The organism is Streptomyces sp. NPDC017448 (genome assembly GCF_044330565.1).
Lineage (GTDB): Bacteria > Actinomycetota > Actinomycetes > Streptomycetales > Streptomycetaceae > Streptomyces.
On the sequence record NZ_JBIRLM010000003.1, the window covers coordinates 170,011 to 393,412 of the forward strand.

Below are 223,402 nucleotides of genomic sequence, written 5' to 3' on the forward strand. Positions count from 1 at the left end.
GTACTGGGAGGCGGGCCCGGCGTACGGGCCCTGGGCCGGCGGCTACTTCGGCGGCGGCCTGCTCCCCGGCCTCCTGGTCGGCACCATGCTCGGCTCGATGCTCGCCACCCCGGCGTACGCCTCCGAGTACGGCGGCGGCGACTTCGGAGGAGGCGCGGGCGGCGACTGGAGCGGCGGCGACTTCTCCGGCTCCGACTTCGACTCCTCCGGCTTCGGCGGGGGCGGCTTCGGGGACGGCGGAGGGTTCGGGGGCGGCGGAGGCTTCGACGGCGGGGGATTCTGACCACTCCGCCGCCCCGTTCCTCTCCCAGCGCCCCGGGTTCCGGTGGACCCCCTCAGCCGGGGCCCGGGGCTCGGCGCAGGGGCCCGGAGCCCGACGCGGGGCGGCCGGGGCTCGACGCAGGCGGCCGGGGGCGGACCGGGAGTCCGCCCCCGGCCCGCGCCCCCGGTGCGCGGCCCGCGCTCAGCCGGTGGTGACCCGCAGCGTGCCCGACGCCGTGGCGTCCGCGCCCGAGCCGTCCGCCGGTGCGGCGGTCAGCCGCCAGGTGTACCCGCCCGCCGGGGCCGGGTCGCCCGAAGCGGTCGTGCCGTCCCACGCGACCCGGACCGTGCCGCGCGTCTCCTCGCCCGTCCAGGTGCGGACGGCCTCCCCGGTCGAGCGGCGCACCAGCGTCACCTTCCAGGAGGCGGCCGGCTTGGACAGCCACCAGGCGGCCTTCCACGCGCCCGTCGAGGTGGCGGGGGCGGCGGAGTGGGCGACGGCCAGCGGGGAGACGGCCTGCTGCGGGGCGGTGACGTGGACCGCGTCGTCGGCTCCGACCCAGGCGAGCTTGCCCGCGCCCGCGTCCAGGGTCCAGGTGGTGCCGCGCCCGTCGCCCTGAGCAGGCGTCTTCAGACCCGTCACGGCGCCCAGCTCCTCTGTGGAGCCGTCGGGCCGGAGCGCGGTCAGGCGCAGATCGCCGGACGCCTCGCGCGCGGCGAGGAACCGGTCGCCCAGCAGGACCCCGGTGGCCGGGGCGGGGTAGTCGCGGTGGGTCGCCGTGTCGTACACGCCCGCCGCGTCCACGGCGGGGCAGCTCCAGTACAACAGGGTTCCGCTCCGCTGGAGTTCACGGGGAACGCAGTCGGTGCCGATGTCGTGGGACCCGGTCACCGTGCCGGTGCGCGGGTCCACCACGTTGACGACTCCTGGCTTGCTCGGGGCCGACTTGACCAGCCGGTCCCCGTCCAGCACCGAGCCCTGCGCCGGCTGGTCGCGGACGACGGCGTCGCGGGCGGTGTCCACGACGTACTGCCGGCCGCCCGCCTCGTACAGCACGAACTCCGGTGACGCGTCCAGGATGCGGCCGCCCGTGCCCGGCAGGACCAGGGCCTCGGACGGCCGGTCCGGGTCGTCGCCGGTGACCAGGGCGTCCTTGCCGGTGGCGGGGTCGGTGACCAGCCGGGCCAGCCCCTCGTCCGTACCGTCGGCGAACCGGCCCGCCGCGAGACCGGGGAAGTCGGCGAGCCGCGGGCCCTCCGCCGGGTCGAGGCCGGTCCCGACGCCCGTCCCGTGCAACGTGTCCTTCCCGACCAGGGAGTTGACGTACCGCAGCCGCCCCCGGTCCAGGGTCAGCGCACCGATCTCGCCGTCCGCCGTCTTGACCTTCGGGACCTCGCGCATCACCAGGTCGAAGACGGTCCCGCTGCCGTCCTGGTGGAACGAGCGGATGGCCCGCCTGCCGTCGGCGTCCTTGCCCAGCGCCAGGACGCCTCCGTAACCCTCGGCCCGGAGCTGGGCGAACTCCACCGTGGGCAGGAGCGTGCGCTCGGTGTCCGCACCGGTGACGGGCGTCAGGCGCAGCGGGCCGCCGAGCCCCTCGTGCCAGACGATGTTGTCCTCCACCACGAACGCGGTGACCTCGCTCTCCGGGGACTGCGTGGCGAGCGGAACGATCTGGGGCGTGCCCGTGCCGCTGCGCGGCAGGATCCGGACCCCCTGGCCGCCGCTGCCGTCGCGCGAGAACCAGCTGACGGTCATCTGGGTGATGCGGAAGCTGCTCGCGTCGCCGGTCACGGGCAGCGGCTTCACCCGGCCGTCGTACGCGGTCAGGATGCCGTAGCCCGGCGAGCCGTCCGCGAGGCGGTAGCCGATCAGGACCTCGCTGCCCTGGGCGCCGAGCACCACGGGCCGGGCGTCGGTGGTGGCCCCGGCGGGCAGCCGCACGAGGGGGTCCGCCGCCGGGTCGCCTCCGCGCGGCACCCGCATCTCGTACGTCCCGTCGCCCTTGTCGACGGTGGCGATCGTCCAGCCGCCCGCGAAGCGGAGGTTGAGGTACCGGGCGGGCACCGTGGAGGTGCTGGTGAAGGCCGGGTCCTCGATGCCGATCCGGACGATGTCCGTCCCGCCGTCCGCCCGCGGCCGGGTGTAGATCGCCCGGTTGTGCTCGTCGTGGCCCCCCACCAGCTGCTCCTCGGGCACGCCCGCCAGCTCGGGGACCACCTTGGTGCGGCTGTTGTACGAGTTGGTCCAGAGGTAGTCGCCGCCGCCCTCGCGGTGCAGCGCCCCGTACCTGCCGGTGGCCAGGATCTTCTCCGGCCCCTCGCCGAAGGCGTCCGGCGCGGGTATCAGCACCTCCGCCGCCTGCGCCTTCCCCTCGGCGTGCGCGGTGGCCGGCAGCGCCGTGGCGAGCCCCGCCGCCAGCGCCACCGCGACCGCCGCCGCTCCCGCGGCCCGGCCGGCACTCCGGCTGCGGGCGCTGCTGTTCACGTACAGGTGTCGGGACACCTGACCCCCCTTGTCAGTTGACCGATGTCGCACATCTGCGATGCGAGCGTGATCAACCTTATTCGTATGTGGGGGAGTTGTGGTCGGAAAATGCGCAAGCGGTGAGGCGGTGCGGGGCCGTTACCGCCAGGTGGCCCACCAGGCGGCCACTCCGCCGAGGACGATCAGCACGCACATCACCGCGTTGCTGCGCCGGTGGTCCACGAGGACGGCGGTGAACTCGCGGAGCGTGGCGTTGGGCCAGAAGTACGCGGCCGTGGGCGAGCCCACCACCTGCCCCCGGATGCGGACCCGCCGTGCGGTGAGCGCGGCGCGGAAGGCGTGGTAGTTGTTCGTGACGACGACGCACCGGTAGTCGGGCTTGGCCTCCTCCATGATCGCCTTGCTGAACCGCAGGTTCTCCTCGGTGTTCCTCGACCGGTCCTCCCGCTCGACGAGGTGGGCCGGAAAGCCCTGCGCGATCAGGTGGTCGGCCATGGCGTGGGACTCCGGCAGATCCTCGTCGGGCCCCTGCCCGCCCGAGGTGAGGAGCACGGGGCTTCCACCGCGCCGGGAGAGCCGCGCGTGGACCTCGCGCGCCCGCTCCAGCCGGCTCGCCAGCAGCGGCGGCACGGTGGAGCCGTTGATCAGCCCGGAGCCCAGCACCACCACGAAGTCGGCCTTGCGGCGCACCCGCAGCCGCCCGTACAGGAACGCGTAGCAGACGAAGCACAGGAACAGGAACGAGAAGTACAGCGCCAGCCCGCCCGCCGCCGTCGCCGCACCGATCAGGAGCGGCGTCCGCACGGTGGCGGCGGTGGCCAGCAGCGCGATGACGGCGAGGATCGCCAGGGCCGCCAGCAGGGAAAGCAGGTTGGACGGGCTCCTGCCCTCCTTGCGCACCATGCGTACGCCGTTGAGGAAGAGGAAGCACGTCAGCACGAGCACGGCCACCGCCCCCAGGCCGAGCAGCGACCAGAGCACGAGGGGCGTAGAGGCGGAGCCGGAGGCGACCAGGCGGTACAGCAGACCGGCCGCCGCGCAGAGCACGGCCAGCCCGAGGACGACGGCATTGCTGAACTTACGGCGCTCGCGCAGCACGCTCACGCAGAAGACGAGGAAGAGGAGCGCCGCCGGGACGTAGACCACCATGGGCCCAGACTAAGCAGCGCGCTGTACCGCCCCGACGCCGCCTCCCCCCACGGTGACCTGCGACGGAGCCCCGCGACGGCGTCCCGCGACGCGGCTGCGCGACGGCGGTGCGCGGACAGAGCGTGCCCTTTGCGGGGTCCGGGCCGTTGAACCCGGCATGAAGAAGCGAAGCGTACTCGCCGCCGTCACCCTCGCCACCGGAGCGGTCATCGCCGCCATCGCCCCGCACCCGGGCGGCGGCGACGCCGCCCACGCCGCCGAACCGGCCGTCTCCCTGGGGGCGCTGGACGACGTCGGCGACCTCGGCAAGCTGGTCGAGGGGGCGGCGGGGGCCACCACCTCCACTGCCGGGACGGTCACCAGCACCGTGGAAGGCGCCAAGCTCAGCTGAACCGGCTGGGAAGCGACGGGGGCGGCCGAAAGGCCGCCCCCGTCCGCGTTCCCGGGGCCGGTCGAGCGCATTGGGTTCCGTACGCTCCGATGCGGTGCTCAGGCCGTTCTGCCGTCCCCGCGTTGTTCCGGCCGATCCGGGGGTAGCGTCCTCGGCATGGACTCCCGTACCGCAGTCGAGCGCGCTCAGCGCCTCCGGAAACTGCACGCCGACCACAAGCCGCTCGTACTTCCGACCGTCTGGGACGCCTGGTCCGCGCGGACGGCGGCCGCCGCCGGGTTCCCCGCCCTGACGATCGGCAGCCACCCCCTCGCGACCTCCCGGGGGGCCCAGGACCAGGAGGGCCAGACCTTCGAGGAGGTGCTGGCCGCCGTCCGGCCGATCACCGCCGCCGTCGACATCCCCGTCTCCGTGGACCTGGAGGCGGGGTACGGACAGAAGCCCGCCGACCTGATCGCCGGTCTCGTCGAGGCCGGCGGTGTCGGCCTCAACGTCGAGGACACCGTTCACTCCGAGGGTGGACGCGTACGCACCACGCAGGAGCACGCCGCCTACATCGCGGGCCTGCGCGCGGCGGCCGACGACGCGGGCGTCCCGGTCTGGATCAACGGGCGCACCGACCTCTTCGCCCACGCGCAGGACCCCGCCGCCGTCCTCGACGAGGCGATCGAACGCCTGCTGGCCCTGGAGCAGGCCGGGGCGGACAGCGTCTACCCGGTGAAGATCCAGGACAACGACGAGCTGCTCACGGCGGTGACGGCCGCCGTCTCCGTTCCCGTCAACTCCACGGCCCACCCGGTCCACCACGACCTGGAGCGGTTCCGCCGCCTCGGCGTCGGCCGGATCACCTACGGCCCGTTGCTCCAGATGGCGCTGACCGACGCGATGAAGGACATGATCGGCCCCTGGGCCCCGTAAGCGGGTCCGCGTCTCCGCGCGCCGCGTCCCCGACCGTTCCGGGCCCGGAACGGTCGGGTCCGGCACCCTGGTCCCTTCCTACGGTGAACGGGCAAGGGAAGGGACCAGGAGTTGCTGGAACGGCTGAACGACGCGATGGACCACATCGAGGCCCACCTCGGTGAGCGCATCGACGCGGCGGACCTCGCCCGCATCGCGATGACCTCGGAGCACCACTTCCGCCGGATGTTCTCCGCGCTGGCGGGGCTCCCGCTGGCGGAGTACGTCCGTCGCCGCCGCATGACGGTCGCGGGAGCCGAGGTCCTCGCCGCCCCCGACCGGACGCTGCTGGACGTGGCGGTGCGGTACGGGTACGACAGCGGGGAGGGCTTCGCCCGCGCCTTCCGGGCCGTGCACGGCATCGGCCCCGGCGAGGCGCGGCGCACGGGCGCGGTCCTGCGGTCCCAGCAGCGGCTGACCTTCCGACTCGTCGTCGAAGGGAGTACGGCCATGCGGTACAAGCTGGTGGAGAAGGACGATTTCCGGGTGGTGGGGAAGAAGGCCCGCGTCCCGCTCGTCCACGAGGGGCCGAATCCGGCCATCGCGGAGTTCATCCGGGGGATCGGGCGGGAGGAGCTGGACCGCATCGCGGCCCTCTCCGACCAGGAGCCGGCGGGCCTCCTCGGGGTGAGCGACCAGCTCGACCGGAGCCGCGCGGAGGGCACCGAACTCGACTACTACCACGGCGTGGTGAGCGGCGCGGAGCCTCCGGAGGACCTGGACGTCCTCTCCGTACCGGCGGGGACGTGGGCGGTCTTCCAGAGCGAAGGGGAGTTCCCGCAGGCGCTCCAGTACCTCTGGCGGGACGTGTTCACCCAGTGGTTCCCGTCGAACCCGTACGCCTCCCGGCCCGGCCCCGAGATCCTGCAGGTACGGCTGATGGAGGAGGGGAAGCGGGCGGAGGCGGAGCTGTGGATTCCGGTGGAGCGGTCGCTGGAGAGCTGACCGCGCGGAGTCGGCAGGTCCGGCCCGGCGGAATACGCGGCACGGCAGAGGTTTACGGCCAAGGGGCATATGCGACGCCTCAGTGGTCCAGACCTATTGTGCGGGCGTGCTCCGCTCGCTAGCTTTCTCCTGGCGGCGCGCGCTGTTCGGTTCGGCTCTGCACATTCACTGACGCACAGTCATGTGTGTTGACTGAAAAGGGAGTTACCGACATGCACAGACGTATCGCCGCGCTCGCGGTGACGGTGGCGACGGCCGGCGCGATGCTGCTCGGCACCGCTTCGACCGCCTCCGCCACGGGCCCCGGCTTCTACCTCCGCAGCCACCACGCCAGCCTGGCGGAGTGCCAGGCGGTCGGGAACGCCGGCGCCGACAACGCTCTCTGGAGCCGCGTCTTCATCTGCAACCCGTTCGCGGGCAAGCCGGGCGTGTACGAGCTGTGGGTGCGCTACTGATCCGGCCGCCGCAGACGTGAACCGCCCCGCTTCCGGCCGCGTTGGCGGTCCCGGACGCGGGGCGGTGTCACCAGGCTCAGAGGGCGGCGCTGCTGCCCTCGACGAAGGCGCTCCAGGCGGCGGGCGCGACGGTGAGGACGGGGCCCTCGGTCACCTTGGAGTCGCGGACGTGGACGGCGGCGGGGTGCGCGGCAACCTCGACGCAGTCGCCGCCGTTGCCGTTGCTGTAGCTGGACTTGCGCCACTGGTAGGCGACTTCGATGCAGTTTCCGCCTTGATCGCTGCTGTAGCTCGACTTGAACCAGTGGAGGGCGGCGGGACGGGAGACGGGGAGGGCAGCGCGGTTCATGTCTCTCCAAGCAGGGCTGCGAGCAGTGCGTCCAGAAGCCGGGCGCTTTCCTCGGCGGTCAGCGCCTGCGTCCGCAGCATCCCATATTTCTGCATGAGAGCGCTGACGTCGGCCGGATCGTCATACAGCTCGGCTCGCAGATGCATCTCGACGTACGCGAGCTGATCGTGATCGGGGGTCTCCAGAAGGACCAGCGGTCCCGCAAGCCCTGCGTGCTGCGGTGTCTTCCGCGGCATGATCTGGATGCTGACGAAGGGTAGGTCCATGCAGCGTCGCAGATGGAGGAGCTGCTCGCGCCTGACTTCAGGATCGCCCAACTCCGCCTGCAAGATGCTCTCCTCCAGGATGAAGTGGAGGATAGGGCGAGGCTTGCGCTCCAGGATCTTCTGTCGATCGAGTCGGGTCGTCACCCGCTTCTCGATCTCCTCCTCTTCCAGCGGCGGGTAGTGGCTGGAGAACGCCAGCCGCGCGTAGGTATCGGTCTGTAGCAGCCCCGGGATGAGCTGGGATTCATACGAGAGCAGGCTCACCGAGCCCTGCTCGTACTGCACGAAGTCCTTGACCAGTGCCTGATACCGCTCCTTCTTCGGCACCCGCTCCACGGCGACCTTGAGCGCCCCTTTGGTCTCCAGTAGTTCATCGAGTTGAAGGGCCAAGTCCAATTGGAGTGCCCGCCGTCCCTGCTCGATCGAGGCGATCGTGTCCTCGCCAACCCCTAGTTGTGCGGCGAGGGCGGCCTGTGTCAGCCCGGCGAGCTTGCGGAAGTGGCGCAGCTGCGCGCCGATCAACTGCCACGAAGTAACTCGCCTGATGCTGTGCGTTCCCGGTTGCATGACCTGGCTATCCCCCAATTGGCCCGTCTGTCCACCCGTCAGAACCCGTACAAAAGCTTTTGTACGCCCCGACGCTCTGCTGAAGGGTAGTTACACCGTGTGAGCGTGGGGACATGAACGAGACAACCCAACTCTCCTACTTCCGCGCCGCCTTCTACTGCCGTGAGCGCAGGTCGATCCCCGTCGTACGCAGGTTCGCGCGCAAGGCGCTGGTCGAGTGGGAGTGCGAGCAGCGGGCCGACGACGTGCTGCTCTGCGTGACCGAGCTGGCGACCAACGCGCTCCGGTACGGGGTGCCGCCGGGGCGCGGCTTCAAGGTCCACATCCACCTGGAGCGGGTGGAGGGCACCATCCGCCTCGAACTGCACGACAGCGGAGACGGAGAGGTGCGTCCGGCGCAGGACCCGCCGGGGCCGGACGACGAGGGCGGGCGCGGGCTGCTGCTGGTCGCGGCGCTGGCGGACACGTGGGGGGTCGAGGAGCGGAACCCCGGCAAGACCGTGTGGTGCGAGTTCAGCATCGTATGACTTGCTGTTTCCGCAAGGATGTTTGTCGTTTCGGCCTCATGGGCGCACTCTCGTCATCGAACGGAGGCGGCGGAGACGTTCCGCAGCCCGGTGACGGAGGAGGAGCGACATGAAGCAGCAGCGGTACGACGTGGTGATCGTGGGCGGCGGCGCGGCCGGCCTGAGCGGAGCGCTCGCCCTGGCGCGGGCCCGGCGCTCCGTCCTGGTGATCGACGCGGGCGAGCCCCGGAACGCCCCCGCCTCCCACGTGCACAACTACCTGGGCCGCGAGTCCACCCCGCCCGGCGAGCTGCTGGCGATCGGCCGGAGCGAGGCCGCCGGGTACGGGGCGGAGATCGTCGAGGGCCGGGTGGCCTCGGCCGAGCGGCTGCCCGACGCGGGGGCGCAGGGCTTCCGGGTGGTGACGGAGGACGGCCGGAGCGTCGAGGCGCGGCGGCTGCTGGTGACGACGGGGCTCGTGGACGAGCTGCCGCCCGTGCCGGGGCTGGCGGAGCGGTGGGGGCGCGAGGTGCTGCACTGCCCCTACTGCCACGGCCACGAGGTGGCGGACCGTCCGATCGGTGTGCTCGCCACCGGCCCGCTCGCCGTGCACCAGGCGCTGATGTGGCGGCAGTGGAGCGACGACGTGACGCTCTTCCTCCACACCGGCCCCGAGCCCTCGGAGGAGGAGTACGAGGAGCTGGCGGCCCGGGGCGTGGCGGTCGTGGACGGCGAGGTGGCGGGGCTGGAGATCGCGGACGACCGGTTCACCGGCGTACGGCTGGCGTCCGGGCGGGTGGTCCCGCGCGAGGCGGTGGTGGTGCAGGCCCGGTTCACGGCCCGGTCGGCGGTGCTGGAGTCGCTGGGGGTCGAGCCGGTGGCGCAGGAGATGGCCGGGACGGTGATCGGTACGTACGTCCCGACCGACCCGACCGGCGCGACGGAGGCCCCCGGCGTCTGGGCGGCCGGAAACGTCACCCGCCTCACCGAACAGGTGATCGGCGCGGCGGCGGCCGGACTCATGGCGGCGGCCGCGGTCAACGGCGACCTGATCACGGAGGACACCCGATTGGCGGTGGCGGCCCGGCGGGCGTGAAACCCGCTCGGCCGGGGGCCGTACGGCTCGGTCGCCGGGTGGCGCGGCGCGGTCGCCGAGGGCCTGTACGGCGTAACGCGGACCGGCGAAGGGGAAGCCGCAGGGTGAAGGCGGAGTCCGACGGATGTGTGAGTTCCGGTTAAGGGGATACGCGAAAGATCCCGGCACCACGAGGGTGCCGGGCGTCGGAGAAGCAAAGGGAGATTTTCGTGGGCATCATCGCCTGGATCCTCATCGGCCTGTTCGCGGGGCTCATCGCCAAGGCGCTGATGCCCGGCAAGGACCCCGGGGGCTGCATCATCACGATCATCATCGGCATCGTGGGCGGTCTGCTGGGCGGCTGGCTCGGCAAGGTGATCTTCGGCGTGGACTCGATCGACGGCTTCTTCAGCCTGTCGACGTGGATCGCCGCCATCGTGGGCTCGGTGATCGTCCTGCTCATCTACCGGATGATCGCGGGTCGACGCACCCACTGACCCGGCCCCTCTTCCGGGCCCCCGGGTCTCCGGGTCTCCTGGGCCCCGGGTCTCCTGGGCTCCTGATCTTCCGGGCCCCGGCCTTCAGGGCCCCGAGGCGGCGCGGTCGCTGTCCCGACGGGTCGATCCATCCGGGTCTGCCTACCTTGGCGGAGGGCCGGCAGGGCAGTCGCAGGGGGAGCCCCCGACACATCGGGGGAAGACGAACCAGAGGAAACGACGACATGACCGACACCTCGCGCAAGCCGACCACCGCCGACTCCGGCGCCCCGGTGGAGAGCGACGAGCATTCGCTCACCGTCGGCCCGGGCGGGCCGATCCTGCTCCAGGACTCGTACCTCATCGAGCAGATGGCCCAGTTCAACCGCGAACGCATCCCCGAACGCCAGCCGCACGCCAAGGGAAGCGGCGCGTTCGGGAAGTTCGAGGTGACCGCGGACGTGTCCCGGTACACGAAGGCGGCGCTCTTCCAGCCCGGCGCCACGACCGACCTGGTCGTCCGGTTCTCCACCGTGGCGGGGGAGCGGGGCAGCCCGGACACCTGGCGCGACCCGCGCGGCTTCGCGGTGAAGTTCTACACCAGCGAAGGCAACTACGACATGGTGGGCAACAACACCCCCGTGTTCTTCGTGAAGGACCCGATGAAGTTCCAGCACTTCATCCGGTCCCAGAAGCGCCGCGCGGACAACAACCTCCGCGACCACGACATGCAGTGGGACTTCTGGACCCTGTCGCCGGAGTCGGCCCACCAGGTCACCTGGCTGATGGGCGACCGGGGCATCCCGCGCACCTGGCGCCACATGAACGGCTACACCTCGCACACGTACATGTGGATCAACGCCGAGGGCGAGAAGTTCTGGGTCAAGTACCACTTCAAGACCGACCAGGGCATCGAGACGTTCACGCAGCACGAGGCCGACCAGATGGCCGCCGCGGACACGGACTACCACACGCGTGACCTGTTCGAGCACATTCGGGACGGCGACTTCCCGAGCTGGACGCTGAAGGTCCAGATCATGCCGTACGAGGACGCCAAGGACTACCGGTTCAACCCGTTCGACCTGACCAAGGTGTGGCCGCACGGCGACTACCCGCTGATCGAGGTCGGCCGGATGACGCTGGACCGCAACCCCACCGACAACCACGCCGAGATCGAGCAGGCGGCGTTCCAGCCGAACAACCTGGTCCCCGGCATCGGCCCGAGCCCGGACCGGATGCTGCTGGCGCGGCTGTTCAGCTACGCGGACTCGCACCGCTACCGCATCGGCGGCAACTACCAGCAGCTGCCCGTCAACGCCCCCGTCGTCCCGGTGCACACGTACTCCAAGGACGGGGCGATGGCGTACCGGAAGACCACCGACCCGGTCTACGCCCCGAACTCCAAGGGCGGCCCGGCGGCGGACACGGAGCGCTACGGCACCCCGCCGAGCTGGTACGCGGACGGCGACATCACCCGGGCGGCCTACGTGGACCACGCGGAGGACGACGACTGGGGCCAGGCGGGCACCCTGGTCCGCGAGGTCATGGACGACGCGGCGCGCGACCGGCTGGTGGACAACGTGGTCGGCCACCTCCTCAACGGAGTGACCGAGCCGGTCCTCCAGCGGGCGTTCCAGTACTGGACGAACATCGACGCCACGGTCGGCAAGCGCATCGAGCAGGGCGTCCGCGCCAAGGCCGGCGAGAAGGACCCCAAGGCCGCCGAACAGGCCAACCCGGCGCGCAGCTCCATGCAGCGCAAGGCGTAGCAGCCCTCGGGGCGTACGAGACAGGCCCGTTCCTCCGCGGTCGGCGGAGGAACGGGCCTGTCGAGTGCCGAGGGCGTGGTCAGCCGTGTGCGGCGCTGTCCGGGCGGTCCGGGCGGTCCGGGCGGTCCGGTGGCAGGCGTATCAGGACGACGCCTCCGGTCAGGTCTATCGGGCCCTTCCCGGGGTCGGTATCGCCGATGTCTTCGACGGTCAGTTCCTGGCGACGGCGTTCCTCCTCGGCATGACGCCGGCCCGGCGCGAAGAACTGGTCGAAGGTGCCGAACATACCGACTTCTCTCTGTCTGCCGCAGCGGCTCGATGCCCAACGGAATGCCGATAGGTGACAACAGCCTCTGGAAGACCGTCGACGGGACGGTCTCCCGAGGCTGTGGCACCGCATCTGGTGAGGACGCCCTCAACACCGTATCCCGGCCTGCCGTGTTATCGCCGTGGGGCCGGGGAGAGCGGCCGTTGGAGTCCCGAGGAATGCCGGAGCGATGGTCTCGGACGCTTCGGGGCAGGGCGGCCGGACCGAGACCCCGCTCACTCGGGTATCGCCCCGGACCGAAGGGTCAGGGCGCGTCCCGGTCACAGCGAACCCCGCCTCTTCAACGAAGGCCGAGATGAGCTGAAGAGAGGCGATCTCATGTCGCTCCGGCGTTATCAGAGATGTTCAGAACGGTGGCGGCTCATACGGAAGTTCCGCAGGAACGGGTCCGGCCTCCGTCGAGATCCCAAGGCCGAACCGAGAGGCGTACCGCGTAATGAGTGAATCGGACGGAGCCGCAAAGGTCAGCCTCCGCAGCTGTTCGCCGGGGCGGCATATCCCGCCGGCGGCGGTGCCATGGCGAGGTCGACGGCCCAGAAGCAGCCGTTCTGGTTTTCGGCCCAGAATTCGAGCATGCCGCAGGAGTCCGGTGCGAGGCCCTGAGGCGTAACGGGCCGGTCCTGAAACGTCACAGGACCGCCGACGAGAGCTGCTGCCGTATGCCACTCCACCAGTTCGGCAGGCGCAGAGGGGATGGCTTCGAGGTGCACATCGCTCACGCTCCGTGCGGTGCCGTACCACCGCTGGAGGAAGCGTCCGACGCTATCCGAATCGATGGAGAGAAGTTCATTCACGATGCCGAAGTGTACGTCAGAGGAATTTGCCAGCCTGACTGTGTGCCCTCCATGCGCGCATCTCTGGTCCGCACATCCTCACTGGGTTGAACCGGAGCGCTTCCAGGACGCATACAAGCCGATCCGCTGCAGAATTTACAGATACCTTCGGGATGGTTTATGCAAGGATCTCCCCCCGGGGGGGCAGCGAAAAAAATGCATCCCTGGAGTGCCCGCGCCTGCTGATGTTGTCGTCAACTACGGCCGTCAAACGACCCGAGGGCCCCCTCCACGCAGAAGCGTGGAGAGGGCCCTCCCATGTGCAGGGATGCCGGATTCACGATGCGGGAATGATGAGGCGGAGCCCCATCGATAAGCGCAGACTGCATACCGGCGGGCGGATCTTAAACGTCCAACCCAATCAAATCCGGCCGCTTCCCAGGAGAGCCCCAGTCCACAATCTCGCGAAGTTTCCGAGAGAAGTTTTCCGCATCGACCTGCGCTTCGTTGAGGTTCACTTCAACGGTCGTCGAGATCTCAAGAATCTCTGCGTCCTCAGCGGTGAATTCCAGAGTGAGAACCATATGGGAGAATCGCACGCTTCGAAGGCACCCGTATACGGTGAAGCCTCGCTCAGTGGAGACGTTGTAGGAATCCATTCCAGACTGGATTTCCTGCTCATCTGGTTCGTACGTGGATCGCTGAATCGAGAACGATCTCGGGACGCCGGACTCATCCATCCCGGAAACGCCCACCTCAAGGGTCTCTTCGTCCTCATAGTCCTCGAAGAACCCAACCTCTGTGGCGGTCAATCTCATGTCAGCGCCTCCTTCTTCCAGCTGTCCATGACCCAGTCCCCTTGATGCCGGACCATCCATACGTGACCGACACTCCCAGCTCCCTGACCATGCGATTCATCGCGCCCTTGCATCGCGAGCAAGGGGGGAGCTGGCCTTGCATCCTAACCGCATCACCGGAACTCAAAGGGAACTTGCCGGCGAATGGGTCGTTCGGGAGTGAAACCTTCGGCCCTGTGGAAGCACCGGCCATGCGTGAGAATCGATGCTCCGTGTGCGTGAAAGCCGTGTTGTTGGGATACCCGAGCGAAGCCTCTTCAGGCGTCATATCGCCGCTCTCGAGCGAGATATTTTTCTTTTTTCCATCCGGCGATGTCACAGAGATATCGCACATGTGCCCGTTGCCACCAGTGTTATGCACCAGGACCGGAGTGACCCCTGCCAGCACATAGTACGTGTGGGTGTCGGTGACGGTGAGGTTGTAGACCGTCGTGCGCTCGGTCCAACGTCGGACGGAATTGATCTGCGCCCACGTCTTCGACCGGGTCTGCAGCCAGGTGCCGGACTTGAGATCGGCCGCGGGCAGCCAGGCTTTCACGGAAGGCACCCAGAACGGGTGCCCGTCCGTGGCCGTGAGGCCGGTGGACGCATTGGCCCGCCCGTGTTCGGCCAGGCCGACCTTCACCAGTTTCTTGTCGCCCTCGCCGATGATGGTGGCCGCGACGGCCTGGGCCGTTGTCCGGCCGGTCTTCGGGTCGGTGGCGATCACCTTTTCGCCGGTTTTCACCTTGCTGATCGGCTTCTTCGAGCCGTCGGCCATCACCACCAGGGTGGTGGCGGTGAAGCTGTTGTTCTCACACCGGTTGGTCTGCCGCGTCGGCCCCTTCGACTGGGACGGCTTCTTCGCCTGGGACGGCTTCGGCCTGGGCCGGGGCTGACTCCTGGGCCGCGGACGCGGCTTGGGACGTGCTGCCGCCTTGCGTGCCGTCGCCCGCTTCGCAGCCTCACGCTTCGCTGCGGCGCGCTGCGACCTGATCTTCGCCTGGGCTGCCGCCCGGCGCTGCGAAGCCCGCTTGGCGGCTGCCCGCTTCTGAGCCGCCCTCTTGGCCGCAGCGCGTTGGGCTGCGATGACCCTCCTGGCGGCCTCACGCGCCGCCTTCGCCCTGGCGCGCTTCTTCGCTTCCTCCTGGGCCCTCTTCTTCGCCGCTGCCTTCTTCCGCGCCTGCTCCCTCAGCTTCCGCTGGAGCGCCTCGCGGGCCAGCCGTCGCTGGGCGGCCTTGCGCGCGGCGATCTGGCCCGCGCGGAGTCCGATGACGATCACGATGGGCCAGAACAGCCCGCTCGGGTCCGAGAAGGTGGCGGGGGCGTTGTTGCTGTACGCGTAGGGGTTGATGGTGGCGGGCTCGCCGTAGTCGACCATCGGGTCCACGGAGAGGAACCGCCCGGTGGCGGGGTCGTAGTCGCGGGCGCCGAGCCGGGTGAGCCCCGTGTCCGCGTCAACGGTGCCGCCCACGAAACCGAGCGCTCCCGGCCAGGTGGAAGGCTGCAGCCCGCGCTGTTCCCCGAACGGCATCAGCTTGCGTCGGGTGACGCCCATGCCGGCGGCGACCAGGTCGACCGTGGTGGTCGACGAACCGTGGTGATCCGACAGAACGAGCTGTCGGCCGCCGCCGGTGGCCCGGACCGTCATCGCGCCGTCGGGGTGGGCGTAGAAGCGCTCGGCGGTCTTGGACGTGCCGTCGGGGCTGACGGTCAGTTCCGCTTCCCCGAGGTACAGCGTCTTGCTGCCGTCGGCCGCCGCCCGGATCAGACGGCTGCCGTCCGCCCCGTAGAGGTACGACGTCTTCTTGACGCCGCCGCCCTCCACGGGCTGGGAGACCGAGGCGAGTTCGCCCTCGACGTTCCATTCCAGCGTCTGGGTGGCCCCGTTGTGCTGTCGGGTCGTCGTGTTCCCCGCATTGTCGTAGCCGAAGGTGTTGAGCCGTTCGCCGCCGGGTCCTGCCGACTTGATCTCGGCGAGCGCGTTGGGGCCTCCGACGCCGGCCTTGCCGTAGGTGTACGTCCGGGTGACGTCCTTGGCGGTGTCACCGGCGGGGTCCTTCTCGACGAGTTGCTTGCGGTTGCCCGCCTCGTCGAAGGCGTACGTCTGCCAGTAGGGGTCCGGCCCGCCGACGGTGTCCTTGGACGCGGGAGCCTGGCACTCGTCCTTCGCCGTCCAGGCCGAGGTCATCTGCCGGAGCTGGTTGTAGACGAAGCACTGGGTGTCCGTCTTGCCGTTGTCCGGTGCGGCCGCGCCCGGGGTGTCCTTGATCCGGGTGACGTTTCCGGCATCGTCGTACGTGTACCGGGTGGTGCCGATGTGGCCCGGGCTGACGGAGCGGTCGAAGCCGGCATCGGTGAGGCGGCGGGTGAACTCGTCGTACAGGTAGGTGCCGTGGACCTTCCGGCCCGCGACCCCCGCGTCCGTGCGCAGGACCTCGCCGAATGCCGAGTACTTGACGTCGTTGAGGTACGACGCCGTGCCGCCGATCGAGATGGGGAGCCCGTCCGAGTTGTACCGGAAGACGATGGTCTCGCTGACGAGGCCGCCCACGCCCGGCGGTTGGACGAAGGCCAGGTTGCCGGTGGGGGTGTAGCCGTACTTGTACTCGTAGGCGCCGCCCAGACCGGTCTCTTCCGCGGGAATGACGGTCCTGGTCGCCTTGACGCGGTACGCGCTGTCGTAGGCCGTGACCTCCTCGCGGTACTCGCGGCCGTTCTCATAGCGGATCGCCGCGGACGGAAGGCCCTTGAGGAGCGTGTCGTAGCTCCACTCGATCCGCTTCGGGCCCTGGTCGCTGCCTTCCCTCAGGGAGGTCGGCCGTCCGCCCTCATCGAGGGTCGTCACCAACGTGTTGCCACGGGGGTCGGTGGTCGAGGTGACGTTGTCCGAATCGTCGTAGGTGAGCCGGGTCGTACCGCCGTCGGGATCGGTCAGAGAGACCTGCCGTCCCCGTCCGTCGTATTCGAAGCGGGTCGCCGCACCGCCGGGAGCGGTGATCTTCACGATGTTGTCGAAGTCGTCGTACTCGTAGACGGTGTCGCGCCACGTGGTGCGGGCGGTGTCGGTGTACTCCCTGATCCGCTCGGTGCGGCCCTCCGCGTCGGTGAAGGTCGCGGTGACGGTGTCGCCCTCGGGCGGAATCGCGGTGGAGACGTCGCCGTCGCGTTCGGTGCTGGTCCGGAACTTCTCGTTGCCGCGGTGGTAGGAGACCTCCGCGACGGGGTCGCCCATGCCGTCGAACGTGGTGCGGTTCTGCGAAGGGACCTCGTTGTCCCCTACCTCCAGCAGCGTCGGTTCCGGCTCGGCGGAGTGGAAGTAGCCGTCGTTGGACTTCCACTCGCGGCCGACCGAGTCGTAGAACGTGTCGTTGACGATGCGGCCCGGTCCGTCGACCGCCTCGTCCTGGGTCTGCCGCTCACGCAGGAGGCCGTCCATGATCTCGTAGGAGACGGCGTACTCGCCGTTGTCCTTGAGCGTCCGGTTGGTGACGACCGTGGGGCCGTCGCGTCGGACGGTGTAGTCGTAGGTGGCCGACGGTGTCTTGGTGGCCGGATCCCGGTCGATCTCCCAGACCTTCAGCAGCCGTCCCAACGGGTCGTACTGCATGGTCGCCGACCTGTTGTTGGCGTCCGTCTCCTTGAGCGGCAGGCCGCGGACGGGGTCGAACTCCGTGGTCTCCGTGTGGCCGAGCGGGTCGGTCGTGACGGTCTTGACGGGGCGGGCGTGGGTGAGCGGCGTGTGGACGACCGAGGTCCTGCGGTTCTCCGCGTCCCAGGTCTCCGTCTCACGGCCGTGGATGTCGTACGCGGTCCGGTCGACGGTTATGTAGCCGTCGCCCTTCGCGTTCAGCTCCTGCACCTCGGTGGGAAGCCCCTTGACCGGGGCCCCGCCGAAGGGGAGGTTGTCGTAGAGCGTCCGGGAGTCCTCGACGACCTTGCCGCCGGTCGTGCCGCAGGCGCCCAGGGTGGTCAGCTCGCGGGACTCGGGCTCCAGCAGGTGCAGCCCGGTGTTGCGGGCGTAGGAGGTGACCGTGCACCTGCGCTTGCCGCCGGGCGTGGTCTCGTCCACCTCGGTCGGCAGCCCGTAGGCGTCGTACTCGGTGGTCTCGGTGGAGGTGCGCCAGGTCTCGCCCTTGACCCGCTCACGGGTCGAGACGGTCCGGGGGCGCGCCATCCAGGCTTCCAGCGCGGTGGTGCCCGGCCTGGCCCGACTGGCCGTCCGGACGGCCCAGGCGGTGGTCAGGACCGACGAGTCGACGGGCCCGCCGTCGGACGCGTACTCGATGTGCTCACGCGGCTGGCCCTGGAGGTGCCCCAGGTCGGGGGCGCTGCCGCCGCGGGAGTCCTCGACCGCCGCGGTGCGGGTGCCGGTCGGCAGCTTGTCACCGTGCATGCCGCGGAAGTAGCGGTCCTCGGTGAGCTGCTTGACGTCCGTGCCGGACCCGAGGCGGGTGCGCACCCGCTCGTAGCCGCGGTACTGCGACCACGTGCGCTGCTTGTTCTCGGTGAACTCCCCGTCGTCGTAGGCCCAGGCAGGAGAGCCGAGGTACTCGTACGAGGTGACCTTGTCGGGTGCGTCGGTGACCAGGTCGTCCTCGCGGACCTCGGTGACGACGTACTTGTGGAACCAGTCCTCCACCGGTTTCAGGGCGCCCTTGGGCATCCAGTACTGCGGGTAGCAGCGCAGCGTGTTGGTCTCGGGGGAGGCGGGCATCTTCCGCGGTTCCAGCGCCTTGCACTCGCGGGGCGAGTAGGTGACGCCGATGCGCCCGCCGGTCTCGGTGTCGATGGCGTGGATCCGCAGCCGGGAATAGGGCGGCAGCCCCTCGATCCCGTCGACGCGGTTGTCCATCTGGGTTCCGGCGAACGTCACCTTCGGCATGGCGGCACTGGAGCCGGCGCCGTGGCCGGTACGGGTGATGGACTCCAGCCACAGGGCCGGGGACGAACCGTCGCCGGTGGGCGGGAACTTCTGTTCCAGCTCCCAGGAGTCGACGTCGGTGAGGGCCGAGCCGGACAGCACCTTCGTGCTGATCCTGACGAGGCGCTTGGTCGACCAGAACGTCGGCGAGTACTTGTCCGTGCACTTCGCCCCGGAGGCGCACTCCTGGTCGAGAGGGGTGTCGGGCCAGTACGCGGCGTTGGCGGCCGTCCGCTTGCTCACCGCGCAGTCGAAGCCCGAGGAGGGTATGCAGCGTTCCGCCGTGGTGAAGTCGACCTGCCCGGCCGGGAGCCGGCCGAACAGGTCGCTCGCGCGCTGCCCGTAGTCGATCCGGGACAGATGGGCGGCGCGGGTGTAGGAGATCTGCTGGTCGGCCTTCATGTGCTGGCCGTAGTGGTTCTCCTCCTTGTTCCACCACAGGGTCATGGCGTCACCCAGCGGGTCGGTGACGTAGTCCAGGTTCCAGCGGTACGCCTGCGCGCAGTCGGAGGCCGCGAAGGTGGAGGCGTGGCAGGGCTCACCGGGGTGGTTGCCGAACACCGGCACGGTCAGCGCGGAGTTGGTGCGCTGGGTGGTCGCACCGGGCAGCTTGTTCAGGCCGAAGTGGTACCGCACCCCGTCGGTGCCGGTGAGAATCCAGTACTCACCGTCCTTGGCCCCGTTGTCCGCACCGGTCCTGCGCTCCAGCCTGCTGCCGTCGTCGTCGGCCGGACGCCACTCCTCCTTGCCGTTCTCCGCGGCGTCGTTCTTGACCAGTTCGGTGGAGGAGCCGCCGAGCGACATCACGACATGGTCGGAACCCCAGCACAGGTCCGCGGTCTCGCCGCTGTTGTTCGGGACCTTGTCGTCGACCTTGCCCTTGTCGTCGGCACAGGACCTGAAGCGCCGCTCGATGAAACCGGGCTCGTAGTCCCAGCCCTCGGCGATCCAGGAGGACTGGCTGTTGGTGGAGGCCGTACGGCCGTCGACGCTCTGCGAGGAGTACGACAGCTCGACCTCGGGCTGTGGACCGCCCGGGACTTCCGGGGCCTCCACCGGGTAGGACCAGGCGAAACCGCCGGAGGAGCTGCCCGCCATCCAGGAACCGGTCGGAGACAGCGACGTGGCCTCATGGCTGCCACCGGGGCCCGAGGCGGCGGCGGAGGCCGCCAGCACCATGGGCGCCGCGGTGCGAGCGGTCTTCACCTGCGGGAGGTCGACCGTGGCGCTGACGGTCCGCTCGGCGGCGTCGTTGGAGCCGCCCAGCTCGGTCCGGGTGCGGCACTCGGCCTTCTCCGGCGTGGTCAGCGCACAGGCGGGAAGCCGTACGAGCCGGAGGCGTGAGCCCCAGTCGCCGCCGTACGCATCCTTGATCGCCGTGTAATCCAGTTCGACCTCGACCGATCCCGACGCCGCAGGGGCCGTCGCGGTCTTCACCGGGGCGGTGGTGAACAGGAGCCCCTCGACGCCCGCCTTGCGGGCGGTGGCACGGTCCTTGATCTCGATCTCGGCGGCCATGCCCACCGACGCCGGCGCTTCCGTCACAGCGGCGGTGGTCCGGGAGTCGACCGCTTGCTTCGTGGAGACCTGTCGAAGCTTCACGGGCAGCTCGTCGAGGGGGCGGGAGCCCGATCCGAGAGAGCCGCCGGGCGCGGCGCGAAGCGAGCTGCGAGCGGCGGGGGAGTCGGCCGCACCGTTCCGGGGCGTCACCTGGACGGTGAAGTCGCCCACGGGCAGCTTGTCGGCGGAGGGTATCCAGTCCTTGGCGGCGTCGTTCTCGACGGGCGTCCGCTCAGCGGTGAAATCACGGCCCGGAACGGAGCGTTCCCGCTCCAGATCGGCCAGCCGGGCTTTACCCGTGCCCGCCGCGGCGGGGTCGTTGGGGACGAACGTGACCAGCATCACCAGAGCGGTCACCAGAGACACGGATCTGTGCCAGTGCCCCAAGTAGCGCAAATGTTGCAGTAGTTCCTGCACCGATCTTCCTTACCTTGCGTCACAGTTCACACGAACGGGGTGACATTAGGTGGATGGCCAAGTTGACGGCAAGTCAAGAGACAACCATGGGCAGGGTTGTCGCTGGTCAACGTTGCGCAAAGCTTGAGCGGCCCCGACGTGTACTGTTCGCCCGACATCGCAGTTGATCAGGGAGTCCTGGGGGGCTTTACTCATGCCACATATATCCACGGTGAGAAAGAGACCGGCGCGCCGTGCCGCCCGAATGGTGCTTGCGACGGTGGTCGCCGGAAGCGCGCTGGGACTAACACCGATGGGTCTCCATGCCGCATTCGCGACGGAGGAGATCGGGACGGGGGCGGCCGCCTCGCCCCGGACCGCCGAGGAAAACGCCTTCGCGAAAGCGAAAATGACCGGAGAACCGGTCGAGTTGACGGCCGAGCGTTCCAGCACGAGTGAGACGCACGCTCTGCCCAACGGGAATATGCGCCGCACCCAGCACACCGTTCCGGTCCGGGTCAAGCGCGAGGGCGTCTGGACGCCGATCGACACCACGCTCGCCCGGGCCGCCGGGCGTATCGCACCGAAAGCCGCCGCCGGGAGGGTGACGTTCTCCCCGGGCGGTAGCGCACCTCTGGTCACGCTGACCGACCAGGGGCGCGAACTCTCCCTGACCTGGCCGAAGCCGCTGCCGGCCCCCGTGCTCGACGGGTCCACCGCGACCTACCCGGAGGTCCTGCCGGGCGTCGACCTCGCCGTCGCCGCGAGCGTCGACGGCTTCAGCCAGGCCCTCATCGTCAAGACCGCCGAGGCCGCGGACAACCCGGAGCTGGCCCAGCTCGATTTCGGGCTGAAGGCGGACGGTCTCACCGTGAAGCAGGATGCCGAGGCGGGCTCCCTCACCGCGGTGAATCCGGCCGGCCAGCCGGTGTTCGCCACCTCCACCGCCCGGATGTGGGACTCCTCGGGAGCGCAGGCCGCGACCGCTCCCAGGACGGCGGCCAGGAGCACGGCGAACTCCACCGCTCAGCCCGAGGTGCCGACCGACCTGACACCCGGCACCAACAGCAGCACCGTGGACGTGGAGGTCTCCCCCGACCGGTTGACCCTGAAGCCCGACCAGGCCCTGCTCGCCTCGCCGGACACCACGTTCCCCGTCTACATCGACCCACGCGTCACCGGCACACGCCAGGCATGGACCATCGCCTACAAGCCGCACCCCGACGACAGCTACTGGAACGGCACCGGCTGGAGCGGCGGAACCACCGGCGAGGCGCGAGTCGGTTACGAATCCTCGACCAAGGGCACGGCCCGCTCGTACTTCCGTGTCGATTCCAAGTTCCTGGCCGGGGTGAAGGTCGTCGACGCGCAGTTCCAGATCACCCAGTCCCACTCCTGGTCCTGCACCCCCAAGCCGGTCGAGCTGTACCTGACCGGCACCATCAGCTCCGCCACGACCTGGAACAAGCAGCCGGCCCAGTCCACCCGCCAGGACCGGCGTGACTACGCCCACGGCAACGAAAGCGTCGGGTGCGCCGACAAGGCCGTGGACTTCACGGCCAAGGACGCGGCGGTCAAGGCCGCCGCGGGCAAGTGGACGAACATCACCTTCGGGCTGCGCGCGCCCCAGAGCGCGGAGGACGCCAAGGACCCGTACAGCTGGAAGAAGTTCAAGCCGGACGCCAAGCTGATCGTCGAGTTCAACCGTCCGCCCAAGGCGGCCTGGGCGCTCGACACCTCGCCCAGCACCAAGGTCGGTGCGAACGAATGCGGCAACGGCAGCACGTTCGTGACCCTGGGCAACACCGACGTCACCCTGACCGCGCAGGTCTGGGATCCGGACGGCGGGGACGTCAACGTGCAGTTCCATCTGTGGGCCACCGGTAAGCACGACGTGGCTCCCGGGATCATCTTCGACAAGAAGGTCCGCAAGACGGTTCTGGCGCAGGACCCCAAGGGCGTTCAGGCCAGGATCACCGTCCCCAAGACCCTGCTGGACCAGCACAAGGGCGCGAGCAACGGCCAGTTCTCCTGGAAGGCCCAGGTGGAGGACGTCGCCGACGCCGGTTTCGCCTCCGACTGGACGCCGACCCAGGGGGCCAGCGGCTGCCGCTTCGGGTTCGACCCCACCGCCCCTTCCGCGATGCCGACCGTGACCTCCGTCGGCGGACTGTTCCCGGAGGACGCCGAGGGCGCCCTCGCCCGTACCGAGGGCGAGTTCCTTCTCGGAGCGGGCGGGGAGAAGGACATCGTGGAGTACCGGTGGGCCTTGGACCGCACGCCCCCGAACAACTCCGTGAAGCCCGCGACCGCCGGTGGAAGCGTGTCGGTCAAGGTGACTCCGCCGACCCCCGGCCCGCACACGCTGTACGTCCAGGCGTTCGACGCGGGCAAGAACGCCGGCCCGGTCCTTCCCTACAAGTTCTATGCGAAGAGCCCGGGAATCGTGGACAAGCCCGGCGACGTGAACGGCGACGCCCTGCCCGACCTGTTCGCCGTCGACGGCGGGGGCAAGCTGAGGCTGTACTCCGGCACCGGCAACGGACAGATCGCGCCCATGGTGGCGCAGAACACCGCGGCCGACTGGAGCGCCGCGCTGCTCACCCACCGGGGGGACTGGACCGAGGACTACTACGAGGACCTGGTCACCCGGCTGCCCGACGGCAAGCTCTGGCTCTACCCCAATGACGGACTGGGCGAGTTCACCGACGACACCCGGCAGGAGGTCTACTTCTTCGCGGACCCGGAGACCGACGTGTCCCTCGACCCCCGCTCCATCAAGCAGATCGTGTCGATCGGGGACGTGTCGGCCGGCGAGGAGTCGTCGAACCCCGACTTCGTCGCGGTCATCGGCGACCAGCTCTGGTTCCTGCCGGGCTACACCGGGGGCACGATGCAGCCCGGCTACCCGATCGGGGCCGCGGGCTGGAGCACCAGGCAACTGGCCTCTCCCGGCGATGTCGACGGCGACGGCTTCGTCGACCTGGTCGTCCGTGACACCGCCAACGGCGCGGTGTGGCTGTACCACGGGCGGAGCAACGGCGACGCCGACGGCGACGGCGTCCCGGACGGCGGCACCGACCCGGCCTCGCTGGCCTCCGACGCCGGCCGCACCGCGTATGCCACCGGCTGGACCACGGCGGCCAGACCGCTGGTGACGGCTTCCGGCGACTCCGACGGCGACGGCGTGCCCGACCTGTGGACCACCACCGCCGACACCACGGCGGGGCTGGAGTTCATTCCGGGCCGCAGGAACGGCCTCGTCGGTGCGCCGACCGTTGCCGGTACCGGCGGCTGGCAGCCCATGAAGGCCCTCTCGTAGGACGCGTTCACCGGGGCGTCGTTCCTCGGGAGGCCCGGTCCGCCGCCCACGCCGGGGGGCGGGCCGGGCCTCGCGCGCTGCCGGGCGCTGAGGCGGCGACCCGACCGGTACGGAAGCCGTGCGGGCGGCGGGGGCGGGCGGGGGAGGCGCCTGGTGGCCGACCGCGCCGGGATCAGTGCTGGACCAGCCCTCCGACCGGCACCGGGCCCACGTGGCCCGAGGCCGGGAGGGTGTCCGCCAGGGCGAGGCCCACATCCACCAGCGAGGACCGGCGCAGGCGGGCGACCTCGGGCAGCGGGGTCCACACCGAGGCGGCGGTGTCACCGTTCGGCTCGGGGCGGAGCGTGCCGCCGGTGACGCGTACGCGGTAGAAGACGCCGACGTTCTGGAGCTCGGGCGCACCGGGCCGGCGGCGCTCGGCCGCCGGGACCACTCGCGAGTCCACCCCGAGCAGGCGCTCCACCTCGGCCTCCAGACCGGTCTCCTCGGCGACCTCGCGGACCACCGCGTCGTACGGGTCCTCCGCGTGCTCGACACCGCCGCCCGGGAGCGTCCAGACGCGGTCGCCGTCCGGCCCCACGGCCAGCGCGAGCAGCACGCGCCCGTCCTCGATGCAGACCGCGTACGCGGCGAGTCGTCGGTCCATGCGGGGAGGCTACCGGGCGGACGGGCGGACGGGCGGACGGGCGGACGGGCGGACGGGCGGACGGGCGGACGGGCGGACGGTCGGACGGGCGGACGGGCGGACGGGCGGACGGCCGGCGGGGCCGCTGGGCGGACCAGCCGCGTCGCGCCCGGGGGCCCCTGATCACCCAAGATCATCGCCGTGCAGAATGACCCGTATGTCGACAACGAACACTCCGCGGACGGCCACGCTCGACGACGCCCCGGAGATCAGCCGCACCCTGGCCCGCGCCTTCGCCGACGACCCGATGATGGACTGGTTCTTCCCCGGCGGAGCCTCGCGCGAGCCCGATCTGATCCGCTACTTCACCACGATCTTCACCCGGCAGTACGGCCGCCACGGTAGGTGCGAGCGCACCGCGTCGGCGGCCGCGTTCTGGGTGACGCCGGAGGGGCAGGAGAAGGCGGTCCCGGACGCGGAGACGATCGCGGAGCTGGAGGAGATCCTGGGCGACCGGGCGCCCCTGTTCCGGGAGGCCGTCCAGGCCGCCGCCGAGCACGGGCCGAAGGAGCCGCACTGGTACCTGGCGGTCGTCGGCGCGGACCCGGCCGCCCGGGGCCAGGGGCACGGAGCGGCCCTGCTGCGCTCCGGGCTGGCCCAGGCCGACGCGGCGGGGCTGCCGGTCTACCTGGAGTCCTCCAAGCCGGACAACCTCCCCTTCTACGAGCACTTCGGCTTCACGGTGCTGGGCGAGGCGGCCCTCCCGGGCGGCGGCCCGGTGCTGTGGGTCATGCGGCGCGAACCGGTGCCCGCCGGGCGGTAGCGGGACGGCGGCGTGAGGGGCGCCGGGTTCACGTGCGCGCCCCGGGGCCCCTCCCGCGTCAACACCCGTACCCCGGTGCCCGCTTCTGCCCGCGCATCCGTCCGCGCCCGGTGCGGACGTGCCGCTCGACCATGCGAAAACCTTCAGGGTGGCGGCCAGGGGCCGGGCTGATGATGCCGCCGACCCGTGGATCGAGCGGGGTTCGCGCAACGGGGTGACCAGGACCGGAGACGGAGGCGTGAAGGGCCTCGGGACCGAGGCGCGGGGTCCTGCCGCTCCGTAGGGTTCCGGGACGAGCGGCCCCCGACCGAGAACCGGGGCCGCGCTCACCAGGAGGTCCCCGATGCCGGCAGACGCCTGGGCCCATGTCCGTATCGCCCGCCCGTCCCGCGACCTTCGAGCGGCCGAACGCTTCTGGGTCGCCGGGCTCGGCCTCGCCGTCCAGTACCGCCACGAGGCGGACGGCACCCCCGGCCGCCACTCGCTGCTCGTGGTGGGCTGGCCCGATGCCGCCTGGCACCTGGAGTTCGTCCACGACCCGGCGGCCCCCGTCGAACCGCGCCCGACACCCGAGGACCTGCTCGTGGTCTACCTCGGCGAAGAAGTGCCGGACGTCCTGGTGCGGCGGCTCGAAGAGCACGGCGGCACACGGGTGCCCGCGCACAACCCGTACTGGGACACCTGGGGCGTCACCGTTCAGGACCCGGACGGCTACCTGCTGGTGCTCTCCACCCGGACGTGGTCGTCGGCTGCCGACTGAGGGGTGCGGCGTTCCGCGATGGAACACAGCTCTTCAGCCGGACCGGAGCCGGTAGGTCCACCGACTGCCACTGAGGCTCCCATCCTCAGGAGTTCGGCGCCGTGCCCGAACCGAGGTCTCACCGCATACCGGAGCGACGGAGGCGTGTCCGGCGCACGTTTACTTTCCGTAATTCGGCTCGGTGGACACTGGAAGGGCCATGCGAGACCACGTCGGTGTCGACGCACCAACCGGGCCTGCTGCCGAACGAGTTCGAACGGCACCAAGCTCAGCTTCCTGGCCGCCGACCACCACGGCACGAGCAGCATCGCCACCGATGCCACTACGCAGGCCGTCACCAAGCGCTACAGCACACCGTTCGGCGCTCGACGCGGGACCAAGCCGACTTCCTGGCCGGACGACAAGACGTTCTTGGGCAAGCCGGCGGACTCCACAACAGGGCTGACCCACATCGGTGCCCGTGAGTACGACCCGGGGACCGGCCAGTTCATCAGCGTCGGCCCGCTGCTCGAAATCGACAAGCACCAGACGCTCAACGGCTACAGCTACGCCGGCCAGTCCCCAGCTACGAACTCCGACCCGACCGGCACCTGCCTGGACCCGGGGAACGGCAGATGCCAGCCGGGGGACAACAGCGGCAAGCCGGACCCTTCGTTCCCGATCAACAGCAGCTCACCGCCCGGCGGCGGCGGGCCGGGTTACAACGGCACGGCGCCTACCGGTGGCTCCGGGGGGACCGGTGGTGGCGGTGGTGGCACTGCATTTGTTGTGGGGCCCAACGGGATGGTTTGCAGTGAGCTCTTTCCAACCTCAGGCTGACGCGTGGTGGTGAAGGACGAGGACGGCCTTCACCACGTCGGTTATGCGGTTGGTGCTGCAGCGGAGTTTCCGCAGGAGCCGCCAGCTCTTGAGGGTGGCCATGGCCTGCTCGCCGAGGCAGCGGATCTTGGCGTGGGTGGTGTTGTGACGGCGCTTCCATCGCTTGAGACGGCGGCCCCGAAACGGGACTCGGACGGTTCCGCCGGCACCTTGATACGCCTTGTCAGCCCAGCATTTGAGTCCGGCTTCAGCGAGGGCTTCGATAATCCCGTGCTGTCGCGCGGCGGTGAGGTCGTGAGCGGAGCCGGGCAGCGCGGGCGAGGCGTCCGAACGGGTCGGTGAGGACCTGGACGTTCACGCCGTGGCGCTTGTGTTTCCCGGAGTAGTACGGGGTGTCGGCGGCGATCCGGTCGATCGGCGACAGGGTGCCGTCGAGGATGACGAACGCCTTCGCCCGGATTGCCTTCATCGCCTCGGCCAGGGACGGGGCGAGGATGGCCAGGATGTCGACGGCCTCGCGTATGTAGCGGAAGGCGGTCGCGATCCCGATGCCGAAACCGGCCGCGAGCTGTGCGTAGGTGTCACCGCACCGCAGGTGGGCCAGGGCCAGCAGAGCCTGTCGCGCTGCGGGAAGCCGCCGCCACCGCGTGCCGATCTCCCTCCGTCTGGCTGTCAGTTGCCCGGTCAGGAACCGCAGGGTGCGGGTGGACAGATCGATCGACGACGGATAGACAAGCACACGAAGCTCCTGGCGGACACGGGTGATCTTGGTCGTGAACCCGTCTACCAGGAGCTTCCTTCATGCCCACCGCTGGGCTGCCGACCCAGCCTCCCGGCAGGTTGGACGAGGTGCACGGAATCGATGGCGCTCAACGCTGACCACCCACGGCCTGGCCACTCAGCTACCAGCGGGGCCAGATGAGCTGCCGAGCTGCCAGTGAGGAATGGAGGCGCCAAACGGAACGATCAGTCATATCCGTCATTCGCAGATCATGTCCACCCGCTATCACGCACCAACTCGTTGGTGCGATCATCACCACATGAAGATCGATTTGCGTCGCATCAGTGCGGTGGTTGTTCTGCTCGTCGGCATGTCCCTGGCCGTGTGGGCCATCATCGGACCGCCCCAGGACTGGACGGGCAGCATGTGGTGGGCTCGTGCGGGACTGTGTGCGGGAGGTCTTGGACTGGTACTCCTCAGCGCGCAGCTGATGTTCCCGATCAACCGCAAGAAGGACAGGGACGCCGACCGGGACCCAACGTCCGCATGGGGATCCCTGGCCGGGCCGCTGGACGACCTCTTCTGAAGGGCCAGGGCGAGAACGGGCGACGTGCGAGCCTTCACGCGTACCGCATACGGCCCTGAACCCGGTAAACGCGAAGGAAAAGGATGCTGGCCAGAGCCCGTGGTTGGCGGCGTGGGAAACCCAGACTGACCGTAGCGCGGGTTCACGGCACTCCCGCTGCTCTCGCCGCAGACGACATCAAGTGCTGGGCCGACAAGGCATATCAGGGCGCGGGTCCTGCTGTCCGCGTCCCGATCCGGGGCAAGAACCTGCGCGGCTGGCGTCGTCGTCACAACCGCGATCACGCCAAGATCCGCAGCCTCAGAGAACGCGCCATGGCAACCTTCAAGTCCTGGCGGCTCCTGCGGAAGCTCCGCTGCAGCACCATGCGGATCACCGCCGTCGTCCGGGCCGCGGTCGCCCTCGAACTCACCACCTGATCAAGATGGAAAAGGCTCACCATACAGTGATTGGATTAATTGGAAGAGATGGGACTCCCCGGAGTGAGTAATGTCTGATATAAGTGTTCAATATCCGGAGATGAGGGGGCTGATAATTGAGCATCTCGCGAGGTTGGCCGACCCTGATTGGCGTGCATCGAATCTGCAAAAGGGGAGTTCGGTGGAACTCGATTTCGATGGCCTCGTGAATTTCCTCTACGACACGAGTGGTCTACTGCATGATCCTCGTGGGGCGCTTGGACTTACTTTGGGCGGCTTCGAAGAGGTGGAGGCTATTCAGCGCCTGAGGGATACTTTCGAGGCAGCCATTGAGGAAGGAGGGCTTACCGGTGAGAACCCGGGAACTGATCCCCTATGGGATGTGATCGGAGATGAATCTGCAACTGTCGTAGACGTGCTGCCCGCACGTGGATGCGGGAGCGGTAAACCCGGTCCCGGATGAAGGCGCCAGTCTTTCGTAAATCGAGAGAGAGGTGCGCTCAGCTCGCCGCCCACGTCTCCGGCGCCCACACCCCCGACCGCTTCAGCGACGCCGGGCAGTGGCGGAAGACCTCGTCGATCTCCACGACCAGGGCCAGCGACGGGCGTCGGCCCTGCACCGCCATCGCGTCGAAGAACGGACCGTCCGTGACGATGCGGGCGCGGCCGTTGACGCGCAGGACGTCCATCGCGCCCGGTATCAGGTAGAGCAGGCCCACCCGGGGGTTGGCCAGGATGTTGTGGAAGCTGTCGGCGCGGCGGTTTCCCGGCCGGTCGGGCAGCGCGATCGTGGACCGGTCCAGGACGTGGGTGAAGCCGGGGGTCCCGCCGCGCGGGGTGGCGTCGCAGTCGCCGTTCGCGTCGGAGGTGGCCATCGTGCAGAACGGGGAGCGGGCCAGCAGCTCCAGGTCGTCGTCGGTGAGCCGGTCGTGGACCTTGTCGATGACGATCGGGTGCGGGGTTCCCAGGAGTTCGCGCAGTTCTTCCGCCGAGCCGAGGGGCACGGTCCCTGCCAGCGGATCGGCCGCGGCGGGGGCGGGGGCGGTGGAGTCGGCGGCGTACGGCAAGGGAGTGCTCCGGAGCTGGTGGGGTGTGGCAGCGCGCGGTCGGACAGGCGCTGTTAGGGTGACCTTACTTTGGGTCTCCTGGCGGCCCCCGCCCCGGGGTGGCGCCGGTCGCACTCACCGTCCGGGGCGCCCCGGCCCGGCCATGCGCTCCCTCCGGGGCGGACCGGTCGGCGACGACAGCGCCTCCCGTGCCCGAGGGTCCCGGCGTGACGAACCAGCGTGAGGAACGAACAGTGCACCACCGCATGGCGCCTGCCCCGGCGGCCGGGTCGTGAGCGGCTCGGCCCTCCTGGCGAAGGGGAAACCGTCGGACGGCGGCACCCCGCCCCGGCGCAAGCGCAGCAGGCCCGTCCTCGCCCTCGGGCTGCTCGCCGCCCTCGCCGTACTCCTCCTCACCGTCGCCGCCAGCCTCGCCGTCGGCTCCGGCGACGTGCCCTTCCGGGACGTCGTCGACGGGGTGCTCGACCCGGACACGGCCGTCAAGGGGCAGCTCATCGTCCAGGAGGTCCGCATCCCGCGCACCGTCGCCGGGCTGCTGGCCGGCGCGGCGCTCGGTCTCGCGGGCACGGTGATGCAGGGCGTCGCCCGCAACCCCCTGGCCGACCCTCAGCTCCTCGGCGTCAACGCCGGCGCGTCCGTCGCCGTCGTCTGCTCGATCACCCTGCTCGGGTTCACGGCCGCCACCCAGTTCATCTGGTTCGGCTTCCTCGGCGCGCTGCTCGCCGCCCTCCTCGTGTACGGGGTCGGCTCGCTCGGGCGGGAGGGTGCGACTCCGGTCAAGCTGGCCCTCGCCGGGGCCGCGACCGCCGCCGTCCTCACCTCGGTCACCAGCGCCATCCTCCTCCAGGACCGGGGCAGCTACGACCAGTTCCGGTTCTGGCAGCTCGGGGCGCTGACCGCCCGCGGCCCCGAAGTGCTCTGGCAGGCATCGCCGTTCATCCTGGTCGGCACCATGCTGGCGCTGGCCCTCGGACCGCAGCTCAACGCCCTCTCGCTCGGCGACGACCTCGCCCGGGGGCTGGGTCAGCGCGTCGGGGCCATCCGCGTGGTCGCCGCCCTCGCCGTGGTGATCCTCTGCGGCGCGGCCACCGTCGTCGCCGGGCCCATCGGCTTCGTCGGGCTCGCCGTACCGCACGCCGCCCGCCTCGTCACCGGCCCCGACTACCGCTGGGTGCTCCCGTACAGCATGGTGCTCGCCCCGATCATGCTGCTCCTCGCGGACATCGTCGGCCGGGTCGTCGCCCGCCCCGGCGAGGTGCAGGTCGGCGTGGTCACGGCCGCCCTCGGCTGCATCCCCTTCATCTGGCTCGTCCGGCGCAGGAAGCTGGTGGAACTGTGAGCCGGGCACCCGTCGTCGCCGAGAACGCCACGCACGCGGACGAGGAGCGCCTCGCCGACGCCGTACGACGGATCTCCGCCGTACGCTCCCGGGGGCTGCGGCGCTCCCTCCTCGTCGGAGCCGGACTGCTGGCCGCCGTGGTCGTCGTGTTCGGCGTCTCGCTCAGCGTCGGCGACATGGTCATGCCGATCGGGAAGGTCGTGGAGACCCTGTTCGGAGGCGGCGACGGCGGATCGCGGTTCGTCGTCCTGGAACTGCGGCTGCCCCGCGCCCTCCTGGCCGTCCTCGTCGGTACCGCCTTCGGGCTCTCCGGAGCCGTCTTCCAGGCCGTGCTGCGCAACCCTCTCGCCAGCCCCGACCTCATCGGCATCAGCGCCGGAGCCAGTGCGGTCGCCGTCACCGCCGCCCTGCTCTTCCAGGTCAGCGGCCTCGCTCTCTCCGCGAGCGCCCTCACCGGCTCCCTGGCCGCCGGGGCGGCCATCTACCTGCTCGCCTGGCGGCAGGGCGTAGCCGGACAGCGCCTGGTCCTCGTCGGGATCGGCGTCGGCATGGGACTGTCCAGCATCGTCTGGTACGTGATGGCGCGCTCCGACGTCACCGACGCGCAGGAGGCGTTCCGCTGGCTCGCGGGCAGCCTCAACGGCCGCTCCTGGGGCCAGGTGTGGCCGCTCCTCATCGCCCTCGGCCTCCTCGTCCCGCTGACCGTCCTCGCCGCCCACGTGCTGCGCCCCCTCCAACTCGGGGACGACGCCGCCGCCGGGCTCGGCGCGAAGGTCGAGCGCGGTCGGCTCGCCCTGCTGGCCTGCGCGACCGCGCTCGCCGGGGTCGCGACCGCCGCCGCCGGACCCGTCGGGTTCGTGGCGTTCGTCGCCGCCCCGATCGCCCGGCGGCTGGTCCCGGGCCGGGGTGCGGCCCTGCCGCAGGCGGCCCTGACCGGGGCGCTCCTGGTCCTGGTCGCGGACTTCGCGGCGCAGCACGCCCTGCCCTCGGTCCAACTGCCGGTGGGCGTGGCCACCAGCATCCTCGGCGCCCCGTACCTGCTCCTGCTCCTGGCCCGCGCCAACCGCGTGGGCAGCGGGGGCTGAGGCGACGATGTATCGACAAGTCGATGACAACGAAAGGCATGGCCCTGGCGTGGCCGAACACACTCTGGAAGCCCGTGACGTCCGGCTCGGCTACGGCGAACGCGAGATCGTCCCCGGTCTGAGCGTGGCCGTGCCGCCCGGGAAGATCACCGTCATCGTGGGGCCCAACGCCTGCGGGAAGTCGACGCTGCTGCGCGCCATGGCCCGGCTGCTCGCCCCCACCGGCGGAGCGGTGCTGCTGGACGGCCGGTCCATCCAGGAGATGCCGACCAAGGAGGTCGCCTCCGTGCTCGGCATCCTGCCGCAGAGCCCCACCGCCCCGGAGGGGATCACCGTCTCCGACCTGGTCGGACGCGGCCGCTATCCGCACCAGGGCTGGTTCCGCCGCTGGAGCGCCGAGGACGACGAGGCAGTGGCGCGGGCGCTGCTGTCGACCGACGTCCTCGAACTGGCCGACCGGTCGGTGGACGAGCTGTCGGGCGGCCAGCGCCAGCGGGTGTGGATCGCGATGGCGCTGGCCCAGCGCACGGACATCCTGCTGCTCGACGAGCCGACGACCTTCCTGGACGCCAGCCACCAGCTCGACGTCCTGGACCTGCTCACCGACCTCAACCACGAGCGGGGCGTCACCATGGTCGCCGTGCTCCACGACCTCAACCTCGCCTGCCGGTACGCGGACCACATGATCGCGATGCGGGAGGGGCGGATCGTCGCGGAGGGCCGTCCGGTCGACATCGTGACGGAGGAGCTGGTCGGCGAGGTCTTCGGGATGCGCTGCTCGGTGATCGAGGACCCGGCGTCGGCCACCCCGATGGTGGTGCCGCTGGGCCGCCACCACGTGAAGGGGCCGGGTGGCTGAGCCGCGTACGGGGGAGGGGCCGGTGGCCTGAGTCGCGTAGGCGGGAGGGGCGGCGGCCTGAGTCGCGTACGTACGGGGGAGCCCTTCAGGTCAACCCGCCGGCACCGTTGCTATTAGGTGAGGCTAACCTAAGAGGCATGAACGCTTCCGCTTCCCGTACCCGGCGGCCCCGCCGCACCCCCGTCCTCGCGGCCGGCGCCGTGGCCGCCCTTCTCCTCGGCCTCTCGGCCTGCGGCTCGTCGGACGACTCCGACAGCCCCGCGTCCGCCGCCTCGGGCGGGGCCTCGGCGGGCGCCTTCCCCGCCAAGGTCGGGACGAAGTTCGGCGAGGTCACCGTCGACAAGCAGCCGAAGCGCATCGTCGCGCTCGGCTGGGGCGACGCCGAGACCGTCCTCGCGCTCGGCGGCCAGCCGGTCGGGGCCAGTGACTGGCTGCCGTTCGGCGGCGAGGGCGTCGGCCCCTGGGCCAAGGGCATGTACGACAAGAAGCCGGAGCTGATCGGCACGATGGAACCGGAGTTCGAGAAGATCGCCGCCCTCCAGCCCGACCTGATCCTGGACACCAAGTCCAGCGGCGACCGGACGCGTTACGACACCCTGAAGAAGATCGCCCCGACCGTGGGCGTGCCGAAGGGCGGCGACCAGTACAAGATCTCGTGGGAGCAGCAGACCACGATGATCGCCGCCGCCATGGGCGTGCCGGAGAAGGGCAAGGAGCTGATCGCGGAGACGGAGAAGAAGTTCGAGGCCGCGGCGAAGGCCCACCCCGAGTTCAAGGACAAGACCATCACCGTCGGCTCGCGTACCTCCGAGGGCTTCGGCGTCTACGTCGGCGGTACGGGGCGCATCGACTTCGTCGAGCGGCTCGGCTTCAGGAACAACCCGAAGGCCGAGGCCCGGGCCGGCGAGGGCTTCTCCGTCTCCGTCTCCAAGGAGAACCTGGACCTGCTCGACGCCGACCTGACCGTGATGACCCCGATCGGCATCCCGGCCGCGGACATCAGCGGCGACCCGCTGTACAAGGCCGTCCCGTCGGTGAAGGCGGGCAACGCCCTCGTCTTCGACGACAAGGGCATCTCGCAGGCGTTCGCGACGGACTCGGTCCTGTCCGTCTCGTACGCGCTGGAGAAGGTCGTCCCGCTCTTCGCGGAGAAGGTCGCGAAGTAGCGGCGCCCGTAGGCACGCGGCGACCGTCGCACGCACGCGCGCAGCGCCCCGTCCCCGGGGAACCGGGTGCGGGGCGCTGAGTGCGTCGGTACGCGGGGGCGTGGGGGGTCAGGCCTGCGGGGCGGCCGCCTTGATCGCGGAGATGTCGAAGGTCAGCTTCACCTTGTCGCTGACCATCACGCCGCCGGTCTCCAGCGCCGCGTTCCAGGTCAGGCCCCAGTCGGAGCGCAGGATCTCGGCGCTGCCCTCGAAGCCCACGCGCTCGTTGCCGTAGACGTCGGTGGCGGAGCCGTTGAACTCCAGGTCGATGGAGAGCGGGCGGGTGACGTCCTTGATGGTCAGGTCGCCGGTGATCCGGTACGCCTCGCCGCCCAGCTGCTCGGCCCGCGTCGAGCGGAACGTCATGAGGGGGAACTTCTCCGCGTCGAAGAAGTCGCCGCTGACCAGGTGGCCGTCGCGGTCGGCGATGCCGGTGTCGACGCTGGCGATCTTCACGTCGATGGAGGCGGAGGAGTTGGCGGGGTCCGTGCCGTCCAGCACCAGGGTGCCCTCGTGCTCGCCGAAGGAGCCGCGCACGTTGGTGACCATCGCGTGGCGCACGGTGAAGCCGATGCTGCTGTGCGCCGGGTCCACGGTGTACGTACCGGTCAGGGCGGCGAGCGCGGGGTCCACGGCGGGGGTCTCGGTGGCGGTGGTGGTGGCGGTCGGCTTGCGGTTGAACAGAGCCATGGCTCCTCCTCGGGGATGCGCTGCGGGGACGGGGGTCAGCTGTGCCGAAGGCCGCTTTCGTTCAACCTTCAACGAGATTGACTGTAGCGCGATCTAGTTCAATGTTCAACATCTTGCGTGCGGGCGTCTTGTCCCGCGTTCGGGAGCCTCGCCCGTCGTTCAGACCCTTTCGCCCGGGCCCTTTCGCCCAGGCTCCTTCGGTCGGGCCCTTTCGCCCGGGCCCTTTCGCCCGGGCCCCTTCGGCCGGGCCTCGCGCGACGCGGCCGCCGAACCGGCGCGGGGCGCGCGCCCCCGGGTGCCCCCGCCCTCTGGCGGACGCGCGTAGAACTCGGGCACTATCTCCCTGCCCGGCGTACGGGGCCCGTGCCCGCCCGTGCCCCCCCTGGATTGTCATGAGCAGGAGGAATCACCCCATGGTGACCCGTCCACGACTCCGCTCCGCCCTCACCGCCCTCGCCCTCGTCCTCGGCGCGCTCTTCGCGCCCGGCGTCGGCCTCCTCGGCGGCGGCGCCACCGAGGCGCACGCCGTGACCAAGCTGACCCACGCCCAGGCGACCTCCCGCTTCAGCTCGTCCGGGATCACCTGGTCGTCCTCCGGCGGCTGCTCCGACCGGGCCAACCCCACCTGCACCTCGTTCGACCAGCTCAACCTGGCGAGCGCCCAGGGTGCGCAGACCCTCAAGAGCGCCACCGGCTGTGCGCTCAGGATCACCGGCGGCACGGAGACCGGGCACGCGGGCGGCACGTACTCCCACTGGAACGGCTACAAGCTCGACTTCGCCAAGAGCACCTGCCTGAACAACTACGTCACCGGCGCCTTCACCTACATCGGCACCCGAGGCGACGGCGCGCGCCAGTACCGGTCCGGCTCCGGCAACATCTACGCGGACGAGGGCAACCACTGGGACGTGACGTACTACAACTGCGGCGGCTGCTGACCACCGCCGTGACCCGGGGGTCGTCCGCCGCACCGCATGCCGCGACGGCCCCCGGGTCCACGGCCCGCGCCTACGGGATCGGGTCCGCGTCCGGCCCCTCCTGCTCCAGCAGCTCCTGGGCGAACTCCTCCCACTGCGCGTACCGGTCCGGGTGCGCCGACCGCTGAACCGCCTGGCAGGCCCTGCCCGGCTCCATCGACTCCCAGCCGTCGATCTGGAGCAACCCGGGGTTGGCGCTGGGCGAGGGCAGCCCGTAGAAGGACTTGGACGCGGTCGGCACATGGGTGATCTGGGCCGCCGTACCCCAGCCCATGCTCGGACGCTGCTGGAAGACGCCGAGCGAGTCGTGGTCGACCGGAGACGTGTAGTTGACGAACTTCGACTCCTGCATGGCCGTCATCAGGGCGATGACCTGCGCCTCATCGGAGAGCTCCGCCCCCTTGCCGACGCCGATGACCGTACGGGCGTGGGCCAGCTGCTCGGGGCCGAGGTCGGTCGGTGCGGCGAAGAAGGCGCGCAGCTCACTGTCCGGGGCCGTCTTCAGCAGATGCGCCGTGGCGAGGTCCACGCGGCCGGTCGGGGGCAGCCCATAGCTCTGCTGGAAGGCGCGCAGCCCGTGCGCGCCGGGGGAGTGCGGGGAGCCGGGGGGCTGCGGGGAGGGGGAGCCCGGCGGGGCGGGGGCCGCGTGGGCCGGAGCCGCCGCTGTCAGCAGGAGCCCGGCGGCGAGCGCCGTGAGCAGCCTGCGGGTGAGTCGGTTCATTCGCATACGGCACCGTCCCGGGGCCGGGGGACGAAGTCAAGAACGCCACACAAGGTGACAATTGATGAGGTATCGGATGCCGGAACGCCCCGGTGGCACCCGGACGCACGGGCTCCGCCGGATGCACGGGCCCTACCCGTCGCCCGTGCACCCCGCCGCCGGGTGCCCGTGCACCCTGCCGCCGGACGCCCGTGCGCCCCCGCCGACGGGGCACACGGGCATCCGGCCCGGCTGCCGGCCGGGTGTCAGGACCCCACGCTCACCGTGAAGCGGCGCGGGTTCCCGTCGTGCGCCGCCCCCGAGACGTCCGGCTCGCCGTCCGGGCGGACGTCGTCGTACGGGAACGCGTAGCCGATCGGGCTGTTCGCGTGGACCAGCCGGGACCAGTGGTTGGTCACCGCCGTCCGGTAGTAGTCCGCCGAGGTCGTGCCGTTCGGCTGGCTCGGGCGGCTCAGCATGATCGAGCGGTTGAAGCCCGCCGCGAGCCGGGCCAGGATCGCCTTCTTGTCGTCGCTGTCGCCGGGGTTGTTGGTGAACGGGCCGTGGTTGCAGGTGAAGACGTCCTTCGTCTCCGGCTTGGTGAAGGTGTGGCCGCCCTCGAAGGTCAGCGTGTCCCCGCTGACCCGGCCCGCCCGGGTGCCCCGGCCGCCCTGGAGGTCGATGCGCAGCTCCTCGGAGCGGTACTTCTCCCAGACCTCGTCGATCTGCGCGGTGAACAGGTCCCGGAACGGCATCTCGGCGGGGCGGTCGAAGTACGGGGCCATGATGTTCTGCGGCGAGACGACCCGCAGGACGCCGCCGTCCCCGCCCCGGGTGATCAGCCTGTCCCACGGCTGCCCGTCGGCGGCCGCCTGAGCGGCCAGGCCGTCCGCGATCCGCTGCACCGCGCCGTCCGGGAGCGGGGCCACCGTGTGCGTCGCGTCGCCCTCCAGCGTGATGCCGATGGGGAGGGCGGTGACCAGGTCCACGTAGCTGATGTTGGAGTACAGCTGCTCCGTGTTGAAGGTGAACTCGCAGAACGACCACGTGCGGGCGTAGTTCGGGTCGGTGGGCGTCGCGAACGCCGGCTCCACCAGCGCGGGGCCCGGATTGAGGTAGAAGTCCAGCTTGTCGTCGCGGACGAAGTAGACCCGCGCCCCGTACATCTGCGGCAGGGTCAGCACGACCGGGCCCGCGCCCGCGCCCCTGAGCGGGATGGCGCAGTCGACGGGCAGCGGGGTCTGCGGGGCGCCGGGGGAGTCGGGGCGGTAGACGCCGCCGTCCGGCTTGAGCAGCACCCAGCGGCCGGTGCCCGGCTCGTGGCCGGTCACATACGCGTGCACCGTGCCCGGCAGCGACCTGTTCTCCAGGGCCAGTTCGCAGGTGGCGGGGGCCGCCGAGGCGCGCGGACTCAGGGCGGAGCCCCAGGCGGGGTACGTGAGCGCCGCAGCCGATGCGGCGGCGCCGGTCAGGAACGTTCGGCGTGAAATCACGAAGGAACTCCCGAGGTGGTGGTGGGGGGGGCCGCAGGCGGGCGGTGGGGGGTGCGCGGAGAGGCGCGGGGCCGTGGGGGTGCCTGCGGTGCGCACCACTCTCGCCAGCCCCGACGAGAGCGTCAAGAGGTGTGACCGAGAGCGCTCTCATTCTCTCCGGGTCTTCACAACTCGACGCCTCGAAGCGGTACTTGCCGGATGCGAGTGGGTGCGAACCGCGGCCGTCCCGGCACCGCCCCCGCCAAGAGGTGAACGCGCCGTCGCGGCGGCCCGCCCCACCGCCCCCACCGCCCCGACTTGGACTAACGCACCGGGGTTGTTGGACGGAGTCGGCCCCCGGAGGCGATGTCCGTTGACGGTGTCCGGACGCGGCGACTACTCAAGGGGCCATGTCGTCAAGATTCCCTCGCCCCGGCCTGGTCGCCGCGGCCTCCGCAGCCGTTCTGGCGCTCGTGGGGGCCGCCCTCCCCGCCGCGGCCGCCGATCCGTCCCCCTCACCGGCCGGGGCGGCCCGGGCCGCCGGGTCCGCCGTCATCGGCTCCGACCGGCTCGCCGTCGCCGTCGCCGACGACTTCCCGCGCGTCCTGTCGTACACCGACCGGGCGAGCGGCGCACAGCTGCTCGGCAGCGTCCGGCCGGTCACCGCGGTCACCCTCAACGGGACCGCCCACCCGGTGAAGCTCAAGGGCAAGCCGGAGTTCAGCCGGTCCGCCGCCCGCTACACCCTGGTCTTCGACTCGCTGCCGGGCGTCGAGATCGACGCCTCGCTCACCGTCTCCGGGCGGGCCACCACGTTCAAGGTGACCGCCGTCCGCGACACCGCCGCGTTCCGGGTCGGCACCATCGACATCCCCGGCCACGACCTGATCTCCGTCGGGTCCGCCGAGCCGGGGGCCGCCACCGCGTTCACCAGGCTCGACCCGGACTCCACCCGCACCGCCGACGTCTTCGCCGAGGTCACCGGCGGGACCAAGCCCGACTCCGCGCCCGTCGGGGCCAGTTACGCGATCCTCAACACCGGCTCGCTGGCCGCCGCGATCGAATCCAACTCCTCGTACGACAAGCCCTCCGGGGCCGCCGGCGGCGACGACGCCCGCTTCTGGCACCAGGCGCGCACCGAGGGCGACGGCGGTGTCCGGGTCGGCGTCTGGTCCGGCCAGTGGACCTACCGGGGCGAGGGCGCGCCGAAGCCCGAGAGCGGCGAGAACCTGCCGTGGGCCAAGGTCGTCGTCACCCCCGACGCCAATGGGGACAAAGCCGTCGACTGGCAGGACGGGGCCGTCGCCTTCCGCTCGATCGGCGTCACCGCCCCCGGCAGCGAGGCCACCCCCGACCGGGTCGTCACCCACATCCCGTTCAACTTCGCCAGCCAGGCCACCCACCCCTTCCTGCGCACCCTGGACGACGTCAAGCGCGTCTCGAAGGCCACCGACGGCCTCGGCCAGCTCGCCGTCCTCAAGGGGTACGGCTCCGAGGGCCACGACTCCGCCCACCCCGACTACGGCGGCAACTACAACAAGCGGGCCGGCGGGCTGAAGGACCTCAACACCCTGCTCGAACAGGGCGAGAAGTGGGGCGCCGACTTCGGCGTCCACGTCAACGCCACCGAGTCCTACCCGGAGGCCAACGCCTTCTCCGAGCAGCTGGTGGACAAGACCAAGCCCGGCTGGAACTGGCTCAACCAGAGCTACTACATCGACCAGCGCCGCGACATCAACAGCGGCGACCTGGCCACCCGCTTCCAGCAGCTGCGCGACGAGACCCACGAGAACCTCGACTTCCTCTACATCGACGTCTACTACACCCACGGCTGGATCGCCGACAAGACGATCCAGGCGGTGCAGAAGCAGGGCTGGACCGTCGGCACCGAGTGGGCCGACAAGTTCGAACGCGCCTCCCTCTGGTCGCACTGGGCCAACGACCTCAACTACGGCGGGGCCACCAACAAGGGCCTGAACTCGCAGATCATCCGGTTCATCCGCAACGGCGAGAAGGACGTCTGGAACAACCACCCGGTCCTCGGCCAGACCGCCCTGGAGGACTTCGAGGGCTGGACCGGCGAGACCGACTGGAACGCCTTCACCGCCAACATCTGGCAGAAGAACCTCCCCGCCAAGTACCTCCAGCAGCAGGAGATCACCCGCTGGGACGGCAACGACATCACCTTCACCGGCGGGGTGCGCGGCACGGTCGAGAACGGTGAGCGGACCTTCTACGACCAGGGCCGCAAGGTGCTCAGCGGCACCGACTACCTGTTGCCCTGGGACGGCGGGAAGAAGTTCTACCACTACAGCGGGTCCGGCGGGACCAGCAGCTGGGAGGTGCCCGGCAAGGGCCCGTACACCCTCTACAAGCTGAGCGACGACGGACGCGAGAAGGTCGCCACCGTCCGCCCCGCCAACGGGAGGATCACGCTCACCGCCGACGCCGGGCAGGCGTACGTCCTCTACCCGGACCGCGCGCCGAAGGAGGCCCGGGCCGACTGGGGCCACGGCACCGGCGTCGAGGACCCCGGCTTCAACGACCGCGGCCTGAAGGGCTGGACGAAGACCGGGGCGGTCGTCCGCCACACCGACGACCAGGGCCGCAACAGCGCCGAACTCTCCGGTACGGGCACGGCGGCCCTCGCCCAGAAGGTCACCGGTCTCCGGCCCGGCAAGCGGTACACCGCCTCCGCCCTGATCGAGGTCGAGCCCGGCGCGACCCGGCGCACCACGCTCAGCGCCGGAGGCGGGTCGGTCGCCGTCGAACGCTCCACGGCGAAGGACTACGTCGCCGCGTCCGACTGGCACGGCACCCACTTCCAGCGCGCCAAGGTGAACTTCACCGCCCCCGCCAACGGCCGCACCACCCTGCGGATCGAGGCGGCGGCCGGCTCCGCGGCGAAGGTCCGCGCCGATGACGTACGGATCGTCGAGAACGCCCCCGCCACCCGCGCCGGCGCCCTGGCGTACGAGGACTTCGAGGCCGTCGACCAGGGCTGGGGCCCCTTCCTCAAGGGCGACGCGGGCGGCTCCACCGACCCCCGCACCAGCATCTCCCAGCTCCACGCCCCGTACACCCAGTCCGGCTGGAACGGGAAGCTGGTCGACGACGTGCTCGGCGGCAAGGAGTCCCTCAAGTCCCACGAGGAGAACACCGGCCTCGTCTACCGCACCGCGCCCTGGACCGTCCCGATGAAGGACGGCCACCGCTACCGGGTCGAGTTCGACTACCAGTCCAGCCACGCGGGCGCGTACAGCTGGGTGGAGGGCTACGACCGGGTCGCCGGCGGCAAGGCCGTCTCCACCGAGACCCGGGCCACCCCCATCGGGCAGCAGCGCACCACCGGGCAGTTCAGCCGGACGCTGACCGCGGGCTGCGGCGACACCTGGACCGGGCTGCGGAAGCTGCCCGGCGCACCCGGGGGCGCGGACTTCGTGCTCGACGGCTTCACCGTCACCGACCTCGGCCCCGCCCCCGCCGGAGAAGAGGCCGTCTGCGGCACGCTCGGCCTGACCGCCGGGGCCGAGGCCCTGGAGCCGGGCGCCCCGAACACCGTGAAGGCGACCTTCGGCAACGACGAGGCGACCCCCGCCACCGGTGTGAAGCTCGCGCTGACCGTGCCCGAGGGATGGCGGGCCGAGCCGGCGGGCCCGGTCGCGTTCGACGCGGTCGCCCCGGGCGCGAAGGTCACCGGAAGCTGGCGCGTCACCCCGCCGGTGGACGCCCCCTACGACACGTACACGCTGGAGGCGAAGGCCGCGTACGCCGTCGAGGGAGCCGGCCGCACGCTCGGCGCGACGGCCTCGGTCCGCACCCTCCCGCCGCCGCCTGCCCGGGACAGCTGGGTCAGCGACCTGGACTGGACGTCCTCGCAGAACGGTTGGGGGCCGGTCGAGCGCGACCGGTCCAACGGGGAGGCCGGGCCCGGCGACGGCGGCCCGCTGAAGATCGGCGGCGTCGCCTACGACAAGGGGCTGGGCACGCACGCCCCGGCGAAGATCCGCTACTACCTGGGCGGGAAGTGCACTTCCCTCACCGCCGAGGTGGGGGTGGACGACGTCCAGACGAGCCGCGGCAGCGTCCGCTTCTCGGTCACCGCGGACGGTGCGGAGAAGGTGTCGTCGCCCGTGCTGGGCGCGGCCGACGCCGCCTGGAAGCTCACCGCCGACGTCAGCGGCGCGAAGTATGTCGAGCTGATCGTCCAGGACGGTGGCGACGGCAACGGCAACGACCACGCGGACTGGGGCAACGCCCGCTTCCACTGCGGAAGTTGATGACGGCCGTCGATACGGCCGCCACCCCGGCCCGGTAGCGCGGCAGGGGCGGCCCCGACCACGGGACCGCCCCTGCCGCACGCCGTCCCCGCGGCGCGGGAGGTTGCGGGGAGGATGGTCGGCCCCCTCCGCGCGCTGTGGCCCACCGCACAGATCGCTTTGTGGGATTCCCATAACGCGGGGCGGCGTTTCGCTGGTGGATCGCCTGCACGGCGACATGGTTCTGTTCACTCCCACCACGAAACCGGGCAGGAGACTGTACGGAACCGACGGCGCGGATTCTTGGCCGGGTTCGTAGGGTCGATGCATGACCGTTGTGGACGAGACCCAGGGTGAGTCGAGCGACGCCCGAGGCCGGGTGGCCGAACTGCTGGCCCTGCGCGAGCGGGCGCGGCGCGGACCGAGCGAGCGGGCGACCGAGGCGCAGCACGCCAAGGGCAAGCTGACCGCGCGGGAGCGGATCGAGCTGCTGCTGGACCCGGGTTCGTTCAAGGAGGTCGAGCAGCTGCGCCGGCACCGGGCGACCGGCTTCGGCCTGGAGGCGAAGAAGCCCTACACCGACGGCGTCATCACCGGCTGGGGCACGGTCGAGGGCCGCACGGTCTTCGTCTACGCGCACGACTTCCGGATCTTCGGCGGGGCGCTGGGCGAGGCCCACGCCACGAAGATCCACAAGATCATGGACATGGCCATCTCGGCCGGAGCGCCGCTGGTCTCGCTGAACGACGGCGCCGGCGCCCGTATCCAGGAGGGCGTCTCCGCGCTCGCCGGCTACGGCGGCATCTTCCAGCGCAACACCCGGGCCTCCGGCGTCATCCCGCAGATCAGCGTGATGCTCGGCCCCTGCGCGGGCGGCGCGGCCTACAGCCCCGCCCTCACCGACTTCGTGTTCATGGTCCGCGAGACCTCGCAGATGTTCATCACCGGACCCGACGTCGTCAAGGCGGTCACCGGCGAGGAGATCACCCAGAACGGCCTCGGCGGCGCGGACGTCCACGCCGAGACCTCCGGCGTCGCGCACTTCGCGTACGACGACGAGGAGACCTGCATCGCGGAGGTCCGCTACCTCATCGGGATGCTGCCGTCCAACAACCGCGAGAACCCGCCGACGGTCGAGAGCGACGACCCCGCCGACCGGCGCGGCGACGTCCTGCTGGACCTGGTCCCGGCCGACGGCAACCGCCCGTACGACATGCACAAGGTGATCGAGGAGCTCGTCGACGACGGCGACTACCTGGAGATCCACGAGCGCTGGGCCCGCAACATCATCTGCGCCCTGGCCCGCCTCGACGGCCAGGTCGTCGGCATCGTCGCCAACCAGCCGCAGGCGCTGGCGGGCGTGCTGGACATCGAGGCGTCCGAGAAGGCCGCTCGCTTCGTCCAGATGTGCGACGCGTTCAACATCCCGATCATCACCCTTCTGGACGTCCCCGGCTTCCTCCCGGGCGTCGACCAGGAGCACGGTGGGATCATCCGCCACGGCGCCAAGCTCCTGTACGCCTACTGCAACGCCACCGTGCCGCGGATCTCGCTGATCCTGCGGAAGGCCTACGGAGGCGCGTACATCGTCATGGACAGCCAGTCCATCGGGGCCGACCTGACCTACGCCTGGCCCACCAACGAGATCGCCGTGATGGGCGCCGAGGGCGCGGCCAACGTCATCTTCCGCCGCCAGATCGCCGAGGCCGAGGACCCCGAGGCCATGCGCACCCGCATGGTCAAGGAGTACAAGGCCGAGCTGATGCACCCCTACTACGCGGCCGAGCGCGGCCTCGTCGACGACGTCATCGACCCCGCCGAGACCCGCGAGGTGCTCATCGCCTCGCTCGCCATGCTCCGCAACAAGCACGCCGACCTGCCGTCCCGCAAGCACGGCAACCCCCCGCAGTAGTCGCCCGCCGCGGCGCGACCCGCCGCACGGTCCACGACACCCTGCCGAGAAGACGGAGACACCCCGCCATGAGCCTGACGTCCGCCGAGTCCGTCCTGCGCGTCGAGAAGGGTCACGCCGACCCCGAGGAGCTGGCGGCCATCACCGCCGTCCTGATGGCCCGCGCCGCCGCCCGGCCCGCCGCCCCCGCCCACCGCGGCCGGGACACCGCCGGCTGGCGCCGCCTGGAGCGCACGCCGGGCTTCCGCGCCCCGCACAGCTGGCAGGGCTGACCCCCTCGCACCCCGTACGCGGAAGGGCCCCGCACTCCGAGGAGTGCGGGGCCCTTCCGCGTACGGCACCGGGACGTCTAGCGCAGGCGCGCCATCAGGGCGTGCTCGACCAGCGTGATGAGCGCGCTCTTGGCGTCCGCGCGGTGGCGGGCGTCCGTCGTCAGGATCGGGGTGTCCGGCCCGATCTGGAGCGCTTCGCGGACCTCGTCGGGGGTGTAGGGCTGGTGTCCGTCGAAGCCGTTGAGGGCGATGACGAAGGGGAGTCCGCTGTTCTCGAAGTAGTCGACGGCGGGGAAGCAGTCGGCGAGGCGGCGGGTGTCGACGAGGACGACGGCGCCGATGGCGCCGCGGACCAGGTCGTCCCACATGAACCAGAAGCGGTCCTGGCCGGGTGTACCGAAGAGGTACAGGATCAGGTCCTGGTCGAGCGTGATGCGGCCGAAGTCCATGGCCACCGTGGTGGTGGTCTTGTCCCCGGTGTGGGTCAGGTCGTCGATGCCCGCCGAGGCGGAGGTCATCACGGCTTCGGTGCGCAGCGGGTTGATCTCCGACACGGCACCGACAAACGTGGTCTTACCCACGCCGAAGCCCCCTGCCACCACGATCTTCGCCGAGGTAGTGGAGCGGGCCGCTCCGCCGCTAGAGCTTGCGAAGTCCACTGAGCACCCTTTCGAGCAGTGTCACATCTGGCTGGCCGCCGGCGGCCTCGTCGCCGCCGGGCTGATGGATGGCGACGAGTCCGGCCTCGGCCAGGTCGGCGACGAGGATCCGGGCAACGCCGAGGGGGATCGAGAGAAGGGCCGAGATCTCGGCGACCGACTTGATCTCGATGCAGAGCCGGCAGATCCGCTGGTGCTCGGGCAACTGCCCCTGCAGCCGGGACGGATCGGCCGTGGTGCTGACCAGCGCCTCGATGGCGAGCTGGTACCGCGGCCGGGTCCGGCCGCCGGTCATGGCGTACGGACGGACCAGCGGGTTGTGCGCGGCGGGCTTGGCGGGCTCGGGAGCCTGCCGCTGCTGCACCGGCTGAATGTGCGGCTGCCGGGGCGCGTCGTACCGCTGTTGCTGCGGCCACCCCGCCCCCGGCTGCTGCGGAGGCCACTCGGACCCCGGGGCCCCGTGACCGCCCTGGGCCTGCTGCGGCTGCTGATATGGCTGGTACTGCCCGGAGCCCTGGCCATCGGGTACGGCAGGGAAGCCGAAACGGTTGTCGCCGTGCTCACCCGGAACGCTCTGGTCACCGTTGTAGGGGTGCCCGCCTGTGGGTGCTGCCACGTTTCCTCCTCCGACTGCCGGTCGCCGATCCCAGTGGGGCCGCGCCACCGCACTGTATGGCGCGGTGGCGAGAAACGCACTGTCTGTCTACTAGTTAAGAAGACTTCCCTGGAGTTCGGCGCGGAGGTCCGGAGTCAGGACGCTGCCCGCGCGGTCCACCAGAAGGGCCATCTCGTACCCGACCAGACCGATGTCGGCGTCCGGGTGGGCCAGAACGGCGAGCGAGGACCCGTCGGAGATGGACATGATGAAGAGGAATCCACGCTCCATCTCCACAACGGTCTGGTTCACGGCGCCGCCCTCGAAGATCCGCGAGGCGCCCGCGGTCAGCGACGTCAGACCGGAGGCGACAGCCGCCAACTGGTCGGCGCGGTCGCGCGGGAATCCCTCGGACATCGCCAGCAGGAGTCCGTCGGCGGAGACCACCACCGTGTGCGACACCCCGGGGGTGTTGTCCACGAAGTTGGTGATCAACCAGTTGAGATTCTGCGCCGCCTGGCTCATCGGGCTCACACTAACGCTCCTGGTTGTAGGTGGTACTGCTGTCCGACCCCGCGCTGCGTCCCCGCTGGATCCCCCGCCGCAGATTGCTCAACCTGCCGCGGACGTCCTCGGGGGCGCGGGAGACCTGTGGGCCGCCCTGCTGGGTCTGCTCCGCCGTGCCCTCGATCAGGTTGGCCTTGGGCACGCGCCGGGGGAGGCCGGAGGGGGTGATTCCGCCCGCCTTCGGCTCGCGGAGCTTCTCGGCCCGCTCCCAGCGCTCGTCGTTGGTCGAGCGCCAGTCGCCGGAGCCGTCCCCGTCGGTCTGCGGTTCCTGCCGCGGTTCCTGCTCCGGGCCGGTCGCCGGAGCCGGAGCGGGCCGGTCGTCCCCCCGGCCGCCGGGCTGCCAGTGCTGCTGACCGCCGCGGCGGGGCAGACCGGCTTCGGTCAACTCGTGGCCGACGTCCGGGGCGGTCCCCGGACGGTCGAAGCCTACGCGCTCCGAAGGCTCCGCGGGCGTGCTCGCGACAGATTCCGGTTCGGCGGGGGCGATCGGCTCATAAGTGTTCTGGAAACCACTCTGAACTGGCCAGTCGTCCTGGTGGGACGGGTCCGCGGAGGTCGCGTACGGGTCGGCGTACCGGCCCTGCCCGCCGTCCGGAGCGGCATATGCCGCTTCCGCGTAACCCTCCGCCCCGTGCTGGGACTCCGGGTGCCGGTGGGCGCCCGGCTGCTGCGCGTAGCCGTCCTCGGCCCCGTACTGCTGCTGCTCGTACGGCCCCTGGTACGGCTGTGCCTGCTGCTGCCCGAACCGGTCCTGGCCGTACTGTTCGTCGCCGTAGCCCGGCTGCGGCTGCTGCTGACCGGTGTACGGATCGCCCGCGTACGGCTCCGGTGCGTAACCCGGCCGCTCCCGGGCGTCGCCGTCGAACGGGCCGCCCGCGCCCGTCTGGGCCTCCAGGGCCGCCCGGCGCTCCTCGCGCATCAGGGAGCGTCCGACCGGGTCCAGCCGGGCCGGGTCCGCCGGCGCCTCGTAGCGCGAGTCGTCGAAGCCCAGCTCCGCCGCCGTGCGCATCGCGGCCGGCTGCGGGGCCTCCTCGAAGGCCTGCTGCTGCTCGGGGATGATCGAGGAGACGGTGAAGTCGTCCTGCCCGCCGGACTGTTCGCCGCCGCCACCGTGGGTGATGGCCTCGGGGAGCATGACCAGCGAAGTGGTGCCGGCCTGCTCGCCCGAGGGGCGCAGCTGGACCCGGATGCCGTGCCGGTCGGCCAGCCGGCCGACCACGAAGAGGCCCATGCGCTGCGACACCGCGGCGTCCACGGTCGGCGGGTTGGCCAGCTTGTGGTTGATGTCGGCGAAGTCCTCGGCGGTGAGGCCGATGCCCTTGTCGTGGATCTCGATCATCACACGGCCGTCGGGCAGCCGGGTCGCGGTGACCCTGACCTTGGTCTGCGGCGAGGAGAACGTGGTGGCGTTCTCCAGCAGCTCGGCCAGCAGGTGCACGAGGTCGGTCACGGACCGGCCGTGGATCTCGGCCTCGGGGACGCCGGACAGCTCGACGCGCTCGTACGACTCCACCTCGGAGGAGGCGGCGCGCAGGACGTCCACCAGGGGGACCGGCTGGTCCCAGCGGCGGCCGGGCTCCTCGCCGGCGAGGATGAGGAGGTTCTCACCGTTGCGGCGCATGCGGGTCGCCAGGTGGTCCAGCTTGAAGAGGCTCTCCAGCTGGTCCGGGTCGGCCTCGTTGTTCTCCAGGCCGGTGATGAGGGTCAGCTGGCCCTCGATGAGCGACTGGTTGCGGCGCGAGAGGTTGGTGAAGATCGCGTTGACGTTGCCCCGCAGCATGGCCTGCTCGGCGGCGAGCCGGACGGCCTCGCGGTGCACCTGGTCGAAGGCGCGGGCGACCTCGCCGATCTCGTCCCGGGTGGTGATCGGGATCGGCTGCACCCGGGTGTCGACCCGGCCCGGGTCGGTCCGCGAGAGCTGGTCGACGAGGGTGGGCAGCCGCTGCTCGGCGATGGAGAAGGCGGCGGTCCGCAGCCGGCGCATCGAGCGGCTCATCTGGCGGGCCATGAGCCCGGCCAGGACGAACGCGGCGAGCAGCGCGATGACGACGATGAGGCCGTTGACGACGGCGTCGTTCCTGGCGTCGGCGGAGATGCTCGCGGCCTCGTCCACCGCCTTGGTCACCAGCTCGTCCTCGACGGTGGAGTACCCCTCGAACTTCGCGGTCGCCGCGGCCATCCAGGTCTCGGGCGTGATGCCCTTCTTCGCCAGCTCCTCCGGGTCCTGCCCCTTGCCGATCTCCCGCGCCATGCCGTCGAAGACCGAGCCGTCGATGCTGGGCGGGGCGACGAAGGGCTCGCCGGCGGCCTCGGCCCGCGCCTTGGCGGCCTTGAGCTGCTTGGCGCCCTCGGCGGCCTTGCCGGCCATGACCTGCTTGAGCCGGTCGACGTCGGCCTGGGTGCCACCGGAGTTGAACTCCCCGAGGGCGATCTGCTCCAGGTAGTTGTACGAGCCGAACGCCTTGACCTGGTCGTCGTAGGTGCCCGGCTTCTTGCTCGGGCGGACCAGGAGGTGCATGCCGATTGAGCGCTGAAGCGATTCTGCGGCCTTGGACAGCTCCAGCGCGTAGACGGTGCGGCCGTAGCTGGTGATGTTGCCGGTGCCGAGACCCAGCTCGTTGGAGAACTCCATCAGCGAGTGCTGGATCTGGACGTAGCCCTCTTCGGTCTTCACCGGGTCCAGAGCCTGCGCATAGGCGACCTTGCGCAGCTCGGGGAGCTTGGGCTCCTCGCCCCGGAACAACTTCAGCCGCCGCTCCAGGCCCGGCTTGGAGGGCAGGTCCTTCACCGCGGCGTCGAACTTCCGCGCCGCCTCGTCCGTGGTGGTGCGGGCCTCCTCGACCACGTCGGCGTCACGGTCGCCCGAGAGCAGGGGCTGGGCGGTGAGGTCCCGCTCGTTCAGCAGCGCCTGGCCGTAGTGGGAGGCGGCGCGCACGACGACCGCGATCTTCTCGGCCTCCTGGGCCTCGCCCCAGGTGTCGATGGACCCCTTCACCTGGAAACCGCCCATGATGAGGCCGACCAGTACGGGGATGAGGAGGATCGCGTTCAGCCGGGTGGCCACGCGCCAGTTGCGCGGGGACAGCCGGTGGGAGCCGCCGCCATCGGCGGACGCCGTGCCGGGCGCCTGCGCGCGGGGCGTCTCGGCGCGCGACGGCGGGGTGAAGTTGCCCCGCTCGGGCTGCGCCGCGGAGCCCTCGTTGCTTCGCCTCACTCGACCAACAACCTCTCGGCGTCGGCACCTACGCTGTGCCGGTTCATTCGTTCAGGGCCGTACTACTGGGGAGTTCGTCGCATTGCAGCACGGGGACCGGCCCCGTTCCAAACACTCGGAATCTCACATTCCGAGTGGCCCAGACCTCAGATAAAACGGGCATAAAGAACGAGCCCCGCCAAAAGGCGGGGCTCATGTGAGCGCAGTGGCATCGAATGGATGCGTCGGGTGGCGGAGTGCGGTCAATTCTCTGTCGAAACGTTATGAACACGGGGGCGGATCGTGTCAAACGACACAGGCCGCCCCCGTGTGACTACGGCAACTTCCGTACACCGCTATCGACTTGTGCCTGGTAGGAGAACTACTTCAGGCGTGCCATCAGAGCGTGCTCGACCAGAGTGATCAGGCCGCTCTTGGCGTCCGCGCGGTGGCGGGCGTCGGTGGTGATGATGGGAGCGTCCGGCCCGATCTGGAGCGCTTCGCGGACCTCGTCGGGGGTGTAGGGCTGGTGTCCGTCGAAGCCGTTGAGGGCGATGACGAAGGGGAGTCCGCTGTTCTCGAAGTAGTCGACGGCGGGGAAGCAGTCGGCGAGGCGGCGGGTGTCGACGAGGACGACGGCGCCGATGGCGCCGCGGACCAGGTCGTCCCACATGAACCAGAAGCGGTCCTGGCCGGGTGTACCGAAGAGGTACAGGATCAGGTCCTGGTCCAGGGTGATGCGGCCGAAGTCCATGGCCACCGTGGTGGTGGTCTTGTCCCCGGTGTGGGTCAGGTCGTCGATGCCCGCCGAGGCGGAGGTCATCACGGCTTCGGTGCGCAGCGGGTTGATCTCCGACACGGCTCCGACGAACGTGGTCTTGCCCACGCCGAAGCCGCCCGCCACCACGATCTTCGCCGAGGTGGTGGCGCGGTTCGAACCGCCGTTAGAGCTTGCGAAGTCCACTGAGCACCCTTTCGAGCAGTGTCACATCCGGCGCGCCGCCGGCCTCTCCGTTGCCCGGCTGGTGGATGGCCACCATGCCGGCTTCCGCCAGGTCCGCCACCAGGATCCGGGCGACGCCGAGCGGCATCGACAGCAGCGCTGAAACCTCCGCCACCGACTTGACCTCACGGCAGAGGTGGCAGATCCGCTGGTGCTCGGGGAGCAGGGTTCCCAGGTGAGCGGGGTCTGCCGTGGTGCTGACCAGTGCCTCTATCGCGAGCTGGTAGCGCGGCCGGGTCCGGCCGCCGGTCATGGCGTAGGGGCGTACCAGCGGCTGGTCGCCTTCACCGTCGTACGACGCGTGGTGCAGAGCGCCGTACGGATCGGGTGAGGCGGGTGGCGGGGTCATGAATCCTCCGGGCGTGACGGCAGGTTCTCGGCTTGCCGTCTGCAAGGGGCCGGTGAGGGGCTGAAGCGGCCTGTCGGGTGAGGGTTGTGGGCATTACCTGGGGGGATCGTGTCGTGAATCCGCTGCAAGGCCGCCTAGTGGAGCAGACTGCCTTGGAGCTCGGCGCGGAGGTCGGGCGTGAGGACGGTGCCCGCACGGTCGACCAGGAGGGCCATCTCGTACCCGACCAGACCGATGTCGGCGTCCGGGTGGGCGAGGACGGCCAGCGACGAACCGTCGGAGATGGACATGAGGAAGAGGAATCCCCGCTCCATCTCCACAACCGTCTGGCTGACGGCGCCGCCCTCGAAGATCCGGGACGCGCCCGCGGTCAGCGAGGTGAGGCCCGACGCCACGGCGGCGAGCTGGTCGGCGCGGTCGCGCGGGAATCCTTCGGACATCGCCAGCAGCAAGCCGTCCGCGGAGACCACCACCGTGTGGGACACCCCTGGGGTGTTGTCCACGAAGTTGGTGATCAGCCAGTTCAGATTCTGCGCGGCCTGACTCATGGGGCTCAACTAACGCTCCTGCTGGTGAGTGGGGCCGAGTTGGAAACTGCCGGTCTGCGAGCCGTTGTTGGCCTGCCGACCCTGCTGGATGCCCCGGCGGAGATTGGTCAGACGACCGCGTACGTCATCGGGCGCACGCGATACCTGAGGTCCGGACTGGTGATTCTGCTGCTGAGCCGTCCCCGGAACCAAATTGGCGCGGGGAACGCGGCGGGGCAGCCCGGAAGTGGTGACCCCGCCGGCGGCCGGCTTCTTGACCCGTTCGGCCTGGCGTACGAGTTCGTCGTTGGGCGAGGCCCGCCACGAACTGGTGGCCGAGGAATCGTTCGCACCGCGCTGCGGCAGGGACGGAACCGGCGTACCGGGCGCCTCCGGAGCGGTCGGCGCCTGCGGTTCGGCGGGCTGCTGGCCGCCCTGGCCCGGACCGTGGAACCAGTTGGTCTCCAGGGTGTCGTACAGCGGCGTACGGCCGTCCCCGGGCCCGGCCGGAGGCAGGGCCTCCGGCTGCTGCGGCAGCGCGGGCCGGTACGGAGCCTCGCCTGCCGGGGAGGCGGACGGACGCGGCGCACCGAAGTCGTTGCCGCCCTCCGGACCGCGCGGACGCGGCGCGGGCAGCTGCTGGCCCCGGTCGTACGAGCCCTGGCCCTGCTGGTCGTGGTCGGGCCGGTTCTGGTTCGGCTGCTGCGGGGCGCCGAAGTCCGGCAGGGCGAACTGCGCGGTGCTCGCCGGGTCCTGGCCCTGGCCCTGGCCGGGGCCCTGCTGGTAGGACCGGTCCTGCGACGCCTGCGGGGCCGAGAAGTCGGGCCGGGCGAACTCGGAGGTGGCTCCCGGACCCTGCTGGTCGCCGATCGGCCAGTCGTCGACCGGCCGCTGGTTCCGCGGGGCGTCGAACGGGTCCTGGCCGGGGCCCGACGGGCGGGAGAACTGCCCGGTCGCGTCGTGCTCCTCGTGACCGCGCGGTGTGTCGGCGCCCCAGCTCGGGGCCGCGGGCCGCTGCGGCTGCGGGTTGCCGCCGGGCAGCTCGGCGCGCGGACCGCCGGTCGGCGGCAGCTGACGGCCGGGGCCGCCGGACTGCGGGAAACCGCCCTGCTCCGGCCGGCCCTGGGGCTGCTGCGCTCCGGGGGACTGCTGGGCCGAGGGGTTCTGCTGGTTCTGCTGGTTCGCCTGGTTCTGCCAGCCGGACGGGCCCTGCTGGTTCTGCGGCGCGAACGGGCCGGTACGGCCGTTCTGCCCGGGGGCGGGCGGCGCGCCGTGGCCGAACAGGTTGGGCTGCGCGGCCCCGTCGTTCTGACCGCGCGCGCCGGCCCGGGCGCCGTTGCCGAAGGCGCCGGCGAGGCCGCCGCCCTGGCGCTGGGGAGCCGGGCCCTGGGCCGGGAAGTCCTGGGCCGGGCCGCCGGTGTTCGGCCGGCCGCCCTGCGGCTGTCCCGGTCCGCCGTCCCGGGACGGCAGCGCCGCCCGGGGGCCGGAACCGGCGCCGACCTGGCCGCGCTGGGCGCCGCCGCCGAGGCCCTTGGCGCCCGGACCGCCGCCGAGGCCGGTGCGCTGGCCGCTGCCCGCGCCGTTCCCGTTGCCGGCGAGGAGGCCGCCCGGAGCGCCGGGCTGCTGCCCGGGGCCCTGCTTGGACGGGGGCTGCTTGCCACCGTGCGCGACGTCGACGGGCAGCATGACCAGCGCGGTCGTACCGCCGGAGTCGGAGGGGCGCAGCTGGATGCGGATGCCGTGGCGCAGCGAGAGCCGGCCGACCACGAAGAGGCCCATGCGGCGGGAGACGGAGACGTCCACCGTCGGCGGCTGCGCGAGCCGCTCGTTGATCGCGGCGAGGTCCTCGGGGGAGAGGCCGATGCCGGTGTCGTGGATCTCGACGAGGACGCGGCCGTCGGGCAGCGCGTGACCGGTGACCTTGACCTTCGTCTGCGGCGAGGAGAACGACGTGGCGTTCTCCAGCAGCTCGGCGAGCAGGTGCACGAGGTCGTTGACGACCCGGCCGGCGACCTCGGTGGCGGGCACCGCGGACAGCTCGATGCGCTCGTACTGCTCCACCTCGGAGGCGGCGGCGCGGAGCACGTCGACCAGCGGGACGGGCCGGGTCCACCGGCGTCCCGGCTCCTCGCCCGCGAGGACGAGGAGGTTCTCGCCGTTCCGGCGCATACGGGTCGCGAGGTGGTCGAGCTTGAAGAGCGAGGACAGCTGGTCCGGGTCGGCCTCGCGGGACTCCAGCTCGGAGATGAGCGAGAGCTGGCGCTGGATGAGGCCCTGGGAACGCCGCGAGAGGTTGGTGAACATCGCGTTGACGTTGCCCCGGAGGAGGGCCTGCTCGGCGGCGAGGCGGACGGCCTCGCGGTGCACGTCGTCGAAGGCCGCGGCCACCTGGCCGATCTCGTCCCGGGAGTGCACGCCGACGGACTCGACGGAGGTGTCCACGTCCTGCGGGTCGGTCTCGGAGAGCTGCTTGACGAGCTCGGGCAGCCGGTCCTGGGCGACGCGGGTGGCGGTGTCCTGGAGGCGGCGCAGCGAGCGGATCATGGAGCGGGCCACCACGAAGGCGCCGACGAGCGAGACGCCGAGCACGATGAGGATGACCGCACCGTTGATGATCGCCTCGCGCTGGGACGCCTGGCGCAGCTCGCGGGCCTTGGCCTCCATGTCGCTGAGGAGGGTGGCCTCGATCGTCTCCATGGCCTTGATCTTGATGGTGCTCTGGTCGTACCAGTCCAGGTACGACCGGACCTGCTTGCCCTCGATCCCGTTCGTGGTGCTCAGGATGCGCTTGGCGTACATGTTCCCGGCGTTGATCTCCGGGTTGCCGTTGTCCAGGGGCGCCAGGAGCTCCTCGGCGCTCTCCCCGGTCGAGGCGTAGATCTGCTTGAACGACAGGAGGGCGCGGGACTCCTTCTCCAGCGCGTTGTGGCCGAACTGCCGGTCGTTCGGGTTGAGGTGCGGCTCCTTGACCGAACCGCCGGGCAGCGCCGCGGCGATGATCGCGCGCTGGACCGAGGCGTACTCCTTGGCGGAGGAGAACGCCGCCAGGGCCCGGGTCCGCTTGATCATGTCCGGGTTGCTGGTCGCCTGCGCCATGTCCTGCGAGAGGCTCAGCAGCGAGGTGATCAGCTGGTTGTACTGGTCGACCGTGTTGAGACTCGGAGAGCCCTCTTCGTACGCCGTCTTGCGGATCGTCCGGATGTTGCCGAGCTGGGAGGCGATCGACGAGACGCTCGCGTGGATGCTCTCCAGCGACTCGTCGCCGTCGGGGTCGCCGATGCTGTCGGTGTCGCTGAGGAAGGCGTCCTTGGCGCGGTCGGTCTTGTCGCGGGGCCCGGTGACCTTGTAGTCGGTGGGCTTGGACTTGTTCGACAGCGGTCCGGCCGACTGGTCGCGCTCCGCCTGGAGCGCCTGGGCGAGCGCGGTCGCCTGCGTGGTCATCCTCGTCAGCAGCTGCATGTGCTCCAGCTGCTGCATGTCGGTCATGGACTCGTTGATCCGCAGCCCGCCCAGGCTGGTCGCGGCGACCACCGGGAGGGCGAGGAGCGAGACCAGGCGCGTGCTGATGCGCCAGTTGCGGAGCGCTATGCGCGAGCCCGTGTCGACCGGGCCGCGGGCCGGTGCCGGAGTGCCGGACTCCGCTCCTTCGGCCGTCGTGGAGCCCGGGCGCTGCGCACGGTCGCCGTTGTCGCCGACAGCGGCCGACCCGGGGTTCTGGGCGTGCTGGGGCGAGGAACCGCGGTCGGTCCCGCCGTGCGGCTCCTGTTCCGCCGGAGCGCTGCCATCCCTCTTGAAACGTCCCTGCACTAGCGTCGCAACCTCTGGACCAGGCGTTCCGCCCGCGTGTGCGGACGAGAACGGTGTCGGCGTAGTGGGGCGCTGGGCGCGCCCCATAGGTGGTCGTGTGAGTGACCGGCGTACTTCCCCTCCCGCCGCCACTCGGCGCTGCATCGCGCCCTGCGCGCCGGCCTTGAAACCGCGGCGGTGCGTGGAATTCCAGCACAGTGAAGGATCTCCAACAAGGGCCGCGTATCGGGCCGTGATCTCCATGACCCGTTGTGATGAACAGGTGACAAGTAGTACAACGCGATCATGGGCAAAGTGGACCATTACGGAGGATTTACCTGGGGGTCAGGGGTGTCCCAGTCGCGATGATCGGGAGCGGAATAGTGGATTCAGTGGTGCAATGTCCGTTTTCTGGATCAAGGTCGGCTGTCCGGTATGGGGCGATTGTCGAATAGTTCGTGAGCAAACTCACATGAAGATCGTCGGCTCTTCCCCTCTTCGGCGGGGAATCGGATGTTTAGCCTGACGCTTTACAGGGATGGCGTATCCGACAAGCCGGCGCCGCGACGAGCGGCGCCCTCACCGACAGGGTCCTGACCGCATATGAAGACGACGACCATGTTCCGCACCACTGCCAACCCCCGGCGCACCACGCTGGCGCACCTCCAGGACGCCGCGGAGCTGCAGACGCCGCCCCGGCCGGAGCACGCCGCCGAACTGCCGAACGTCACGGCCAACCCGCGCCGCACCATCCTCATGGAAGCCCCGGTCGCGCCCGCCCGCTAGCCCCCTCCGGTGCGCGGTGGGCCCCTTGCCGGCACCGACGCCCCGCCCGACCCGGTTTGCCCCGGAAGGGGCGCCGGGCGAGGCGATAGCCTGGAGCGTCAGTCTTCAGCCAGCAAGCAAGTGAGGGGCGACAGCATCCCGTGCGCATCGCCAGGTTCTCCATCGACGGCAATGTCGCCTTCGGCGCCGTCGAGGGACAGGGCACCGTGGAATCCGGTGACCTCGTCCTCGACATCATCAAGGGCATCCCGTACGCCGACTTCGAGCTCTCGGGCACCAAGGTCCCCCTGAACAAGGTCCGGCTGCTGCCCCCCGTCCTCCCCAACAAGGTCGTGGCCGTCGGCCGCAACTACGCGGAGCACGCCGCCGAACTCGGCCACGAGGTCCCCGAAGCGCCGATCACCTTCTTCAAGCCCACCACCTCGGTGATCGGCTCCGGCGACGCGATCGAGTACCCCTCCTTCTCCGACGAGCTGCACCACGAGGCCGAGCTGGCCGTGGTCATCGGCCGCATGTGCCGTGAGGTCCCCCGCGAGCGCGTCAAGGACGTCGTCCTCGGCTACACCTGCGCCAACGACGTCACCGCCCGCGACGTGCAGCGGCGCGAGAAGCAGTGGGCCCGCGCCAAGGGCTTCGACACCGCCTGCCCGCTGGGCCCCTGGGTGGAGACCGACGTGGACCCCCACGACCTCACCGTCCAGGCGACGGTCAACGGCGAACAGCGCCAGCTCGGCCGCACGAGCGACATGATCCGCTCCGTCGAGGAGCTGGTCGTCCACATCTCGGAGGCCATGACGCTGCTCCCGGGCGACGTCATCCTCACCGGCACCCCCGCGGGGGTCGGCCCCCTGCACGTCGGCGACGAGGTCGCCGTCACCATCGAAGGCATCGGCACTCTCACCAACAAGGTGATCAAGCGTGGCTAACGCACCTGTACGCGTCCGTTTCTGTCCCTCCCCGACCGGCAACCCCCATGTGGGCCTGGTCCGGACGGCGCTGTTCAACTGGGCCTTCGCCCGGCACCACCAGGGCACCCTGGTCTTCCGGATCGAGGACACCGACGCGGCGCGCGACTCGGAGGAGTCCTACCAGCAGCTGCTCGACTCGATGCGCTGGCTGGGCCTGGACTGGGACGAGGGCCCCGAGACCGGCGGCCCGCACGCCCCCTACCGCCAGTCGCAGCGGATGGACCTGTACAAGGACGTCGCCGAGAAGCTGCTCGCCGCCGGCTACGCCTACCCCTGCTACTGCACCACCGAGGAGCTGGACACCCGCCGCGACGCCGCCCGCGCCGCCGGGAAGCCCTCCGGTTACGACGGCCACTGCCGCGACCTCACCGCCGAGCGGAAGGCCGCGTACGAGGCCGAGGGCCGCGCCTCGATCGTCCGCTTCCGGATGCCCGACGAGGCCATCACCTTCACCGACCTGGTCCGCGGCGAGATCACCGTCCAGCCGGAGAACGTCCCGGACTACGGCATCGTCCGCGCCAACGGGGCCCCGCTCTACACGCTGGTCAACCCGGTCGACGACGCCCTGATGGAGATCACCCACGTCCTGCGCGGCGAGGACCTGCTCTCCTCCACCCCGCGCCAGATCGCCCTGTACCGGGCGCTCATCGAGCTGGGCGTCGCCAAGGACATCCCCGCCTTCGGCCACCTGCCGTACGTCATGGGAGAGGGCAACAAGAAGCTCTCCAAGCGCGACCCGCAGGCCTCCCTCAACCTCTACCGGGAGCGCGGCTTCCTCCCCGAGGGCCTGCTGAACTACCTCTCGCTGCTCGGCTGGTCGATCGCGGAGGACCGCGACATCTTCTCGATGGACGAGCTGGTCGCCGCGTTCGACATCGGTGACGTCAACGCCAACCCGGCCCGCTTCGACCTCAAGAAGTGCGAGCACATCAACGCCGAGCACATCCGCATGCTCGACGTGAAGACCTTCACCGAGGCGTGCGGCCCCTGGCTGAAGGCGCCCTTCGCCCCCTGGGCCCCCGAGGCGTTCGACGCGGAGAAGTGGACCCGGATCGCCCCGTACGCCCAGACCCGGGTCACGGTCCTCTCCGACATCACCGACAACGTCGACTTCCTCTTCCTCGACGAGCCGGTGGAGGACGAGGCGTCCTGGGCCAAGGCGATGAAGGGCGACCCGGTGGCCCTGCTCACCACGGCCCGCGCCCACCTGGAGGCGGCCGACTGGAGCGACCCGGAGTCGCTGAAGAACGCCGTCCTCACCGCCGGCGAGGCCCACGGCCTCAAGCTCGGCAAGGCCCAGGCCCCGGTGCGCGTCGCCGTCACCGGCCGCACCGTCGGCCTGCCGCTCTTCGAGTCCCTGGAGATCCTGGGCCGCGAGAAGAGCCTGGCCCGCGTGGACGCGGCGCTGGCGAAGCTGACCGCGTAAGCGCGCAGGACACCCCGGGAAGGGCCGCAGCCGACCGGCTGCGGCCCTTCCCGCCGTTCGCCCTCCTCGTACCCGGCCGGACGGCTAGCGTGAGATCCATGCCGATCCGTGCCGTGCTCTGGGACATCGACGACACCCTCTTCGACCACACGGGCGCCGACCGCACCGGTATGCGGCAGCACCTGGAGCGCGAGGGGCTGCCTGCGGCGTACGCCTCGGTGGACGTGGCCCTCGACGCCTGGCGGGCGCTGAGCGACCGGCACTGGGCGCGGGCGATCGCCGGCGAGACGGACTTCCCCGGCCAGCGGCGGGACCGGGTGCGGGAATTCCTCTCGCGGGAGCTGGAGGACGCCGAGGCGGAGGCGTGGTTCGGACGCCACGCCGCCCACTACGAGGAGGCGTGGGCGCTCTTCCCGGACGTCCTGCCCGTCCTCGACCTGCTGGCCGGCGGCTACCGCCACGGACTGCTGTCCAACGCCGCCACCCGTCACCAGCACCACAAGCTGACCACGCTCGGCGTCCGCGACCGGTTCGAGACGCTGGTCTGCGCCGTGGAGCTCGGGATCTCCAAACCGCAGGCCGGCGCCTTCCACGCGGCCTGCGAGGCGCTCGCGCTGGAGCCGCACGAGGTGGCGTACGTGGGCGACGAGCCGGACATCGACGCGAGCGGGGCCGTCGCCGCCGGGCTCACCGGGATCTGGCTCGACCGGCGGGGCAGGGGCGGCAGGCCCGATCTCGTGACGATCACCGGGCTCGACCAGCTCCCCGGCCTACTGGCGGGCGATACCCGTTTTGGAGCGCCGGACACCTTCGGGTAATGTTCTTTCTGCGCCGCCCGAGCGGGCCGAAAGGTCCGGCCGGGAAGCGCAGACAGAAGTGAAACCCCTCAGGGGGTTGCATTTCGGTGGGCTATGGTGTAATTGGCAACACTACGGTTTCTGGTACCGTCATTCTAGGTTCGAGTCCTGGTAGCCCAGCGCAGTACGAGCAAGACCAGCAGGACAAGCCCCCGTTGTGTAGCGGCCTAGCACGCTGCCCTCTCACGGCAGTAGCGCCGGTTCGAATCCGGTCGGGGGTACAGATCCTTCCCGCGAGAACATCTGGGTCGCACCCACGTTCTTGATGCAGGATCGCTAGGGCCCCCGTTGTGTAGCGGCCTAGCACGCTGCCCTCTCACGGCAGTAGCGCCGGTTCGAATCCGGTCGGGGGTACTTGTCACACCATGGGCTATGGTGTAATTGGCAACACTACGGTTTCTGGTACCGTCATTCTAGGTTCGAGTCCTGGTAGCCCAGCGCAGTCAGAAGTAACCACGCCCCCGTTGTGTAGCGGCCTAGCACGCTGCCCTCTCACGGCAGTAGCGCCGGTTCGAATCCGGTCGGGGGTACAACGCGGTAGCAAGGCAAGGCCCTCCACCTCGGTGGAGGGCCTTCCTGTTGTTCCGGCAGCCCCCTCACAGGCCGTACCGGCGGGCCGACTCCTCGCTCTGCGCGAGTCGCCGCAGCGACATCAGCAGCGGCTCGTACAGCACCGCCGACGCGACGGCCTTCTCGACCTGCTCGGCCTCCGACTCGTACGCCTCCATCTCGTCCAGGTCATGCATCGCGGCCTGCTCCATGACCCGGGCCTGGCGGCTCAAGTAGCCGATGTCGCACGGGTATCCGAGCCGGACCAGGGTGGCCACCGACGCGACCAGCGAGCGGTGGGCAGGGGAGAGCTCGCCCAACTCCAGTGCGGTCGACCACTCCAACTCCGTGAGCAGTTCTGTCACATGGGCGCGGGCGACGGCGGTCTCCGGGGCGTCCTCGTCGGGCGACGGGCCGTGCGGCAGGGCCCACAGGGCCGCCCCCAGCCGGATCGTGCGGCCCAGCGACTCGTCGTCCACGTGGGCGAGTACCTCGCGGGCCGTTGCCACCGGGAGCCGCCCCACCTGGATCAGCGCCCGGACCAGCCGCAGCCGCCGCAGATGGCTCTCGTCGTACTCCGCTTGCGTCGCGCTCACGCGCAGGCCGGCCGGCAGCAGCCCCTCACGCAGGTAGTACTTGATCGTCGCCGTCGAGACGCCGCTCTGCTTGCTGAGTTCCGAGAGCCGCATGCACTGTGCCTTCCCTTGCGTCGCGTCTTGGACAGTGCCACTATCCCACCCTCGGATAGCGTCACTCTCCAACGAATCGGGGTACGAATGTCCGCGAAACCGATACCGGGCCGCACGACGGCGGGGGCCGAGGGGGACGTCGTGGTCCTGCTCATCGGGATGCGCATCAACCACTTCCGGGGCGTGCACCACTGGCTGCCGGCTCTCGGCGCGATGCTGCGCATGCTACGGGAGCTGGGCAGCAACAAGGAGCGGGGGCTGCTCGGCCACACGCTGCTCACCGGCTCGCCCCGGACGTACTGCGTCGTCCAGTACTGGGAGTCGAAGGAGAAGCTGTACGCCTACGCGGCCGCTCCCGACATGTTCCACCGCAAGGTATGGGCCATCGTCAACCGAAAGGAGAAGGAGTCCCGGCAGCACGTGGGGCTGTGGCACGAGACCTACGTCGTGCCCGAAGGCGGTTACGAGTCCATCTACGCCGACATGCCGGCCCACGGCCTCGCCGCGGCCACGGGCGTGCTGCCGCTCACTGCGCGGGGGCGCCGAGGTGCGGACCGGCTCGCCCACCGATCGTCAGGGCGGAAGCCGGGGCCGGAGCCCGAGCTGGGGGCCGGACAGGGGGAAAGGGCCGCCACGACGTTGGGGCGGCCCGCCGGAAAGGGCGAGGGGGAGGGGGAGTAGCAGGGAGCGCGGCCGCGTATGCGGGCGGCGAGCGGGCCGTCCGCCCGTGCGGGGGCGGTGCTTCCGCGCCGTACGGCGGGGGAGGTCAGCCGCTGCGGCGCAGCGCCTCGCTCAGCCGGGCCGCCGAGTCGATGACCGCCTGGGCGTGCATCCGGCCCGGGTGGCGCGTCAGCCGCTCGATCGGTCCGGAGACCGAGACCGCCGCGACCACCCGGTTGGAGGGGCCGCGCACCGGGGCGGAGACCGAGGCGACGCCCGGCTCGCGCTCACCGATCGACTGGGCCCAGCCCCGCCGCCGTACGCCGGAGAGGGCCGTGGCCGTGAACCGGGCGCCCTGGAGGCCCCGGTGCAGCCGCTCCGGCTCCTCCCAGGCCATCAGGATCTGCGCGGAGGAGCCCGCCTTCATCGTGAGCGTGGAGCCGACCGGCACCGTGTCCCGGAGTCCGGACAGCCGTTCCGCCGCCGCCACGCAGATGCGCATGTCGCCCTGACGGCGGTAGAGCTGGGCGCTCTCGCCGGTGATGTCGCGCAGGTGGGTGAGCACCGGTCCGGCCGTGGCCAGCAGGCGGTCCTCGCCCGCGGCGGCCGCCAGTTCCGACAGCCGCGGGCCGAGGATGAACCGGCCCTGCATGTCCCTCGCCACCATCCGGTGGTGTTCCAGTGCCACGGCCAGTCGATGGGCCGTGGGCCGTGCGAGCCCGGTCGCCGCGACCAGCCCGGCGAGGGTGGCCGGACCGGACTCCAGGGCGCTCAATACCAGAGCCGCCTTGTCGAGAACGCCGACGCCGCTAGAGTTGTCCATACGACGATACTCCCGTCTCACTCTGTGAAACGCAAGTTCAATTTTCCGAGGAAGTTGCGAACCTGTACCGGCGGCCGCACAACGGCTCGCGGCCACCGCCCCGCACGGGGGTCCGGACGGAGGCGCACCGAATCTCTAGTTGGGCCGGCGACGACGCCGGCCGGAGGGAAAGCGATGGGTAGGACACTCGCGGAGAAGGTCTGGGACGACCATGTCGTCCGGCGCGCGGAGGGCGAGCCCGACCTTCTCTTCATCGATCTGCACCTGCTGCACGAGGTGACCAGCCCGCAGGCCTTCGACGGGCTGCGCCAGGCCGGGCGCCGGGTGCGCCGCCTCGACCTCACCATCGCCACCGAGGACCACAACACCCCGACCCTCGACATCGACAAGCCGATCGCCGACCCGGTCTCGCGCGCCCAGCTGGAGACCCTGCGCAAGAACTGCGCGGACTTCGGTGTCCGGCTGCACCCCCTCGGCGACGTCGAGCAGGGCGTCGTGCACGTGGTCGGCCCGCAGCTGGGCCTGACCCAGCCCGGCACCACCGTGGTCTGCGGCGACTCCCACACCTCCACCCACGGCGCGTTCGGCGCACTGGCGTTCGGCATCGGCACCAGCCAGGTGGAGCACGTCCTGGCCACCCAGACGCTGCCGCTGGCCCGCCCGAAGACCATGGCCATCACCGTCGAGGGCGAACTGCCCGACGAGGTCACCGCCAAGGACCTGATCCTGGCGATCATCGCCCGGATCGGCACCGGCGGCGGCCAGGGCTACATCCTGGAGTACCGTGGCTCCGCCATCGAGAAGCTCTCGATGGAGGCCCGGATGACCATCTGCAACATGTCGATCGAGGCCGGCGCCCGCGCGGGCATGATCGCCCCCGACGCCACCACCTTCGACTACCTCAAGGGGCGCGACCACGCCCCCGAGGGCGAGGACTGGGACGCCGCCGTCGCGTACTGGAAGACCTTGCGCTCCGACGACGACGCCGTGTTCGACGCCGAGGTCGTCATCGACGCCGCCGAACTCGCCCCGTTCGTCACCTGGGGCACCAACCCCGGCCAGGGCGCGCCCCTGTCGGCCAGCGTCCCCGACCCGGCCTCGTACGAGGACGCCTCGGAGCGCCACGCCGCCGAAAGGGCCCTGGAGTACATGGGGTTGACCGCCGGACAGCCGCTGCGCGAGATCAGCGTCGACACCGTCTTCGTGGGTTCGTGCACCAACGGCCGCATCGAGGACCTGCGCAACGCGGCCTCGGTCCTGGACGGCCGCAAGGTGGCCGACGGGGTGCGGATGCTGGTCGTCCCCGGCTCCGTCCGGGTCGCCCTCCAGGCCGTCTCCGAGGGGCTGGACAAGGTCTTCACCGAGGCCGGCGCCGAATGGCGGCACGCCGGGTGCTCGATGTGCCTCGGCATGAACCCCGACCAACTGGCCCCCGGCGAGCGCTCCGCCTCGACCTCGAACCGCAACTTCGAGGGGCGGCAGGGCAAGGGCGGCCGCACCCACCTGGTCTCCCCCCAGGTCGCCGCCGCCACCGCCGTACTGGGCCATCTGGCCTCGCCCGCCGACCTGTCCGACGCCCGTACCCCCGCCGGAGTCCGATAGCCATGGAAGCATTCACCAGCCACACCGGCCGGGTCGTCCCGCTGCGCCGCAGCAACGTCGACACCGACCAGATCATCCCCGCCCACTGGCTGAAGAAGGTCACCCGCGACGGGTTCGAGGACGGCCTCTTCGAAGCCTGGCGCAAGGACGAGGACTTCGTCCTCAACCGCCCCGAGCGCCAGGGCGCCTCGGTCCTGGTCGCGGGCCCCGACTTCGGTACGGGCTCCTCCCGCGAACACGCGGTCTGGGCCCTGCAGAACTTCGGCTTCAAGGCCGTCGTCTCCTCCCGCTTCGCCGACATCTTCCGCGGCAACTCGCTGAAGAACGGCCTGCTCACCGTGGTGCTGGAGCAGCCGGTCGTCGACGCCCTCTGGGAGCTGACGGAGGCCGACCCGACCGCTGAGGTGACCGTCGACCTCTCGGCGCGCCAGGTCCGCGCCGAGGGCATCACCGCCGACTTCGAACTGGACGAGAACGCCCGCTGGCGCCTGCTCAACGGGCTCGACGACATCAGCCTCACCCTTCAGAACGAAGCGGACATCGCCGCGTACGAGGCGGCCCGGCCCGCCCACAAGCCGCGTACCATTGCCGCCTGAGCAGCGCTTTTCCAGGACTGCGCCCCCTGCCTCCCGGCAGGGGGCGCAGTCGCTTGTTGAGACCCCGTCGGGCGACAACTCGCCCCAGATGGCACAATCGGTGCATGGAACGCGACAGCCAACTCAAGCTCTATGGCCACGTCGCCGACCAACTGAAGGAAGCGCACGCGAAGGTGCGTGCACTGCAAGTCCCGGAGAGCGTACGGATGGCGCTGACCCGGAAGCTGCTGGTCGTCACGGCTGCGGCGAAGCACGATCTCCCGGACGCGGCAAAGCGTCTGGACCGGTTGATGAAGGACCTCGATGAGGGCCGATTCCCCGAAGGTGACTGACACGTGGAACTGCGCATCGGTCGACTTCGTTGCGGCACTAGGGTGATTAGCCCGTTTCGTGTTTGATTTGCGGTATATATCTGCCTAACGTGCGAAAAAGCTTGAACACTTTCGTTCTGGCAATGTCTCCGAAGGGGAAGACGTGAACAAGGCGCAGCTCGTAGAAGCGATTGCCGACAAGGTCGGCGGCCGTCAGCAGGCCGCGGACGCCGTCGACGCGGTACTGGACGCGATCGTGCGTGCCGTGGTCGCCGGAGACCGTGTCTCGGTCACCGGCTTCGGCTCGTTCGAGAAGGTCGACCGTCCCGCCCGGTACGCCCGCAACCCGCAGACGGGTGAGCGCGTCCGGGTCAAGAAGACCTCGGTGCCCCGCTTCCGCGCGGGTCAGGGCTTCAAGGACCTGGTGAGCGGCTCGAAGAAGCTCCCCAAGAACGACGTGGCCGTCAAGAAGGCCCCCAAGGGCAGCCTCTCGGGCGGATCTTCCGCCGCCCGTACGACGGTGAAGGCCGCCGCCGCCAAGAAGTCGGCCGCCAAGAAGGCCACCGCGAAGAAGGCCACCGCCAAGAAGACGGCCCCGGCGAAGACCGCCACCGCCAAGAAGGCCACCGCCAAGAAGACGACCGCGACGGCGAAGAAGACGTCCCCGGCCGCGAAGAAGGCGACCCCGGCCAAGAAGACCGCGACGAAGACCGTCGCCAGCAAGACCGCGCCCGCCAAGAAGGCCACGGCGAAGAAGGCGCCCGCGAAGAAGACCACCGCGCGCAAGACCACGGCCAAGAAGGCCACCGCACGCAAGAAGTGAGACCCGGGCGGCTGAACGCCCCTCACGACGCGCCGGGCCGGGCTCCCCTCCCAGGGAGCCCGGCCCGCGGGCTGTCCGGGCCCGTTCGGCCCAGCGGCCCCGGCCGGACGGCCGGGGACCGGATCAGAACGTCTGCAGCGTCACCAGCGAGATCCGCAGGGCCGCGCCCGCGCCCTCCCCCTCGACCCGCACCCGCTGCCCCGGACGCAGCAGCAGCAGGCCGCCCGCGTCGAAGGCGGCGGCGTCGAACTCCACCGGGGTGCCGTCGTCCAGCAGCACGCTGCCGCACCGGGTCTGGGGGTCGTACGTGTACGAGGTCGCCTGCATGGGCGGCAGCCTATCGGTCGCCCGCCGGGGCGGCGGCCGCCGCGATCCGCGCCGTGTGCGGCCCCACCCCCAGCGCCAGGGCGACCCGCAGATCCTCACCCGTGTCCACGTCCCGGCGCACCGAGTCGACGCCGGACAGCGCTATTTCGACCGCCCCCGCCGCCCGGTGCCGCGCCCCGGACGGACCGCCGAAAGCCGGACGGAATTCCGCGCCGCCCGCGGCGGACAGAAATGTCGTGCCGATTCCCTCCGCGTCCCGGAGAAAAGCGCTGGGAAAAGCGGAGGCAAAATCGAGCACCCGCGCCAATTCGCCGCTGCGCAACGCGGGCAGATCCGCGTTGAGGGCGGCCACCGCCGCCGCGGGCCGCAGGGCCCGCGCGCAGCGCGCCCCGTGCGCCAGCGCCGCGTTGAGCCCGGCCCGGGGAGCGTCCGGCACGACCCGCGCCCCGAGCGCCGAGAGAGCCGCGGCGGCCACCGCGTCGTCCGTGACGACCACCACATCCCGCACCCGGGGGCAGTCCAGCGCCGCGGCCACCGTGTCCTGGGCGAACGCCAGCGCCAGCCGGGGCCGCGCCTCCTCGCCCATCGTCCGCCCCAGGCGGCTCTTGGCCCGCGCGAGCGGCTTCAGCGGAACGACCAGGGACCAGGGCCCGGCCGGATCGGTCTTCGTGGCGATCTCCCCCTCCGTACACATGAGGACTTATTCTCGCCTGCCGGTACGACAACCCGGAGGACCGCTACCGAACGTGAGGCGTACGGTGTTCTCGACAGAGCAGGGGTCCGGGGCGGGACATGACCGTCCGCAGCCGGCCGGCAGGCCGAAAATTCCTAAGGAAGGTGTCCGAGTGTCCCGCCGCAGAATCGGCTTCTGGTACCGCCTGGCGGCGGTCATCGCCAAGCCGCCGCTGGTGGTTCTGTTCAAGCGCGACTGGCGGGGGGCGGAACACATTCCGGCCGACGGCGGATTCATCACCGCCGTCAACCACAACTCCTATCTGGACCCGCTCGCCTACGGCCACTTCCAGTACAACACCGGGCGGGTGCCCAGGTTCCTGGCGAAGGCCGGCCTCTTCCGCACCCCCTTCGTCGGGATGATGCTGCGCGGCACCGGCCAGATCCCCGTCTACCGCGAGACCACCGACGCCCTGGACGCCTTCCGGGCCGCCGTGGACGCCATCGAGCGCGGCGAGTGCGTCGCCTTCTACCCCGAGGGCACCCTCACCCGGGATCCGGACATGTGGCCGATGGCCGGCAAGACCGGGGCCGCCCGGGTGGCGTTGATGACCAGGGCGCCCGTCGTCCCCGTGGCGCAGTGGGGGGCGAACCAGGCGATGCCGCCGTACGCCAAGGAGAACAAGCTGCGGCTGTTCCCCCGCCGGACGCTCCGGGTGCAGGCCGGACCGCCCGTCGACCTCAGCCGCTTCTACGGACGGGAGCCGACCCCCGAGGTGCTGCGCGAGGCGACCGAGGCCATCATGGCGGCGATCACCCGCCAGCTGGAGGACCTGCGCGGCGAGAAGGCGCCCGCCGAGCTCTACGATCACCGCAAAGCCCGTGCTGAACAACGGCGCAAGGCCCAGGGAAAGGGATCCACGTGACGCACCCCGCACGAGTGGCCGTCTTCGGAACCGGCTCATGGGGTACGGCGTTCGCCGTGATCCTCGCCGACGCGGGCTGCGAGGTGACCCTCTGGGGCCGCCGCCCCGAGCTGGCCGAGGCCGTCAACACCACCCACACCAACCCGGACTACCTCCCGGGCATCGCGCTCCCCGACTCGATCCGTGCCACCACCGACGCCGCCGAGGCCCTGCGCGGCGCGGAGTTCGCCTTCCTCGTCGTGCCCTCCCAGACGCTCCGCGCCAACCTCGCCGACTGGGCCCCGCACCTGGAGCCGGACACCGTCCTGGTCTCCCTGATGAAGGGCGTCGAGCTGGGCACCGCCGAGCTGATGAGCGAGGTGATCGCGGACGTCGCCAAGGTCTCCGCCGACCGCATCGCCGTCGTCTCCGGACCCAACCTCGCCAAGGAGATCGCCGAGCGCCGCCCCGCCGCCGCCGTCGTCGCCTGCGCCGACGAGTCCGTCGCCCAGCGCCTCCAGGCCGCCTGCCACACCGCGTACTTCCGCCCGTACACCAACACCGACGTGGTCGGCTGCGAGCTCGGCGGAGCCGTGAAGAACGTCATCGGCCTCGCCGTCGGCATCGCGGACGGCATGGGGCTCGGGGACAACACCAAGGGCTCCCTCATCACCCGCGGGCTGGCCGAGACCACCCGACTGGGCGTGGCCATGGGCGCGGATCCGCTGACGTTCTCCGGACTCGCGGGCCTGGGCGACCTGGTGGCCACCTGCTCCTCGCCGCTCTCGCGGAACCACACGTTCGGGACCAACCTCGGGCGCGGGATGACGCTCCAGGAGACGATCGCCGTCACCAAGCAGACCGCCGAGGGCGTCAAGTCCTGCGAGTCGGTCCTCGCGCTGGCACGCCGGCACGGGGTCGACATGCCCATCACCGAAACCGTCGTCTCCATCGTCCACGAGGGCAAGTCCCCGGTCGTCGCGGTCAAGGAGCTGATGTCGCGCAGCGCCAAGGCCGAGCGACGCTGACGCCGCTCTTACCAGCAGGTACGCTCATCGCGATATGAGCAGCGAGAACCTCCCCCAGAGCCCTGAGCGCGCCGAGAGCCCTGAGCCGCAGCGCCCCAAGCCCCGTGTGGCGGTCGTGTTCGGCGGCCGCAGCTCCGAGCACGGCATCTCGGTCGTCACGGCCGGCGCCGTCATGAAGGCCATCGACCGGACGAAGTACGACGTCCTGCCGATCGGCATCACGACGGACGGCCGCTGGGCGCTCACCGCCGACGAGCCCGAACGCATGGCCATCACCGACCGCGAGCTCCCCGCGGTGGACCGGCTCGCCGAGTCCGCCGAGGGCAGCGTCGTGCTCTCCGTCGACCCGGGCAGCCGCGAGGTCGTCTACACCGAGCCCGGTTCGGTGCCCAAGGCGCTGGGCGAGGTCGATGTCGTCTTCCCCGTGCTGCACGGCCCCTACGGGGAGGACGGCACGCTCCAGGGGCTGCTCGAACTCTCCGGTGTGCCCTACGTCGGCGCGGGCGTCCTCGCCTCCGCCGTCGGCCAGGACAAGGAGTACATGAAGCGCGTCTTCGTCTCCTACGGGCTGCCCGTCGGGCCCTACGAGGTCGTCCGCCCGCGCCAGTGGGACGACGACCCCGCCGCCGCCCGCAAGCGGATCGTGGACTTCGCCGGGGAACACGGCTGGCCGCTGTTTGTCAAGCCCGCCCGCGGCGGCTCCTCGATGGGCATCACCAAGGTCGACGGCGTCGAAGGTCTCGACGCGGCGATCGAGGAGGCCCGCCGCCACGACCCGAAGTTCCTCGTCGAGTCGCTGCTGCGCGGCCGGGAGATCGAATGCGGGGTGCTGGAGTTCGAGGACGGTCCGCGCGCCAGCGTGCCCGCCGAGATCCCGCCGGTCACCGCCCACGACTTCTACGACTTCGAGGCCAAGTACATCGACTCGGCCGCCGGTCTGGTGCCCGCGCCGCTCACCGACGAGCAGACCGCCGAGGTGCAGCGCCTCGCCGTCGCCGCGTTCGACGCCGTCTCCTGCGAGGGGCTGGTGCGCGCCGACTTCTTCCTCACCGAGGACGGCTCCTTCGTCATCAACGAGATCAACACCCTGCCGGGCTTCACCCCGATCTCCATGTACCCGCGCATGTGGCAGGAGAGCGGCGTCGGCTACCCGGAGCTGGTCGACCGGCTGCTCCAGGCGGCGTTGACCCGCTCCACCGGTCTGCGCTGACGCGGCCCCGGGACGACGAAGCCGCCGCCCGGTTCAGAACCTGCCGGGGACCGTCTTCGAGACGGGACCGGCGAACGCGGCCAGCGGCGTGATGTCGTGGGCGTACGCCGAGGAGAGCGTGACCTCGACGTACGCCTTGCGGTACGTGGTGGTGAACCGGGGGCCGGAGCCCTCGGGCTCCTCCAGCATCCACTGCACCCCGTCCGCCTCGACCCCCTGCGCCTGGGGGTCGTCCATCTTCGCGGGCCGGGGGACCCCGCAGCGCAGTACGATCGCCCCGTCCCCCCAGCCGGCGGTCAGCGCCGAGTCCGGGGAGGGGTCGCTGCGTTCCTGATCGAGGATGGTCCCGGGCAGTTCCTCGTGCAGGGCCTCGCAGTACGCGGCGGCCTCCGCGGACGGGGTGGGAACCGGGACCGGGGGCTGGGCGTCGCTGAGGGAACAGCCCGCCGCGGCCAGGACGAGCACGGCAGCGGACGGACCGAGGAACGGCGAACGGGAGGGCCGGCGGGCGGATGACGTCACCGGCCCAGCCTAGACGGGGGTCAGAGGTGGACGACCGGGCAGGTCAACGTCCGTGTGATGCCGTCCACCTGCTGCACCTTGGCGACCACCATGCGGCCGAGTTCGTCGACCGTGTCCGCCTGGGCGCGCACGATCACGTCGTACGGACCGGTGACGTCCTCTGCCTGGATGACTCCCGGGATCTTGGAGATGGTCTGGGCGACGATCGACGCCTTGCCCACCTCGGTCTGGATGAGGATGTACGCCTGTACCACGGAACCTCCAGGGCGGCCACGAGGATCATGTGGGGGAAAGGGACGCCACGTTATCGCGTCGTCGAGGGCCACGGGGAGACCTGCGGGCCGGATGACGTCCACAGCGTGGCGTGCAGGGCGCAGAAGTTGACGTATCTCTTGACGGTACCGACAGCACAGACGGCTCGCGACCGGGGGCCCGGACGGGTGTCCGGGGCGATAAAGGAGAGGTGAGACTCGGTGAAGGGAACCGTGGGCGAGTTGGGGGAGTTCGGGCTCATCAGAGAGCTCACGTCCCGGCTCACCACCACTCCGGCGGTACGGCTGGGGCCCGGCGACGACGCCGCGGTCGTGGCCGCCCCCGACCGCAGGGTCGTGGCCAGTACGGACATTCTGCTGGAAGGGCGGCACTTCCGCCGCGACTGGTCGACGGCGTACGACGTCGGCCGCAAGGCCGCCGCCCAGAACCTCGCCGACATCGCGGCGATGGGGGCCGTGCCCACCGCGCTGCTCCTCGGCCTCGTCGTCCCCGCCGACCTGCCCGTCACCTGGGCCGCCGAGCTGATGGACGGGCTCCGCGACGAGTGCCAGGTGGCCGGCGCGGCCGTGGTCGGCGGCGACGTGGTGGGCGGCGACACCATCACCGTCGCCATCACCGCCCTCGGCGACCTGCGCAACCACGAGCCCGTCACCCGGGCCGGCGCCCGCCCCGGCGACGTCGTCGCCGTCACCGGCTGGCTCGGCTGGTCCGCCGCCGGATACGCCGTGCTCTCCCGCGGCTTCCGCTCGCCCCGCGCCTTCGTCGAGGCCCACCGCCGCCCCGAACCCCCCTACCACGCGGGCCCCGCTGCCGCCGGACTCGGCGCGACCGCGATGACCGACGTCAGCGACGGCCTCGTCGCGGACCTCGGGCACATCGCGGAGTCCAGCAAGGTCCGTATCGACCTGCGCTCCGGCCTCATCGACATCCCCTCGCAGATGTCCGATATCGGGCAGGCCGTTGGCGTGGACCCGCTCCAGTGGGTGCTGACCGGGGGAGAGGACCACGCGATCGTCGCGACCTTCCCCCCCGACGTGAAGCTCCCCGCCCGCTGGAAGGTGATCGGCGAGGTCCTCAACCCCTCCGCCCTGCCCCAGGTCACCGTCGACGGAGCGCCCTGGACCAGCAAGGGCGGCTGGGACCACTTCGGTTCGATCGAGGACACCCACCCGCCCCGGTGACCGTTAGATTGCTGCGCATGCCCATACGCACCGCTGTACCGCCCCGTGTGCTCACCGTCGCCGGCTCCGACTCCGGCGGCGGTGCGGGGATCCAGGCCGATCTGAAGACCATGCTCGCCCTCGGCGTGCACGGCATGAGCGTGCTCACCGCCGTCACCGCACAGAACTCCCTCGGCGTCCAGGGCGCGTGGGAGCTTCCGGTGGACGCCGTACGCGCCCAGTACCGCAGCGTCGTCGACGACATCGGCGTCCAGGCCGTGAAGACCGGGATGCTCGCCTCGGCCGCCCTCGTGGAGACCGTCGCCGAACTCCTCGCCGCCACCGGCGCCCCCGTCGTCGTCGACCCGGTCGGCGTCTCCAAGCACGGCGACGCCCTGCTCGCCGCCGAAGCCCTCGACTCGGTGCGCACCGCGCTGCTGCCCGTCGCCACCGTGGCCACCCCGAACCTCGACGAGGTGGCGCAGCTCACCGGCGTCGTGGTGACCGAGGAGAGCGGGATGCGCCGGGCCGCCGAGGAGATCCTCGGCTTCGGCCCGCGCTGGGTGGTGATCAAGGGAGGTCATCTGCCCGGCGAGGCGGTGGACCTGCTCACCGACGGGAGCGAGGAGCACTGGCTGCGCGCCCCCCGCCACGACAACCGCCACACCCACGGCACCGGCTGCACCCTGGCCTCCGCCATCGCCTCCGGGCTCGCGCTCGGCCAGGACGTGCCCACGGCGGTCCGGGGCGCGAAGACCTACGTCACCGGCGCGATCGAGGCCGGCTTCCCGCTCGGCGGCGGCATCGGTCCCGTCGACCACGGCTGGTTGACCCGCCCGGCGGGCTGACCGGCCCCCGGGCACAGCAAAAAGCCGGTCCACCGAGGTGGACCGGCTTTTTGGGCAACCGGAAGGCTGCGCTACGACGGGGCGTCAGCGCGCGACCTTGCCGGCCTTGATGCACGAGGTGCAGACGTTGAGCCGCTTCGGCGTCCGACCGACCACGGCACGCACGCGCTGGATGTTGGGGTTCCAGCGACGGGACGTACGGCGGTGCGAGTGCGAAATGTTGTTGCCGAAGCTCGGCCCCTTGCCGCAAACGTCGCAGTTGGCAGCCACGGGTCACTCCAAAGACTTCAGGTGCACTTACAGTGAATTCCGGCGCGCCGGAATCAGATGACTGAAGTGGCGGTACCGGAGGAATGGCCCGACTCTCATCGGGCAACCGGAGCAGCATACAACGCCTGCTTCGGAGATACGAAACTACCATGGGGCGGCCCCCCGCTCTCCCGCCCCCTGTCCGGCCCGGGGCCCCGGCGAGCGGGCTAACCTGCGGTGCAGCCCGTCGCCACGGCCGATCAGGAGGACCATCGGTGCCGCAGCTCCCCGACGATCTGGACGCCGTCGCGGTACGCACGTGGTGCTCACTGGCGCTGGAAGCCCTGGGGCGGGAACGCGCGGAGATCGACGCGATCAACGTCTACCCCGTCGCCGACGGCGACACCGGCACCAACCTCTATCTGACCTTCGAGTCCGCCGCCGCCGCCGTCGAAGCGGTCTTCGCCGCGCATGAGACCGGGACCACCGCGCCCGCCGCCGCCGACGCCGTGCGCGCCATGGCGCACGGGGCCCTGATCGGCGCGCGCGGCAACTCCGGCACGATCCTGGCCCAGCTGCTGCGCGGCATGGCCGGGGTGCTGGCCGACGGCGGCGACGCGGACCGGCTGCGCCTCGCCCTGGCGGAGGCCGCCTCCGCCGCCCGGCAGGCCGTCGCCCGCCCCGTCGAGGGGACCGTCCTCACCGTCGCGTCGGCCGCCGCCGAGACCGCCCGGAACGCGGACCCCGGCCTGCGGGCCGTCGCCACCGCCGCGTACGAGGGGGCGCTCGCCGCCCTCGTACGGACCCCGGAGCAGCTCGCCGTCCTCGGTCGGGCGGGCGTGGTCGACGCCGGGGGCCGGGGCCTGGTGGCGGTCCTGGGCGCGCTGGTGGAGACCGTGACCGGGCAGGCCCCGGTACGCGGAGGCCGCACCGGCCCCGGCAGGACGCCCGCGCCCCTGGACGGGGGGTCCGTGGTGGGGCTCCCGGTGGGCGGTACGCCGGTGCGGGGCGTCACGGAAGGCGGACCGGCGGCGGAGGACGCCCCGGGGGAGGGGCCGGTCGACTGCCCCGAGGGCGGGGGCGCCGGGCCCGCGTTCGAGGTGATCTACCTCCTGGAGGCCGACGACGACCGGGTGGCCCGGCTGCGCACCCGCCTCGACGCCCTCGGCGACTCCCTGGTCGTGGTGGGCGGCGACGGGCTCTGGCACGTCCACGTGCACGTCGACGACGCCGGGGCGGCCGTGGAGGCGGGCGTCGAGGCCGGGCGGCCGTACCGGATCCGGATCACCCATTTCGCCACCGGGAGCGGCCACGACCTCCGCGTCCAGGCCGAACCCGCCCGGCGCGCCGTCGTCGTGGTGGTCCCCGGGGACGGACTGGCCGGCCTGTGCGCGGAGGCCGGAGCCACCACGGTGATCGCCCGCCCCGGCGAACCGCCCGCCAGCGGTGAACTGGTCGACGCCATCCGCCGCGCCCACGCCCGCGAGGTGGTGCTGCTGCCCAACGACGCGGCCCTGCGCCACACCGCGGCCGCCGCCGCCGAACAGGCCAGGACCGAGGGGGTCCGGGTCGCCCTCGTCCCCACCCGCGCCGCCGTCCAGGGCATCGCCGCCCTCGCCGTCCACGAGCCCGACCGCGGCTTCGACGAGGACGTGGTCGCCATGACCGCCGCCGCCGGCGCCACCCGCTACGCCGAACTGGCCGTCGCGGAGCGCCAGTCGTGGACCATGGCCGGGGTCTGCCAGGCCGGGGACATCCTCGGGCTGATCGACGGCGATGTGGCGGTGATCGGCTCCGACGTCCCGGCCACCGCCCGCACCGTGCTCGACCGGATGCTGGCCGCCGGCGGCGAGCTGGTCACCCTCGTCCTCGGGGAGGACGTCCCCGACGCGCTCGGCGACGCGCTGGAGGAGCACGTACGGGAGGGCCACCTCGCCGTGGACACGGTCGTCTACCGGGGCGGCCGCCAGCGGGCGCCCCTGCTGATCGGCGTCGAGTAGCCGCGGCAGAGGGCCCCGGGCCCGCCGGGTGCGCGGGGCGTGCGGATCCGGGCGACCGGCCGCGCCCGCCGGACGGCTGTCAGTGCCGTGGTGTGCAATGGAGGGCGTGTCCTCGCTCGATGAACCCCTCAAGAAGCTGCTCGGCGGCGCCACCGCGAAGGTGATGGCCGACCACCTCGACCTGCACACGGTCGGGGATCTGCTGCACCACTACCCGCGGCGGTACGAGGAGCGCGGCAAGCTGACCGCCCTGGCCGACCTGCCGCTGGACGAGCACGTCACGGTCGTCGCCCAGGTCGCCGACGCCCGCGTCCTGACGTTCAACAACGGCCGGGGCAGACGCCTGGAGGTCACCCTGACCGACGGCAGCGGCCGCCTCCAGCTGGTCTTCTTCGGCCACGGCGTCCACAAGCCGCACAAGGAGCTGCTGCCGGGCCGCCAGGCGATGTTCGCGGGCAAGGTATCCGTCTTCAACCGCAAGATGCAGCTGGCCCACCCCACGTACCAGCTGCTCGACGCCTCCGACGCCGACGAGGCCACCGAGGCCGTGGACGCCTTCGCCGGACGGCTGCTGCCGATCTACCCCGCCTGCAAGCAGCTCGACTCCTGGCGGATCGCCAAGGCCGTTGACGCCGTGCTGCCCAGCGCCGGCGGCGCGGTGGACCCGCTCCCCGCCTCCCTGCGCGAGGGGCGCGGATTCACCCCGCTGCCCGAGGCCCTGCTCAAGGTGCACCGGCCGCAGACCAGGGCGGACGTCGAGGACGCCAAGGCCCGGCTGAAGTGGGACGAGGCGTTCGTCCTCCAGGTCGCCCTGGCCCGCCGCCGCTACGCCGACACCCAGCTCCCCGCCGCTCCCCGCCGACCCGTCGCGGACGGCCTGCTGGACGCCTTCGACGCCAAGCTGCCCTTCACCCTCACCGAGGGCCAGGAGAAGGTCAGCAAGGAGATCTTCGACGACCTGGCCACCGAGCACCCGATGCACCGCCTCCTTCAGGGCGAAGTCGGCTCGGGCAAGACGATGGTGGCCCTGCGCGCCATGCTCGCCGTGGTCGACGCGGGGGGCCAGGCCGCGATGCTCGCCCCCACCGAGGTCCTCGCCCAGCAGCACCACCGCTCGATCACCGAGATGATGGGCGAGCTGGCCGAGGGCGGCATGCTGGGCGGCCCGGACCGCGGTACCAAGGTCGTCCTCCTCACCGGTTCCATGGGGACGGCGGCCCGCCGTCAGGCCCTCCTCGACCTGGTCACCGGCGAGGCCGGGATCGTCATCGGCACCCACGCCCTCATCGAGGACAAGGTCCGGTTCCACGACCTGGGCCTGGTCGTCGTGGACGAGCAGCACCGCTTCGGCGTGGAGCAGCGCGACGCCCTGCGCTCCAAGGGGAAGCAGCCGCCCCACCTCCTCGTGATGACCGCCACCCCCATCCCCCGTACGGTCGCGATGACGGTCTTCGGCGACCTGGAGACCTCCGTCCTGGACCAGCTCCCGGCCGGCCGCTCCCCGATCGCCAGCCACGTCGTGCCCGCCAAGGACAAGCCGCACTTCCTCGCCCGCGCCTGGGAACGCGTCCGCGAGGAGGTCGAGAACGGCCACCAGGCGTACGTCGTCTGCCCCCGCATCGGGGACGACGCGGAGGAGGCCGGGGGCAAGGGCGGCAAGAAGGCGAAGGCCGAGAAGGCGGCCCCCGAGGAGGACGGCGACAAGCGGCCGCCGCTCGCCGTCCTGGAGATCGCCGACGAACTGCGCAAGGGCCCGCTGGCGGGGCTCCGCGTCGAGGTGCTGCACGGGCGGATGCACCCCGACGAGAAGGACGACGTCATGCGCCGGTTCGCCGCCGGGGAGGCCGACGTCCTGGTCGCCACCACCGTCATCGAGGTCGGGGTCAACGTCCCCAACGCCACCGCCATGGTGATCATGGACGCCGACCGCTTCGGCGTCTCCCAGCTCCACCAGCTCCGCGGCCGCGTCGGCCGCGGCTCCGCCCCCGGACTCTGCCTGCTGGTCAGCGAGGCCCACGAGGCGAGCCCCGCCCGCGCCCGGCTCTCCGCCGTCGCCGCCACCCTGGACGGCTTCGAACTCTCCCGCATCGACCTGGAGCAGCGCCGCGAGGGCGATGTGCTGGGCCAGGCCCAGTCCGGGGTGCGCTCCTCGCTGCGGATGCTCACCGTCATCGACGACGAGGAGGTCATCGCCGCCGCCCGCGAGGAGGCCGTGGCGATCGTCGCCGCCGACCCGGAGCTGGAGAAGCTGCCGGAGCTGCGCACCGTGCTGGCCGCCCTCCTGGACAAGGAGCGCGAGGAGTACCTCGACAAGGGGTGAGCTCCGCGGGGCGCCCGCCGACCGGGCCGGTGCGGCCCGCACGCCATATCGTGGACGCACGGCCCGCGCACAGCCCGTGCGCCGGTCGTGGCCCGCGCGCGGCCCGTGCGCCGGGCCGCCGAGGGCCCGCGCCCGTGGACGCACCCCCCCCACGCGCCCGGGCCCCGCCCGCCCCCGACTCCGACCCCGAGGACCTCACACCCATGACCCGCGTGATCGCCGGCTCGGCCGGTGGACGCCGCCTGGCCGTCCCGCCCGGCACCGGCACCCGCCCCACCTCCGACCGTGCGCGTGAAGGCCTCTTCTCCACCTGGCAGGCGCTCCTCGGCACCCTGGAGGGAGCCCGGGTCGCCGACCTGTACGCCGGTTCCGGGGCCGTCGGGCTCGAAGCGCTCTCCCGCGGAGCGGCCCACGCCCTGCTCGTCGAGGCCGACCCCAAGGCGGTCCGGACCGTCCGCGACAACGTCCGCGTCCTCGGCCTCCCCGGCGCCGAGGTACGGGCCGGCAAAGCGGAGCAGATCGTGACAGGACCGCCCCCCGCCGACCCGTACGACATCGTCTTCCTGGACCCGCCGTACGCCGTCACCGACGACGATCTCCGCGAGATCCTGCTCACACTCCGTGCTCAGGGGTGGCTCAGCGACGATGTGCTCGTCACCGTGGAACGCGGCACCCGGGGCGGAGAATTCGGCTGGCCCGCAGGATTCGAGCCACTGCGCTCCCGTCGCTACGGCGAGGGGACGCTTTGGTACGGTCGCGCCGCCGCTACGTGCGAAGACGCACGATGACCGGACCGGAGAGCGAGGGAATCACAGTGCGCCGCGCCGTCTGTCCGGGGTCGTTCGACCCCATCACCAACGGACATCTCGACATCATCGGACGAGCCTCGAAGCTGTACGACGTGGTGCACGTCGCGGTGATGATCAACCAGTCCAAGAAGGGGCTGTTCACCGTGGACGAGCGGATCGGGCTGATCCGCGAGGTCACCGCCGACTTCGGCAACGTCGAAGTGGAGTCCTTCCACGGCCTGCTGGTCGACTTCTGCAAGCAGCGGGAGATCCCGGCGATCGTGAAGGGGCTGCGGGCCGTCAGCGACTTCGACTACGAGCTGCAGATGGCCCAGATGAACAACGGCCTCTCCGGCGTCGAGACGCTCTTCGTGCCGACCAACCCCACCTACAGCTTCCTGTCGTCCTCGCTGGTCAAGGAGGTGGCGACCTGGGGCGGCGACGTGTCCCACCTGCTGCCCCCGACCGTCCACGCGGCACTCGTGAAGCGGCTGGGCGAGCGCTGACCCCCTGACGGCGCGTCACCAGGTGTCGGGCGGCGGTCGACTGGCCTTACAGTCGTCCCGTCCGTCTCCAACGGAGCAGCAGCTTCAACAGAGCAGCAGAGAGTGGCGAGCACACGGTGGACGTGCAGAAGAAGCTCGACGAGATCGTCGAAGCGGTCGGGGCCGCCCGATCCATGCCCATGTCGGCCTCGTGCGTGGTCAACCGCGCCGAGCTGCTCGCGATGCTGGAAGAGGTGCGCCAGGCCCTGCCCGGCTCCCTCGCCCAGGCCCAGGAGCTCCTCGGCGGCCAGGAGCAGTTCGCCGAGCAGGCCAGGCAGGAGGCCGAGCGGATCGTCGAGGCCGCCCGCGCCCAGCGCGCCACGCTGATCTCCGAGACCGAGGTCGCCCGCCAGGCGCAGGCCGAGGCCGACCGGATCCTGTCCGAGGCCCGCCGCGAGGCCGAGGAGGTCCGGGCCGAGGCCGACGACTACGTCGACAGCAAGCTCGCCAACTTCGAGGTCGTCCTCACCAAGACCATCGGTTCCGTGGACCGGGGCCGCGAGAAGCTCCTCGGCCGGGGCCGGGGTCTGGACGAGCAGGGCTACGAGGACCCCGACTTCACCGAGGCCCCCGAGCGCAGCGCCGACCCGGAGACCCTGCGGCAGCGGGCCGACGCGTACGTCGACGCCAAGTTCGGCGCCTTCGAGGCCGTTCTCGCCGGGACTCTGGAGGCGGTCGGCCGCGGTCGGCAGAAGCTGCACGGCCGGGTCGCCAGCGACGAGCTGGGCGCGCACATCGCCGCCCAGGACGCGGCGGGCGGCCAGGGCCCCACCAGCGACGCCGACTACCTGGCGGGCCTCGCCGAGCTGGCCCCCCCGCAGCCGCAGCGGGCGCCCCAGCCGCCCGCGCAGCCGTCCCCGCCCGCCTACCCGGCGCAGCCGCAGGCCGACCCCGGCTACGCACCGGCGGCATACGGCTACCAGGAGCAGTCGCACCAGCAGGGCGTGCAGGACGGGTACGGCTACCAGCAGCAGCCCGACCCGTACGCCGCGTACCAGCCGCAGGGGGGCTACGACCCGAACGGCTACCCGCCCCAGCCGGCCGGGCAGCCCGACTACGGCTGGCAGCAGCCCCACCAGCCCCCGGCGGCCGACCAGCACGGCGGGGGAGCGCTGGACGAGACCAGCTTCTTCGACACCGGCATGATCGACCTGGAGCAGCTGCGCCAGTACGAACAGGGTCGCTGACCGGGGACCGGTCCGCCCCGATTGGGTGCTGAGCGGTCCGTCCAGTATCCTGAATCCTCGGTCGCACACAGGTCCGCGATCCCGGCTGCCCGTTTCGCCTCGGAAGCGAAAGACGGCCTTTCGCCGGACCGCGGACGACCGGCCTCCCCATCGCAGCACGACACCCATGATTCGAAAGCAGGAGAAGCCCTGAACGGCCACCTCGACCACCGCAACCCTCTCGTGTTCGATACGCACGAGCTGGGCCGGCGTCCCGGTGCCATGAAGCGGATCTCCCGCTCGGTGGAAGCACCCGGTTCACCGGTCCTGGGCATCGACGGCGTCATCGGCGTGCCGGAAGGCGCGCCCGTGCAGCTGGACCTCCGCCTCGAATCGGTCATGGAAGGGGTGCTTGTCACAGGCACCGCCCGTGCGACCGCCGAGGGGGAGTGCGTAAGGTGTCTGGAGCCGCTGACCGTCAAGGTCGACGCGGACTTCCAGGAGATGTTCTCGTACCCTGACGCCGATGACCGGGGCCGCCCCACCGCGGAACCGGTCGACGACGCCGAGGACGACGAGGACATGTTCTTCCTCGAGGACGGCCTGTTCGACCTCGAGTCGGTGCTGCGTGACGCGGTAGTGCTCGCACTGCCCATGCAGCCGGTGTGCAAGGAGACCTGCGCCGGTCTGTGTTCCGAATGCGGAATCAGGCTGGACGAGAATCCGGATCACCACCACGACGCCGTCGACATCCGTTGGGCGGCACTGCAAGGACTCGCCGAGACCGTTCAGGACGGCGAGAAGGACAACATGGGCGGCGCCGAACCGGGCGTCGACGAGAAGCAGGAGAAGTAGCCGTGGCTGTTCCGAAGCGGAAGATGTCGCGCAGCAACACGCGCCACCGCCGGTCGCAGTGGAAGGCTGCGGTCCCCACCCTGGTTTCGTGCGAGCGTTGCCAGGAGCCCAAGCTCCAGCACATTGCGTGCCCGAGCTGCGGCACCTACAACAAGCGCCAGGTCCTCGAGGTCTGAGCGGCTGGTGAGAGGCCCGATGTCTGAGTTGTCCAGCGCCAAGAAGCAGGCAGACAACGTCAACACAGCCTCGTCCCACACGCTTCTGGAAGGGCGGCTCGGGTACCACCTCGAGTCCGCCCTTCTGGTGCGTGCGCTGACCCACCGTTCGTACGCGTACGAGAACGGCGGCCTGCCCACCAACGAGCGGCTGGAGTTCCTCGGGGACTCGGTGCTCGGCCTGGTGGTCACGGACACGCTGTACCGCACCCACCCCGACCTGCCCGAAGGCCAGCTGGCCAAGTTGCGGGCCGCGGTGGTCAACTCGCGTGCGCTTGCGGAAGTGGGCCGCGGCCTCGAACTCGGCTCCTTCATCCGGCTCGGCCGCGGTGAAGAGGGCACGGGTGGCCGGGACAAGGCTTCCATCCTCGCCGACACACTGGAAGCAGTGATCGGCGCGGTCTACCTCGACCAGGGCCTCAGCGCGGCCTCGGAGCTGGTCCACCGGCTCTTCGACCCGCTGATCGACAGGTCCTCGAACCTCGGCGCCGGCCTGGACTGGAAGACCAGCCTCCAGGAACTCACCGCCAGCGAGAGCCTCGGAGTCCCCGAGTACCTCGTCACGGAGACCGGCCCGGACCACGAGAAGACCTTCACTGCTGCCGCCCGCGTCGGTGGTGTCTCGTACGGCACCGGCACCGGCCGTAGCAAGAAGGAAGCGGAGCAGCAGGCGGCCGAGTCCGCCTGGCGCGAGATCAGCGCCGCCGCTGAGGCACGGCAGGCCGCGGAGAAGTCCGCGGCCGACGGAGGGGCCGCCGACACCCCTGCCGTACCGTCGCCGACCACGGACGCCGCTCCGGCCTGAAGCGACACGGGAACCCCCTCGGCGCCACGCGCACCGGGGGGTTTTCCCTGTCCCGGGAGCCGTTTCCGCGCTCCCGGGGTCTTTCGCCCGTCCCCGCCCGCCCGTCGACGTGTCTGGAGTGGTCCACCGTGCCCGAGCTGCCCGAGGTCGAAGTCGTCCGCCGGGGCCTGGAGCGCTGGGTCAGCGGCCGCACCGTCACCGAGGTCGAGGTCCTGCACCCGCGCTCGGTCCGCCGCCACCTCGCGGGCGGCCCCGACTTCGCCGCCCGGCTCCGGGGGGCCCGCTTCGGGACGGCGATGCGGCGCGGCAAGTACCTCTGGGTACCGATCGAGGAGGCGTCCGCTTCGCTCCTCGGCCACCTCGGCATGAGCGGCCAGCTCCTGGTGCGGCCCGTGGACGCCCCCGACGAGAAGCACCTGCGCGTCCGGATGCGGTTCGACGACACGCTCGGCACCGAGCTGCGCTTCGTCGACCAGCGGACCTTCGGCGGGCTCTCGCTGCACGACAACACCCCCAAGGGCCTGCCCGACACCATCGCGCACATCGCCCGGGATCCGCTCGACCCGCTCTTCGACGACGCCGCGTTCCACACCGCGCTGCGCCTGCGCCGTACGACGGTCAAGCGCGCCCTCCTCGACCAGACGCTGATCAGCGGCGTCGGCAACATCTACGCCGACGAGGCGCTCTGGCGGGCCAAGCTCCACTACGACCGGCCGACCGCGACCCTGACCCGCCCCAAATCCGCCGAGCTGCTCGGCCACGCCCGCGACGTCATGAACGCGGCACTCGCCCAGGGCGGAACCAGCTTCGACAGCCTGTACGTCAACGTGAACGGCGAGTCCGGTTACTTCGACCGGTCGCTCGACGCGTACGGCAGGGAGGGCGAGCCCTGCCACCGCTGCGGCACGCCGATGCGCCGCCGCGCCTGGATGAACCGCTCCAGCTACTTCTGCCCGCGCTGCCAGCGACCGCCGCGCGCCCCGTCGTAACGCGACCGGGCGGGGCCGGCGCGGGTCAGAGGCCGAAGAAGTGACGGGCTGGGTCTGTGACCTGCGGCCATGCAGTCGATCAACGCTGCGACCTGCGACTTAGCTGTCGGTGGTTGTCAGCGGTGGTCGTCGTTAAGCGCCCTCTGACGGCCCCGTGACGGCCCCACGGGGCTGCTCCGACCGACGGCACCCTGGCAGCGGATGCGGCGAACTCATAGTCTCCCGGACATGGAATGGACAGCACTGGTCGCCACATTGGTAGGTGCAGTAATCGGGGTAGGCAGCACGCTTGTCACAGATCGCGTAACTTGGCGGCGGGACACGAAGGCGCAGGACAGAGAGACTATGCGCACAGTGGCTGGCCAGTTTCTAGAGGCCTTGACCGAGGCACGCGACACCATAAGCGACGCCAGCAGATCGGGGCATCTACCCCTGGACGAACGGGCCCAGCTTGCTCGCGCCAGCGTCCTTACCCATGGAGTGCACTCAAAGCAGTACCAGTTGGAACTACTGGCCACGCCAGAAGTGGCCGAGCTCGCCGGGGACGCGGCCTATCGGCTGCTCCTGTATAGGGACGCAGTGGTTGCCGGGCATCTCCGCGACGATCCTGAGTGTGCGGAGGCACGGCGCGCATTCCGGGACGCCCGTCAGAGGCTCATGGCTGCCTTGCGGGCCTCTTTGGTTCGCTCTTAAGGGCCTTCGAACGGGAGCTCCGGTTGACACTCGTGCTCACCAACCTGCCTCATCTCAGCCCCCCACTGTACGAACGACCTTGACGCCCTGGGCCGCGACTGCTCGGCTCTGTCTGGGTCGAAGGTGGTCGGGATGGGAGCCCCACGACGTCCGCCCCACTCCGGCCGGCACTCGCGAACGGTGCCCCGTCCATCCCGGAGTCTGAGCGCCCTCGCCGGAGGCATCCTCTTGAAGCCGCGGGCTTGGTTCTCGTCTCATGCCCCACGGGCCTATCCACTGCGGGCGCGCGTCGGCGGCGGCAGCGCCGAGCGGGCCGAAGGCGGGAGCGCGGGCGCAGCCGGGTGCCTTGATGAGGGAGAGAAACCTGCAACTTCCTAGCTGGCTGGCGGGCCAGACGTAGCACTTGGCGGGGATCTGCTGACCGTCTCCGAATGGGTGCGTGGCTCCGCCGATGAACTGCCGGCCCAAGCGTTCGTAGAGGCGAATGGCTGCCTCGTCCTTGTCCATCACGTCGAGCACAAGGCGTAACCCGTTCTCCTCGGCGTGGTCCATGGCTGCGCGCATGAGGCTTTCGCCCACCGCGTGCTTCCGCGCAGATCTCACCACGAACAGCCGGGCCAGCACACCGATGCGGGAGCCATCCTCTCCGCTCTGCTGTTGCCAGAGGGCGACGGCCTTCTCCCCCTCCGCCTTCATGATCGCGATATGCCCCACCACACCGTCCCGGTGGGCTACCCACGCCTTCACGACTCCCGGCGGCGTGATCCATGCCTCGGGGTCATCCACTCCTTCCACCGGATATCCGTCCGTCGAGTGGACTTCGATCAGGGCTGCCGCCGCTCCGGGAACGTCGACAACTTCGATAGGGCGAATAGGGGTGTCAGCCACGCGAGTCCTCCAGCGGAGCAGTGGGCCGGGAAACGGGCAGCTCGTAGAGGAGCCCGGTTTGATCGACGCGGTGCACGTACCGGGACACCTCGAAGGGCTGCGACTCCTGATCCAGGCTCGTGTGGAGCACTTCGAGTACGGGCACCCCTGGCAACAGGTCGAGTACCCGGGCCTCTCCGGGTGAAGGCATCCGAGCGCTGATCCCGTCGCGCACCCGCGTCATCACGTGGCCCAGCTCCTCCAGGCGGCCGTAGATCCCGTTCGGCCCTGACTTCGCCTGTATGAGGTGCATGAGGAGAGTGCCCTCCGCCTCGTCCCAGCGCAGACAGGGGGAGACGATCTGGACCGGCTCGTCGTCCGCGAAGTAATGGTTCTCGCGGTGAACGACGCTCTCGCTGCTCCGCCCGAGGGAGGGAAGGAGCGGGACGTTCCTCTGCCCGAGTCCATCGCCTTCGGATGGGCCGGCCACCCGGAGCGGACGCCTGCTGTCGAGGTGACGTTGCCGTGGAAGACGTTGGACGGCCCGCCCCCCACCGCGGCGCTGATCTTCCGGAGCCCTGAGGGGCGCGCACTGAACCGCAACAAGTTCAACGATCGTCAGTGGCGGCCCGCCCTCCGTGCTGCTGGTGCGGCTGAGGGACGGGACAACGGGATGCACGCGCTGCGGCACTTCTCTGCGTCGGTGCTCCTGGACGCGGGGGAGAGCACCAAGGCCCTGAGCGAGTACCTGGGGCATCACGACCCCGGTTTCACGCTGCGGACCTGTACCCACCTGATGCCGTCGAGTGAGACCCGCACGCGCGCCGCCGTAGACGCAGCCTGGGCCGCCCCGGTTACCGATGACGGCCCGGGGACGGCCCAGAAGGAGCTATAGGTCGTTGACCTGCGGGATTCTCAGAAGCCGAAGCTCTGGACCCACCAGGGGCCGCCGGGGCCCTCCTGGACGCCGATGCCGATGGTCTTGTAGTCGCAGTTGAGAACGTTGGCGCGGTGGCCCTCGCTGTCCATCCAGGCGTCCATCACCGCCTGGGGGCCGGCCTGGCCGCGGGCGATGTTCTCCGCGCCGAGCCCCTGGACGCCCGCCTGCGCGGCGCGGTCCCAGGGGGTGTCGCCGTCCGGGTCCGTGTGGTCGAAGAAGCCGCGGGCCGCCATGTCCTCGCTGAAGCTCTGGGCGAGCGAGGTGAGCGGGGCGCTGGTGGACAGCGGGGAGCAGCCGGCCTCCGCGCGTTCCTGGTTCACCAGGGCCAGCACTTCGGAGCGCGCGGAGGCGTCGGTCGGGGAAGGGGACGGCTTCTTGGCCGGCGGCGGGGCGGCGGAGGTCTTCGGCGGGGCCGGGGCCTTGCTCGTCGGCGGCGTGCTCGTCCTCGGGGCCGCGGGCGCCTTCGCCTTCTCGGACTTCCGCGACGGTGCGGCGGTCTGGTTCTCGGAGGCGGCCTCGGACGGCGACGCCGCCTTCGAGGGCGTCCTCGCCGGGCTCCCGGAGGGAGAGGCGCTGGCGGGGGGCGTCTTCGACGGGGCCTTGCCCGGCGGCTGCGGGCGCTCGCCGTCCCGGCCGGTGGGGGAGGCGGACCGGTCGGCCGGCTCCGTGGAGCTGCCGCCCTGGGTCAGCAGGTCGGGGGCGGCGCCGCCGGAGCGCACCTGGTCGACGGCGCGGGGGGTGCCGGAGGTGGAGGCGTCGCCGCCCGGGAGCAGCCCCGAGGCGACCGCCACCGCGCCCACGGCCACGGCCGCCGAGACACCGAGGAGGCCGGCGCGGGTCGGCACGCCGGACTTCTTCCGGCGGGTACCACCGCGCCGGAAAGCGGCGTCCGCCGCGGATTCTTCAGCGACGGGGCCTGCGGCGGATCGTCGGTGGCGTCCCATGCGCTGTGCCTTCCTCGTGCTCCGGACGCCCTGACGGCGTCGCTCGATTCCCCCGCGGTCGCCCCGTCGATCGAATTCGGCCGTACGCGGAGGTCATCCCGCTTGATCGACTTTCCGTCGACCGCCGTCCGATACTCATCCGATCGAGTGAGACTGTTCGACGGGACTGTAGCCCATGGAGGAAAGGGGGCGAGATGCTTCGGGAACACCAGGCCGGTTAACGTTCGGGCATGAATGAAGAAGCGCGTCTCGTCGTATGGGTACGCGGCCGGGTACAGCAAGTGGGATTCCGCTGGTTCACCAGGGAAAATGCTTTGGAGATCGGCGGGCTCACCGGGTTCGCCCTCAATCTCGACGACGGCCGGGTGCAGATCGTGGCCGAGGGGCCACGTGACCATTGCCACCGTCTGCTGGAGTGGCTGCGGTCCGACGACACACCCGGGCGCGTGGACGGAGTGACTGAGATCTGGGACACCCCCCGCGGCGGCTACGACGGATTCGCCATCCGCTGACACCGCCGGACCGCACCCCCGGCGACCGGCTCGGCGAGCGCCGCGCCCCGCCTCGCCGCCCCGGCGCCGCGCGGGGCCCCGCACCCGAAGTGACCTGCGGTGGGACCGGCCGCGACGGATGGTTGCCAGATTCCGTGTGACGTGCAAAGCTGCGGCATTGACGAAGATCTGCACACCCCCCGGGGCCCCGCAGGAGAGTCGCGCCCCAAGATCGTCCGGCGGCGCGCCCCCGGGACACCCGGGCACACAGGGTGTGATCGTGTTGACCGTCAAACTTTTTGGTGAGACGCTGAAAACCCCGCGCACCTTAGCTGTTCGGTAGAGCTGTTCAGCAGCAGAACCGCAGTGGTGACAGAGCCCTGCCGAGCATCGCGGGTGCCGTTCCCCTGACGACCCACACCGCATCGGTCGGTCACTCATTGTGGAGGACCATCCATCATGGCAAAGGCGCTTCTCGGTTACGTCGGCGGTTCCGACCCGCGACTCCTCGCCGAGATGCGACGGCTCCAGCAGCGCGTCCAGGACCTGGAATCCGAGCTCACCCGGATCCAGAGCGAGAACGACGCGCTCAACGCCGCCGCTCAGCACCAGGAGTCGCTGCTCGACAGCATCGACATCGACGTACCCCAGGGCGAGCCTGCGCTGACCTGACCACGAGGGCCCCTTCGGGCCGGTCGGGCCGGGCACGCTCAGTAGCCTCGGAACACCTCTGATTCGTCCTGCACCACGGATCGCCGCCCCCGAACCCCGGGGTTCCCGCCACGGCGGGGACGCCGTCGTCCGGTCGCACGGCGATGCGCCGCGCAGGACCGCGGCTGGATTCGCGTGGACGCCAGCGAGATTCACAGGGACGCTTCGGCGTCCCTTTTTCTTTTGTCCGGCCCCCGCCCCGGACGTGCCGGCCTGCGCCTACCGTCTGATGTGCCCTGCACCTTCAGCAACGAAACCGAGAGGGAAAGGTAGAGTCCGGCGGCGTGCACCTCAAGGCCCTGACCCTGCGTGGTTTCAAATCGTTCGCGTCCGCCACCACCCTGCGGTTCGAACCGGGGATCACGTGCGTCGTCGGCCCCAACGGATCAGGAAAGTCCAACGTGGTGGACGCGCTCTCCTGGGTCATGGGGGAGCAGGGCGCGAAATCCCTGCGCGGCGGCAAGATGGAAGACGTGATCTTCGCCGGGACGACCGGGCGGCCCCCGCTCGGCCGTGCCGAAGTATCGCTGACCATCGACAATTCCGACGGCGCATTGCCCGTCGAGTACGCCGAAGTGACGATCACGCGGACCATGTTCCGCAATGGCGGCAGCGAATACCGGCTCAACGGCGACACCTGCCGGCTGCTGGACATCCAGGAACTCCTCTCCGACTCCGGTATCGGCCGCGAGATGCACGTCATCGTCGGGCAGGGCCAGTTGGACTCCGTGCTGCACGCCGACCCGATGGGCCGCCGGGCCTTCATCGAGGAGGCCGCCGGGGTGCTCAAGCACCGCAAGCGCAAGGAGAAGGCGCTGCGGAAGCTGGACGCGATGGGTGCCAACCTGGCCCGGGTCCAGGACCTCACCGCCGAGCTGCGCCGCCAGCTCAAGCCGCTCGGCCGGCAGGCCGCCGTCGCCCGCCGGGCCGCCGTCATCCAGGCCGACCTGCGCGACGCCCGGCTCCGCCTCCTCGCGGACGACCTGGTGACCCTGCGGGACGCGCTGCGGGACGAGCTCGCCGACGAGGCGGAGCTGAAGAAGCGCAAGGACGCGGCCGAGGCGGAGCTGCGGACGGCGCTCGCCCGGGAGGCCGAGCTGGAGGGCGAGGTGCGCCGCCTCGCGCCCCGGCTCCAGCGCGCCCAGCAGAGCTGGTACGAGCTGTCGCAGCTGGCCGAGCGGGTACGGGGCACGGTCTCGCTGGCCGACGCCCGGGTCCGCAGCGCCTCCGATCCCCCCGCCGAGGAACGGCGGGGCCGCGACCCCGAGGAGCTGGAACGGGAGGCCGCCCGGATCCGCGAACAGGAGGCGGAGCTGACGGCCGCCCTGGAGGCGGCCGAACACGCGCTGGAGGACACCGTCGCCCACCGCGCCGACCTGGAACGTGAACTGGCTGCCGAGGAGCGGCGGCTCAAGGACGCCGCCCGCGCCATCGCCGACCGGCGCGAAGGGCTCGCCCGGCTGCACGGCCAGGTCAACGCGGCCCGCAGCCGGGCCGGCTCGGCGCAGGCGGAGATCGACCGGCTGGCCGCCGCCCGCGACGAGGCGCAGGAGCGCGCGGCGGCCGCCCAGGAGGAGTACGAGCAGCTGAAGGCCGAGGTGGACGGGCTCGACGCGGACGGCGAGGAGCTGACGGCGCGCCACCAGGCCGCCGAGGAAGCCCTCGCCGAGGCCCGTTCCGCTCACAGCGCGGCCCGTGAGGAGGCCGTCGCCGCCGAGCGCAGGCGGGCGGCGGTCGCGGCCCGGCACGAGGCGCTGGCCCTGGGGCTGCGCCGCAAGGACGGTACGGGCGCGCTCCTGGGGGCCCGGGACCGGCTCGCCGGGCTCCTCGGCCCGGCCGCCGAACTGCTCACCGTCGAACCCGGTTACGAGGTTCCGGTCGCGGCCGCCCTCGGCACGGCGGCGGACGCGGTCGCCGTCACGGACCCGGCCGCGGCGGCCGCCGCGATCCGCCTGCTGCGGGAACGGGACGCGGGGCGCGCGGCGATGCTGCTGGGCGGAGAGGCGCCCCCGCGGCCCGCCGCCGGGGCCGCGGACGAGGGGGAGCCCCCGGCTCCCGCGACCGCCGCCGCCGCCCTCCCCGCGCCCGCCGTCGCCGACCTCGTGCGCGGGCCCGCCGCCCTCGTCGCGGCCGTACGCCGCCTCGTACCGGACACGGTGGTGGTGGGGACGCTGGAGGACGCCGAGGCGCTGGTCGCGGCGCACCCCGGGCTGACCGCGGTGACCGGGGAGGGGGACGTGCTCTCCGCCCACTTCGCGCACGGCGGGTCGGCCGGAGCGCCCAGCCTCCTGGAGGTGCAGGCGTCCGTGGACGAGGCCGCCGCCGAGCTGGACGCCCTCGCCGTGCGGTGCGGGGAACTGGCGGAGGCCCAGCGGCTGGCGGAGCAGCGGCGTACGGAGCGGACCGCGCTCGTCGAGGCGCTGGGGGAGCGCCGCCGGGCCGCCGAGCGGGAGAAGTCCGGCTTCGCCCAGCAGCTCGGGCGGCTCGCCGGCCAGGCCCGGGGCGCGGCGGGCGAGGCCGAGCGCATGACCGCCTCCGCCGCCCGCGCCCAGGAGGCCCTGGAGCGGGCGAGCGAGGAGGCCGAGGAGCTGGCGGAGCGGCTGCTGGTCGCCGAGGAGGCCCCCGCCGAGGAGGAGCCCGACACCTCCGTACGGGACCGGCTCGCCGCCGACGGGGCCAACGCCCGCCAGACGGAGATGGAGGCCCGGCTCCAGGCCCGTACCCACGAGGAGCGGGTCAAGGCGCTGGCCGGACGCGCCGACTCGCTGGACCGGGCCGCCCGCGCCGAACGGGAGGCGCGTGCCCGCGCCGAGCGGCGCCGGGCCCGGCTGCGGCACGAGGCCGAGGTGGCCTCCGCCGTCGCCTCGGGCGCCCGCCAGTTGCTGGCGCATGTGGAGGTGTCCCTGGAACGGGCCGGGCAGGAGCGGACGCGGGCCGAGGCGGCGAAGGGTGAGCGGGAGCGCGAGCTGGCCGTCGAGCGCGACCGGGGCCGCGGGCTCAAGGGCGAGCTGGACAAGCTCACCGACTCGGTCCACCGGGGCGAGGTGCTGGGGGCCGAGAAGCGGCTGCGGATCGAGCAGCTGGAGACGAAGGCCCTGGAGGAGCTGGGCGTGGAGCCCGCCGCGCTGGTCGCCGAATACGGTCCGGGCCAGCCGGTGCCGCCGTCGCCCGCGGCGGAGGGCGAGGAGCTGCCGGAGGACCCGGAGCACCCGCGCAACCGGCCGAGGCCCTACCGGCGGCCCGAGCAGGAGAAGCGGCTGCGGGCGGCCGAACGGGCGTACCAGCAACTCGGGAAGGTGAATCCGCTCGCCCTGGAGGAGTTCTCGGCGCTGGAGGAACGGCACCAGTTCCTGTCCGAGCAGCTTGAAGACCTGAAGAAGACCCGAGCCGATCTGCTCCAGGTGGTCAAGGAGGTGGACGAGCGGGTGGAGCAGGTCTTCACGGAGGCGTACCACGACACCGCCCGGCAGTTCGAGGGCGTCTTCTCGCGCCTCTTCCCCGGCGGCGAGGGGCGGCTCGTCCTGACCGACCCGGACAACATGCTCACCACCGGCGTGGACGTCGAGGCGCGTCCGCCGGGCAAGAAGGTGAAGCGGCTCTCCCTGCTGTCGGGCGGGGAGCGGTCCCTCACGGCGGTGGCCCTGCTGGTCTCCATCTTCAAGGCCCGTCCCAGCCCGTTCTACGTGATGGACGAGGTGGAGGCCGCCCTCGACGACACCAATCTGCAGCGGCTGATCCGGCTCATGGAGGAGTTGCAGGAGAGCTCCCAGCTCATCGTGATCACCCATCAGAAACGGACCATGGAGGTCGCCGACGCGCTGTACGGCGTGTCCATGCAGGGTGACGGGGTCTCGAAGGTCATCAGCCAGCGGCTGCGCTGATCCGGCCCGCGACGCCGGCGCCACGGAGGCTTTCCACCGGCTCGACAGAAGTTCAAGGCACGTATCGCGCGGTTCGGGGTACACGTGCGGAGACCCGCTGTTGGGCTTCAAAACTTGAACGCATAACCTCTGCGAAGTCGTTCTGGCCTTCAAGTGGTGGTGAACCGGATGGTGTGCGCCACTGGGAAGGCTCACCCCCCACGTCTGACCCCGGCCAGGCATCAGGAGTTCATGTGACCAGTGCAGCGAACGGACCGGAGTCCGGGGCCCGGGCGGCCCACCCGGACCATCTCGGCCATGTCATCTTCATCACCGCGGCGGCGGCGATGGGCGGTTTCCTCTTCGGCTACGACAGCTCCGTCATCAACGGGGCCGTCGAGGCCATCCGCGACCGGTACGACATCGGCTCCGGCACGCTCGCCCAGGTCATCGCCATCGCGCTGATCGGCTGTGCGATCGGCGCCGCCACCGCCGGCCGGATCGCGGACCGGATCGGCCGCATCCGCTGCATGCAGATCGCCTCGGTGCTCTTCACCGCCAGCGCCGTCGGATCGGCGCTGCCGTTCGCGCTCTGGGACCTGGCGATGTGGCGCATCGTCGGCGGCTTCGCCATCGGCATGGCCTCCGTGATCGGCCCGGCGTACATCGCCGAGGTCTCCCCGCCCGCCTACCGCGGCCGCCTGGGCTCCTTCCAGCAGGCCGCGATCGTCATCGGCATCGCCATCTCCCAGCTGGTGAACTACGCCGTCCTCCAGATCGCCGACGGCGACCAGCGCGGGGAGATCCTGGGCCTGGAGGCCTGGCAGTGGATGCTCGGCGTGATGGTCGTCCCGGCCATCCTGTACGGGCTGCTCTCGTTCGCCATCCCCGAGTCCCCGCGCTTCCTGATCTCGGTGGGCAAGAAGGCCGAGGCCCGCAAGATCCTCGAAGAGGTCGAGGGGAAGAACATCGACCTCGACGCCCGGGTGAACGAGATCGAGACCGCCATGCACCGCGAGCACAAGTCCTCCTTCAAGGACCTGCTCGGCAGCCGTTTCGTCTTCCTGCCGATCGTCTGGGTCGGTATCGGCCTGTCGATGTTCCAGCAGCTCGTCGGCATCAACGTGGCGTTCTACTACTCGGCGACGCTCTGGCAGTCGGTCGGCATCGACCCGACCGACTCGTTCTTCTACTCCTTCACCACCTCGATCATCAACATCATCGGCACGGTGATCGCGATGGTGCTGGTGGACCGGGTGGGCCGCCGTCCGCTCGCCCTCGTCGGCTCCATCGGCATGGCCCTCGCGCTGGCCGTCGAGGCGTGGGCCTTCTCCGCCGACCTGGTCGACGGCAAGCTGCCCACCGCCCAGGGGGCCACGGCGCTGGTCGCCGCCCACGTCTTCGTGCTCTTCTTCGCCCTGTCGTGGGGCGTCGTCGTCTGGGTCTTCCTGGGCGAGATGTTCCCGAACCGCCTGCGCGCCGCCGCCCTCGGCGTCGCCGTCTTCGCCCAGTGGATGGCCAACTGGGCGATCACCGCCAGCTTCCCGAGCCTGGCCGACTGGAACCTCTCGGGGACGTACATCATCTACGCCTGCTTCGCCGTGCTCTCGATCCCCTTCGTGCTCAAGTTCGTGAAGGAGACCAAGGGCAAGGCGCTGGAGGAGATGGGCTGACCCCCGCCGCCCTCTCCCCCCCCGGGCCCCCGCCCCGGCTCGCCCCGAGCCGGGGCGGGGGCGTCTTCGGCGGTCGCCCCGCAGAACGGACGCGGGCTCCACCGCCCCTCCTCCACCGGCGCTCCGCCGTTCGCCGCCCCGGGGGCTCCTCGGCCCGCACCGTGCCGGCGCCGTGCCCGTCCGCGTGTGCCGCCCCCCCCCCCGGCCGGCGCGTGAGCCGTCGGCTCGTCAGGCGGACGGAGGCCGACCTCCGCGGTGCCGCCAAAAGGTGCATATGGGTCCACCGGATCGCCGGGGGGCAGCCGGGGCAGCGTCCGGGGGGCGGCCGTGGCCGATACTGGACAGGTTATGGAAATCGTCATCCTCGCTGTAGTCATCGCCCTGGTCGCTGTCGGCCTGGTCGGCGGGCTCGTGATCGGCAGCCGCAAGAAGAAGCTGCCGCCCCCGCCGCCGAGCACGCCGACCATCACCCCTCCCGCCGAACCGCAGGTCGGCGAGGAGGCCGAGACGCCGCGCGACGAAGCGCGGCGCACCATCGACGACGTCGGCCTCCCGGACGCCACCGCGCCCGTGGAGGAGGCCCCGGTCGCCGAGGCCCCCGAGACCCCCGTACTGGAGGTTCCCGAGCCCACGGCCGGCCGGCTCGTCCGGCTGCGGGCCCGGCTCGCCCGCTCGCAGAACTCGCTCGGCAAGGGCCTCCTCACCCTGCTCTCCCGGGACAACCTCGACGAGGACACCTGGGAGGAGATCGAGGACACCCTCCTCACCGCCGACGTCGGCGTCGCCCCCACCCAGGAACTGGTCGAGCGGCTGCGCGAGCGTGTCCGCGTGCTCGGCACCCGCACCCCGGACGAACTGCGCACCCTGCTCCGCGAGGAGCTGATCACCCTGCTCGGCCCGGACTTCGACCGCGAGGTCAGGACCGAGGGCGGCGCGGAGACCCCCGGCGTCGTCATGGTCGTCGGCGTCAACGGCACCGGCAAGACCACCACCACCGGCAAGCTGGCCCGGGTGCTCGTCGCGGACGGCCGCAGCGTGGTCCTCGGCGCCGCCGACACCTTCCGCGCCGCCGCCGCCGACCAGCTCCAGACCTGGGGCGAGCGCGTCGGAGCCCGTACGGTCCGAGGGCCCGAGGGCGGCGACCCGGCCTCGATCGCCTACGACGCGGTCAAGGAGGGCATCGCGGAGGGCGCGGACGTCGTCCTCATCGACACTGCCGGCCGGCTGCACACCAAGACCGGTCTCATGGACGAGCTGGGCAAGGTCAAGCGCGTCGTGGAGAAGCACGGTCCGCTGGACGAGGTGCTCCTCGTCCTGGACGCCACCACCGGCCAGAACGGTCTCGTCCAGGCCCGGGTGTTCGCGGAGGTCGTGGACATCACCGGCATCGTCCTCACCAAGCTCGACGGCACCGCCAAGGGCGGCATCGTCATCGCGGTCCAGCGCGAGCTGGGCGTACCGGTGAAGCTGATCGGCCTCGGCGAGGGCCCGGACGACCTCGCCCCGTTCGAGCCGGGAGCCTTCGTGGACGCCCTGATCGGCGACTGACCCGCTCCGCACCGAGAACGGCGGACGGGCGGCGGCTCCCACGAGGAGCCTGCCGCCCGTCCGCCGTTTCCGTACCGCCTACGAGCGGTGGCAGACGTACGCCAGGGTGCCCAGCAGCAGCCGCGCCTGCGGGGGAGCGGCCGCCGTGTCCAGCGCCGGGGGCCGCAGCCAGCGGACCGGGCCGCGACCGCCGAGGTCGGAGGGCGGGGCGGTGACGTACGCCCCCGGGCCGAGGGCGCGGAGGTCGAGCCCCGCGTCGTCCCAGCCCATCCGGTAGAGCAGCGACGGCAGCTCGGCGGCGGCCCCGGGGGCGACGAAGAACTGCGCCCGCCCGGTCGGCGTCACCGCGACCGGCCCCGACGGCAGCCCCATCCGCTCCATCCGCACCACCGCGCGCCGCCCGGCCTGCTCCGCGACCTCCAGGACGTCGAAGGAGCGGCCCACCGGCAGCAGCATCGCCGCGCCGGGCGTCTCGGCCCAGGCGTCCGAGGCGCGGTCCGGGCCGGAGCCCGCCGGGACCTCGGCGGCGAAGTCCAAGGGGTGGGCCCCCGGCGCGGGGCAGGCCGCCGCTCCGCACGAGCAGGCGCCGGACTCGGCCCGCGCCCCCGGCCGTACCGCCCACCCCCACAGCCCTGTGTACTCGGCCACCGCCGTGCCCGTGCCGCCGCGGTGGCGACGCCGCGCACCGGACCGCCTCTCCCGGATGCCGCCGATAGTGAAGCCCATGCCCCCTCCAACGGGTCCGCCTCGCCGGTGGTTACGTCCCGCGTCGCTCGGGCGTCTCTCCGCGGCTGAACTCGATCGAGTGGCGTGCGCGGGAGCGCGAAAGGGAGTGCGGCACGGTGCGCGCGCCCCCGAATGCTTCTTCCCGCTCGCCCTCGGTCCTGTTGGTTCAAGTCAAGCGCGCTCAGCGGCGGTCGGGTTCATCAGAAGGGGTGGCGAATGGTGGCGTTTCCTCAACTCCCCTCGCGGCAGGGGTGATCGTAGGATTACCGTCGGTACGCGAACCCTGGAAGGATGGGGCCCGCGGGTATGCCGCAGGCAATCCGATTTCTTGTTCGGGGGAGGGGAACTCCTCTACGGACAGCATCGATGAACGGCATTCTGACAACGGTTCGCGCGATGGGTTTTCGGCGGGATGGGGGCGTACCAGTGAGTGGCAGCGGCGCAGAGGGCACGGATGCCGGAAAGCGGCCCAACGCGCAGTTGGGGTCGTGGTTCATGCGCAGTGGCTGGTCCAAGGGCGAGCTGGCCCGCCAGGTCAACCGGCGCGCCCGGCAGATGGGCGCCCTCCACATCAGCACCGACACCTCCCGGGTGCGGCGCTGGCTCGACGGGGAGCAGCCGCGCGAGCCGATCCCGCGCATCCTCTCCGAGCTGTTCTCCGAACGCTTCGGCACCGTCGTCGCCGTCGAGCAGCTCGGTCTGCGCACCGCTCACCAGTCGCCCTCGGTGGCCGGGGTCGACCTGCCCTGGGCCGGACCGCAGACCGTCGCCCTGCTCAGCGAGTTCTCCCGCAGCGACCTGATGCTCGCCCGGCGCGGCTTCCTCGGCTCCTCCCTGACGCTGGCCGCCGGACCCGCCCTCATCGAGCCCATGCAGCGCTGGCTGGTCCCCGTCCCCGCCCAGGCCTCCGGCGAGCAGGCCGCCCCGGCCGCCGAGCCCCGCCCCTCCCGGCTCTCCGGCCCCGAGCTGGACCTGCTGGAGTCGACCACCGCGATGTTCCGCCAGTGGGACGCCCAGTGCGGCGGCGGACTGCGCCGCAAAGCCGTCGTCGGCCAACTGCACGAGGTCACCGACCTGCTCCAGGAGCCCCAGCCCGACCCCACCGCCCGGCGGCTCTTCCGATGCGCCGCCGAACTGGCCGAGCTGGCGGGCTGGATGAGCTACGACGTCGGCCTCCAGCCCACCGCCCAGAAGTACTTCGTGCTCGCCCTGCACGCCGCCAAGGAGGCCGGCGACAAACCGCTCGGCAGCTACATCCTCTCCAGCATGAGCCGTCAGATGATCCACCTCGGCCGCCCCGACGACGCCCTGGAGCTGATCCACCTCGCCCAGTACGGCAGTCGCGACTGCGCCACCTCCCGCACCCAGGCGATGCTGTATGCGATGGAGGCCCGCGCCTACGCCAACATGGGCCAGCCCAGCAAGTGCAAGCGGGCCGTCCGGATGGCCGAGGACACCTTCCTGGACGCCGGCCTCGACGGCGAGCCCGAGCCCGACTGGATCCGCTTCTTCTCCGAGGCCGAGCTGAACGGCGAGAACGCCCACTCCTACCGCGACCTGGCCTACGTCGCCGGCCGCAGCCCCACCTACGCCTCGCTGGCCGCGCCCGTCATGGAGCGGGCCGTCGAGCTGTTCGGCGACGACGACGAGCACCAGCGCTCCTACGCGCTCAACCTCATCGGCATGGCCACCGTCCACCTCCTCCAGCGGGAGCCCGAACAGTCCACCGTGCTGGCCGCCCGCGCCCTGAAGATCGCCAAGAAGGTCCGCTCCGAGCGCGTCAACACCCGTCTGCGCAAGACCGTGGACACCGCCGCCCGCGACTTCGGCGACGTCGCCGAAGTCGCCCGGCTCACCGAACAGCTCCACGAACAGCTCCCGGAGACCGCCGAAGCGGTCTGACCGGCCCCGGCCCCGGCCGCGGCCCCCTCCCGCACACCCCGACCCGGCTCCCCCATCGCCCGGTCGCACGGAGGGGCGCCGCGGCCGGCCCCGTCCGCGGCGCACGGCGTGCGCCGCATGGTAGGCAGCGGACCGGAGGCGCCACCCGGGATTCATCCGGCCGTAACACGCCGCCCCTCTTCGTCACGCCCGGGAAACACCGTGCGGCATCCCACGAAACGGCACTGGGCCAATCTCGTGGCTCATAACGGCCCGCACCGTATCCCCAGTGGTCCCGCAGCCTCCCCCGCACGCCGCGGCCGCTCCGACGACGAGGAGACGCCGATGCCCCCAGGCATCACGACGCTTGCCGCAGACGCTCCCGAGCTGTCTGCCGCCAACACCGGGTTCATGCTCATCTGCACGGCCCTGGTGATGCTCATGACCCCCGGCCTGGCCTTCTTCTACGGAGGCATGGTCCGCGTCAAGAGCACCCTGAACATGCTGATGATGAGCTTCATCAGCCTCGGGATCGTCACGGTCCTGTGGGTGCTCTACGGATTCAGCCTCGCCTTCGGCTCCGACGTCGGCTCGGTCATCGGCTGGAGCTCCGACTACGTCGGCCTCGGCGACATCGGCGTCACCGAACTCTGGGACGGCTACACCATCCCGGTGTACGTCTTCGCAGCCTTCCAGCTCATGTTCGCCGTCCTCACCCCGGCCCTGATCAGCGGCGCCCTCGCCGACCGGGTGAAGTTCACCGCCTGGGCGGTCTTCATCGTCCTGTGGGTCACCGCCGTCTACTTCCCCGTCGCCCACTGGGTCTGGGGCGCCGGCGGCTGGCTCTTCGAGATGGGCGTCATCGACTTCGCCGGCGGCACGGCCGTCCACATCAACGCCGGCGCGGCCGCCCTCGGCGTCATCCTGGTCATCGGCAAGCGCGTCGGCTTCAAGAAGGACCCGATGCGGCCGCACAGCCTGCCGCTCGTCATGCTCGGCGCGGCACTCCTGTGGTTCGGCTGGTTCGGCTTCAACGCCGGATCCTGGCTCGGCAACGACGACGGCGTCGGCGCGGTCATGTTCCTCAACACCCAGGTCGCCGCCGCGGCCGCCGTCCTCGGCTGGCTGATCTACGAGAAGCTGCGCCACGGCTCCTTCACCACCCTCGGCGCCGCCTCCGGCGCGGTCGCCGGCCTCGTCGCCATCACCCCCGCGGGCGGCTCCGTCAGCCCGCTCGGCGCCCTCGCGATCGGCGCCGTCGCCGGTGTCCTGTGCGCCATGGCGGTCGGCCTGAAGTACCGGTTCGGCTATGACGACTCCCTGGACGTCATCGGCGTCCACCTCGTCGGCGGCGTCATCGGCTCGGTCCTGGTCGGCTTCTTCGCCACCGGAGGCGTCCAGTCCGACGCCGAGGGCCTCTTCTACGGCGGCGGCCTCGAACAGCTCGGCAAGCAGCTCCTCGGCGTCGTCGCGGTCCTCGCCTACTCTCTCGTCGTCTCCGCGCTGATCGCCCTGGCGATCCACCGCACCCTCGGCATGCGGGTCTCCGAGGACGACGAGGTCTCCGGCATCGACCAGGTCGAGCACGCCGAGACGGCCTACGACTTCAGCGGCGCCGGAGGCGGCTCGGCCGCCCGCGCCACCGGCCCCGCCCCGACAGCAGCACCGCCGGCAGCACCGAAGACGAAGAAGGTGGACGCATGAAGCTCATCACCGCGGTCGTGAAGCCCCATCGGCTGGACGAGGTCAAGGAGGCGCTCCAGGCCTTCGGCGTCCACGGGCTCACCGTCACCGAAGCCAGCGGTTACGGGCGGCAGCGCGGCCACACCGAGGTCTACCGGGGCGCCGAGTACACCGTCGACCTGGTCCCCAAGATCCGCATCGAGGTCCTCGTCGAGGACGAGGACGCCGACCAGCTCATCGAGGTCGTCGTCAAGGCCGCCCGCACCGGCAAGATCGGCGACGGGAAGGTCTGGAGCGTCCCGGTCGACACCGCCGTCCGCGTCCGGACCGGCGAGCGCGGCCCGGACGCCCTCTGACCGACCATCCACGAACGGAAGGCAGCCGGGTGACGAGGACCGAAGCGACCACCGGAGCCGAAGACCCGGGGCCCAGCGGCTACGCGGCGGCCCGACTGCGCCTCCTCCAGCAGGAGGAGTGGTCCGGGCCGCCGCGCCGTGCGGCCCTCGCCCGCCTCACCGACGACTGGCTCACCGGCCTGTTCACCGCCGCGGCCGCCCGCACCGGGGTGCGCGGCGCCGCCCTCGTAGCCGTCGGCGGCTACGGCCGGGGCGAGCTCTCCCCGCGCAGCGACCTCGACCTGCTCCTCCTGCACGACGGCGCCGCCGCCCCGACCGCCCTCGCCGCCCTCGCCGACGCCCTCTGGTACCCGGTCTGGGACCTGGGCCTCGCCCTCGACCACTCCGTACGCACCTCCGGCGAGGCCCGGAAGACCGCCGCCGAGGACCTCAAGGTCCAGCTCGGCCTGCTCGACGCCCGCCCGGTCGCCGGAGACCTCGGCCTCGCCGCCTCCCTGCGCACCGCGGTCCTCGCCGACTGGCGCGGCCAGGCCCCCCGGCGCCTCCCCGCCCTCCTGGAGCTCGGCCGGGAACGCGCGGAGCGGGCGGGCGAGCTCCCGTTCCTCCTGGAACCCGACCTCAAGGAGGCCCGCGGCGGACTCCGCGACGCCACCGCCCTGCGCGCCGTGGCCGCCTCCTGGGTGGCCGACGCGCCCCGCGACGGCCTCGACCGGGCCCGCCGGGTCCTGCTCGACGCCCGCGACGCCCTCCACCTCGCCACCGGGCGCGCCACCGACCGCCTCGCCCTCCAGGAACAGGACCAGGTCGCCGCAGCCCTCGGCCTGTCCGACGCCGACCTTCTGCTGCGCCAGGTCTACGAGGCCGCGCGGACCATCTCGTACGCCACCGACGTCACCTGGCGCGAGGTCGAACGGGTCCTGCGCGCCCGCTCCGCCCGCCCGAGGCTGCGCTCCCTGCTCACCGGGGGCCGAACCCGCCAGGCCCCCGACCGCGCCCCCCTCGCCGACGGCGTGGTGGACGCGGACGGCGAAGTGGTCCTCGCCCGCGCCGCCCGGCCCGAACGCGACCCGGCCCTCCCCCTGCGCGCCGCCGCGGCCGCCGCCGAGGCCGGGCTCCCGCTCTCCCGCCACCTCGTCCGCCACCTGGCGGCCACCGCCCCGCCGCTGCCGGTCCCCTGGCCCCCCGAGGCCCGCGAGGAGCTGGTCACCCTGCTCGGCGCGGGCGAGGCCACCGTCCCCGTCTGGGAGGCGCTGGAGGCGGAAGGGATCGTCACCCGGCTGCTGCCCGGCTGGGAGCACGTCCACTGCCGCCCCCAGCGCAACCCCGTCCACACCTGGACCGTCGACCGGCACCTCGTGGAGACCGCCGTCCGCGCCGCCTCCCTCACCCGCCGCGTCCACCGCCCCGACCTCCTCCTGGTCGCCGCCCTCCTCCACGACATCGGCAAGGGCCGGCCCGGCGACCACTCCGTGGCGGGCGAGGCCATCGCCCGCGCCACGGCCGCCCGCATCGGCTTCGACCAGCAGGACACGGCGGTCGTCGCCACCCTCGTACGCCACCACCTGCTGCTCGTCGAGACCGCCACCCGGCGCGACCTCGACGACCCCGCCACCGTGCGGGCGGTCGCCGCGGCCGTGGGCGACGCCTCCACCCTGGAGCTGCTGCACGCCCTCACCGAGGCCGACGCGCTCGCCACCGGGCCCGCCGCCTGGAGTTCCTGGCGCGCCTCCCTCGTCGCCGACCTCGTCGAACGCGTCGCGGCCGTTCTCGCCGGGAAGCCCGTCGAGGAGCCCGTTGAGGGCGCAGTCGGCGCCGAGCACGAACGCCTCGCCGTCGAGGCCCTGCGCACCGGCGGCCCCGTCCTCACCCTGCACACCCGGGCGGAGGAACCCCACGGGGACGGCGAGACGGCGCCGGTCGGCGTCGAACTCCTCATCGCCCTGCCCGACCGCCCCGGCGTCCTGCCCGCCGCCGCGGGCGTCCTGGCCCTGCACCGCCTCACCGTGCGCTCCGCCGACCTGCGCGCGCTGGAGCCGCCCGGCGAGGTGGGGGAGCGGGCGGACCTGCTGCTGCTCGCCTGGCGGGTGGCCGCCGAGTACGGGGCCCTCCCGCAGGCCACCCGCCTCCGCGCCGACCTCGTACGCGCCCTGGACGGCTCCCTGGACATCCGGGCCCGGCTCGCCGAACGGGAGGCCGCCCACCCCCGCAGGCGGGGGGTCAAGGCCCCGCCGCCCCGGGTCTCGGTGGCCGCCGCGGGCTCCCGCCGCGCCACCGTCATCGAGGTCCGCGCCCAGGACGCCCCGGGCCTGCTGCACCGGATCGGCCGGGCCCTGGAGGAGAGTGCGGTACGGGTGCGGAGCGCCCATGTCTCCACCCTCGGCGCCAACGCCGTGGACGCCTTCTACGTGACCGGCGCGGACGGGGAACCGCTGCCCCCGGAACGGGCCGCCGAGGTGGCCCGCGAGGTCGAGAAGGCCCTCGGCCGACCGCCCGCGGACACCTCTCGCCAGGCAGGTTCCGGGCGAGGGCTTGGTGTTGTCCGGGGGACGGATACCCTGGAGGGCGATTGACCAGCACCCGACCCCGACCCTGAGGACCGACGAGCGCCGTGTTCGATACTCTCTCCGACCGCCTTAGCGCGACTTTCAAGAACCTCAGGGGCAAGGGCCGCTTGTCCGAGGCGGACATCGACGCCACGGCACGCGAGATCCGTATCGCCCTGCTGGAAGCCGACGTCGCCCTGCCCGTGGTCCGGGCCTTCATCGCCAACGTGAAGGAGCGGGCGCGCGGCGCCGAGGTCTCCCAGGCGCTGAACCCCGCCCAGCAGGTCGTCAAGATCGTCAACGAGGAGCTCGTCTCCATCCTCGGCGGCGAGACCCGGCGGCTGCGGTTCGCCAAGACCGCCCCCACCGTGATCATGCTCGCCGGCCTCCAGGGCGCCGGTAAGACGACGCTCGCCGGAAAGCTCGGCCTCTGGCTCAAGGGCCAGGGCCACTCCCCGCTGCTCGTCGCCTGCGACCTCCAGCGCCCCAACGCCGTCAACCAGCTGAGCGTCGTCGCCGAGCGCGCCGGCGTCGCGGTGTACGCCCCCGAGCCGGGCAACGGCGTCGGCGACCCGGTCCAGGTCGCCAAGGACTCCATCGAGTTCGCCAAGGCCAAGGTCCACGACATCGTCATCGTCGACACCGCCGGCCGCCTCGGCATCGACCAGGAGCTGATGCGGCAGGCCGCGGACATCCGCGACGCCGTCAGCCCCGACGAGATCCTCTTCGTCGTCGACGCGATGATCGGTCAGGACGCGGTCAACACCGCCGAGTCCTTCCGCGACGGCGTCGGCTTCGACGGCGTGGTGCTCTCCAAGCTCGACGGCGACGCCCGCGGCGGTGCGGCCCTGTCGATCGCCCATGTCACGGGCAAGCAGATCATGTTCGCGTCGAACGGCGAGAAGCTGGAGGACTTCGACGCGTTCCACCCGGACCGGATGGCCTCCCGCATCCTCGACATGGGTGACCTGCTCACCCTGATCGAGCAGGCGGAGAAGACGTTCAGCCAGGAAGAGGCCGCCAAAATGGCCTCCAAGCTCCAGTCGAGCAAGGGCGGGAAGGACTTCACCCTCGACGACTTCCTGGCCCAGATGGAGCAGGTCCGCAAGATGGGCTCCATCTCCAAGCTGCTCGGGATGCTGCCCGGCATGGGGCAGATCAAGGACCAGATCAACAACATCGACGAGCGCGACATCGACCGCACCGCCGCGATCATCAAGTCGATGACGCCCAAGGAGCGCGCCGAACCGACGATCATCAACGGTTCGCGCCGGGCCCGTATCGCCAAGGGCGCGGGCGTCGAGGTCTCCGTGGTCAAGAGCCTGGTGGAGCGCTTCTTCGAGGCCCGCAAGATGATGTCGAAGATGGCCCAGGGCGGCGGCATGCCGGGGATGCCGGGGATGCCCGGGATGGGCGGCGGCCCCGGCCGGCAGAAGAAGCAGGTCAAGCAGGCCAAGGGCAAGCGCAAGAGCGGCAACCCCATGAAGCGCAAGGCCGAGGAGCAGGCCGCGGCGGCCCGCCGCGAGCAGGCGGCCCAGAACGGCGGCGCGCTCGGACTGCCCGCCGGCCAGGACGCCAAGAACTTCGAGCTGCCGGACGAGTTCAAGAAGTTCATGTAGCAGACACGACGCACACCCGCGTAAGGGGCGCTCTTGAGAGAGGGCGCCCCTTACGCGTGTCCGGCCAACGGTCCGGCGGGGCCGCGCGGGGGCTCACACCGGGCGGAGGCTCACGTCACGCAGACCAGGTAGCGGAAGACGTTCGGCATCCACACCGTGCCGTCCGGCCGCCGGTGCGGGTGCAGGGCCTCCGCGACCTCCTTCTCCACCTGTGAACGGTCCGTGGCCCGCACGGCGGCGTCGAACAGCCCGGTGGAGAGCAGCCCGCGCACCGCGCTGCCCACGTCCGCGTAACCGAACGGGCAGGACACCCGCCCCGAACCGTCCGGCCGCAGCCCGGCGCGCGCCGCCACGTCCTCCAGGTCGTCCCGGAGCGTGGGGCGCCACCTGCCCGGTTCCGTACGCGCCGGCCGCGCCGAATCCGCCAGCCGGGCCGCCACCCGCAGCACGTCCGCCGTCGCGCAGCGCTCCGGCGGACCCCAGCCGGTCAGCACCACGGAGGCGCCCCGGACGGCCAGGGGGACGGCCGACCGCAGGGCAGGCACCAGCCCCTCGGAGTCCCCGGCCGCGCAGCCGATCGGCTCGAACACCGTGATCAGGTTGTACGGAGCGCCGTCCGCGCCGACGGGTGCGGGCCGCCCGTCCTCCAGCAGCCGGGCCCGGCCGCCGGCCGGGTGCGGGGAGTGCGCGGGCGCGTCCTCCCAGTCGGCTCCGGGCAGCAGCCGCGCGCGGGCCAGCGCCAGGCGCTCCCGGTCGGAGTCCACGCCGGTGACGTGCGCCCCCCGGGCCGCCGCGACGAGCATCGCCAGCCCCGAGCCGCAGCCCAGCGCGAGCATCCGGGTGGCGGGCCCGACCTCCATCCGGTCGTACACCGCTTCGTGGAGGGGGGCGAGCATGCGTTCCTGGATCTCGGCCCAGTCGCGTGCGCGGGTACCGGCGTCCCCCGACGCGGAGGCGTCCGCGTACGGCTGGTTCCGGACGAGCGTTGGTGTCATGGAAAGTTCCCCAATCCGCCAAGAGGTCGGTCGTGCCCGAGTGGACGTCCCCCGTGTGCGTGTGTTCCGCACCCCGTAGTCAGAGAACTGCGCATCGGCCGTCCCGTCCAGGGGTTGTGGAGCAGTGCTTGCGTGCCCCGGTCGTGCGCCCCGTCCCGCGATGCTCTTCGACCAGTCTTACCCGACACGCCGAGCCGGGCACGTCGAGCGGCGGCACGGGTAGTCTTCCGGGCGGATTCGCCGGGCGCGCCGACCGCCCGCGCGCCGCGCGCACGAGCCCCCGGCGTACCGCACGCTGTGCACCACCTTGGTGCGAGCTGTGCGTCTTCTCCGCAGTTCGGCGTACCCGCCCTCGTCCGGACGCATCAAGGGCGACTGACTGGTACGTGCAAATTATTTGGGATGCCCCGGAATAGGAACACCGGGGCACTCGGGCTCGTTGTCACGACGTGAGCACGACACCACCTGTACTTGCCGCAGAGCTGGCACAGGCGTGGGCCGACATTCAGCGGTACCACCCCGAGCTGCCCGATCTCGCCGCGCCCGAGTCCCTGATCGGAGAGTCCTCGTCCGCCTGTGGCGCCGAGCTCTCCTTCGAGCGACTGCTCCATGAGGCAGTCCACGGCATCGCCGCCGCGAGAGGAGTCCGAGACACCTCCCGCGCCGGCCGCTACCACAACCGACGCTTCCTCGCGATCGCCGAGGAGCTGGGCCTCGACCATGCCGAGGAACCCCACCCCAGCAGCGGATTCTCGCTGGTCACGCTGAATCCGGAAGCCAAGCGCCGGTACCGTCCGACCACCGAACGGCTGCAGCGCGCCCTCAAGGCGCACACCGTCGCCACCGCCGCCGACACCAAGCGCTCCTTCCGCGGCCCCGCCGCCCGGCACGGTTCCTCCGGGGGCGGCGTGCGGGTCAAGGCCGTCTGCGAGTGCGGACGCAACGTCCGCGTCGTCCCGTCGGTCCTGGCGCAGGCGCCGATCGTCTGCGGCGGCTGCGGCAAGCCGTTCCGGATCCCGGAAGCGGCGGTCGCGGTGGGGTGAGCCGACGGGGTGTGGCACAATGGCTAGCTGTACTCGACAGCCGCACAGGACCCCTCTCTCCTCCGGCTGACGCGTCCATCGGGCACTCCGAGTACCGCAACCCCACGTGGCATCTTCGTTGTGCCCAACCACGTCAGAGACCAGGAGACACCACTTCCGTGGCAGTCAAGATCAAGCTGAAGCGTCTGGGCAAGATCCGTTCGCCTCACTACCGCATCGTCGTCGCCGACTCCCGTACCCGCCGTGACGGCCGGGCCATCGAGGAGATCGGCCTGTACCACCCGGTGCAGAACCCTTCGCGCATCGAGGTCAACTCGGAGCGCGCGCAGTACTGGCTTTCCGTCGGCGCCCAGCCGACCGAGCCGGTTCTCGCGATCCTGAAGCTCACCGGTGACTGGCAGGCCCACAAGGGCCTCCCGGCCCCCGCGCCGCTGCTCCAGCCGGAGCCCAAGGCTGACAAGCGCGCGCTGTTCGAGGCGCTGTCCGCGGACGGCGACGAGGCCAAGGGCGAGGCCATCACGCCCAAGGCCAAGAAGTCCGACAAGAAGGCGGACGAGGCGGCCGACGCTGCCGCGTCCACCGAGTCGACCGAGGCCTGAGCATGCTCGAGGAGGCTCTCGAGCACCTCGTGAAGGGCATCGTCGACAACCCCGACGACGTGCAGGTTGCCGAGCGCACCCTGCGGCGCGGGCGCGTGCTGGAGGTCCGGGTCCACCCCGAGGACCTCGGCAAGGTGATCGGCCGTAACGGCCGCACCGCTCGCGCCCTGCGTACGGTCGTGGGCGCCATCGGCGGCCGCGGTATCCGTGTCGACCTCGTCGATGTGGACCAGGTTCGCTGATCGGCGAGTTGAACACCGGCCAGGGCCGGGGAGGGCCTTCGGGCCGTCCCCGGCCTTTGTCGTCGGCCACCGGGACGTCTCCGCGCGACGGATCGACGTCCCCACCCCACCAATCGGAGAACAGCGTGCAGTTGGTAGTCGCGCGGATCGGCCGCGCCCACGGCATCAAGGGCGAGGTCACCGTCGAGGTACGAACGGACGAGCCGGAGCTGCGGCTCGGCCCCGGCGCCGTCCTGGCCACCGAACCGGCGGCGACGGGCCCGTTGACGATCGAGGCCGGGCGGGTCCACAGCGGCAGGCTCCTGCTGCGCTTCGAGGGCGTACGCGACCGCACCGCCGCCGAGGCGCTGCGCAACACCCTGCTGATCGCCGAGGTCGACCCGGAGGAACTCCCCGAGGAGGAGGACGAGTTCTACGACCACCAGTTGATCGACCTCGACGTGGTGCTCGCCGACGGCACCGAGATCGGCCGGATCACCGAGATCTCCCACCTCCCCTCGCAGGACCTGTTCATCGTGGAGCGTCCCGACGGCAGCGAGGTGATGATCCCCTTCGTCGAGGAGATCGTCACCGGGATCGACCTGGAGGAGCAGCGCGCGGTCATCGCCCCGCCGCCCGGCCTGATCGACGAGAGCGAGGCCGTGATCGCCTCCGCCCGCGAGGAGGACGAGGCCCCCGGAGCCGGGGAAGAGGCCCCCGGGACCGAGGAAGAGGCCCCCGAGGCCGAGGGAGAAGCCCCCGGGGACGCGGGCGAGGCGTCGAGGGGCGACGGCTGATGCGGCTCGACGTCGTCACGATCTTCCCGGAGTACCTGGAACCGCTGAACGTCTCCCTGGTCGGCAAGGCCCGCGCCCGGGGCGTGCTGGACCTCCACGTCCACGATCTGCGGGAGTGGACGTACGACCGGCACAACACGGTCGACGACACCCCTTACGGCGGCGGCCCCGGCATGGTCATGAAGACCGAGCCCTGGGGCGACGCCCTGGACGAGGCCCTGGCCGACGGCTACGAGGCCGGAGCGCACTCCCCGGTCCTCGTCGTCCCCACGCCCAGCGGCCGGCCCTTCACCCAGGGGCTCGCCGTGGAGCTCTCCGCCGAGCCGTGGCTCGTCTTCACTCCGGCGCGGTACGAGGGCATCGACCGCCGGGTGATCGACGAGTACGCCACCCGGGTGCGGGTCGTCGAGGTCTCCATCGGGGATTACGTGCTGGCCGGCGGGGAAGCGGCCGTCCTGGTGATCACGGAGGCGGTGGCCCGGCTGCTGCCCGGTGTCCTCGGCAACGCCGAGTCCCACCGGGACGACTCCTTCGCCCCGGGCGCGATGGCCGACCTCCTGGAGGGCCCCGTCTACACCAAGCCGCCCGAGTGGCGCGGCCGGGCGATCCCGGACGTCCTGCTCAGCGGCCACCACGGGAAGATCGCGCGCTGGCGGCGGGACCAGGCGTTCGCCAGGACCGCCCTCCACCGGCCCGACCTGATCGAGCGGTGCGAGGCGAGCGCCTTCGACAAGAAGGACCGGGAGATCCTGTCCATCCTCGGCTTCGCCCCGGAGCCCGGCGGCCGATTTTGGCGCAGGCCCCCCGCCGTGGAACAATAGGCCGCTGCTGTACGTCCGGTGTGCGCCCCTGCCACAGGGGGAAAGCCGCCCGCCCGACGCGATCAGCCCTCCGAACTCTCCACGACATTCCGTCGATGACCTGTGGCATCGGCGAAGAAAGCAGAAACCATGGCTTCCCTGCTCGATGACGTCAATGCCGCGACCCTCCGGTCGGACGTCCCGGCGTTCCGCCCCGGTGACACCGTCAACGTCCACGTCCGCGTGATCGAGGGCAACCGCTCCCGTATCCAGCAGTTCAAGGGCGTCGTCATCCGCCGCCAGGGCGCGGGCGTCAGCGAGACCTTCACGGTCCGCAAGGTCTCCTTCAGCGTCGGCGTCGAGCGCACCTTCCCGGTGCACAGCCCGATCTTCGAGAAGATCGAGCTCGTCACCCGCGGTGACGTCCGCCGCGCCAAGCTGTACTTCCTCCGTGAGCTGCGCGGCAAGGCCGCGAAGATCAAGGAGAAGCGCGACAACTGAGCTGTCGCCCGGCCATCCCCCTGGGGGTGACCCGTCCACACCACGGCCGGATAAACTTCGGCCGCGATGGACACCCAAGCACAGCACGCGGAGCGCGACCGCTCCTCGGAACCCGACGCGGGGGCCGAGGAGGGGTCGCGCTTTTCGCGTACGCGGGCCCGCTTCGCCGCCGCCCTCTCCTGGCGGCGGGTGCTCGCCGGATCCGTCCTGGCCGCCGCCGTCCTGCTGCTGGTCAGCTCCTGGGTGGTGCAGCCCTTCCTGATCCCCAGCGGTTCGATGGAGCCGACGCTGAAGGTCGGCGACCGGCTCCTGGTCAACAAGCTGGCCTACCGCTTCGGCGCCGAGCCCGAGCGCGGTGACGTGGTGGTCTTCGACGGCACCGGCTCGTTCGTACGCGAGGAGCCCGACGCCGACCCGGTGGCCGGGTTGGCCCGCAGGGCGGCGGCCTCCCTGGGGCTTGCCGAGCCCGCCGACAGCGACTTCGTGAAGCGGGTGGTGGGCGTGGGCGGCGACCGCGTCGTCTGCTGCGACGCGCGGGGCAGGCTGGCGGTCAACGGCACGGTGGTGGACGAGCCGTACCTGCACCCCGGCGACACCGCCTCCCGGGTGCCGTTCGCCATCGTGGTGCCCGCCGGCACGCTGTGGATGATGGGCGACCACCGCAGCCGCTCCAGCGACTCCCGCGACCACCTCGGATCGCCCGGCGGCGGCATGGTCCCGGTGGAGCGGGTGACCGGGCGGGTGGACTGGCTGGGCTGGCCGCCGGCGCGGACGGGCTCGACGCCGGGGACCGACGCCTTCGCCGACGTACCGGCCCCCGGCGCGGCGCATGGGTAACCGCGGGCGTCCGCGCGGCGCGTCCGACCCGGAGGCGTCCCCGCCGACCGGGCCCCCCACGCCGCGCTCGCTGCCCACCCGGGCGGAGCGCCGCCGGCTGGCCAGGAAGGTCCGCCGCAAGCGCCGCGGCTCCGCGGTGAGGGAGATCCCCGTCCTCGTCGTCGTGGCGCTGGCGATCGCGCTCGTCCTGAAGACGTTCCTGGTGCAGGCGTTCGTGATCCCGTCCGGATCGATGGAGCAGACCATCCGTATCGGCGACCGGGTGCTGGTGGACAAGCTGACGCCGTGGTTCGGCTCGAAGCCGCAGCGCGGCGACGTCGTGGTGTTCAAGGACCCCGGCGGCTGGCTGCGGCAGGAGGACGCCGGGGCGAGGGACGACCCGCCGATCGGCGTCAAGCAGGCCGCCGAGGCGCTGACGTTCATCGGGCTGCTGCCCTCCGACGACGAACAGGACCTGATCAAGCGGGTCATCGCGGTCGGCGGCGACACGGTGAAGTGCTGCGGCGAGGACGGCCGGGTCACCGTCAACGGCGTACCGGCGGCCGAGACCTACCTCCACCCCGACGACCGGCCCTCGACCATCCCGTTCGAGGTGAAGGTCCCCGAGGGGCGGCTGTTCGTGATGGGGGACCACCGGTCCGACTCCGCCGACTCCCGCTTCCACCTCGACGAACCCGACCGGGGCACGGTCTCCGAGGAGGAGGTCGTGGGGCGGGCCGTCGTGATCGCCTGGCCGTTCGGCCACTGGAGCACCCTGGAGGAGCGCGACGCCTTCTCCGCGATCCCCGAAGCGCGGGCATCGGAAGCGGCGGGTCCGGAGCCGTCGCATAGTGTGGCACCTCCGGATCGGGACGGAATGGTCCGGCTCCCGACCCCTGCGGAACTCCCGCTCGTTATGGGAGTGGTGGGCCTGCGCCGGATCGGGCGCGGGCAGTGGCACGTATTGAGGAGTGGATGTGGGGGATTTGGCGGTCGGCGCACGATCCGGACACGGCGAACCCGAGGACCGGCCGGAGCGCGACGAGTCTCCCGCGGGCGGGGCGGCGGTCCCGCCGGAGGGTGAGAACGGGACCCCGGGCGGCGGCAGGCCGCCCAAGAAGCAGCGGTCCTTCTGGGTGGAGCTGCCGCTGCTCGTCGGTATCGCGCTGGTTCTGGCGCTGTTGATCAAGACGTTCCTGGTCCAGGCGTTCTCGATCCCCTCGGACTCGATGCAGAACACGCTGCAGCGGGGCGACCGGGTGCTGGTGGACAAGCTGACCCCGTGGTTCGGCTCGGAGCCGGAGCGCGGCGAGGTCGTGGTCTTCCACGACCCGGGCGGCTGGCTGGAGGACACCGCGACCCCGGAGCCCAACGCGGTGCAGAAGTTCCTGAGCTTCATCGGCCTGATGCCGTCCTCCGAGGAGAAGGACCTGATCAAGCGGGTCATCGCGGTCGGCGGCGACACCGTGGAGTGCAAGGAGAACGGACCGGTCAAGGTGAACGGGAAGAGCCTGGACGAGAAGTCGTTCATCTTCCCGGGCAACACCCCGTGCAACGACAAGCCCTTCGGGCCGATCACGGTGCCGGACGGCCGGATCTTCGTCATGGGCGACCACCGGCAGAACTCCCTGGACTCGCGCTACCACCAGGAGCTTCCGGGCCAGGGCACGGTCTCCAACGACGAGGTCGTCGGCCGCGCGGTCGTCGTCGCCTGGCCGCTGGGCCGCTGGGCCACGCTCCCCGTCCCCGGCACCTTCGACCAGCCGGGTCTGAACGCGGCCGCCGCGATGGCTCCGGCGGCACTGGGCGTAGCCGGAGCGGTGCCCCTCGTGTTGTGGCGCCGCCGGAGGCTGACCGCGGGGCGTACCGCCGGGTAGGGTGCCGACTCGGATCAGCGATTGCCGATCTCCGACGGGGGAGCGCTGGGATGAGCGGTACGGGAAACGAGCAGGACGGCCGCGGCCGGTTCGGCGCCATGGTGTCGGGTCTGGCCGTGGCCGTCGGCTGTGTGCTCTTCCTCGGCGGTTTCGCCTGGGCGGCTGTGGTCTACCAGCCGTACACGATCCCCACCGACTCCATGGCCCCGACGGTGCAGCCGGGCGACCGGGTGCTCGCCGAGCGGATCGACGGCGCCGAGGTGCGCCGCGGTGACGTGGTGGTCTTCACCGACGAGGTCTGGGGCGCCGTCCCGATGGTGAAGCGCGTCGTCGGCGTCGGCGGTGACAAGGTGGCCTGCTGCGACGAGGGCGGCCGCCTCACCGTCGACGGCGCCCCCGTCGACGAGCCGTACCTCGACCGGGGCCCGGCCGCATCCGGAGGCGGGAAGGCCCCCGCCTCGCCGGAGGAGTTCTCCGCCACCGTGCCCCGCGGCAAGATGTTCCTGCTCGGCGACGAGCGGGCCACCTCCCTGGACTCCCGGGTCCACCTCCAGGACGCCGGCCAGGGCTCCGTACCGCTGAGCGCCGTGCGGGCCCGGGTGGACGCGGTGGCCTGGCCGATGGACGGCATGATCGACCGGCCCTCCTCGTTCGCCGCGCTGCCCGGCGGGGTCTCCACCGCCGGGCCCCTCCCGCTCCAGCTGGGCGTGATCGCCGTGGGCGCCGTCCTGATCTTCTGCGGAGCGCTGTACGGGCCCGTGGCGGCGCGCCTGGGCCGTCGGAGGACGCCCGCCGGAGCGTCCCGGTGACCTCCGGGGCCCTCCCGGCGCCCTCCGGGGCCGGGGCTCGCAGGGTCGCTCGGGTGGTCTTGTTGGACCCCGACGACCGGGTCCTGCTGCTGCACGGGCACGAGCCGGACGATCCGTCGGACACCTGGTGGTTCACGCCCGGGGGCGGACTGGAGGGTGACGAGAACCGCGAGCAGGCGGCCCGTCGCGAGCTGGCCGAGGAGACCGGCATCACGGACGTCGAGCTGGGCCCGCTGCTCTGGACCCGGATCTGTTCCTTCCCCTTCGACGGGCGGCGCTGGGACCAGGACGAGTGGTACTACCTGGCCCGTACGACACAGACGGACACCGCCCCGCAGGGCCTCACCGACCTGGAACGGCGCAGCGTCGCGGGGCTGAGGTGGTGGACCTCCGCCGAACTGCTCTCGACGCGTGAGACGGTGTATCCGACCAGACTCGCCGAGCTGCTGCGCACGCTCCTCGACGACGGTCCCCCGCGCGATCCGCTGGTTCTGGCCCCCGAAATCGTCTAATCGTTCAGGGACGCCCGAGGCTGACGCACAATGGGGGCACGCACGGCTGAAGGGGAAACATGCCATGAGCGCCGAGGACCTCGAGAAGTACGAGACCGAGATGGAGCTGAAGCTCTACCGGGAGTACCGCGATGTCGTCGGTCTGTTCAAATATGTGATCGAGACCGAACGGCGCTTCTACCTCACCAACGACTACGAGATGCAGGTGCACTCCGTCCAGGGTGAGGTCTTCTTCGAGGTGTCCATGGCGGACGCCTGGGTCTGGGACATGTACCGGCCCGCGAGGTTCGTCAAGCAGGTCCGCGTGCTGACCTTCAAGGACGTCAACATCGAAGAGCTCAACAAGAGCGATCTGGAACTTCCGGGAGGCTGACCCCCGCGGTCCGCCCCGCCGCCGGACCGCCGATACGCGCGTCGCAGCGGACGACCCGGTCACCCGTGGGGGTGGCCGGGTTTTCCACATCCACCGGGTTGTCCACCAAGATCCACATCTTTCGGCGGCCCGGGCCACAGTCGGTGCCGGAGGTGGTGCCGACATGAACGCACGCGGGGCACTCGGGCGGTACGGCGAGGATCTGGCGGCGCGGCTGCTGACCGGAGCCGGAATGACGGTGGTCGAGCGCAACTGGCGCTGTCGCGCCGGAGAGATCGACATCGTGGCCAGGGACGGTGACGCCCTGGTCTTCTGCGAGGTGAAGACACGCAGGTCAGGTGGGTTCGAGCATCCGATGGCGGCGGTCGGCCCGGTCAAGGCGGACCGGCTGCGGCGGCTCGCCGAGATCTGGCTCGACCGGCACGGCGGGGCACCGCCGGGCGGGGCCCGCATCGACCTGGTCGGGGTGATCGTGCCCCGTCACGGGGCCCCCGTCACGGAGCACGCCCGGGGGGTGTCCTGATGGGCTTCGCCCGCGCGTGTTCCGTGGCGCTGGTCGGCGTCGAGGGGGTGGTGGTGGAGGTCCAGGCGGACCTGGAGCCGGGGGTGGCGGCCTTCACCCTGGTCGGGCTGCCGGACAAGAGCCTGGTCGAGAGCAGGGACCGGGTGCGGGCCGCCGTGGTCAATTCCGGGGCCGAGTGGCCGCAGAAGAAGCTCACGGTGGGGCTCTCCCCGGCCTCCGTGCCGAAGGGCGGTTCGGGGTTCGACCTCGCCGTCGCGTGTGCCGCGCTCGGGGCGGCGGGACGGATCGCTCCCGCCGCGATCGCCGATGTGGTGATGATCGGCGAACTGGGTCTGGACGGCCGCGTCCGTCCCGTGCGGGGGGTGCTGCCCGCCGTCCTGGCCGCCGCCGAGGCGGGGTACGAGCAGGTCGTCGTCCCCGAGCAGTCGGCCGGGGAGGCGGCGCTGGTGCCGGGCGTCTCGGTCCTCGGAGTCCGCACCCTGCGCCAGCTCATCGCCGTCCTGTGCGACGAACCGGTGCCCGACGAGCCCGCCGCCGGCCGGGGACGCTTCGACGCCGGGACGGCCGGACTGGCGCTCCCCGGTACCGGGGTCGGGGCCGGGTTCGCCGCGTACGGCGACGCCCACCGGCCGGACCTGGCGGACGTCGCGGGCCAGCCACGGCCGCGGCAGGCGCTGGAGGTGGCGGCGGCCGGCGGCCACCACCTGCTGTTCACGGGCCCGCCGGGTGCGGGCAAGACCATGCTCGCCGAGCGGCTCTCGGCGGTGCTGCCGCCGCTGACCCGGCAGGAATCCCTCGAAGTGACGGCGGTCCACTCGGTGGCGGGCATCCTCCACCCGGGTGAACCGCTCGTCTCCCGGGCGCCTTACTGCGCCCCGCACCACTCGGCGACCATGCAGTCCCTGATCGGCGGGGGCAACGGGATCCCGAGGCCCGGAGCGGTATCGCTGGCCCACCGGGGGGTGCTCTTCCTGGACGAGGCCCCGGAGTTCTCGGGGAAGGCGCTGGACGCGCTGCGCCAGCCCCTGGAGTCGGGGCACGTGGTGGTCGCGCGGGCGGCGGGCGTGGTGCGGCTGCCCGCCCGGTTCCTGATGGTGCTGGCCGCCAACCCGTGCCCCTGCGGCCGGCACACCCTCGCCGGGGCGGGCTGCGAGTGCCCGCCCTCCGTGGTCCGCCGCTACCAGGCACGCCTGTCCGGGCCGTTGCTCGACCGGGTGGACCTGCGCGTCGAGGTGGAACCGGTCGACCGCGCCGCCCTCCTGGGCCGGGGAGGCCGGGGCGAGCCGACGGCCGTCGTCGCCGCGCGGGTGCGGGACGCCAGGGCACGGGCGGCCGAGCGGCTGGCCGCCACCCCGTGGACCACCAACAGCGAGGTGCCCGGCCATGAGCTGCGCACCCGGCTGCCGGCGGCCCCGGGGGCGCTGGCGGCGGCGGAGCGGGATCTGGAGCGCGGGGCCCTGACGGCCCGGGGCCTGGACCGGGTGCTGCGGGTCGCGTGGACCGTGGCGGACCTGCGGGGCGCGGACCGTCCGGACGCCTCCGACGTGGCGGTCGCCCTGGAGCTGCGGACGGGCGTCCAGCGCGGGGTGCCGCTGGGGGCGGGGCAGCGGTGAGCAGCGGGGGCACGGGGGAGCGGGGACGGGTGTGCGGGCCGGGGGCGGCAGCCCGGCGGCACGCGCTGGAGCCGGGCGGCGGGCGGGAGCCGGAGGTGGAGCACGACCGGGGCCATGACCGGGCCGGGCCGAGGGGCGGCGGCGCCGGACGGGGGCGGGACGGCGACGGGGCCCGCGAAGGCGGCCGGGGCCGGGGCGGCGACGGGGAGCGGGACCGGGATCCCGACGGGGAGCAGGACCGGGGCGGTGGCGGGAACGCGGACGACCGGGACCGGGACGGCTCCGGCGGCCGGGGCGGGGAGGGGGAGTCGGCGCGGTCGGCCAGGGCTGCCTTGACGCGGGTGCTGGAGCCGGGGGACGAGCGGGCCGGGCGGTGGCTCCGGCAGATTGGCCCGGACGAGCTGCTGCGGCGGCTCATGGCCGAGGACGGTTCCGCCGGGAGGCTGCCGGGGATGACCGCCGCACGGCTCGACGGGTACCGGCTCCGCGCCGCCGCCGCGGACCCGGTGCGGGACCTGGCGGCGGTCGCCGCGGCCGGCGGGCGCTTCGTCTGCCCGGGGGACCGGGAGTGGCCGAGCCAGCTGGACGACCTGGGCGACGCCCGTCCCGTCGGGCTCTGGGTGCGGGGCTTGCCCGACCTGCGGCTCTGGTCCCTGCGCTCGGTCGCGGTGGTCGGTGCGCGAGCCTGCACCCCGTACGGGGCGCACATGGCGGCCGCCCTCGGCTCCGGGCTCGCGGAGCGCGGCTGGGTGGTGGTGTCGGGGGCGGCGTTCGGGGTGGACGGCGCCGCCCACCGGGGTGCGCTGGCGGCGGGCGGAGCGACGACGGCGGTGCTGGCCTGCGGAGTCGACGTCCCCTACCCGCGCGGCCATGCGGAGTTGCTCGGGCGGGTGGCTCACCAAGGGCTCGTCGTGGCCGAGTTGCCACCCTCTTCCCACCCCACCCGCAGCCGGTTCATCCTGCGCAACCGGGTCATCGCCGCTCTGACCAGAGGAACGGTCGTGGTCGAAGCGGCCCTCCGCAGCGGCTCGCTGGCCACCGTCCGTCAGGCGCAACGGCTCGGCCGGTTCGCGATGGGGGTGCCCGGTCCGGCCACCAGTGGGCTTTCGGCAGGGGTCCACGAGCTGCTGCGCGGCGAGGGCGTACTCGTGACCGACGCGGACGAAGTCGTCGAGCTGGTGGGGGACATCGGCGACCTCGCGTCGGCCCGCCGAGGACCGGTGCTGCCCAGGGACCACCTGGACGCGGGCGCGATGAACATCCTCGACGCGCTCCCTTACCACGGGGTCGTCCACCCCCGTGACCTCGCCCGCGCGGCGGGGACGTCCGCCGACGAGGCCCTCGGCCGTCTGTACGAACTTCACTCACTGGGGTTCGTCGAACGGGAGGGCGACGGCTGGCGGTTGACGCCCCCTTCCCCGTGCAACGACGACGCGCGGCGGGGCGGTACTTGACCTGGAGCATTCGGGTGAAAAGGTAAGGCCGATGACCTCGCACGATCGATCGGTGACCTGTCCGGGGGCCGCGACCACGGCTGCGGTCGCGGCCCCGGCGGGCTCGGACGGCGGGATGCGCGACGCGCCGTCACGCCGTCCGGATCTCCCGTCCTGCGCGGACCGCGACGCTTCAGTCACGCTACGCTCACAAGGATTCCGCCCCAGACACAAGTCCCCCAGCACTTCACGGCAGAACGGCTCAAGGCACCACATGCCCCAGCACACCTCCGGGTCTGACCGCGCGGCAGTACCACCGCTTGCGCGTGGCACTGTGCGCCCTCCCGGCCCCTCCTCCCTCGACGAGTTGTGGCGTTCCTACAAGGCCACGGGCGACGAGCGGCTGCGGGAGCAGCTGATCCTGCACTACTCGCCGCTCGTCAAGTACGTCGCGGGGCGGGTGAGCGTGGGGCTGCCGTCCAACGTGGAGCAGGCCGACTTCGTCTCCTCCGGGGTCTTCGGACTGATCGACGCCATCGAGAAGTTCGACCTCGAACGGGCCATCAAGTTCGAGACCTACGCGATCACCAGGATCCGCGGGGCGATGATCGACGAACTCCGTGCCCTGGACTGGATTCCGCGTTCCGTGCGGCAGAAGGCGCGCAACGTGGAGCGGGCGTACGCCACGCTGGAGGCGCAGTTCCGGCGTACGCCGTCGGAGGCCGAGGTCGCCGCGGAGATGGGCATCGCCCTGGAGGAACTGCACGCGGTTTTCAGCCAGTTGTCACTGGCGAACGTGGTCGCCCTGGAGGAGTTGCTGCACGTCGGCGGCGAGGGCGGCGACCGGCTGAGCCTGATGGACACCCTGGAGGACACGGCCGCGGACAATCCGGTGGAGGTCGCCGAGGACCGCGAGCTGCGAAGACTCCTCGCACGGGCGATCAACACCCTTCCCGACCGCGAGAAGACCGTGGTGACCCTCTACTACTACGAGGGGCTGACCCTCGCGGAGATCGGCAACGTCCTCGGGGTGACCGAGAGCCGGGTCAGCCAGATCCACACCAAGTCCGTGCTCCAGCTCCGGGCGAAGCTGGCCGACGCGGGACGCTGACGCCTCCGCCGGCCCCGCGCCCTCCTCCGCCGGCGCCGCGCCCTCCTCCGCCGGCTCCGCGCCCTCCTCCCGCCGCCCTCGCCCCCTGCCTGCATCCGCCATCCGCCGCCGTGCTCCACCGCTTCCTCCGGCCGTCCGATCGGCGGCCGTGCCCTTCCGTCCCGTGCGTGCCGCCGTAGAGTGGACACGTGCCCAGGATTCGAGCGGCCTCCGTGGCCGAGCACCGGACCATGCAGCGCGGCGCCCTCCTGGACGCCGCGCGCTCCCTGTTGTCCGAGGGCGGTACGGAGGCGCTGACCTTCCCCGCACTCGCCGAGCGCACAGGACTCGCCCGGTCCTCCGTGTACGAGTACTTCCGCTCGCGCGCCGCCGTCGTCGAGGAGCTGTGCGCCGTCGACTTTCCGGTCTGGGCGGCCGAGGTCGAGAACGCCATGCGGCGCGCCGAGACGCCCGAGGCGAAGATCGAGGCGTACGTGCGCCGGCAGCTCGACCTCGTCGGGGACCGCCGCCACCGCGCGGTCGTCGCGATCTCCGCGAGCGAGTTGGACGCGGGAGCCCGGGAGAAGATCCGCGCCGCCCACGGGGGGCTGATCGCCATGATCGTGGAAGCGCTCGGCGACCTGGGCCACACGCAGCCGAGGCTGGCGGCCATGCTCCTCCAAGGCTCGGTCGACGCCGCCGTGCGCAGGATCGAGCTGGGCGTCGCGGAGGAGCCGGACGTCATCGCGGACACCGCCGTCGCGATGGTCCTGCGCGGTGTGAGCGGCTGACCCGGGCTGCTGCGGCGGCGTCCGGGCCCGTGCCCGGCTCGGGCACTCCGAACACCGGCAGCAGCCGCGAGGGGCCTCTCCGCAGCAGGGAGGGCGGGAGCAGCGAGAGCGGATCCAGATAGACCTCCCCGCGTCGGAGCCCCCAGTGCAGACAGCCCGCCGCGCAGTGGAACGGCCCGGCCTCCAGCACGGCGACCGGCTCTCCCGCGCGGACGGCGGCCCCCTTCCCGACCAGCGCCCGTACCGGTTCGTACGTGGTGCGCAGCGGCGGGGAGCCGCTGCCGGCCACCTCCACCGCGAGCACCCCGCGTCCCGCCACCCGCCCGGCGAACGACACCCGGCCGTCGACGGCCGCCAGCACCTGGGATCCCGCCCCCGCCGCGAGGTCCACGCCGCGGTGGCCGGGCCCGTACGGGCCGGCGGGCGGCTCCCACCCCCGTAACACCGCGGGCCTCCCCGCCAGCGGCCAGCTCCGGCCCCCGCCCTTGTGCCCCGAGCCCGCCTCCGTCTTCGGGCCCGCCTCCGTGGCGGGGACCGTCTCCGTCTCCGAACCCGTGTCGGCGTCCGCAGCGGCGCCCCCGCCCCTGCCGGTAGCCGCGCTCCTGCCCGCGTCCGCGCCCCCGCCCCCGCCGGTGTCCGGCTGCGGTGGGGGCGTCGGAGCCGCGACGGCCACGACGGCCGCGACGGCCGTGCCGGGCGCCGAAGACGCCGAAGACGCCGAAGACGCCGAAGACGCCGAAGACGCCGAAGACGCCGAAGACGCCGAAAACGCCGAAAACTCGGCCACCGGCGGAGGCCCCGACGCCGGGAGCCGCGCGTACAGCGTGAGGGCCATGAGCAGCACGGGCGCCAGGAGGGGAGCGAGCCTGAGCAGAGGGCGGGGGGCGGGGAAGCGGCGCAGGGGGCCGGTGAGCGGGCGCATGCCGTCACCTTGGCCCGGACGCCGGAATTCCGGGGATCACCGGGCGCTCCCTGTGGACTACCCGCCGGTTGTGGACATCTCCGCCACCCGTCCGTGAAATCCGTGAAACCCCCGCCACCCGTCCGTGACCGGGCCGCCGCCCGGCCGTCCACCTCACCGCCACCCGTCCGTGGCCGGGCCGCCACCGACCCGTCGCCCGCCCGTGCGCGGGCCCGCCGCCCCGCTGCGGCGGTCGCCGTCATCCGGCACCCGGCCGGTCCCGTACACTTCTTACGGCGATCCGGGTCACCGGGTCGACTTCGCACGCCCCGCCACCTCCCTCTTCGTGGGGGTGGCCGCGCTCCTCGGTCCCTCGTGGCACGGCGCGTCGGGGCGTCAGGCGCGGCCGCAAACCTGCGGCCGCGGTAACCGAGCACCTCAAGGAGTACGGCCATGGCCGTCGTCACGATGCGGGAGCTGCTGGAGAGCGGCGTCCACTTCGGTCACCAGACCCGTCGCTGGAACCCGAAGATGAAGCGCTTCATCTTCACCGAGCGCAACGGCATCTACATCATCGACCTGCTCCAGTCGCTGTCGTACATCGACCGCGCCTACGAGTTCGTCAAGGAGACCGTCGCCCACGGCGGCTCCATCATGTTCGTGGGTACGAAGAAGCAGGCCCAGGAGGCCATCGCCGAGCAGGCGACGCGCGTCGGCATGCCGTACGTCAACCAGCGTTGGCTCGGCGGCATGCTCACCAACTTCTCCACCGTCTACAAGCGCCTCCAGCGCCTGAAGGAGCTGGAGCTCATCGACTTCGAGGACGTGGCCGCCTCCGGCCTCACCAAGAAGGAGCTCCTGGTCCTCTCGCGCGAGAAGGCCAAGCTGGAGAAGACCCTCGGTGGTATCCGCGAGATGCAGAAGGTGCCCAGCGCCGTCTGGATCGTCGACACCAAGAAGGAGCACATCGCCGTCGGTGAGGCGCGCAAGCTCCACATCCCGGTCGTCGCGATCCTCGACACCAACTGCGACCCCGACGAGGTCGACTACAAGATTCCGGGCAACGACGACGCGATCCGCTCCGTCACCCTGCTCACCCGCGTGATCGCCGACGCCGTCGCCGAGGGCCTCATCGCCCGCTCCGGCGCCGCCACCGGCGACTCGAAGCCGGGCGAGAAGGCCGCCGGCGAGCCGCTGGCCGAGTGGGAGCGCGACCTGCTCGAAGGCGACAAGAAGGACGAGACCGCGGCTGCCGCCGAGGTCCAGTCCTCCGCCGAGACCGAGAAGGTCGCCGACGCCGAGAAGCCGGCCGAGGCCGTCGCCGAGGCCGAGGCCGCTGCCGAGACCCCGGCCGCCGACGCGGACGCCGAGCAGGCCTGACACCCGTCACGGCTGCTGACGGCGGGGGCCGACGCCACGAGCGTCGCCCCCGCCGTCGACCCGTAGATCTTTCAGACTTCGAGAGAGACATACAGACTCATGGCGAACTACACCGCCGCTGACGTCAAGAAGCTCCGTGAGCTCACCGGCGCCGGCATGATGGACTGCAAGAAGGCGCTCGACGAGGCCGACGGCAACGTCGACAAGGCCGTCGAGGCGCTCCGCATCAAGGGCCAGAAGGGCGTCGCCAAGCGCGAGGGCCGTTCTGCCGAGAACGGCGCCGTCGTCTCCGTCGTCTCCGAGGACCAGACGTCCGGCGTCATCCTCGAGCTGAAGTGCGAGACGGACTTCGTCGCCAAGGGCGAGAAGTTCCAGAACGTCGCCAACACGCTCGCCGAGCACGTCGCCGCCACCTCCCCGGCCGACATCGACGCGCTGCTCGCCTCCGAGATCGAGGCCGGCAAGACCGTCCAGGCGTACGTCGACGAGGCCAACGCCAACCTCGGCGAGAAGATCGTCCTGGACCGCTTCGCCCAGTTCACCGGCGCCTTCGTCGCCGTGTACATGCACCGCACCATGCCCGACCTGCCCCCGCAGATCGGTGTTCTGGTCGAGCTGGACAAGGCCGACGCCGAGCTGGCCAAGGGCATCGCGCAGCACATCGCCGCCTTCGCCCCGAAGTACCTCTCCCGCGAGGACGTCCCGGCCGAGGTCGTCGAGGCCGAGCGCCGCGTCGCCGAGGAGACCACCCGCGCCGAGGGCAAGCCCGAGGCCGCCCTCCCGAAGATCGTCGAGGGTCGGGTCAACGGCTTCTTCAAGGAGGCCACCCTTCTGGGCCAGCCGTACGCGCTGGACGCCAAGAAGTCGGTCCAGAAGGTTCTGGACGAGGCCGGTGTCACCCTGAAGCGCTTCTCGCGCATCAAGGTCGGCATCTGAGTCCGTCCGGGCGAACAGCACCGGACCCGATAGGGTCGGGTGCAGTCGACGGCCGTACTCACGCCGGACGATCGCAGATCTGACGAGGAGGCCATTGCCGCTGTAGGGACACCAGACCCACCGGCAATGGCCTTCTTCGTATGTGCACGAGGAGAATTTCCATGGACAAGCGCGCGGACGCCATTCAGGCCGACGGCAAGGGCGACGACGACAAGGGCTCCGGGCGCTTCATGCTGAAGCTCTCCGGCGAGGCATTCGCCGGGGGCGGCGGGCTCGGCGTCGACCCCGACGTCGTGCACACCATCGCCCGCGAGATCGCCGCCGTCGTCCGCGACGGCGCCCAGATCGCGGTGGTCATCGGCGGAGGCAACTTCTTCCGCGGCGCCGAGCTGCAGCAGCGCGGCATGGACCGGGCCCGGTCCGACTACATGGGCATGCTCGGCACCGTCATGAACTGCCTGGCGCTCCAGGACTTCCTGGAGAAGGAGGGCATCGACTCGCGCGTCCAGACCGCCATCACCATGGGCCAGGTCGCCGAGCCGTACATCCCGCTCCGCGCCGTCCGGCACCTGGAGAAGGGCCGCGTGGTGATCTTCGGGGCCGGCATGGGCATGCCGTACTTCTCCACCGACACCACCGCCGCGCAGCGCGCCCTGGAGATCGACGCCGAGGCGCTGCTCATGGGGAAGAACGGGGTGGACGGGGTCTACGACTCCGACCCCAAGACCAACCCCGGAGCGGTGAAGTTCGACGCGCTGGAGTACGGCGAGGTGATCAGCCGCGATCTGAAGGTCGCGGATGCCACCGCCATCACGCTCTGCCGCGACAACAAGCTGCCGATCCTCGTCTTCGAGCTGACCGCCCTGGGCAATATCGCTCGCGCGGTCCAGGGTGAGAAGATCGGCACGCTCGTGAGTGACGAGAGCACCCGGGCCTGACGGCCCCAGGATGGACAACGGCCTGCCGGTGGGACACCGTGCAGGTTCAAGGACGCGACGCAGGACCCACAGGGCCAGGCGATGACGACGCCGGCCCCACTCAAGACACGCAGGAGCACGTGGTGATCGAAGAAATCCTCCTCGAGGCCGAGGAGAAGATGGAGAAGGCCGTTGTCGTCGCGAAAGAGGACTTCGCCGCGATCCGTACCGGCCGTGCGCACCCGGCGATGTTCAACAAGATCGTCGCCGACTACTACGGCGCGCTGACCCCGATCAACCAGCTGGCCTCGTTCTCGGTGCCCGAGCCGCGGATGGCGGTCGTGACGCCGTTCGACAAGACCGCGCTGCGCAACATCGAGCAGGCGATCCGCGACTCCGACCTCGGCGTCAACCCGAGCAACGACGGCAACATCATCCGGGTGACCTTTCCCGAGCTGACGCAGGACCGCCGCAAGGAGTACATCAAGGTCGCCAAGAGCAAGGCCGAGGACTCCAAGATCTCGATCCGCTCCATCCGGCGCAAGGCCAAGGAAGCGCTCGACAAGCTCGTCAAGGACAAGGAGTCCGGCGAGGACGAGGTGCGCCGCGCCGAGAAGGAGCTCGACGACACCACCGCGAAGTACGTCGCGCAGGTGGACGAGCTGCTCAAGCACAAGGAAGCCGAGCTGCTCGAAGTCTGATGAACGACTCTTCCCGGGGCGCCCCGCAAGGAGCCGGATACCGGGGCATGCCCGAGATGACGGCTGCCCCGGCGGGTCCTGTTCACGATGTGCATGGCGCCCACCAGACTCGGCCCATGCCCATCGTGCCGGACGTTCCCGACGCAGGTAGAGACGCAGGCGGAGAAACCGAGAACCGCTACGACCGGGGCAGGGACGCCGCTCACATCGGCGGCCCCCTGTTCCGTGACGAGATGCCGCAGGAGCCCATGTCCACTCCGCTGCCGCCCCCGCCGCAGAAGAAGCGCGCGGGGCGTGATCTGCGCGCCGCCATAGGGGTCGGTCTGGGGCTCGGCGCCGTCATCGTCGTCTCGCTGTTCATCGTGAAGGCCCTCTTCGTCGGCGTCATAGCGGTCGCCGTGGTCGTCGGTCTCTGGGAGCTCACCTCCCGCCTCAAGGAGCGCAAGGAGATCAACGCGCCCCTGATCCCCCTGGCCGTCGGCGGTGTCGCCATGGTGGTCGCCGGGTACGCCCGGGGGCCCGAGGGGGCCTGGATCGCGATGGCCCTGACCGCCCTGGCGGTGCTGGTCTGGCGGATGACCCAACCGCCGGAGGGATACCTCAAGGACGTCACCGCCGGGGTCTTCGCGACGTTCTACGTCCCCTTCCTGGCCACCTTCGTCGCCCTGATGCTGACGGCGGACGACGGCGAGTGGCGCGTCCTGACCTTCCTCGTCCTCACCGTGGTCAGCGACACGGGGGCGTACGCGGTCGGCTGGCGGTTCGGCACGCACAAGCTCGCCCCGCGCATCAGCCCCGGCAAGACCCGCGAGGGCCTGCTCGGCGCCGTCGCCTTCGCGATGGCCGCCGGCGCGCTGTGCATGGAGTTCCTGATCGACGGCGGCGCCTGGTGGCAGGGGCTCCTGCTCGGCCTCGGGGTCGCCGCCAGTGCCACCCTCGGCGACCTGGGCGAATCCATGATCAAGCGGGACCTCGGGATCAAGGACATGGGCACCCTGCTCCCGGGCCACGGCGGGATCATGGACCGGCTCGACTCGCTCCTGCCGACCGCCCCGGTCTTCTGGCTGCTGCTGGTGCTGTTCGTGGGCTCCGCCTGACTCCCCACGCACCCCGGTACCCCTTCCCACCTGCACGTTCCACGAGTGAGGGTCCGTCGTCCACAGGGCGTCGGGCCCTCACTCGTATGTCTGCGACACTGGATGAACCATGCCTAAGCCCGGAGAACTCACTTTCGTCGCGCCCCGCGGAGCCAAGAAGCCCCCGCGGCACCTCGCCGACCTCACGCCCGCCGAGCGCAAGGAAGCGGTCGCCGCGACCGGTGAGAAGCCCTTCCGCGCCCAGCAGCTCTCGCAGCACTACTTCTCGCGGTACGCGCACGACCCCGCCCAGTGGACCAACGTCCCCGCCGGGTCGCGCGAGAAGCTGGCCGAGGCGCTCTTCCCCGAGCTGATGTCGGTGGTCCGGCACATCAGCTGCGACGACGACACCACCCGCAAGACCCTGTGGAAGCTGCACGACGGGACGCTGGTCGAGTCCGTCCTGATGCGCTACCCGGACCGCGTCACCATGTGCATCTCCTCGCAGGCCGGCTGCGGCATGAACTGCCCGTTCTGCGCCACCGGCCAGGCCGGCCTCGACCGCAACCTGTCGACCGCCGAGATCGTGCACCAGATCGTGGACGGCATGCGCGCCCTGCGCGACGGCGAGGTGCCCGGCGGCCCGGCGCGGCTGTCCAACATCGTCTTCATGGGCATGGGCGAGCCGCTCGCCAACTACAAGCGCGTGGTCGGCGCGATCCGCCGGCTCACCGACCCGGAGCCGGACGGCCTCGGTCTGTCGCAGCGCGGCATCACCGTCTCCACCGTGGGCCTCGTCCCGGCCATGCTGCGCTTCGCCGACGAGGGCTTCAAGTGCCGCCTCGCCGTCTCGCTGCACGCCCCGGACGACGAGCTGCGCGACACCCTCGTCCCCGTCAACACCCGGTGGAAGGTCCGCGAGGTCCTGGACGCCGCCTGGGAGTACGCGGAGAAGTCCGGCCGCCGGATCTCCATCGAGTACGCCCTGATCCGGGACATCAACGACCAGGCGTGGCGCGGCGACCTGCTCGGCAGGCTGCTCAAGGGCAAGCGGGTCCACGTCAACCTGATCCCGCTGAACCCCACGCCGGGCTCCAAGTGGACCGCCTCGCGGCCCGAGGACGAGAAGGCGTTCGTCGAGGCCATCGCGGCCCACGGCGTGCCCGTCACCGTCCGGGACACCCGCGGCCAGGAGATCGACGGGGCCTGCGGGCAGCTCGCGGCCTCCGAGCGCTGAGGCGAGGGACCGCGCCGGGGCCCGGCCGAGAGCGGAGGCCCGTGGCCCCACGCGGCCTCCCGGACCGGTCGGAAACCGTCCGTGTAGCCTGGGCCGGAACCAACTTCATATTCCGACAGGGGAGCGCCACAGCGCTGAGAGTGCGGCACCGAGGACAGGTCGGCCGCAGACCCTCTGAACCTCGCCCGGGTCATTCCGGGTAGGAAGTTCGGACAGTACTCAAGCTGTTGCGCCCTGCCCGCCTCCGGTTCGCCCGGGAGCGGGCAGGGCCGCGTCTCTTCCTGGTCACCCCCAGGAGGAACCACATGACCACCACCACGAAGTACGCGGCGACCGCGCTCGCCGCGGCGCTCGGCGTCACCGTGCTCGCCGGCTGCGGCGGCGACGACGGCTCGGCGGGCCCCGGGGCGTCCAAGGGCAGCGGCTCCAAGACCGTGACCCTGGTCAGCCACGACTCCTTCAACGTCTCGGAGGGCGTGCTGAAGGCGTTCACGGAGGAGACCGGCTACCGGGTCAAGACCCTCAAGAGCGGCGACGCCGGAGCCGCGCTCAACCAGGAGATCCTGACCAAGGGCTCCCCGCGCGGCGACGTCTTCTTCGGCGTCGACAACACCCTGCTCTCCCGCGCCCTCGACAACGGCCTGTTCACCCCGTACGAGGCCGAGGGCCTGGACCGGGTCGCCCAGGACACCCAGCAGGACGCGAAGCACCGCGTCACCCCCGTCGACACCGGCGACATCTGCGTCAACTACGACAAGAAGTACTTCGCCGACAAGAAGCTCGCGCCGCCGAAGACCTTCGAGGACCTGCTGAAGCCCGCGTACAAGAACCTCCTCGTCACCGAGAACGCGGCCAGTTCCTCGCCCGGTCTCGGCTTCCTCCTCGGCACCGTCGCCTCCCAGGGCGAGGACGGCTACGAGGCGTACTGGAAGAAGCTCAAGGCCAACGGCGTCAAGGTCGTCGACGGCTGGGAGCAGGCGTACAACGAGGAGTTCTCCGGCTCCGCCGGCGGCAAGAAGACCGGCGCCGACCGGCCGCTCGTCGTCTCCTACGCCTCCAGCCCGCCCGTCGAGGTGCTCTACGCCGACCCGCAGCCCGAGGAGGCCCCCACCGGGGTCGCCACCGGCACCTGCTTCCGGCAGACCGAGTACGCCGGGCTGCTGACCGGGGCGAAGAACGAGGTGGGCGGCAAGGCGCTGCTGGACTTCCTGATCAGCAAGACCTTCCAGGAGGACATGCCGCTGAACATGTTCGTGAACCCGGTCGTCGAGGACGCGAAGCTGCCGGAGCTGTTCACGAAGTTCGGCGAGCGGGTCGAGACGCCGCCCACCGTGGCGCCCGAGAAGATCACCGCCCACCGTGAGCAGTGGATCCAGTCGTGGCAGTCGCTGGTCCTGAAGTAGAGCCCGGGAAGCGGACCGCCCGGCCCGCGCCGCCCGCGCGCGGGGCCGGACGGCGCGGGGCCGCGCTGCGACTGGGCCTGATGGCCGTGCCCGTCGCCTTCTTCGCGGTCTTCTTCGCCTACCCCGTGGCCGCGATCGTCGGCCGCGGGCTCACGACGGACGACGGCTGGCGGTTCGGGCGGATCGGCGAGGTGCTGGGCCGCCCGGACATCCTCGACGTCCTCTGGTTCACCACCTGGCAGGCCCTCGCCTCGACCGCGCTCACCCTCCTGATCGCCCTGCCCGGGGCGTACGTCTTCGCCCGCTTCGCCTTCCCCGGCAAACAGGTGCTGCGGGCCGTCGTCACCGTGCCGTTCGTGCTGCCGACCGTCGTCGTCGGCACCGCGTTCCTGGCGGTGCTGGGGCGGGGCGGGCTCCTCGACGAGCTGGGGGGCGTCCGCCTCGACACCACGGTGTGGGCGATCCTGCTGGCCCACGTCTTCTTCAACTACGCCGTCGTCGTCCGCACGGTCGGCGGCCTGTGGTCCCAGCTCGATCCGCGCCAGGAGGAGGCCGCCCGGGTGCTGGGGGCCGGACGGTTCGCCGCGTTCCGCCGGGTGACGCTGCCCGCGCTCGCCCCGGCCGTCGCCGCCGCCGCGCTGATGGTCTTCCTCTTCACCTTCACCTCCTTCGGCGTCGTGCAGATCCTCGGCGGACCGGCGTACTCCACCCTGGAGGTGGAGGTCTACCGGCAGACCGCCCAGCTGCTGGACCTGCCGACCGCCGCCGTGCTGACCCTGGTGCAGTTCACCGCGGTCGGCGCGATCCTCGCCGTGCACGCCGCGACCGTGCGCCGCCGGGAACGGGCGCTGAAGCTGGTCGACCCGGCCCGGACCTCCCGCCGGCCGCGCGGCGCGGGGCAGTGGGCGCTGCTCGGCGGCGTCCTGCTCACCGCGCTGCTGCTGATCCTGCTGCCGCTCGGCGTGCTGGTGGAGCGTTCCTTCGAGGGAGCCGGCGGAGCGGACGGTTACGGCCTCGGCTACTACCGGACCCTCGGGTCCGCCGGGTCCGGCGCCTCCTCCACCTTCCTGGTGCCGCCGCTGGAGGCCGTCGGCAACTCCCTGCGGTACGCGCTCGTCGCGACGCTGATCGCCCTCGTCGTCGGCGGGCTCGCGGCGGCGGCCCTGACCCGGCGGGCCGGGCGGCTGGTCCGGGGCTTCGACGCGCTGCTGATGCTGCCGCTCGGGGTCTCCGCCGTCACCGTGGGCTTCGGCTTCCTGATCACCCTGGACGAGCCGCCGCTCGACCTGCGGACCTCCTGGATCCTGGTCCCCCTGGCGCAGGCGCTGGTCGGCGTCCCCTTCGTCGTACGGACGATGCTGCCGGTGCTGCGCGCGGTCGACGAGCGGCTGCGGGAGGCCGCCGCCGTGCTCGGGGCATCGCCGCTGCGGGCCTGGCGGGAGGTCGATCTGCCGCTGGTGCGGCGGGCGGTGCTGGTCGCGGCGGGCTTCGCCTTCGCCGTCTCCCTCGGGGAGTTCGGCGCGACGGTCTTCATCGCACGGCCCGACACCCCGACCCTGCCGGTCGCCGTGGCCCGGCTGCTCGGCCGGTCGGGAGAGCTGAACTACGGGCAGGCGATGGCCCTGAGCACGATCCTCATGCTGGTGTGCGCGGTGTCGCTGCTGCTCCTGGAGCGCATTCGCACCGACCGATCAGGGGAGTTCTGAACGACATGCTGAGTCTGCGGGATGCCACCGTACGGTTCGGGAAGCGGACGGCGCTGGACGCGGTGGACCTGGAGGTCGCCGACCACCGGATCGTCTGCCTGCTCGGCCCCAGCGGCAGCGGGAAGTCCACCCTGCTCCGGGCCGTCGCCGGGCTCCAGCCGATGGACGGCGGGCGGGTCCTGCTGGACGGCCGGGACCAGGCGGGCGTCCCGGTGCACCGGCGCGGCCTCGGCCTGATGTTCCAGGACCACCAGCTCTTCCCGCACCGGGACGTCGGCGCCAACATCGCCTTCGGGCTGCGGATGCACGGCGTCGGACGGGCCGAGACCGCGAGCCGGGTCCGGGAGCTGCTGGAGCTCGTCGGCCTGCCCGGAGCCGAGCGCCGCGCGGTCGCCGCGCTCTCCGGCGGTGAGCAGCAGCGTGTCGCCCTGGCCCGCGCCCTCGCCCCGCGTCCGAAGCTGCTGATGCTGGACGAACCGCTCGGCCAGCTCGACCGGAGCCTGCGCGAACGGATCGTCGTCGAACTGCGCACGCTCTTCCGGGAGCTGGGCACCACCGTGCTGGCCGTCACCCACGACCAGGGCGAGGCGTTCGCCCTCGCCGACCGGGTCGTCGTGATGCGGGACGGCCGGATCGCGCAGGAGGGCAGCCCGCTGGACGTCTGGCAGCGCCCGGCCTCCGCGTTCGTCGCCCGGTTCCTCGGCTTCGACAACGTCACCGGGGCGACGGTGAGCGGGCGGGCCGCCGCCACCGCCTGGGGCAAGGTTCCGGTGCCCGAGGGCTCCCCGCAGGGCGAGGCCGACCTGCTGGTCCGGCCCGCCGGGGTCCTGATCGGCGCGCCGGAGGAGGGCCTGCGCTGCACGGTCGGCGCCCGCACCTTCCGGGGCCACCACGTGACCGTACGGCTGGCGCCCGAGAACGCGCCGGTCCTGGAGGCCGAGTGCGCCCTGCGGGACACCCCGGACGAGGGCGCGGTCGTGGGCGTGCGCTTCGACGCGGCGGAGACGGTGGTGCTGGCCGGCGGCGCCCGCTGAGCGGCCCCGAGCGGCCGGCGGGCCGCCGCGTTCCCGGTCGACGCGACACGGGGGCGCGGGGCCGGGCAAGCTGGAGGGGAGACTCCGCCGGACGCGCGCCCGCCCCGGCGGGGACGGCCGAGCCGACGAGGACCGTGATCATGACCGGTGGCACCCGCGAGGGCATCGACCTCACCCGCGTCCTGCACGCCCCGCAGCAGCGGGTCTTCGCCGCCTGGACCTCACCGGAGGACTTCGCGGCCTGGTACGGGGGCGAGGCGGAGGTCCCGCTGGACCGGGTGGCGATGGACGTACGGCCCGGCGGCGCGTGGAGCCTGGTCCTCGTGATGCCGGGGGTGGAGATGCCCTTCCGGGGGGTCTACCGCGAGGTGAGCGAGCCCGACGGGCTGGTCTTCACGCTGAAGGACGGCTCTGCCCCCGAGGACGCCGAGGGCGAGACCGTCACCGTCACCTTCAGCGATCTCGGGGACGGCCGGACCGAACTGGCCTTCCAGCAGCGCGGCGGCCACCTCACCCCCGAGCAGTACGCGGCGGCCGAGGACGGCTGGGAGGCGTTCTTCGACGCCCTGGCCGCCCGCCTGGCCGCCCGCCCCTGATCCCGCCGGGGGCTCCCGCCGTACCCCCGGGAGCCCCCGGCGGCCGTGCTCCACCGCGGCCGGCGCGTCCGGCCCCGGCGGCCCTCGTTCCCGGCAGCCCCGCGCGTCACCGCGTCAGCGGAAGCGCCGCCAGCTGCGCGATCAACCAGGTGAGCGGGGCGAACAGGGCCAGCAGCGCGACCGCCCGCAGCGCCGTCGCCCGGCGCAGGGCGGCGGCCGGGGCGCCCATGGCGAGCAGTACCCCGACCGTATGGGCGCGGGCGTGCTTGGCCTCCAGCGCCGAAGTCAGCAGCGTCGCCGTCGTGCAGCCGATGACCAGCACCGCGCCGAGCGCGGTGAGCGGGCCGTAGGGGCGATCGCCGCCCCCGTACAGCGCGGACGCGGCGATCGCCGCGGAGACCACCGCGCAGACGACGCCGAGGGGGCGGCCGATCCGGCGGGCCTCGTCCATCAGGACGCGGCCCGCCAGCAGCCGTACGGCCCCGGGGCGCACCGCCTGCAGCGCCCGCCCGCACAGGTGCGTCAGGCTCGGGCCGGCCGTCGCCAGGCCGACCGCGGTGAGCGTCCACCCGATCAGCACCGCCACCGGCGTGGAGTCGTACCGTCCGGGCAGCGGGAACGCGTTGCCGCCCGCCCCCCGGGAGGCGATCGCCTCGACCGCCAGGCCGGCGGCGACCAGGGCCACGCCCCAGGGGAGCCCGGCCGGGGCCGGGGCGGGCTCCGGCAGCTCCTCGGAGCCGAAGGCGTCCCGCGCCGGGTCGGGCCGTGACCGCAGCGCCAGCGCCCCGGCCACCGAGGCGGTCACCGGGACCAGCGCCAGCAGCGTCAGCGCGGCGGCGAGCGGCAGCGGAGCGCCCGCACCGAGGAACTCCGCCGCGCCGCCGTCGAACGGCATCCCGGTCAGATCGCCGCGCAGGTGCAGGAAGAGGAGCAGGGCCACCACCGAGCCGAGGGTGGTGGAGACGGCGGTGGAGACCGCGGCCAGTGCCGAGAGCCGGACCGGCCCCATGCCCAGTGCGGAGAGACCGGGCCGGGGCCGGGTGCTCGGGTCGGCACGGGCCACCGCCACCGCGAACTGCACGGTGGCGGCCAGCGGGACGAAGCACCACAGCAGCCGCAGCACCGAACCGGCGGAGGCGGGGTGGGCCACGGCGTACCCGAGGGAGCAGAGGAGGAGGAACCCGACGCCGGCCGAGGCGGCGGCCACCAGCAGACGGCGGACCAGGACGAGGGGGTGGGAGCCGCGGGCTAGACGGAGAGCGAGCACGCCGCGCGGCCCTCCGCTTCCGGTTTCGCGGGCAGGGTGACCGTGGCGACGCAGCGGCCGTCCAGCAGCGGGAGCGCCCGGTCCGCGAGCGCGGCGACCTCCGTGTCGTGGGTGGCCAGCACCAGGGTGATGCCGTGCGAGCGGACCGCCGTGGTCAAGGTGCGCAGCACCTGGGCGCGGTCCGTGCGGTGCAGGGACGCGGTGGGTTCGTCGGCGAAGACCACCGCCGGTGACCCGCACAGGGCACGGGCCACCGAGACCCGCTGGCGCTGCGCCTGGAGCAGGGCGTGCGGCCGCTTCTTGGCGAAGGCGGCGATGTCCAGGCGCTCCATCCACTCGGCGGCGGCCTTCCCGGCGGCCCGGTGCGAGACGCCGCGCAGCAGCAGGGGCAGCGCCACGTTCTCCCGGACGGTCAGCTCGGGGACCAGCCCCGGGTCCGCGCCGATCCAGCCGAAGCGCTCGCGGCGCAGCTGCTCGCGGACCCGGGGGGCCATGGTGTGGACGGGCACGCTGTTGAACCAGACCTCGCCCTCCTGGGGGACCAGGCGGCCCGAGAGGCAGTGCAGCAGCGTCGTCTTCCCGCTGCCCCGGGGTCCGGTCACGGCGAGGATCTCGGCGTCCCGGACGCCGAGGGAGACGCCGCCGAGCCCGGGCGATCCGTTGTGGGAGTGGTGCAGGGAACGCGCCCAGATCACGTCGTTGTCCGGCGGGGCCACCATGGCGTACACCTCGGTTCAGGTCAGATTTCCCGTTCCCCCGTACGGGGGAACGAAGACGCGGCCGATCGGTCACTGGGCACCGTAGGGAGTCGGACCGGTGCGGGCGCACGGCGCGCGGCCCGGACACCCCCCTTCTCACTCGAAGGGGCGTATCCGGGCCGCGTGGACCGATGAAATGACCGCTGAGCGGCTATCGGCCGGGGGACCTGGTGGCGGTCAGAGCTTGGCCCACGCCTCCGTGAGGACGTTCCGCAGGATGCCCTCGATCTCGTCGAACGTGGACTGGTCGGAGATCAGCGGCGGGGCGAGCTGGACGACCGGGTCGCCGCGGTCGTCGGCCCGGCAGTACAGGCCGTTCTCGTACAGCGCCTTGGAGAGGAAGCCGTACAGGACGCGCTCGGTCTCCTCGTCGGTGAACGTCTCCTTGGTCGCCTTGTCCTTCACCAGCTCGATGCCGTAGAAGTACCCGTTGCCGCGGACGTCGCCGACGATCGGCAGGTCGTGCAGCTTCTGGAGCGTGGTCAGGAAGGCGTTCTCGTTGTCGAGGACGTGCTGGGTGAGGTTCTCGCGCTCGAAGATGTCGAGGTTGGCGAGGCCCACCGCCGCCGAGACCGGGTGGCCGCCGAAGGTGTAGCCGTGCAGGAAGGTGTTGCCGCCCTGGTAGAACGGCTCGGCGACCCGGTCCGAGACGATGCACGCGCCGATCGGGGAGTAGCCCGAGGTCATGCCCTTCGCGCAGGTGATCATGTCCGGCACGTAGCCGAACTTGTCGCAGGCGAAGATCGTGCCGAGCCGGCCGAAGGCGCAGATGACCTCGTCGGAGACGAGCAGCACGTCGTACTGGTCGCAGATCTCGCGGACCCGCTGGAAGTAGCCGGGCGGCGGCGGGAAGCAGCCGCCCGCGTTCTGCACGGGCTCCAGGAAGACGGCCGCGACGGTCTCGGGGCCCTCGAAGAGGATCTCCTGCTCGATCTGGTCGGCGGCCCAGCGGCCGAACGCCTCGGGGTCGTCGCCGAAGAGCGGGGCGCGGTAGATGTTGGTGTTCGGCACCTTGTGCGCGCCGGGGACCAGCGGCTCGAAGGGGGCCTTCAGCGCCGGGAGACCGGTGATGGACAGGGCGCCCTGCGGGGTGCCGTGGTAGGCGACCGCACGCGAGATGACCTTGTACTTGGTCGGCTTGCCCTGGAGCTTGAAGTACTGCTTGGCCAGCTTCCAGGCGGTCTCGACGGCCTCGCCGCCACCGGTGGTGAAGAAGACCTTGTTGAGGTCGCCCGGGGCGTAGTCGGCGAGCCGCTCGGCCAGCTCGACGGCCTTCGGGTGGGCGTAGGACCACACCGGGAAGAAGGCGAGCTCCTGGGCCTGCTTGTACGCCGTCTCGGCGAGCTCGTGACGGCCGTGGCCGGCGTTGACCACGAACAGGCCGGAGAGGCCGTCCAGGTAGCGCTTGCCCTTGTCGTCGAAGATGTACGTTCCCTCGCCGCGCACGATGGTGGGAACGGGTGCGTTCTCGTAGTCCGACATGCGGGTGAAGTGCATCCACAGGTGGTCGTACGCGGTTCGGCTGAGGTCCTTGCTCACGGCTATCGGGTTCCCCACATATAGGTCTGCTTCTTGAGCTTGAGGTAAACAAAGCTCTCGGTGGAGCGCACGCCGGGAAGGGTCCGGATGCGTTTGTTGATCATCTCCAGAAGGTGGTCGTCGTCCTCGCAGACGATCTCCACCATCAGGTCGAAGGAGCCCGCGGTCATCACCACGTACTCGCACTCGGCCATGGCCGACAGGGCTTCGGCCACCGGGTCGAGGTCGCCCTCGACGTTGATGCCGACCATCGCCTGGCGCCGGAACCCCACGGTGAGCGGGTCCGTGACGGCGACGATCTGCATCACGCCCTGGTCGAGCAGCTTCTGGACGCGCTGGCGCACGGCCGCTTCGGAGAGGCCGACGGCCTTGCCGATCGCGGCGTACGGGCGCCGTCCGTCCTCCTGGAGCTGCTCGATGATTGCGAGGGAGACGGCATCGACCGCGTGCGGTGATCCGTTCCCTGTCCTGGAGTCTGCGCTGCGACTGGCCACGCATCCACCATGCACCGCCCTCGTCTGTCTCGCAACCCCAGATCGATGAAATTCGTTGTCTGGGAGCTTGGATCTGACTGAATCCGAAGTTGGCGGCGGTTGGGTATGTCGAAAGCGTCACCGCAGCGATTAAGGTGGACGTCTCACCCATCGGACAGCCGACAGGAGGGGTGGTTGTGACCACCGAGGTGCGCCGTCTGCGCAACTACATCAACGGAGAGTTCCGGGACGCCGCGGACGGGCGGACCATCGATGTGGTCAGCCCGGTGACGGAAGAGGTCTACGCGACCTCCCCGCTCTCCGGCCGGGCCGACGTCGATGCCGCCATGGAGGCCGCCGCCGCGGCCTTCCCCGCGTGGCGCGACACCACGCCCGCCGAGCGCCAGAAGGCCCTGCTGAAGATCGCGGACGCCTTCGAGGAGCGGGCCGAGGACCTGATCGCCGCCGAGTCGGAGAACACCGGCAAGCCGATCGGGCTGGTCCGCAGCGAGGAGATCCCGCCGGCGGTCGACCAGATCCGCTTCTTCGCGGGGGCCGCCCGCCTGCTGGAGGGCCGTTCGGCCGGCGAGTACATGGAGGGGCTGACCTCCATCGTCCGCCGCGAGCCGGTCGGCGTCTGCGCCCAGGTCGCGCCGTGGAACTACCCGCTGATGATGGCCGTGTGGAAGTTCGCCCCGGCCCTCGCCGCGGGCAACACGGTCGTCATCAAGCCGTCCGACACCACCCCGGCGTCGACCGTGCTCATGGCCGAGATCATGGGCCAGTTCCTCCCCAAGGGCGTCTTCAACGTCCTGTGCGGCGACCGGGACACCGGCCGCGCCATGGTCGAGCACCCGATCCCGGCGATGGCCTCCATCACCGGTTCGGTACGGGCCGGCATGCAGGTCGCCGAGTCCGCCGCCAAGGACGTCAAGCGCGTCCACCTGGAGCTCGGCGGCAAGGCGCCCGTCGTGGTCTTCGAGGACGCCGACATCGCCAAGACGGTGGCGGGCGTCTCCGAGGCGGGCTTCTTCAACGCCGGCCAGGACTGCACGGCCGCCACCCGCGTGCTGGTCCACGAGTCGATCCACGACGAGTTCGTGACCGCCCTGGCCAAGGCCGCCGCCGACACGAAGACCGGGCAGCCGGACGACGAGGACGTGGCGTACGGCCCGCTCAACAACGTCAACCAGCTGAAGCAGGTCAGCGGCTTCATCGAGCGTCTGCCCGCTCACGCCAAGGTCGAGGCGGGCGGCCACCGGGTCGGCGACAAGGGCTACTTCTACGCCCCGACCGTCGTCTCCGGCCTGAAGCAGGACGACGAGATCATCCAGAACGAGGTCTTCGGCCCCGTCATCACCGTCCAGTCCTTCAGCGACGAGAAGCAGGCCGTCGAGTACGCCAACGGCGTCGAGTACGCGCTCGCCTCCTCGGTCTGGACGCAGAACCACTCCCGCGCCATGCGCATGTCCAAGAACCTCGACTTCGGCTGCGTGTGGATCAACACCCACATCCCGCTGGTCGCCGAGATGCCGCACGGCGGATTCAAGAAGTCCGGTTACGGCAAGGACCTCTCCGCGTACGGCTTCGAGGACTACACCCGCATCAAGCACGTCATGACGTCCATCGAGGACTGATCCTCTCGTCGAGGCGGTACGCGGCCCCGGGCTCCGTCCCGGGGCCGCTTCCGTTCCCCCTGTACAAGGTGTGCGGGGCGGACCCGGCCCGCTGGACGCTTGGTCCATTGTCCGCCGGGCCGCCACCCGGCATCCTGCGCTGGTGCGAGCGATCAGGAAGAACCCCGTGTCCCGCCGTTCCCTCCTGCGCGCCCTCGGGGCGGGAGCGGCCGGCGCCGCCCTGGCCGGCTGCGGCGTGCCCGCGGCCTTCGTCGAGCCGGGGAAACGGGCCGGACGCGACCGCTCCGCCACCGACCGCACGCTCCACTTCGCCAACTGGCCGCTCTACATCGACACCGATGACGACGACGAGTCGAAGCGGCCCACCCTGGACGCCTTCACCGAGCGGACCGGGATCTCCGTCACGTACACCGAGGAGATCAACGACAACGACGAGTTCTTCGGCAAGATCAGCCCCGCGCTGATGAACCACCAGGAGACCGGCCGGGACCTGATCGTCATCAGCGACTGGATGGCCGCCCGCTTCGTCCGGCTCGGCTGGGTCCAGGAGATGGACCGCGCGAGGCAGCCCAACGTCGCCCGGTACCTCGACCCGCTGCTGCGGAACCCCGCCTTCGACGAGGGGCGGCTCCACAGCGTCCCCTGGCAGTCCGGCATCACCGGCATCGCCTACAACCGGAAGAAGCTCGGCCGCGAGATCCGGTCCACGAACGAGCTGTGGGCGGACGACCTGCGCGGCCGGGTCACCCTGCTCTCCGGGCTCGACGAGTCGTTCGCCCTGCTGATGCAGGGCAACGGCGTCGACATCACCCGCTGGACGGCCGACGACTTCCACGAGATCTGCGAGCAGACGGAGAAGCGGGTCCGCTCGAAGCACATCCGCCGCTTCACCGGCAACGACTACGTCAAGGACCTCGCCACCGGCGACGTGCTCGCCTGCCAGGCGTACTCCGGCGACGTCATCCAGCTCCAGGCCGACAACCCCGACATCGCGTTCGTCGTCCCCGAGGAGGGCGCCGAACTGTGGGCGGAGTCCCTCATGATCCCCAACCTCGCCCGCCACAAGCGCAACGCGGAACGGCTGGTGGACCACTACTACGACCCCGAGGCCGCCGCCGAACTCGCCGCCTGGGTCAACTACGTCTGCCCCGTGCCCGCCGCCCGGGACGTCCTGGCCTCCTCGAAGGACGGGGAGACGGCCGCACTCGCCGAGGATCCGCTGATCTTCCCCGACGGCGCGATGCGGAAACGGCTCGCCATCGCGCGCGACATCACCTCCGAGGAACGCACCGACTTCGCCAAGAAGTGGAACTCCGTCGTCGGCTTGTGAAGCCCTGACGGGGGCAGCGTAAAGAGGCGGCAAACGCGGGCGTACGCTGCGGACATGAGCGAGCGACACGCCCTCACACGGCGTATACGCGGGTGGTTGGTGTTCTTCATCGTCTGTCTGGTGCTGAGCGGGCTCACGGCTTTCCCGCTCGTCACCGAACTCCGCTGGGCCGAGGAGCTGCTGAGCGCCTCCGCGTCGCCGGTCCCCGAGCACTTCCCGGGCCTGATGGAGTGGATCACCCGGGTCCGCGAAGGGCTCGACACCGTCGACCGCGAGCAGCCCTTCATGCTGTACGGCACCGACTGGCTGGCCTTCGCCCACCTGGTCATCGCGGTCGCCTTCTACGGCCCCTACCGCGACCCGGTCCGCAACATCTGGGTCATCGAGTTCGGCATGATCGCCTGCGCCGGGATCATCCCGCTCGCCCTGATCTGCGGCCCCATCCGCGCCATCCCGTTCTGGTGGAGCCTGATCGACATGTCCTTCGGGGTCTTCGGCGTCATCCCGCTGCTGATCGTCCGTCGCATGATCAAGCGGCTGGAGGCGCTGGAGCGGGCGCCCGCCCCCGCCCCGGCGTCCGTGCCGGCGAGCGCCTGACGCCCGTCGGGCGACCGCCCGGGCCGGGGCTGCCGGGCCGGAGCATCCGGTCCCGTGCCCCGGCCCGTCCCGCCGTCAGGGCTTCCGGGCCACCACCCCGAACTGGGCGACCTCCGGCTCCCGCGGGTTCGTCCGCCAGCGGGAGCAGGAGACGATCCCCGGCTCCAGGATCTCCAGCCCGTCCAGGAACGAGGCGAACTCCTCCCGGCTGCGCGCGGTGATCGGCGGGGTGGCGTTCTCGTTCCAGAAGCGCATCGCCGCCTCGTTGCCCTCGCCGCCCAGCTCCAGCGTCGGATGGGTCAGCACCAGGTGGCTGCCCGAGGGCACCGCCGCCATCAGCGTCCGCACGATGGACCGCGCCTCGTCCGTGTCCAGCACGAAGTTCAGGATGCCGAGCATCATCACCGCGACGGGCCGCCCCAGGTCCAGGGTGGGCTCGGCGGCCCGCAGGATCTGCTCCGGGCGGTGCGCGTCCGCGTCCACGTACTCGGTCGCGCCCTCCGGCGAACTGGTCAGCAGCGCACGGGCGTGGGCCAGCACGATCGGGTCGTTGTCCACGTACACGATGCGCGCGTGCGGCGCGGTGTGCTGGGCGATCTCATGGGTGTTGTTCACGGTCGGCAGACCCGTGCCGACGTCGAGGAACTGGTCGACGCCCACGTCGCCGGCCAGATGGCGCACCACCCGGCCGAGGAACGCCCGGTCGGCGCGGGCCACTTCGCCGATGCTCGGGTACATCCCGGTCACCTGGTCGCCCACCGCCCGGTCCACCGGGTAGTTGTCCTTGCCGCCCAGCCAGTAGTTCCACACACGGGCGTTGTGCGCGACGTCGGAACGTATCCGGGCGGCGGCTGTCTGCGGGCGGGGGTCCATGGCGTCTGCTCCTCGATGACGGAGGGCCCCCGCCGCGAGGGTGGCGCGACGGTGGGCCGGTGCGGGCCCCCATCATGCCGGACCGATCAAGGAGCCTCGCGCACGGGTGAGTTGGCCAGCACCTGGCGGAGCGCGTCGATCCGGTTGGTGGTGATCGAATCGACGCCCCGGTCGATCAGCCTGCGCATCGTGCGCTTCGTGTCGGCCGTCCAGGCGGAGACGAGCAGCCCGTCCCGGTGCGCCCGCTCCGCCAACTCCCGGCTGACCAGACCGAAGCGGTAGTTCAGCCAGCGCGGCCCGACCGCCGCCAGCAGCTCCGGGCGCGGCGGGGCCAGCGTGTTCCAGGTCAGGGCGATCTCGGCGGCCGGATCGGCGGCGCGCACCCGCAGCATCGCCTCCGCGCCCGCGCAGTAGTACGCCCGTTCGCCCGCCCCGCACTCCCGGACCGTCCCCACGATCTTCTTCACCGAGGCGTCCGTGGAGCCGGGCAGGTCCACCATCACCCGGTGCGCCCCGGCCGCCAGGAGCGCCTCGCGCAGGGTGGGCACCCCGCCGCCGGTCAGCCCCACCAGCTCGGCGTGGTCCAGCCGGTCGAGGCGCCGGTCGTGGCCCCACAGCCGTTCCAGCGTGGCGTCGTGCAGCAGCACGGGCACCCCGTCGCGGGTCACCCGTACGTCGATCTCGACCGCGTCCGCCCCCCGTTCGAGGGCGGAGCGGATCGAGGACAGGGTGTTCTCGCGGGCGAGATACGGGTCGCCGCGGTGGGCCACGGCGATGACGCGGGGGGCGGGGGCGGGGGTGTCGGCCATGGGGCCATTGTCGACGACCGGGTCAGCGGCCGGGCGCCCGGAGCCAGTTCGCCGTGTACGTGTCGATCTCCTCGGCCAGCTTCCGCTTGCCCGCCGGGTCGAGGAACGACGCCTCCACGGCGTTCTTCGCCAGCTCCGCGATGCCCCGCTCGTCCAGTTCCAGCAGCCGCGCCGCCACCGCGTACTCGTTGTTGAGGTCGGTGCCGAACATCGGCGGGTCGTCGCTGTTGACCGTCACCAGCACACCTGCCTGGACCATCTCCCGGATCGGGTGCCGCTCGATGTCGGCGACCGCCCGGGTGGCGATGTTCGACGTCGGGCAGACCTCCAGGGCGATACGGTGCTCGGCCAGGTGCTCCAGCAGCTTCGGATCCCGCACGGAGCTGGTGCCGTGGCCGATGCGCTCGGCGCGCAGCGCGGTCAGCGCGTCCCAGACCGTCTGCGGCCCGGTGGTCTCCCCGGCGTGCGGCACCGAGTGCAGGCCCTCGGCGATGGCCCGGTCGAAGTAGGGCTTGAACTGCGGGCGCTCCACCCCGATCTCGGGGCCGCCCAGACCGAAGGAGACCAGCCCCTCGGGCCGGTGCTCCACCGCGAGCCGGACGGTCTCCTCGGCCGACTGGAGACCGGCCTCGCCCGGGATGTCGAAGCACCAGCGCAGGACGACGCCCAGCTCGGCCTCGGCCGCCCGGCGGGCGTCCTCTATGGCCTCCATGAACCCGGCCTCGGGGATGCCCCGGCGGGTCGAGCTGTACGGGGTCACGGTCAGCTCCGCGTACCGGATGTTCTGCCGGGCCATGTCCCGCGCCACCTCGAAGGTGAGCAGCCGGACGTCCTCGGGGGTGCGGACCAGGTCCACCACCGAGAGGTAGACCTCGATGAAGTGGGCGAAGTCGGTGAAGGTGAAGTAGTCGGCCAGCGCCTCCGGGTCGGTGGGGACCTGGGAGTCCGGGTGGCGGGCTGCCAGCTCCGCGACGATCCGGGGCGAGGCGGAGCCGACGTGGTGGACGTGCAGTTCGGCCTTGGGCAGTCCGGCGATGAAGGGATGCGGGTCGGTCATCGGAAATCTCCCGGTTCGGCGTGGTGAAGGCCGGGCGCACCGGCCCCACCGATCATCGCAGGCGGGGTCCGGCGGCATGAGCCCTGGCCGTAGCATGACGGGACCACGATGGGGGAGGCCCATGTCAGACAACACACAGCAGCCCGGGGGCGGGGCCGCGCCGCGCGATCCGTGGGCGCCGCCGGACAGCAGGGTGGAGCTGGGCAAGCAGGGTGCGCAGACCCCGCCGCCCGCCGCGCACCCGCCGCCCGCGGTCCACGACCAGCCGACCGTGACGTCGATGCCGGGCGCGGGCCCCGGGGACGCCACCGGCCCGATACCCCAGGCCGGACCCGGAGCCTTCGGACCGGCGCCCTCGCACGTGCCCCCGCCGCCCGTGGGCCCCCACGGGCCCGGTCACGCGACCCCGCCGCCCGCCGCGCACTACGGCTACCCGGCCCCTCCCGCGCAGCCGTACGGGGGCTACCCGGGCTACGGCGCCTACGGAGTCGGCCCGGTCGGCTGGGGCCCGGTGCCCAACAACGGCCTGGGCACGGCCGCGATGGTGATCGGCATCGTCTCGGTGGTCGGCTTCTGCCTCTACGGACTCAACATCGTCCTCGGCATCCTGGCGCTGATCTTCGGCATCATCGGCCTCGGCCGGGCCAAGCGCGGCGAGGCCACCAACCGGGGGATGGCGCTGGCCGGGGTCATCCTCGGTTCCGTCGGCATCGTCGTCGGCGCGACGATCCTCGGCCTGATCATCTGGGCAGCCACGAACGCGGACAGCGACTCGGACTACAACGACTCCTACGACGACCCGTTCGCCACGTCCCTGGTCGTCGAGGACCGCCGCTAGGGGACGCCCCCGGTCACCGCCGGTAGGGGACGACCCCTCGATCACCGCCGGCCGGGCAGGGAGCACTCCCCGCCCGACCGGCGGTCGTGGCGCCGCCGGGGCGCGGCGCGGCGTGTGGCCGGCGGTGCGGCCGAAGGCCCCGGCCCGCCGCGTGCGTACCGATGTCCGCCCGCCGCGCCCGTACCGGCCTCGCCGCCGCTCACCCCGTCGTACCGTCCGTCCGCAGCCTCTCCCGGGCCTCCATCAGCGCGAAGCCCAGCAGATTCAGCCCCCGCCACTCCTGCGGCCGCTCCACCCGCTCGTCGTCCGCCGCGAGGCCGACGCCCCAGATCCGGTCCAGCGGAGACGCCTCCACCAGCACCCGGTCGCCGGTGGACAGCAGATAGCCGGCCAGCTCCGGATCCTGCCCGAACTTGTGGACGCTGCCCGCCACCACCAGGGCGAACCGCTCGCGTGCCCACACGTCCTCGTCGAAGCCGCGCACCAGCCGTCCCGCCTTCTTCGCCGCCGCCGGGCTCTTCGCCGACACCGCCGCCCGCTCCGCCTCCGGGTCGCCGAAGATCCGCGCCTTCCCGGCCATCATCCAGTGCTCGGCGCTCGCGTACGCGACCCCGTCCACCGTGAACGGCGACGGCCACCACTGGCTCAGACAACCGGCCCCCAGCCGGCCGTCCGGGCGCGGGCGGTGCCCCCAGAACGGCAGATACTTCATCCGCCTGCCCCGTGCCACATCCGCCAGAAGCCCATCGATCCGTTCCATGGCAGGTGAGTCTGGCATCCGCCACTGACACTCCGTACGGGGATTTCCGCACCGACACGACACATGGTCGACAGATTCCGTCGCGTAACCAAAAGGCAACAACGGAATCACTTGTTGGCCGTGAACCCCTCTGTCAGGATCGGCACTCAATTCAGGAAGAAGCTACGCCGCCCCCGCCGCAGAGCGGGCATCGCGGCGGAGGAGAGCGTCATGAGCAACGGCTTCCAGGTCCAGGACCGCTTCGCCGACGGTGCGCAGTACATCGGCGGCAGACTGCTCCCCGGCACGTCCGGCGACCACCACGACATCGTCAACCCCGCCACCGGCGAGAGCGTGCTCCGCTACGAGCTCGCGGGCGCCGACGACGTGGACGCGGCCGTCGCCGCCGCCCGCGCGGCCTTCCCCGGCTGGTCCGGCGCGACACCCGGCGAACGCTCCGACCTCATGCACCGCTTCGCCGCCGTCCTCGCCGAGCAGGCCGACGACTTCGCGTACGCCGAATCCCTCCAGTGCGGCAAGCCGGTCAAGCTCTCCACCGGGTTCGACGTCCCCGGCACCGTCGACAACGCGGCCTTCTTCGCCGGCGCGGCCCGCCACCTGGAGGGCAGGGCCGCCGCCGAGTACGACGGCGACCACACCTCCTACGTACGCCGCGAGGCGATCGGCGTCGTCGGCTCCATCGCCCCCTGGAACTATCCGCTCCAGATGGCCGCCTGGAAGATCCTCCCGGCCATCGCCGCGGGCAACACCATCGTCCTCAAGCCCGCCGAGCTGACGCCGCTGACCTCGCTGATGTTCGCCCGGGCGGCCACCGAGGCGGGCATCCCCGACGGCGTCGTCAACATCATCACCGGGGCGGGCAAGGAGGCGGGCGAGCACCTGGTCGGCCACCCGGACGTGGTGATGACCTCCTTCACCGGCTCCACCGCCGTCGGGAAGCGGGTCGCGGAGATCGCCACCGCCACCGTCAAACGCCTCCACCTGGAGCTGGGCGGCAAGGCCCCCTTCGTGGTCTTCGACGACGCCGACCTGGAGGCGGCCGTGCACGGCGCGGTCGCCGGCTCCCTCATCAACACCGGCCAGGACTGCACCGCGGCCACCCGCGCCTACGTCCAGCGCCCCCTCTACGACGCCTTCGTCCGGGACGTCGCCGCGCTCATGGAGACCGTCCGGCTCGGCGACCCCTTCGACGCCTCCACCGACCTCGGCCCGCTGATCAGCCACGCCCAGCGCGACCGCGTCGCCGCCTTCGTCGAGCGGGCCCGCGGCTACGCCCGGGTCGTCACCGGCGGCGAGGCCCCCGGCGGCGACCTCGCGGACGGCGCGTACTACCGGCCGACCCTCATCGCGGACGCCGCCCAGGACAGCGAGGTCGTCCAGGCGGAGATCTTCGGCCCGGTCCTGGTCGTGCTGCCCTTCGACACCGACGACGAGGGCATCGCCCTCGCCAACGACACCCCGTACGGGCTGGCCGCCTCCGCCTGGACCCGCGACCTGTACCGCGCGAACCGCGCCACCCGCGAGATCCAGGCGGGCTGCGTCTGGGTGAACGACCACATCCCGATCCTCTCCGAGATGCCGCACGGCGGATACAAGGCCAGCGGATTCGGCAAGGACATGTCGGCGTACTCCTTCGAGGAGTACACGCAGGTCAAGCACGTCATGTACGACAACACGGCGGTCGCCCGCAAGGACTGGCACCGCACGATCTTCGGGGACCGATAGCAGCTGCCGCACGATCGGGGGCCCGCCCGCGGCGGCGTCCCCCGGCGGCCTCCCACCCGAAAGGGCAACAGCGTATGGAGAGTTACGAGACCGAGCGCCTCACCCACGCCCAACTGGCGGCGATGCGACGTTCGTTGAGCAGCGGCCGGGGCGCCCTCACCCGCCGGTCGCTGCTGCGCGCCTCCGGCACGGGCGCGCTCGCGCTGGGCGGGGCGGCCGTCCTCGGCGCCTGCGGCATCCCGCCCGCCGGGCGCACCGAGGGCAGCGCCGCCTCCGACGACCACTCGGCGAAGGAGAAGGTGGTGAACTTCTCCAACTGGACCGAGTACATGGACGTCTCCGAGGACGAGAAGAGCCGCCCCACCCTCCAGGCGTTCACCAGGCGCACCGGGATCCGGGTCGAGTACACCGAGGACATCAACGACAACGTCGAGTTCTTCGGGAAGATCAAACCGCAGCTCGCCGCCGGTCAGAACACCGGGCGCGACCTCATCTGCGTCACCGACTGGCTCGCCGCCCGCATCATCCGGCTCGGCTGGGCGCAGAAGCTCGACGCCTCGAACCTCCCGCACGCCTTCGCCAACACCTCGGCCCAGTTCCGCACCCCCGACTGGGACCCCGGACGCGCCTACTCCTATCCCTGGACCGGCATACCGACCGTCATCGCCTACAACGCGAAGGCGACCGGCGGACGCAAGGTCGACTCCGTCACCCAGCTCCTCGACGACCCGAAGCTCAAGGGCCGCGTCTCCTTCCTCTCCGAGATGCGCGACACCGTCGGCATGACCCTGCTCGACCTGGGCAAGGACCCGGGGAAGTTCACCGACGCCGACTACGACGAGGCGATCGGCCGGCTCCAGAAGGCCGTCGACAAGAAGCAGATACGCCGCTTCACCGGCAACGACTACACCGCCGACCTGAGCAAGGGCGACATCGCCGCCTGCGTCGCCTGGGCCGGGGACGTCATCCAGCTCCAGGCCGACAACCCGGACATCGAGTTCGCCATCCCGGCCGCCGGTTACATCACCTCCAGCGACAACCTCCTGGTCCCCGCCCAGGCCCGGCACAAGACCAACGCCGAGAAGCTCATGGACTACTACTTCGAGCCGCCGGTCGCCGCCCGGCTCGCCGCGTACATCAACTACGTCTGCCCGGTCGACGGCGTACGCGACGAACTCGCGAAGATCGACCCGGCGATGGCCTCCAACACCCTGATCCTGCCCGACCGGGAGATGGCGGCGAGGTCCCGTTCCTTCCGCTCCCTGAGCACCGAGGAAGAGACGGCGTACGAGGAGAAGTTCGCCAAGCTCATCGGCGCCTGACCCGGCCCCGGCGCGGCCCCGGCGGGGCCGCGCCCCTTCCCCGCACCTCCCCCCGAACCCCCTGGGACCGCGACCCATGACACAGCAGCAGACCGCGGGCGGCGATGTCCGCCTCACCGGGATCAGCAAGACCTACGGCTCCTTCACCGCCGTGCACCCGCTCGACCTGACCGTGCCCCAGGGCTCCTTCTTCGCCCTGCTCGGCGCGTCCGGCTGCGGCAAGACCACCACCCTGCGGATGATCGCCGGCCTGGAGGAGGCCACCACCGGCACGGTCTTCCTCGGCGACCGGGACATCACCGACCTGCCCCCGTACAAGCGCCCCGTCAACACCGTCTTCCAGAGCTACGCGCTCTTCCCGCACCTCGACATCGCCGAGAACATCGCCTTCGGGCTGCGGCGGCGCGGGATCAAGTCGGTGAAGAAGCAGGTCGGGGAGATGCTGGAGCTGGTCCAGCTCGGCGACTTCGCCCGGCGCAAGCCGCACCAGCTCTCCGGCGGCCAGCAGCAGCGCGTCGCCGTCGCCCGGGCGCTCATCAACCACCCGCAGGTCCTGCTGCTCGACGAACCCCTCGGCGCCCTCGACCTCAAGCTGCGGCGTCAGATGCAGCTGGAGCTCAAGCGCATCCAGACCGAGGTCGGCATCACCTTCGTCCACGTCACCCACGACCAGGAGGAGGCCATGACCATGGCCGACACCGTCGCGGTGATGAACGGCGGCCGGGTCGAACAGCTCGGCGCGCCCGCCGACCTCTACGAGAACCCGCGCACCACCTTCGTCGCCAACTTCCTCGGCACCTCCAACCTCATCGAGGGCGAACTCCTCTCCACCGGCGAGGAGCTGACGGTGAGCGCGGGCGGCGGGAGGCTCACCCTGCCCCGCGAGCGCTGTTCGGCCCCCACCGCGGCCGGCGGCCGGCTCCTCCTCGGTATCCGGCCCGAGAAGATATCCCTGGCCCACGCGGACGACGCGGACCGCGTCGCCGCCGGACGCAACCGCGTCACCGGCCGCATCGTCGACTCCAGCTTCATCGGCGTCTCGACGCAGTACGTCGTCGAGAGCCCGGCCGGCACGGCCCTCCAGGTGTACGAGCAGAACATCGAGCGCGACACGCGCCTGGTCCCCGGAGCCGAGGTCGTCCTCCACTGGAACCCCGCCCACACCTTCGGGCTCGACGCCGCCCAGGACATCGACGCGGGCGCGACCAGCGTGGAGGACGGGGAATGAGCGCCACCGCGGCGCCGCCCGCGCCCCCCGCCGAACCCCAGGAGCCACGGGAGCCCGCGCTCCGCAAGCCCTCCACCCGCAAACGGCTCGTCCCCTACTGGCTGCTGCTCCCCGGCATCCTCTGGCTGCTCGTCTTCTTCGCCCTGCCGCTCGTCTACCAGGCGTCCACCTCCGTCCAGACCGGCTCGCTGGAGCAGGGCTTCGAGGTGACCTGGCACTTCCAGACGTACGTGGACGCGCTGCGCGAGTACTGGCCGCAGTTCATCCGGTCCCTGCTGTACGCGGGCACCGCCACGCTCCTGTGCCTGCTGCTGGGCTACCCGCTCGCCTACCTCATCGCCTTCAAGGCGGGCCGCTGGCGCAACCTCGTCCTGGTGCTGGTCATCGCCCCGTTCTTCACCAGCTTCCTCATCCGCACGCTGGCGTGGAAGACGATCCTCGCCGACGGCGGCGCGGTCGTGGACGTGCTCGACACCCTGCACGTCCTGGACGTCACCGGCTGGCTCGGCTGGACCGAGCCGGGCCGTGTCCTGGCCACCCCGATGGCCGTCGTCTGCGGCCTGACCTACAACTTCCTGCCGTTCATGATCCTGCCGCTCTACACCTCGCTGGAGCGGATCGACGGGCGGCTGCACGAGGCGGCGGGCGACCTCTACGCCACCCCCGCCACCACCTTCCGCAAGGTGACCTTCCCGCTCTCCATGCCCGGCGTCGTCTCCGGCACCCTGCTGACCTTCATCCCGGCCAGCGGCGACTACGTCAACGCCGAGCTGCTCGGCTCCACCGACACCAAGATGGTCGGCAGCGTCATCCAGAGCCAGTTCCTGCGGGTCCTGGACTATCCGACGGCCGCCGCGCTCTCGTTCATCCTCATGGCGATCGTCCTGCTGACGGTCACCGTCTACATCCGCCGTTCCGGGACGGAGGACCTGGTCTGATGCCCGTACTGCGCTGGATACGCCGGAACCTGGTCGTCGTCGCGGGTCTGCTGACCCTCGCGTACATGATCCTGCCGAACATCGTCGTGATGGTGTTCTCCTTCAACAAGCCCAAGGGGCGCTTCAACTACGCCTGGCAGCAGTTCTCGCTGGAGGCGTGGAAGGACCCGTGCGGCGTCGCCGACCTGTGCGGCTCGCTCTCCCTCTCGCTCCAGATCGCCTTCTGGGCGACGGCGGGGGCCACCGCGCTCGGCACGGCGGTCGCCTTCGCGCTGGTCCGCTACCGCTTCCGGGCGCGCGGCGCGATCAGCTCGCTGATCTTCCTGCCGATGGCGATGCCCGAGGTCGTCATGGCCGCCTCCCTGCTCACCCTCTTCCTGAACATGGGGGCCCAGCTCGGCTTCTGGACCGTGCTGATCGCGCACATCATGTTCTGCCTCAGCTTCGTGGTGACCGCCGTCAAGGCGCGCGTCATGTCGATGGACCCGCGCCTGGAGGAAGCCGCCCGCGACCTGTACGCGGGCCCCGTGCAGACCTTCGTCCGGGTGACCCTCCCCATCGCCGCCCCCGGCATCGCGGCGGGAGCGCTGCTCGCTTTCGCGCTCTCGTTCGACGATTTCATCATCACGAATTTCAACGCGGGCTCCACCGTCACGTTCCCCATGTTCGTCTGGGGTTCGGCACAGCGCGGCACGCCCGTGCAGATCAATGTCATCGGCACCGCGATGTTCGTCCTCGCGGTACTGATGGTGCTCGTCGGGCAACTCATCGCGAACCGCCGCAAGAGCACCGCACGAAACTGACATTCCCGAAGGAGTTGGAAACCATGGCCCCAGCCGCCATGCGTACCGCTGCACATTCCCTCTCCGGCGCCAAGCCGGTCCCGTACTGGCTCGACGATCCGGACAAGCCCGCCGCGCTGGCCGCCCTCACCGGCGACGAGCACACCGACCTGCTGGTCGTCGGCGGCGGCTACAGCGGTCTGTGGACCGCGCTCATCGCCAAGGAGCGCGACCCGGCCCGGGACGTCGTCCTGATCGAGGGGCACGAGGTGGGCTGGGCCGCCTCGGGCCGCAACGGCGGCTTCTGCGCCGCCTCCCTCACCCACGGGCTGGCCAACGGCGTGGAGCGGTGGCCCGACGAGATCGCGAAGCTGGAGGAGCTGGGGGCGCGGAACCTCGACGCCATCGAGGCCGCCGTCGCCCGCTACGGCATCGACTGCGAGTTCGAGCGGACCGGCGAGATCGATGTCGCCACGGAGCCTCACCACCTCGATGAGCTGCGGGAATGGCACGAGGAGATCGTGAAGCTCGGCATCACGGGCGTGGACTTCCTGGACCGCGACGCCCTGCGCGCCGAAGTCGACTCGCCCACCTTCCTCGGCGGCCTCTGGGACCGGCGCGGGGTCGCGATGCTGCACCCGGCGAAGCTCGCCTGGGGGCTGAAACGGGCCTGCCGGGAGCTGGGCGTACGGATCTACGAGCACACCCGCGGTCTGGACCTCGTCCGCTCCGGTACGGGGATGGCGGTCCGCACCCCGTACGGGCGGGTCTTCGCCCGCCGGGTCGCGCTCGGCACCAACATCTTCCCCTCGCTGGTGAAGCGCGTGAGGCCGTACACCGTGCCGGTCTACGACTACGCGCTGATGACCGAACCGCTCACCCCCCGGCAGCTGGAGTCCATCGGCTGGAAGGGGCGCCAGGGGCTCGGCGACAGCGCCAACCAGTTCCATTACTTCCGGCTCTCCGCGGACAACCGGATCCTGTGGGGCGGATACGACGCGATCTATCCGTACGGGGGAAAGCTGAACGCCGATCTCGACCAGCGCCCCGAGACGTTCCTGAAACTCGCGGAACAGTTCTTCACCTGTTTTCCGCAGCTTTCCGGCGTGCGTTTCTCGCACGCCTGGGGAGGGGCGATCGACACCTGTTCGCGTTTCACCGCTTTCTTCGGCACGGCTCATCAGGGGCGGGTCGCCTATGCCGCCGGATTCACCGGTCTCGGCGTCGGCTCCACCCGGTTCGGGGCCGAGGTGATGCTCGACCTGCTCTCCGGCCGGGAGACCGAGCGGACCCGGCTGGAGATGGTCCGCTCCAAGCCGATGCCGTTCCCGCCGGAGCCCTTCGCCTGGGCCGGCATCGAGATCACCCGGCGGTCCCTGGCCCGGGCCGACCGCAACGGCGGGCGCCGCAACCTGTGGCTGAAGACCATGGACAAGCTGGGCCTCGGCTTCGACAGCTGACCCGTTCCCGGCCTCGACAGCTGGCCCGTCCCCGGCCCCGGCGCCGGCAACTGACCCGTTCCCGCCCCCGGTCGGCCGCTGTGATCCACCTCGCTGCCGACCGGTGGGGCCGATCCGCGTCACCGCCGGCCCCGAATCCCCTCTCGTACGCAGACGCACCGGCGGAGCCCCGCCGGTGCCCACAGTCGCGGGAGGCGGACCATGGCAGGGCCGGAAACGAAAGCGGCGGTCGAGTGGCTCGCTTCGGCGGCGCCGGACCCCGGCGCCTGCCGGTGGGAGTGGGAGCGCCACCCGCAAGGGATCGCGCTCCTTCCCGCCGGCAGGCGCTGGGACGTCCTGGTCCTCCCGGGCGAGCTGGGGCGTCCGACGCTCGGCGTCCTCGCCCGCCTCCGCGCCCGCCCCGGCCCCGTGCTCACCGGCCACGGGGGGTCCCGCACGGGCTTCTTCGTCCCGCCGGGCACCGCCTCCCGCTGGGTCGGCACCGGCGTCCGGGTCTGCGGCCGGGGCGCCTGGATCGTTGTGCCGCACCCGGGCCGGCCCGCCGGGGGCGTGCGCTGGCTGATCCCGCCGGACGGGTCGGGAACCCTCACCGACGCCGGGCTCCTCGAACTCGCGATGCACGAAGCGGCGGGCGCCGCCGCCCAGGAAGCCCGCGAGCGGCGTGCGGAGGGCCGGGCCGACTGTCAGAGGTCTTGACAACCTCATTGGTCTGGACCATGTTGTGCGCACGCCACACCCCCCATTTCCCCCCGCGCGGAGGCTGTTGTGGAACGCACCGGACCGACCGTGAGATTCTCCCGACTCCTGGCCGCCTGCTCGGCCGGCCTGATCGCCGCCGGGGCCCTGGTCGCCACGGCCCCGGCGGCCGGCGCCGCCGACACGGACCTGGCGCGCAACGGCGGCTTCGAAGCCGGCCTGGACGGCTGGACCTGCTCCAACTCCAGCGGGGCGGCGGTCACCGCGCCCAAGCGCTCCGGAGCCTCCGCGCTCAAGGCCGTCCCGGCCGGCAGCGACCACGCCAAGTGCTCCCAGAGCGTCAGCGTGAAGCCCGACTCCACGTACACGCTGAGCGCCTGGGTGCAAGGCGGCTACGTCTACCTCGGCGCGTCCGGCACCGGCACCACCGACGTCTCCACCTGGACCCAGTCCCCGGGCACGTGGAAGCAGCTCACCACCACCTTCAGGACCGGCCCGTCCACCACCTCCGTGAGCGTGTACACCCACGGCTGGTACGGCGCCCCCGCCTACTACGCCGACGACCTCACCCTCGTCGGCCCCGGCGGCGACCCCGTGGTGGTCCCGGCCGTCCCCGCCGGCCTCAAGCAGACCGCGACCACCTCCACCTCCGTCGCCCTCTCCTGGAACGCGGTCTCCGGCGCGAGCGGCTACCACGTCTACCGCGACGGTACGAAGGTGGCCACGGCGTCCGGCCCCTCCGCCACCGTGACCGGCCTGACGCCCTCCACCGCGTACAGCTTCCAGGTCACCGCCGCCAACGCGGCCGGCGAGTCCGCGAAGTCGGCGGCGCTCAGCGTGACCACCACCGCGGGCGGCGGGGGCGGCGGCGCCGGGCTCCCGCGCCGCGCCCTCGTCGGCTACCTGCACTCCAGCTTCGCCAACGGCTCCGGCTACACGCGGATGGCGGACGTGCCCGACTCCTGGGACGTCGTCAACCTCGCCTTCGGCGAACCCACCTCCGTCACCTCCGGCGACATCCGCTTCTCGCTCTGTCCGGCCGCCGAGTGCCCGAACGTGGAGTCCGAGGCCGAGTTCAAGGCGGCGATCAAGGCCAAGCAGGCCGCGGGCAAGAAGGTGCTGATCTCGATCGGCGGTCAGAACGGCCAGGTCCAGCTCAACTCCACCGCCGCCCGGGACGCCTTCGTCGCCTCGGTCTCGAAGATCATCGACACCTACGGCCTCGACGGCCTCGACATCGACTTCGAGGGCCACTCCCTCTCGCTGAACACCGGCGACACCGACTTCCGCAACCCGACCTCGCCGGTGATCGTCCACCTGATCTCCGCCTTGAAGACGCTCAAGGCGAAGTACGGCTCCGACTTCGTCCTCACGATGGCGCCGGAGACCTTCTTCGTCCAACTCGGCTACCAGTTCTACGGCTCGGGCCCCTGGGGCGGCCAGGACCCGCGCGCCGGAGCGTACCTGCCGGTCATCCACGCCCTGCGCGACGACCTGACCCTGCTGCACGTCCAGGACTACAACTCGGGCCCGATCATGGGGCTGGACAACCAGTACCACTCGATGGGCGGCGCGGACTTCCACATCGCGATGACCGACATGCTGCTCGCCGGCTTCCCGGTGGCGGGCGACGCCACCAAGGTCTTCCCGGGCCTGCGCCCCGACCAGGTCGCCATCGGTCTTCCGGCCTCCACCCAGGCGGGCAACGGCCACACCTCACCGGCCGAGGTCAACAAGGCGCTCGACTGCCTCACCAAGAAGACCGGCTGCGGTTCCTACCAGACCCGCGGGACCTGGTCCGACCTGCGCGGCCTGATGACCTGGTCCATCAACTGGGACCGCTTCAACGGCTGGGAGTTCTCGAAGAACTTCGACGCCTACTTCGGCAACTGACCCACCCCAGGGGCGCCAGCACCAACGGCCCCAGCCACCAACTGGCCAGCACGTCCAGCGGCCAGTGGTAGCCGTGCAGCACCAGACCGACGCCCGTCGCCGTGGTCAGCAGGATCGCGGCGACGGGCGTCATCCACGCCCGCGGCCAGGAGGCGTTTCGCAGCCACGCCGGGCGGGGGAGGGCCAGCAGCACCAGGGCCGAGGCCCCGTACGCCACGGCGGCCGTCGCCGTATGGCCGGACGGGTAGTAGTTGACCGCCTCGGTCAGCGGCCCCTGCCGGGCGGTCGCCACCTTCAGCGGGATCACCAGCGCGGGCACCGCGGCCATGGTCAGGGCCGCGCAGACGGCGAGCCCGAGGGCGCGGCGCCACAGGGCGTACCCGAGCACGCAGGCCAGCACGGGGAGCGCCACCGGCATCCCGCCGAGGTCGGAGAGGAACTGGGTCAGGGCCGCGGGCCCGCGCCCGAACAGCGCCGCCCCCACGCGCTCGTCCAGCCGCAGGAGCGGGCCCTCGACGACGACCTGCCAGGTGATCAGCGCGAAGAGGAGCGCGAGGAGGCCGAGGACGCCGGAGACGAGAGGGGCCGGCCACCCGGGAACAGGGGGGGTTGTTCCGGGATGGCCGGCGGGATCGGTTCGCCGCGCGCCCCGGGGGGTGTGGGGCGGGCGGCCGTCCGATCGGTGAGGAGTCCCGGAGCCGTCGGCTCCGGCATGCGCGAACGCATGCTCCGGGCGGTGCCGGGGAAGCCCCGGCCCGGAGTCGGCCGAGGTCTCCCGCGGCCGAGGTGTTTCTCTCATCTGCAGAAACCGTACGGCAGTGAGAGGGCGGCCGACAGCCGCCACCGCCACCCGCCATCGCCCCCGCACACGTTCTTCACAGGCTTCACCCGGACGGCGGGCGGGAGCGGTGGAAGACCGCCGGCCGCCCGCCCGCGAGTTCGAGGAATCAGAGCGTGCCGAACGCCTGCTCGATGATGTCGAGGCCCTCGTTCAGCAGGTCCTCGCCGATCACCAGCGGCGGCAGGAAGCGCAGGACGTTGCCGTACGTGCCGCAGGTGAGGACGAGCAGCCCCTCGGCGTGGCAGGCCTTCGCGAGCGCACCCGCCGCCTCCGGGTTCGGGTCCTTCGTGCCGGACTTCACCAGCTCGATCGCGATCATCGCGCCGCGCCCGCGGATGTCCCCGATGACGTCGCCGTTGGGCAGCTTGGCCCGCATCTCGGCGAGGCGGCCCTTCATGACCTCCTCGATCCGCTTGGCCTTCGCGTTCAGGTCCAGCTCGCGCATCGTCTCGATGGCCCCGAGGGCGCCGGCGCAGGCGACCGGGTTGCCGCCGTACGTACCGCCCAGGCCGCCGGCGTGCGCCGCGTCCATGATCTCGGCGCGCCCGGTGACGGCGGAGAGCGGCAGCCCGCCCGCGATGCCCTTGGCGGTGGTGATCAGGTCCGGGACGATGCCCTCGTCCTCACAGGCGAACCACTGGCCGGTGCGGCAGAAGCCGGACTGGATCTCGTCCGCGACGAACACGATGCCGTTCTCCTTGGCGAACTGCGCGATCGCCGGGAGGAAGCCCTTGGCGGGCTCGATGAAACCGCCCTCGCCGAGCACCGGCTCGATGATGATCGCGGCGACGTTCTCCGCCCCGATCTGCTTGGTGATCTCGTCGATGGCCTGCGCGGACGCCTCGGCCCCGGCGTTCTCCGCACCGGTCGGCCAGCGGTAGCCGTAGGCGACCGGGACGCGGTAGACCTCGGGCGCGAACGGGCCGAACCCCTGCTTGTACGGCATGTTCTTCGCCGTCATGCCCATGGTGAGGTTGGTGCGGCCGTGGTAGCCGTGGTCGAAGACGACGACGGCGGTGCGCTTGGTGTGGGCGCGGGCGATCTTCACCGCGTTCTCGACGGCCTCGGCGCCCGAGTTGAACAGGGCGGACTTCTTCGGGTGGTCGCCCGGCGTCAGCTCGGCGAGCTGCTCGCAGACCTCGACGTACCCCTCGTACGGCGTGACCATGAAACAGGTGTGGGTGAACTCCGCGAGCTGGGCGGAAGCCCGCCGCACGACGGCCTCGGCGGACGCGCCCACGGAGGTCACGGCGATCCCGGACCCGAAGTCGATCAGGCGGTTGCCGTCCACGTCCTCGATGATCCCGCCGCCCGCGCGGGCGGTGAACACCGGCAGCGTGGAGCCCACACCTGCGGCGACGGCCGCGGTACGCCGGGCCTGCAGCTCGACGGACTTCGGGCCGGGGATGGCAGTGACGACGCGGCGCTCCTGCGGGATTGCGGTCATGAGGGGCTCCTGGGGGATGTTTCGGACGCTCTTGTTTTCTGCAGGCTAGGGGCGGGGGAGGGGTGCGGGCATGCTCCGATCGGGAGTGGTGGGGGGTGTGTCCTTGTCCTTGGCGGACAGGAGGCCGAGCGGGAGCGGTCCGGGAACCGGGAACGACCATGAGGCGGCGGACCCGGGTACTAGATTGAGCGCTGCACCGAGATACCGCCTCGGCACATCAGGGGAGCAGTGGCCATGGGTACGGAGGGCACGTACGACTCGCAGCGTGAACGGGGCGGGCAGGGTGCGGGCGACACCGGTGCGCGGTGGCTCGGCCACCCCCACGGGAACGACGCCGGTGCCGCTCGGGTGCCCCGGCCCGCCCCGCCGCCGCCCCCCATGCCTCCGGCGCCGCCCCGGGCGCCCGCGGCGGTCTTCGACGTACGGGCCTGGCTCCGGACGCATCGGGCCGACGCCGAGCCGGGGCTCTGGCGGTACGGGCACCGGCCCAGGGCGGTCGCGGAAGCCGACGAGGTGCCCACACGCGCCCTGGTCGTGGGCGCGCTGGTCGCCCTCGCCTGCGGGATTTTCGCGTGGGCGGTCTGGCGCACCGACTACCTCACGGTGCAGCGGCTCCCCCTGAAACTGTTCACCCCCTCCGACTGGTGGCGCGGCGAGCCCGGTCAGTCCGCGCGTACGGCCGGCGCCGTGTACAACAGCCTCTTCGCGGCCCTGCTGATCTACTTCTGCGGACGCCTCGGCAACTGGCCGGCGCTGTACCGAAGGCTCGTCATGGACCGCCCCCAGCCCGGCAGGGCGCTCGCCGCCGGGCTCACAGGCCTCGTGATGGTGTGGATCGTCCTGGGGACGAGCCTGCTTCCGTTCTTCTACGCCATCCTCCACGGGCTGGTGCCCGTCTCCGTGGTCCGGGGCGCTCCGGAGATGGGGGTCGCCATCTACGTCGTGATCGGAGCCGCTCTGCTGTGGCCGTTCGCCCGGACGGGCGGATGGTCACAGCTCTTGCGGAAGTCCGACCCCCCCGTTCCCCTCCCCGAAGCCGGGCCCGAGTCGGATGAGGACCCCGCCGACTGGCCGCGTCTGCGAGCGGCGGGGCAGCCCGGGGCCGCCGACCGGCTTGCCGCCGAAACCGCCGGCCGGCGCATGAACGATGTCGACTGCGTCAGGATCGGCCACGCCTGGTCGAGGGTGGAGGTCGGCACCCTCTCTCCCGGCGTCTTCGTCGACGGCGTGATGAAGCAGGGCGCGGCGGCCTGCCCGCACCCCTCGGGCGACCGGGACCTCCCGGTGCGCACGGCCACCCACGACCTGTTGACCGCACAGGTGAGGGTGGGCGCCTACGCGGAGCATCCGCGCAACCCCCCCGCCCGGCGGGGCGCGGGAGCGGCACTCGACCCCGCGGTCCTCGGCACCTCGCTCCTGGCCGTCGGCCCCCACGGCTCCGACCGGACGCGCCGCCTGGTGCGGCCGGTGGCGGAGTCGCTCTCCCTCCAGGCACTGACCGGAAACGCGGCCGTGGTGGTCGTCTCCGGCGAAGGCGCCGAACTGGGGTCCGAGAACTCCTACGACGTCGTGGTGAGGATCGGCGACGCGGACTCCGTGTACGACCTCGACCTGTACGCCGGGGCCACCGACCCGGACGAGGCCGCGATGCTCCTGGCGGAGGCTTTCACCGGTGACCTGCCGGACGTGGACAGCCGACGGGCCGCTGTCACGCTGGGGCAGCTGATCGGCCCCTTCGACGCCGTCCACGGACGCTTTCCGTCGCTGCCGGAACTCCGAGAGCTCCTCGACGGCGGTCGTGAGGCGCTGGACGTGCTCCGCCGCGCCCTCCACTCGGAGCAGCACCGCCCCTATCTGCGGGAGATCGACGCCCGCGAACGCCAACTCGGCACGTCCGGGGACCTCAGCGGGGTGCTCGCGGACCGGATCGCCTTCCTCGACAGGCCCGCTTTCAGCACGTTCTTCGACACCCGGGGCCGGTCACGGCCCTTCTCCCTGCGGGCCCTGGAACATCCGGTCCGGATCCGGATCGTGCTGCCGGAGCGGAGCCACCCGGAGGCGTCGCGCATTCTCACCCGGCTCGTCTTCGCGCAGTTCGTCTCCAGCGTCGCCGCGCGCCGCGACGCGTCGATCTTCGCCGCACTCGTGCTCGACGACGCCGCAAGCGCGTTGACCACCGAAGCCGTCCGGTCGGTGCAGCGCCTGCGGCAGCTGAACGCCGGAGCCGTCCTGGCGGTGAGGTCCCTGGACGATGTGGGGCCGCACCTGCACACCGCGCTGCTCGGCACGGTCGGCTGCCTGATGACGTTCCCCGGCATCACCACCTGGGAAGGCAAACGCGTCGCCGAAGCCTGGGGCAAGGAGTGGGTCGAGACCCGCGAGGTCGCCCAGCACACCGTCTTCGCCGACCAGCCGTTCACCCGCGCGATGCACGCGCTGCGCAAGCTCGTCACCGGGAAGGACGTCACCAGGCACGCGGTGACCGTACGGCAGGTGGAGCGGGAGCGGTGGTCGGGCTCCGAGCTGGCCTACAGCGTCCCGGCCGGCCACGCCGTCCTCTCCCTCACCACCGTCCACGGCGAACACGCCCCCCCGCTCCTCGTCCACCTCGACGGCTGAGCGGCGGTGCACCGGGGCGCGGTGCACCGGGGTGACGGAGGGCGGCGCGACCGGGCGGGGGCCGGGAGGCCTCGGGGCGGGGGCGCGCGGTTCCGGGGACTCTGCCGCCCTGGCAGAATCGGAGACGGCCGTTCATACGCGACGGCGCAATCCGGTGTCACCGATCCGCTCGGCGATCCGGCCGGTGGTCCGGCCGGGCCGCGGGCCGGGTCGCGGCGCCCCGTCCCCGATCCGAGGGTGTTCCGCCCATGCCCCCCACGCTCGCCTCGCTCGTCCAGCACCCGGCGCTCAAGCTCGTCGTGCGGGCGGGCGCGGACCGGCTCGGCACGCCCGTGCGGTGGGCCCACGCCAGTGAGCTGGCCGACCCCGTCCCGTACATGGACGGCGGCGAACTCCTCCTCGTGACCGCCACCAACCTCGACGCCGAGAACGCCGAGTCCATGCGGCGCTACGTGCGACGGCTGGAGGGGGCCGGGGTCGCCGGTGTGGGGTTCGCGGTCGGGGTGAATTACGAGGACGTCCCGGCCGCCCTGGTCGAGGCCGCCGAGGAGGCCGGGCTGCCGCTCCTCGAAGTGCCCCGCCGCACCCCGTTCCTCGCCATCAGCAAGGCCGTCTCCGCCGCCATCGCCGCCGACCAGTACCGCGCGGTCACCGCCGGCTTCGAGGCCCAGCGCGAACTGACGAAGGCCGCGCTCGCGGGGGACGGGCCCACCGGCCTCCTCGCCCGGCTCGCCGCCCACGTCGACGGCTGGGCCGCCCTGTACGACGCCTCCGGCGCGGTCCTCGCCGCCGCCCCCGACTGGGCCGCCCGCCGTGCCGCCCGCCTCACCCCCGACGTCGAACGCCTCCGCGGCCGCCCCGCCCCCGCCAGCGTCGTCGTCGGCGGCAGCGACGACCGGGTCGAGCTCCAGTCCCTCGGCACCGGCAGACGGGCCCGCGGCGCGCTGGCCGTCGGCACCGGGGCCGCCCTGGGCACCGCCGAGCGGTACGCCGTGAACTCCGCCGTCGCCCTCCTCACCCTGACCACCGCCCGCTCCCGTGCCCTCCACGGCGCCGAGCAGCGCCTGGGCGCCGCCGTCCTGCGCATGCTGCTCGCCGGGCAGCCCGACCACGCCCGCGCCGTCGCCGGGGACCTCTACGGCGACCTGCTCGACACCCCGTTCCGGCTGCTCATCGCCGAGGCCGCCGCCCCCGCGGGGGCCGAGGCGCTCACCGAGACGATGGAGGCCGCCGCCGCCCGCACCGGAGAAGCGCTGCTTCTGGTCCCGGAGGCCGAGCGCATCCTCGTCCTGGCGGCCGACGGGGGCGCCGCCGTCGCCGCCTGCGCCGCCTACGCCGCGGCCCAGGACGACCGCGCCCCGCGTGAGGGCGGCGCCGACGACGGCGACGTCGTGGTGGGGCTCTCCGCCCCCGCTGGCCCGGTCGCCGTCTCCGCCGCGTACAAGCAGGCCGAACAGGCCCTTTCGGTCGCCCGCCGCCGCGGCAGGGCGCTGGTCGAGCACGAGGAGCTGGCGACCGGCTCGGTGCTGCCGCTGCTCGCCGACGACGCGGTACGGGCCTTCGCCGACGGCATGCTCCGCGCGCTGCGCGAGCACGACGCCAAGGGGCGCGGCGACCTCGTGGCCTCCCTGCGCGCCTGGCTCTCCCGCCACGGCCAGTGGGACGCCGCGGCCGCCGATCTCGGAGTGCACCGGCACACCCTGCGCTACCGGATGCGCCGGGTGGAGGAGATCCTGGGCCGCTCGCTGGACGACCCGGACGCCCGCATGGAGCTGTGGCTCGCCCTCAAGGCGACCGAGGCGGCGGTCCCCGGCGAAGGGTGAGCTGTCGCCCCGGCACCGTATTGCATCGACCAGTACAAAACCGTAGGGTGCCGTCATGGCCCGACCGCGACAGTTCGACGAGGAACAGGCCCTGGACGCCGCGATGCGCACCTTCTGGGAGTACGGCTATGAGGCCGCCTCCACCCAGGACCTGTGCGACGCGACGGGGCTGGGGCGAAGCAGCATCTACAACGCCTTCCGCAGCAAGCGCGAGCTGTTCGCGCGCTCGCTCGCGCGCTACCTGGACGCCATGGCCGACGCCCAGGACGCCGTGCTCGACGACGCGTCGCGCTCTCCGGGCGAGCGGGTGCGCGCCCTGTTCGACAAGATCGTGGCCGACGAGTTCGACCACCGCCCCGACGGGCGCAGCCTGGGGTGCCTGGGGGTCAATTCCACGGTCGAGCTGGCGGCCCGCGACCCGGAGGTCGCCCGCCTCCTGGACCGGGACGCCGCCCGCAGGCTGCGGAGCCTGTCCGGCGTCCTCGCCGCCGGTCTGCGCGACGGCTCCATCACCTCCGTGCGGGGCCCCGACGCTCTCGCCCGGTACCTCAACGCGGTCATCGGCGGCATGCGGATCGCCGCCCAGGGCGGGGCCGACCGGGCGGCCGTCCGGTCCGTCGCCGACGTCGCGCTGGACGCCTTGACCCGCTGAGCGCTGTTCCCGCCCGCCCGGCCACCCGCTTGTCCGTCCGTCCGCCTTCCCGTCTGACTGTCTGACCGCCTGTCCGCCTTCCCGCCTGACCGCCTGTCCGCCCTGTCGGGTCTCCGCCGACCGGGCCGGGGCGGGCTGTTCGTGCCCTAATTTTGAACTGATCAATACAAAACCTCACTCCAGGGAGAACCCGCCCGTGCCGCGTGCTGTCCATGTTCTGGCCTTCGGCATCTTCGCCATGGTCACCAGTGAATTCGTCGTCGCCGGACTGATGCCGCAGATGGCCGAGGGGCTGAACGTCACCGTCCCGCAGATCGGCTACCTGATCACCGTCTTCGCCCTCTCCATGGCGTTCGGCGGCCCGCTGCTCTCCGTCGCCCTGCTGCGGCTCCCGCCCAAGACCGCGCTGATGGTCCTCTTCCCGCTCTTCCTGGCCGGCAACGTGCTCGCCGCCACCGCGTCCGGCTACCCGGCCATGGTGGTCGCCCGCGTGGTCACCGGGGTCGCCTCGCAGGCGTTCTTCGGCGTCGCGATCTCGCTCGGCTCCCAGCTCACCCGCCCCGAACAGCGCGGCCGGGCCATGGCGGTCGTCCTCAACGGCCTGATGCTCGGCACCCTGCTCGGGCTCCCGCTGGCCACGCTGACCGGTGAGCGGTACGGCTGGCGGGCCGCGTTCTGGGCCATCTCCGCGCTGACGGCGGCCGCCGCACTGTGCACCGCGGTCGGCGTGCGCCGGACGGACCGGCCGGAGGGCAGCGGCACCTTCCGCTCCGAACTGACGGTCTTCCGCGCTCCCCGCCTCTGGCTCACCCTGCTGACCAGCACCCTGGTCATCGGCGCCACCTTCTCCGCCTTCAGCTATCTCAACCCGATCCTCACCGGCGTCACCGGCTTCTCCCCGGGAGCCGTCCCGCTGCTCCTCCTCGCGTACGGCGCCGCCACCGTCGTCGGCAACACCGTCGTCGGCCGGCTCGCGGACCGGCACACCCTTCCCGTCCTGATCGGCGGCCTGTCCCTGAACGCGGTGTTCCTCGCCGGATTCGCCCTGCTGGCCGGGGTGGAGGTCTGGGCGGTCCTCTGCATGCTGGGCGTCGGCCTCGTCGGGGTCACCATGAACCCGGCCCTGGCCACCCGGGTGCAGCGGACCGGCAACGCCCGACCGCTCGTCAACACCGTCCACAGCTCCTTCATCACCCTCGGCGTGGTCCTCGGCTCCGCGCTGGGCGGCCTGGGTCTCGAACGGTTCGGTCCCCGAGCCCCCCTCTGGCTGGGCGCGGCCCTCGCGGCGGCCGGTCTGCTCACCCTCGTACCGGATCTGCTCCGGCGCGAGGAGAGGCCCGGGACGGCCGGACCGCACGGCCCTTCCGTCCACGGCGGCGCCCCCCTCCACGGCGGCGCCCCCGTCCACGGCGGCGCCCCCCTCCTCGGCGGCCCTCCCGCCGCCGGCAACCCTCCCGCCTTCGGTGACGGCTCCGCTCCTGCTCGCCCTTCCGCCAATTCGGAGCACCCCGGCCCCGCTCCGCTCCACGCCGGACAAACGCCCTGACCGTCTCATCGCCCTACCGTGGGACGACGGCGGGAGCCCCCGGGCGCCCGCCACCCCCCGTCACGACCTCCGAAGGGCCGGAACCTCCATGACTTCGCCCCACGCCTTCTGGGTGGCCGGCCGCCGGGCCACCGGTGCCGACAGCTTCGACGTCACCAACCCGTACGACGGACGCCTCGTCGGCACCGTCAGCGTGCCGACCGACGCCCAGGTCGAGGAGGCCGTCGCCGCCGCCCACGCGGTGCGCGACGAGTTCGCCGCCACCCCGGCGCACGTCCGGGCCGCCGCGCTCGACCACGTCGTACGGCGGCTGGGGGAGCGCACCGAGGAGATCGCCCAGCTGATCTCGGCGGAGAACGGCAAGCCGATCAAGTGGGCCCGCGGCGAGGTCGGCCGGGCCGTGTCCGTGTTCCGGTTCGCCGCCGAGGAGGCCCGCCGCTTCAACGGCGGCGAGGCCCAGCGGCTCGACACCGACCTCGGCGGCACCGGTCGGCTCGGGCTGACCCGGCGCTTCCCGCGCGGGGCCGTCCTCGGCATCGCGCCCTTCAACTTCCCGCTGAACCTCAGCGCCCACAAGGTCGCCCCGGCCATCGCCGTCGGCGCCCCGATCATCCTCAAGCCGGCCCCGGCCACCCCGATCTCCTCGCTGATCCTGGGCGAGCTGCTGGCCGAGACCGACCTGCCGGCCGGTTCCTGGTCCGTGCTGACCGTCCCGAACGACAGGATGCCCGCCCTCGTGCAGGACGAGCGGCTGCCGGTCATCTCCTTCACCGGCTCGGGCCCCGTCGGCTACGCGATCATGGAGTCGGTGCCCCGCAAGCACTGCACCCTGGAGCTGGGCGGCAACGGCGCGGCGGTCGTCCTCGGCGACTACGCCTCCGACGAGGACCTCGACTGGGCGGCCACCCGGATCGCCACCTTCTCCAACTACCAGGGCGGCCAGTCCTGCATCTCGGTGCAGCGCGTCATCGCCGACGCCTCGGTCTACGACCGGCTCGTCCCGAAGATCGTCGCCGCCGTCGAGGCCCTGGCCACCGGCGACCCGGCGGACGCCGCCACCGACGTCGGCCCCCTCGTCAGCGAGGACGCCGCGAAGCGCGTCGAGTCCTGGGTGGACGAGGCCGTCCAGGGCGGCGCGGAGCTGCTCACCGGCGGCAAGCGCGACGGGGCCACCTACGCCCCGACCATCCTCGCCTCCCTCCCCGACGACGCGACGCTCTCCTGCGAAGAGGTCTTCGGACCGGTCATGTCCCTCCAGAAGGTCGACGGAGAGGACGAGGCGTTCGCCGCCGTCAACTCCTCCAAGTACGGCCTCCAGGCAGGTGTGTTCACCCACGACCTCCAGACCGCCTTCCGCGCCCACCGCGCCCTGGAGGTCGGCGGCGTGATCATCGGCGACGTCCCCTCCTACCGCGCCGACCAGATGCCGTACGGCGGCGCCAAGCAGTCCGGCGTCGGCCGCGAGGGCGTGCGCTACGCCATGGACGACTACACCTACGAGCGCGTGCTGGTCCTCACCGGCCTCGCCTTGTAACCCCCCGGACGGCCCTGCCCGCGCCCCCGCCTGGACAGCGGGTGCGGGCGGGGTGTGCGACGGACGGCCCGAACCCACTGTGCGGGGGTTCGGGCCGTCCGCGCGTCCACGGCGGGCGGAGCGCGGAGCGGTGACGACGGCCCGGGACCGCCCGTGCCCGCAGGCCCGGCCGGGCCGCCGCGAGCGGTGAGGGGGCGGGGCTCGCACGCCCCCTCCGCTCGCTTCGCGCGGACCTCGTGCGGGTGCCGAACCGCGGGTACACGGGTTACATACGGACCAGGAGCAGCCACCAGCAGCAGCGACGAGCAGTCCGTGCGCCCAGGTGCCCATCAGCCCCGGCGGCGCGCGGCGAGGCGAGGTCCCCCATGTCCGCACCGCACAACACGCCTCAGGTCCCCAAGGCGCCCAAGGTCACCGAGCACGAGGCGCGCCGCGTCGCCGAGGCCGCCCGCGAGCAGGACTGGCACAAGCCCAGCTTCGCCAAGGAGCTGTTCCTCGGGCGCTTCCGGCTCGACCTGATTCACCCGCACCCCCTGCCGCCGCCCGACGACATCCGGCGCGGCGAGGAGTTCCTGGCGCGGCTGCGCACCTTCTGCGAGACGCACGTCGACGGCGCGCTGATCGAGCGCGAGGCGCGGATCCCCGACGAGGTGATCGACGGGCTCAAGCGGCTCGGCGCGCTCGGGATGAAGATCGAGACCAGGTACGGCGGCCTCGGCCTCACCCAGGTGTACTACAACAAGGCGCTCGCCCTGGCCGGCTCCGCCAGCCCCGCGATCGGCGCGCTGCTCTCCGCGCACCAGTCGATCGGCGTACCGCAGCCCCTGAAGATCTTCGGCACCCGGGAGCAGAAGGAGGTCTACCTGCCCCGGCTGGCCACCACCGACATCTCCGCCTTCCTGCTGACCGAGCCGGACGTCGGCTCCGACCCGGCCCGCCTCGCCACCACCGCGGTGCCCGACGGGCCGGACTACGTCCTGGACGGGGTGAAGCTCTGGACCACCAACGGCGTCGTCGCCGACCTCCTGGTCGTCATGGCCCGCGTCCCCGCCTCCGAGGGCCACCCCGGCGGCATCACCGCGTTCGTCGTCGAGGCCGACGCCCCCGGGGTGACCGTGGAGCACCGCAACGCCTTCATGGGGCTGCGCGGCATCGAGAACGGCGTCACCCGCTTCCACGGCGTCCGGGTTCCCGGAGCCTGCCGGATCGGGCCGGAGGGGGCCGGGCTGAAGATCGCCCTGACCACCCTCAACACCGGCCGCCTCTCGCTGCCAGCGATGTGCGTGGGCGTCGGCAAGTGGTCCCTGAAGATCGCCCGCGAATGGTCCGGCGTACGCGAGCAATGGGGCAGACCCGTCGCGCGGCATGAGGCGGTCGGTTCGAAGATCTCGTTCATCGCGGCCACCACCTTCGCCCTGGAGGCCGTCGTCGACCTCTCCTCGCAGATGGCCGACGAGGACCGCAACGACATCCGCATCGAGGCCGCCCTCGCCAAGCTGTACGGCTCCGAGATGGGCTGGCTCATCTCCGACGAACTGGTCCAGATCCGCGGCGGCCGGGGCTTCGAGACCGCCGACTCGTTGGCCGCCCGCGGCGAACGCGCCGTACCCGCCGAGCAGATGCTCCGCGACATGCGGATCAACCGGATCTTCGAGGGCTCCACCGAGATCATGCACCTGCTGATCGCCCGCGAGGCCGTCGACGCCCACCTGAAGGTCGCAGGCGACCTCATCGACCCCGACAAGCCGCTCTCCGCCAAGGCGAGGGCGGGGGCGGACGCCGCCGCGTTCTACGCCCGCTGGCTGCCCGGACTCGCCCTCGGGCCGGGTCACCTTCCGCGTACGTACGCGGAGTTCCACCCCGCCGGGCACCGCGACCTCTCCCGCCACCTCCGGTACGTCGAACGGTCCTCCCGCAAGCTCGCCCGGTCCACGTTCTACGCCATGTCCCGCTGGCAGGGCCGGATGGAGTCCAAACAGGGCTTCCTCGGCCGGATCGTCGACATCGGCGCGGAGCTCTTCGCGATGAGCGCCGCCTGCGTCCGCGCCGAGCACCTGCGCGGGGCGGGGGAGCACGGCCGCGAGGCGTACCAGCTCGCGGACGCCTTCTGCCACCAGGCCCGCCTCCGGGTCGAGGAGCTGTTCACCCGGCTGTGGTCCAACACCGACGCCCTCGACCGGCGCGTGGTCGAGGGTGCCCTGTCCGGGACGTACACCTGGCTGGAGGAGGGGGTCATCGACCCCAGCGGCGAAGGCCCCTGGATCGCGGACGCCTCCCCCGGCCCCTCCGCACGGGAGAACCGGCACCGGCCGGTCCGCTAACGACGGGCCGACGGGGACCGCGAGTCCGCGGGCCCGGCGCCGGGCCCCGGAGGGCGGGGGATTCCGACCCGCCCCCGCCCCCGGCCCCCGTCCCCGGCCCCCGTCCCCGGCCCACGGCCCCCGGCCCGTCCCGCCCCCGGTCCACGGCCCGCCCCGCCCCCGATCCACGGCCCGCCGGGACGCGCTGTCCTCCTGCACAGCGGGAGCGGCAACAATAGGGGGCATGAGCGACAGCCCCGCCCCCCTCGCCGATCCGCATCTCGTCTTCGACGCCGCGGACGGCCGCCGGGATCTCGTGATCCTCGGCTCCACCGGGTCCATCGGCACCCAGGCCATCGACCTGGTCCTGCGCAACCCCGACCGCTTCCGGGTCACGGCGCTCTCGGCCGCCGGCGGCCGGGTCGCCCTCCTCGCCGAACAGGCCCACCGCCTCCGGGTGAACACGGTGGCCGTCGCCGCCGAGGACGCGGTCCCCGCCCTGCGCACCGCGCTGCGGGACCGGTACGGGGCCGGGGAACCGCTCCCCGAGATCCTGGCCGGCCCCGACGCGGCCACCGCCCTCGCGGCGAGCGAGTGCCACACCGTGCTCAACGGCATCACCGGCTCCATCGGGCTCGCCCCGACCCTCGCCGCGCTGAAGGCGGGCCGCACGCTCGCCCTCGCCAACAAGGAGTCGCTGATCGTCGGCGGGCCGCTGGTGAAGGCGCTCGCCGCCCCCGGCCAGATCATCCCGGTCGACTCCGAGCACGCCGCGCTCTTCCAGGCGCTCGCCGCGGGCGCCCGCGGCGACGTCCGCAAGCTCGTCGTCACCGCCTCCGGCGGGCCCTTCCGGGGCCGTACGCGCGAGGAGTTGGCCGACGTCACCCGCGAGCAGGCCCTCGCCCACCCCACCTGGGCGATGGGACCGGTCATCACCATCAACTCCGCGACCCTGGTCAACAAGGGGCTGGAGGTCATCGAGGCGCACCTCCTCTACGACATCCCGTTCGACCGGATCGAGGTCGTCGTCCACCCGCAGTCCTACGTCCACTCGATGGTGGAGTTCAGCGACGGCTCCACGCTGGCCCAGGCCACCCCGCCGGACATGCGCGGCCCCATCGCCATCGGCCTCGGCTGGCCCGAGCGCGTCCCGGACGCCGCTCCGGCCTTCGACTGGACGAAGGCGTCCAGCTGGGAGTTCTTCCCTCTGGACACCGACGCCTTCCCGTCCGTCGGGCTCGCCCGGCACGTCGGCGGGCTCGGCGGCACGGCCCCGGCCGTCTTCAACGCGGCGAACGAGGAGTGCGTCGACGCGTTCCTCGCCGGACGGCTGCCGTTCAACGGCATCATGGACACGGTCACCGCCGTGGTGTCCGAACACGGCGCCCCCGCCCAGGGAACCCCGCTCACCGTCGCGGACGTCCTCGAAGCGGAAACGTGGGCCCGCGCACGGGCCCGGGAACTCTCGGCGAAAGCGACAGCGGAGGCGCACGCATGAGTCTGACCTCGATCCTGCTGACGGTCCTGGGCATCGCCGTCTTCGTCGTGGGCCTGCTCTTCTCCATCGCCTGGCACGAGCTGGGCCACCTCTCCACCGCCAAGATGTTCGGCGTCCGGGTTCCGCAGTACATGGTCGGCTTCGGCCCGACGCTCTGGTCGAAGAAGAGGGGCGACACCGAGTACGGCATCAAGGCCATCCCGGCAGGCGGTTACATCCGCATGATCGGGATGTTCCCGCCAGGGCCCGACGGCCGCCTCGAAGCCCGCTCCACCTCCCCGTGGCGCGGCATGATCGAGGACGCCCGCTCCGCCGCCTACGAGGAGCTGGAGCCGGGCGACGAGAAGCGGCTCTTCTACACGCGCAAGCCGTGGAAGCGCGTCATCGTGATGTTCGCCGGCCCCTTCATGAACCTGGTCCTCGCCGTCGCCATCTTCATGGGCGTCGCGATGACCTTCGGCTTCCAGACCCAGACCACCGAGGTCGCCGGCGTCCAGAAGTGCGTGATCTCCCAGAGCGAGAAGCGCCAGACCTGCGCGGCCGGCGACGACGTCTCGCCCGCCAAGGCCGCCGGCCTCCGGGAGGGTGACAGGATCGTGGCCTTCGCCGGCACGGAGGTCGACGACTGGGCGACGCTCTCGGACCGCATCCGCGAGACGATCGGCCCCGCCACCATCGTCGTCGAACGCGACGGCGAGGAGGTCACGCTCAACGCGGTCCTGCGCGAGAACGAGGTCGCCAAGAAGGACGACAGGGGAGAGGTGATCCCGGAGGAGTTCGTCAAGGCGGGCTACCTCGGCTTCGCCGCGCGGACCGAGATCGTGCCGCTCTCCTTCGGCGACTCCGTCGTCCGCATGGGCGACATGATCGAGAACGGCGTCGACTCGATCATCGCCCTGCCGTCCAAGATCCCCGCCCTGTGGGACGCGGCCTTCAGCAACGGCGAACGGGCCGACGACTCGCCGGTCGGCGTGGTCGGCGCCGCCCGGATCGGCGGCGAGGTGATGAACCTGGACATCCCCGCGCAGAACCAGGTCGCGATGATGCTGTTCCTGCTCGCGGGCTTCAACCTCTCGCTGTTCCTGTTCAACATGCTCCCGCTGCTCCCGCTGGACGGGGGGCACATCGCGGGCGCGCTCTGGGAGTCGCTGCGGCGCAACGTGGCCAAGGTCTTCCGGCGCCCCGACCCGGGACCGTTCGACGTGGCCCGGCTGATGCCGGTCGCCTACGTGGTCGCCGGACTCTTCATCTGCTTCACGCTGCTGGTCCTGGTGGCCGACATCGTGAACCCCGTCAAGATCACCTGACGGGTCCTCCCGTCCCGGGCGCCCCACCGGTGCCGGCCGGGCGCACGCACCGTGTCCGGCCGCTCACCCAGGGGTGGACATGTCGACACGGTGCGTCCGTCCTGCCGTCGGTGCCGTAACCTCGAAGGCCGGAGCCCGCCGATCTCGGGACCTCGATCCACACCTTGGGGATGCACAGCGCATGACTGCGATTTCTCTCGGAATGCCGGCCGTTCCGACCAAGCTCGCCGACCGAAGGGTCAGCCGACAGATCCAGGTCGGCTCGGTCGCGGTCGGCGGCGACGCGCCCGTGTCCGTGCAGTCGATGACGACGACGCGTACGTCGGACATCGGCGCCACGCTCCAGCAGATCGCCGAGCTGACGGCGTCCGGCTGCCAGATCGTCCGGGTCGCCTGCCCGACCCAGGACGACGCCGACGCGCTGGCCACCATCGCCAAGAAGTCGCAGATCCCGGTGATCGCCGACATCCACTTCCAGCCGAAGTACGTCTTCGCCGCGATCGACGCGGGCTGCGCCGCCGTCCGGGTCAACCCGGGCAACATCAAGCAGTTCGACGACAAGGTCAAGGAGATCGCGAAGGCGGCCGGCGAGACCCGCACCCCGATCCGGATCGGCGTCAACGCCGGCTCCCTGGACGCGCGGCTCCTCAAGAAGTACGGCAAGGCCACCCCCGAAGCCCTGGTCGAGTCCGCCCTGTGGGAGGCGTCCCTCTTCGAGGAGCACGGCTTCGGCGACATCAAGATCTCGGTCAAGCACAACGACCCGGTCGTCATGGTCAACGCCTACCGCCAGCTCGCCGCCCAGAGCGACTACCCGCTGCACCTCGGCGTCACCGAGGCCGGGCCGGCCTTCCAGGGCACCATCAAGTCGGCCGTCGCCTTCGGCGCCCTCCTCTCCGAGGGCATCGGCGACACCATCCGCGTCTCCCTCTCGGCCCCGCCCGCCGAGGAGGTCAAGGTCGGCCTCCAGATCCTGGAGGCGCTGAACCTCAAGCAGCGCCGCCTGGAGATCGTCTCCTGCCCGTCCTGCGGCCGCGCCCAGGTCGACGTCTACAAGCTCGCCGACCAGGTCAGCGCCGGCCTGGAGGGCATGGAGGTCCCGCTCCGCGTCGCGGTCATGGGCTGCGTCGTCAACGGCCCCGGCGAGGCCCGCGAGGCCGACCTCGGCGTCGCCTCCGGCAACGGCAAGGGCCAGATCTTCGTGAAGGGCGAGGTCATCAAGACCGTCCCCGAGTCGAAGATCGTCGAGACCCTCATCGAAGAGGCCATGAAGATCGCCGAGCAGATGGAGAAGGACGGCGTCATGTCCGGCGAGCCGCAGGTCTCCATCAGCTGAGCCCGCGCCTCTCGGCCTGCCCCGTTGTTCCGCTTCCGCCGCCCCGCCGGGCCCCGTGCCCGGCGGGGCGGCGGCGTACCCGTACCGCCCGGCCGGGCGGAGGCGTCCGCGCACGGCGCGGCGGGGCGGCGCCGTCCCGGAGAGCCGGCCTCCGGACTCGGGCGGCGTTCGAGAGCCTTCTCGGTTACAGTGCGGAAATCAGCAGACCGTATGGTGAGGCCCCCTCGTGTTGACGCAGACCACCACCCGGGTCCTCGAACCCAGCGACCTCGGCGCCGCACTCGCCGTCCTGGAGAGCGAGCCCGTGGCCAATGCCTTCGTCACGTCCCGCGTGCAGGTCGCGGGGCTCGACCCCTGGCGCCTCGGCGGCGAGATGTGGGGCTGGTACGCCGACGGCATGCTCCGCTCCCTGTGCTACTCCGGCGCCAACCTCGTCCCCATCTGCGCCGGTCCCGAAGCCGTCCGCGCCTTCGCCGACCGCGCCCGCCGGGCCGGCCGCCGTTGCTCCTCCATCGTCGGCCCCGCCGAACCCACCACCCAGCTGTGGCGGCTCCTCGAACCGAGCTGGGGCCCCGCCCGCGAGGTCCGCGCCAACCAGCCCCTCATGGTCACCGAGAGCCTTTCCGCCGACATCACGCCCGACCCGCTCGTCCGCCGCATCCGCAAGGACGAGATGGAGGTCCTGATGCCGGCCTGCGTGGCGATGTTCACCGAGGAGGTCGGCGTCTCCCCGCTCGCCGGGGACGGCGGACTCCTCTACCAGGCCCGCGTCGCCGAACTCATCGGCGCCGGCCGTTCGTTCGCCCGCATCGAGGACGGCAAGGTCGTCTTCAAGGCGGAGATCGGCGCGGCCACCCCCCAGGCGTGCCAGATCCAGGGGGTCTGGGTCGCTCCCGAACACCGCGGCAGGGGCCTCTCGGAGACCGGCATGGCGGCCGTCCTGCGCTACGCCCTGGCCGACGTCGCCCCCGTCGTCAGCCTGTACGTGAACGACTACAACACCCCCGCCCGCAAGGCGTACCACCGCGTCGGCTTCCGCGAGACCGGCGCGTTCATGAGCGTCCTGTTCTGACCCGGCCCCGCCCCGCACCACCCCCGCCCCGCACCACCCCCGCCCCGCACCACCCCCGCCCCGCCCCCACCCTGCACTCCCCCCCCGTACCGCCCGGGCCCCGCACCGCCCCGTTCCGGGCGCGGCCCCATGCCGACCGCCCCCTGCCGGGGCCCGTCCCGGCCCGCCGTGCCGCCCGCCCCGGCCGCCCCGGCCAGTAGGGTTCCCGCATGGCAGCCCCCGGAGAAGGCCCCGCACACCCCCCCGCCCGGATCGGCCCCGTCGACCTGGCCGCCCGCGTCGACGAAGCCCTGCTCGTCCAGGCGGCGGCCTTCGGACTCGGGCAGGACGAGATCGACGTACGCCGCCACATCGTCCTCAGACACCTGGAGCACCCCCGCGCCCGCGCCCTCGGCGCCCTCGCACCGGACGGACGGCTCGTCGGGTTCGTCTACGGGCTGCCCAACGACCGCGCCCAGTGGTGGTCCACCGTCGTCGAGCCCTACCTGCGGGCCACCGGCTCCGACGGCTGGCTCGACGACTCCTTCGTCATCACCGAGCTCCACGTCCACCCCGACCACCAGCGGCACGGCCTCGGACGCTCCCTGATCACCGCCGTCACCGACGCCGTCGACCAGCCCCGCTCGATCCTCTCCGCGATCGACAAGGACAGCCCGGCCCGGGCCCTGTACCGCTCCCTCGGCTACCGCGACCTCGCCCGCCGGGTCCTCTTCCCGAGCGCCCCGCAGCCGTACGCGGTCATGGGAGCGCCCCTCCCGCTGCTGCGCCCGGGGCGAATGGATTTCCGCCCGCCCGCACCGCCCGGTTAACCTCGGGCTCACCACCCTTGCGAGCAGGAGTTCACCATGGCCCAGGTCCAGCGCATGTCCCGATTGATGGTCAAGACACTGCGCGACGACCCGGCGGACGCCGAGACGCTCAGCCACAAGCTGCTGGTCCGCGCCGGGTACGTGCGCCGCAACGCGGCCGGCATCTGGTCCTGGCTGCCGCTCGGCAAGAAGGTCCTGGACAACATCTCCACCGTCGTGCGCGAGGAGATGGACGCCATCGGCGCCCAGGAGGTCCTGCTGCCCGCCCTGCTGCCCAAGGAGCCCTACGAGGCGTCCGGCCGCTGGGAGGAGTACGGCGACCTGCTCTTCCGCCTCCAGGACCGCAAGGGCGGCGACTACCTCCTCGGCCCGACCCACGAGGAGATCTTCACCCAGACCGTCAAGGACCAGTGCACGTCCTACAAGGACCTGCCGGTGATGCTCTACCAGATCCAGACGAAGTACCGCGACGAGGCCCGCCCCCGCTCCGGTGTGCTGCGCGGCCGCGAGTTCCAGATGAAGGACTCGTACAGCTTCGACACCACCGACGAGGGCCTGGCGCACTCCTACGCGCTGCACCGGGCCGCGTACATCAAGATCTTCGAGCGGCTCGGCCTGGACCACCGCGTCGTCTCCGCCGTCTCCGGCGCGATGGGCGGCTCCGCCTCCGAGGAGTTCCTCGCCCCCGCCGCCGCCGGCGAGGACACCTTCGCGGACTGCCCGAACTGCGACTACGCCGCCAACACCGAGGCCGTGACCTTCGCGCTCGCCCCGGTCGACGGCTCGGCGCACGGCGCGGTCGAGGAGCTGGACACCCCCGACACCCCGACCATCGAGACGCTCGCCGCGCACCTGGGCGTCCCCGCCTCCGCCACCCTGAAGAACCTGCTGGTCAAGGTGGACGGCGAGATCGTCGCCGTGGGCGTCCCCGGCCACCGCGAGGTCGACCTCGGCAAGCTGGGCGAGCACCTGGCGCCCGCCGTCGTCGAGCTGGTCACCGCCGAGGACTTCCTCGGCCGCGACGACCTCGTACGCGGGTACGTCGGCCCCCAGGGCCTGGAGAAGGTCCGCTACCTCGCCGACCCCCGCGTGGCCCCCGGCACCTCCTGGATCACCGGGGCCAACAAGGAGGGCAAGCACGCGAAGAACGTCGTCGCCGGCCGTGACTTCGAGGTCGACGCCTACGTGGACGTCGTCGTGGTCGAGGAGGGCGACCCCTGTCCCGCGTGCGGCACCGGCCTCACCCTGGACCGCGCCATCGAGATCGGCCACATCTTCCAGCTCGGCCGCAAGTACGCCGACACCTTCCAGCTCGACGTCCTCGGCCAGCAGGGCAAGCCCGTCCGGGTCACGATGGGCTCGTACGGCATCGGCGTCTCCCGCGCGGTGGCCGCCCTCGCCGAGCAGACCGCCGACGACAAGGGCCTGTGCTGGCCCCGCGAGGTCGCCCCGGCCGACGTCCACGTCGTCGCGGCGGGCAAGGCCCTCCAGACCGAGCTGGCCCTGGAGGTCTCGGAGAAGCTGGGCGAGGCGGGCCTGCGCGTCCTGGTCGACGACCGCCCCGGCGTCTCGCCCGGGGTGAAGTTCACCGACTCCGAGCTGATCGGCGTGCCCAAGATCCTGGTCGCCGGCCGCCGCTCCGCCGACGGCGTCCTGGAGCTGAAGGACCGCCGCACCGGCGAGCGCGAGGAGCTGACCGTCGACGAGGCCATCGCCCGCCTGACGGCCGACCTGGCCTGACCAGCCGTCGAAAAGGCCCCCGCGCACGGTCGCGCGGGGGCCTTCGCCCTGCCGGAAGGGCTACAGCCAGCCCGCGAACTCCAGGGTGACCTCGCCCATCCGGCGCCGCCCCTCGGCCAGCGCGCGGGTGCCCGACTCCACCGCCCGGAACAGCGTCCAGCCGTGCAGCCGCGCCTGGTCCACCTCCAGCGACTCCGCCAGCTTCTTGATCCGCCGCCGGGCCGTCACCGGGCCGCCGGGGGAGGCGATCAGATCCTCCACCCGGTCCCGCACCAGCCGGGCCAGGTCGTAGGCGCGTTCCCCGACCAAGGGCTCCGGACCCACCGTCAGCCACGGCGCCCGCTCCCCGGACAGCACCTTGCTCTGCCGGAAGTTGCCGTGCAGCAACAGGAGTTCGGACGGCCCCTCGACCAGCTCCGCGCGGGCCGCGAACGCCGCCTCCACCAGGGGCGCCAGCTCCGGATCGGCCTCGGCGGCCGCCCGCATCCCGTCGCCCTGCCGCCCGGTCCGCGCGGCCACCGTCTCGAAACCGTGCCCGGCGGGCGGCTCCACCCACAGGCGGCGCACCGTCCCCGCCGCCTCCAGCAGGGCCTTCGCCTCCGGCAGCGAACGCAGCGACACCTCGGGGTGCAGCCGCTCCAGCAGCAACACCCCGGTCGCCTCGGCCTCCGCCGCGCCGAGCCCCGGCCCCGGCGTGCCCGGCCCCGAGGCCCCGAGCCCCGCCAGCCCCGGCGCGTCCAGCGTCTTCACCGCTCCCCAGCCGTTCCAGTGCTCCAGCGCCGCCCGCTCCAGATCGGGCCGGGCGACCGGCGGAGCGATCTTCAGCGCCGCCGGGGCCCCGTCCGCCCGCCGCACCAGCACCACCAGGGAGCTGCGCCCGCCGGGAGCGGCCACCCGCTCCACGGTGAGGCCGTCCCCCGCGGTGAGCGCCCGCTCGGTCAACGCGGGGAGCCCGGCCAGCCAGTCGGCCGCCGCGGCGTCCCCGTACATCTCACCGAGCGCGCGCTCCAGGCGCCGCGGAGGTTCGAAGCCCATACGTCGTGTGTTCCCTTTCCGGTCCTTCGGATCAGCGCGGCCCGTCCGCGCCCGCCGCCTCCACCGGGGCCGTCGCGGCCGGATCCGCACCCGCGGCCCGCTCGGCGAGCCCCGGAAAGGCTACGTTGCCTCCCCGCCACCGGGCCGACCGCACCGCGGCCTCCCGCAACGCGCCCGCGGCCTCCCTGCGGCGCGGGCCCTCGCAGGCCCGCACGAGGTCGGCGTACGCCCCCGCGATCCGGTCCTCCAGCACCGCGGCCAGCCGCTCGGCCGACGCGGCGTCCACGACGGCGAAGGGCAGAGCGTACGCGGCGGCCGCCGCCACCGGCCGGCCGCCCAGGTCCCGGGCGGTGCGCGCCAGCGCGTCACGCCGCGAACGGTGCCCGTCGTACGCCGCGCGCGCCTCGGCGCCCCGCTTCCCGCCGAGGCGGCCGCCCAGCGCCCCGTACCCGTACACCGCGGCGTGCTCGGCGGCCAGCGCCGCCTGGACGGCGGTCAGTTCGGGGGAGCCGGCGTCGTCCTCGGACGGCCGGAGGGAACGGATGCTCATGCGGCTGCCTCCTCGGCCAGTTCGGTCAGCAGGTACGCGTGCGCCGCGGCGGCCGCCGCCACCGAGGCCAGGAGCCGGGCCAGCTCCGGGCCGGCCGTCAGCAGGGCCTCGGCGTGCGCGTCGGCCCGGCGGCGCTCCGCCGCCGCCAGCTCCCTGACCGCGGCCTTCGGATCGGCCGCCACCGGCCCCGGCGGCGCGGGCGGGGCGCTCTTGGCGGGCGCGCCCTCCGGCCCGTCCTGCCGCGGCTCGTCCTTCGCGCGGGGCGGCGCCAGCGCCTTCCCGTGCTCGGCCACGGCCGCCCTCAGGGGCGCCAGCCCCGCCGCCGTCGCCGGGTGCGCCTCGGCCACCAGGTCGTACCGGGCGAGCAGGAGGACGCCGTCGCGCACCGCCTTCTCCCGCAGCGCCCGCTCGGCCCTCTCCGCTCCGGAGCGCGCGGGCCCACCGTCCCCGGCCGCCTCGCCGTCGCCCCCGCAGCCGGTCAGCACCGCCCCCAGGGCGAGGGCCCCCGTCGCGGTGAGCGCCCCCCTGCGCGTCGTCCCCGTGCGCCGCACGTTTCTCCTTCGGCCCTGGACCGGTCCTGACAGGATCTGTCCTGATGTGATCACCGCACGTGAGCGTACCCGCGGTCGGCCGGCCGGCGGACGGCAACACCCCTGGCGACCGGATACCCTTTGACCTGACGCACGACGATCCCCACAACAGCACACGCGGCCGAGGAGTCACCCGGATGAGCACCACCCAGAGCGAGAGGCTGCGCGGGCTGCTGGAACCGCTCGTCAGCGCGCAGCAGCTGGACCTCGAGGAGATCGAGGTGTCCCGGGCCGGCCGCCGAGGAGTGCTGCGGATCATCGTGGACTCCGACGAGGGCGTGGAGCTGGACGCCTGCGCGGAGCTGAGCCGCGCGATCTCCCAGAAGCTGGACGAGACCGACGCGATGGGCGAGGGCGAGTACGTCCTCGAAGTCAGCTCCCCCGGCGCGGACCGCCCGCTGACCGAGCACCGCCACTACGTACGCGCCACCGGCCGGCTGGCCAGGTTCCACCTGGCCGGCGGCGGCTCCGACGAGCTGGTCGCCCGCATCCTCGCCGTGGACGAGGACGGGCTCGACCTGGAGGTCCCCGGCGTCAAGGGCCGCAAGCCCACCGCCCGCCGCCTCGCCTTCGACGAGATCGACAGGGCACGCGTGGAGATCGAATTCAACCGCAAGGACAAGAAGGAAGAGGAGGCGTAGCCGTGGACATCGATGTGAAGCTTCTGAAGGGCTTGGCGCAGGACAAGGAGATCCCCTTCGAGGTGCTCGTCGGGGCGATCGAATCGGCCCTCCTCATCGCGTACCACCGCACCGACGGCAGCCACCGCCGGGCGCGCGTGGAGCTCGACGTGAACGGCCACGTCACGGTGTGGGCCAAGGAGGACCCGGCCGACCTCGAGGAGGGCCAGGAGCCCGAGGAGTTCGACGACACCCCCTCCGGCTTCGGCCGGATCGCCGCGACCACCGCCAAGCAGGTCATCCTGCAGCGGTTGCGCGACGCCGAGGACGACAAGACCTTCGGGGAGTACGCGGGCCACGAGGGCGACGTCGTCACGGGCGTCGTCCAGCAGGGCAAGGACCCCAAGAACGTCCTGGTCGACATCGGCAAGCTGGAGGCCATCCTCCCGGTCCAGGAGCAGGTCCCGGGCGAGCAGTACACCCACGGCCTGCGCCTGCGGACGTACGTCGTCCGGGTCGCCAAGGGCGTCCGGGGCCCGTCGGTGACCCTCTCGCGCACCCACCCGAGCCTGGTGAAGAAGCTCTTCGCCCTGGAGGTCCCGGAGATCGCGGACGGTTCGGTGGTCATCGAGGCCATCGCCCGCGAGGCCGGCCACCGCACCAAGATCGCCGTGCGCTCCACCCGCTCCGGCCTGAACCCCAAGGGCGCCTGCATCGGCCCGATGGGCAGCCGGGTGCGCAACGTCATGGCCGAGCTGCACGGTGAGAAGATCGACATCGTGGACTGGTCCGACGACCCGGCCGAGATGGTCGCCAACGCCCTCTCGCCCGCCCGGGTGAGCAAGGTGGAGGTCGTCGACCTCGGCGCCCGTTCCGCCCGGGTCACCGTGCCGGACTACCAGCTGTCGCTGGCGATCGGCAAGGAGGGGCAGAACGCCCGCCTCGCCGCCCGCCTCACCGGCTGGCGGATCGACATCCGGCCGGACACCGAGACCGACGAGGAGCGGGAGAACGCGGACCGCGAGCGGGCCGAGCGGGCCCGGGAGCGCTCGGAAAGGCGTTGACCCGGAGCGGTTCCAGGGAATAGATCTGGAGTGCACGCCGCTGAGATCACGACAACATCCGTTCGATTTCTGCCCCAAAGCGGCGGGGTCGGTACGGGGAGGTAGACTTAGACGTGTCTGGCCGGACGCAAGCCCGCGCTTGCCCCGAGCGCACCTGTGTGGGGTGCCGGGAGCGAGCGGCCAAGAGCGAGCTGCTGCGCATCGTGGCGGACGAGGGCGTCTGCGCCCCTGATCCACGCGGTACGCTGCCCGGCCGGGGTGCTTACGTGCACCCCGTCTCTGTCTGTCTCGACCTGGCGGTTCGCCGCCGGGCGTTCCCCCGGGCCTTCAAGGTCAAGGGGCCGTTCGACACCGTGGCTCTGACGCGGTTCGTCGAGCGGGCGACACCGGAAGAAACGTAAGAAATGAACGGCACGGGGCCCCGTGCGGTCAGGTACCTCGCGAGTTGGAAGTAGGTCGAGATTGCGATGAGCACTCGATGAGTACGCGATGAGTACGCCCATGAAGTAGCGACGGTCCGGCGGTAACCCGGACCTAAAAGGAGCGAAGTGGCTAAGGTCCGGGTATACGAACTCGCCAAGGAGTTCGGAGTGGAGAGCAAGGTCGTCATGGCCAAGCTCCAGGAACTCGGTGAGTTCGTCCGTTCGGCGTCCTCGACGATCGAGGCGCCGGTTGTACGCAAGTTGACCGACGCACTGCAGGGGCCCGGCGGCAACGCCGGCAAGTCCGCTGCGAAGCCGGGCGCGCCCCGCAAGGCGACGCCCGCGAAGCCCGCGGCGCCCTCCCCGGCCGCCGCGGCACGTCCCGCTGCCCCCAAGCCCGGCGCACCGGCCCCCAAGCCGGCCGCCGCCGAGGCCCCGAGCAGCACCCCGGCGGCGCCCTCGCCGTCGGCGGGCCCCCGTCCGGGCCCGAAGCCTGCCCCGAAGGCCCCGGTCACCCCGGTCCCGGCCGCCGAGTTCTCGGCCCCGGCACCGGAGCGCCCGGCAGCCCCGCAGCAGCCCCAGGCCCCGCGTCCCACGGGCGCCACCCCCGGCCCCCGTCCCGCCCCGGCCCGTCCGGCTCAGGGCGGCGGTCAGCGTGACGGCGGCCAGCGTGACGGCGGCCAGCGCGGCGGCGACCGCCCCGCGCGTCCCGCCGGCCAGGGCGCCCCGCGCCCCGGCGGCGCCCGTCCGACCGGCCCCCGTCCGGGCAACAACCCCTTCACCTCCGGCGGTTCCACCGGCATGGCGCGCCCCTCGGCGCCCCGTCCCGGCGGTGCCCCGCGCCCCGGTGGCGGCCAGGAGCGCCCCGGCGCCCCGCGCCCGCAGGGCAGTGGCCCCGGCGGCGCCCCGCGCCCCCAGGGCGCCCAGGGTCAGGGCGGCGCCCGTCCCACCCCGGGCGGCATGCCCCGCCCGCAGGCTCCGCGTCCCGGCGGCGGCCCCGCCGGTAACCGTCCCAACCCGGGCATGATGCCGCAGCGTCCCGCTGCCGGCCCGCGTCCCGGTCCCGGCGGCGGCGGCCGCGGTCCCGGTGCCGGCGGTCGTCCCGGCGGTGCCGGTGGCGGTCGTCCCGGCGGCGGCGGCTTCGCGGGCCGTCCCGGTGGCGGTGGCGGCGGCTTCGCCGGCCGTCCGGCCGGTCCCGGCGGTGGCGGCGGCGGTGCCGGTCGTCCCGGTGGCGGCGGCGGCTTCGGCGGTCGTCCCGGCTTCGCCGGCCGTCCCGGTGGTCCCGGTGGCCGCGGTGGCACGCAGGGCGCCTTCGGCCGCCCCGGCGGTCCCGCGCGTCGTGGTCGCAAGTCGAAGCGGCAGAGGCGCCAGGAGTACGAGGCCATGCAGGCCCCGTCGGTCGGCGGCGTCATGCTGCCCCGCGGCAACGGACAGGCCGTCCGGCTGTCGCGCGGCGCCTCGCTCACCGACTTCGCGGAGAAGATCAACGCCAACCCGGCGTCGCTCGTCGCCGTGATGATGAACCTCGGCGAGATGGTCACGGCCACGCAGTCCGTCTCCGACGACACGCTGCGCCTCCTGGCCGAGGAGATGAACTACGTCCTGGAGATCGTCAGCCCGGAGGAGGAGGACCGCGAGCTGCTCGAGTCCTTCGACATCGAGTTCGGCGAGGACGAGGGCGGCGAAGAGGCCCTGGTCTCCCGTCCGCCGGTCGTGACCGTCATGGGTCACGTCGACCACGGTAAGACCCGGCTCCTGGACGCGATCCGCAAGACCAACGTGGTGGCGGGCGAGGCCGGCGGCATCACCCAGCACATCGGTGCCTACCAGGTCACGACCGACGTCAACGATGAAGAGCGCAGGATCACCTTCATCGACACCCCGGGCCACGAGGCGTTCACCGCCATGCGTGCCCGCGGTGCGAAGTCGACCGACATCGCGATCCTCGTGGTGGCGGCCAACGACGGTGTGATGCCCCAGACGATCGAGGCGCTGAACCACGCCAAGGCGGCCGAGGTGCCGATCGTGGTCGCGGTCAACAAGATCGACGTCGAGGGCGCCGACCCGACCAAGGTGCGCGGTCAGCTCACCGAGTTCGGTCTGGTGGCCGAGGAGTACGGCGGCGACACCATGTTCGTCGACATCTCCGCCAAGCAGGGCCTCAACATCGAGGCTCTCCTGGAGGCCGTCGTCCTCACCGCCGACGCCTCGCTCGACCTGCGGGCCAACCCCGACCAGGACGCGCAGGGCATCGCCATCGAGTCCCACCTCGACCGTGGTCGCGGTGCCGTCTCGACGGTCCTGGTCCAGCGCGGAACGCTGCGCATCGGCGACACGATGGTCGTGGGCGACGCCTACGGCCGGGTGCGCGCCATGCTCGACGACACCGGTCAGAACGTCCAGGAGGCGGGTCCCTCGACCCCCGTCCTGGTGCTCGGTCTCACCAACGTCCCGGGCGCCGGCGACAACTTCCTGGTCGTCGACGAGGACCGTACGGCCCGTCAGATCGCCGAGAAGCGCGCCGCCCGTGAGCGCAACGCCAACTTCGCCCGCAAGGGCGTCCGGTTCTCCCTGGAGAACCTGGACGAGGCGCTCAAGGCCGGTCTGGTCCAGGAACTCAACCTCATCATCAAGGGCGACGCGTCCGGTTCGGTGGAGGCTCTCGAGTCCTCGCTGCTCCAGCTCGACGTCGGCGAAGAGGTCGACATCCGGGTCCTGCACCGCGGTGTGGGTGCGGTCACCGAGTCGGACATCAACCTGGCGACGGGTTCCGACGCCATCGTGATCGGCTTCAACGTGCGCGCCGCGGGGCGCGCCGAGCAGATGGCCGAGCGCGAGGGCGTGGACGTCCGGTACTACTCGGTCATCTACCAGGCGATCGAAGAGATCGAAGCGGCCCTCAAGGGCATGCTCAAGCCGGAGTACGAAGAGGTCGAGCTCGGCACGGCGGAGATCCGCGAGATCTTCCGCTCGTCCAAGCTGGGCAACATCGCCGGTGTGCTGGTCCGCTCCGGCGAGGTCAAGCGCAACACCAAGGCGCGCCTGCTGCGCGATGGCAAGGTCATCGCGGAGAACCTCAACATCTCCGGTCTGCGCCGCTTCAAGGACGACGTCACCGAGATCCGCGAAGGCTTCGAGGGCGGTATCAACCTCGGAAACTTCAACGACATCAAGATCGACGACGTCATCGCGACGTACGAGATGCGCGAGAAGCCGCGAGGCTGATCCACCTCGGGTCCGCGAGGATCCGCAGGGAAGTCGGAAGGGCTCCGCGAGGCGACTCGCGGAGCCCCTCCACCGAGGTCGGGGCCGGTCGACGGGTCGTATTTCCGTCGATCGGCTCCGGCCGTTCCGGTACGGTTCTGATGTCCCCGGCAAGCTCTGGCGGGGCGCGAACCCGAACCGGCGGGACATCCGGACACACATGTATGTGGGGACCTTGTCCTTCGATCTGCTCCTCGGCGACGTACGGTCGTTGAAGGAGAAGCGTTCCGTCGTCCGCCCGATCGTCGCCGAGCTCCAGCGCAAGTACGCGGTGAGTGCGGCCGAGACCGGCGGGCAGAATCTCCACCGCAGGGCCGAGATCGGCCTTGCCGTGGTCTCCGGTGACACCGGACACCTCACGGACGTGCTGGACCGCTGCGAGCGGCTGGTCGCGGCGCGCCCCGAGGTGGAGCTGCTGTCGGTGAGACGGCGGCTGCACAGTGACGAAGACTGACACGTGACGAAGACTGACAGTCGAGCGAAACCAGAAGGAAGAGTGACGGACCGGTGACCGACAACGCGCGGGCCCGCAAGCTGGCCGATCGCATCCAGGTCGTGGTCGCGGAGACCCTGGACCGGCGAATCAAGGATCCGCGGCTGGGATTCGTGACGATCACGGACGCCCGGGTCACCGGAGACCTGCGGGAGGCCACGGTCTTCTACACGGTCTACGGCGACGACGAGGAGCGCGCGGCCTCCGCCGCGGCGCTGGAGAGCGCCAAGGGCGTCCTCCGCTCCGAGGTCGGGCGGCAGACCGGGGTCCGGTTCACGCCGACCCTGGCCTTCGTGCCGGACGCCCTCCCGGACAACGCCCGCACCATCGAGGACCTCCTCGACAAGGCGCGGGCCAAGGACGCGGAGGTGCGCCAGGTGTCCACGGGCGCCACGTACGCCGGCGAGGCCGACCCGTACCGCAAGCCCGAGGACGAGGACGACGAGGCGGAGACCCCCCGCTCGACCGACGAGAACGAGGGCCCCGCCTCCGCATGACCGAGCAGACCACCACGCCGGACGGCCTTGTCATCGTCGACAAGCCGTCCGGCTTCACTTCGCACGACGTCGTCGCCAAGATGCGCGGCATCGCCCGCACACGACGCGTCGGCCACGCCGGCACGCTGGACCCGATGGCGACCGGCGTCCTCGTCCTCGGCGTCCAGCGGGCAACCAAGCTGCTGGGCCACCTCGCCCTGACCGAGAAGGAGTACCTCGGCACGATCCGGCTCGGCCAGGACACCGTGACCGACGACGCCGAGGGCGAGATCACCTCGTCCACCGACGCCTCCGGCGTGACCCGCGAGGGCATCGACGCCGGGGTGGCCGCGCTGACCGGCGCGATCATGCAGGTGCCCTCCAAGGTCAGCGCCATCAAGATCGACGGCAAGCGGTCCTACGCGCGGGTGCGCGGCGGCGAGGAGTTCGAGATCCCGGCCCGCCCGGTGACCGTCTCCTCCTTCCGCGTCTACGACGTCCGCGAGGCCGTCGCCGAGGACGGCACCCCCGTGCTCGACCTGGTCGTCTCCGTGGTCTGCTCCTCGGGGACGTACATCCGCGCCCTCGCCCGCGACCTGGGCGCCGGGCTCGGCGTCGGCGGCCACCTGACCGCGCTGCGCCGCACCCGGGTCGGCCCGTACGGGCTGGACGCGGCCCGGACGCTCGACCAGCACCAGGAGGAGCTGGCCGTGATGCCGGTCGCCCGGGCGGCCGACGCGGCCTTCCCCCGCTGGGACGTGGACGACAGGCGCGCCAAGCTGCTCCTCAACGGCGTACGGCTGGACATGCCCGCCCACCCGCCGGGGCCGGTCGCGGTCTTCGGGCCGGACGGTGCGTTCCTCGTGCTCGTCGAGGAGGAGAAGGGCAAGGCCAAGAGCCTCGCCGTCTTCGCCTGAGCCGGGTCGCACGACCGGCCTCCCCCCCCATGCGTGGAGCGGGCACCCCTGCCCCCACCCGGTGCCCGCTCCACGTTCCCCTCCCCGGCACCATTCCTGCTCCCCGGGGGACACGCTTATTCACCCCAACGGACGGGCGCTCGGAGTGAATGCCGGGGGCGCGAGGGGCGCTTTCCCCGTCCGCGCGCTCCGTGGGACCACCGGCGGCCTACCGTCGACCCATGGGCAGTGGGAACCGGTCGAAACTGGTGAGCATCTGTGATCAGGCCGGCCGGCCGCGCGGGACGGGATTCGTCGCGGACGACCGCGGCACCGTCGTCACCGCCCACCAGGCCGTCACCTCCCCGGGCCCGCTCCTCCTCCACGGAACCGACGGCCGCACCTGTTCCGTCGCCCCCGAGGACATCACCGCGCTGCCCGCCCTCGGCCTCGCCCTGCTGCGCACCGGCGGCCCCGACGCCCTGGGCGCGGAACCCCTGCCCATCGCCGGGCGGGACCGCCCCGAACCCGGCGGTTACGTGGACATCGCCGCCCACGGACGGCGGGAGGCGCGGGTGCTCGGCGCCACCCCGGCCACCTACACCGCCCCGGACGGCGCCGGCCACCCGGTCCCCGCCGCCCTGGAGCTGGCCCTCGGCACCGACGGCCGCGACGCCCTGCGCTCGGGGGGCGCGGCCATCGGCGGCCCCGTCACCGACCCGGCCACCGGCGCGGTTCTCGGCGTCCTGTGCACCGCCCTCACCGCCGCGCACCAGGCGGCCGGACTCGCCCTGCCGATCGCCCGGGGCGCGGACGACGCGCTCGACGCCCTGCTGCGGCGCAACGCCGCCGTCGCCCCCTGCTACGGCCCCCACCTCAACCTCGCCGGGGCCCTCCAGCTCACCGCCACGTCGGTCGGCTCGGCGGACGGCCCCAAGGCCCGTATCGCGCCGGTCGAGCGGGAGGACGTCCACGCCGAGCTGGCCGCGTTCGCCTCCGGTACGGCCCCGGTCCTGGGCCTCGTCGGCGCTCCCGGCACGGGCCGCACCACCGAGCTGGCCGCCCTCGCCGCCCGCCGCGCGGACGGGGGCGCACCCGCCCCGACGCTCTGGCTGCGCGGGGCGGACCTGCTGGCCGACGACGTCTCGATCGCGGACGCGGCACAGCGGGCGCTCGTCCGCTCCGGCCGGATCGTCACCGCCGGGGGCGCCCGCGGCGAGATGGGCACGGCCACCCCCGAGCGCGTCGCCCGGCTCGCCGCCGACGCCGGGCACCCGCTCCTGGTGGTCCTGGACAGCCCCGAGGAGATGGAGCCGCTGCTGGCCCACCGGCTCCCCGAGTGGACGGCCGCCACCGCGGCCTGGCTGCGCGAGCGGGGTGTCCGGCTCGTCGTCGCCTGCCGCCCCGAGCATTGGGAGACCGCGGGCGGCCTCTATCCGCCGGGGGCCCTGCACCGCCCGCGCCGCCCCGCCCGCCGGCTGCCGCCCGCCCTGCGCCTGGGCGACCTCACCCCCGAGCAGGCGGAGCGGGCCAAGGAGGCGTACGGCATCCCGCCCACCGCCCTGGCCCCCGGCCACGACCGCCACCCGCTCACCCTGCGCCTCCTCGCCGAGGTCCGCGCCGCCCTGCCGCCCGGGGTGCCGGGCCGTCCGGACACCGAGGACGTCTTCGGCGCCCACCTGGACCTGCTGTGCGTGCGCGCCGCGGTCCGGATCGCGGCCGCCGCCGACGAGCAGCCCCGGGGCGCGGACGTGCGCCGGCTGGCCGCCCGGGTCGCGGGCCAGGTCCACGAGGCGGCCCGCCGCTGCCTGGGCCCCGGCCAGGGCGAGCTGGACCGGGCGGCGTTCGAGGAGATCTTCCCCTGGCGTACCGGGTGGGCGTCCGCCGTGCTGACCGAGGGCCTGCTCGTCCCCGCCGGGGCCGGCTACCGCTTCGCCCACGAGGAGCTGGGCGACTGGGTGCAGGGCGCCCACCTCGACCTGGACGCGGCCCTGGGCTCCCTGGTCCACCGCTGGCACCGGGGGAGCGCCGCGCAGGACCGGGCGGCCCCCCGCCCCCACGACGCGGACGACCCCCGCAGCCTGCCCGTGCCCCGGCACCGCATCGGGCCGGTGATCCAGGCGATGGTGCTCCTCGGCCGCCGCCAGGGCGCCGCCGCCCTCGCGCACCGGATGGCCGACCTCATCGAGGCCCTGGACCGGCTCCGGAGCGACGCGGGCCCGCAGGACGAGGACGCCGCCTGGTGGGCGGCCCATCTCCTGGGCGGCAGCCTGCTCCGGGTCGCCGACGCCCGCCCGTACCTGGGCGTCCTGCGGGTCCTCGCCGGACGCATCACGCGCTGCTCCGCCGCCCCCGGCGGACCCGGGGGCCTCGGGGCGTACGGGGAGTTCGGTCCCTGGTTCTGGCGGCGGCTGCGGCTGCCCGAGGAGGACCGGATCGACCTGCTCCGCCGCCTCGTACCCGTCGACGGCCTGCCCCGCACCGACGGCGACGAACGCTATCTGGACGCCGTCGCCCACCGGCTCGCCCTCGACGCCCCCGCCGTGCAGCCGCTGCTGTGCCGCTGGTTCACCGACGAACGCCCGCTGCTCGCGGGCCCCGACGCACCGGACGCACCGCAGCGCCCCACGGTCGCCGCCGCGGCCCAGGCCCTCCTCCACGCCCGCCGCGGCCTCGCCCTCGACGAGCTGGCCGACGCGCTGATCGCCACTCCGCACCAGCGGGCCGGAGAGCTGCTCGCCGCCCTCGCGGACGATGAACCCACCGCGCTCTGCCGGGCCGTCGAGCGCTGGGCCCGCGACGAGGACCGCCCGGCCCGCCGGTCCGCCGCCGCCCGCTACGCCGGGCTCCTCCAGCAGCACGTCACCGCCGAGGACGACCGGGCCCTGCTGCGCGGCGCCGCCGAGACCCTGCTGGGACGTCCGGAGGACGCCGAGCTCCACGCCGCCGCCCGCGCCCTGCTCCTCCGCGACCCGGAGTCCCGGGGCCGCCACCTCCCGGACACCCTGCGCGCCTTCGCCACCGGAGACCCCCGCATCCCCGTCGAACTCCTCGCCGAGGTGTTCCCGGGCCACCCGGAGCCCGTCCTCGCCGCCCTCCGCGCCCGCCTCGCCCGCCCCGGCGAGGGCGGGGCGGCGGTGCTGCGGGCCCTCGCCGGCCTCGACACGCCCGCACTCGCGCTGCACGTCGCCGGACTGGTACGGGAGTACATCGACGCCCACCCCGACGACGGCACGCACGCCGCCGAGTACGTCGACCTCCGGCTGGAGCACGGCCCGGCGGCCCGTGCCCTGCTGCTGCCGCTGGTGACCGGCCTGCTGCGCGACCGCCCCGCACCGCCCCCGGTCCGCGCCGGGCTGGCCCGGGTCCTCGCCGGGCCCGGGAGCCCGGACTCCCGGCCGCTGCGGGCCGAACTGCTGGAGGTCCTGCTGGAGTTCGAGCAGACCACCGGCCGGGATCCGGACGTGCTGGAGGCCCTGCTCCGGGCCGCCGCCGAAGGCTCGCGGCGTCGCCCGGAGGTCCGTACGCGCGCCCTCGTCCACCGCACCGGGATGCTGCTGGTCCGCACCCCCGAGGGCGCCGCCCGCTTCGACCGGGGGCTGGTCGACAGCGCCCGTGACGTGCCCGGTTTCGCCGCCCTCCTCAGCCGCTGGCTGGCCGAAGCCCCCGAGGAGTGGGCGGCGGTGGTCGGCCCGAGCGCCCGCCGGGCGCTCGCGTCGTCGAAGACCTCACCTCCGCCGATCCCGATGCCGATGCAGGCGGCGGGACGTGAGCATGGCAGTCTTAGACCTGCGTAATCGACTAACGACACGTACACGGGTTCGGGCGAGGAGCGGTCACAGTGCAGCGCTGGCGTGGCTTGGAGGACATCCCCCAGGACTGGGGACGCAGCGTCGTCACCATCGGCTCCTACGACGGTGTGCACCGCGGACACCAGTTGATCATCGGACGGGCCGTCGAGCGCGCCCGTGAGCTGGGCATCCCGTCCGTCGTCGTCACCTTCGACCCCCACCCCAGCGAGGTCGTCCGCCCCGGCAGCCATCCGCCGCTGCTCGCCCCGCACCACCGCCGCGCCGAGCTGATGGCGGAGCTGGGCGTGGACGCGGTGCTGGTCCTGCCGTTCACCGCCGAGTTCTCCAAGCTGGCGCCCGCCGACTTCATCGCGAAGGTCCTCGTCGACCGGCTCCACGCGAAGACCGTCATCGAGGGCCCCAACTTCCGCTTCGGCCACAAGGCCGCCGGCGACGTCGAACTGCTGACCGAGCTGGGCGCCGCCTACGACTACACCGTCGAGGTCATCGACCTGTACGTCACCGGGGAGGCGGGCGGCGGGCTGCCGTTCTCCTCCACGCTGACCCGCCGGCTGATCGCGGAGGGCGACGTCACCGGGGCCGCCGAGATCCTGGGCCGTCCGCACCGGGTCGAGGGCATCGTGGTGCGCGGCGCCCAGCGCGGTCGCGAACTGGGCTTCCCCACGGCCAACGTCGAGACCCTGCCGCACACCGCGATCCCCGCCGACGGCGTCTACGCCGGCTGGCTGGAGGTGGACGGCGAGTCGATGCCCGCCGCGATCTCGGTCGGCACCAACCCGCAGTTCGACGGCGTCGAGCGGACCGTCGAGGCGTACGCCATCGACCGGGTGGACCTGGACCTGTACGGGATGCACGCGGCCATCGACTTCCTCGCCTACGTCCGCGGCATGCTGAAGTTCGACTCGATCGACGACCTCCTCGTCGCGATGGCCGCGGACGTGAAGCGGTGCGGCGAGCTGATCGCGGCGTACGACCGGACCCGCTGACACCGCGCCGCGCCCCGCCGACGGGCCCCGGCCCCGGAGACGTACGCCGGGAGGCGGCGGTCTCCACGGCGGCCGGGACCGTCCAGCACCGGCCGGGGCGGCACGGGCCGGCCGGGGGGAGGGATCGTCCGGGACCGATGAGTTGCGGGCCGTCCCGAGGTCATCACCGGGAAGCACCCGCCGACCGAACCGCTCGCAGCCGGAGGAATTCCATGGCCAAGCTCATCTACTCGATGATCACCTCGCTCGACGGGTACGCGGAAGCGGCGGAGGGCGGCCTCGGCGCCGGGGCCGAGGACCCGGAGGTGCACACCTTCGTCAACGACCTCTTCCGGCCGGTCGGCACCTATCTCTACGGCCGGCGGATGTACGAGACGATGGTCTACTGGGAGACGGCGCTCGACGAGCCCGGCCAGCCGCCGCACATCGCGCAGTACGCCCGCGACTGGCAGGCCGCGGAGAAGGTCGTGTACTCCACGACGCTCGATGAGGTGTCCAGCGCGAGGACGAGGATCGAGCGGACCTTCGACCCGGACGCGGTGCGCCGGCTCAAGGCCGAGGCGGACGCCGACCTCACCGTCGACGGCCCGAACCTCGCGGCTCAGGCCATCGCGGCGGGTCTGGTGGACGAGTACCACCTGTTCATCACCACGAGCGTGGTCGGCGGCGGCAAGCGGTTCTTCCCCGACGGCGTGCGTCTCGACCTCGAACTGGTCGAGGAGCGCGCCTTCGCCAGTGGGCTGGTCTACGCCCGCTACCGGACCCGCTGAGGTCAGCGGCCTCAGGCAGTCGGTACGTCGGCGGCCCCGCCTCCCCCATCCCCGGCGCGCGCCGCCGCCCAGTGGCAGGCCACCTGGGCGGCCCCGCCCCCGTTCAGCACTGGCAGCTCCACCGTGCGGCACGCCCCGGCCACCCCCGCCCGCTCCGCCTCGCCCGAGGCCAGGACCTGGCAGCGGACGTGGAACCGGCAGCCGGAGGGCACGTTCGAGGGGTCCGGCGGCTCACCGGCCAGGACGACCGGTTCGCCCTGCGCCTCGGGCAGCACCGACAGCAGGGCCCGGGTGTACGGGTGCCGAGGGGCCGTCAGCAGCTGTTCGACCGGGCCGGTCTCCACGATCCGGCCCAGGTACATCACCGCCACCCGGTCCGCGATGTTCCAGGCGAGCCCCAGGTCGTGGGTGACCACCAGCGCCGACAGCCCCAACTCGTCCCGCAGGCGCAGCAGCAGGGCCAGGATCTCACCGCGTACCGACGCGTCCAGCGACGCCACCGGCTCGTCGGCCACGATCAGCTCCGGCTCCAGCACCAGCGCCCCGGCGATCACCACGCGCTGGCGCTGACCGCCCGACAGCTCGTGCGGGTAGCGCAGGAAGAATCGTTCCGGCGGACGCAGCCCCGCCCGGGACAGGGCCGCGGAGACGGCTGCCCGCTCGTCCCCCGCGTACCCGTGGATGCGCAGCCCCTCGGCCACCGCCTCGTACACCGTGTGCCGGGGGTTGAGGGAGCCGCTCGGGTCCTGGAGGACGAGCTGGACCCGTTTGCGGTACGCCTTCAGGGCCCGGCCCGCGTAGTCGAGCGGTGCGCCGCCGAAGGCGACCCGGCCGGAGGTGGGCGGGACCAGGCCGAGCAGCGAACGGGCCAGCGTCGTCTTGCCGCAGCCCGACTCGCCGACCAGCGCCACGATCTCGCCGGGCCGGATGTCCAGGTCCACGCCGTCGACCGCGCGGGCGGTGGCCGCCCCGCGCCGGCCGGGGAACGCCACCTTCAGCTTCTCCGCGCTGAGCAGCGGGGCGGCGGCCGGCGCCGGGCCCGGGGGAGGGGCCGCGCCGACCGGAGGGGTGGTGCTCATGCGGTGCTCCTCGTGTCGTCGGCCCCGGCGGGGGTGGGAGCGGCGGGGGCGCCGGAGGACGCGTCCACCCGGACGCAGGCCGCCCGGCGCTCGGTCCCGGCGTCCCGCAGCGCCTGGTCCTCGGTGGCGCACAGGTCGAGCGCCACCGGGCAGCGCGGATGGAACGTGCAGCCGCCCGGCAGCGCCGCCGGGTCCGGCGGGTCTCCCGGCAGACCGCGCGGGGCGTGCCGGGAGGCGAGGTCCCCGATCCTCGGGAACGCCGCGGAGAGCGCCCTGCCGTACGGGTGGCGGGCGTCGGTGTACACCTGCCGCGCCGGGCCCTCCTCGACGACCCGGCCCGCGTACATCACCGAGAGCCGGTCGCAGGTGTCCGCCAGCACCGCCAGGTCGTGGCTGATCATGATCAGGCCGACGTTCTGGTCGGAGACCAGCTGCTCGATCAGCCGCAGGATCTGCGCCTGGATCATCACGTCCAGGGCGGTCGTCGGCTCGTCCGCGACGATCAGCCGCGGATCGCAGGCCAGCGCCATGGCGATCATCACGCGCTGGCGCTGACCGCCGGACAGCTCGTGCGGATACGCCTGCGCGCGGGCGGCGGGCAGCCCCACCTGTTCCAGCAGCTCGCCCGCGCGGCCGCGGGCCGCCGCCGGGGTGGTCCTGCCGTGCAGCAGGATCGGTTCGGCGATCTGGTCGCCGATCCGGTGCACCGCGTTCAGGGAGTGCATCGCGCCCTGGAAGACGATCGAGGCGCCCGCCCAGCGGACCGCCCGCAGCCGTCCCCACTTCATGGTCAGGACGTCCTCGCCGTCCAGCAGGATCTCGCCGGACAGTTTCGCCGTCGCGGGCAGCAGCCGCAGCAGCGCGAGGGCCAGCGTCGACTTCCCGCAGCCGGACTCCCCGGCGATGCCGAGCTTCTGCCCCGCCTCGACCCGCAGGTCGACCCCGCGGACGGCGGGGACGGCGCCGGCCCCGCCGCCGTAGGTGACGGTCAGGTTCCGCACCTCCAGGAGCGGCGGATCGCCGGCGGGGCGGGACGCTTCGGGCGGGCCGGACGGGTCCGGGCCCGGCGTGCCGGTCGTGGTGGTGGCGGTCAACGGGACACCCCCAGCTTGGGGTTGAGCACGGATTCGACGGTGCGGCCGCACAGCGTGAAGGCGAGGGCGACCACCGCGATGGCGAGTCCGGGCGGAGCGAGGTACCACCAGTTGCCGGAGCTGACCGCGCCGGCCTCCCGGGCGTCCTGGAGCAGACCGCCCCAGGAGACGATCGTGGGATCGCTGAGCCCGAGGAAGGCGAGGGTCGCCTCGGTGAGGATGGCGGTGGAGATCACCAGCGTGGTCTGGGCGAGCACCAGCGGCATCACGTTGGGCAGGACGTGACGGGACATGATGTGCCCGTGCCCGCCGCCGAGCGCCCGGGAGCGTTCGATGTACGGGCGCGACTCGACGGACAGCGTCTGGGCCCGGACCAGGCGGGCGGTGGTCGGCCAGGTCGTCACGCCGATCGCCAGGATCGTCGTCCACACCGACCGGGACAGGACCGTGGCCAGCGCGATCGCCAGCACCAGGGTCGGCATGACCAGGAACCAGTCCGTCACCCGCATGACGACGGTGGCGTACCAGCCCTTGAAGTGCCCGGCGGTGATCCCGACCAGCGTGCCGATCGCCACCGACAGGAACGCCGCGAGCAGCCCCACGGTCAGCGAGACCCGGGTGCCCCACAGCATCAGGGCGAGCAGGCTGCGCCCGAACTGGTCGGTGCCGAGCGGGAACTCACCGCTGGGCGCCTCCATCGGGCCGCCCGGCGCGTCGGTCACGCTCTGCGAACCGGCCCCCACCAGCAGGGGGGCGGTCACCGCCAGCAGGGCGATCACCGCGAGCACGCCGAGGCCGACGAGACCGGTGCGGTGCGTGCGGTACTGCCGCCAGAAGCGGACCACCGCCTGCCGCCGCCGGGCCCGGGTCAGGGCGCGCGGGCTCGGGGCGGGGGCCGCCTTCCCGGGCTCGCCGGAAGGCTTCCCGAGCTCCGGCTCCCGCGGTTCGGAGGGCTTCTCCATCGACGTCGTCATCGGCCCACCCGGGGATCGAGCAGCGGATAGATCACGTCGGCGAGGGTGTTCATCAGGATCACCGCGGAGGCGAACACGAAGAACAGCGCCTGCACCAACGGCAGGTCGGGCACGCTCAGCGCCTGGTAGAACAGGCCGCCGAGGCCCGGCCAGGAGAAGACCGTCTCCACCAGGATCGCCCCGGCCACCGTCGTACCGAGGTTCACGAAGAGCAGCGTCACCGTCGGCAGCATCGCGTTCGGCACGGCGTGCTTCCGGCGGACGAGGTCGTCCCGCAGCCCCTTGGCGCGTGCCGTCGTCAGATAGTCGCTGCCCATCTCGTCCAGCAGCGAGGAGCGCATCACCAGCAGGGTGCGCGCGTACTCCACGGCGGCCAGCGTGACGACGGGCAGCACCATGTGATGGGCGATGTCCAGCACCCGGTCGAAGCCCTCGGTGTTCCCGGACTCCATACCGCCGGTCGGGAAGAGGCCGGGGATCGGGCCGACCCCGACCGACAGGGTGATGATGAGGAGCAGGCCGAGCCAGAACGAGGGCACCGAGTACAGCGTCAGCGCCAGCGCCGTGTTGGCCCGGTCCCCGGCAGAACCGTTACGCCAGGCGGAGCGGGCGCCCAGCCAGATGCCGAGCAGGGTGTAGATCACGAAGGCGGTGCCGGTCAGCAGCAGGGTGGCGGGCAGCGCCTCGGTGATCTTGTCCATGACCGGGGCGCGGAACTGGTACGACGTACCGAAGTCGCCGGTCAGCGCCTTTCCGCAGTACTGCGTGAACTGCTGCCACAGCGGCAGGTCGAGCCCGAATTCACGGCGCATCGCCGCGATCTGCTCGGTCGAGACCTGACGGCCGCCGGTCATCTGCTTGACCGGGTCGCCGGGGATCAGCCGGAAGAGGAAGAAGCTGGTGACGAGGACGGCGAAGAGGGAGACGGCCGCCCCGGCGAGCTTGCCGGCCGCGTAGCGGGCGTAGCCGGCGGCGGAGCGGGAGCGCGGGGAGCGGGCCGCCGGCCCGGCCGGAGCCGGGCCGGCGGACGCGGCGCTCTCCACGCCCGCCGCGCCCTTCACCAGGGCGGGGGTGCTTTCTGAGCTCATGGACTATTCACGGTCTTCCGCGGTGGAGCGGCGACGCATGGCGAACAGGAGTCCGCCACCGGCGAGGACGACGACGGCGATCCCGATCCCGACGAGCACCCCGGTGGAGGAGGAGCCGGAGTCGGAGGAACCGGAGGAGGAGGCCCCGGCGGCCGGGACCGCCGACCACCAGCTCCAGTAGCCGTCCTGGCCGTAGATGTTGCCCGCGGCCGACGGCATGGTGGTGATGGACTCGATGTGGTCGGTGCGGTACGCCTCGACGGCATTCGGGTACGCCATGACGTTCATGTACCCGGTGTCGTACAGCCGCGACTCCAGTTGCTTGACCAGATCCGCCCGCTTGGCGGGGTCGTACTCCGCCAGTTGCTTCTTGTAGAGCTCGTCGTACTGCTTGTCGCAGATGAAGTTGTCGGTCGCCGCCGTCTCCTTCGGCTTGGCCGGCAGCGCGGCGCAGGTGTGGATGGAGAGGACGAAGTCGGGGTCGGGGTTGACGGACCAGCCGTCGAAGGCGAGGTCGTACTCGCCCGCGTACCAGGGGTCGGAAACGTTGTCGAGGCAGTCGACCCTCAGCCCGATGCCCTGCTCGCCCCACCACTCCTGGAGGTACTTGCCGATCGCCTTGTCGTTGGGGTCGGTGGCGTGGCAGAGGATGCGGAAGTCGAGCGGCCTGCCGTCCTTGCCGACGCGCTTGCCCGCGCTGTTCTTCCGGTACCCGGCCTCGTCCAGCAGGGCCGACGCCTTCGCCGGGTCGTAGGCGAGCTTCTGGTCGGCCGAGGGCTTCCAGAAGTAGTCCCCGAAGCGCGGCGGGATGTACCCCTCGCCCTCGACGGCGTGGCCCTGGAAGACCTTGTCGATGATGGTCTTGCGGTCGACCGCCATGAACAGCGCGTGCCGCACCTTCTGGTCCAGCAGCGCCGGGTGGCCGTCCCCGAACTTCTGCCCGTCCTTGGTACGGGCCCCGGGGTTGACGGCGAGTGCGAAGAAGCGGCGGCCCGGTGCGTCGTTCACCTTGATGCCGGGGGCCTTCTCCAGCGAGGCGGCCTGGGCCGGGGTGAGGCTGGGGCTGCCCGCGACGAAGGAGACCTCGCCCTTGCGCAGGGCGGCGACGGCGGCGTCCTGGTCCTTGTAGTAGCGGAAGACCAGCTCGTCGAACTTGGGCGAGCCCCGCCAGAAGTCCTTGTTGGCCTTGAGCTTCACGTAGCTGTCGACCTTGTAGTCCGTCAGGATGAACGGACCGTTCCCCACGACGGGGAACTCCTTGTCGTTGTTGAACTTCGAGAAGTCGCCGACCTTCTCCCAGACGTGTTTCGGGACGATCGGCACGTCGAGCGCGGCCATCGTGGCCTGCGGCTCCTTGAGCTTGATGACCAGCTTGTCCTTGCTGGGGGCGGTCACCTTCTCGAAGTTGCCGACGAAGCTGCCGTTGGAGGTCGCGGCGCCCTCGTCGGTCATCATCGTGTTGAACGTCCAGGCGGCGTCCTCGGCGGTGGCCTGCCGCCCGTCGGACCACTTCGAGTCCGAGCGGATCGTGTACGTCCACGTCAGCTTGTCCGCCGAGGGCTCCCACGCGGTGGCGAGGCCCGGGATCGCCTTGTTGTCCTTGGGGTCGTAGTTGGTGAGGTAGTCGTACATCAGCCGGTGGACGCTCGTGCTGAGCAGCCGCTGCGCCAGGAACGGGCTGAGCGAGTCGACGCTCTGCGCGACGGCGACCGTCAGGGTGGTCTTCCCGCCGTCGGCGCGGGCCTCGGAGGGGGCGGGGGCGAGCAGGTTTCCGGGGACGACGGACCCGGCGGTGAGCGCCAGGGCGGCCACGCCGGAGGCCGGCAGGAGGTGCAGGCGTCGGCGTGGCCGGAAGGAGTGGGGGGGAACTCTTGTGACCATGGACGGGGACCTCGCGTCATCACTCGCTGGAGAAGGCGGGTAGAGCTCTGGATCGCCAGTTGGTGAAGCGAAGGTCTATCAGCGGGGGTCGAGCCTCGTCAACGGTCTGTCAAACCGCGTGTGGGCTGCGGGAATACGGAAGGGCTCGCACCGCGTGAGCGATGCGAGCCCTCATTGGTCCAGTCCACTTCCGCCGGGTCGGCGGCCCGCCGTCACCCCTGCTGCGGAGGTGTCGGCTGCTGCTGCGGAGGCGTCTGCTGCCAGTCGGCGGGCGGCACCGGGCCCTGCGGCTCGGGCCGGCCTGCCGGGTCGGCCTGCCCGCTCTGCGGCTGCCCCTGCTGCGGCGTCCCGGCCCCGGGCGCACCGGGCCCGGCCTGCGGGGGAGGCGTCTGGGGCCACCCCTGCCCGGCGCCGCCGGGGGCGGGCTGCGGAAGGTAGGAGGGCTGGGGCGCACCCGGCTGACCGGCGGCCGGATATCCCCCGTACGGCGGCGGTCCGCCGTAGGGCTGTTGCCCCGCGTAGGGCTGGTGCGCCTGGTGCGCCTGCTGCGGCTGGCCCGGCTGGCCCGGCTGGTGCGGCTGGGGGGCCTGGGAGGCTTGCGGCGGGTAGGGCTGCCCGGGGCCGGGCTGCTGCGGGGTGTAGGGGAGCAGGCCGGGGACCTGCTGACCGGCGTGGCCGGGCTGTCCGGGGACCTGCTGGCCGTAGGGCGGCTGGGCGGGCTGTCCAGGCTGGCCCTGGTAGGGCTGGCCCGGCTGGGGCCGGCCGGGGGCGTGCTGACCGGATGCCGGGTAGTCCTGCCGGCCGGGCATCGGCGGAGCGAACTGCGGCGGCGGGTTCTGGCCGTCCGCCGTCCACAGCCCCTGCTGCTGCTGGGCCCGCGCGAAGTCCTCGGCCACCAGGGCCGAGAGGTGGAAGTACGCCTCACGGGTCTTGGGCCGCATCATGTCGAGATCGACCTCGGCGCCCGCCGCCAGGTGCTCGTCGAACGGTACGACGACGACCCCGCGGCACCGCGTCTCGAAGTGCTGGACGATGTCGTCCACCTTGATCATCTTGCCGGTCTCGCGGACGCCGGAGATGACGGTGAGCGAACGCTGCACCAGATCGGCGTAACCGTGCGCGGAGAGCCAGTCCAGCGTCGTCGAGGCACTGGACGCACCGTCGACCGAGGGCGTGGAGATGATGATCAACTGGTCGGCGAGGTCCAGCACCCCGCGCATCGCGCTGTACAGCAGCCCGGTGCCCGAGTCGGTGAGGATGATCGGGTACTGCTTGCCGAGCACGTCGATCGCGCGCCGGTAGTCCTCGTCGTTGAAGGTCGTGGAGACCGCCGGGTCCACGTCGTTGGCGATGATCTCCAGACCGGAGGGCGCCTGCGAGGTGAACCGGCGGATGTCCATGTACGAGTTGAGGTACGGGATCGCCTGGACCAGGTCGCGGATGGTCGCCCCGGTCTCACGGCGCACCCGCCGGCCCAGCGTGCCGGCGTCCGGGTTGGCGTCGATGGCGAGGATCTTGTCCTGCCGCTCGGTGGCCAGGGTCGAACCCAGCGCGGTCGTCGTGGTGGTCTTGCCGACCCCGCCCTTGAGGCTGATGACGGCGATCCGGTAGCAGGAGAGCACCGGGGTGCGGATCAGCTCCAGCTTGCGCAGCCGCTCGGCCTCCTCCTTCTTCCCGCCCAGCTTGAACCGGGAGGCGGCGGAGGGGTTGCGGCTGCTTTTGGCCTTCTGCTTGCCCCGCACGAGCCGGTCGGAGGACAGCTCGACGGCCGCGGTGTACCCGAGGGGGGCGCCGGGCACCGACCGCTCGCGCTGGTCGTGCGCCACGGGGGTGGGCCAGGCGCCGCCCGCGCGCGGATCCACGGGCTGCTGCGGCTGGGCCGGGGGCTGCTGCCCGTACGGCATCGGCTGCTGCGGGGCGAGGGGGGCGGGGAGAGCGGCGCCCTGCGCCGGGAGGGGCGTGTGCGGCTGCGGGGCCCCGGGCGTCTGACCGGGCCGGCCCTGCTGCGGGGGCGCCGGGTGATCCTGGCCCGGCTGACCCGGCTGACCCGGCTGACCCGGCTGACCCGGTTGCCCCGGCTGGGGGAAGCCGTAGCCGTCCTGCGGCGGGAAGCCGTAACCACCCGCGCCCTGGGGGGCCTGCACCGGAAGCGGTGCGCCGGGACCGGACCGGTCCGGGAACGGCTGCTGGTGCGGCGGCTGAGCCGCGTGGGGGGCGTGGGGCGCCTGGGCCGCCTGCGGGAAGCCGTAGCCGCCGCCCGGCTGGTCGGCCGGAGCGGAACCGGGCCACTGCGTTGCGGGCTGCGGGGCGGAGGGCGACGGAGCGGCCGGCTGGAAGGCGGGCGGCAACGGCGGCAGCGCGCCGCCCTGCGCGGGCGGCGACCACGGCACCGGCGCGGCGGCGGCCTGCGGGGCGTCCTGAGGTGCGGCGTCCCGGGGCGCGGTGTCCTGGGGGGCCGCGTCCTGCGGCTCCGCGGCGGAGGCGTCACCGGCGTTCGGGGCCCCGGCGCCGCCCGCTCCGGGCGTACCGCTGTCCTCGGCGCCCGCCGGGACCGCGTCCGCCCGGGAGGCTGGGGCCGCGTCCGCCCGGGAGTCGGCTGCGGGGTCCGCGGCCGTGAGCGCGGCGGGGGAGGGGGACCGCTCGGAGTCCGTACCGGAAGGGGACGCGTCCTCGGAGCCCGTGCCGGAGGCGGAGCCCTCGGCCGGGCCGTCCTCACTTCCGACGCCGGACGAACCGTTCACGCCGGAAGCGGAAGCGGGGGCAGCGCCGGGGCCGGAACCGGCGACGGAGTCCGTACCGGGAGCGGCGACGGTCCCCGACCCACCGGTGGGATCAGGCCGCTCGGCGGAGTCCGGTCCGGCGGCGGCCGCCTCCCGCTCCGCGATCTCCCGCTTGAGGGCGCCGGGCGAGAACCGCATCGTCGCGCCGCTCTCCACATCGCCGCCGCCGAAAGCGCCGGTCTCCCCGCTCCCGGCGGCCGAACCGGCTGGAGCGTCCGGGGCCGCGGGGGAGTCCGGGGCCTTCGGGACGGAGGGCGCCGCGGACTCGGGGAGGGGGGCGGGCTCGGCGGGCGCCGCCGGTGCGGACGTCCAGTCGGAGTCGAAACCGCCGGGCGCCGCCGACAGGCCGGGCGACGACAACGGCGCCCCGACCGGCGGCGGAGGGGGCGCCAGGTGCGAACCCGCTCCCCCCGACGAGTCCCCCGCCGCGTTCTGCGTGTACCAGGCGGGAGGGGTGTAGTCGATGGTGAACTCACCCGTCATCTCGGCGGGCTCCGCGTCGGACGACTCGTCGACGGGCAGGTCCCATCCGCCGCGGGTCTCGTCCCGATCGCTGTTCACTTTGCCTCCTGGTGTGGTCGAGCACCCTTGTGCCGTGGTGGGTGGGGGCGACCGTTCCCGATGTGCCGGTCCGCCCGGCTCTCCCCCTTGCGACGCGCATCACCTGCACGCAGGTTCTCCTGCCGCGTCCCACCCACCCTAATCGCCATCCGGTGAACTCAGGCAGGGCGTGGTGTACGGCGAACCCCGCCCCGCCGCCGGGGCGTCACCCCCCGGTGAAGGGGGTGCGACGGAACGGCAACGGCGAGGCGGGCAAGCAGGGTCAAACCCGCCCAGGAGGAGCGGCCGGCCGTACGGCGCCGGGCCTACTTGAGGTCGAACTCCCCGTCGCGAGCGCCCAGGACGAACGCCGTCCACTCCGCCTCCGTGTACCGCAGGACGGTGTCCGGGTCCAGCGAGGAGCGCATGGCGACGGCGCCACCCGGCAGATGCGCGATCTCGACCCGCTCCTCGTCCTTCTCGGTGCCCGGGGCGCTGAGCCACGTCACGTCGGAGATGTCGAGAGCGTAGAGCTCGTCCTTTTCCTGCTGGGTGCCCATGACGGCGTCCCTTCGATCGAACGGAAACTTTGCGTGCCCATGTTCCCTGGCGGGAGGGGTGCGTGGGGGGTGAACGGACGGGATTCAGTCCATCCGGCGAGCCGTGCCCAGCAGGCCGGTCTCCGCGTCCGTCGGGTTGGTCATCACCCAGTGGTGTTCGCCTCCCGCCACCCACAGCGTGACACCGTCCGCCAGGGTGGGCAGCGCCTCGTACTCGGCGCGGGCCAGCCCGAGGATGCGGCCGATCTGCTCGGCCTCGCCGGGCGACACCCGCTGGACGCCGACCAGCGCCGACGACCGCATCAACCGCGGTGCGACGGGGCTCAGATAGGGGAGCAGCGTCAGAACGGACTGCCAGGGCGAGGAGACCACCCGGCCGCGCGGCGGACGCATGCCGCAGTCCCGCACCACGACCACGGGGCTGCCCACGGTCGCCCCGGTCGGCGGCACCCGGCCCACGTCGTACAGGGAGACGCACTCCAACCCGGCGCCCGCCGCCCGGGCGAGCGTCGTCCACGCCTGGACGCGACCGGTCTCGACCGCCACCCGCGCTCCGGTGCCCGCCGCCCGCAGCGCCAGGACCTGGGCCGTCCACAGTCCGCCGATGAGCGTGACGTCGTACGGCACCGGGCGGTGGAAACCGATCAACTGGAGTGTGTCGTTGGCGTCGTTGCCGATGATCACGCCGTCGTCGCCGACCGGCAGGGACAACGCGCCGAGGTGGTCCGCGGCCACCGTGTGGCCCGCGTGACGAGGGCCGCGCAGCCCGCGTCGGAGTTCGGTCCGGATGCTCACTCCGCTCCTCCCAGCGGGAGCGTGGCCAGCACGCCCGGCAACTGCTCGCGGTCCAGCCGCACCAGGCCCACCTTGGCGTGCCGGGCGGCCTGCTCCAACGTCCTTCTGACACCGATCAGTTCGGTGTCGGAACCACCGGTGACCCGGACGTGCCCGGCCACCCGCGTCGAGCCCTGGCGCATCCCGCGGCGCACGGTCAGGCTGAACGTCGTCGCGTACGCCGGCACCGACGTCAGCAGCGCCACCAGCTGCGGCAGCGGCGTCGCCCCCCGGCCCAACTCGGGCCAGCGGTCCACCGCGTACGTGGTGTGCCAGCGGTCGTCGCACCGCCAGACCCGGGAGGTCTCCGACGTGCGCCGCTGCGGTGCGGCGTCCGGCCGCCCCGCCCGCCCCGACAGGATGGGGTTGGCGCACGCGGACGTGGCCACGGCGGAGTTCAGCTCGTCCTGGTCGAGCACGGCGGCGTGGAAACCGGCGCCCGTGATCCGGCTCGCCACATGGTCCGCGGCGCGCACCAGACAGCGCTGCGCCCCCTCCACCCCGCCGCCCCGGGCCTCGATGGCCTCACGGCACAGCTCCGGGTCGAGCTTCACCGCCACCCACGTCATCCGCAGCGCCGGTGCGCCCGTCCGGTCCTGCAACGGCGCGTACGAGAGCCGGGCCACCGACTGCTGCGGCAGATGCGGGGCCGGAGCGCACCGCACCTGCTGCACCAGCTGCGCCGACTCCAGCACGATGTCGTCCACCTGGAGGGCGTCCCCCAGCAGCGACAGCGGAAGCGACCGCGCCCCGAACGCGGGCCGCAACGACTCGCCGCTCGCCTGCACCCGCACCACGGCGGTCAGGAACGTGCCGTCGCCCAGCATGCCCACCGTCCGGTGCGCCCGGTCCACATAGACCTGCGGGCCGAAGCCCGGCACGCTCTCCGCGACCGGGGCCAGCATCGGCTCCGCGTCCCCGGGCGGCGGGGCGGCGGCGGACCGGCGGCGGGCGCGGAGTCCGAGCGCGGTCGACGCCCAGTCCTGGAGAGCGCGGCCCCGGCGGCGTACCACCGCGAGCGCGACCAGCAGGCACAGCGCCACGAGCGAGGGGATCAGCCACGCCCCGCCGAGCGCCGCGCCCACGGCGGCGATCGCGAGCCCCGTCTCGACGATCACCAGCTGCCGCAGCACCGGGCGTACCCGGTCCGACCGCGAGATCGACCGCAGCGTCGTCGCCGCGGGTGCGGTGCGCGAGGCCGGGGCGCCGGGGCCGGAGGGCTGCGCGGGCGGCTCGTTGCTGCGTTGCCTCCGGGAAGACCCGGAGGCTCGCCGCCCGGCCCTCCCGGTGCGCTCACGCGTGGCTGCACCCATCGCCCCGTTGCCCCCCTCGTGTCCGTATTCACCGTTTTCTACACGGGTGTTGACCGGGTCGTCACCCTACCTGAGCACAGGGAGCCGAACCCCAGCAGGCATAGTAGGGGCGCGGTACGGCAACGGGGGCCGACGGGGCGTGTGGGCCCCTGTCTGCTCACTGGGGATGAAGGGGCAGCGGACGACATGGCATCACGGCGGGACGAGCTCAACGCCTACACCTTTGCGAAGCGGAGGTTGATCGCGCAGTTCCTGCAGCCCAACCCCACCGGTTCCGAGGAAGGCGCCCCCCGGCCGCTGCGCGCGGTCGTGCCCGGAGCCGTCGTCGCCGTCGTGGTCCTCGCCGTCTTCGGCGCCTGGGGCATGTTCAAGCCGGTCGCGCCGCAGAAGTGGGACACCCCCAAGGAACACGTCATCATCGCCAGCAAGTCCACCACCCGGTACGTGGTGCTGGAGACCGACGGCAAGAAGCAGCTGCACCCCGTGCTGAACATGGCGTCCGCCAAGCTCCTGCTCGCCCCGGACAAGGGCGCCGTCGTCAACGTCGACGAGTCCGTCCTGGACAGCGGCAGGATTCCGCACGGGGCGACCCTCGGCATCCCGTACGCCCCCGACCGGCTGCCCGCCGCCGAGGAAGCGGGCGCCGCCAAGCGCTGGGCGGTCTGCGAACGGCCCGGCGAGGGCGGCAGGGCCATCCAGAAGGCCACCTTCGTCTTCGCCGAGCGCGAGAAGGACAAGACGGAGGGGAAGAACGCCCTGGGCGGCGGTGAGCTGATGTACGTCGAGGGACCAGGACCGGATCGAACCCGCTACATCGTGGACGCCGCGGGCAAGGCCTACCCCGTGGGCAAGGACGAACTGCTCCTGCGCACCCTGGTCGGCCAGGACTCCGAGCCCCAACGGGTCTCGGCCGCCTGGCTGGCCACGCTCCACACCGGCGACCCGATCACCTTCCCGACCGTGGACGGCACCCCCGGGACCCCCGCGGGCGCCCCCGGCATCCTGGACGATCAGTCGAACCGGGTCGGCATGGTCCTGACCGCCACGGCGGGAACCAGGACCCAGAGCTACGTCGTCCTGCCGGGCAGGGTCGCCCCCGTCTCGGACTTCACCGCCAAGCTCCTGCTCAGCAGCCGCCGGCTGGTGACACTCAAGCAGGCGGGCAACGCCAAGCCGGTGAGCGCCGGCGAGATCAAACCGGGCGCCCCCTTCAACCAGAAGAGCGACTGGCCGGTCAGCAGCCCCGAGCCCGTCAACTCCCCGGACGTCAAGAAGGGCAGCCGCAACACCGTGTGCAACGTCCTGCGTGGTGTTGACGCCGACAGCGGCGCGACCACCCTGAGCACCTGGGCGGGCACGAGCTTCCCCGCCCCGCTCCCCACCGGCTCCAGCAGCGCCTACGTCACGCCCGGCTCGGGCCAGTTCTTCCGCCAGTTCAAGGGCTCCACCACCAGCGCGGGGTTCCTCTTCCTGGTCACCGACACCGGCCTGCGCTACGCGATGCAGTCCAACAGCGACAGCGGCCGGGACGGCAGGTCCGGCATCGGCGAGTCCGGCGGGGAGGAGGACCGGGAGGCCCGGCAGCAGGAGGCGCAGCAGGCGCAGAACCGGCTCGGCTACAAGGGCGTCGACCCCAGCCCCGTACCGGCGGCCTGGTCCGCCCTCCTGCCGACCGGTCCCCGGCTCTCCACCGGCGCCGCCGGCCAGCCGCAGGGTTCGTGAACGTGGCGACCGACACGGAGCGCCCCGGGGGCCTCGCCGCCCGTCGCCCCGCCGCCCGCCGCCTGCTGACGGCCGCGGCGGCGGCAGCCGTCCTCCTGGTCACCCTGCCGGCGCACCCCGCGGCCGCGGACGACGCGACCCGGTGCACCTTCCCGTCGAAGAAGTACCCGGGCCGCCCCTGGTCGCTGCAGCGCGTCCTCCTGGACGAGCTGTGGAAGCAGTCCACCGGCGAGGGCGTACGCGTCGCGGTCATCGACACCGGCGTCGACATCAGGAACGACCAGCTCACGTCGGCCGTGGACGTCAAGGCGGGCCGCAACTTCCTGCCGAAGGGCCTCAAGACCCCCGACGGCGTGAAGATCGAGCGCGGCAAGGAGAACGGCACCACGGACACCGTGGGCCACGGCACCAAGGTCGCCGGCATCATCGCCGCACGCGAGGCGGAGGGCACCGGCTTCACCGGTCTCGCCCCCGACGCGACGATCATCCCGATCCAGCAGAACGACGCCGAGGGCCACGGGAACACCGACAGCCTCGCGCGGGCGATCACCTACGCCGTGGACGGCGCCGGCGCCGACATCATCAACATCTCCCAGGACACCGCCGACGCCGTGAAGCCGTCCGCGGAGCTGAAGCAGGCCGTGGACAGGGCCCTGGCACAGAACGTCGTGGTCGTCGCCTCGGCCGGCAACGACGGCCTCGGCGGCAACGTCAAGGAGACCTACCCCGCCTCCTTCGAGGGGGTGCTGGCGGTCGCCTCCTCGGACCGGAACAACGAACGGGCGCCCTTCTCCCAGTCCGGCGACTTCGTCGGCATCGCCGCCCCCGGGGTGGACATGGTCTCCACGGTCCCCGGCGGCGGACACTGCGTCGACAACGGCACCAGCTTCTCCGCCCCGTACGTCGCCGGGGTCGCCGCCCTCCTCCGGGCGAAGCACCCCCGGTGGACCCAGGGTCAGATCGTCGCGCAGATCCAGCAGACGGCGGAACGCTCCATCGCCGGCCACGACAACGCGGTCGGCTGGGGCGTCGTCGACCCGGTCCGCGCCCTCACCGAGGACGACAGGCCGATCGACCGCCCGGTCGCGAGCGAAGGCATGAGCAAGGGCAAAGCTCCCACCCCCGCCGAACTCCACCTGGGCGAGACCGCCGACGAGCGCAGCGCCCGCCTCGCGACGTACGTCGTGGTCGGCGGCGTCGTCCTCGTGGCGGCCATCGCGGGTACGGCTGTGGCGGTACGGGACAAGCGGCGACGTACGGGGCGTGCGGCGGACGGGGTGTGACGGGGAATCGGGGAGAGAGAGGCCGTCATGAGACAAGTCACGTGGTGCTCCAGTCGATTGGCGCTGTCGTACCCAGTGGCTAGAGTTGGCGCGGTGAGGCCGGGCCGGACTTCGTCGATGCGATAGCAACGCGGGACGGTTCGAGCAAACGGGGATGCGGAACGGGGAGAGCGGAACGATGTCCGAAGGTACGGGGGACCTCAGGCGCGGTGTGGGCGCACTGGAAACGTTCAAGAAACGCGTCGACGACCTCCTGGTCGACTTCGAGGGCTCGGCCGGCAGCAGGACGAAGGTCGCCGACCAGAAGATCTCGCGGGCCTCGCTGAGCGGCCAGAACACCTGCTTCGCGGAGGCGGACGGCCTCTACACCCAGTACAACCGGGTCCACTCCTCCCTCGTCGCCCTCTCCCGCGCCCTGGGCGACCAGATCGAGTACCTGAGCCTGGGCGTGCACGCGGCGGCCGTCGGCTTCGACAACGTCGAGGACGACATCAGGCGACGGTTCCACGAGATCCAGGCGCGCCTGTACGAGGAGAGCGGCGACCGGAGCGCCGACACCGGCCCGACCAACCAGGACAAGCAGGTCAAGGGCGGATGGGGAGCGGAATGAGCGACGAGAGGCCGGAGCGGCTGACGCCCGCCGAGCAGCGGGTGCAGGACCGGGCGCAGGTCACCATCCAGATCGCGCAGACGGACATCTCCGAGGCCGTCCGCAAGGGAGTGCCTTTCGCCGGTCCGCCCACCGGCCGTACCTCCTTCGAGGGGGTCGAACTCAACACCATGATCGACCTGGTGGAGAACACCAGGCCGGAAGACCTGGAGAGCGCGGGCAAGGCGCTCTGGGCGGCCAGGGACGCCATCTCGAAGGCCGCGGAGGAGCTGGACACGTACCTCAAAGGGGTCGACTGGCAGGGCGAGTCCGGCACGGCCTTCCGCGCCTTCGGCAAGGGCCTGGTCGCCCACGCCCGCGAGCTGGGCGACTTCGCGGAGGTCGCCGGCACCCAGATCACGGTCGCGGGCACCGGCCTGGCCTCCGTACGCAGCGCCATGCCGCCACGGGACGGCCGCCAGCTCCGCAAGAGCCCGGACGACATCGAACTCCCGGCCCGGACGGCGGACAACCCGGAGTACCAGGCCGCCCTCAAGGTGGAGAAGAACCGCCAGGAGGCCATCAACCAGATCAACCGGCTGGCTTCGTACTACTCGGTGTCGGGGCAGCGGTTGGAGGGGCAGGAGCCGCCGCGGTTCGAGAAGCGCCTCGACATCGAGATGCCGCCCCCTGTGGGAGGGGTTGGGCTGCCGGGAGGCCCCGAGGGGTCGTCCCGCGACGGATCGATCGCGGGGAGCGGTCCAGGTCAGAGCTATTCGGTGCGTCCTGTCACAGGGGAACCGGAAGCGACGAACCCCTCTCACGGCCGCCCCGAGGTGGAAACGCTCGGGCCTGCGCCGGTGCTGCAGGGGAACACAGCCACGGAGATCAACAGCGTCGCACCTCCACAGAATCCGCCGCCGGCCACCAGCACGCCTCCGTCTCCCGCTCCTACGCCCCCGGCAGGGCCGCCCGGTGCGGCGCCGCCCGTGGCGCTGGGTCTGACGAACCCTGTTCACCCGGGTACGCAGCGTACGACGGGGCCCACGGGCATGCCGCGAACGGCCGGTCAGCCCGGGCTGGGCATGGGTAAGGCCCAGCCGACCGGGGCAGGTCCTGCCGCCAAGGGGTCGGGCGGCCCCGTGGTCGGTCGTCCCGGGCCGATGGGCGGCGGGGCTTCTCCCTTCACCGGACGTCCGCCGGGCGGCTCGCAGTCGCCGACCGCGGGCCATGCCGGTGTGACCGGCGGGCGGCCCATGGTCGGCCAAGGCGGGACGTCCGGGGTCGGCGTGCCGCGTGCCGGAGGGGGGAACGGCATCGTCGGCGGGACTCCCCAGCCCGCCTCCTCGGGCAGAGCCGCTGCTGGAGGCGCCGGCCGGCGAGGAGTGATCGGCGGAGGCGGGCCTTCGGCCGCCGCCTCTCGCGCCGGAGGACGGACCGCCCCCGCTCCCGGGGCGAACGGAGTCGTGGGTGCTGCCCGCAAGGCTGCGGGAGGCGGTCCGAACACCCAGGGCTTCACAGCCGGTGGCACGGGGCTCGTGCGCGGTCCCGCGGGCCGCCGGAACAGTGGGCGCGAGGACGAGGACAACGGATCGACTCGTCCCGACTACCTGACAGAAGACGAAGAGACGTGGAACGCCGTCCGGCGCGGAACCGTGCCGCCGGTGGTCGAGTAGCAGCCCAGGGAAGGTTCGGAAGCCGGGATGACAGCAGGAGTGGGCCGTCCTCCGAGGCGCGCGCGTGTGCTCGGTGCGGTGGCTGCGGTTGCTTCGTGGAGCGCGGTGTTCGCCGGCGCGGCGCAGCCCGCCGCAGCCGACACCCAGGCGAAGCAGTGGTACCTCGGCGCGATGCAGGCCGAGGACATGTGGAAGGTCACGGTCGGTGAGGGCGTCAAGGTCGCCGTCATCGACTCAGGGGTGAACTCGTCCACGCCGTCGCTGCGGGGGCAGGTTCTCAAGGGGGTCGACGCCACCGGGGCGCCGGGCGACGAAACCGACGACTACGACGGTCACGGTACGACGATGGCCGAGCTGATCGCGGGGACGGGCAAAGGAGGCGGTCTGAAGGGACTCGCCCCGGGAGCCGAGATCATTCCTCTGCGCGTCGGCCTGGACGAGTTCCAGGAGAAGCACACCCGGGGGAGCGACGACATCGCGCGTGCCATCCGGGCTGCGGCCGACAGCGAGGCCCGGATCATCAGCATGTCCTTCGGTGGCTATGGCGTCTCGCCTCGGCAACAGGAAGCGATCAAGTATGCCGAAAGCAAGGGAAAGCTGCTCTTCGCAGGCGTAGGGAACGAAGGGCACCAGCAGAACAAGCGGGAGTACCCCGCCGCCTACCCCGAAGTAGTCGGTGTCGCTTCGGCGGACCGCGCCGGAAAGGTCTCCTTCTATTCCCAGCACGCGGGCACGGCGGATGTCGCCTCTCCGGGGAGCGACGTCCCGAGGTGGTGCGACAACACCTTCAACCGCTACTGCGACGGCGACGGCGGCACCAGCGCCGCCACCGCCATCGCCTCCGGCTCCGCCGCCCTCGTCTGGTCCCTCCACCCCGACTGGACCGCCAACCAAGTCCTCAACGTCCTCTTCGACACGGCCGCCCGCGACTGGAAGGACGGCACGCGCAGCGAGTACCTCGGGCACGGGCTGATCCGCCCCTCCATGAGCGTGCTCAAGGGCAAGGGCGACCCGGGCGCCCCGGACGTCAGCCCGCTGACCAGGAAGAGGACGACCTCCTCCGCCGAACAGGGCGCCCCCTCCGCCCCCGCCTCGCCGCACCCCGCCGGGAACGGCGCGGAGGGCGAGAAGTCCGTGGCGGCGAGGGGGCCCGAGCCCTCCGGCGACGAGGGGCGGACGGGCCTTGTCCTCGGAGTCGCCGCAGCCGTGGCCGTGCTCGGAGGGATCGCGTACGCCGTGGTCCGCAGGCGCAAGGCCGCTTGACCCGCACGTTCCGCCTGTACCGGCCGGCCATCCGTGCCGGCCGCGCAGAACCAACCGAAAGGGAAAGAGAACCATGGCAGACCAGAAGGTCTCGGATGCCGCGCTCCTGAAGCTGGAGGGCGACCTCACCATCAAGTTCGAATCGGTGAAGAGCCAGCTCAAGAGCCTCCACGCGACGATCGACAACCTCGAGGGCAAGTGGCAGGGCATCGGCGCCAACCACTTCAACACGAAGCAGACCGAGATCAACAACCGCATGGTCAGCCTGGGCAAGCAGCTCCTCAGCTTCCAGGAGGCCATCAAGGCGGCCCGCACCATCTCGGGCGACAACGAGGACGAGATCAGGCAGGCGCTTCAGGGCGTGGACGTCGTGGAGGGTTACACGCCGCCCAAGTCCAGCCTGAACAACTTCTGACCTTCACCCCCACCCCGTAACCCGGATTCGACGGAGGACCCCATGGCACACAACGACGGTACGACGGTCGTCACTTACGCGAGCCTGGATCTCGCGTCCAGTGAGATCAAGAAGCAGGCCGCGAACCTCGCTCAAGACCTCAAGGAGATCAGCAGCATGATCGCCAAGGTGTCGGAGCTGTGGGAGGGCGAGGCGAAGCAGGCCTACACCACCGCCCAGACCCGGTGGAACGCGGACGCCACCGCGATCCAGTCCAACCTGAACGAGATCGCCCGCAAGGTCGCCGAGGCCGCACCCATCTACCGCGGCGGCGACAAGCGCGCAGCGGCGAACTTCTAACCGGGTTCGGACCGGGGCGGCGGGGAAGCCGCACCACGGAACTCCAGGGTGGACACGCGCGGGAGGTGTCCACCCTGGAGTGCACGCGCCCCCGCACGCCGGGCGTCGGCGTGCGGGGGCGCACGCACCCGGGGCAGGGATCACGGCCGAGGAGGGCGGGGCGCGCGAACCCCATGCGCTCCATCCCCCTCCGCGTGCGGCGGCCCGCGCCCCCTCCGCGTACGGCGGGCCGCCCCCGCCCCGCCGCTACTCCTCCACCAGCCCCGTCTGCACCAGCGGGTTCCCCCGGCGGCGCGTGACGAAGACGCCGCGGCCCGGAGGCATCGGGCGCGGGCGTACGTTGCCGAGGATGTCGCCCTCGTTCGGGTCGCCCGACAGCATCACGCCCTGCGCGCCCAGCTCGATCATGCGCTGGAGGAAGGGGTCGTACAGCGCCCGGCTCGCCCCCGCCGTACTGCGGGCGATGATGAAGCGGACGCCCACGTCACGGGCGAATGGCAGCATCTCCGTGATCGCCGACAGCGGGTTGCCGCTCGACGTGGCGACCAGGTCGAAGTCGTCGATGACGACGTACACCGTGGGGCCCTGCCACCAGCTCTGCTCGCGCAGCTCCCGCGCCGTCACGTCGGCGGCGGGGGTGCGGCGCTTCATCAGGTCGTACAGCGCCGTCATGTGATGTTCCATGTTGTTGGACATCGGGATGTACTCGGCCAGGTGCGACGCCGGGGTCACATCCAGCAGCGAGCGCCGGTTGTCGATGACGAACAGCTTGCAGGCGTCGCCCGCGTACCGCTCCGTCAGCTGCTTGATGAGCAGCCGCAGCAGGTTGGACTTCCCGGACTCGCCCTCGCCGAACGCGAGGAAGAACGGGTCCTGCTCGAAGTTCAGGAACACCGGCTCCAGGTTGTTCTCGTCGATGCCGAAGGCGACACCGCGCTCCGGAGCCGCGTGGCCCGCCGGGAGCGCGGCCGCCGGGAGCGCGCGCGGCAGCAGACGCACCGCCGGGGCGGGCGCGGCCGTCCAGTGGCGGGTGACCTCCTGGTTCATCGCCGCCGTCGCCTCGGACAGGTCGCTGTCGGAGTTGATGCCGTCGATCCGCGGCACCGCCGCCATGAAGTGCAGCTTCTCCGGGGTCAACCCACGACCCGGCACCCCCGCCGGGACGTTGGCGGCCACCTTGCGGTCCAGCTCGGAGTCCATCACGTCGCCGAGCCGCAGCTCCAGCCGGTTCATCAGATGGTCCTTCAGGCTGGCCCGTACCTCCATGGAACGCGACGCCGTGACGATCAGGTGGATGCCGTAGCCCAGACCGCGGGCCGCGATGTCCGTCGCCGCCGTCTCCAGCCCCTCGTAATCCGTGCGGAAACTGCCCCACCCGTCGATGACCAGGAACACATCGCCCCACGGCTGGTCCGTCACCGAGATCTCGCCGCGCGCCCGCATCCTGCGGAACGTGGCGATGGAGTCGATGCCGGCGCTGCGGAAGTACTCCTCGCGCCGCGCCATGACGCCGTACACCTCGGCGACCGTACGGCGCACCCGCTCGGGGTCGAGCCGGGAGGCGACACCGCCCACGTGCGGCAGACCCGCGATCGAGGACAGACCGCCGCCGCCGAAGTCGAGCCCGTAGAACTGGACCTCCTGCGGAGTGTGGGTGAGCGCGAACCCGGCGATGAGCGTCCGCAGCAGCGTCGACTTCCCCGACTGCGGGCCACCGGTGATCTGCATGTGGCCGGCGGCTCCGGAGAAGTCCCGGTAGAGGGTGTCGCGCCGTTGCTCGAACGGCTTGTCGACGACGCCCAGCGGCACGACCAGCCGACCCGCGCCCTCGAAACCGGGCTGCGTAAGCCCCCGGCCCGGCACCGGGGAGAGCCCCGGCAGCAACTCGTCCAACGACGGCGGGTTGTCCAGCGGCGGCAGCCACACCTGGTGCGCCGAGGCCCCGCGGCCCTCCAGCCGCCGCACGATCACATCGAGCACCGTGTCCGCCAGGGCGTCGTCCTCCGCCGAGCGCTGCTCCGGTACGCCCGGGGTCTGCGCCGGCCGGACGTACTGGACGGGGACCGGTGCGGCCGTGAACGGAACCGGCCTGCGGTCCACCGGCAGCGGGGCGCCCGGAGCGACGGCCCGCTGCCCGCCGGAGCGGTACACCCCGGAGACGTACGCCGCCTTGAACCGGACCATCTCCTCCGTACCGAACTTCAGCAGCCCCGAACCGGGGACGTTCGGCAGGTGGTACGCGTCGGGCACCCCGATCGCGGCCCGCGACTCCGCCGCCGAGAACGTCCGCAGACCCACCCGGTACGACAGGTACGTCTCCAGGCCGCGCAGCCGCCCCTCCTCCAGCCGCTGCGACGCCAGCAGCAGGTGCACGCCCAGCGAACGGCCGATACGGCCGATCTGGACGAACATGTCGATGAAGTCCGGTTTGGCGGTGAGGAGTTCGCTGAACTCGTCGATGACCAGGACGAGCGAGGGAATCGGCTGCAGGGGCGCACCGGCCGCGCGCGCCTTCTCGTAGTCGTGGATGTTGGCGTAGTTGCCCGCGTCGCGCAGCATCTCCTGCCGGCGGTTCAGCTCACCGCGGATGGAGTCGCCCATGCGGTCGACCAGCGTCAGGTCGTCCGCCAGGTTGGTGATCACCGCCGCCACGTGCGGCATCTGCGCCATACCGGCGAAGGTCGCACCGCCCTTGAAGTCGGCGAGCACGAAGTTCAGCGTCTCGGAGGTGTGGGTGACGGCGAGACCGAGCACCAGCGTGCGCAGCAGCTCGGACTTGCCGGAACCGGTGGCGCCCACGCACAGACCGTGCGGGCCCATGCCCTCCTGGGCCGCCTCCTTCAGGTCCAGCATCACCGGCGAACCGTCCTCGCCCACGCCGATCGGCACCCGCAGCCGCTCCGCCTGGGACCGCGGCCGCCAGGTCCGGCCCACGTCGACCGAGGCGGCGTCCCCGAGGTTCAGCAGATCGGTGAACTCCAGGTTGGCCAGCAGGGGCTCGTCGTCGTCCCCGCCCGTCGCCATGTGCAGCGGGGCCAGTTGACGGGCGAGCGCCTCGGCGGCCTCGTAACTCAGCAGGTCCGGAACCCCGTCGTAGACGAGCCCCTGGCCGGACTCCAACCGCAGCGACCTCGGCTGCACCACGACGGACAGGCCCCCGCGCGCCCCGGTGACCTCGCCCGGCACGACCTCGATGACCGTCACGCCCTGCAGGCCCTCCGCCGAGGCGAGCACCGACATGGGCGGCACCGACTCGCCGTCCAGGACCACGACGACGTGCGGCTGCTCCACCAGCGGCTGGCCACCGGGCTGGAAACGGGGCCGGCCCTCCAGCCGCCCGGCCAGCAGATCCTCCAGCACCGGCAGACTGGTGGTGATCAGCCTCCTGCTCCCCGCCCCGTCCGCGGGGCCCGGGGCCTGCGCGTGCGGGAGCCACTTCGCCCACTCCCATCGCGGCGCCGCCTCGGCGCCGGTCGCGACCGCGATCACCAGGTCCTCGGGCGAGTGGAGGGAGGCGAGGCCGCCCACCATGGCCCGCGCCGCCGATCGCGCCGACTCCGCGTCACCGCTGACCGTCAGGTGGTAGAACGCCCGCAGGGAGACGGCCATGGGCAGCCCGTCCAGCGTGGAGTGCGTCGCCAGGAACTGCTGCATCGCCCCGGCCGCCAGCGGCTCCAGCTCGTCCACCGGGGCCGTCTCGGGGGCGACGAGGGGCGTCGCCAGCTCCTGGCTGCCCAGGCCGATGCGCACCTGCGCGAAGTCCGCGTCCCCCGCACGCCGCTCCCACACCCGGCTGCCCTCGGCGACGAGCGCCCACAGCTGCTCCGGCGAGGGATGGAGGTAGAACTGCGCGTCGCGCTGCTTGCGTGCCGTCTTCAGCACCGTGCGCCGGGTCTGCGTCAGGTACTTCAGGTAGTCGCGGCGCAGATCCGCCAGCTCCCCCTGGGCGCCCCGCCGGTACCGTACGAGCATCGCGATGGCCATGGCGAGCGTCGAGGCGATCATGATCATGCCCATGATGCGCATGACCGGGTTCGGCGTCATGAAGAAGAAGACGACGGAACCACCCATGCCCAGCATCGGCAGGAGCTGCATCAGCGCCCCCTCCTGCTGGCCCCGGGGGAGCTCCGGCGGCGGTTGCAACTGCACCTGCTCGACCGGAACTTCGGTGGGCAGGGCCCGCGGTGGGCGCTTCACGACGATCTGGCTCACAGCTCACCAATTCCCTTGCCGGACGGAAGTGTTCCTATCGGCGCCCCCGTGGCGACGGGCTCCATCCGCGGGAGGGATCCTACTGGCGTGACGGCGACCCGATGGCGATAGGGTGTCGCGACGCACATACGCATCCGCTAACTGTCGCGCGAAGACGGTCAATCGGGACGTGCCGTGCGATCGGCGGCCCCCGCGGTGCGTTCCGGACGGAAGCGGACGCGGCCCGGCGGCCCCGGCACCGCCGTGAGAACGGCAAGCGGCGCGGCGCCCACGCCCGCGACGCCCGGAACGAGCGCAGGACACGCGACGAGCGCGGAACGAGCCAGCAGGGGGAGCACCAGGTGACCACGACGGCCCAAGCGGCAGCCACCGGAGCCGGACGGCAGAGCCACGGAACCCCGTCCGGCAGCGCCACCGGATTCTGCCGGGTCACGGTCGTCGCCCCCGATGGCCGGGTGGACGTGGCCCTGCCCGAGGACATCCCCATCGCGGACCTGTACCCCGAGATCCTCCGGCTGTCCGGACAGAGCCCCGCCCCCGGCGCGCCCGTCGGCTACCACCTCGTACGCCGCGACGGCGCCGTCCTGGACAGCGCGCGCACCCTCGCCGGACACCGCGTCCTCGACGGCGAGCTGCTGTCGATGCGGCCCTTCTCCGAATCGCTGCCCCCCGCGGTCTTCGACGACGTGTCGGACGCCGTCGCCACCGCGGTGGCCAAGGACCGCACCCTGTGGGGCGACGCGCTCATGCGCGGCGCCGGCCTCTTCGGCGGCTCCGTCCTGCTGGCCCTGCTCGGCTTCGTGCTGTGGACGGCCGACCCGCTCCACGACATGCACGGCCTGCCCGGCATCCTGGCCGCCGTCGTCGCCCTCCTCCTGCTCGCCTTCGCCTGCGTGCGCGCCCGCGTGTACGCCGACCGGGCCTCGTCGATCGCGCTCGGCACCGGCGCCCTGGTCAACGCGGCGGTGGCCGGCTCCGGACTGCTGCCCCTGAGCGCCGGGCAGGGCGTCGGACGGCTGCAGTTCCTGCTCGCCTGTGCCGCCGTCCTCGTGACGGCGGTCATCCTGATGATCGTCGCGCCCGCCGGGGACGGGCCGTTCGTCGCGTTCGTCTTCGCGAGCGCCGTCGGCCTCCTGGTCACCTTCGTCGCCACCCTGAGCGGGCTGGAGCCGATCGAGGCCGCCGCCGTCTGCTCCCCGCTCGCCGTGGGAGCCCTCGCCTTCCTGCCGGGACTCTCCACCCGTTTCGCCCGGCTGCCCATCGGCTTCGAGCCGCCCCGCACCACGGTCGGCGACTACGGGACCTCCGAGCCCGCCCCCTCCGGCCCGGTGGACGCCGCCCGCCTCGCCGCCCAGGCGCGGCGCGGCCACGAGCTGCTCCTCGGCCTGGTCGGCGGCTGCGCCCTGGTCGCCGTGGCGGCCTCCGCCGTGCTGGGCTTCTCCGACGACGTCTGGGGCCGGCTGCTCGCCCTGGCCACCGGCGTCGCCATGCTGATGCGCGCCCACCTCTTCCGCTACACCGGCCAGGTCGGCTGCGCGCTCGCCGCCGGCCTCGCCTCGCTCGTCCTCCTCGGCCTCGGACTCTCCCTCAACCCGCCGGCCGCCCTGGTCCGCGACGCCCTGCGGGGCGACGGGACCGCACTCGACATCCGTACGGTGTGGCTCGCCGCGGCCGTCGCGGGCGTCGCCGTCCTGATCACCGCCATCGGCCTGATCGTGCCGCGCAAGGGGGTGACCCCGTTCTGGGGGCGCTTCCTGGAGATCGCCGAGACGGTCGTCCTGCTGACCCTGCTCCCGCTCTGCCTCGCCGTCTTCGACGTCTACCGCTCGATCCGCGCCCTCACCAGCTGACCGGCGGCCACGGCCGGACCACTCCCTCCCGGCGATACCGGCGGGGGGTGACCCGAATGGCTGGTAGCCTGTCCAGTGGCCGTTTGTGTACGCGTTCCCGGAGCATCCTGGGGGCTGCGCTCATCGGACCTTCGCCTCCGAGTCACGGAAGCTCCCCTGAGAACAAGACCAGGGGCACTCGTGGGCGCTTCGAACATCAAGAGGAGTACGCGTGCCGCTCGACGCCGCTACGAAGAAGCAGATCATGGCCGAGTTCGCCCAGAAGGAGGGTGACACCGGATCCCCCGAGGTCCAGGTCGCCATGCTCTCCCGCCGGATCTCGGACCTGACGGAGCACCTCAAGACGCACAAGCACGACCACCACTCCCGCCGTGGTCTGCTGATCCTGGTCGGCCAGCGTCGCCGCCTCCTGCAGTACCTGGCCAAGAAGGACATCCAGCGCTTCCGTGCGCTCGTCGACCGCCTCGGCATCCGCCGTGGTGCGGCCGGCGGCGCCAAGTAAGCACGCCGTGGAGAGGGAGCGGTTCCCGCGTCTGAAGGGACCGCTCCCTTTGCCGTACGTGCGAGACCGGCGCCAACCTCAGTAACCTGGGGGACAGCGGCACCCGCACGACCGCACGACCCGCGCCAGCAACACGCGCGACCGCAAGAACGAGGGAGGGGCGCTACGACGCCGCCGCCGGTCCTCGGTAGTGGCCCCCGGGAACATGCCCGGGAGCTTCGATCGAAGACCGGCCCGCATCCACGGTGCGCCTCTCCCGCACCGTCCTGCGCCACACGGGCGTGAGGACGAAAGACGACGAGTATGGAGAAATCACTAGTGGAGAACGAGACCCACTACGCCGAGGCCGTCATCGACAACGGAACCTTCGGCACCCGCACCATCCGCTTCGAGACGGGCCGCCTGGCCAAGCAGGCCGCCGGCTCCGCCGTCGCGTACCTGGACGACGACACCATGGTGCTGTCGGCCACCACCGCTTCCAAGCGGCCCAAGGACAACCTCGACTTCTTCCCCCTCACGGTGGACGTCGAGGAGCGGCAGTACGCGGCCGGCAAGATCCCCGGCTCCTTCTTCCGCCGGGAGGGCCGCCCCTCCGAGGACGCGATCCTCACCTGCCGCCTGATCGACCGCCCGCTGCGCCCCTCCTTCAAGAAGGGCCTGCGCAACGAGATCCAGATCGTCGAGACGATCATGGCGCTCAACCCCGACCACCTGTACGACGTGGTCGCGATCAACGCCGCCTCCTGCTCCACCCAGCTGGCGGGCCTGCCGTTCTCCGGCCCGATCGGCGCCACCCGCGTCGCCCTGATCAAGGGCCAGTGGGTCGCCTTCCCGACCCACACCGAGCTCGAGGACGCCGTCTTCGACATGGTCGTCGCCGGCCGCGTCCTGGACGACGGCGACGTCGCGATCATGATGGTCGAGGCCGAGGCCACCGAGAAGACCATCCAGCTCGTCAAGGACGGCGCCGAGGCTCCCACCGAGGAGATCGTCGCCGCCGGTCTGGAAGCGGCGAAGCCCTTCATCAAGGCCCTCTGCAAGGCGCAGTCGGACCTGGCGTCCAAGGCCGCCAAGCCCGTCGGCGACTTCCCGGTCTTCCTGGACTACCAGGACGACGTCCTCGACGCCCTCGCCAAGGCCGTCACGCCCCAGCTGAAGCAGGCGCTCACCATCGCCGGCAAGCAGGAGCGCGAGGCCGAGCTGGACCGCGTCAAGGAGATCGCCGCCGAGAAGCTCCTCCCGGAGTTCGAGGGCCGCGAGAAGGAGATCTCCGCCGCGTACCGCGCGCTGACCAAGAAGCTGGTCCGCGAGCGCGTCATCAAGGACAAGGTCCGCATCGACGGCCGCGGCGTCACGGACATCCGTACGCTCGCCGCCGAGGTCGAGGCCATCCCGCGCGTGCACGGCTCGGCGCTGTTCGAGCGTGGCGAGACCCAGATCCTGGGCGTCACCACCCTCAACATGCTCCGCATGGAGCAGCAGCTGGACACCCTCTCCCCGGTGACCCGCAAGCGCTACATGCACAACTACAACTTCCCGCCGTACTCGGTCGGCGAGACGGGCCGCGTGGGCTCGCCCAAGCGCCGCGAGATCGGCCACGGAGCGCTCGCCGAGCGCGCCATCGTGCCGGTCCTCCCGACGCGCGAGGAGTTCCCCTACGCGATCCGCCAGGTCTCCGAGGCGCTGGGCTCCAACGGCTCGACCTCCATGGGCTCGGTCTGCGCCTCCACGATGTCGCTGCTGAACGCCGGTGTGCCCCTCAAGGCCGCCGTCGCCGGTATCGCCATGGGCCTGATCTCGCAGGAGATCGACGGCAAGACCCACTACGTCGCCCTCACCGACATCCTCGGTGCGGAGGACGCCTTCGGCGACATGGACTTCAAGGTCGCCGGCACCAAGCAGTTCGTGACCGCGCTCCAGCTCGACACCAAGCTCGACGGCATCCCCGCCTCGGTCCTGGCCGCCGCGCTGAAGCAGGCCCGTGACGCCCGTCTGCACATCCTGGACGTCATGAACGAGGCCATCGACGTCCCGGACGAGATGTCCCCGAACGCCCCGCGGATCATCACCGTCAAGATCCCGGTGGACAAGATCGGTGAGGTCATCGGCCCCAAGGGCAAGATGATCAACCAGATCCAGGAGGACACCGGCGCCGACATCACGATCGAGGACGACGGCACGATCTACATCGGTGCGCAGCAGGGCTCGCAGGCCGAGGCCGCCCGCGCCACGATCAACGCCATCGCCAACCCGACCATGCCGGAGGTCGGCGAGCGCTACCTGGGCACGGTCGTCAAGACCACCACCTTCGGTGCGTTCGTCTCGCTCATGCCGGGCAAGGACGGTCTGCTGCACATCTCGCAGATCCGCAAGCTCGCCGGCGGCAAGCGCGTCGAGAACGTCGAGGACGTGCTCGGCGTCGGCGCCAAGGTGCAGGTCGAGATCGCCGAGATCGACTCCCGCGGCAAGCTCTCCCTCATCCCCGTCATCGAGGGCGAAGAGGACGAGAAGAAGGACGACACCGACCAGTGACGTCCCGTAGTTCCGCGACGACGGCCCGCCCCTCCTCCAAGGGGCGGGCCGTCGCCCGTACCCAAACGCTTCTCCAGGGCAGCAACGGCATCGGAACCGTCCGCCGGACCGTCCTCCCCGGCGGCCTGCGCATCGTCACCGAGACCCTGCCCTCCGTCCGGTCCGCCACCTTCGGCATCTGGGCGAACGTCGGCTCCCGCGACGAGACGCCCGCCCTGAACGGCGCGACCCACTACCTCGAACACCTCCTCTTCAAGGGCACCGCGAACCGCACCGCCCTCGACATCTCCTCCGCGATCGACGCGGTCGGCGGCGAGATGAACGCCTTCACGGCGAAGGAGTACACCTGCTACTACGCGCGGGTCCTGGACACCGACCTGCCGCTGGCCATCGACGTCGTCTGCGACATGCTGACCGGCTCGCTGATCGCCCCCGAGGACGTCGACGCCGAGCGCGGCGTCATCCTCGAGGAGATCGCGATGACCGAGGACGACCCGGGCGACTGCGTGCACGACCTGTTCGCGCACACCATGCTCGGCGACACCCCCCTCGGCCGCCCGGTCCTCGGCACCGTCGACACGATCAACGCGCTGAACCGCGGCCAGATCGCCCGCTTCTACAAGAAGCACTATGACCCCACGCACCTCGTCGTCGCCGCCGCGGGCAACGTCGACCACGCCACGGTCGTACGCCAGGTGCGCCGCGCCTTCGAGAAGGCCGGCGCCCTCTCCCGCCACGACGCCGTCCCCATGGCGCCCCGCGAGGGCTCCCGCGCCCTGCGCACCGCCGGCAAGGTCGAGCTGCTGAACCGCAAGACCGAGCAGGCCCACGTGGTCCTCGGCATGCCCGGCCTCGCCCGCACCGACGACCGGCGCTGGGCGCTCGGCGTCCTGAACACCGCCCTCGGCGGCGGTATGAGCTCCCGCCTCTTCCAGGAGGTACGGGAGAAGCGCGGCCTGGCCTACAGCGTGTACTCGTACACCTCCGGCTTCGCCGACTGCGGCCTCTTCGGCGTCTACGCGGGCTGCCGGCCCAGCCAGGTCCACGACGTGCTGAAGATCTGCCGCGACGAGCTGGACCGGGTCGCCACGCACGGCCTGGACGACGACGAGGTCGCCCGCGCCATCGGGCAGCTCTCCGGCTCCACCGTCCTCGGCCTGGAGGACACCGGCGCGCTGATGAACCGGATCGGCAAGAGCGAGCTGTGCTGGGGCGAGCAGATGTCGGTCGACGACATGCTCGGGCGGATAGCGGAGGTCACCCCGGACGACGTACGTGAGGTGGCGGGCGAACTCCTCACCCACCGCCCCTCGCTCTCGGTCATCGGCCCGCTCAAGGACAAGCAGGCGGACCGCCTCCACGAAGCGGTCTCCTGACCGACGTGCTCGCACCCCTTAAGGAATCACGATGAGCAAGCTGCGCGTAGCCGTTCTCGGCGCCCGGGGCCGGATCGGCTCCGAGGCCGTACGGGCCGTCGAGGCCGCCGACGACCTGGAGCTGGTGGCGGCCCTGGGCCGGGGCGACAAGCTGGAGGCCCTCGCCGACGCGGGCGCCCAGGTCGCCGTCGAGCTGACCACCCCCGCCTCGGTGATGGACAACCTCGACTTCTGCGTCCGGCACGGCATCCACGCCGTCGTCGGCACCACGGGCTGGACCGACGAACGGCTCGCGCGGCTGAACACCTGGCTGGACGGTTCCCCGGAGACCGGCGTCCTCATCGCTCCGAACTTCTCCATCGGCGCGGTCCTCACCATGAAGTTCGCGGAGCAGGCCGCCCGGTACTTCGAGTCCGTCGAGGTCGTCGAGCTGCACCACCCGAACAAGGTCGACGCCCCCTCCGGCACCGCCACCCGCACCGCCCAGCTCATCGCGGCGGCCCGCGCCCGGGCCGGCAGCGCGCCCCAGCCGGACGCCACCGCCACCGCCCTGGACGGCGCGCGCGGCGCGGACGTGGACGGCGTCCCCGTCCACGCGATCCGGCTCCGGGGGCTGCTGGCCCACCAGGAAGTGCTGCTCGGCGGCGAGGGCGAGACCCTCACCATCCGCCACGACTCCCTCCACCACAGCAGCTTCATGCCGGGCATCCTGCTCGGCGTCCGCCGCGTGGTGGCCACTCCCGGCCTCACGTTCGGCCTGGAACACTTCCTCGACCTGAACTGACTGAGCCCCCATGCGCGCAAAGATCACCTACATCGTCACGGCCGCCGTCCTGGTCTTCTACTTCGTCCTGGTCGGCAGCCGCGGCCTGATGCTCATCCGGCACGGCACGTGGATCACCGTCCTGTTCGGCGTCGCCGTGCTGATCCTGCCGGTGATCGGCGTCTGGTTCCTCTGGAAGAACACGCAGTTCGTCCGCCGCGCCAACGCCTTGGCGGCCCAGTTGGACGCCGAGGGCGGCCTGCCGGTCGACGACCTGGCCCGCACGCCGTCCGGCCGGATCGACCGGGACGCCGCCGACGCGGTCTTCGCCAAGCGCCGCGAGGAGGCCGAGGACGCCCCGGACGACTGGCGGGCCTGGTTCCGGCTGGCGGTCGCCTACCAGGACGCCCGGGACACCCCGCGAGCCCGCAAGGCGATGCAGCGGGCGATCGCCCTGCACGCGGCCACTCCGTCGAGCCCGGCCGGCGTCTGACCCCGTCTTCCCGTCCTCACGCAGCTGAGCCCGGGGCCCCTGCGGGCCCCGGGCTCAGCTGCGGGGAAACGGCGGGCTCTCAGCCCTGCTGGTACTCGTCGGCCCAGGCCTCCACCGCGTCCGTGGCCCGCTCGAAGGCCTCCTCGCGCCCGAGGAAGTCCGCGTTGTGGTCGCTGGTCAGCGGCGGCAGCGTCTCACCGTTGCGCCGGACCACGACGAGCGCCTGGCCCTGGACCGTACGGGGGAAACCCATCCACTTCACGGGCTGCTGGACCGTACGGACCGCCGCCGCGTCGCTCCAGGCCACCGTGGTGGTCCGGAAGAAGCCGACGCGCCGGACCCCGTGGCGGCTGACCCACGCGCCGACCCGCAACAGCCGCAGGGCGGCGGCGATCACCGCACCGGCCAGGACCAGGCAGACGGTGACGCCCGAAGCGGCTCCGGCCACTCCGATGATCATGGCCGCGAGCAGAACGAACGAGGCCAGCAACAACAGGGTGGCCGCCGCCGCGACCCGCCACGGACCGGGGCGGTAGGGCCGCCGCCAGCTGTCGTGGTCGTCGAACGGCAGCGCGACGTCCTCCGCGCTCGCGTCGAATGCGCGGTCGGCCGTCAGAAAGGGCAGGGGCACGACTCATCCTCACTCACAAGCACGCTCGATTGCTGTGCCCGGTGAGGCTACCGAGCGGGCCCCCGACCCGACCACCCCAGGGGGTCCGTACGAGTCAGCGGCCCTGGGACGCGGTGGACTGCTTGCCCTGGCCGGCGGCCGGCCCGGAGTCGAGCGCCGGGAGCCCCAGCAGCAGGGAGCCCACGAGACCGGCGACCACGGTCAGCCCGACGAGGGACCGCCCCAGGAGTTCGGGAACGGTGGCGCGGGCGGCGGGCGGGGGAGTGACATTACTGCGGAACCGCTCGGACTCGGCGACGAACGAGAACGGGACGGATTCACGCCGGCGGAACATGAGGAAACTCTCCTTGATCTCTGTGGCGGGTGCTGCTATTGAGTCAGACGTACGAACGGCCCGATCGGTGCCCGAATCGCCGTACATGTTGCGGAGACTCCACGAACGGCTGCCCGAGGCCGCCGCGTGCATGCGTGCAAGCAAGGGGTGCATGCAGGCAAGCGAGGCCCCCGTAAAGTGGTCGCCGCCCGAGCGATGCCCTCGGACTTCCCGCGCCGCCCCTGGAAGGACCCCTGTCGGTGACCGACACTCCCGAACCCGCCAAGCCCCACTTCCGCAGCGATGTCACCGTGGAACTGGTGAAGAGCGACGCGCGCGACGCGGACGTGCTGTTCGCCGCCCGGGTCTCCACCGCCGGCGAGCAGTCGCTCCAGGAGGTCGCCAAGGACCCCGAGCGCTCCAAGGGGCTCATCAACTACCTCATGCGGGACCGGCACGGCAGCCCGTTCGAGCACAACTCGATGACCTTCTTCATCAGCGCCCCGATCTTCGTCTTCCGCGAGTTCATGCGGCACCGCGTGGGCTGGTCGTACAACGAGGAATCGGGCCGCTACAGGGAGCTGGAGCCGGTCTTCTACGTCCCCGGGACCTCCCGCAAGCTGGTCCAGCAGGGCCGCCCCGGCAAGTACGAGTTCGTCCAGGGCACCGAGGAGCAGTACGACGTCACCACCCGCGCCATGGAGGAGTCCTACCGGGCCTCCTACGACGCGTACCAGGAGATGCTGGCGAAGGGCGTGGCCCGCGAGGTCGCCCGCGCCGTCCTCCCCGTCGGCCTCTTCTCCTCGATGTACGCCACCTGCAACGCCCGCTCGCTGATGCACTTCCTCGGCCTGCGGACCCAGCACGAGCTGGCGAAGGTCCCGTCCTTCCCGCAGCGCGAGATCGAGATGGTCGGCGAACAGATGGAAGCCCACTGGGAGCGGCTCATGCCGCTCACTCATGCCGCCTTCAACAAAAACGGACGGGTCGCCCCATAAGCGGTGTCCGTATTGCGACGTTTCGAGAAGTTCATCTAGGCTGATCAAACGGACCCGGCACTGCTTGAACCCCCGAGCAGGCAGTGCCGGGATCCTCTTCCCCTTCCCCCCGAGGGAACCCTGCGCGCTGAGCAGCGAGTAGCGTGGTACCCATGGCTCCGATCTCCACTCCGCAGACCCCCTTCGGGCGGGTCCTCACCGCTATGGCCACGCCCTTCACGGCGGACGGCGCTCTCGACCTCGACGGCGCCCAGCGGCTCGCCGCCCACCTGGTGGACGCAGGCAACGACGGCCTGGTCGTCAACGGCACCACCGGTGAGTCCCCGACCACCAGCGACGCGGAGAAGGACCAGCTCGTACGAGCGGTGCTCGAAGCGGTCGGCGACCGCGCACACGTCATCGCCGGCATCGGCACCAACGACACCCGCCACAGCGTCGAGCTCGCCCGGACGGCCGAGCGCAGCGGCGCCCACGGCCTGCTCGCGGTGACGCCGTACTACAACAAGCCCCCGCAGGAGGGGCTGCTGCGGCACTTCACGGCCATCGCCGACTCCACCGGCCTGCCCGTCATGCTGTATGACATCCCCGGCCGCAGCGGGGTGCCGATCGACACCGAGACCCTGGTCCGGCTCGCCGACCACCCGCGGATCGTCGCGAACAAGGACGCCAAGGGCGACCTGGGCCGCGCCAGCTGGGCGATCGCCGAGTCCGGGCTCGCCTGGTACTCCGGCGACGACATGCTCAACCTGCCGCTCCTGTCGGTCGGCGCGGTCGGCTTCGTCTCCGTGGTCGGCCACGTGGTCACCCCCGACCTGCGTGCGCTCATCGAGGCGTACCTGGGGGGCGACGTCCAGAAGGCCACCGAGATCCACCAGAAGCTGCTCCCGGTCTTCACCGGCATGTTCCGTACCCAGGGCGTCATCACCACGAAGGCCGCCCTGACCCTCCAGGGCCTCCCGGCCGGGCCGCTGCGCCTCCCGCTGGTGGAGCTCAGCGCTCAGGAGACCGCCCAGCTCAAGATCGATCTCGCCGCCGGAGGGGTACAGCTCTGAGCAGGAACCTCTTCGAGCACCGGCTTCGCGGCCACCGCGAGCAGCACGGACTTCACAACTGAACACGCGAGGCGACTCGCATCGAGCAGCACCCAAGACAACAGCAAGTGCACGAACGACATGCGCGCCACGTGCCTCAGCGGTACGTGGCGCGCGTGGTAAGGAGAGTCTTTTGAGTCATCCGCATCCTGAACTCGGTACCCCGCCGAAGCTCCCGAAGGGCGCCCTGCGGGTCACCCCGCTCGGCGGCCTGGGCGAGATCGGCCGCAACATGACGGTCTTCGAGTACGGCGGCCGCCTGCTCATCGTCGACTGCGGCGTCCTCTTCCCCGAAGAGGAGCAGCCGGGCATCGACCTGATCCTGCCGGACTTCACCACGATCCGGGACCGCCTGGACGACATCGAGGGCATCGTCCTCACGCACGGCCACGAGGACCACATCGGGGGTGTCCCGTACCTGCTGCGCCTGAAGCCGGACATCCCCCTCATCGGCTCCAAGCTGACGCTGGCGCTCATCGAGGCGAAGCTCCAGGAGCATCGCATCCGCCCCTACACCCTGGAGGTGCAGGAAGGCCAGCGCGAGCGCATCGGCGTCTTCGACTGCGAGTTCATCGCGGTCAACCACTCGATCCCGGACGCCCTCGCCGTCGCCATCCGCACCCCCGCGGGCATGGCCGTGGCCACCGGTGACTTCAAGATGGACCAGCTTCCGCTGGACGGCCGTCTCACCGACCTGCACGCGTTCGCCCGGCTCAGCGAGGAGGGCATCGACCTCCTCCTCTCGGACTCCACGAACGCCGAGGTCCCCGGCTTCGTGCCGCCGGAGCGGGACATCTCCAACGTCCTGCGCACGGTGTTCGCGAACGCCCAGAAGCGCATCATCGTGGCGAGCTTCGCCAGCCACGTGCACCGCATCCAGCAGATCCTGGACGCCGCCCACGAGTACGGCCGCCGGGTCGCCTTCGTCGGCCGCTCGATGGTCCGCAACATGGGCATCGCCCGGGACCTCGGTTATCTGAAGGTCCCCGCCGGCCTGGTCGTCGACGTCAAGACCCTCGACGACCTGCCGGACGACGAGGTCGTGCTGGTCTGCACGGGTTCGCAGGGCGAGCCGATGGCGGCCCTCTCCCGGATGGCCAACCGCGACCACCAGATCCGGATCGTCCCGGGCGACACGGTGATCCTCGCGTCGTCCCTGATCCCGGGCAACGAGAACGCGGTCTACCGCGTGATCAACGGTCTGACCCGCTGGGGCGCCAACGTCGTCCACAAGGGCAACGCCAAGGTCCACGTCTCGGGCCACGCCTCGGCCGGCGAGCTGCTGTACTTCTACAACATCTGCAAGCCCAAGAACCTGATGCCGGTCCACGGCGAATGGCGCCACCTGCGGGCCAACGCCGAACTGGGCGCCCTCACCGGCGTACCGAAGGACCACATCGTCATCGCCGAGGACGGCGTGGTCGTCGACCTCATCGACGGCAAGGCCAAGATCGTCGGCAAGGTCCAGGCCGGTTACGTCTACGTGGACGGCCTCTCCGTCGGCGACGTCACCGAGACGTCGCTCAAGGACCGCCGCATCCTCGGTGACGAGGGCATCATCTCGGTGTTCATCGTGGTCGACAGCTCCTCGGGCAAGATCGTGGGCGGTCCCCACATCCAGGCGCGGGGCTCCGGCATCGACGACAACGCCTTCGTCGGCGTCACGCCGAAGATCCAGGAAGCCCTGGACAAGTCGGCGCAGGACGGCGTCATGGAGCCCCACCAGCTCCAGCAGATGGTCCGCCGGGTCGTCGGCAAGTGGGTGTCCGACACCTACCGCCGACGCCCGATGATCCTTCCGGTCGTCGTCGAGGTCTGACCCTCACGACCGTCTGACCTGGAGCGGGGCTCCTCGATTTGCATCGAGGAGCCCCGCTCCAGTACGTTTACCTCTCCGCCTGAACGGGAAGCACGGCGCACACACATGCGCCTGAAGCCGACCCGAGGGGGCGGGAAATCCGACTCAGAATCTCTGATAAAGTCGGGCCCGCCGAAAGGCAAGGCCATTCCACTGGCCGCCGGAAATCGAATTCGGACCGGAAACGGAACGAAAAAGAGTCTGGTAACGTGGGACTCGCCGGAAAGGGAGAACGCGGAAGCGGGAGACCTGGAAAGCGAAAAGGCAGGATCGCAGGGCCCGCTTCGACCGGGAATCGGACACGAAAGAGTCTGATAGAGTCGGAAACGCAAGACAGCAGGACACAGAAGAAAACGAAGGGAAGCGCCCGGAGGGGCCCGGTGATACGGGACCGAAGGAAGCGTCCGTTCCTTGAGAACTCAACAGCGTGCCAAAAGTCAACGCCAGATATGTTGATACCCCGGCCTGCACCTGGTGCAGGTTGGTGGTTCCTTTGAAAAGTCCTGCCGGTGCCGTTTCGGTGGCCGGTAGGCAATGACACAGCGAGGACGCTGTGAACAACGGGTCTTATTCCGACCGGTTGTTCCGCTCTCGTGATGTGTGCACCCGATTACGGGTAAACATT

Annotated in this window: 192 protein-coding genes, 5 tRNA genes, 3 pseudogenes and 1 riboswitch (1 of these 201 cut by a window edge); of the genes and pseudogenes, 140 read left to right on the top strand and 60 right to left on the bottom strand. The window is 71.9% G+C overall.

Annotated features, from left to right (window positions below; all coding sequences use genetic code 11):
• A protein-coding gene (locus tag ACH4K1_RS08035) for a hypothetical protein (RefSeq protein WP_398087676.1) crosses the window boundary here: on the top strand, positions 1-283 show its final stretch. Its footprint begins 1,100 nt before the window's first position; the window shows 283 of its 1,383 coding nt (coding positions 1,101-1,383); its start codon lies beyond the left edge, outside the window; the stop codon is at positions 281-283.
• Between the two features lie 180 nt (positions 284-463).
• On the opposite strand, the gene ACH4K1_RS08040 is transcribed toward ACH4K1_RS08035, so the two are convergent.
• Entirely contained in the window at positions 464-2,767 is a 2,304-nt protein-coding gene (locus ACH4K1_RS08040) for a FlgD immunoglobulin-like domain containing protein (RefSeq protein ID WP_398087678.1), read from the bottom strand.
• 120 nt (positions 2,768-2,887) lie between these two features.
• Entirely contained in the window at positions 2,888-3,898 is a 1,011-nt protein-coding gene (locus ACH4K1_RS08045; RefSeq protein WP_398087679.1) for a YdcF family protein, read from the bottom strand.
• Positions 3,899-4,055: 157 nt separating this feature from the next.
• On the opposite strand from ACH4K1_RS08045, the gene ACH4K1_RS08050 reads away from it, so the two are divergent.
• The 4 genes from ACH4K1_RS08050 to ACH4K1_RS08065 all read left to right on the top strand — a co-directional run bounded on the left by ACH4K1_RS08050 (position 4,056) and on the right by ACH4K1_RS08065 (position 6,646).
• On the top strand, positions 4,056-4,289 hold the full coding sequence (locus ACH4K1_RS08050) for a hypothetical protein (RefSeq protein WP_398087680.1): 234 nt from the start codon (positions 4,056-4,058) through the stop codon (positions 4,287-4,289).
• A 156-nt stretch (positions 4,290-4,445) separates the two neighbouring features.
• Complete coding sequence (locus tag ACH4K1_RS08055) at positions 4,446-5,207, top strand: isocitrate lyase/phosphoenolpyruvate mutase family protein (RefSeq protein ID WP_398087682.1); 762 nt, start codon at positions 4,446-4,448, stop codon at positions 5,205-5,207.
• A gap of 111 nt (positions 5,208-5,318) precedes the next feature.
• Positions 5,319-6,191 (top strand): GyrI-like domain-containing protein, encoded by an 873-nt coding sequence (locus ACH4K1_RS08060; RefSeq protein ID WP_398087684.1) that lies wholly within the window; start codon positions 5,319-5,321, stop codon positions 6,189-6,191.
• 212 nt (positions 6,192-6,403) lie between these two features.
• Positions 6,404-6,646, top strand: a complete 243-nt coding sequence (locus tag ACH4K1_RS08065; protein WP_042496022.1) for a hypothetical protein — start codon at positions 6,404-6,406, stop codon at positions 6,644-6,646.
• A 76-nt stretch (positions 6,647-6,722) separates the two neighbouring features.
• Here ACH4K1_RS08065 and ACH4K1_RS08070 read toward each other — a convergent pair whose 3' ends face one another.
• Both ACH4K1_RS08070 and ACH4K1_RS08075 read right to left on the bottom strand, forming a co-directional pair.
• Positions 6,723-6,995, bottom strand: coding sequence for a DUF397 domain-containing protein (locus ACH4K1_RS08070; protein ID WP_398087686.1), 273 nt, complete (start codon positions 6,993-6,995; stop codon positions 6,723-6,725).
• Positions 6,992-7,783: a Scr1 family TA system antitoxin-like transcriptional regulator gene (locus tag ACH4K1_RS08075; protein ID WP_398087688.1), complete on the bottom strand. Its 792-nt coding sequence runs from the start codon at positions 7,781-7,783 to the stop codon at positions 6,992-6,994. Before ACH4K1_RS08075 ends, ACH4K1_RS08070 begins: the two co-directional genes overlap by 4 nt.
• Positions 7,784-7,941: 158 nt before the next feature.
• Here ACH4K1_RS08075 and ACH4K1_RS08080 point away from each other — a divergent pair, with 158 nt between their 5' ends.
• From ACH4K1_RS08080 to ACH4K1_RS08095, 4 genes are all read left to right on the top strand, one after another.
• Positions 7,942-8,355 carry an ATP-binding protein gene (locus ACH4K1_RS08080; RefSeq protein ID WP_398087690.1) on the top strand — a complete coding sequence of 138 codons (414 nt, stop codon included), beginning with the start codon at positions 7,942-7,944 and terminating at the stop codon, positions 8,353-8,355.
• A 109-nt stretch (positions 8,356-8,464) separates the two neighbouring features.
• A complete protein-coding gene (locus ACH4K1_RS08085) occupies positions 8,465-9,430 on the top strand; it encodes an NAD(P)/FAD-dependent oxidoreductase (protein WP_398087691.1) in 966 nt (321 codons plus the stop codon).
• A 209-nt stretch (positions 9,431-9,639) separates the two neighbouring features.
• The gene (locus tag ACH4K1_RS08090; RefSeq protein WP_398087692.1) at positions 9,640-9,906 is read left to right on the top strand and encodes a GlsB/YeaQ/YmgE family stress response membrane protein; all 267 of its coding nucleotides are present in this window, start codon (positions 9,640-9,642) and stop codon (positions 9,904-9,906) included.
• Positions 9,907-10,130: 224 nt separating this feature from the next.
• Positions 10,131-11,654 (top strand): catalase, encoded by a 1,524-nt coding sequence (locus ACH4K1_RS08095; protein WP_398087693.1) that lies wholly within the window; start codon positions 10,131-10,133, stop codon positions 11,652-11,654.
• A gap of 79 nt (positions 11,655-11,733) precedes the next feature.
• On the opposite strand, the gene ACH4K1_RS08100 is transcribed toward ACH4K1_RS08095, so the two are convergent.
• The 4 genes from ACH4K1_RS08100 to ACH4K1_RS08115 all read right to left on the bottom strand — a co-directional run bounded on the left by ACH4K1_RS08100 (position 11,734) and on the right by ACH4K1_RS08115 (position 20,432).
• Positions 11,734-11,940, bottom strand: a complete 207-nt coding sequence (locus ACH4K1_RS08100) for a DUF6191 domain-containing protein (protein ID WP_398087695.1) — start codon at positions 11,938-11,940, stop codon at positions 11,734-11,736.
• A 506-nt stretch (positions 11,941-12,446) separates the two neighbouring features.
• Entirely contained in the window at positions 12,447-12,776 is a 330-nt protein-coding gene (locus tag ACH4K1_RS08105) for a hypothetical protein (protein WP_398087696.1), read from the bottom strand.
• A 383-nt stretch (positions 12,777-13,159) separates the two neighbouring features.
• A complete protein-coding gene (locus ACH4K1_RS08110; protein ID WP_398087697.1) occupies positions 13,160-13,573 on the bottom strand; it encodes an Imm10 family immunity protein in 414 nt (137 codons plus the stop codon).
• Position 13,574: 1 nt separating this feature from the next.
• Positions 13,575-20,432, bottom strand: a complete 6,858-nt coding sequence (locus ACH4K1_RS08115; protein WP_398087698.1) for an RHS repeat-associated core domain-containing protein — start codon at positions 20,430-20,432, stop codon at positions 13,575-13,577.
• A 448-nt stretch (positions 20,433-20,880) separates the two neighbouring features.
• On the opposite strand from ACH4K1_RS08115, the gene ACH4K1_RS08120 reads away from it, so the two are divergent.
• The gene (locus ACH4K1_RS08120) at positions 20,881-23,793 is read left to right on the top strand and encodes a VCBS repeat-containing protein (protein WP_398087699.1); all 2,913 of its coding nucleotides are present in this window, start codon (positions 20,881-20,883) and stop codon (positions 23,791-23,793) included.
• Positions 23,794-23,965: 172 nt separating this feature from the next.
• On the opposite strand, the gene ACH4K1_RS08125 is transcribed toward ACH4K1_RS08120, so the two are convergent.
• The gene (locus ACH4K1_RS08125; RefSeq protein WP_228989979.1) at positions 23,966-24,439 is read right to left on the bottom strand and encodes an NUDIX hydrolase; all 474 of its coding nucleotides are present in this window, start codon (positions 24,437-24,439) and stop codon (positions 23,966-23,968) included.
• Positions 24,440-24,626: 187 nt separating this feature from the next.
• On the opposite strand from ACH4K1_RS08125, the gene ACH4K1_RS08130 reads away from it, so the two are divergent.
• From ACH4K1_RS08130 to ACH4K1_RS08140, 3 genes are all read left to right on the top strand, one after another.
• A complete protein-coding gene (locus ACH4K1_RS08130) occupies positions 24,627-25,241 on the top strand; it encodes a GNAT family N-acetyltransferase (protein WP_398087701.1) in 615 nt (204 codons plus the stop codon).
• Positions 25,242-25,584: 343 nt separating this feature from the next.
• Entirely contained in the window at positions 25,585-26,001 is a 417-nt protein-coding gene (locus tag ACH4K1_RS08135; protein WP_398087702.1) for a VOC family protein, read from the top strand.
• Between the two features lie 144 nt (positions 26,002-26,145).
• Positions 26,146-26,820, top strand: a complete 675-nt coding sequence (locus ACH4K1_RS08140; protein ID WP_398087704.1) for an RHS repeat domain-containing protein — start codon at positions 26,146-26,148, stop codon at positions 26,818-26,820.
• Here the strand turns inward: ACH4K1_RS08140 and ACH4K1_RS08145 are convergent.
• Positions 26,812-27,559 (bottom strand): annotated as a pseudogene (locus ACH4K1_RS08145) (transposase family protein). The gene ACH4K1_RS08140 and the pseudogene ACH4K1_RS08145 sit on opposite strands and share 9 nt — an antisense overlap.
• A gap of 301 nt (positions 27,560-27,860) precedes the next feature.
• On the opposite strand from ACH4K1_RS08145, the gene ACH4K1_RS08150 reads away from it, so the two are divergent.
• The 3 genes from ACH4K1_RS08150 to ACH4K1_RS08160 all read left to right on the top strand — a co-directional run bounded on the left by ACH4K1_RS08150 (position 27,861) and on the right by ACH4K1_RS08160 (position 29,009).
• Entirely contained in the window at positions 27,861-28,127 is a 267-nt protein-coding gene (locus ACH4K1_RS08150) for a hypothetical protein (protein WP_030809033.1), read from the top strand.
• 83 nt (positions 28,128-28,210) lie between these two features.
• Positions 28,211-28,546, top strand: coding sequence for a transposase family protein (locus ACH4K1_RS08155; protein WP_398087706.1), 336 nt, complete (start codon positions 28,211-28,213; stop codon positions 28,544-28,546).
• 70 nt (positions 28,547-28,616) lie between these two features.
• A complete protein-coding gene (locus ACH4K1_RS08160) occupies positions 28,617-29,009 on the top strand; it encodes a hypothetical protein (RefSeq protein ID WP_398087708.1) in 393 nt (130 codons plus the stop codon).
• 37 nt (positions 29,010-29,046) lie between these two features.
• Here ACH4K1_RS08160 and ACH4K1_RS08165 read toward each other — a convergent pair whose 3' ends face one another.
• A complete protein-coding gene (locus ACH4K1_RS08165) occupies positions 29,047-29,613 on the bottom strand; it encodes an MSMEG_1061 family FMN-dependent PPOX-type flavoprotein (RefSeq protein ID WP_398087709.1) in 567 nt (188 codons plus the stop codon).
• Between the two features lie 271 nt (positions 29,614-29,884).
• Between ACH4K1_RS08165 and ACH4K1_RS08170 the strand changes: the two genes are divergently transcribed.
• The 4 genes from ACH4K1_RS08170 (at position 29,885) to ACH4K1_RS08185 (ending at position 34,062) form a co-directional block, all read left to right on the top strand.
• Positions 29,885-30,952, top strand: coding sequence for a FecCD family ABC transporter permease (locus tag ACH4K1_RS08170; protein ID WP_398087710.1), 1,068 nt, complete (start codon positions 29,885-29,887; stop codon positions 30,950-30,952).
• Complete coding sequence (locus ACH4K1_RS08175; protein WP_398087712.1) at positions 30,949-32,037, top strand: FecCD family ABC transporter permease; 1,089 nt, start codon at positions 30,949-30,951, stop codon at positions 32,035-32,037. Before ACH4K1_RS08170 ends, ACH4K1_RS08175 begins: the two co-directional genes overlap by 4 nt.
• A gap of 7 nt (positions 32,038-32,044) precedes the next feature.
• Entirely contained in the window at positions 32,045-32,896 is an 852-nt protein-coding gene (locus ACH4K1_RS08180; protein ID WP_398087714.1) for an ABC transporter ATP-binding protein, read from the top strand.
• A 137-nt stretch (positions 32,897-33,033) separates the two neighbouring features.
• A complete protein-coding gene (locus ACH4K1_RS08185) occupies positions 33,034-34,062 on the top strand; it encodes an iron-siderophore ABC transporter substrate-binding protein (protein ID WP_398087716.1) in 1,029 nt (342 codons plus the stop codon).
• A 108-nt stretch (positions 34,063-34,170) separates the two neighbouring features.
• On the opposite strand, the gene ACH4K1_RS08190 is transcribed toward ACH4K1_RS08185, so the two are convergent.
• On the bottom strand, positions 34,171-34,791 hold the full coding sequence (locus tag ACH4K1_RS08190; protein WP_398087717.1) for a YceI family protein: 621 nt from the start codon (positions 34,789-34,791) through the stop codon (positions 34,171-34,173).
• A 413-nt stretch (positions 34,792-35,204) separates the two neighbouring features.
• On the opposite strand from ACH4K1_RS08190, the gene ACH4K1_RS08195 reads away from it, so the two are divergent.
• Positions 35,205-35,729, top strand: coding sequence for a hypothetical protein (locus ACH4K1_RS08195; RefSeq protein WP_398087719.1), 525 nt, complete (start codon positions 35,205-35,207; stop codon positions 35,727-35,729).
• Positions 35,730-35,799: 70 nt separating this feature from the next.
• Here ACH4K1_RS08195 and ACH4K1_RS08200 read toward each other — a convergent pair whose 3' ends face one another.
• Positions 35,800-36,495 (bottom strand): peptidoglycan-binding domain-containing protein, encoded by a 696-nt coding sequence (locus tag ACH4K1_RS08200; RefSeq protein ID WP_398087721.1) that lies wholly within the window; start codon positions 36,493-36,495, stop codon positions 35,800-35,802.
• Positions 36,496-36,734: 239 nt separating this feature from the next.
• A complete protein-coding gene (locus ACH4K1_RS08205; protein ID WP_398087722.1) occupies positions 36,735-37,961 on the bottom strand; it encodes a glycoside hydrolase family 64 protein in 1,227 nt (408 codons plus the stop codon).
• A 389-nt stretch (positions 37,962-38,350) separates the two neighbouring features.
• On the opposite strand from ACH4K1_RS08205, the gene ACH4K1_RS08210 reads away from it, so the two are divergent.
• From ACH4K1_RS08210 to ACH4K1_RS08220, 3 genes are all read left to right on the top strand, one after another.
• The gene (locus ACH4K1_RS08210) at positions 38,351-42,220 is read left to right on the top strand and encodes an endo-alpha-N-acetylgalactosaminidase family protein (protein WP_398087724.1); all 3,870 of its coding nucleotides are present in this window, start codon (positions 38,351-38,353) and stop codon (positions 42,218-42,220) included.
• A gap of 307 nt (positions 42,221-42,527) precedes the next feature.
• Positions 42,528-44,111: an acyl-CoA carboxylase subunit beta gene (locus ACH4K1_RS08215; protein WP_398087726.1), complete on the top strand. Its 1,584-nt coding sequence runs from the start codon at positions 42,528-42,530 to the stop codon at positions 44,109-44,111.
• A gap of 68 nt (positions 44,112-44,179) precedes the next feature.
• Positions 44,180-44,383 carry an acyl-CoA carboxylase subunit epsilon gene (locus tag ACH4K1_RS08220; protein ID WP_018960133.1) on the top strand — a complete coding sequence of 68 codons (204 nt, stop codon included), beginning with the start codon at positions 44,180-44,182 and terminating at the stop codon, positions 44,381-44,383.
• Between the two features lie 77 nt (positions 44,384-44,460).
• Here ACH4K1_RS08220 and ACH4K1_RS08225 read toward each other — a convergent pair whose 3' ends face one another.
• From ACH4K1_RS08225 to ACH4K1_RS08260, 8 genes are all read right to left on the bottom strand, one after another.
• Positions 44,461-45,042, bottom strand: coding sequence for an ATP/GTP-binding protein (locus tag ACH4K1_RS08225; RefSeq protein WP_014048542.1), 582 nt, complete (start codon positions 45,040-45,042; stop codon positions 44,461-44,463).
• Complete coding sequence (locus ACH4K1_RS08230) at positions 45,023-45,658, bottom strand: DUF742 domain-containing protein (protein ID WP_228989964.1); 636 nt, start codon at positions 45,656-45,658, stop codon at positions 45,023-45,025. The genes ACH4K1_RS08225 and ACH4K1_RS08230 overlap by 20 nt, the downstream gene beginning before the upstream one ends.
• 90 nt (positions 45,659-45,748) lie before the next feature.
• Entirely contained in the window at positions 45,749-46,162 is a 414-nt protein-coding gene (locus ACH4K1_RS08235) for a roadblock/LC7 domain-containing protein (protein ID WP_006127847.1), read from the bottom strand.
• Positions 46,163-46,172: 10 nt separating this feature from the next.
• Positions 46,173-49,418 carry a nitrate- and nitrite sensing domain-containing protein gene (locus ACH4K1_RS08240; protein WP_398087727.1) on the bottom strand — a complete coding sequence of 1,082 codons (3,246 nt, stop codon included), beginning with the start codon at positions 49,416-49,418 and terminating at the stop codon, positions 46,173-46,175.
• A gap of 361 nt (positions 49,419-49,779) precedes the next feature.
• A complete protein-coding gene (locus ACH4K1_RS08245; RefSeq protein WP_073771585.1) occupies positions 49,780-50,361 on the bottom strand; it encodes an ATP/GTP-binding protein in 582 nt (193 codons plus the stop codon).
• Positions 50,342-50,749, bottom strand: a complete 408-nt coding sequence (locus ACH4K1_RS08250; RefSeq protein WP_003966010.1) for a DUF742 domain-containing protein — start codon at positions 50,747-50,749, stop codon at positions 50,342-50,344. Before ACH4K1_RS08250 ends, ACH4K1_RS08245 begins: the two co-directional genes overlap by 20 nt.
• 134 nt (positions 50,750-50,883) lie before the next feature.
• Positions 50,884-51,297, bottom strand: coding sequence for a roadblock/LC7 domain-containing protein (locus tag ACH4K1_RS08255; RefSeq protein ID WP_006127850.1), 414 nt, complete (start codon positions 51,295-51,297; stop codon positions 50,884-50,886).
• Between the two features lie 9 nt (positions 51,298-51,306).
• Positions 51,307-55,083: a nitrate- and nitrite sensing domain-containing protein gene (locus tag ACH4K1_RS08260; protein ID WP_398087729.1), complete on the bottom strand. Its 3,777-nt coding sequence runs from the start codon at positions 55,081-55,083 to the stop codon at positions 51,307-51,309.
• Between the two features lie 582 nt (positions 55,084-55,665).
• Here ACH4K1_RS08260 and ACH4K1_RS08265 point away from each other — a divergent pair.
• From ACH4K1_RS08265 to ACH4K1_RS08305, 9 genes are all read left to right on the top strand, one after another.
• A complete protein-coding gene (locus tag ACH4K1_RS08265) occupies positions 55,666-55,848 on the top strand; it encodes a hypothetical protein (protein WP_398087731.1) in 183 nt (60 codons plus the stop codon).
• A 140-nt stretch (positions 55,849-55,988) separates the two neighbouring features.
• Positions 55,989-56,774 (top strand): fumarylacetoacetate hydrolase family protein, encoded by a 786-nt coding sequence (locus ACH4K1_RS08270; RefSeq protein WP_228989960.1) that lies wholly within the window; start codon positions 55,989-55,991, stop codon positions 56,772-56,774.
• On the top strand, positions 56,767-58,242 hold the full coding sequence (gltX, locus tag ACH4K1_RS08275; protein WP_398087732.1) for a glutamate--tRNA ligase: 1,476 nt from the start codon (positions 56,767-56,769) through the stop codon (positions 58,240-58,242). The genes ACH4K1_RS08270 and gltX overlap by 8 nt, the downstream gene beginning before the upstream one ends.
• Before the next feature lie 98 nt (positions 58,243-58,340).
• Positions 58,341-59,060: an HAD family hydrolase gene (locus tag ACH4K1_RS08280; RefSeq protein WP_398087734.1), complete on the top strand. Its 720-nt coding sequence runs from the start codon at positions 58,341-58,343 to the stop codon at positions 59,058-59,060.
• Between the two features lie 87 nt (positions 59,061-59,147).
• Positions 59,148-59,219, top strand: a tRNA-Gln gene (locus ACH4K1_RS08285).
• A gap of 28 nt (positions 59,220-59,247) precedes the next feature.
• Positions 59,248-59,320: transfer RNA gene (locus ACH4K1_RS08290), tRNA-Glu, on the top strand.
• Between the two features lie 60 nt (positions 59,321-59,380).
• A tRNA-Glu gene (locus tag ACH4K1_RS08295) sits at positions 59,381-59,453 on the top strand.
• Positions 59,454-59,465: 12 nt separating this feature from the next.
• A tRNA-Gln gene (locus tag ACH4K1_RS08300) sits at positions 59,466-59,537 on the top strand.
• A gap of 19 nt (positions 59,538-59,556) precedes the next feature.
• A tRNA-Glu gene (locus ACH4K1_RS08305) sits at positions 59,557-59,629 on the top strand.
• Positions 59,630-59,695: 66 nt separating this feature from the next.
• Here ACH4K1_RS08305 and ACH4K1_RS08310 read toward each other — a convergent pair.
• Positions 59,696-60,337 (bottom strand): MerR family transcriptional regulator, encoded by a 642-nt coding sequence (locus ACH4K1_RS08310; protein ID WP_398087735.1) that lies wholly within the window; start codon positions 60,335-60,337, stop codon positions 59,696-59,698.
• An 87-nt stretch (positions 60,338-60,424) separates the two neighbouring features.
• Between ACH4K1_RS08310 and ACH4K1_RS08315 the strand changes: the two genes are divergently transcribed.
• Positions 60,425-61,018, top strand: a complete 594-nt coding sequence (locus ACH4K1_RS08315) for a DUF4188 domain-containing protein (RefSeq protein ID WP_398087737.1) — start codon at positions 60,425-60,427, stop codon at positions 61,016-61,018.
• A gap of 85 nt (positions 61,019-61,103) precedes the next feature.
• Here ACH4K1_RS08315 and ndgR read toward each other — a convergent pair whose 3' ends face one another.
• Positions 61,104-61,820, bottom strand: a complete 717-nt coding sequence (ndgR, locus tag ACH4K1_RS08320; RefSeq protein ID WP_026237628.1) for an IclR family transcriptional regulator NdgR — start codon at positions 61,818-61,820, stop codon at positions 61,104-61,106.
• Positions 61,821-61,994: 174 nt separating this feature from the next.
• Between ndgR and leuC the strand changes: the two genes are divergently transcribed.
• The 4 genes from leuC to ACH4K1_RS08340 all read left to right on the top strand — a co-directional run bounded on the left by leuC (position 61,995) and on the right by ACH4K1_RS08340 (position 65,152).
• A complete protein-coding gene (gene leuC / locus ACH4K1_RS08325) occupies positions 61,995-63,422 on the top strand; it encodes a 3-isopropylmalate dehydratase large subunit (protein ID WP_398087739.1) in 1,428 nt (475 codons plus the stop codon).
• A 2-nt stretch (positions 63,423-63,424) separates the two neighbouring features.
• Complete coding sequence (gene leuD, locus ACH4K1_RS08330) at positions 63,425-64,018, top strand: 3-isopropylmalate dehydratase small subunit (RefSeq protein ID WP_073771577.1); 594 nt, start codon at positions 63,425-63,427, stop codon at positions 64,016-64,018.
• A 104-nt stretch (positions 64,019-64,122) separates the two neighbouring features.
• Positions 64,123-64,350: a hypothetical protein gene (locus ACH4K1_RS08335; RefSeq protein WP_073771576.1), complete on the top strand. Its 228-nt coding sequence runs from the start codon at positions 64,123-64,125 to the stop codon at positions 64,348-64,350.
• A 142-nt stretch (positions 64,351-64,492) separates the two neighbouring features.
• Positions 64,493-65,152, top strand: a complete 660-nt coding sequence (locus tag ACH4K1_RS08340; protein ID WP_073771575.1) for an HU family DNA-binding protein — start codon at positions 64,493-64,495, stop codon at positions 65,150-65,152.
• A 123-nt stretch (positions 65,153-65,275) separates the two neighbouring features.
• Here ACH4K1_RS08340 and ACH4K1_RS08345 read toward each other — a convergent pair whose 3' ends face one another.
• Both ACH4K1_RS08345 and cofC read right to left on the bottom strand, forming a co-directional pair.
• On the bottom strand, positions 65,276-65,479 hold the full coding sequence (locus ACH4K1_RS08345; RefSeq protein WP_398087741.1) for a hypothetical protein: 204 nt from the start codon (positions 65,477-65,479) through the stop codon (positions 65,276-65,278).
• A 10-nt stretch (positions 65,480-65,489) separates the two neighbouring features.
• On the bottom strand, positions 65,490-66,173 hold the full coding sequence (cofC, locus tag ACH4K1_RS08350) for a 2-phospho-L-lactate guanylyltransferase (RefSeq protein ID WP_398087743.1): 684 nt from the start codon (positions 66,171-66,173) through the stop codon (positions 65,490-65,492).
• 151 nt (positions 66,174-66,324) lie between these two features.
• Here cofC and ACH4K1_RS08355 point away from each other — a divergent pair, with 151 nt between their 5' ends.
• Genes ACH4K1_RS08355 through ACH4K1_RS08365 form a run of 3 tightly spaced genes read left to right on the top strand, consistent with a single transcriptional unit; the run spans position 66,325 to position 69,294 of the window.
• Positions 66,325-67,077 carry a lysophospholipid acyltransferase family protein gene (locus ACH4K1_RS08355; protein WP_398087744.1) on the top strand — a complete coding sequence of 251 codons (753 nt, stop codon included), beginning with the start codon at positions 66,325-66,327 and terminating at the stop codon, positions 67,075-67,077.
• A complete protein-coding gene (locus ACH4K1_RS08360; RefSeq protein ID WP_398087745.1) occupies positions 67,074-68,084 on the top strand; it encodes an NAD(P)H-dependent glycerol-3-phosphate dehydrogenase in 1,011 nt (336 codons plus the stop codon). The genes ACH4K1_RS08355 and ACH4K1_RS08360 overlap by 4 nt, the downstream gene beginning before the upstream one ends.
• A 34-nt stretch (positions 68,085-68,118) precedes the next feature.
• Entirely contained in the window at positions 68,119-69,294 is a 1,176-nt protein-coding gene (locus ACH4K1_RS08365; protein ID WP_398087747.1) for a D-alanine--D-alanine ligase family protein, read from the top strand.
• Between the two features lie 33 nt (positions 69,295-69,327).
• Here ACH4K1_RS08365 and ACH4K1_RS08370 read toward each other — a convergent pair whose 3' ends face one another.
• Together ACH4K1_RS08370 and ACH4K1_RS08375 are read right to left on the bottom strand one after the other, a co-directional pair.
• Positions 69,328-69,816: a DUF3515 domain-containing protein gene (locus ACH4K1_RS08370; protein WP_398087749.1), complete on the bottom strand. Its 489-nt coding sequence runs from the start codon at positions 69,814-69,816 to the stop codon at positions 69,328-69,330.
• 20 nt (positions 69,817-69,836) lie between these two features.
• Complete coding sequence (locus tag ACH4K1_RS08375) at positions 69,837-70,070, bottom strand: Lrp/AsnC family transcriptional regulator (protein WP_073771568.1); 234 nt, start codon at positions 70,068-70,070, stop codon at positions 69,837-69,839.
• A gap of 219 nt (positions 70,071-70,289) precedes the next feature.
• On the opposite strand from ACH4K1_RS08375, the gene ACH4K1_RS08380 reads away from it, so the two are divergent.
• Together ACH4K1_RS08380 and thiD are read left to right on the top strand one after the other, a co-directional pair.
• On the top strand, positions 70,290-71,270 hold the full coding sequence (locus ACH4K1_RS08380) for a thiamine-phosphate kinase (RefSeq protein ID WP_215104304.1): 981 nt from the start codon (positions 70,290-70,292) through the stop codon (positions 71,268-71,270).
• Positions 71,271-71,287: 17 nt separating this feature from the next.
• Positions 71,288-72,097 (top strand): bifunctional hydroxymethylpyrimidine kinase/phosphomethylpyrimidine kinase, encoded by an 810-nt coding sequence (gene thiD, locus ACH4K1_RS08385; RefSeq protein WP_398087752.1) that lies wholly within the window; start codon positions 71,288-71,290, stop codon positions 72,095-72,097.
• Positions 72,098-72,181: 84 nt separating this feature from the next.
• On the opposite strand, the gene rpmB is transcribed toward thiD, so the two are convergent.
• A complete protein-coding gene (rpmB, locus tag ACH4K1_RS08390) occupies positions 72,182-72,367 on the bottom strand; it encodes a 50S ribosomal protein L28 (protein WP_026171429.1) in 186 nt (61 codons plus the stop codon).
• Between the two features lie 254 nt (positions 72,368-72,621).
• Between rpmB and ACH4K1_RS08395 the strand changes: the two genes are divergently transcribed.
• The 9 genes from ACH4K1_RS08395 (at position 72,622) to mutM (ending at position 82,029) form a co-directional block, all read left to right on the top strand.
• Positions 72,622-74,346, top strand: coding sequence for a DAK2 domain-containing protein (locus ACH4K1_RS08395; protein ID WP_398087754.1), 1,725 nt, complete (start codon positions 72,622-72,624; stop codon positions 74,344-74,346).
• Between the two features lie 97 nt (positions 74,347-74,443).
• Positions 74,444-76,666, top strand: coding sequence for an ATP-dependent DNA helicase RecG (recG, locus tag ACH4K1_RS08400; protein WP_398087756.1), 2,223 nt, complete (start codon positions 74,444-74,446; stop codon positions 76,664-76,666).
• A 203-nt stretch (positions 76,667-76,869) separates the two neighbouring features.
• Positions 76,870-77,454, top strand: coding sequence for a 16S rRNA (guanine(966)-N(2))-methyltransferase RsmD (gene rsmD, locus ACH4K1_RS08405; RefSeq protein ID WP_228989945.1), 585 nt, complete (start codon positions 76,870-76,872; stop codon positions 77,452-77,454).
• Between the two features lie 26 nt (positions 77,455-77,480).
• The gene (gene coaD / locus ACH4K1_RS08410; RefSeq protein ID WP_398087922.1) at positions 77,481-77,960 is read left to right on the top strand and encodes a pantetheine-phosphate adenylyltransferase; all 480 of its coding nucleotides are present in this window, start codon (positions 77,481-77,483) and stop codon (positions 77,958-77,960) included.
• Positions 77,961-78,076: 116 nt separating this feature from the next.
• Positions 78,077-79,186: a cell division initiation protein gene (locus tag ACH4K1_RS08415; protein ID WP_398087758.1), complete on the top strand. Its 1,110-nt coding sequence runs from the start codon at positions 78,077-78,079 to the stop codon at positions 79,184-79,186.
• Between the two features lie 222 nt (positions 79,187-79,408).
• Positions 79,409-80,020, top strand: a complete 612-nt coding sequence (locus ACH4K1_RS08420; protein WP_398087760.1) for a YceD family protein — start codon at positions 79,409-79,411, stop codon at positions 80,018-80,020.
• A gap of 2 nt (positions 80,021-80,022) precedes the next feature.
• Entirely contained in the window at positions 80,023-80,196 is a 174-nt protein-coding gene (rpmF, locus tag ACH4K1_RS08425; protein ID WP_003965982.1) for a 50S ribosomal protein L32, read from the top strand.
• 19 nt (positions 80,197-80,215) lie between these two features.
• Positions 80,216-81,040: a ribonuclease III gene (gene rnc / locus ACH4K1_RS08430; protein WP_228989942.1), complete on the top strand. Its 825-nt coding sequence runs from the start codon at positions 80,216-80,218 to the stop codon at positions 81,038-81,040.
• A gap of 128 nt (positions 81,041-81,168) precedes the next feature.
• Positions 81,169-82,029, top strand: coding sequence for a bifunctional DNA-formamidopyrimidine glycosylase/DNA-(apurinic or apyrimidinic site) lyase (mutM, locus tag ACH4K1_RS08435; protein ID WP_398087761.1), 861 nt, complete (start codon positions 81,169-81,171; stop codon positions 82,027-82,029).
• Positions 82,030-82,776: 747 nt separating this feature from the next.
• Here the strand turns inward: mutM and ACH4K1_RS08440 are convergent.
• Both ACH4K1_RS08440 and ACH4K1_RS08445 read right to left on the bottom strand, forming a co-directional pair.
• Positions 82,777-83,610, bottom strand: a complete 834-nt coding sequence (locus ACH4K1_RS08440) for a GNAT family N-acetyltransferase (protein ID WP_398087762.1) — start codon at positions 83,608-83,610, stop codon at positions 82,777-82,779.
• Positions 83,603-84,007 (bottom strand): annotated as a pseudogene (locus ACH4K1_RS08445) (UTRA domain-containing protein); the annotation flags it as partial. The gene ACH4K1_RS08440 and the pseudogene ACH4K1_RS08445, both read right to left, overlap by 8 nt.
• Between ACH4K1_RS08445 and ACH4K1_RS08450 the strand changes: the two are divergent.
• Positions 83,978-84,484, top strand: a complete 507-nt coding sequence (locus tag ACH4K1_RS08450; protein WP_398087764.1) for a tyrosine-type recombinase/integrase — start codon at positions 83,978-83,980, stop codon at positions 84,482-84,484. The pseudogene ACH4K1_RS08445 and the gene ACH4K1_RS08450 overlap by 30 nt on opposite strands.
• A gap of 20 nt (positions 84,485-84,504) precedes the next feature.
• Here the strand turns inward: ACH4K1_RS08450 and ACH4K1_RS08455 are convergent, their stop codons facing one another.
• Positions 84,505-85,473: a CAP domain-containing protein gene (locus ACH4K1_RS08455; protein ID WP_398087766.1), complete on the bottom strand. Its 969-nt coding sequence runs from the start codon at positions 85,471-85,473 to the stop codon at positions 84,505-84,507.
• Between the two features lie 230 nt (positions 85,474-85,703).
• Between ACH4K1_RS08455 and ACH4K1_RS08460 the strand changes: the two genes are divergently transcribed.
• The 5 genes from ACH4K1_RS08460 (at position 85,704) to ftsY (ending at position 93,756) form a co-directional block, all read left to right on the top strand.
• On the top strand, positions 85,704-85,985 hold the full coding sequence (locus tag ACH4K1_RS08460) for an acylphosphatase (RefSeq protein ID WP_398087768.1): 282 nt from the start codon (positions 85,704-85,706) through the stop codon (positions 85,983-85,985).
• A 438-nt stretch (positions 85,986-86,423) separates the two neighbouring features.
• Positions 86,424-86,636 (top strand): hypothetical protein, encoded by a 213-nt coding sequence (locus ACH4K1_RS08465; RefSeq protein ID WP_030117724.1) that lies wholly within the window; start codon positions 86,424-86,426, stop codon positions 86,634-86,636.
• 323 nt (positions 86,637-86,959) lie between these two features.
• The gene (gene smc / locus ACH4K1_RS08470; RefSeq protein WP_398087770.1) at positions 86,960-90,556 is read left to right on the top strand and encodes a chromosome segregation protein SMC; all 3,597 of its coding nucleotides are present in this window, start codon (positions 86,960-86,962) and stop codon (positions 90,554-90,556) included.
• A gap of 233 nt (positions 90,557-90,789) precedes the next feature.
• On the top strand, positions 90,790-92,208 hold the full coding sequence (locus tag ACH4K1_RS08475) for a sugar porter family MFS transporter (protein WP_398087772.1): 1,419 nt from the start codon (positions 90,790-90,792) through the stop codon (positions 92,206-92,208).
• 348 nt (positions 92,209-92,556) lie between these two features.
• A complete protein-coding gene (gene ftsY, locus ACH4K1_RS08480) occupies positions 92,557-93,756 on the top strand; it encodes a signal recognition particle-docking protein FtsY (RefSeq protein ID WP_398087774.1) in 1,200 nt (399 codons plus the stop codon).
• 78 nt (positions 93,757-93,834) lie between these two features.
• On the opposite strand, the gene ACH4K1_RS08485 is transcribed toward ftsY, so the two are convergent.
• A complete protein-coding gene (locus ACH4K1_RS08485; RefSeq protein ID WP_398087776.1) occupies positions 93,835-94,482 on the bottom strand; it encodes a bifunctional DNA primase/polymerase in 648 nt (215 codons plus the stop codon).
• Between the two features lie 426 nt (positions 94,483-94,908).
• Here ACH4K1_RS08485 and ACH4K1_RS08490 point away from each other — a divergent pair, with 426 nt between their 5' ends.
• The 5 genes and pseudogenes from ACH4K1_RS08490 (at position 94,909) to ffh (ending at position 102,564) form a co-directional block, all read left to right on the top strand.
• Entirely contained in the window at positions 94,909-96,384 is a 1,476-nt protein-coding gene (locus ACH4K1_RS08490) for a hypothetical protein (protein WP_398087778.1), read from the top strand.
• A gap of 324 nt (positions 96,385-96,708) precedes the next feature.
• Positions 96,709-98,067 carry an ammonium transporter gene (locus ACH4K1_RS08495; protein WP_398087779.1) on the top strand — a complete coding sequence of 453 codons (1,359 nt, stop codon included), beginning with the start codon at positions 96,709-96,711 and terminating at the stop codon, positions 98,065-98,067.
• Positions 98,064-98,402, top strand: coding sequence for a P-II family nitrogen regulator (locus tag ACH4K1_RS08500; protein ID WP_398087780.1), 339 nt, complete (start codon positions 98,064-98,066; stop codon positions 98,400-98,402). Before ACH4K1_RS08495 ends, ACH4K1_RS08500 begins: the two co-directional genes overlap by 4 nt.
• A 29-nt stretch (positions 98,403-98,431) precedes the next feature.
• A pseudogene (locus ACH4K1_RS08505) lies at positions 98,432-100,885 on the top strand ([protein-PII] uridylyltransferase); the annotation flags it as partial.
• Positions 100,886-101,010: 125 nt separating this feature from the next.
• A complete protein-coding gene (gene ffh, locus ACH4K1_RS08510; protein ID WP_145799031.1) occupies positions 101,011-102,564 on the top strand; it encodes a signal recognition particle protein in 1,554 nt (517 codons plus the stop codon).
• A 110-nt stretch (positions 102,565-102,674) separates the two neighbouring features.
• Here the strand turns inward: ffh and ACH4K1_RS08515 are convergent, their stop codons facing one another.
• Positions 102,675-103,559, bottom strand: coding sequence for a methyltransferase domain-containing protein (locus ACH4K1_RS08515; RefSeq protein ID WP_398087781.1), 885 nt, complete (start codon positions 103,557-103,559; stop codon positions 102,675-102,677).
• Between the two features lie 449 nt (positions 103,560-104,008).
• Between ACH4K1_RS08515 and ACH4K1_RS08520 the strand changes: the two genes are divergently transcribed.
• The 17 genes from ACH4K1_RS08520 (at position 104,009) to ACH4K1_RS08600 (ending at position 117,357) form a co-directional block, all read left to right on the top strand.
• Positions 104,009-104,602, top strand: a complete 594-nt coding sequence (locus tag ACH4K1_RS08520) for a hypothetical protein (RefSeq protein WP_030197522.1) — start codon at positions 104,009-104,011, stop codon at positions 104,600-104,602.
• A gap of 158 nt (positions 104,603-104,760) precedes the next feature.
• Positions 104,761-105,201 carry a 30S ribosomal protein S16 gene (rpsP, locus tag ACH4K1_RS08525; RefSeq protein ID WP_018488710.1) on the top strand — a complete coding sequence of 147 codons (441 nt, stop codon included), beginning with the start codon at positions 104,761-104,763 and terminating at the stop codon, positions 105,199-105,201.
• Positions 105,202-105,203: 2 nt separating this feature from the next.
• Complete coding sequence (locus tag ACH4K1_RS08530) at positions 105,204-105,443, top strand: RNA-binding protein (RefSeq protein WP_073771547.1); 240 nt, start codon at positions 105,204-105,206, stop codon at positions 105,441-105,443.
• A 125-nt stretch (positions 105,444-105,568) separates the two neighbouring features.
• Positions 105,569-106,219, top strand: coding sequence for a ribosome maturation factor RimM (gene rimM, locus ACH4K1_RS08535; RefSeq protein WP_398087783.1), 651 nt, complete (start codon positions 105,569-105,571; stop codon positions 106,217-106,219).
• On the top strand, positions 106,219-107,040 hold the full coding sequence (trmD, locus tag ACH4K1_RS08540; RefSeq protein ID WP_398087785.1) for a tRNA (guanosine(37)-N1)-methyltransferase TrmD: 822 nt from the start codon (positions 106,219-106,221) through the stop codon (positions 107,038-107,040). The genes rimM and trmD overlap by 1 nt, the downstream gene beginning before the upstream one ends.
• 129 nt (positions 107,041-107,169) lie before the next feature.
• Complete coding sequence (gene rplS / locus ACH4K1_RS08545; protein ID WP_006127901.1) at positions 107,170-107,520, top strand: 50S ribosomal protein L19; 351 nt, start codon at positions 107,170-107,172, stop codon at positions 107,518-107,520.
• A 66-nt stretch (positions 107,521-107,586) separates the two neighbouring features.
• The gene (lepB, locus tag ACH4K1_RS08550) at positions 107,587-108,357 is read left to right on the top strand and encodes a signal peptidase I (protein WP_398087786.1); all 771 of its coding nucleotides are present in this window, start codon (positions 107,587-107,589) and stop codon (positions 108,355-108,357) included.
• Positions 108,350-109,420, top strand: a complete 1,071-nt coding sequence (gene lepB, locus ACH4K1_RS08555; protein WP_398087788.1) for a signal peptidase I — start codon at positions 108,350-108,352, stop codon at positions 109,418-109,420. Before lepB (ACH4K1_RS08550) ends, lepB (ACH4K1_RS08555) begins: the two co-directional genes overlap by 8 nt.
• Entirely contained in the window at positions 109,323-110,213 is an 891-nt protein-coding gene (gene lepB / locus ACH4K1_RS08560) for a signal peptidase I (RefSeq protein ID WP_398087923.1), read from the top strand. Before lepB (ACH4K1_RS08555) ends, lepB (ACH4K1_RS08560) begins: the two co-directional genes overlap by 98 nt.
• Positions 110,214-110,263: 50 nt before the next feature.
• Positions 110,264-111,022 (top strand): signal peptidase I, encoded by a 759-nt coding sequence (lepB, locus tag ACH4K1_RS08565; RefSeq protein ID WP_398087790.1) that lies wholly within the window; start codon positions 110,264-110,266, stop codon positions 111,020-111,022.
• Positions 111,019-111,534 carry an NUDIX hydrolase gene (locus ACH4K1_RS08570; RefSeq protein WP_398087792.1) on the top strand — a complete coding sequence of 172 codons (516 nt, stop codon included), beginning with the start codon at positions 111,019-111,021 and terminating at the stop codon, positions 111,532-111,534. Before lepB (ACH4K1_RS08565) ends, ACH4K1_RS08570 begins: the two co-directional genes overlap by 4 nt.
• Positions 111,535-111,598: 64 nt before the next feature.
• On the top strand, positions 111,599-111,907 hold the full coding sequence (locus ACH4K1_RS08575) for a DUF2469 domain-containing protein (protein ID WP_003965949.1): 309 nt from the start codon (positions 111,599-111,601) through the stop codon (positions 111,905-111,907).
• Positions 111,908-112,070: 163 nt separating this feature from the next.
• The gene (locus tag ACH4K1_RS08580) at positions 112,071-112,430 is read left to right on the top strand and encodes a YraN family protein (RefSeq protein ID WP_398087794.1); all 360 of its coding nucleotides are present in this window, start codon (positions 112,071-112,073) and stop codon (positions 112,428-112,430) included.
• Positions 112,430-114,043, top strand: a complete 1,614-nt coding sequence (locus ACH4K1_RS08585; RefSeq protein WP_398087796.1) for a YifB family Mg chelatase-like AAA ATPase — start codon at positions 112,430-112,432, stop codon at positions 114,041-114,043. Before ACH4K1_RS08580 ends, ACH4K1_RS08585 begins: the two co-directional genes overlap by 1 nt.
• 341 nt (positions 114,044-114,384) lie before the next feature.
• Entirely contained in the window at positions 114,385-115,497 is a 1,113-nt protein-coding gene (gene dprA / locus ACH4K1_RS08590; RefSeq protein WP_398087924.1) for a DNA-processing protein DprA, read from the top strand.
• Positions 115,498-115,750: 253 nt separating this feature from the next.
• Complete coding sequence (gene whiG, locus ACH4K1_RS08595; protein ID WP_228989919.1) at positions 115,751-116,587, top strand: RNA polymerase sigma factor WhiG; 837 nt, start codon at positions 115,751-115,753, stop codon at positions 116,585-116,587.
• Between the two features lie 212 nt (positions 116,588-116,799).
• Positions 116,800-117,357, top strand: coding sequence for a TetR/AcrR family transcriptional regulator (locus ACH4K1_RS08600; RefSeq protein ID WP_398087926.1), 558 nt, complete (start codon positions 116,800-116,802; stop codon positions 117,355-117,357).
• Here the strand turns inward: ACH4K1_RS08600 and ACH4K1_RS08605 are convergent.
• On the bottom strand, positions 117,308-118,192 hold the full coding sequence (locus ACH4K1_RS08605; RefSeq protein WP_398087928.1) for a peptidoglycan DD-metalloendopeptidase family protein: 885 nt from the start codon (positions 118,190-118,192) through the stop codon (positions 117,308-117,310). The genes ACH4K1_RS08600 and ACH4K1_RS08605 overlap by 50 nt on opposite strands.
• Before the next feature lie 519 nt (positions 118,193-118,711).
• Here ACH4K1_RS08605 and rpsB point away from each other — a divergent pair.
• The 10 genes from rpsB (at position 118,712) to ACH4K1_RS08655 (ending at position 129,244) form a co-directional block, all read left to right on the top strand.
• On the top strand, positions 118,712-119,638 hold the full coding sequence (gene rpsB / locus ACH4K1_RS08610; RefSeq protein WP_228989918.1) for a 30S ribosomal protein S2: 927 nt from the start codon (positions 118,712-118,714) through the stop codon (positions 119,636-119,638).
• A gap of 99 nt (positions 119,639-119,737) precedes the next feature.
• Positions 119,738-120,574, top strand: coding sequence for a translation elongation factor Ts (gene tsf / locus ACH4K1_RS08615; RefSeq protein WP_073771534.1), 837 nt, complete (start codon positions 119,738-119,740; stop codon positions 120,572-120,574).
• Between the two features lie 161 nt (positions 120,575-120,735).
• Positions 120,736-121,512 carry a UMP kinase gene (gene pyrH / locus ACH4K1_RS08620; RefSeq protein WP_398087798.1) on the top strand — a complete coding sequence of 259 codons (777 nt, stop codon included), beginning with the start codon at positions 120,736-120,738 and terminating at the stop codon, positions 121,510-121,512.
• 122 nt (positions 121,513-121,634) lie between these two features.
• Complete coding sequence (gene frr / locus ACH4K1_RS08625) at positions 121,635-122,192, top strand: ribosome recycling factor (protein WP_073771532.1); 558 nt, start codon at positions 121,635-121,637, stop codon at positions 122,190-122,192.
• Positions 122,192-123,289: a phosphatidate cytidylyltransferase gene (locus ACH4K1_RS08630; RefSeq protein ID WP_398087800.1), complete on the top strand. Its 1,098-nt coding sequence runs from the start codon at positions 122,192-122,194 to the stop codon at positions 123,287-123,289. Before frr ends, ACH4K1_RS08630 begins: the two co-directional genes overlap by 1 nt.
• Before the next feature lie 109 nt (positions 123,290-123,398).
• Positions 123,399-124,505, top strand: coding sequence for a 23S rRNA (adenine(2503)-C(2))-methyltransferase RlmN (gene rlmN / locus ACH4K1_RS08635; protein ID WP_073771516.1), 1,107 nt, complete (start codon positions 123,399-123,401; stop codon positions 124,503-124,505).
• Positions 124,506-124,612: 107 nt separating this feature from the next.
• Positions 124,613-124,729, top strand: a riboswitch (TPP riboswitch).
• Between the two features lie 81 nt (positions 124,730-124,810).
• Positions 124,811-125,908: a thiamine ABC transporter substrate binding subunit gene (locus tag ACH4K1_RS08640; RefSeq protein WP_398087802.1), complete on the top strand. Its 1,098-nt coding sequence runs from the start codon at positions 124,811-124,813 to the stop codon at positions 125,906-125,908.
• Between the two features lie 80 nt (positions 125,909-125,988).
• Positions 125,989-127,614, top strand: a complete 1,626-nt coding sequence (locus ACH4K1_RS08645) for an ABC transporter permease (protein WP_398087929.1) — start codon at positions 125,989-125,991, stop codon at positions 127,612-127,614.
• A 5-nt stretch (positions 127,615-127,619) separates the two neighbouring features.
• Positions 127,620-128,648: an ABC transporter ATP-binding protein gene (locus ACH4K1_RS08650; RefSeq protein WP_398087804.1), complete on the top strand. Its 1,029-nt coding sequence runs from the start codon at positions 127,620-127,622 to the stop codon at positions 128,646-128,648.
• 140 nt (positions 128,649-128,788) lie between these two features.
• On the top strand, positions 128,789-129,244 hold the full coding sequence (locus tag ACH4K1_RS08655) for an SRPBCC domain-containing protein (protein ID WP_398087806.1): 456 nt from the start codon (positions 128,789-128,791) through the stop codon (positions 129,242-129,244).
• A 106-nt stretch (positions 129,245-129,350) separates the two neighbouring features.
• Here the strand turns inward: ACH4K1_RS08655 and ACH4K1_RS08660 are convergent, their stop codons facing one another.
• The 4 genes from ACH4K1_RS08660 to ACH4K1_RS08675 form a co-directional block, all read right to left on the bottom strand.
• Positions 129,351-130,511 carry a hypothetical protein gene (locus tag ACH4K1_RS08660; RefSeq protein ID WP_398087807.1) on the bottom strand — a complete coding sequence of 387 codons (1,161 nt, stop codon included), beginning with the start codon at positions 130,509-130,511 and terminating at the stop codon, positions 129,351-129,353.
• Positions 130,493-131,230 (bottom strand): ABC transporter ATP-binding protein, encoded by a 738-nt coding sequence (locus tag ACH4K1_RS08665; RefSeq protein WP_398087809.1) that lies wholly within the window; start codon positions 131,228-131,230, stop codon positions 130,493-130,495. The genes ACH4K1_RS08660 and ACH4K1_RS08665 overlap by 19 nt, the downstream gene beginning before the upstream one ends.
• A 216-nt stretch (positions 131,231-131,446) precedes the next feature.
• A complete protein-coding gene (locus tag ACH4K1_RS08670) occupies positions 131,447-132,826 on the bottom strand; it encodes an aspartate aminotransferase family protein (protein ID WP_073771509.1) in 1,380 nt (459 codons plus the stop codon).
• Positions 132,811-133,302, bottom strand: coding sequence for an Lrp/AsnC family transcriptional regulator (locus tag ACH4K1_RS08675; RefSeq protein WP_073771508.1), 492 nt, complete (start codon positions 133,300-133,302; stop codon positions 132,811-132,813). Before ACH4K1_RS08675 ends, ACH4K1_RS08670 begins: the two co-directional genes overlap by 16 nt.
• Positions 133,303-133,478: 176 nt before the next feature.
• On the opposite strand from ACH4K1_RS08675, the gene ACH4K1_RS08680 reads away from it, so the two are divergent.
• The 3 genes from ACH4K1_RS08680 (at position 133,479) to ACH4K1_RS08690 (ending at position 136,845) form a co-directional block, all read left to right on the top strand.
• Positions 133,479-134,918 carry a gamma-aminobutyraldehyde dehydrogenase gene (locus tag ACH4K1_RS08680; protein WP_398087811.1) on the top strand — a complete coding sequence of 480 codons (1,440 nt, stop codon included), beginning with the start codon at positions 133,479-133,481 and terminating at the stop codon, positions 134,916-134,918.
• 166 nt (positions 134,919-135,084) lie between these two features.
• The gene (locus ACH4K1_RS08685; RefSeq protein ID WP_398087813.1) at positions 135,085-136,248 is read left to right on the top strand and encodes a spermidine/putrescine ABC transporter substrate-binding protein; all 1,164 of its coding nucleotides are present in this window, start codon (positions 135,085-135,087) and stop codon (positions 136,246-136,248) included.
• Positions 136,249-136,302: 54 nt separating this feature from the next.
• Positions 136,303-136,845 carry a hypothetical protein gene (locus tag ACH4K1_RS08690; protein ID WP_398087815.1) on the top strand — a complete coding sequence of 181 codons (543 nt, stop codon included), beginning with the start codon at positions 136,303-136,305 and terminating at the stop codon, positions 136,843-136,845.
• Between the two features lie 75 nt (positions 136,846-136,920).
• Here ACH4K1_RS08690 and ACH4K1_RS08695 read toward each other — a convergent pair whose 3' ends face one another.
• The 3 genes from ACH4K1_RS08695 to ACH4K1_RS08705 form a co-directional block, all read right to left on the bottom strand.
• The gene (locus ACH4K1_RS08695) at positions 136,921-137,718 is read right to left on the bottom strand and encodes an SAM-dependent methyltransferase (protein WP_398087816.1); all 798 of its coding nucleotides are present in this window, start codon (positions 137,716-137,718) and stop codon (positions 136,921-136,923) included.
• Positions 137,719-137,804: 86 nt separating this feature from the next.
• Positions 137,805-138,527: a glycerophosphodiester phosphodiesterase gene (locus ACH4K1_RS08700; RefSeq protein ID WP_398087818.1), complete on the bottom strand. Its 723-nt coding sequence runs from the start codon at positions 138,525-138,527 to the stop codon at positions 137,805-137,807.
• A gap of 22 nt (positions 138,528-138,549) precedes the next feature.
• Positions 138,550-139,584, bottom strand: a complete 1,035-nt coding sequence (locus ACH4K1_RS08705) for an adenosine deaminase (protein ID WP_398087820.1) — start codon at positions 139,582-139,584, stop codon at positions 138,550-138,552.
• Positions 139,585-139,705: 121 nt separating this feature from the next.
• On the opposite strand from ACH4K1_RS08705, the gene ACH4K1_RS08710 reads away from it, so the two are divergent.
• Positions 139,706-140,422 carry a DUF4190 domain-containing protein gene (locus ACH4K1_RS08710; RefSeq protein ID WP_398087822.1) on the top strand — a complete coding sequence of 239 codons (717 nt, stop codon included), beginning with the start codon at positions 139,706-139,708 and terminating at the stop codon, positions 140,420-140,422.
• A gap of 199 nt (positions 140,423-140,621) precedes the next feature.
• On the opposite strand, the gene ACH4K1_RS08715 is transcribed toward ACH4K1_RS08710, so the two are convergent.
• Positions 140,622-141,182 carry an NADAR family protein gene (locus ACH4K1_RS08715; protein WP_398087824.1) on the bottom strand — a complete coding sequence of 187 codons (561 nt, stop codon included), beginning with the start codon at positions 141,180-141,182 and terminating at the stop codon, positions 140,622-140,624.
• Between the two features lie 210 nt (positions 141,183-141,392).
• On the opposite strand from ACH4K1_RS08715, the gene ACH4K1_RS08720 reads away from it, so the two are divergent.
• The 8 genes from ACH4K1_RS08720 (at position 141,393) to ACH4K1_RS08755 (ending at position 151,226) form a co-directional block, all read left to right on the top strand.
• Positions 141,393-142,907 (top strand): gamma-aminobutyraldehyde dehydrogenase, encoded by a 1,515-nt coding sequence (locus ACH4K1_RS08720; protein WP_398087825.1) that lies wholly within the window; start codon positions 141,393-141,395, stop codon positions 142,905-142,907.
• Between the two features lie 74 nt (positions 142,908-142,981).
• The gene (locus tag ACH4K1_RS08725; protein WP_398087826.1) at positions 142,982-144,229 is read left to right on the top strand and encodes a PotD/PotF family extracellular solute-binding protein; all 1,248 of its coding nucleotides are present in this window, start codon (positions 142,982-142,984) and stop codon (positions 144,227-144,229) included.
• A 76-nt stretch (positions 144,230-144,305) separates the two neighbouring features.
• A complete protein-coding gene (locus ACH4K1_RS08730) occupies positions 144,306-145,457 on the top strand; it encodes an ABC transporter ATP-binding protein (protein WP_398087828.1) in 1,152 nt (383 codons plus the stop codon).
• Positions 145,454-146,395: an ABC transporter permease gene (locus tag ACH4K1_RS08735; protein ID WP_398087829.1), complete on the top strand. Its 942-nt coding sequence runs from the start codon at positions 145,454-145,456 to the stop codon at positions 146,393-146,395. Before ACH4K1_RS08730 ends, ACH4K1_RS08735 begins: the two co-directional genes overlap by 4 nt.
• The gene (locus ACH4K1_RS08740; RefSeq protein WP_398087831.1) at positions 146,395-147,198 is read left to right on the top strand and encodes an ABC transporter permease; all 804 of its coding nucleotides are present in this window, start codon (positions 146,395-146,397) and stop codon (positions 147,196-147,198) included. The genes ACH4K1_RS08735 and ACH4K1_RS08740 overlap by 1 nt, the downstream gene beginning before the upstream one ends.
• A gap of 23 nt (positions 147,199-147,221) precedes the next feature.
• Positions 147,222-148,637, top strand: a complete 1,416-nt coding sequence (locus ACH4K1_RS08745) for an NAD(P)/FAD-dependent oxidoreductase (RefSeq protein WP_398087833.1) — start codon at positions 147,222-147,224, stop codon at positions 148,635-148,637.
• A 201-nt stretch (positions 148,638-148,838) separates the two neighbouring features.
• Positions 148,839-149,333, top strand: a complete 495-nt coding sequence (locus ACH4K1_RS08750; RefSeq protein ID WP_398087834.1) for a bifunctional DNA primase/polymerase — start codon at positions 148,839-148,841, stop codon at positions 149,331-149,333.
• 69 nt (positions 149,334-149,402) lie between these two features.
• Positions 149,403-151,226, top strand: coding sequence for a chitinase (locus tag ACH4K1_RS08755; protein ID WP_398087836.1), 1,824 nt, complete (start codon positions 149,403-149,405; stop codon positions 151,224-151,226).
• Here ACH4K1_RS08755 and ACH4K1_RS08760 read toward each other — a convergent pair.
• Both ACH4K1_RS08760 and gabT read right to left on the bottom strand, forming a co-directional pair.
• On the bottom strand, positions 151,177-152,025 hold the full coding sequence (locus ACH4K1_RS08760) for a phosphatase PAP2 family protein (RefSeq protein WP_398087838.1): 849 nt from the start codon (positions 152,023-152,025) through the stop codon (positions 151,177-151,179). The genes ACH4K1_RS08755 and ACH4K1_RS08760 overlap by 50 nt on opposite strands.
• A 148-nt stretch (positions 152,026-152,173) precedes the next feature.
• Positions 152,174-153,514, bottom strand: coding sequence for a 4-aminobutyrate--2-oxoglutarate transaminase (gene gabT, locus ACH4K1_RS08765; protein ID WP_398087839.1), 1,341 nt, complete (start codon positions 153,512-153,514; stop codon positions 152,174-152,176).
• Between the two features lie 234 nt (positions 153,515-153,748).
• On the opposite strand from gabT, the gene ACH4K1_RS08770 reads away from it, so the two are divergent.
• From ACH4K1_RS08770 to ACH4K1_RS08825, 12 genes are all read left to right on the top strand, one after another.
• Entirely contained in the window at positions 153,749-156,133 is a 2,385-nt protein-coding gene (locus ACH4K1_RS08770) for an ATP/GTP-binding protein (RefSeq protein WP_398087841.1), read from the top strand.
• Between the two features lie 248 nt (positions 156,134-156,381).
• Entirely contained in the window at positions 156,382-157,956 is a 1,575-nt protein-coding gene (locus tag ACH4K1_RS08775; protein ID WP_398087843.1) for a PucR family transcriptional regulator, read from the top strand.
• A gap of 55 nt (positions 157,957-158,011) precedes the next feature.
• A complete protein-coding gene (locus ACH4K1_RS08780; protein ID WP_398087845.1) occupies positions 158,012-158,608 on the top strand; it encodes a TetR/AcrR family transcriptional regulator in 597 nt (198 codons plus the stop codon).
• Positions 158,609-158,804: 196 nt separating this feature from the next.
• On the top strand, positions 158,805-160,154 hold the full coding sequence (locus tag ACH4K1_RS08785) for an MFS transporter (protein ID WP_398087846.1): 1,350 nt from the start codon (positions 158,805-158,807) through the stop codon (positions 160,152-160,154).
• An 88-nt stretch (positions 160,155-160,242) separates the two neighbouring features.
• On the top strand, positions 160,243-161,688 hold the full coding sequence (locus tag ACH4K1_RS08790) for an aldehyde dehydrogenase family protein (protein WP_398087848.1): 1,446 nt from the start codon (positions 160,243-160,245) through the stop codon (positions 161,686-161,688).
• Between the two features lie 365 nt (positions 161,689-162,053).
• Positions 162,054-164,009 (top strand): acyl-CoA dehydrogenase family protein, encoded by a 1,956-nt coding sequence (locus tag ACH4K1_RS08795; protein WP_398087850.1) that lies wholly within the window; start codon positions 162,054-162,056, stop codon positions 164,007-164,009.
• A gap of 223 nt (positions 164,010-164,232) precedes the next feature.
• Positions 164,233-165,486, top strand: a complete 1,254-nt coding sequence (gene dxr, locus ACH4K1_RS08800) for a 1-deoxy-D-xylulose-5-phosphate reductoisomerase (RefSeq protein ID WP_398087852.1) — start codon at positions 164,233-164,235, stop codon at positions 165,484-165,486.
• Positions 165,483-166,793, top strand: coding sequence for a M50 family metallopeptidase (locus ACH4K1_RS08805; RefSeq protein ID WP_398087853.1), 1,311 nt, complete (start codon positions 165,483-165,485; stop codon positions 166,791-166,793). Before dxr ends, ACH4K1_RS08805 begins: the two co-directional genes overlap by 4 nt.
• Before the next feature lie 181 nt (positions 166,794-166,974).
• Positions 166,975-168,129 carry a flavodoxin-dependent (E)-4-hydroxy-3-methylbut-2-enyl-diphosphate synthase gene (gene ispG / locus ACH4K1_RS08810; protein WP_398087855.1) on the top strand — a complete coding sequence of 385 codons (1,155 nt, stop codon included), beginning with the start codon at positions 166,975-166,977 and terminating at the stop codon, positions 168,127-168,129.
• Between the two features lie 226 nt (positions 168,130-168,355).
• Positions 168,356-169,201 (top strand): GNAT family N-acetyltransferase, encoded by an 846-nt coding sequence (locus tag ACH4K1_RS08815; RefSeq protein ID WP_228995053.1) that lies wholly within the window; start codon positions 168,356-168,358, stop codon positions 169,199-169,201.
• A 209-nt stretch (positions 169,202-169,410) separates the two neighbouring features.
• Complete coding sequence (locus tag ACH4K1_RS08820) at positions 169,411-170,010, top strand: GNAT family N-acetyltransferase (RefSeq protein ID WP_228995052.1); 600 nt, start codon at positions 169,411-169,413, stop codon at positions 170,008-170,010.
• A 36-nt stretch (positions 170,011-170,046) separates the two neighbouring features.
• The gene (locus ACH4K1_RS08825; protein ID WP_398087857.1) at positions 170,047-171,750 is read left to right on the top strand and encodes a proline--tRNA ligase; all 1,704 of its coding nucleotides are present in this window, start codon (positions 170,047-170,049) and stop codon (positions 171,748-171,750) included.
• 60 nt (positions 171,751-171,810) lie between these two features.
• Here the strand turns inward: ACH4K1_RS08825 and ACH4K1_RS08830 are convergent, their stop codons facing one another.
• Genes ACH4K1_RS08830 through ACH4K1_RS08840 form a run of 3 tightly spaced genes read right to left on the bottom strand, consistent with a single transcriptional unit; the run spans position 171,811 to position 173,886 of the window.
• A complete protein-coding gene (locus ACH4K1_RS08830; RefSeq protein ID WP_398087859.1) occupies positions 171,811-172,785 on the bottom strand; it encodes an aminoglycoside phosphotransferase family protein in 975 nt (324 codons plus the stop codon).
• A 31-nt stretch (positions 172,786-172,816) separates the two neighbouring features.
• Positions 172,817-173,335: a ferritin-like domain-containing protein gene (locus ACH4K1_RS08835; protein WP_398087861.1), complete on the bottom strand. Its 519-nt coding sequence runs from the start codon at positions 173,333-173,335 to the stop codon at positions 172,817-172,819.
• Positions 173,332-173,886 carry a hypothetical protein gene (locus tag ACH4K1_RS08840; RefSeq protein ID WP_398087862.1) on the bottom strand — a complete coding sequence of 185 codons (555 nt, stop codon included), beginning with the start codon at positions 173,884-173,886 and terminating at the stop codon, positions 173,332-173,334. Before ACH4K1_RS08840 ends, ACH4K1_RS08835 begins: the two co-directional genes overlap by 4 nt.
• A gap of 176 nt (positions 173,887-174,062) precedes the next feature.
• On the opposite strand from ACH4K1_RS08840, the gene rimP reads away from it, so the two are divergent.
• The 10 genes from rimP to ACH4K1_RS08890 all read left to right on the top strand — a co-directional run bounded on the left by rimP (position 174,063) and on the right by ACH4K1_RS08890 (position 186,728).
• Entirely contained in the window at positions 174,063-174,566 is a 504-nt protein-coding gene (rimP, locus tag ACH4K1_RS08845; RefSeq protein ID WP_398087864.1) for a ribosome maturation factor RimP, read from the top strand.
• A gap of 2 nt (positions 174,567-174,568) precedes the next feature.
• Complete coding sequence (gene nusA / locus ACH4K1_RS08850) at positions 174,569-175,609, top strand: transcription termination factor NusA (protein WP_228995046.1); 1,041 nt, start codon at positions 174,569-174,571, stop codon at positions 175,607-175,609.
• 113 nt (positions 175,610-175,722) lie between these two features.
• Entirely contained in the window at positions 175,723-176,010 is a 288-nt protein-coding gene (locus ACH4K1_RS08855) for a YlxR family protein (RefSeq protein ID WP_398087865.1), read from the top strand.
• Positions 176,011-176,157: 147 nt separating this feature from the next.
• Positions 176,158-179,256, top strand: coding sequence for a translation initiation factor IF-2 (gene infB / locus ACH4K1_RS08860; protein ID WP_398087867.1), 3,099 nt, complete (start codon positions 176,158-176,160; stop codon positions 179,254-179,256).
• A 199-nt stretch (positions 179,257-179,455) separates the two neighbouring features.
• Positions 179,456-179,749, top strand: a complete 294-nt coding sequence (locus ACH4K1_RS08865) for a DUF503 domain-containing protein (RefSeq protein ID WP_073771471.1) — start codon at positions 179,456-179,458, stop codon at positions 179,747-179,749.
• 53 nt (positions 179,750-179,802) lie between these two features.
• Positions 179,803-180,285 carry a 30S ribosome-binding factor RbfA gene (gene rbfA, locus ACH4K1_RS08870; RefSeq protein ID WP_228995043.1) on the top strand — a complete coding sequence of 161 codons (483 nt, stop codon included), beginning with the start codon at positions 179,803-179,805 and terminating at the stop codon, positions 180,283-180,285.
• The gene (truB, locus tag ACH4K1_RS08875) at positions 180,282-181,181 is read left to right on the top strand and encodes a tRNA pseudouridine(55) synthase TruB (protein WP_398087869.1); all 900 of its coding nucleotides are present in this window, start codon (positions 180,282-180,284) and stop codon (positions 181,179-181,181) included. The genes rbfA and truB overlap by 4 nt, the downstream gene beginning before the upstream one ends.
• 221 nt (positions 181,182-181,402) lie before the next feature.
• The gene (locus ACH4K1_RS08880; protein ID WP_398087871.1) at positions 181,403-184,957 is read left to right on the top strand and encodes a trypsin-like peptidase domain-containing protein; all 3,555 of its coding nucleotides are present in this window, start codon (positions 181,403-181,405) and stop codon (positions 184,955-184,957) included.
• Positions 184,958-185,001: 44 nt separating this feature from the next.
• Positions 185,002-185,958 (top strand): bifunctional riboflavin kinase/FAD synthetase, encoded by a 957-nt coding sequence (locus ACH4K1_RS08885; RefSeq protein WP_398087873.1) that lies wholly within the window; start codon positions 185,002-185,004, stop codon positions 185,956-185,958.
• A 212-nt stretch (positions 185,959-186,170) separates the two neighbouring features.
• Complete coding sequence (locus ACH4K1_RS08890) at positions 186,171-186,728, top strand: dihydrofolate reductase family protein (RefSeq protein ID WP_398087875.1); 558 nt, start codon at positions 186,171-186,173, stop codon at positions 186,726-186,728.
• An 11-nt stretch (positions 186,729-186,739) separates the two neighbouring features.
• On the opposite strand, the gene ACH4K1_RS08895 is transcribed toward ACH4K1_RS08890, so the two are convergent.
• The 9 genes from ACH4K1_RS08895 to eccE form a co-directional block, all read right to left on the bottom strand.
• Positions 186,740-187,807 carry an oligopeptide/dipeptide ABC transporter ATP-binding protein gene (locus tag ACH4K1_RS08895; protein WP_398087877.1) on the bottom strand — a complete coding sequence of 356 codons (1,068 nt, stop codon included), beginning with the start codon at positions 187,805-187,807 and terminating at the stop codon, positions 186,740-186,742.
• Complete coding sequence (locus ACH4K1_RS08900) at positions 187,804-188,952, bottom strand: ABC transporter ATP-binding protein (RefSeq protein WP_398087878.1); 1,149 nt, start codon at positions 188,950-188,952, stop codon at positions 187,804-187,806. Before ACH4K1_RS08900 ends, ACH4K1_RS08895 begins: the two co-directional genes overlap by 4 nt.
• Complete coding sequence (locus ACH4K1_RS08905) at positions 188,898-189,875, bottom strand: ABC transporter permease (RefSeq protein ID WP_398087880.1); 978 nt, start codon at positions 189,873-189,875, stop codon at positions 188,898-188,900. Before ACH4K1_RS08905 ends, ACH4K1_RS08900 begins: the two co-directional genes overlap by 55 nt.
• A complete protein-coding gene (locus ACH4K1_RS08910; protein WP_398087882.1) occupies positions 189,872-190,963 on the bottom strand; it encodes an ABC transporter permease in 1,092 nt (363 codons plus the stop codon). The genes ACH4K1_RS08905 and ACH4K1_RS08910 overlap by 4 nt, the downstream gene beginning before the upstream one ends.
• 3 nt (positions 190,964-190,966) lie before the next feature.
• On the bottom strand, positions 190,967-192,844 hold the full coding sequence (locus ACH4K1_RS08915) for an ABC transporter substrate-binding protein (RefSeq protein ID WP_398087884.1): 1,878 nt from the start codon (positions 192,842-192,844) through the stop codon (positions 190,967-190,969).
• A gap of 212 nt (positions 192,845-193,056) precedes the next feature.
• On the bottom strand, positions 193,057-196,185 hold the full coding sequence (locus ACH4K1_RS08920) for an SCO5717 family growth-regulating ATPase (protein ID WP_398087886.1): 3,129 nt from the start codon (positions 196,183-196,185) through the stop codon (positions 193,057-193,059).
• 305 nt (positions 196,186-196,490) lie between these two features.
• Positions 196,491-196,724: a DUF397 domain-containing protein gene (locus ACH4K1_RS08925; protein WP_073772278.1), complete on the bottom strand. Its 234-nt coding sequence runs from the start codon at positions 196,722-196,724 to the stop codon at positions 196,491-196,493.
• A gap of 84 nt (positions 196,725-196,808) precedes the next feature.
• Positions 196,809-197,519: a hypothetical protein gene (locus tag ACH4K1_RS08930; RefSeq protein ID WP_398087888.1), complete on the bottom strand. Its 711-nt coding sequence runs from the start codon at positions 197,517-197,519 to the stop codon at positions 196,809-196,811.
• A complete protein-coding gene (gene eccE, locus ACH4K1_RS08935; protein WP_398087890.1) occupies positions 197,516-198,871 on the bottom strand; it encodes a type VII secretion protein EccE in 1,356 nt (451 codons plus the stop codon). Before eccE ends, ACH4K1_RS08930 begins: the two co-directional genes overlap by 4 nt.
• A 186-nt stretch (positions 198,872-199,057) precedes the next feature.
• Here eccE and eccB point away from each other — a divergent pair, with 186 nt between their 5' ends.
• The 7 genes from eccB (at position 199,058) to ACH4K1_RS08970 (ending at position 206,158) form a co-directional block, all read left to right on the top strand.
• On the top strand, positions 199,058-200,593 hold the full coding sequence (gene eccB / locus ACH4K1_RS08940) for a type VII secretion protein EccB (protein WP_398087891.1): 1,536 nt from the start codon (positions 199,058-199,060) through the stop codon (positions 200,591-200,593).
• Between the two features lie 2 nt (positions 200,594-200,595).
• Positions 200,596-201,876, top strand: a complete 1,281-nt coding sequence (gene mycP / locus ACH4K1_RS08945) for a type VII secretion-associated serine protease mycosin (RefSeq protein WP_398087892.1) — start codon at positions 200,596-200,598, stop codon at positions 201,874-201,876.
• Between the two features lie 154 nt (positions 201,877-202,030).
• Positions 202,031-202,486 carry a hypothetical protein gene (locus ACH4K1_RS08950; protein ID WP_398087894.1) on the top strand — a complete coding sequence of 152 codons (456 nt, stop codon included), beginning with the start codon at positions 202,031-202,033 and terminating at the stop codon, positions 202,484-202,486.
• Positions 202,483-204,141 (top strand): hypothetical protein, encoded by a 1,659-nt coding sequence (locus tag ACH4K1_RS08955; RefSeq protein ID WP_398087895.1) that lies wholly within the window; start codon positions 202,483-202,485, stop codon positions 204,139-204,141. Before ACH4K1_RS08950 ends, ACH4K1_RS08955 begins: the two co-directional genes overlap by 4 nt.
• Positions 204,142-204,168: 27 nt before the next feature.
• On the top strand, positions 204,169-205,404 hold the full coding sequence (locus ACH4K1_RS08960) for a S8 family serine peptidase (protein ID WP_398087896.1): 1,236 nt from the start codon (positions 204,169-204,171) through the stop codon (positions 205,402-205,404).
• A 73-nt stretch (positions 205,405-205,477) separates the two neighbouring features.
• A complete protein-coding gene (locus ACH4K1_RS08965) occupies positions 205,478-205,819 on the top strand; it encodes a WXG100 family type VII secretion target (protein WP_398087897.1) in 342 nt (113 codons plus the stop codon).
• A gap of 42 nt (positions 205,820-205,861) precedes the next feature.
• Positions 205,862-206,158: a WXG100 family type VII secretion target gene (locus ACH4K1_RS08970; protein WP_228995024.1), complete on the top strand. Its 297-nt coding sequence runs from the start codon at positions 205,862-205,864 to the stop codon at positions 206,156-206,158.
• Positions 206,159-206,404: 246 nt separating this feature from the next.
• Here the strand turns inward: ACH4K1_RS08970 and eccCa are convergent, their stop codons facing one another.
• Positions 206,405-210,370 carry a type VII secretion protein EccCa gene (gene eccCa / locus ACH4K1_RS08975; RefSeq protein ID WP_398087900.1) on the bottom strand — a complete coding sequence of 1,322 codons (3,966 nt, stop codon included), beginning with the start codon at positions 210,368-210,370 and terminating at the stop codon, positions 206,405-206,407.
• 341 nt (positions 210,371-210,711) lie between these two features.
• Between eccCa and eccD the strand changes: the two genes are divergently transcribed.
• The 6 genes from eccD (at position 210,712) to ACH4K1_RS09005 (ending at position 217,886) form a co-directional block, all read left to right on the top strand.
• Complete coding sequence (gene eccD / locus ACH4K1_RS08980; RefSeq protein ID WP_398087901.1) at positions 210,712-212,220, top strand: type VII secretion integral membrane protein EccD; 1,509 nt, start codon at positions 210,712-210,714, stop codon at positions 212,218-212,220.
• A 211-nt stretch (positions 212,221-212,431) separates the two neighbouring features.
• Positions 212,432-212,722 (top strand): 30S ribosomal protein S15, encoded by a 291-nt coding sequence (rpsO, locus tag ACH4K1_RS08985; protein ID WP_014048684.1) that lies wholly within the window; start codon positions 212,432-212,434, stop codon positions 212,720-212,722.
• 318 nt (positions 212,723-213,040) lie between these two features.
• On the top strand, positions 213,041-215,254 hold the full coding sequence (locus ACH4K1_RS08990; protein ID WP_398087930.1) for a polyribonucleotide nucleotidyltransferase: 2,214 nt from the start codon (positions 213,041-213,043) through the stop codon (positions 215,252-215,254).
• Positions 215,251-216,630 (top strand): M16 family metallopeptidase, encoded by a 1,380-nt coding sequence (locus tag ACH4K1_RS08995; RefSeq protein ID WP_398087903.1) that lies wholly within the window; start codon positions 215,251-215,253, stop codon positions 216,628-216,630. The genes ACH4K1_RS08990 and ACH4K1_RS08995 overlap by 4 nt, the downstream gene beginning before the upstream one ends.
• Positions 216,631-216,661: 31 nt before the next feature.
• Positions 216,662-217,414, top strand: coding sequence for a 4-hydroxy-tetrahydrodipicolinate reductase (dapB, locus tag ACH4K1_RS09000; protein WP_398087905.1), 753 nt, complete (start codon positions 216,662-216,664; stop codon positions 217,412-217,414).
• A 10-nt stretch (positions 217,415-217,424) separates the two neighbouring features.
• Positions 217,425-217,886 carry a hypothetical protein gene (locus tag ACH4K1_RS09005; RefSeq protein ID WP_398087906.1) on the top strand — a complete coding sequence of 154 codons (462 nt, stop codon included), beginning with the start codon at positions 217,425-217,427 and terminating at the stop codon, positions 217,884-217,886.
• A gap of 79 nt (positions 217,887-217,965) precedes the next feature.
• On the opposite strand, the gene ACH4K1_RS09010 is transcribed toward ACH4K1_RS09005, so the two are convergent.
• Both ACH4K1_RS09010 and ACH4K1_RS09015 read right to left on the bottom strand, forming a co-directional pair.
• Positions 217,966-218,517, bottom strand: a complete 552-nt coding sequence (locus ACH4K1_RS09010) for a hypothetical protein (RefSeq protein WP_398087907.1) — start codon at positions 218,515-218,517, stop codon at positions 217,966-217,968.
• 94 nt (positions 218,518-218,611) lie between these two features.
• Positions 218,612-218,851: a hypothetical protein gene (locus ACH4K1_RS09015; protein WP_228995280.1), complete on the bottom strand. Its 240-nt coding sequence runs from the start codon at positions 218,849-218,851 to the stop codon at positions 218,612-218,614.
• Between the two features lie 239 nt (positions 218,852-219,090).
• Between ACH4K1_RS09015 and thyX the strand changes: the two genes are divergently transcribed.
• The 3 genes from thyX to ACH4K1_RS09030 all read left to right on the top strand — a co-directional run bounded on the left by thyX (position 219,091) and on the right by ACH4K1_RS09030 (position 222,738).
• Positions 219,091-219,828: an FAD-dependent thymidylate synthase gene (thyX, locus tag ACH4K1_RS09020; RefSeq protein WP_398087908.1), complete on the top strand. Its 738-nt coding sequence runs from the start codon at positions 219,091-219,093 to the stop codon at positions 219,826-219,828.
• 152 nt (positions 219,829-219,980) lie between these two features.
• Positions 219,981-220,880, top strand: a complete 900-nt coding sequence (dapA, locus tag ACH4K1_RS09025; RefSeq protein WP_398087910.1) for a 4-hydroxy-tetrahydrodipicolinate synthase — start codon at positions 219,981-219,983, stop codon at positions 220,878-220,880.
• A gap of 172 nt (positions 220,881-221,052) precedes the next feature.
• Entirely contained in the window at positions 221,053-222,738 is a 1,686-nt protein-coding gene (locus tag ACH4K1_RS09030) for a ribonuclease J (protein WP_398087911.1), read from the top strand.
• Positions 222,739-223,402: the final 664 nt, after the last annotated feature.

What these genes read in the sequence shown, in the direction of transcription:
- ACH4K1_RS08045 (WP_398087679.1), bottom strand. Translation starts at nt 3,898, where the DNA reads ATGGTGGTCTACGTCCCGGCGGCGCTCCTCTTCCTCGTCTTCTGCGTG.
- ACH4K1_RS08080 (WP_398087690.1), top strand. Translation starts at nt 7,942, where the DNA reads ATGAACGAGACAACCCAACTCTCCTACTTCCGCGCCGCCTTCTACTGC.
- ACH4K1_RS08735 (WP_398087829.1), top strand. Translation starts at nt 145,454, where the DNA reads ATGAGCGCCACCGCGGCGCCGCCCGCGCCCCCCGCCGAACCCCAGGAG.
- ACH4K1_RS08315 (WP_398087737.1), top strand. Translation starts at nt 60,425, where the DNA reads ATGTCCGCGAAACCGATACCGGGCCGCACGACGGCGGGGGCCGAGGGG.
- ACH4K1_RS08195 (WP_398087719.1), top strand. Translation starts at nt 35,205, where the DNA reads ATGGTGACCCGTCCACGACTCCGCTCCGCCCTCACCGCCCTCGCCCTC.
- ACH4K1_RS08070 (WP_398087686.1), bottom strand. Translation starts at nt 6,995, where the DNA reads ATGAACCGCGCTGCCCTCCCCGTCTCCCGTCCCGCCGCCCTCCACTGG.
- ACH4K1_RS08720 (WP_398087825.1), top strand. Translation starts at nt 141,393, where the DNA reads ATGAGCAACGGCTTCCAGGTCCAGGACCGCTTCGCCGACGGTGCGCAG.
- ACH4K1_RS08865 (WP_073771471.1), top strand. Translation starts at nt 179,456, where the DNA reads ATGTATGTGGGGACCTTGTCCTTCGATCTGCTCCTCGGCGACGTACGG.
- ACH4K1_RS08740 (WP_398087831.1), top strand. Translation starts at nt 146,395, where the DNA reads ATGCCCGTACTGCGCTGGATACGCCGGAACCTGGTCGTCGTCGCGGGT.
- ACH4K1_RS08455 (WP_398087766.1), bottom strand. Translation starts at nt 85,473, where the DNA reads ATGGGACGCCACCGACGATCCGCCGCAGGCCCCGTCGCTGAAGAATCC.
- ACH4K1_RS08910 (WP_398087882.1), bottom strand. Translation starts at nt 190,963, where the DNA reads ATGAGCTCAGAAAGCACCCCCGCCCTGGTGAAGGGCGCGGCGGGCGTG.
- rlmN (WP_073771516.1), top strand. Translation starts at nt 123,399, where the DNA reads ATGCCTAAGCCCGGAGAACTCACTTTCGTCGCGCCCCGCGGAGCCAAG.
- ACH4K1_RS08775 (WP_398087843.1), top strand. Translation starts at nt 156,382, where the DNA reads ATGCCCCCCACGCTCGCCTCGCTCGTCCAGCACCCGGCGCTCAAGCTC.
- ACH4K1_RS08255 (WP_006127850.1), bottom strand. Translation starts at nt 51,297, where the DNA reads ATGAGTCAGGCCGCGCAGAATCTGAACTGGCTGATCACCAACTTCGTG.
- ACH4K1_RS08790 (WP_398087848.1), top strand. Translation starts at nt 160,243, where the DNA reads ATGACTTCGCCCCACGCCTTCTGGGTGGCCGGCCGCCGGGCCACCGGT.
- rimP (WP_398087864.1), top strand. Translation starts at nt 174,063, where the DNA reads ATGAGCACCACCCAGAGCGAGAGGCTGCGCGGGCTGCTGGAACCGCTC.
- ACH4K1_RS08280 (WP_398087734.1), top strand. Translation starts at nt 58,341, where the DNA reads ATGCCGATCCGTGCCGTGCTCTGGGACATCGACGACACCCTCTTCGAC.
- ACH4K1_RS08645 (WP_398087929.1), top strand. Translation starts at nt 125,989, where the DNA reads ATGGCCGTGCCCGTCGCCTTCTTCGCGGTCTTCTTCGCCTACCCCGTG.
- thiD (WP_398087752.1), top strand. Translation starts at nt 71,288, where the DNA reads ATGCCCATACGCACCGCTGTACCGCCCCGTGTGCTCACCGTCGCCGGC.
- ACH4K1_RS08805 (WP_398087853.1), top strand. Translation starts at nt 165,483, where the DNA reads ATGAGTCTGACCTCGATCCTGCTGACGGTCCTGGGCATCGCCGTCTTC.
- ACH4K1_RS08530 (WP_073771547.1), top strand. Translation starts at nt 105,204, where the DNA reads ATGCTCGAGGAGGCTCTCGAGCACCTCGTGAAGGGCATCGTCGACAAC.
- ACH4K1_RS08125 (WP_228989979.1), bottom strand. Translation starts at nt 24,439, where the DNA reads ATGGACCGACGACTCGCCGCGTACGCGGTCTGCATCGAGGACGGGCGC.
- ACH4K1_RS08575 (WP_003965949.1), top strand. Translation starts at nt 111,599, where the DNA reads ATGAGCGCCGAGGACCTCGAGAAGTACGAGACCGAGATGGAGCTGAAG.
- rpsB (WP_228989918.1), top strand. Translation starts at nt 118,712, where the DNA reads ATGGCCGTCGTCACGATGCGGGAGCTGCTGGAGAGCGGCGTCCACTTC.
- ACH4K1_RS09005 (WP_398087906.1), top strand. Translation starts at nt 217,425, where the DNA reads ATGCGCGCAAAGATCACCTACATCGTCACGGCCGCCGTCCTGGTCTTC.
- ACH4K1_RS08725 (WP_398087826.1), top strand. Translation starts at nt 142,982, where the DNA reads ATGGAGAGTTACGAGACCGAGCGCCTCACCCACGCCCAACTGGCGGCG.
- ACH4K1_RS08700 (WP_398087818.1), bottom strand. Translation starts at nt 138,527, where the DNA reads ATGGCCGACACCCCCGCCCCCGCCCCCCGCGTCATCGCCGTGGCCCAC.
- ACH4K1_RS08120 (WP_398087699.1), top strand. Translation starts at nt 20,881, where the DNA reads ATGACCGGAGAACCGGTCGAGTTGACGGCCGAGCGTTCCAGCACGAGT.
- rnc (WP_228989942.1), top strand. Translation starts at nt 80,216, where the DNA reads ATGTCTGAGTTGTCCAGCGCCAAGAAGCAGGCAGACAACGTCAACACA.
- ACH4K1_RS08345 (WP_398087741.1), bottom strand. Translation starts at nt 65,479, where the DNA reads ATGCAGGCGACCTCGTACACGTACGACCCCCAGACCCGGTGCGGCAGC.
- ACH4K1_RS08970 (WP_228995024.1), top strand. Translation starts at nt 205,862, where the DNA reads ATGGCACACAACGACGGTACGACGGTCGTCACTTACGCGAGCCTGGAT.
- ACH4K1_RS08715 (WP_398087824.1), bottom strand. Translation starts at nt 141,182, where the DNA reads ATGGAACGGATCGATGGGCTTCTGGCGGATGTGGCACGGGGCAGGCGG.
- eccE (WP_398087890.1), bottom strand. Translation starts at nt 198,871, where the DNA reads ATGGGTGCAGCCACGCGTGAGCGCACCGGGAGGGCCGGGCGGCGAGCC.
- whiG (WP_228989919.1), top strand. Translation starts at nt 115,751, where the DNA reads ATGCCCCAGCACACCTCCGGGTCTGACCGCGCGGCAGTACCACCGCTT.
- recG (WP_398087756.1), top strand. Translation starts at nt 74,444, where the DNA reads ATGGAGGGCGTGTCCTCGCTCGATGAACCCCTCAAGAAGCTGCTCGGC.
- ACH4K1_RS08890 (WP_398087875.1), top strand. Translation starts at nt 186,171, where the DNA reads ATGGCCAAGCTCATCTACTCGATGATCACCTCGCTCGACGGGTACGCG.
- ACH4K1_RS08650 (WP_398087804.1), top strand. Translation starts at nt 127,620, where the DNA reads ATGCTGAGTCTGCGGGATGCCACCGTACGGTTCGGGAAGCGGACGGCG.
- ACH4K1_RS08495 (WP_398087779.1), top strand. Translation starts at nt 96,709, where the DNA reads ATGCCCCCAGGCATCACGACGCTTGCCGCAGACGCTCCCGAGCTGTCT.
- ACH4K1_RS08795 (WP_398087850.1), top strand. Translation starts at nt 162,054, where the DNA reads ATGTCCGCACCGCACAACACGCCTCAGGTCCCCAAGGCGCCCAAGGTC.
- ftsY (WP_398087774.1), top strand. Translation starts at nt 92,557, where the DNA reads ATGGAAATCGTCATCCTCGCTGTAGTCATCGCCCTGGTCGCTGTCGGC.
- ACH4K1_RS08830 (WP_398087859.1), bottom strand. Translation starts at nt 172,785, where the DNA reads ATGGGCTTCGAACCTCCGCGGCGCCTGGAGCGCGCGCTCGGTGAGATG.
- ACH4K1_RS08695 (WP_398087816.1), bottom strand. Translation starts at nt 137,718, where the DNA reads ATGGACCCCCGCCCGCAGACAGCCGCCGCCCGGATACGTTCCGACGTC.
- lepB (WP_398087790.1), top strand. Translation starts at nt 110,264, where the DNA reads ATGAGCGGTACGGGAAACGAGCAGGACGGCCGCGGCCGGTTCGGCGCC.
- eccB (WP_398087891.1), top strand. Translation starts at nt 199,058, where the DNA reads ATGGCATCACGGCGGGACGAGCTCAACGCCTACACCTTTGCGAAGCGG.
- ACH4K1_RS08085 (WP_398087691.1), top strand. Translation starts at nt 8,465, where the DNA reads ATGAAGCAGCAGCGGTACGACGTGGTGATCGTGGGCGGCGGCGCGGCC.
- ACH4K1_RS08150 (WP_030809033.1), top strand. Translation starts at nt 27,861, where the DNA reads ATGAAGATCGATTTGCGTCGCATCAGTGCGGTGGTTGTTCTGCTCGTC.
- ACH4K1_RS08220 (WP_018960133.1), top strand. Translation starts at nt 44,180, where the DNA reads ATGAGCCTGACGTCCGCCGAGTCCGTCCTGCGCGTCGAGAAGGGTCAC.
- ACH4K1_RS08780 (WP_398087845.1), top strand. Translation starts at nt 158,012, where the DNA reads ATGGCCCGACCGCGACAGTTCGACGAGGAACAGGCCCTGGACGCCGCG.
- ACH4K1_RS08820 (WP_228995052.1), top strand. Translation starts at nt 169,411, where the DNA reads ATGGCAGCCCCCGGAGAAGGCCCCGCACACCCCCCCGCCCGGATCGGC.
- ACH4K1_RS08905 (WP_398087880.1), bottom strand. Translation starts at nt 189,875, where the DNA reads ATGACGACGTCGATGGAGAAGCCCTCCGAACCGCGGGAGCCGGAGCTC.
- ACH4K1_RS08365 (WP_398087747.1), top strand. Translation starts at nt 68,119, where the DNA reads ATGAGCAGCGAGAACCTCCCCCAGAGCCCTGAGCGCGCCGAGAGCCCT.
- ACH4K1_RS08640 (WP_398087802.1), top strand. Translation starts at nt 124,811, where the DNA reads ATGACCACCACCACGAAGTACGCGGCGACCGCGCTCGCCGCGGCGCTC.
- ACH4K1_RS09015 (WP_228995280.1), bottom strand. Translation starts at nt 218,851, where the DNA reads ATGTTCCGCCGGCGTGAATCCGTCCCGTTCTCGTTCGTCGCCGAGTCC.
- rsmD (WP_228989945.1), top strand. Translation starts at nt 76,870, where the DNA reads ATGACCCGCGTGATCGCCGGCTCGGCCGGTGGACGCCGCCTGGCCGTC.
- ACH4K1_RS08265 (WP_398087731.1), top strand. Translation starts at nt 55,666, where the DNA reads ATGAAGACGACGACCATGTTCCGCACCACTGCCAACCCCCGGCGCACC.
- ACH4K1_RS08880 (WP_398087871.1), top strand. Translation starts at nt 181,403, where the DNA reads ATGGGCAGTGGGAACCGGTCGAAACTGGTGAGCATCTGTGATCAGGCC.
- ACH4K1_RS08825 (WP_398087857.1), top strand. Translation starts at nt 170,047, where the DNA reads ATGGCCCAGGTCCAGCGCATGTCCCGATTGATGGTCAAGACACTGCGC.
- ACH4K1_RS08190 (WP_398087717.1), bottom strand. Translation starts at nt 34,791, where the DNA reads ATGGCTCTGTTCAACCGCAAGCCGACCGCCACCACCACCGCCACCGAG.
- ACH4K1_RS08180 (WP_398087714.1), top strand. Translation starts at nt 32,045, where the DNA reads ATGTATCGACAAGTCGATGACAACGAAAGGCATGGCCCTGGCGTGGCC.
- ACH4K1_RS08450 (WP_398087764.1), top strand. Translation starts at nt 83,978, where the DNA reads ATGGTTCTCGCGGTGAACGACGCTCTCGCTGCTCCGCCCGAGGGAGGG.
- trmD (WP_398087785.1), top strand. Translation starts at nt 106,219, where the DNA reads ATGCGGCTCGACGTCGTCACGATCTTCCCGGAGTACCTGGAACCGCTG.
- ACH4K1_RS08745 (WP_398087833.1), top strand. Translation starts at nt 147,222, where the DNA reads ATGGCCCCAGCCGCCATGCGTACCGCTGCACATTCCCTCTCCGGCGCC.
- dxr (WP_398087852.1), top strand. Translation starts at nt 164,233, where the DNA reads ATGAGCGACAGCCCCGCCCCCCTCGCCGATCCGCATCTCGTCTTCGAC.
- leuC (WP_398087739.1), top strand. Translation starts at nt 61,995, where the DNA reads ATGGGTAGGACACTCGCGGAGAAGGTCTGGGACGACCATGTCGTCCGG.
- ACH4K1_RS08155 (WP_398087706.1), top strand. Translation starts at nt 28,211, where the DNA reads ATGCTGGCCAGAGCCCGTGGTTGGCGGCGTGGGAAACCCAGACTGACC.
- ACH4K1_RS08580 (WP_398087794.1), top strand. Translation starts at nt 112,071, where the DNA reads ATGAACGCACGCGGGGCACTCGGGCGGTACGGCGAGGATCTGGCGGCG.
- ACH4K1_RS08100 (WP_398087695.1), bottom strand. Translation starts at nt 11,940, where the DNA reads ATGTTCGGCACCTTCGACCAGTTCTTCGCGCCGGGCCGGCGTCATGCC.
- ACH4K1_RS08185 (WP_398087716.1), top strand. Translation starts at nt 33,034, where the DNA reads ATGAACGCTTCCGCTTCCCGTACCCGGCGGCCCCGCCGCACCCCCGTC.
- ACH4K1_RS08655 (WP_398087806.1), top strand. Translation starts at nt 128,789, where the DNA reads ATGACCGGTGGCACCCGCGAGGGCATCGACCTCACCCGCGTCCTGCAC.
- ACH4K1_RS08585 (WP_398087796.1), top strand. Translation starts at nt 112,430, where the DNA reads ATGGGCTTCGCCCGCGCGTGTTCCGTGGCGCTGGTCGGCGTCGAGGGG.
- ACH4K1_RS08460 (WP_398087768.1), top strand. Translation starts at nt 85,704, where the DNA reads ATGAATGAAGAAGCGCGTCTCGTCGTATGGGTACGCGGCCGGGTACAG.
- ACH4K1_RS08065 (WP_042496022.1), top strand. Translation starts at nt 6,404, where the DNA reads ATGCACAGACGTATCGCCGCGCTCGCGGTGACGGTGGCGACGGCCGGC.
- ACH4K1_RS08770 (WP_398087841.1), top strand. Translation starts at nt 153,749, where the DNA reads ATGGGTACGGAGGGCACGTACGACTCGCAGCGTGAACGGGGCGGGCAG.
- ACH4K1_RS08215 (WP_398087726.1), top strand. Translation starts at nt 42,528, where the DNA reads ATGACCGTTGTGGACGAGACCCAGGGTGAGTCGAGCGACGCCCGAGGC.
- ACH4K1_RS08130 (WP_398087701.1), top strand. Translation starts at nt 24,627, where the DNA reads ATGACCCGTATGTCGACAACGAACACTCCGCGGACGGCCACGCTCGAC.
- ACH4K1_RS08055 (WP_398087682.1), top strand. Translation starts at nt 4,446, where the DNA reads ATGGACTCCCGTACCGCAGTCGAGCGCGCTCAGCGCCTCCGGAAACTG.
- lepB (WP_398087788.1), top strand. Translation starts at nt 108,350, where the DNA reads ATGGGTAACCGCGGGCGTCCGCGCGGCGCGTCCGACCCGGAGGCGTCC.
- ACH4K1_RS08835 (WP_398087861.1), bottom strand. Translation starts at nt 173,335, where the DNA reads ATGAGCATCCGTTCCCTCCGGCCGTCCGAGGACGACGCCGGCTCCCCC.
- ACH4K1_RS08750 (WP_398087834.1), top strand. Translation starts at nt 148,839, where the DNA reads ATGGCAGGGCCGGAAACGAAAGCGGCGGTCGAGTGGCTCGCTTCGGCG.
- cofC (WP_398087743.1), bottom strand. Translation starts at nt 66,173, where the DNA reads ATGTGTACGGAGGGGGAGATCGCCACGAAGACCGATCCGGCCGGGCCC.
- ACH4K1_RS08950 (WP_398087894.1), top strand. Translation starts at nt 202,031, where the DNA reads ATGCGGAACGGGGAGAGCGGAACGATGTCCGAAGGTACGGGGGACCTC.
- gabT (WP_398087839.1), bottom strand. Translation starts at nt 153,514, where the DNA reads ATGACCGCAATCCCGCAGGAGCGCCGCGTCGTCACTGCCATCCCCGGC.
- ACH4K1_RS08110 (WP_398087697.1), bottom strand. Translation starts at nt 13,573, where the DNA reads ATGAGATTGACCGCCACAGAGGTTGGGTTCTTCGAGGACTATGAGGAC.
- ACH4K1_RS08915 (WP_398087884.1), bottom strand. Translation starts at nt 192,844, where the DNA reads ATGGTCACAAGAGTTCCCCCCCACTCCTTCCGGCCACGCCGACGCCTG.
- ACH4K1_RS08665 (WP_398087809.1), bottom strand. Translation starts at nt 131,230, where the DNA reads ATGGTGGCCCCGCCGGACAACGACGTGATCTGGGCGCGTTCCCTGCAC.
- pyrH (WP_398087798.1), top strand. Translation starts at nt 120,736, where the DNA reads ATGGACAAGCGCGCGGACGCCATTCAGGCCGACGGCAAGGGCGACGAC.
- ACH4K1_RS08465 (WP_030117724.1), top strand. Translation starts at nt 86,424, where the DNA reads ATGGCAAAGGCGCTTCTCGGTTACGTCGGCGGTTCCGACCCGCGACTC.
- ACH4K1_RS08485 (WP_398087776.1), bottom strand. Translation starts at nt 94,482, where the DNA reads ATGGGCTTCACTATCGGCGGCATCCGGGAGAGGCGGTCCGGTGCGCGG.
- ACH4K1_RS08690 (WP_398087815.1), top strand. Translation starts at nt 136,303, where the DNA reads ATGAGCGAGCGACACGCCCTCACACGGCGTATACGCGGGTGGTTGGTG.
- ACH4K1_RS08335 (WP_073771576.1), top strand. Translation starts at nt 64,123, where the DNA reads ATGGAACGCGACAGCCAACTCAAGCTCTATGGCCACGTCGCCGACCAA.
- ndgR (WP_026237628.1), bottom strand. Translation starts at nt 61,820, where the DNA reads ATGGACAACTCTAGCGGCGTCGGCGTTCTCGACAAGGCGGCTCTGGTA.
- ACH4K1_RS08500 (WP_398087780.1), top strand. Translation starts at nt 98,064, where the DNA reads ATGAAGCTCATCACCGCGGTCGTGAAGCCCCATCGGCTGGACGAGGTC.
- dapB (WP_398087905.1), top strand. Translation starts at nt 216,662, where the DNA reads ATGAGCAAGCTGCGCGTAGCCGTTCTCGGCGCCCGGGGCCGGATCGGC.
- truB (WP_398087869.1), top strand. Translation starts at nt 180,282, where the DNA reads ATGACCGAGCAGACCACCACGCCGGACGGCCTTGTCATCGTCGACAAG.
- ACH4K1_RS08160 (WP_398087708.1), top strand. Translation starts at nt 28,617, where the DNA reads ATGTCTGATATAAGTGTTCAATATCCGGAGATGAGGGGGCTGATAATT.
- ACH4K1_RS08135 (WP_398087702.1), top strand. Translation starts at nt 25,585, where the DNA reads ATGCCGGCAGACGCCTGGGCCCATGTCCGTATCGCCCGCCCGTCCCGC.
- dapA (WP_398087910.1), top strand. Translation starts at nt 219,981, where the DNA reads ATGGCTCCGATCTCCACTCCGCAGACCCCCTTCGGGCGGGTCCTCACC.
- ACH4K1_RS08200 (WP_398087721.1), bottom strand. Translation starts at nt 36,495, where the DNA reads ATGCGAATGAACCGACTCACCCGCAGGCTGCTCACGGCGCTCGCCGCC.
- ACH4K1_RS08895 (WP_398087877.1), bottom strand. Translation starts at nt 187,807, where the DNA reads ATGAGCACCACCCCTCCGGTCGGCGCGGCCCCTCCCCCGGGCCCGGCG.
- lepB (WP_398087786.1), top strand. Translation starts at nt 107,587, where the DNA reads ATGGACACCCAAGCACAGCACGCGGAGCGCGACCGCTCCTCGGAACCC.
- ACH4K1_RS08630 (WP_398087800.1), top strand. Translation starts at nt 122,192, where the DNA reads ATGAACGACTCTTCCCGGGGCGCCCCGCAAGGAGCCGGATACCGGGGC.
- ACH4K1_RS08050 (WP_398087680.1), top strand. Translation starts at nt 4,056, where the DNA reads ATGAAGAAGCGAAGCGTACTCGCCGCCGTCACCCTCGCCACCGGAGCG.
- ACH4K1_RS08925 (WP_073772278.1), bottom strand. Translation starts at nt 196,724, where the DNA reads ATGGGCACCCAGCAGGAAAAGGACGAGCTCTACGCTCTCGACATCTCC.
- ACH4K1_RS08730 (WP_398087828.1), top strand. Translation starts at nt 144,306, where the DNA reads ATGACACAGCAGCAGACCGCGGGCGGCGATGTCCGCCTCACCGGGATC.
- ACH4K1_RS08710 (WP_398087822.1), top strand. Translation starts at nt 139,706, where the DNA reads ATGTCAGACAACACACAGCAGCCCGGGGGCGGGGCCGCGCCGCGCGAT.
- ACH4K1_RS08960 (WP_398087896.1), top strand. Translation starts at nt 204,169, where the DNA reads ATGACAGCAGGAGTGGGCCGTCCTCCGAGGCGCGCGCGTGTGCTCGGT.
- ACH4K1_RS08210 (WP_398087724.1), top strand. Translation starts at nt 38,351, where the DNA reads ATGTCGTCAAGATTCCCTCGCCCCGGCCTGGTCGCCGCGGCCTCCGCA.
- ACH4K1_RS08760 (WP_398087838.1), bottom strand. Translation starts at nt 152,025, where the DNA reads ATGAGAGAAACACCTCGGCCGCGGGAGACCTCGGCCGACTCCGGGCCG.
- rplS (WP_006127901.1), top strand. Translation starts at nt 107,170, where the DNA reads ATGGCTTCCCTGCTCGATGACGTCAATGCCGCGACCCTCCGGTCGGAC.
- ACH4K1_RS08250 (WP_003966010.1), bottom strand. Translation starts at nt 50,749, where the DNA reads ATGACCCCGCCACCCGCCTCACCCGATCCGTACGGCGCTCTGCACCAC.
- ACH4K1_RS08605 (WP_398087928.1), bottom strand. Translation starts at nt 118,192, where the DNA reads ATGGCCCTCACGCTGTACGCGCGGCTCCCGGCGTCGGGGCCTCCGCCG.
- tsf (WP_073771534.1), top strand. Translation starts at nt 119,738, where the DNA reads ATGGCGAACTACACCGCCGCTGACGTCAAGAAGCTCCGTGAGCTCACC.
- ispG (WP_398087855.1), top strand. Translation starts at nt 166,975, where the DNA reads ATGACTGCGATTTCTCTCGGAATGCCGGCCGTTCCGACCAAGCTCGCC.
- ACH4K1_RS08310 (WP_398087735.1), bottom strand. Translation starts at nt 60,337, where the DNA reads ATGCGGCTCTCGGAACTCAGCAAGCAGAGCGGCGTCTCGACGGCGACG.
- ACH4K1_RS08705 (WP_398087820.1), bottom strand. Translation starts at nt 139,584, where the DNA reads ATGACCGACCCGCATCCCTTCATCGCCGGACTGCCCAAGGCCGAACTG.
- ACH4K1_RS08965 (WP_398087897.1), top strand. Translation starts at nt 205,478, where the DNA reads ATGGCAGACCAGAAGGTCTCGGATGCCGCGCTCCTGAAGCTGGAGGGC.
- ACH4K1_RS08955 (WP_398087895.1), top strand. Translation starts at nt 202,483, where the DNA reads ATGAGCGACGAGAGGCCGGAGCGGCTGACGCCCGCCGAGCAGCGGGTG.
- leuD (WP_073771577.1), top strand. Translation starts at nt 63,425, where the DNA reads ATGGAAGCATTCACCAGCCACACCGGCCGGGTCGTCCCGCTGCGCCGC.
- ACH4K1_RS08095 (WP_398087693.1), top strand. Translation starts at nt 10,131, where the DNA reads ATGACCGACACCTCGCGCAAGCCGACCACCGCCGACTCCGGCGCCCCG.
- ACH4K1_RS08235 (WP_006127847.1), bottom strand. Translation starts at nt 46,162, where the DNA reads ATGAGCCAGGCGGCGCAGAATCTCAACTGGTTGATCACCAACTTCGTG.
- ACH4K1_RS08515 (WP_398087781.1), bottom strand. Translation starts at nt 103,559, where the DNA reads ATGACACCAACGCTCGTCCGGAACCAGCCGTACGCGGACGCCTCCGCG.